The following is a 191,947-nucleotide window of genomic DNA, read 5'->3' on the forward strand; positions in this document are numbered from 1 at the left end:
CCTCGGCTACCCTGGTCCCGTCCACCACGCTTAAGGGAGCTCCGGCCCAGTGAACTCAGTGAATTCGCCCTCCCTTCCCCATCGCAAGCCGGCTGGGACCAGCAGTTCGCTGGTGGTTCGCAATCTGAAGAAGCGCTATGGTTCGCGCACCGTCGTGAAAGACGTGTCGCTCGACGTCAAGAGCGGCGAAGTGGTCGGCCTGCTCGGCCCGAACGGCGCCGGCAAGACCACCTCGTTCTATATGATCGTCGGCCTCGTGCCGCTCGACGCCGGTGAGATCGACCTGGACGGCAAGTCCATCAGCCTTTTGCCCATCCACAAGCGTGCGTCGCTCGGCCTGTCGTATCTGCCGCAGGAAGCGTCGGTGTTTCGCAAGCTCACCGTCGAAGAAAACATTCGCGCCGTGCTGGAGCTGCAGCTCGACGAAAACGGCAAGCGGCTCAACAAGGACACCATCACCACCCGCACCGAAGCCCTGCTGGACGAACTGCAGATCGCGCATCTGCGGGGCAATCCGGCGCTGTCGCTGTCGGGCGGCGAGCGGCGCCGGGTAGAAATCGCGCGGGCGCTGGCCACCAATCCGAGCTTTATTCTGCTCGACGAACCTTTCGCCGGCGTCGACCCGATCGCGGTTCTGGAAATCCAGAAGATCGTCAAGTTCCTGAAGCAGCGCAACATCGGTGTGCTGATTACCGACCACAACGTGCGCGAAACGCTCGGCATCTGCGACCACGCCTACATCATCAGCGACGGCAGCGTGCTGGCGGCCGGCGCGCCTGGCGACATCATCGAAAACGAAAACGTGCGGCGCGTCTATCTAGGCGAGCACTTCCGCATGTAACTCGCACAACGGGCACACACGGCGGCCTCCCCAGCCGCTGGCCCCTTGCTGCGGCGGCCTTCGCGCACTTTTGACGCGGCAGGCCGCCCGCCCCTCCCAGTGCCGATCCAGGCGCACGCGGTATTGCGAATTCCGCAAGGTATCGCGCTCGTGGCAAACTCTTTACAATGAATCTCAACTTGCCATGAAAGCCAGCCTCCAACTCCGCCTGTCGCAGCATCTTGCGCTGACCCCTCAACTGCAACAGTCCATCAGGCTGCTGCAGTTGTCCACGCTCGAACTGCAGCAGGAAGTCGCGATGGCGATCTCCCAGAATCCGTTGCTCGAAAACGAGGATGACTGGATCGCCAGCCCGTTGCGCGTCGCGGCCGATGGCTCGCTGATCGCCCAGGCGCCGAACAACTCGGCGCCCGAGCAGATGGGCAGCAACAACTCGTCGCCCTCCGCCAGCAGCAGCGAGCGCGCCGAAAACGGCGAGCCGCAGGGTGTCGACGAGTACAACGGCCTCGCATCCGACAACAACGGCGACTCCACCCAGTGGAATCTGGACGACTACGGCCGCTCGGGCAGCGCTTCGGACGACGACGACCTGCCGCCGCTGCAGATCCACGAATCCAGCACGTCCCTGCGCGATCACCTGATGGCGCAACTGCGCGTCACCCAGGCAAGCCAGCGCGACCGCGCGCTGATCACGTTCCTGATCGAATCGCTCGACGACGACGGCTACCTGACCGCCACACTCGATGAAGTCCAGGCCGATCTGCCCGAAGAGTTAGAGGTCGACCTCGATGAACTGAATGCCGCGCTCGCCTTGCTGCACAGTTTCGATCCGCCCGGCGTCGGTGCGCGCTCGGCCTCCGAGTGCCTGAGGCTGCAATTATTGCGGCTCGATTCCTCGCCCACGCGCACGCTGGCGCTCGAAATCGTCGCGCATCACCTTGAACTGCTGGCCGCGCGCGACTTCACGCGTCTGCGCAAGCATCTGAAGGCAAGCGACGACGATATGCGCGACGCCCACGACCTGATCCGTTCGCTGGAGCCCTTCCCGGGCGCCGCCTACGGCAAGGCCGAAGCGGACTACGTGGTGCCCGACATCATGGTGCGCAAGACCGCGCAAGGTTGGCAGGCCGAACTGAATCCCGAGGTGGTGCCGAAGCTGCGTATCAACCACCTGTACGCCAATATTTTGCGCAACAACCGCGGCGATCCGGGCAGCGGTTCGCTGCGCCAGCAGCTCCAGGAAGCACGCTGGCTCATCAAGAATATCCAGCAGCGCTTCGAGACGATCTTGCGAGTCGCGCAAGCCATTGTGGAGCGTCAGAAGAGCTTTTTTGTGCACGGCGAAATTGCCATGCGGCCCTTGGTTTTAAGGGAAATTGCTGATACGCTGGGCCTACACGAGTCAACTGTCAGCCGTGTGACAACCGGTAAATACATGCTGACCCCATTCGGGACGCTTGAATTCAAGTTCTTTTTCGGTTCACACGTTTCAACCGACACGGGCGGCGCAGCCTCTTCCACGGCGATCCGCGCGCTCATCAAGCAACTGATAGGAGCGGAAAACACCAAATCTCCTCTTTCAGACAGCCGCATAGCCGAATTGCTGGCAGAGCAGGGATTCGTGGTCGCACGGCGTACTGTGGCCAAGTACCGCGAAGCCCTCAAGATCCCAGCAGTCAATCTGCGTAAGTCTCTTTAGCTGGCCCCCCAATCTGTCGCTTCGCACTTGGGACGGCCCGGCGCTTCCTTTTGGCCCGTCGCGTACCGTGGCGGGCATTTTCCGGCCGCTCCGCCCGTTGGCGGACAGGCCGGCCGATGCGACCTGCCAGTAGTCAGTCAACGGGGGACGACACAGGCGAGCCGTCAGATCGACCGGTACTGCCCCATCGTGCGGACCAAGCGGCCACTAGCTTGGAGAAGCACTATGAATCTGCAGATCAGTGGACACCATCTCGAAGTAACGCCAGCGTTGCGCGAATACGTGATCACCAAACTGGATAGGGTGCTAAGACATTTCGATCAGGTGATCGATGGCAGTGTGGTCCTCTCGGTCGACAACCACAAGGAAAAGGAAAAGAGGCAGAAGGTTGAAATCAACCTGCACGTGAAGGGCAAGGACATCTTTGTCGAGAGCTGTGACGGCGACCTGTACGCCGCGATTGATCTCATGATCGACAAGCTCGACCGGCAAGTCATCCGTCACAAGGATCGCCTACAGGGCCATCAGCACGAAGCGATCAAGTATCAACCGCTGGCGCAAGTGGAAGTGCCGCCGCAATAAGCAGGACCACTCAGGACCCGGCAGGATTAGAGGGGTTTTTCCTGACACAGCTAAACCGCCCGGCAACGGGCGGTTTTTCGTTGGGCTGCCGGCTGGTTTTCGTTGAATTCGCGGATGGCGCGCCGCACCATCCATGGTCGCGCTGTTCTATAATGGGCCGGTTACCATAGGGGTCATCGGGGTTATTCAGCGGGAGTCCTGCGTTTTCGGGCTTCCACGCACATCGCCGTGAGCATCAGTAGTCGAGAATGGAACGCCACTCAAACGCCACAGCGAGGAGTATCCAGGCCACGTTTCCGCCTGCCAACATGAATCGTTTAGCCAAATTTCTTCCCCTCGAAAACGTCGTCGTCGGCCTGTCGGTCACCAGCAAGAAACGCGTCTTCGAGCAAGCGGGCCTGATCTTCGAAAACCAGAACGGCATCGCCCGCAGCACGGTCACTGACAATCTGTTTGCGCGCGAGCGCCTCGGGTCGACGGGTCTTGGCGAAGGCGTCGCGATTCCGCATGGCCGGATCAAAGGTCTGAAGCAGCCGCTCGCCGCATTCGTGCGTCTGGCCGAGCCCATCCCCTTCGAATCGCCCGACGGTCAGCCCGTTTCGTTGCTGATCTTTCTGCTGGTGCCTGAACAGGCCACTCAGCAGCATCTGGAAATTCTCTCGGAAATCGCCCAACTGCTGTCGGATCGCGAAACGCGCGAACGGCTGCACACGGAAGAAAACCGCGAAGCGTTGCATCGCCTGCTCACTCAGTGGCAACCTTGATGCATCAGCGACAATCCGCATACGCGCGGGCCCGCTCCCGCGTCATAGCCGGCGCGCGCCGGCCAGCCCGGTTGCGTTAGCGCGGCCGGGGTACGCGGGACAGCGGCCCACACTGGAGTCAGGGACTCATGGATACGTCCAGCATCAACGCCCAAAGTATTTTCGACGACAACGCCGCCATGCTGAAGCTGAGCTGGCTGACGGGGCATGAAGGCTGGGAGCGCGGCTTCTCGGCAGAAACGGTCGCGTATGCCACGTCGAGCGCCGACCTCGTGGGTCACCTGAACCTGATCCACCCGAACCGCATCCAGGTGCTCGGCGACGCCGAGGTCGAGTACTACCAGCGTCAATCCGAAGAAGACCGTTCGCGTCACATGGCCGAGCTGATCGCCCTCGAACCGCCGTTCCTGGTGGTGGCAGGCGGGGTCGCCGCGCCGCCGGAACTGGTTTTGCGCTGCACCCGCTCGTCCACGCCGCTGTTCACCACGCCCATGTCGGCCGCCGCCGTGATCGACAGCCTGCGTCTGTACATGTCGCGCATCCTCGCGCCGCGCGCCACGCTGCACGGCGTGTTTCTCGACATCCTCGGCATGGGCGTGCTGCTCACCGGCGACTCCGGTCTCGGCAAGAGCGAACTCGGCCTTGAGCTGATCAGCCGCGGCCACGGCCTCGTCGCCGACGACGCGGTGGATTTCGTGCGCCTCGGGCCGGATTTCGTCGAAGGACGCTGCCCGCCGCTGCTGCAAAATCTGCTGGAAGTGCGCGGCCTCGGTCTGCTCGACATCAAGACCATCTTCGGTGAAACCGCCGTGCGGCGGAAAATGAAGCTGAAGCTGATCGTGCAACTGGTGCGCCGCCCGGATGGCGAATTCCAGCGCCTGCCGCTGGAAAGCCAGACCGTCGACGTGCTCGGCCTGCCCATCAGCAAGGTCACCATTCAGGTGGCGGCCGGCCGCAACCTGGCCGTGCTGGTGGAAGCCGCCGTGCGCAACACGATCCTGCAACTGCGCGGCATCGATACCCTGCGCGACTTCATGGATCGCCAGCGCCTCGCCATGCAAGACCCCGACAGCCAGTTCCCCGGCAAGCTGATCTGAGCACTCAGTCAGGCACGATCTGACAGGGTGCCTCGCGTATTTATTGGCGAGGCACGCGCACGAGGACCGGATGCTATGATGAAACGTACAGATTCGACGACCCCATGCGCATTATTCTGATCACCGGTATTTCCGGCTCCGGCAAATCCGTTGCACTGAACGCGCTTGAAGACGCTGGCTACTACTGCGTCGACAACCTGCCGCCGCGCTTTCTGCCGCAACTCGCCACCTATCTCGCCGAAGACGGTCAAGACCGCCTTGCGGTAGCCATCGACGCGCGTTCGAGCGCCTCGCTCGACGACATGCCCGCGATGATCCGCGACCTGTCGCGCGAACACGATGTGCGCGTGCTGTTCCTCAACGCCAGCACCCAGGCGCTGATCCAGCGTTTTTCCGAGACCCGCCGCCGCCATCCGCTTTCCGGTTCCACCGCGCACGACGCCGATGTCGGCCTGCTCACCTCGCTCGAAGAAGCCATCGAGCGCGAACGTGAACTCGTCGCGAACCTGGCCGAATTCGGCCACCAGATCGACACCAGCAACCTGCGCGCGAACGTCCTGCGCGCATGGGTCAAACGCTTTATCGAACAGGAGCACAACGGTCTCGTGCTGATGTTCGAATCGTTCGGTTTCAAACGCGGCGTGCCGCTCGACGCCGATTTCGTCTTCGACGTCCGCACGCTGCCGAACCCGTACTACGATCATCAATTGCGTCCCCTCACCGGACTCGACAAGCCGGTGAGCGATTTCCTCGGCGCCCTGCCGGTCGTGCAGGACATGATCGGCGACATCGAAACCTTCCTCGCGAAATGGCTGCCGCACTTTCGCGACGACAACCGCAGTTACCTGACGGTGGCAATCGGCTGCACCGGCGGCCAGCACCGGTCGGTATTCATTGCCGAGACGCTCGCCGCGCGTCTTGCGAAGCAAGCCAATGTAATCGTGCGGCACCGCGATGCGCCGGTCGACGTCGGCGAATCATCGAAGTTAGTGGCTTAACCGGCCGCATCGCGCGGCCTTAACCCGAAGCGTTGCGCCATGTCCTCTACTTCTGTGCTTGCCGATGTGCCGCTGTTTCCGCTGCACACCGTGCTGTTTCCCGACGGGCTGCTGCCCCTGAAAATCTTCGAAGCGCGCTACCTCGACATGGCGCGCGAATGTCTGCGCGAAAAAACGCCGTTCGGTGTCTGCCTGCTGAAAAGCGGCGGTGAAGTCGCGCTGCCGGATGAGCCGTCGGTGCCGGAAAACGTCGGCTGTCTCGCTGAAATCGAGGATTGCGATGTCGAAACCTTCGGCATGCTGCTGATTCGCGCGCGCGGCACGCGGCGCTTCCGGCTGTTGTCGCATCGCGTGGAACACGGCGGCCTGCTGGTAGGGATGGCCGAGCCACTGCCCGACGACGTGCCGCTCGAAGGCAACCAGCATCTGGCCAAATTCGGCGCATGCGCGGAAGTGCTGGAACGCATCATCGCGACGATTCGCGAGCGCGATCCGGACAGCTTGCCGTTCGCGGAGCCGTTCAGGCTCGAAGACCCGACGTGGGTGTCGAACCGGCTTTCGGAAGTGCTGCCGATCCCCTTACGGGCGCGGCAAAAGCTGATGGAATTGACGGATGCCGGCGCGCGCATCGACGTGGTTCATCACTACATGCAGCAGCATCAACTGCTGTAAAGCTGCATGTAGAGTTGCGTGCGCAGCTGAAACCACCGCGACACCGCACGCGAAACCCTACAGCAACGACCCGTGCAGGCCATCCAGCAGCTTGCGCACGGGCGCAGGCACGCCATAGGCGTCGATATCGCGCAACGCGACCCACACCGTCTCCGCGTCGCCCAGCGCTAACGCCGCCGCGCCGCCGCCCGCCGCACGACCGAGTTCCGCGACTCGCGGCTCGATATCCAGCCGGAAATGCGTGAACGTGTGCGTGAGCGGCGCAAGCGGCGAAACCGCGCCGTCGCCGCCGAATTCGCGGGCGCGTGCTTTCAGGGCGGCTTCGTCCGCGGCTTCCGGCAAGCTCCACAGCCCGCCCCAGATACCCGACGGCGGCCGTTTTTCCAGCATCACGGCGTCGCCGTCGCATAGCACGAGCATCCAGGTGCGACGCGTCGGCACGGCCTTTTTGGGGCGCGCCGCCGGCAATTGGCGCTGCCGGCCGGTCACCTTCGCCACGCAGTCCGGCGCGAACGGACAGCGTTCGCAGTCGGGCTTGCCGCGCATGCACAGCGTGGCGCCGAGGTCCATCAAGCCCTGCGTGTAGGCGCTCACATCGGCATTGCTGGCGTTGGACGGCAAGAGCGATTCGGCCAGCGTCCACATGGCGTTTTCCACACGCTTTTCGCCCGGAAAACCTTCCACGCCGAACACACGCGCGAGCACGCGCTTGACGTTGCCGTCGAGAATCGTCGCGCGCGCGCCGAACGCAAATGACGCGATCGCCGCCGCGGTCGAGCGCCCGATGCCCGGCAGCTCGGCCAGCGCCTCGACGGAATCCGGAAACGATCCGCCGTGCAGTTCGACCACCGCCTGCGCGCAACGATGCAGGTTGCGGGCGCGCGAGTAATAGCCAAGGCCGGCCCACAGGGCCATCACGTCGTCGAGCGGTGCGGCGGCGAGCGCGGCGACATCCGGGAAACGTTCGAGAAAACGCGCGTAGTACGGAATCACCGTCGACACCTGGGTCTGCTGCAGCATGATTTCCGAGAGCCAGATGCGATACGCGTCGCGCGTATTTTGCCAGGGCAGATCGTGGCGCCCATGCTGGCGCTGCCAGGCAATCAGGCGCGCGGAGAAATCGGCGAGCGCCGGCGAGGCAGACACGACGGGCAGGTTGGCCGTCGCGGACGGCGTTAAGCGAGATGGCATCGGAAATTAGCGCTGGCAGGTCGGACAGAAGTAAGTCGAGCGCTGCCCCTGCACGATCTGTTTGATCGGCGTTCCGCAGACGCGGCATGGCAGCCCCGCGCGATCATAGACGAAATAATCGAGCTGGAAGTAGCCGCTTTCACCGTCGCTGCCGACGAAATCGCGCAGCGTGCTGCCGCCTTTCTCGATGGCGGCGGCGAGCGTCACGCGCACGGCGTCCGCCAGCAGCTCGTAACGCACCAGCGAGACGCGCCCGGCAGGCGTGGTGGGGCGGATGCCGGCGCGAAACAGGCTTTCGGAAGCGTAAATGTTGCCCACGCCCACCACGATCTCACCCGCGAGCAGCGCCTGCTTGACGGAAACCTTGCGTCCGCGCGTTTGCCGGTGGATCAGGCCGCCGGAAAACGCCGACGAAAACGGCTCGACGCCGAGCCCCGCCAGCAGCGCATGTTCGAGCACGTCGCCGTCCTTGCGCGCATGCCACAGGACGGCTCCAAAGCGCCGCGGATCGCGATAGCGGAGAATGAACTCGTCGAAGATCCAGTCGACATGGTCGTGCTTCGCCGCCGCCGGCAGATGCGGCAGATTGCGCAGCACTCGCAGCGTGCCGGTCATGCCCAGGTGCACAATGAACCAGCCGGAGTCGATCTCGAACAGCAGGTACTTGCCGCGCCGCTCCACCTGGTGGATCACGTGGCCTCGCAAGGTTTTCGCAAGGTCGGACGGAATCGGCCAGCGCAGTGCGGGCGTGCGAACGTCGACGCGCTCGACCTTGCGTCCGCAGACGTACGGTTCGATTCCCCGTCGGGTAACCTCAACTTCTGGCAACTCTGGCATGTCTAACTGGTCTGCAACTTGCGTGAGTGGTTGTGCGCTTATTGTAGCGAGCGCGTTACAATCGTCCGAAACATTGAACGGATTTCCATGAACTTGTCCTTCGTGAAGCTGTTTTCGAAGCGCCCGGCGCGCACCTCCCGCGTGCCGCACGCTGTCTCCGCCCGCCGTCTGCTGGGCGCGGCAGCGCTCGCTGTATGGGCGCTCGCGGCCATGCCGGCGCATGCGCAAGATCCTTCACCGGATACGGACGACAACTCCGTGTCCATGCCGGACGCGCTCGGCGCACCAACGGCCGACGATCAAAAGAATCTGCCTGACATCCAGCTGTCGAGCCAGATCGTGTTCCAGGTGCTCGCGGCAGAAGTCGCGTTGCAGCGGGATCAGCCAGCGCCGGCCTATCAGACCTATCTCGCACTCGCGCGCGACACGCATGATCCGCGCATGGCGCAACGCGCCACCGAAATCGCGCTGTCCGCTCAAAGTCCCTCGGACGCCCTCGCCGCCGCGCAATTGTGGCAGCAGTATGCGCCCACCTCGGAACGTGCGTCGCAGCTCGACGCCTCGCTGCTCGTGCTGTCGGGCAAGCCCGACGACGCCGAGCCGCTGCTCGCGCGCGAGCTGACCAAGGTGCCGGAGGAAAACCGCGGCGCCGCCATCCTCGCCCTGCAATTGCTGCTGTCGCGCGGACCGAACCGGATCGGCGGCCTGCATGTGCTGCAGGATCTGCTGAAGAACGACATGAACCGGCCCGAGGCGCAACTGGCCATCGCACGTCAGCAGATCGTGGCGGACGACGCACCGGGCGCGCGCAAATCGCTCGAACAGGCGCTCACGCTCAAGCCCGACTATCTGCCGGCAGCCCTCACGCTCTCGCAAATGGGACCGGAAGAGCGCAAGGAAGGCATCGCGTCGCTGGAAAAATACGTCCAGCAGAATCCGAAGTCGCATGATGCCCGCCTCGCGCTGGCGCAGATGTACCTCGCCAGCGACCGCCTCGACGACGCGCAAAAGCAGTTCGAGGCGATGCACAAAGACAACGCCAACGACCTGACGCCGCTAATGGCGCTCGCGCTGATCGACATCCAGAAGAAGGATTTCGCGGGCGCGCAGCCGTATCTGCAGCAATATGCGCAGCGGGCCGAGAAGACACAGGGCGCCGATCCGGGTCAGGCGTACATCTATCTCTCGCAAATCGCGCTCGAACAGAAGAACGACGCGGCCGCGAGCGACTGGCTCAACAAGATTTCGCCCGCCAGCCAGCAATACATCCCCGCCCAGATCACCCGCGCCCAGCTGCTCGCCAAGCAGGGCAAGACGGACGACGCGCGCAAGCTGCTCGCCGGTCTGCAGGCGCAGGATCCGCGCGATCAGGCCTTGATCGCCCGCACGGACGCGGCCATCCTGTTCGACGCCAAGCGTTATCAGGAAGCCGAAGACCGGCTGGCGCAGGCTACCGCGACCTACCCGGACGATCCCGACCTGACCTACGACTACGCCATGGCGGCCGAGAAAAACGGCCACTACGACACGATGGAAGCGCAGTTGCGCAAGCTCATCGAGGCGCAGCCGGACAATCCGCAAGCCTACAACGCGCTTGGCTACTCGCTCGCGGACCGCGGCGTGCGGCTGACGGAAGCGGACAAGCTGATCCAGAAGGCGTCGTCGCTAGCGCCGGACGACGCGTTCATCATGGATAGCGTGGGCTGGGTCAAATACCGCCTCGGCGACACCACCGACGCCCTCAAGCTGCTGCGCAAGGCCTACACCCTGCAGCCGAACGCGGAAATCGGCGCCCACCTGGGCGAGGTGCTGTGGAAGACGGGCGCGCAGGATCAGGCGCGCGACGCCTGGCGCGAAGCACGCAAGCTCGAACCTGACAACGACACGCTCGTCAAAACGCTGCAACGTTTTCAGGTGAACGACCTCTGATGGCCATTTCGAATCGCTCTCTTCTGTCGTTCGGCCGCGTGTTCGCCTATCCCCAGGCGCCACGTCGCGCGGCCTTGGGACTCGCGGCGGCGGCCGTCGTCGCGCTGGCCGGTTGTGCTTCAGTCAAGCCGCGCGAGCCATCCACCTCGAACGCCACGACCTCCGTCACCGCGCAGACGAGCCGCGCCTATCACGGCCGCTTCGCGGTGCAATACAACGACCAGAACGGCGCGCAGCGCAACGCTTACGGCAACTTCGACTGGCAGGAAGCGGGCGACACCGTCACGCTGCAACTGCGCAATCCGCTCAGCCAGACGCTGGCGATCGTCACGTCGTCGCCGGCATCGGCTTCGCTTGAATTGCCGAACCGCCAGCCGCTCACCGCCGACAACGTCTCCACGCTGATGCAAAACGCGCTGGGCTTCGCGTTGCCGGTGGAAGGCTTGCGCTACTGGCTGCAGCCGTCGGCGGCACCTGGTTCGCGGGCGAAGACCGAGCCGGATCCGCAGAATTCCGGGCATCTGAAGGAGATCGTCCAGGACGGCTGGACCATCGATTATCTCGCTTACGCCGACGCACCGGCCACCGGCCTCAAGCGCGTCAACCTGAGCCGCGAGCAGCCGCCGCTCGACATCAAGCTCGTGCTCGACCAGTAACCAGGCTCGTCAGCCGTGCCTTTGCTCCGCCATTAGTCCCGCTCATGATTGAAACGAACGATTCGCTGCGCGATTGCCTCGCGCCGGCGAAGCTAAATCTCTTCCTGCACATCACCGGCCGCCGGCCCGACGGCTACCACGCGCTGCAGACAGTATTCCAGTTGCTCGACTGGGGCGACACGCTGCACTTCACGCGCCGCAACGACGGTGAGGTGACGCGCAGCACCGACGTGTCCGGCGTGCCGCCGGAACACGACCTGACCGTGCGCGCGGCGCTGCTGCTGAAGAACCATACCGGCAGCACGCAAGGCGTCGATATTGAGATCGACAAGCGCCTGCCGATGGGCGCGGGCCTCGGCGGCGGCAGCTCGGACGCCGCCACCACGCTGCTCGCGCTGAACCGTCTGTGGAAGCTCGATCTGCCGCGCGAAGAATTGCAGGCGCTCGCGCTGAAACTCGGTGCCGACGTGCCGTTCTTCGTGTTTGGAAAAAATGCGTTCGCAGAGGGTGTCGGAGAAGCGTTAGAGGCTGTACAATTGCCCGCTCGTAATTTCCTGGTTGTGACGCCGCAAGTTCACGTTCCAACTGCAGCGATTTTTTCCGAGAAATCGTTGACAAGGGATTCAAAACCCCTCACAATTACGGACTTTCTTGCACAACATAGTTGCAACGCAGAATGGCCAGACAGCTTCGGCCGCAATGACATGCAACAGGTTGTCGTGGGAAAATACGCGGAAGTAGCGCAAGTGCTGGGATGGTTTGATAACATCGCGCCGGCGCGGATGACTGGATCGGGTGCGAGTGTTTTTGCCGCGTTCCGTAGTCGCGGTGAAGCAGAAGCGGCGCAAGCCAAACTGCCGAGCGGCTGGAACAGCGCTGTCACAGCAAGCCTGGACACACATCCACTCTTCGCTTTCGCGTCATAGGTTTTGCATCGTCGAGCGGTCCTACACGCTCGGTGAAGCTCAAAGTTAGTGTAGGGGAGTCGCCAAGTTGGTTAAGGCACCGGATTTTGATTCCGGCATTCGAGGGTTCGAGTCCTTCCTCCCCTGCCAAAAATTCTCGCAGTTCCTCGCCCCCCAGCCAGAAGCAGGTGCATGATGAGCAGCCATGACGGCCTGATGGTTTTTACTGGCAACGCGAATCCCGCGCTTGCACATGAAGTCGTAAAAATCCTCGGTATCCCCCTCGGCAAAGCGATGGTCAGCCGTTTTTCTGACGGCGAGATCCAGGTCGAGATTCAGGAAAACGTGCGTGGCAAGGATGTTTTCGTCCTGCAATCCACCTGCGCACCGGCGAACGACAACCTGATGGAACTGATGATCATGGTCGATGCGCTCAAGCGCGCATCCGCTGGCCGGATCACCGCTGCTATCCCCTACTTCGGCTATGCCCGCCAGGATCGTCGCCCGCGTTCGGCGCGCGTCGCTATCTCGGCGAAGGTCGTGGCGAACATGCTGGAAATCGCCGGCGTCGAACGCATCATCACCATGGATCTGCACGCTGATCAGATCCAGGGTTTCTTCGACATCCCGGTGGACAATATTTACGCCACGCCCGTGCTGCTCGGCGACCTGCGCAAGCAGAATCACGAGAACCTGCTGGTCGTGTCGCCGGACGTCGGCGGCGTGGTCCGCGCCCGGGCACTGGCGAAGCAACTGAACTGCGACCTCGCCATCATCGACAAACGCCGCCCCAAGGCGAATGTCGCTGAAGTGATGAACATCATCGGTGAAGTCGAAGGCCGTACCTGCGTGATCATGGACGACATGGTCGACACCGCCGGCACGCTCTGCAAGGCAGCTCAGGTGCTGAAGGAACGTGGCGCGCTCAAGGTGTTTGCTTACGCAACCCACCCGGTTCTGTCAGGCGGCGCGGGCGATCGTATCGCCGCTTCCGCGCTCGACGAACTGGTGATCACCGACACTATCCCGCTCGGCGACGAAGCCCGCTCGTGCGCGAAGATCCGTTCGCTGACCAGCGCGGGTCTGCTGGCCGAGACGTTCTCGCGGATCCGCCGCGGCGATTCGGTGATGTCGCTGTTTGCGGAAAGTTAAGTATTTGCGAAGGCGCAGCGCCGCATCAAGCGCTGCGCTTTTGCACAATCGGCATGAACGAACGAAGGTTCGTGCCGTCGAGTCTGGGGCCTCAGCCGAAATGGCGTGAAGGCCCCGTTTTTACTGCCTGGTCGCGGGCAGTGCAATGGAGATTCAAAATGAAAGTAGTCGCTTTCGAGCGTTCCCTGCAAGGTACGGGTGCGAGCCGCCGCCTGCGTATTTCCGGCAAGACGCCGGCAATCGTTTATGGCGCTGGTGCTGAACCGCAAATGATCGAACTCGATCACAACGCGTTGTGGCACGCCCTGAAGAAAGAAGTTTTCCACTCGTCGATTCTCGACCTGGAAATCGCCGGTAAGGCGCAACAAGTTCTGCTGCGCGACGTGCAATACCATCCGTTCCGTCAGCTCGTGCTGCACGTGGACTTCCAGCGCGTCGATGCAACGAAGAAGCTGCACACCAAGGTGCCGCTGCACTTCATGAACCAGGAATCGAATCCGGCCGTCAAGCTGTCGGGCGCGGTGATCTCGCACGTTCTGAACGAAATCGAAGTCGAGTGCCTGCCGTCGGCACTGCCGGAATTCCTCGAAGTCGACCTCGCAACGATCGAAGCCGGTCACACGCTGCACGCCAAGGACATCGTCCTGCCGGCTGGTGTCACGCTGGTTGCCCACCTCGAAGCTGAAAACCCGGTGGTCGCCTCCGCGACGATCCCGGCTGGCGCGATCGCCGAAGGCGACGCTGCTGCTGCAGGCGAAGGCGAAACGCCGGCCGCTTAAGCTGCATAGAGCGAGCAATCCTCTCGATCCGTTTCAATGGAACGGTCGATGTGACCCGCCGCGGTTCGCCCCGGCGGGTTTTTTTCGTTTTGTCGGGCCGTGCGGCATGCCGGCGGCCCTTAACCCGTCATGAATCCATCATGATCAAGCTGATCGTGGGGCTCGGTAATCCGGGCGCTGAATACACGGCGACGCGTCACAACGCCGGCTTCTGGCTGGTCGATCAACTGGCGCGCGAAGCCGGCGCCGCCCTGCGTGACGAGCGGCGCTTTCACGGCTTCTACGCCAAGGCCCGGCTGCACGGCGAAGAAGTGCATCTGCTCGAGCCGCAGACTTATATGAACCGCTCGGGGCAGTCGGTGGTCGCCGTCGCGCATTTTTTCAAGATCCTGCCGGACGAGATTCTTGTCGCGCACGACGAACTCGATCTGCCGGCGGGCACCGTCAAGCTGAAGCTCGGCGGCGGCAGCGGCGGTCACAATGGCCTGAAGGACATCTCCGCGCATCTGTCGTCGCAACAGTATTGGCGGCTCAGAATCGGCATCGGCCATCCGCGTGATCTGATTCCGGAAAGCGCGCGCGCCGGCGCGAAGCCGGATGTCGCCAACTACGTGCTCAAGCCGCCGCGCCGCGAGGAGCAGGACGTGATCGACGCGTCGATCGAGCGCGCACTCGTGCAGATGCCGTTCGTCGTCAAAGGCGAACTCGACCGGGCGGTGATGCAGTTGCATCGCAATAGCCAGGCTTGAGGCTTTGGGCGCGGGTTCCGCCGCCCGGCCTTTAAAATCAGAATCGAATCGCAGCCGTCAACGGAGGCCCGCTTGAGCCGCTACTGGAGTGACATCGTTTCTCGTCTGAAGCCGTATGTGCCGGGTGAACAACCCGCCCTCGCCCATCCGGTCAAACTCAATACCAACGAAAACCCGTATCCGCCGTCGCCGCGCGTGCTGGAGGCGATCCGCCATGAACTCGGCGAGCACGCCGAATCGCTGCGCCGCTATCCCGATCCGACCGCGCGCACGCTGCGCGAGACGGTTGCCGCGTATCACGGCATCCGCGCCGAGCAGGTGTTCGCCGGCAACGGTTCGGATGAGGTGCTCGCGCTGACCTTCCAGGCGCTGCTCAAACACGACAAGCCGATCCTGTTCCCGGACATCACGTACAGCTTCTATCCGACCTACGCGCGGCTGTTCGAGGTCGAATACCGGACCATTCCGTTGGATGACGCGTTTGCCATCCGCGTCGACGATTACGCCGCGCCGAACGGCGGCGTGCTGTTGCCGAATCCGAATGCGCCGACCGGTCATCCGTTGCCCTTGCAGGAGATCGAGCGGCTCGTGGCGCAGCATGCGGAGTCGGTTGTGGTGATCGACGAAGCGTATGTGGACTTCGGCGCACAGTCGGCGATCGCGCTGATCGACCGCTATCCGAACCTGCTGGTGGTGCAAACGGTGTCGAAGTCGCGCTCGTTGGCGGGCATGCGGGTGGGATTTGCATTCGGCCACCCGGCGTTGATCGACGCGCTGACCCGCGTCAAGGACAGCTTCAATTCGTATCCGCTCGACCGCTTGGCCCAGGTCGCGGCGACCGCAGCCTATGAGGACGACGCGTGGTTCCGCGATTCCTGCGCGAAAGTTATCGCGAGCCGCGAGCGGCTGTCCGCGGGTTTGACGGCGCTAGGCTTTAACGTCGTGCCGTCGGGGGCGAATTTCGTGTTCGCGCGCCACGAGGGCTACGACGCCGCCGCGCTCGCCGCCATGCTGCGAGAGAAGGAGATTTTCGTGCGCCATTTCAACGCGCCGCGCATCGACCAGCATTTGCGCATTTCCATCGGCACCGACACCGAATGCGATCTGCTGCTGGAGGCTCTGCAGGACGTGCTGCGCGGGTACGTGGGGTAAGCGGATTGGACGGCCAAGGCGGCCAAGGCGGCCAAGGCGGGCCAGGACAGGTTGGACGAGGCACGCACGCCGCGCCCGACACGCCCGCCTCAGGCTTTAGCGGCCTGCAACGCGTGATACTTCGCCATCAAGCCTTCGGGCGTCTCCAGATGCTCCGGGTCGCGCGGAATGCACTCCACCGGGCACACCTGGATACACTGCGGCTCGTCGAAATGACCGACGCATTCGGTACATTTCTTCGGATCGATCACATAGATTTCCGGGCCCATCGAAATGGCGTCGTTCGGGCACTCGGGCTCGCAGACGTCGCAATTGATGCACTCGTCGGTAATCATCAAAGACATACTTCTCTCACTTCACGCCGACGCGAGGCCGACTGTCATTCCATCAAACCGACAGTTTACGCCGGTTACGGCTATCCCGCCTGGCCGTTGTCCTGATCCAGCAAGGCCACCTTGTCCTTGAGCCATTTTTCGACGGAAGGGAACACGAACTTGCTGACATCGCCACCCAACTGCGCAATTTCGCGCACGATGGTGCCGGAGATGAACTGGTACTGATCCGACGGCGTCATGAACATGGTTTCGACGTCCGGCAGCAGATAGCGGTTCATGCCGGCCATCTGGAACTCGTATTCGAAGTCCGACACGGCACGCAGCCCGCGCACGATGACCCGCGCGTTGTTGGTGCGGACGAAATCCTTCAAGAGCCCTTTGAAGCTCATCACCTGCACGTTCGGATAATGGCCGAGCACTTCGTGGGCGATGTCGAGGCGCTCTTCGAGAGTGAAGAACGGCTTCTTGTTGCGGCTGTCGGCGACGCCTACCACCAGCGTGTCGAAAATGCTCGACGCGCGCCGCACGAGGTCTTCGTGACCGCGCGTCAGCGGGTCGAACGTACCCGGGTACACGGCGACTACCATGAGACTTCTCCTTTCAGACAAATGGGCACGTCAAGCACGCCCGCAGGACGCGTTTGCCGCCGGTCGCGCGCGTGACGGCGAGCCGTCCGGCGCTTGTTTTAGCACGCGCATTATTCACCATTTTCGCGCTGCAGCAAATGATAGTGAACCGCCCCCGCCCGGGCCTGCCGCACGATGTTCCAGCCCGCCAGAGCGGGCGTCTGGGTAAGATCCAGCGCCTCGGCGGCTTCCACATAGAGGAATCCTTCGGCACTGACGAGCGGCGCGGCCAGCTCCAGCGCACGGCCCAGCAGGTCGGAGCCGAACGGCGGATCGAGAAACACCACGTCGAATGAAGCGGGCGCAAGGCTGGCCGCGAGGCGCAAGGCATCGGCTTCGGCGATTTCAATGGTGTTCGGCGCGAGACGCGTCTGATTGGCGCGCAATTGCCCGGCTGCCTTCGCGTGGCGCTCGACCATCAGCACCCGCGCCGCGCCGCGCGAAGCCGCCTCGAAGCCCAGCGCGCCGCTCCCGGCGAACAGGTCGAGACAGCGCTGGCCATCGAGACGCTGGCCGAGCCAGTTGAAGAGCGTTTCGCGCACACGGTCCGGCGTGGGGCGCAGCCCGTCGAGGTCGAGCACCGGCAGCGGCGTGCGCTTCCAGTCGCCGCCAATGATGCGAATGGCGTGCGGCTTGCCGCGGTTGGACGGAGCGCTTTGCGCGCGAGGTGCAGAAGTACGGGGCATGCGGGTTCGGACGGTTAATCGGTTTAGCGGTCAGGCGGTTTGCCCGCTGGCGGTTGCTGGCGTTGCTGGCAGCGGGTTGGAGCGCCAACGTTACCACACAGGGACGGGCATCTCACCCTGGCCGGTCGGCTAATGCTATGTAAACGGGTACGCCTGATAAAATGAGCCGCTTCCAGCGCCTTGCATCCCGCATTGCCACGCTGCCTGCCGCTGCTACCGGTTTTGCCGGCTGCGCGCATCGGCGCTCGCTCTCACCACGCCAGACCATGTTCAGCTTTTTCAAACGATTCAAGGGTTCGAAAGAGTCCGACGCAACGCCCGAGGAATCGCAGGCGGCGCCGGAATCCGTCGCACCGGCTTTAGACGCAGCGCCAAGGCCTACGGCGGCCGCGCCGCGTCCGTCGGCGCCTGCGGCCTCCACGGCGCCGCAGCCGGCCAGGATCCAGACCACGCCTGTCGCACCCGCGCCGGGCGCGCAAACGCAGCCGCAAACCGGGCTGCAAACGCAGGCGCAACCCGAACCTGACGAAAACGCGCTCGAAACCGTTGAAATCGTGCCGCCGCCGCTGCCCGAAGCCGCGGCGAAGAAATCCTGGCTCACCCGCTTGAAGAGCGGCCTGTCGAAGACCAGCTCGAATCTGACCGGCATCTTCATCGGCGCCAAGATCGATGAAGACCTGTACGAGGAGCTCGAAACCGCCCTGTTGATGTCCGACGCGGGCGTCGACGCCACCGAATTCCTGCTCGAATCGCTGCGTGAAAAAGTGCGCGCCGAGCGGCTCACCGATCCGCTACAGGTCAAGGCGGCGCTGCGCGCGCAGTTGATCGAGCTGCTCAAGCCGCTCGAGAAGTCCCTGATGCTCGGTCGCGCCCAGCCGCTCGTCATGATGATTGCGGGCGTGAACGGCGCGGGCAAAACCACCAGCATCGGCAAGCTCGCGAAGCATCTGCAGAGCTTCGACCAATCCGTGCTGCTGGCCGCCGGCGACACGTTCCGCGCCGCCGCACGCGAGCAGCTCGCCATCTGGGGCGAGCGCAACAACGTGACGGTCGTATCGCAGGAAAGCGGCGACCCGGCCGCGGTGATCTTCGACGCGGTGGGCGCCGCGCGGGCCCGCAAGATCGACGTTCTGATGGCCGACACGGCCGGCCGTCTGCCCACGCAGCTGCATCTGATGGAAGAGTTGCGCAAGGTCAAGCGCGTGATCGGCAAAGCCATGGACGGCGCCCCGCACGAGGTGCTGCTCGTCATCGACGCCAATACCGGCCAGAACGCGCTCACCCAGGTGAAAGCCTTCGACGACGCGTTGGGCCTCACCGGCCTGATCGTCACCAAGCTCGACGGCACGGCGAAGGGCGGCATTCTCGCGGCCATTGCGCGGCAACGGCCCATTCCGGTGTATTTCATCGGAGTCGGCGAGAAGGTCGAAGATTTGCAGCCGTTCAGCGCGGAAGAGTTTTCCGACGCGTTGCTGGGCAATTAAATGGCGCGGGCGCTGGACGCCCGCCTCGCTCACTCCGCATCCGGCTGCACGCCAGGCGCCGCCCGCGCGAATGCGTCGAGCTGCGAGGCGTGATTGTGGATGCGCTGAATGGTGGGAAACCGCGCCACGTCGATCTTGAAGCGCTGCGCATTGAACACCTGCGGCACGAGACACGCGTCGGCCAAGGTAGGCGAGTCGCCGAAACAAAACGCGCCGGTGCGTGAATCGGCCGCCAGATGCTCCTCCAGCGTCGCGAAGCCCGATTCGACCCAATGCCGGTACCACTCGTCGCGGGTCGCATCATCGGCGCCGACCGAGTGTTTCAGATACTTCAGCACACGCAGGTTGTTCAGCGGATGAATCTCGCAAGCCACCTGCAGCGCCACCGACCGCACATACGCGCGATCGGCCGGCGCTTTCGGCAGCAACGGCGGTTGCGGATAGGTCTCCTCCAGATACTCGATGATCGCCAGCGACTGCTGCAGCACGTTGTCGCCGTCCACCAAAGTGGGCAGGATCGCATCCGGATTCAGCTTGCGATACGCGGGCTTGAGCTGCTCGCCGCCGTCGCGCAACAGATGCACCGGCGCGTAGTCGTAGGGCAGATTCTTCAGGTTCAGGGCAATGCGCACGCGATACGCCGCCGAGCTGCGGAAATAGCTATATAGCTTCATATCATTTGTCTCCTCCCCTGTCGCCGCTTCAGACGACGCGCACGCTGAACTCGCCTAGCCCGTCCACGCCGCCTTTCATCGTGTCGCCCTTCACCACCGCGCCGACGCCTTCGGGCGTGCCGGTAAAAATCAGGTCGCCCGGATGCAGTTCGAACAGCGTCGACAGATAAGCCACCGTCTCCGCCACCGACCAGATCAGTTGCGACACGTCCGAGCGCTGCTTCTCTTCGCCGTTGACGCTCAGCCAGATCGCGCCTTTATCGACCTGGCCCAGCTTCGACACCGGATGGATCGGGCCGAGCGGCGCCGAGTGGTCGAAGCCCTTCGCGGTATCCCACGGACGGCCCAGCTTCTTCGCTTCGGCCTGCAGGTCGCGCCGCGTCATGTCGAGCCCGAGCGCGTAGCCGTAGACATGCTCGAGCGCCTGCTCGACCGGAATATCCTTGCCGGATTTGCCGATCGCCGCGACCAGTTCCATCTCGAAGTGCACGTTTTTCGATTGCGGCGGATACGGGAATTCGCCGGTCTCGCCCGGCGCGACGTAGACGACGGCGTCGGCGGGCTTGCTAAAGAAGAACGGCGGTTCGCGGTCGGGGTCGTGACCCATCTCGCGCGCGTGCGCCTCGTAATTGCGGCCCACGCAGTAGATGCGGCGCACTGCGAACTGATCGCTGGACCCGACGACCGGCACCGCGACCACCGGTGCGGGAGCAAACACGTAACTCATCCCGTTCTCCATCTTGAGTAAGCGCCGCGAGCGCGGCAATAAAAGATCGAGTGTAACGCGCAGGGCAGCCCGGATGGCGCACGAGCGGCAGGCGCGCGCCGCGCCGGCGGCCCGGATGGCGGCGCGGCCAGATTCACGCCATCTTCGTGTCAACTTGCACGAGCGCCATTGATGCGATACTGAGCGAAGGTGTCGTCAGACGCGTCCTGTCAGCCGCGCTTGACCGCAACACGCTTATCTTCGATGAATACCGTGGCCGCCATGAGCAGCGTCGAGCCACCCGCCCCACAGAATCCGATGACCGAATCCGCCGAATCCACCGACACCGCATCCTCCGCATTCCCCTGCGCCCGCTTTATCAAGGAGATCGGCCGCGGCCCGAACGGCGCCCGCGCGCTCACGGCCGAAGACACGCGCGCGCTCTATGGCGCGATGCTCGACGGGCGCGTCGGCGATCTGGAACTCGGCGCGATCCTGCTGGCCTACCGGGTGAAAGGCGAAAGCGCCGACGAACTCGCGGCGATGCTCGCAGCCGCTCATGCTTCGTTCGAGCCGGTCCAGGCCGCCCACGTCGAGTACCGGCCGGTTTCGATTCCGAGCTACAACGGCGCGCGCAAGCAACCCAATCTGGTGCCGCTGCTGGCGCTGCTGCTGGCCCGCGAAGGCGTGCCGGTTCTCGTGCACGGCGTCACCGAAGACCCCGGCCGGGTGACGAGCGCGGAAATTTTCACGCATCTGCAGATTGCGCACGCGCAAAGCCACGCGCAGATCGAGGATAGCCTCGCCGCGCGGCGCCTCGCCTTCGCGCCGATCGCGACGCTCGCGCCGAAACTTGCGCGGCTGCTGGCCCTGCGGCGCCGGATGGGCGTGCGCAACTCCACCCATACGCTTGTCAAGATCCTCCAGCCGTTCGCGCCCGCAGGGCTGCGGCTCGTGAATTACACGCATCCGCCGTATCGCGACAGCCTCACGCAGTTGTTCAGCACGCATCTGGATGCCGCCGCGGGCGGGGCGCTGCTCGCGCGCGGCACGGAGGGCGAGGCGGTGGCCGACACGCGCCGCCAGGTGCAGATCGACTGGCTGCATGACGGCGTCTGCGAAACGCGGGTGGCGGCGGAGCGCTCGTCGGCCGATGCGCCCGAGGTGGAATTGCCAGAGGCGCGCGACGCCGCCACCACAGCCGCCTGGATCGACGCCGTGCTGCGCGGCGAGGCGCCGGTGCCGAGCGCCATCGAACGGCAGATCGAAGTGATCGCGGATATCGCCAGAATGTCGGCCTGATGCGGCCGCACGCGGTGCGTGGCGCGGCCTTCTCGCCTTACTCGATCGCGCAACGCGTGGCCTGCCAGGCCACCAGACGCCATTGGCCGTCCTCCTGAGCATGGATAGCGGTATAGGCGATGGGGAACAGCAGCGCGCCGTTATTCGCCTCCATCTCGATCAAGGCGCGGCCGGTCACGATAAAGCCGTCGTTCCCCACCGGCAGCACGTCCTGCGACTGGATCTCGATCTGGCGATAGCGGCGCCGCCCGGCCGTGATGCCATCGATCAACTGCTGCTTCGTCTCGCGTTTGCCGTTCGTATGGATATAGCTCAAGTTGTCGGCGAGCAGCGTGGCGAGTAACGGCCCGTTCCCGTCGACCATCGCGCGAAAACGGTCGCGCTCGAGTCCACGAATCGCTTCGATCACCTTTTCGGCCATTGCTCGACCCCTTTGCCTCGACGGGCCGGGAGCGGCCGCCGTCGTGAAAAGTTACGTTGCCAGGATAGCTGGCTGAAATTTATACCAGGATTCGGCTCTTCGATACCGCTGTTCGCAGACCGCGTAATCCGGAATCCGTCATCCATGATCGAAGGATGCGGGCGGCGGCGCCTCGAACAGATTGAACTCGCGGCCGTCCAGACCGGCTTTCGAGGCACGACGGCCGGCCACCAGCGGCCGAGTAAACCCTCTACAAGGCAGGGTCTGCGCGAGCAATAAATCATAAGAAGAAAGCTGAAACCTGCCAGATAAGCGCCGCCAATGGCAAAAAACCGGTGATTCTGCACAGCTAGTCGCCTATCCATCGCAGATCCTACGCTCATCCCAGCCGCCCTGCAGAGGGCGTATGATGCTATTGAAATCCAAATTTCAATAGCCAGCAGGGAACCAGGATACCCCCACTTACTCTAAGTATTAGCACTCGGTAAATCAGAGTGCTAACATCCACGCTGAGGTCGAAGTTCGACCAGGCTATTTTGCTGATTGCAAGGAGTTTTCCACGTGAGCAACGCAATGACCCTTCCGAGTACTCTGAGCCCGTCGTCGGCTAAGGCCGCTTCGGCAGGTGCACTGGCGCTCTCGCATTCTTCGCTGCTGCCCGGCCAACTGGGCAATATCGACGCCTACATCCAGGCCGTGAACCGGATTCCGATGCTGACGCCGGCGGAGGAGCGCCAGTTCGCCACTGAATTCCGCGACCAGGCCAATCTGGAGTCTGCGCGCCGCCTTGTCCTGTCGCACCTGCGGCTGGTGGTTTCGATCGCGCGTAACTATCTGGGTTACGGTCTGCCGCATGCCGACCTGATCCAGGAAGGCAATATCGGTCTGATGAAGGCCGTGAAACGCTTCGATCCGGAGCAGAACGTGCGTCTCGTGTCGTACGCCATGCATTGGATCAAGGCCGAGATTCATGAATACATCCTGCGCAACTGGCGCATGGTGAAGGTCGCCACCACCAAGGCGCAGCGCAAGCTGTTCTTCAACCTGCGCAGCCACAAGCAGGGCTTGGGCGCGTTCACGCCGGACGAGATCGAAGGCCTCGCCAAAGAACTGAACGTGAAGCGCGAGGAAGTGGCCGAGATGGAAACGCGTCTGTCCGGCGGCGACATCGCGCTGGAAGGCCAGGTCGAGGACGGTGAAGAATCCTACGCGCCCATCGCCTATCTGGCCGATTCGCATAGCGAACCGACGGCTGTGCTCGCCGCGCGTCAGCGCGACAAGCTGCAGAGCGACGGCATCGCCAGCGCACTGGAATCGCTGGACGCACGCAGCCGCCGCATTATCGAGGCTCGCTGGCTGCAGGTCGAAGACGACGGTTCGGGCGGTTCCACGCTGCATGACCTCGCCGACGAATTCGGCGTATCGGCCGAGCGGATTCGCCAGATCGAAGTCAGCGCCATGAAGAAGATGCGCGGTGCGCTGAACGAATACGCGTAACGCCTGTGCGGCACGGTCCTGGACCGGACCGATCCACACGGACCTCGCGCCTGCTCGAACAGCAAGCGGTAAATAAAAAAGCATGAAAAAAGCGGCGCCCCGATTCAAGGGCGCCGCTCTTTTTTTGGCCTCTCTACTGCTATCTACTGCTATACGGAGGCGCTCACCGCTGCCTCCGTCGCAAGGCTCATCACGCCAGTTGCGGCGAAACTCCACCCGCTGCGCCACCCGTCGGCAAACGTGCCGACAACTGCTGCGCGTAACGCTGTGCAGCTTCCCCGACGACGATATGGAACGTATCCGGCGAAATCCACGCCACGTCGAGCGCGGCGAGACGCTGACGATCCACCGCGGTCGGGTCCGTCACCACGATACGCAGACGGGTCGAGGCGACGGCGTTCAGCGAAACGATGTTGGTCGCACCGCCGAACACGGCAAGCCAGCGGGTCGGCTCGGGATCGAGCGGACCGCTTTGCGCCGTGCCAACCGGCGCCGCTGCTACGGCCGCCACAGGGGCTGCCGCCGACACGGCCGGCTGTGCTTGAACGCCACCGCCCTGAGCAATCACCGTGCGGATTTCGTCGGCGATGATGTCCGCTTCCGGTCCGATGATCACCTGCACGCTGGTCGCGCCGCGCTTCAATACGCCACGCGCGCCGATCGTCTTGAGATCGGCTTCCGAAACCTTGGCCGGATCCACCACGGACAGACGCAGACGCGTCGTGCAGGCATCCACCAGCGACAGATTCGCCGCACCACCCAGCGCCGCGATATAACGCTGCGCGCGCGGAACCGCAGCCGCCGCTGCCGGCGCGACGAAACCGCCCTTGTCGAACGAGGCAACCTGTTCTTCGGCGGCAGCGGGCTCGCGGCCCGGCGTCGCCATGTTGAACTTGCGGATGAAGAAGCGGAACAGGCCGTAGTAGACGACGGCGTAGATCGCGCCGATCACCAGCGCCCACCAGCCCTTGGTCGACAGGCCGTAGTTCAGCACATAGTCGATTGCGCCGGCCGAGAACGTGAAGCCGAGGTGAATCCCGAGCGCCGAACAGACGGCGAGCGAAATGCCCGTCAGCAGCGCGTGGATCGCGTACAGCACCGGTGCGAGGAACATGAAGCTGAATTCGATGGGCTCGGTCACGCCCGTCAGGAACGAGGTGAGCGCCATCGAGAACAGCAGGCCGCCGACCATCGCGCGGCGTTCCTTCGGCGCCTCGTGAAACATCGCGAGACAGGCGGCCGGCAGACCGAACATCATCACCGGGAAGAAGCCCGTCATGAAGGTGCCCGCAGTCGGGTCGCCCGCGAAGAAGCGGTGCAGGTCGCCCGTCACCGCCGCGCCGCCGCCCGGCGGCGTGAACGTGCCGAACACGAACCACGTCAGCGAATTCAGGATGTGATGCAGGCCCGTGACAAGCAGCAGGCGGTTCAGCACGCCGAACACGAATGCGCCAATGGCACCCGCGGTGGTCAGCCAGTGGCCGGCCATGTCGATCGCGGACTGCACCGGCTGCCAGACATAGCCGAGCACAATGCCGATCACCAGACAGGTCACCCCCGTGACAATCGGCACGAAGCGTTTCCCTCCGAAGAACGCGAGGTAATCGGGCAGTTTGATGTCCTTGTACTTGTTGTACAGCATCCCCGCCACCAGACCGGCCACGATCCCCGACAGCACGCCCATGTTGAGCTTGTCGTTGATGTCCTTCATCACCGCGATTTCGACCAGATAACCGATCGCGCCGGCCAGCGCCGCCACGCCGTTGTTGTCCTTCGCGAAGCCGACCGCGATGCCGATGGCAAACAGCAGCGGCAGGTTGTCGAAAATCGCGCCGCCCGCGTCGGCGATCATCTTGATGTTGAACACATCGGGCTGGCCGAGTCGCAGCAGCAAGCCGGCAACCGGCAGCACTGCAATCGGCAGCATCAGCGCGCGGCCGAGCCGCTGCACCTTCAGAAACGGATTACCGTCCATTTACACCTCCAATCCTTCGTCTCGTCGTTGAGTCGTAGCTTTACGTGGTTATTTCGCGAAATTGCACCGTGGACTTTTTTGGGATCAGTCCAGCGGCCAGGTTTCGCGGCTCACTGCTCTTACCGCCTGCGCCGACGGCAGCGCCAGGACGTCCTGGGCGCGTTGCTGGCACAGTTGATAATTGAGGTTGCGCACTCGCGCCTTGATGCCCGGCACCGACACCGGATCCACCGACAGCTCGGTCACGCCGAGGCCGACGAGCAGCGGCACGGCCAGCGGATCGCCCGCCAGCGCGCCGCACACGCCCACCCATTTGCCATGCCTGTTCGCGCCCTGCACGGTCGCCGCGATCAGGCGCAGCACGGCCGGATGCAGGCCGTCGGCCTGGGCGGCGAGGTCCGCCTGGCAGCGGTCCATAGCCAGCGTGTATTGCGTCAGATCGTTGGTGCCGATCGAGAGGAAATCCGCGTGTTGCGCCAGTTGATCGGCGAGCAAGGCCGCCGACGGCACTTCGATCATCACGCCGACTTCGATCGGATCGGTGCGGCCGATTTCGCGGGCGAATTCGTCGATGCGTTTGCGCAGATGGATCAGCTCACCGACGTCGGTCACCATCGGCAGCAGGATGCGCACGGCGCCGAGCGGCTGCACCGCCAGCAGGCCGCGCAACTGGTCGTCGAGCAGATCCGGGCGCACTTGCGCGAGGCGGATGCCGCGCAGGCCGAGCGCAGGATTCGGCTCGGGCGGCAGCGTCAGATAGTCGACTTCCTTGTCCGCGCCGACATCCAGCGTGCGGATGATCGCGGTGCGGCCGGCGAGCGCGTCGACGATCGACTGATAGCTCTGGCGATGCTCTTCCGTAGTCGGCGCCGAAGCGCGGTGGATGAACAGCAGTTCGGTGCGCAGCAGACCAATTGAGTCGGCGCCGTTCTCGACCGCCGTCTTCGCGTCGTCCAGCGTGGCGATGTTCGCGGCCACTTCGACCGCGTGGCCATCCGCCGTCGCGGCGGCCTGTTGCGAGGTGCGGCGGTTCGCTTCGCGCACGCCGGCAAGACGCGTGCGTTCGTGGCGGGCGCGTTCCACGTCGCCGGCCGTCGGTGCGAATTCCATCCGCCCTGATGTGGCATCCACCACGACTTCCGTGCCTTCGGCAATGGCGTGCACGGCGTCGCCCACCGCCACCAGCGCCGGAATGCCGCTTTGCCGCGCGAGGATCGCCGCGTGGGATGTCGCGCCGCCGCGCGCCATGACGAGCGCCGTCACACGCGAACGGTCCAGCGACGACAGATCCGAAGGCGTGAATTCTTCGGCCACCAGCACGGCTTCGTCCGGCAGCACGCGCGCCGCGCTGTTCGAATAGCCGAGGGCGCGCAGCACGCGCTTTTCCAGATCGCGCAGATCGGCAGCCCGCTCGGCGAGCAGCGCGTCTTCAACCTGGGTCAGAACGGCGATCTGCGTGCGGATCGCCTGGCGCCATCCATAGCCCGCGCTTTTGCCGATGCTGATCAGGTCACGCGCCATGTCGAGCAGCGTGGGGTCTTCGAGCAGGACGCGATGCACCGCGAAAATGCCCGCTTCGCCATGTGCGCCGCGTTGCGAGGCGTCGCGCACGGTGGTGTGCAATTCGGCGTCGACGGTGGCAAGCGCCTTGTCGAGCAGACGGCTTTCCGCCGCCGACGCGCCCGCTGCCAGCTCGGGCGGATCGAGATCCGCATCGTCCCAGCGCACCAGCTTGCCGACCGCGACGCCCGGCGCCGCGCAAACGCCCATCAGCGTGTTGGGCGCGAGCGGCGCACCGCCTGTCTGCGCCACGGCCTGTGGCGCCGGCGAGAGTTGCCTTGCGGGCTTCTCTTCCGCTTCGCCATGTGCTTCACGAAGCAACTCGTGCGCGACCGCCTCGACCGCGGCCGCGGCTTGCGCACCGACGCCGAGAATCTCGACCGTCGCGCCTTCACCCGCGCCGAGGCCAAGCAGGCCCACAATGCTTTCGATCGGCGCCTTACGGCCCTCGTAACGCACTTCGACGCGCGCATCGAGACCGCGCGCCGCTTCGCGCGCGCGTGCCGCCGGCCGCGCATGCAGGCCGCCGGCGTGAATCAGCGTGACCGTTCGGCGCGCTTCTTCCGTGACGTTGGTGGCGCTGCGCGAGGCTTGCGCCGCCGCGCCGCTGCGCGCACGCAGCACCAGCAACGGCGTTTCGCCGGCCTTCAGCAGGCCGCCTTCCGCGCGTTCGACGATTTCGAAGGCATCCGAATTGGCAATCGCGATCACCGACACCAGGCTCGGCGCGTTGCATGCCACCACGTCCTGATCGAATTCGATCAGGACGTCGCCGGCACGCACGTGGGCGCCTTGCTCGACCAGCGGCACAAAACCGCGGCCATTCAGTTCGACTGTATCGATACCGATATGCAGCAGAATTTCCGCGCCTTCGGCCGTCGCGAGCGTCACTGCGTGGCCGGTACGCGCCAGATGCGTGAGCACGCCGTCGCACGGCGCGACGAGCTGGCCGACCAGCGGATCGAGGCCGATGCCATCGCCGAACATGCCGCCCGAAAACACCGGGTCAGGCACGTTCGCGAGCGGCACGACCCGACCGGTCATGGGCGCGAGCAAAACAATATGGCCTTGGGAATGGCTCATCAAACGGGACTCCTCAACACGGCGCATCTGATTTCTCGATCAGTGAGTTTCGGTGACTTTATTCAGATGGCGCGGCGCATCGGGATTGCGTCCGCGTGCGGCAGCAAGACCAGCAGCCATCACATAAAAGGAAAGAATGGCGGCAATCGGGTCGAGCGCCGCGTGGGCCGTCGTGACGAGCGGCAAGGTGGCTTCCGGGACGTCGTCCGGCGCGGCCAGCAGCACGCGTGCGCCGCGTGCCTGCATGTCGCGGGCGAGCTGGATCAGGCCAGCCTGTTCGGGTCCGCGCGGGGCGAATACCAGCAGCGGGTAGTCGCGGTCGATCAGTTCCATCGGACCATGGCGCACTTCCGCGCTGGAAAACGCCTCCGCCTGGATGCCCGAGGTCTCCTTGAGCTTGAGCGCCGCTTCCTGCGCGATCGCGAGGCCAAGTCCGCGGCCAATCACGATCATGCGTTCGACGCCGCGCAATTCTTCGACGGCCTGGCTCCAATCCAGCTGGCCGGCGCGCCGCAAAGCGTCAGGCAGGTCGCGCAGCGCGCCCAGCAGGGTTTCGTCGCGCTGCCAGTGCGCCACCAGTTGCGCGGAAATCGACAGCATCGCGATATAGCTTTTGGTGGCCGCGACGCTCAACTCGGGGCCGGCGACGAGCGGCAGATGCCATTCGCACGCGTCGGCCAGCGGCGACTGCGGCGCGTTCACCGCCGCCACCGTCAGCGCGCCGGCTTCGCGCAGCGCGGCCATTGTGCCCACCAGATCCGGGCTCTTGCCGGATTGCGAGAACGCCACCGCGAGTTGGTCGCGCACCTGCAGCGGCGCCTGCTGCAGCGTCGCCACCGACATCGGCAGCGAAGCGACCGGCACGCCGATCCGGCTCATGGCCAGGCTCGCAAAATAGCTCGCGGCGTGATCCGAACTGCCGCGCGCCACCGTCAGCGCGACATGGCGCGGACGTTCCGCGAGCTTCTGCGCGAGCGCCTCGACGCGTGATGTATCCGCAAGTTGCGCGGCGACCACATCGGCGGACGCCAGCGCTTCGTTAAGCATATTCGACAATTGATTCTCCTTCGACGTAGGTCGCGCTCAGCGCCAGTTCACGATCGAACACGACCAGATCGGCCCACGCACCGCGGGCGATGCGGCCGCGGTCTTCGATACCGAGATAGTCGGCGGCATAGCGCGACAAACGATTTGAAACATCGGCCATCGGCAGGCCGATCGATACCAGATTGCGCAGCGCCTGATCCATCGTCAGGGTGCTGCCCGCGAGCGTGCCGTCGGCAAGACGCACGCCGCCCAGACACTTCGTGACATGCTGGCTGCCGAGGCGGTATTCGCCATCCGGCATGCCGGTGGCCGAGGTGCTGTCGGTCACCACGTACACACGCGGAATCGCCCGCATGGCGGCGCGGATCGCGCCCGGATGAACGTGCAGCAGATCGGGGATGATTTCCGCGAATTCGGCATGCGCCAGCGCCGCGCCGACCATGCCGGGATTGCGGTGATGCAGCGGCGACATCGCGTTGAACAGATGCGTGAAGCCGCACGCGCCATGCTTGAGCGCCGCGACGGCGTCGTCGTATGTGCCGAGCGAATGGCCCAACTGTACGCGCACGCCGCGCGCCGCGATCTCAGAAATGATGTCCATGTGGCCGGAAATTTCCGGCGCGATGGTGACCACGCGGATCGGCGCGATGGACAGATACTTCAGCACTTCGTCGAGCACCGCGGACACCGCCGCGTCCGGCTGCGCACCGAGTTTGCCCGGATTGATATACGGACCTTCGAGGTGCACGCCCAGCACGCGCGAGCCGCCCGGCGTGCGCACGCGGGCGACGTCGCCGAGATTGGCCACCACGCTCATCAGCTCTTCGCGCGGCGCGGTCATCGTCGTGGCGAGCAGGCTGGTGGTGCCGAAGCGCGCATGCGTGCGCGTGATCGTTTCGATGGCGTTGCCCGCTTCCATGACGTCCGAGCCGCCGCCGCCGTGCACGTGCAGATCGATGAAACCCGGCAGGATGTAGGGCGCGTCGTTCGTCGACGGATCGACGCGATCACCGGCGAGCGACGTGATGCGGCCGTTTTCGTATTCGAGCGTGCCGTGAATCCACCCATCGGTGGTGAGTATGTTTCCGGTCAGCATGAGTCTCTCTGATGATACGTAGTGCTTACGTTGACAATTCGGTGGACAACGCGGTTGTCCTCGGCGGCCCTCGGTTACGAATCCGCGCCCTTCATCATTGCGCGAGGATCGGACCGGTACCGCGCTGGTACGGCTGGATCAATGAGCATTCATTGACGCAACTCGGCGACAAAGTCGTAGTAATCGTCCCGGCAATAGGTGTCCGTCAATTCGATGGCGCGCTGGTCGGCGCTGTAACCGATGCGCGTAATCACCAGCAGCGCCGAGCCCGCTTCGACATCCATTAGCGCAGCAATCTCGCTCGTGGCATTGACCGCGCGAAAGTGTTGCAGCGCGCGCACCACCGCCTTGCCGCGCTGCTCCAGATAGCTGTACAGCGACACGCCGATGGCCTGCGGGTCCGGCACCACGGCCGCCGGCAGCGCCGAATGTTCGACCGCCATCACGATGCCGTCCGCGCGCCGCAAACGCCGCAGGCTCGTAACCGCCGCGCCCGGCGACAGGCCGAGGTGCACCAGCTCGTCGCGATTCGCCGGGCGGATACCGCGTTCGAGCCACACCGAGTCCGGCCGAAAGCCGCGTTGCTGCATCTTTTTCGTGAAGCCGGTGAGCCGCGACAGCGGATCTTCCACGCGCGGCGTGATGAAGCTGCCCGCGCCTCGCGCCCGCCGGATCAGACCCTGCTCGACCAGCAGCTCAATCGCCTTGCGCGCGGTAATGCGCGACACGCCAATCGCATCCGACAAAGTCCGCTCCGACGGCAACGCCTCACCCGCCGACCAGACACCGCAGTGGATTGCCGTGGCGAGGTTGCGCGCGAGTTGCAAATAGAGCGGCGTGACGTTGCGGGCGTCAGGCATCAATGCGGACCAGCGTGTTTCCATAGGGCTCGGGAAGATCTCGGAGGGAAGAGCGCGGGCTACGAAATGAGAGCCCATTATATAACCACAATAATACCAGTCAATCGAGTTGTTCCATGGACCATGGATTGACCGCAAAGCCTTGATAGAAAAGGGAATAACCGCGATTCATCGGGCGTTTCGGGCTGCCAATGGCGATCGGTATTTACCCGTATTCGGGATAAGGGCCGCCCATGTAGCGAACCACTGGTTCGCTACCGCACAGAGCGCCTTACATCACCTTGCTACTTTTTTTGTATTACCAATCCATCGGTGGTATGGCTTATCAGCAAAATTTGCGGCTTTTATATAGGATGGCATCCAATATAGAACTCCGTCTCCATCACAAAACCTTCGGGGAGCCGTAAGTTGACCGATTCCACAGCGCTGCGGCACGCTGAGGCAGTCCGCCATTTCAATCGCTTTTATACGAAGCACATTGGCGCACTGCACGAACGCCTGCAAAAGAGCGCGTTCTCGCTGACCGAGGTACGCGTACTGCACGAACTGGCGCGCGGACGCGCGCAAACCGCCGCGGTCCTGACCCGCAATCTGGGACTCGACAGTGGCTATCTGAGCCGTCTGCTGACGAGCTTCGAGCGCCGCAATCTGATTACGCGGCGCCCTTCGGAGAGCGACGCCCGGCAGTCGCTCATTTCATTGACCGAAGTAGGCCACGCCGCCTACGAACCGCTCGAAACAGCTGCGATCGAGGAAGTGCTCGCCATGCTGGGACGCCTTACCGGCAGTTCGCAGGACCAGTTGATCGGGGCGATGAAGCTGGTCGAACGCCTGCTCGACGAGCAACCACGGCGCGGCATCATCACCTTGCGGGCGCCGCGCGCCGGCGAATATGGCTGGCTGGTGCACCGGCAAGCGGTCCTGTTCGCGAGCGAATACGGTTGGGATCAATCGTTCGAGGGATGGCTGGCGCGGACCACCGGCGACTTCACGCGCAATGACGATCCGGTGCGGGAGATTTGCTGGATTGCCGAACAGGACGACCAGGTGGTCGGTTCGGCGCTCGTGATGGAGGTGTCGGCCAGCGAGGCGCGTATCGAGATGCTGTTTGTCGAGCCCGACATGCGCCGGCTCGGTATCGGCGCGCAGCTGGTGGAAGAATGCACGCGCTTCGCGCGGCGCGCGGGCTACGCGAAGCTGACGCTATCGACCGTCACGACGCTCACCGAATCGCGGCGGCTCTGCGAGCGCGCCGGTTTTGTCTGCGCCAGTTCGGCACCGGAGGCACGCTTCGGCCACGAGCTGACGGTGGAACGTTGGGAGCGCGATTTGTGATGGCCATAGCTAGCCATGCCTCCAAACCGCGCTCACGGCATGCTCAAAACGACGGCACCACCGAGCCCTTGAACTGCGTCTTGATGAACTGGCGCACGTCCTCGGACTGATAAGCCGCCACCAGCTTTTTCACCCACGGCTTGTCCTTGTCCTGCGTGCGCACGGCAATCAGGTTCGCGTAGGGGCTGTGGATGTCTTCGAGCGCGATGGCGTCTTTGGTCGGCTGCAGGCCGCCGGCCAGCGCGTAGTTGGTGTTGATCGCGGCGGCGTCGACGTCGGACAGCGAACGCGGCAGTTGCGCGGCGTCGAGTTCGACCAGCTTCACCTTCTTCGGGTTGTCGGCGACGTCGAGCGGCGTCGCGCTGTTGCCGTTGGTGCCCGCGCCGGCCTTCAGCTTGATCACGCCTTGCGCTTGCAGCAACAGCAGCGCGCGGTTCTCATTGGACGGATCGTTCGGCACCGCGACCTTGGCGCCTTGCGGCAGGTCCTTCAGCGACTTGAATTTCTTCGAATAGATGCCGAGCGGCGAAATATACGTCAGACCCGCGCTGACGATCTTATAGCCACGCTGCTTCACCTGGCTATCTAGATAGGGCTGATGCTGGAAGCTGTTGGCATCCAGATCGCCCGCGTCGAGCGCGGCGTTCGGCTGCACGTAATCGTTGAATTCGATGACCTTCACATTCAGGCCTTCGCGCTGCGCCACTTTCTGGACCACGGCCCAGATTTGCGCATCGGGACCGCTAATGGTGCCGACCTTGATGACCTTGTCATCGGCCTGGGCGGAGAAGCTGGTCACGAGGGCTGCGGTGGCGACGACTGCGGAGAGGGCTTTGAGGATATTTCTGCGCTGCATGCTGTTCTCGGTGGTTCTGATCGATGTCAGATTTCAGATGTCAATTCAGGTGAAAAGCGGGCGGCACCTGACGGCGTGCCGCCTATTGAACCCAAAACGGCCGCATGCGGCCATTGGGAAGAGAAGCAAGCGTGTAACCGGGGCTTAACCCAGCAACAGCTTGATATCGTGCACCCAAGGCGCGGCGCCCTGGCCGTCGCGGGCGAAAAGCCGCAGCTTGCCGTCGGGATCGAAAACGTAGCTGGCCGCCGTGTGGTCCATCGTGTAGCTGGCCGGCGTCTTGCCCGGTACCTTCGCGTAGTAGACGCGGAAGTCCTTGGTCACCTTGGTGAGCTGCGCCTCGTCAGCGGGACGCAAACCGACAAACGATGCATTGAAGGCCGGCACATACTGCGCGAGCAACGGCGCGGTGTCACGCTCGGGATCGACGGTGACGAACAGCACCTGGACGCGGCTTGCGTCTGCGGGACCGAGTTGCTGCAACGCCTGCGAGAGTTCGGCCATCGTCGTAGGGCAGACATCCGGACAATGCGTGTAGCCGAAAAACAGCACCACCACCTTGCCTTTGTAGTCTTCGAGCGTGCGCGTCTTGCCGCTGGTGTCGGGCAGCGAGAAATCCGTGCCGAACTGCGTATTGCCGGTGATGTCGACGTTCTGGAACGAAGGGGCGGGTTTGCCGCAACCCGAGGCCAGAACCGCGCCGCCAAGCGCACAGGCCATCAAGGCGGCGCGCGCCAGGCGCGCTAACCGGTTTGTGAGCATGGTGTTACGCGCCGATCAGGGCACGTGCGTAGTGATCGATCAACAGCGCGGCGAATAGCAGCGACAGATAGATGATCGAGTAACGGAACAGTTGACGCGCGAGCAGATCGGAGTACTCGCGATAGATCTTCCACGCGTAGGCGAGGAACACGGCGCCGAGCAGCACCGCCGACACCAGGTACACCACGCCGCTCATGCCGGAGATGAACGGCATCATCGTGACCGCGAACAGGATCACCGAATACAGGAAGATATGCAGCCGCGTGTATTGCTCGCCGTGGGTGTTCGGCAGCATCGGCAGGCCAGCGTTCTCATAATCTTTGCGGCGATACAGCGCGAGCGCCCAGAAATGCGGCGGCGTCCATACGAAAATGATCAGCACGAGGATCCATGCGTCGCCCGGCACGTGACCGGTGACCGCGGCCCAGCCGAGCGCCGGCGGCATGGCGCCGGAAGCGCCGCCGATCACGATGTTCTGCGGCGTGGCCGGCTTGAGCAGCAGCGTGTAGATAACCGCGTAGCCGACAAACGTGGCGACGGTGAGCCACATGGTCAGCGGATTGGCGAACGTGTAAAGCGTCCACATGCCGAGGCCGCCGAGCACGGCCGAAAACAGCAGGATTTGCCCGGTCGTGATTTCGCCGCGTGCGGACGGACGCCAGGAAGTGCGGCGCATCTTCGCGTCGATCTTCTGTTCGACGAGACAATTGATGGCGAACGCGCCGGCGGCCAGCAACCAGATGCCGACGGTGCCGCCGATCAGCGCGGTCCACGGCACCATGCCGGGCGTGGACAGGAACATGCCGATCACCGCGCAAAACACGGCAAGCTGCGTGACGCGCGGCTTGGTCAGCGCGATGTATTGGGAAATCCGGCTACCGGGGGTCTGGGAAAGAGTTGTGCTGTCCATGGGGGTCACGCTGGCGCGGCATCGCGCGCGAGCAAGGCGGCGCGGCCGGGACGGCTATAAGCGATTCGAAAGTTTAGCATAACGAGCAGCAGCAGCAGGATTGCGGCGCCGCCGTTATGGGCGACTGCAATGGGCAACGGCCATTGCAGGACAATATTGGAAAGCCCGGTGATGAACTGGATCAGCACCACCAGCAGCACGCCGTTGGCCGGCCGCCGCAGCGATTCGAAGCGGCGCACCTTCAGCGCAAACCAGAGCAGATAGGCGATCACGACGATCGCAAAGGTCCGGTGCGTCCAGTGGATCGCCACCAGCGCGTCCTGGGTGATCATCTCGCCGTCGCCGGTCATGCCGAGCGCGCGCCACAGATGAAAGCCATGGGCAAAATCCATCGGCGGAATCCATTGGCCGTTGCAGGTCGGGAAGTCGGTGCAGGCGAGCACGGCGTAGTTCGTGCTGACCCAGCCGCCCAGCGCGATCTGCACCACCAGCAGCACGAGGCCGACGAGCGCGGCCGGCCGCCAGTTCGCGGCTTCGGGTTCGTATGCGGGTAACGGCGTCTGGCGCGCCGCCAGCCAGCCGAGCGTGCCGAGCAATGCGAGTCCCAGCAGCAGGTGCGTCGTCACGATCACGGGCTGCAACTTCTGCGTCACCGTCCACGCGCCGAACGCGCCCTGCACGAGAATCAGCAGCAGCAACGAAGTGGGCCACCACGGCGACACATGCAGCGGCCGCCGCTTGATACGCGCGATCCACGCAATCGCCATCTGCGCGACGATCAGCACGCCGATCGCCATGGCGAAATAGCGGTGAATCATCTCGATCCACGCCTTGCTCATGCTGACCGGGCCGGTGGGCATGGCCTGATTGGCCGCCGCGATCGCCGCATGCGCGATGAACGGCGAGGACGTGCCGTAGCAGCCGGGCCAGTCCGGGCAGCCGAGCCCGGAGTCGGTCAGGCGCGTGAAACCGCCGAACATCACCAGATCCAGCGTCAGAAAGGTGGTCACCCAGACCAGCTTGCGGAATTTGTTGTCGTCGGCCTTGACCCAGATATAGGACAGCGGCAACAACGCAATGCACAAGCCAATCAGGCCCAGTTGCAATACGAACATCTCTCTACCTTGTCGCGATAAAAACGTAGCGGCCCAATGGTGCTACAGACGGTTCAATCCGCGGTACACCTTTTTGTGCGTTAAAACGCCGCATCAACCGATACTCGACCACTTCAGCAGCCTGGTGATGTCGCCCTTGATCTTGCTTGGGTTCGGATCTTTCGGGAAACGCATCATCAGATTGCCGTTCGGATCGACCACGAAGATGTGATCGGTCATGCTCGTGCCGGCATCGACCGGCAGCCAGGCGGCGAGCGCGGCCGGATCGGCGATCAGCTTGCGGGTGTCCGGATAGGCTTTTTCGATCACATCGGTCACGTTGCCGGCATCCGTGCGCAACCAGACTTCGACGACCCGTTCGCGCTCTGGCCCTTGCGTCGCGCGCACCTGGCGCATGAAGTAGAGCTTGGTCACGCAGGCCTTGTCGCACGCGCTGCTGTCGACGGACACCAGCAGCCACTTGCCGCGCAGCGACGCGAGTTTGAGCGGCTTGCCGTCGTCGCCGGTCACCACCAGGCCGTCCGGGATGGGCCGCTGCGGTTCGACCAGCGTGCCGTAGCTGGTGGTGCCGCCGGAGGGCTTGACCACGTAATACGCGAAGTAAGAGCCGATCACGGGCGCGGCGCAGACGAGCGCGATCAGCAGCATCATCCAGCGGCCGCGGCTCCAGGAGCCCTTGCCGCGCGGCTGGCCGGACGTGGACGCGGAGGCTGCGGAGGCTGCGGAGACCGCCGGAGCCGCGGGCGTCGCGGATTTGCCGGCTTGCGGCGAACGGGGAGATTGCGTCGACACTACGGGGCCTCTTTCAATTTGGGGTGCTGGGCGCGTGCTCTTTCTTCGCTGCGCGGCGCGCGGCATACAGGCCGAACCCCAGCGCCGCGACCGCCATGCCCCACCATTGGAACATGTAGCCATAGTTGCGCTCGACGTCGGTATTCGGCGCCGGCCAGTCGCGCACGAGCTTGTCGCCGTCGTCGCTCAACTGCTCGATCACGAACGGCTGCAACGGCAGGCCGGTTTCGGCGGCGTAAGCCTCCACGTCCAGATTCTGGCGGATCGACTGGTGCGCGGCCGAGCCGCCCTGCCCCAGTTCGAACGCGCGCGTGGCGTCGGCGCGTGCAATGCCTTCGATCTCGATCTGACCCGCCGGCGTGACATACGGTTCGATCGTGCTGCGATCGGCGATATTGCGCGGCAGCCAGCCGCGATTGACCAACACATAACCGCCATCGACGAGTTTAAAGGGCATCACGACGTAAAAGCCCGGCTGGTCGTTATACGGCCGATTGTCGAGATAGACCACTTTACCGGCGACGAAACTGCCGCGAGCGCGCACGCGATGAAACTCGATGTCCTTCAGCGCGACCGGCGCGGCGCCGACCGGCTCGGCCGGCGCGTTTTCGAACTGCGTGATGTGAGCCTGCAATGCCTCTTTCTGATGCGCGCGATCACGCTGCCAGAAACCCAGCCGCAGCGTGACCGCCACGACGATCAGGATCAGCAGCGCCGGCAACCAGCGGATCTTCATTGCACCGGCCTCCCTGCTCCACGCGACACAACGCACGGTGCGATAATAGCCATATTGCTTTCGCGCCCCTGAATTTCAGCCGATTTCATGCACATTCTTGTTCCCATCGCCTTTGCGCTCATCATTGCCAGTATGGCCTCGGCGCTGTACTTCATGATGCACGACAAGGGCAAGACGAAACGCATGGTCTGGTCGCTGGCCACCCGTGTGGGCCTGTCAATCTCGCTGTTCCTGTTCATCCTGTTTGCGCATTGGATGGGCTGGATTCAGTCGACCGGTATTCCTTACGGCCGCTAGGCCGCCAGGCCGCTAGGCCGCCAGGCCGCTAGGCCGGTCGCCACGCGCTGAGCCGCTGAGCCGCTGAGTCGCCGGCAGGCCTAAAGCCACGAAACACGCGGTCTGCAAACGGTCGCGCGCGCCATCAACGCAATCCGTCCCTAGAAACAAAACGCCGCCCCGACACGGTCGAGGGCGGCGCTGCGTCGGCCTGCATACTACGCCTCGGCTCCGCGGCGTGCAGCGAACCCGGCAACCCGGTCATCCGCGCGCAGCCGGTAGCAATGACCACGCGCGGGCCGGACAGGCGTTACAGCCGGTTGTGCAATCACCTCACAGCCAGTAGACGACGACGTACAGCCCAAGCCACACGACGTCCACAAAGTGCCAGTACCAGGCCGCGCCTTCGAAGGCGAAGTGGTGATCCGCCGTGAAGTGGCCGCGGATCAGGCGCACCAGCACCACCGTCAGCATCGTGCCGCCGAGGAACACGTGGAAGCCGTGGAACCCGGTCAAGAGGAAAAACGTCGAGCCGTACACGCCCGACGACAGCGTCAGGTTCAGTTCGTTGTACGCGTGGTAGTACTCGAAGCCCTGCAGGAACAGGAAGCACAGTCCCAGCAGCACCGTCGCGGCCAGCCAGGCGATGGTCTTGTTGCGATGATTCTCACGCAGCGCGTGGTGAGCCACCGTCAACGTCGCGCCCGACGAAAGCAGCAGCGCCGTGTTGATGGTCGGCACCGGCCACGGTTGCATGGACTTGAAGTGCGACACCAGCGTCGCCGGTCCGATGTTCGGCCAAACCGCCGTGAAATCCGGCCAGATCAGCTTGTAATCGAGGCTGCCCAGCTCGTGCATGGCGATTTGACGGGCGTAGAACAGCGCGCCGAAAAATGCGCCGAAGAACATGACTTCGGAGAAGATGAACCAGCTCATGCTCCAGCGGTACGACTTGTCGACGTTCTTGCCGTACATGCCGCCTTCGGACTCGGAGATCGCGTCGCCGAACCAGTGCCACAAGGTGAAGAGCAGCCATAGCAAGCCGGCCAGCACCGTGATGGGCGCCCAGCTCTCGCCATTGATCCAGGCCGCAAGCGAGGACAGCATGACCAGCAGACCGATGGCCGCGCTGATCGGATGCCGCGACGGATGCGGTACGAAATAGTACGGGCTCTCGTTTTGACCGCTCATTCTTGATTCTCCACTTCAGTCCAGTTATTTCGCTGATCCGGTTGCGTCCGGCTGTCTCGTCGGCGGTGCGTCGATACCGCGCCGCTTCACTCTTCTTGTTGTTTCGTGGCCGCTTGCTAGTTGCTGCTTCGCTGCTGCTTATTTGTTGCTGCCCGGCCGCTGCCTCTCCTGCTTCACGCCTGACGGTTTAAGCCACCACCGCGCGCACCACCAGAATCAGGATGCCGATAAAAATCGCCGCGCCGATCAGCGCCGCCGCCAGCACATGCAGCGGATTAAGCTGCGTGGCGTCCGCTTCGAGGTCGCGCCGCTTGCGCACGCCGAAAAAAGCCCAGAACACGGCTTTCATCGACTGGCCGAAGCTGCTCTTCCGGCTGCCGTCGCGGTTATCGCCACTACCACCGTTGTCGCTCATTACCGTCATCTTCCTTCGCCTACGACAACGTGATCATCAGGAAAAGAAACTCCGTTTGACGAAGATCCCCACAAAAAACGCGGCGGCGATGGCCAGCATGATCAGGCCGAGCCGCAGGTTGCCCGCGCGGATTTCCTCGGGCGTTCGTCGTCGTGGTGGATTGCGGGTCATGCTGGAGTTTCTCGGTACTTCAAACGTTATTCGACGGTCGGCGGATTTTCGAACGTGTGGAACGGAGCCGGGCTCGGCACGGTCCATTCGAGGCCCGTTGCGCCGTCCCACGGCTTGTCGCCGGCCTTTTCGAGTTCGCCGCCGCCACGGTAAGCCGGCAGCGCCACCGCAAACAGGAAGTACACCTGAGCGAGGCCGAAACCGAACGCGCCGATGGTGATGACCTGGTTCCAGTCGGTGAACTGCGCCGGATAATCTGCGTAACGACGCGGCATGCCTGCAAGACCCACGAAGTGCATCGGCAGGAAGGCGAGGTTGAAGAAGATCATCGAGGCCCAGAAGTGGATCTTGCCGCGCGTCTCGTTGTACATCCAGCCGGTCCACTTCGGCGACCAGTAGTACCAGCCGGAGAAGAGACCAAACAGCGAGCCCGCCACCAGCACGTAATGGAAGTGCGCCACCACGAAGTAGGTGCCGTGATACTGGATGTCGAGCGGCGCCATGGCGAGCATCAGGCCCGTCAGACCGCCGAACGTGAACACGAACAGGAAGCCCACCGCGAACAGCATCGGCGTTTCGAAGGTGAGCGAACCGCGCCACATCGTGGCCACCCAGTTGAACACCTTCACGCCGGTCGGCACGGCAATCAGCATCGTGGCGTACATGAAGAACAACTGGCCGGTCACCGGCATGCCGGTGGCGAACATGTGGTGCGCCCAGACCATGAACGACAGAATGGCGATCGACGACGTGGCGTACACCATCGAGCTATAGCCGAACAGCGGCTTGCGCGCGAAGGCCGGGATCACCTGCGAGACGATCCCGAACGCCGGCAAGATCATGATGTACACCTCGGGGTGTCCGAAGAACCAGAAGATATGCTGGTACATCACCGGATCGCCGCCGCCCGCCGCGTTGAAAAACGACGTGCCGAAGTGGCGGTCGAACAGCAGCATGGTGATCGCGCCGGCCAGAACCGGCATCACGGCGATCAGCAGGTAAGCGGTGATAAGCCACGTCCACACGAACATCGGCATCTTCATCAGCGTGAGACCCGGCGCGCGCATATTCAGGATCGTCACCACGATGTTGATGCCGCCCATGATCGACGAGGCGCCCATCAGGTGGACCGCGAAGATCGCGAAGTCCATGCCCGGCCCCATCTGCGTGGAAAGCGGCGCGTACAGCGTCCAGCCCGCAGCCGTGGCGCCGCCGGGCGCGAAAAACGAACCCACCAGCAGGACCGCCGCCACCGGCAGCAGCCAGAAGCTGAAGTTGTTCATGCGCGCGAAGGCCATGTCCGAGGCGCCGATCTGCAGCGGCACCATCCAGTTCGCAAAGCCCACGAAGGCCGGCATGATCGCGCCGAACACCATGATCAGACCGTGCATGGTGGTCAACTGATTGAAGAACTCGGGACGCATGATCTGCAGACCCGGTTCGAACAGCTCGGCACGGATCAACAGCGCCATCACGCCCCCGGAGAGGAACATGGTGAACGAGAAGATCAGGTACAGCGTACCGATATCCTTGTGATTGGTGGCATACAGCCAGCGACGCCAGCCGTGCGGCGTCCCATGAGCATGGGGGTCACCGTGGACGTGCTCGTGGCCCGCAACTACATCGTGTCCAACGCTAGACATGACAATCTCCTAAAGCTGATTCTGCGTACTGACCATGAACACGTCAGGCAGCCGGGCTGATCTGGACTCGCCGGGCTTCTTTGGCGTCGCTACCGCCGGTGACCGTTTCCGGTTTCTTTAAAATAATGTGATCTTCAGCAATGCCGGCAGCCTTCAGCGCATCGCGCACGGCTTCGGCGCGGCTCTTTGCCAGCTTCGCGTTGACGTCGGCCGAGCCGGTCGCGTCAGTAAAGCCTGACAGCGTGAACTTCGCATCCGGATGCGCCTTGGCGTAATCCGCCGCTGCGCTGACCGCGGCCTTCGCATCGTCCGGCAGCGTGCTCTTGCCGGTATCGAAATAGACGCTGGCCGGCAACGCAGCCGCCTGCGACGCAGAGTTGTCCGCAGCACCGGCCGCCGGAGCCGCGCTGGCCGCGCCTGCATCCGAGGCTGCCGCTGCGCCGCTCGCGCCCGCTGCCGCCGCCGCGAGGTGGTCGCCGCCTTCCGGCAGCTTGCCGTTACGGGCGTCCGCGACCTGCTTCGGCTGAAGAATATCGCCGGTGTGGTTGCCCCACGAGTTACGTTCGAAGGTGATGACCGACGCGATCTCGACGTCGTTCAGGGTCGGCGCCCACGACGGCATCGCATTCTTGCCCTTCAGCACGATGCTCACGTGCTGGGCGATCGGGCCATTGGCAATCTTGCTGCCGTCGAGCGCCGGGAAGGCGCCGCCGCCCTTGCCGGTGGGCTGGTGGCAGACCGCGCAGTTCGACGCGTAGACCTTGCCGCCACGCTCCATCAACTCGGCCAAGGTGTAGGTCTTGTTGGGATCGTCGGCGCCAGCGGCCATTTTCTTCTTCTGGTCGTCGACCCACTTCGCATAGTCGTCGGCGGAAAGCACTTCGACCACCACCGGCATGAACGCGTGCTCCTTGCCGCACAGTTCGGTGCAGAAGCCGCGGAAGGTGCCGGTCTTGTCGGCCTTGAACCACGTGTCGCGCACGAAGCCCGGAATCGCGTCCTGCTTCACGCCGAAGGCCGGCACATACCAGGAGTGGACCACGTCGTTCGCCGTGGTGATGATGCGGATTTTCTTGTCGACCGGAACCACGAGGGGGTTGTCGACTTCCTGCAGGTAAGTATCCGAGATGGGCTGCTGGCCGTCGGTCTCGGCGCGCGGCGTGGCGAGCGTGGAGAGGAAGCTGATGCCCTCGCCCGGACCCTTGACGTAGTCATAGCCCCACTTCCACTGGTAGCCGGTCACCTTGATGGTGAGGTCGGAGTTGGTGGTGTCCTTCATCGCCACCACGGTTTTGGTGGCGGGCAGCGCCATCAGCACGACGATGATGAATGGGACGATCGTCCAGATGATTTCGACCGTGGTGCTTTCGTGGAAATGGGCGGCCTTGTGGCCTTTCGACTTGCGGTGAGCAAAGACCGAATAGAACATCACCCCGAACACGCCCACGAAGATCACGGTACACAGGATCAACATGAAGGAGTGCAGGTGATAGAGCTCCTCAGCAATAGCGGTAGCAGGCGGCTGGAGGTTGATCTCGTTGACGGCGGGGCCTCCCGGACTGTCGCCCACGGCCAGCGCAGCGCCAGCGAAGAGCAGTCCGGTAAGCGCCAGCCCGCCCATGAGGGCTCGCTTGATTGTTTTCATAGCTTCCTTACCCAAATTTTCCATTCAAACCCTCGACCCCGCTGGAAGGCTGTCTCGCGCTCCCCCTGAACGGCGCGAGACTCGTGCGCTAACACCGCCTGAGCCACATGCGCAATTCGCCTGCAAATTGCGCGCGCCGATACTGCGCGAGGTGTTGCCCGATCATGATCGTCTGGCCACGCGAGACCAGTTTGATGTGGTCACGCGGCGTTGCGCCCGGCTCAATCTGCACCCAGCGTGGATTGAATTCGAACTGCGTGACGTGTTCCGCGCTGACCCGCTCGATGACGAGCCGGTTCGGAAACAGCCTGATGCGTTCGTAATCCACAGCATGACGCGCGTAAATTGCAAAAGCGATACCGACCGCCACCAACTCGATGCCGGTGAACGGCAGCACCAGCCAGGCGCCGATCAGATCCAGCATGAAAGCAATTACCAGCGAGACCACCGCAAGCGACAGATAGAAGCATACAAACTGCTTAGGGGAGACCGAACAGTTGCGTTTCATCGTCCAGTCCTTGAGGACCGGTTCCGACTCCGCCAGCAGATCAGATGACGCCATCGCTGTCTCCTGCGAGTTGCCTCTTAACCGTGCCTGTTGCCAGTTCGTGCCACCCTTTGCTGCTGTCCAGCTCTTCGGGCCTGCCGCCGCGGAGGTAGGATCTCCGAGCGACAAACTGACGCATTATAGGCGCGTTCAATGGCATCCACAAGCAACGCCCTATCGGGCTGGAAGCCACGTCCGGCAAGCCTTTGCGCCATTTTGACGCATCTGGCGAGACTGTTTTGCCCTGCTAATTTCAGACATAACAGATGCCCTCTTTACCGCTTCAACGATTCTTCGACGGACCTCGTCCGATGTCCTCGAGACGGACGATGCCGTGTCCTTCGGCGGTCATGCGCGGCACCGCTTTCCAGGCATGCCCGTAGATCACCTCGAAGGTCAGGGCAAGCGTGCCGTCGGCACGGCGGCGTGCTTCCAGCGCCGCCAGCAGCGCCTTGTGCAGACGCCGGGAATGCACCGGCACGGCCGCGGCCGCATGGGCGTCGCCCTCGCGCCGAAACGGATAAGCGCCCCAGCGGCGCACATCCGCGAGCAGCGACTGCGGCGACTTGTAGGTGATCGTGATGGTCTCCTGATCCATTACCGGGATTTCAAAGCCGCTTTCCACCAGCATATCGCCGAGGTCGTGCATATCGACGAAATCGATCACATGCTTCGCGGACGGCACGCCGTATGCGGCTTCCACTTCGGCGTAGGCGCCGCGCAATTCCTTCAGTGTATCGGGGCCAAGCGTGCTGAACATCAGTAGACCACCTACCTTGAGCACACGCTGCCATTCTGGAAACACCAGATCGGGCCGCGAATGCCAGTGCAGCGCCAGGTTCGACCAGAGGAATTCGAAGGCGCCCGCCGCGAACGGCAAAGCGGAGAAGTCGGCCTGGGCGAAGCGCGGACCGCGCGCACCGAGCGCCTTGCCGATCGAAGCCGGCAGGAAGCGCCGCCAGCTCGTGTCGCCGGCATCGTGATGCAGCGCGCGGCTGAGCATGGCGTGCGAGAGGTCGGTGCCGAACACCGGCGCTTCGGGAAAGCGCTCGCGCAGGCCCGGCAGGTCGTCGCCCATGCCGCAGCCCGCGTCGAGCACGCTGGCCGGGCTGACCTTGATGTATTCGAGACGCTCGCGCATGCGTTGCGCAATTTCGCGCGGCAGGAACGCCACGTCGTCGAAGGTCGCGGCGCGGCGGTCGAAAATCCGCTGAAGGCGCCGGGAATCATAGGCCGGACGGCTAGATTGTGCGGGAGTGGGGGGCATGGGAGTCACATGGACGAAGAGCTCGAAGTATACTCGCTCGCTCCCCTCCATTCAGCGCAGGAGGCCTTCGCGGGCGGTCCATCGATGCATATTCCGGCATCCGTTTCTTCACCTTGCGGCCGGCTTGCAGAATTTGCAACCCGGCTCGGTTCGTCGCGGCCGCGCCTCGCGCACGCCGTTCTGCCGAACCTGTGCGCATTGTGCGGCAATTTGTCGCAGAACGTGCTCTGCCGGGGCTGCGACGAAGCCTATGCGAATGAAACGCGCCTGCGTTGCCTCGTCTGCGCGGTGCCTTTGCCGGCGCGATTCGCGTCGTCCACGGCAAGCCGCTCGCGGCCAGACGGGCGCATGGGCCGCTACCACTGCACGGATTGCCTCACCCATCCACCGCCATTCGACGCCACCCTGACCCTCGCCGACTACCGCGCGCCGCTCGATACGCTGGCGGTCGGCCTGAAGTTTCGCGCCCGGCTGATGCTCGCCGACGAATTCGCGCAACGGCTCGCCCGTCTCGCGCACGATATGCTCGACGCATCGCAATGGCCAGACGTGATCGCGCCGGTGCCGCTGGCGGCGAAGCGCCTCGTCGAGCGCGGCTACAACCAGGCATGGCAGATTGCGAAGCCGCTCGGCCGGGCGTTGCAGGTGCGCAGCGACGCCACGCTGCTCGCCCGCGTGATCGAAACCGCGCCGCAATCGCGGCTCGATCTGGACGCGCGGCGTCAGAACGTGGGCCGGGCGTTTCGGGTCGACGGGCCGGTAGAGGGCCTACATGTGGCCGTCGTCGACGACGTGATGACCACCGGCGCCACCCTCGAAGCACTCGCCCTTGTCCTGAAGGCGGCCGGCGCGCGCCGCGTGACCAATTTCGTCGCCCTGCGCACGCCGAAAAACTAGCCTCCGCACGCTCACATCATGGTTTTCACTGGCTCACATCATGTTTAACGTCGTTCTCGTCGAACCCGAAATTCCGCCGAATACCGGTAACGTCATCCGTCTGTGCGCGAATACCGGCGCGAACCTGCATCTGATCGAACCGCTCGGCTTCCCGCTCGACGACGCCAAGATGCGGCGCGCCGGCCTCGACTATCACGAGTACGCGCAGATGCACGTGCATACCGACTGGGCGGCGTTTTTGGCCAAAGAGTCGCCGGACCCGGCGCGGATGTTCGCCTTCACCACGCGCGGCTCGGGCGCCTTTCACGCGCATGCTTTCCAGCCCGGCGACTGGTTCGTGTTCGGCGCGGAAACGCGCGGCCTGCCCGCCGCCGTGCTGGAACAGTTCGCGCCTGAACAACGGGTGCGCCTGCCGATGCGGCCCGGCAATCGCAGCCTGAACCTGTCGAATACGGTCGCTGTAGTGGTGTTCGAAGCGTGGCGTCAGGCCGGCTTCGAAGGCGGCGCCTGACGCTGCCGCGCAGCCAGCGCGGCGAGCCTCGACTCGTAGCGCGCGAACATCGCGTCATCAAAACAGGCGAACAGCACGCGCTCGATGGACGGCGTGCGCGGCAGCGTCCCGAGCACCGCGTCGAGCGCGATGTCGACGGCCGCGTCGGCGGGAAACCGGTAGACCCCGCAACTGATGGCGGGGAAAGCGATGCTCCTGCAGTGCGCCTGCTGCGCGAGTTCGAGCGAGCGCCGATAGCACGACGCCAGCAATTCGGCCTCGCCTCGGCCGCCGCCGTGCCAGACCGGTCCCACTGCGTGAATCACGTGTTTGGCCGGCAACTGGTAGCCGGCGGTGAGTTTGGCGTCGCCGGTCGCGCAACCGCCCAGCGTCTCGCATTCGCGCAACAACGCGCGCCCCGCCGCGCGATGAATCGCGCCGTCCACGCCTCCACCGCCCAGCAGCGAGGTATTCGCCGCATTGACGATGGCGTCGACCGCCAGCGTCGTAATGTCGACAACCCGCGCTTCGAGCGAACAATGACCTGATGTGAGCATGGAGAACCTCGCCATCCGAAACGTCGATAAGACGTGGACAGCGAAGCGAGGACAACCGTTCAGTCGTTCTTTATTCGGCCTTGGCGTCGCGGCGTAGCAGCGCACTGACGGCGTCACGCGCCGCGACACCGTCGAACAGCACCGCGCAGACAGCCTGCGTGATCGGCATGTCGATCGCATGCGCCCGCGCGATCGACAGCACGGCCTGGGCGCAGCGCACCCCTTCGGCAACATGCCCCAGCGCGCCGAGGATATCGTCGAGCGTGCGTCCCGAAGCCAGTTGCATACCCACCGTGCGGTTGCGCGACAGGTCGCCGGTGGCGGTCAGAATCAGATCGCCCAGGCCGGTCAAACCGGTAAACGTCTCCGCCCGCCCGCCCAAGGTCACGCCAAGGCGCGACATTTCGGCCAGACCACGCGTGATCAGCGCGGCCCGCGCGTTAAGCCCGAGACCGAGCCCATCGGCGATACCCGTGGCAATTGCCAGCACGTTCTTCACGGCGCCGCCCACTTCCACTCCGACGACGTCGTCACCGGTATAGATGCGCATGGCGCCGTGGTGAAACGCCGCCACCGTGCGCTCGCGGCAAACCGCCGAGGCGCTGGCGATGGTCAGCGCGACCGGCAAACCCTGCCCGACTTCACGCGCAAAGCTCGGGCCCGACAGCACGCCGTTGCTGGCATGGCCGGCAAGCTCCGCAGCGACCACCTGATGCGGCATCAACTGGGTATCCGACTCGAAGCCCTTGCACAGCCAGATCACATTGGCGGGGACTTTGCCGGCGGCGCGCATCGCCTCGAACAGCCCGCGCAAGCCTGCCACCGGCGTGGCAACGACGCACAGGGCGTCGTCCGCCAGCGCGTGAGTCAATGCGGCATTGAGATCGGCTTCATAGCGAAGTCCGGCCGGCAAGGCCACACCCGCCAGGTAGCGGGCGTTTTCCTGCGTCGCGGCGAGTTCGGCAACCAGCGCCGGCTCGCGCGCCCACAGCACGGTGTCGTGCCGCACAGCCAGATGGCCCGCGAGAGCGGTGCCCCATGCACCAGCGCCGAGAACGGCGACTTTCATACCCGGCACTGCGCGCGACGCTTAGTGCGTAACGCCGTTCTGCGCCGCGCCCTCTTTCGAGCCCATCTGCGCGAGACGTTGCTCGTACAGGGCCTGGAAGTTGATTTCGGCGAGGTGAATCGGCGGGAAGCCGGCGCGGGTGATCGCGTCGGCAATGTTCGAACGCAGATACGGGAACAGGATCGTCGGGCAGGCAATGCCGACCAGCGGGTCGATCTGTTCAGCCGGAATGTTGCGAATGTCGAAAATACCAGCCTGCTTGGCTTCGATCAGGAACGCCACCTTGTCCGCCACTTTGGCCGTCACGGTACCGGTGACGAGGATTTCGAACACGGTGTCGGCGAGGCGCTCGGCCTTCACGTCGACTTCGACTTCCACCGACGGCATTTCCTGTTCGAGGAAGATGGCCGGCGAATTCGGCTGCTCGAGCGACATGTCCTTCAGGTAGATGCGCTGGATGTTGAAGAACGGCTGGTTATTCTCGTCGGACATGATTGATATTCCCTGAATGTATTCATAACGGCACGCCTCGCTGCCAACGCGTGCCGGGTCGATGCGATTCGCGCCGCCCACCGCGGGCGTCGACGAACCGGCTTGGTTTGTTACTGTTTTGCCTGCACGCAGTCGCCGGAACGACCGCCATGGACAGCTTCAGGCCGCCGGTGAGGCGGCCTCGGGCTCTCTCTTCGACAGGCTGTTGCTCAGGCTGCTTCGAGCAGCGGCATCAGGCCGCCCGCGCGGTCGAGCGCGGAAAGGTCATCATAGCCGCCCACATGCGTCTCGCCGATGAACACCTGGGGAACCGTGCGACGACCCGTGCGGCTCATCATTTCTTCACGCCGGGCCGGGTCTTTGTCGATCAGCACCTTTTCGACGTTCTCGACGCCGCGCGACTTTAAAAGACGTTCGGCCATCTGGCAATACGGGCACACCTGGGTGCTGTACATGATTACCTTGTTCACTTCGCTGCTCCTTGTTTCACAACCGGCATGCCGGCTTGCTGCCAGGCATTCAGGCCGCCTTCGAGTACATGGACTTCGGCGTAGCCCGCGTCCTGCACGACGCGTACCGCCTTGTTCGACTGCTGGCCGTTCTGACAGACCAGCAGCACCGGATTGCTCTTATTCTTCACGAGTTGGCCGACCTTCGCCTGCAACTCGGCAAATTCAAGATGCCGGGCGGCGGGCAGATGCCCGTTCGCGAACTCCGCGGACGGCCGAAGATCGACGACTACAGCGTTGCGGCGGTTGATCAGCTGGGTGGCTGCGGCTGCGGTCAGGCCGCCGCGGCCCCGTCGGCTGATGGTCGGCCACAGGAGCAACCCACCGGAGATGAGGACGATCGCGATGAGTACAAGGTTTGTGTAATCGGTGAAGAACTTCACGGAAAATCCGCCGAAAAAGAGAGAAATCGGAATGAGGCAATCCTGCCATTATAAAATAACCGACTGACGCGATGGCGACGGCCCATTTAGCCGCCTGCGCCGCGCTTTACCGCTTCCTTACTACCGACCGGTCATCTTATGTACAAACTCGTTCTCATCCGCCACGGCGAATCGACGTGGAACAAGGAAAACCGCTTCACGGGCTGGGTCGACGTCGACCTGACCGAACAGGGTAACCGCGAAGCGCAGCAGGCGGGCGTGCTGCTGAAGGAATCGGGCTACACGTTCGACATCGCCTACACGTCGGTCCTCAAGCGCGCGATCCGCACGCTCTGGCACGTGCAGGACCAGATGGACCTGATGTACCTGCCGGTGGTGCATTCGTGGCGCCTCAACGAGCGCCACTATGGCGCGCTGTCGGGCCTGAACAAGGCGGAAACCGCCGCCAAATTCGGCGACGACCAGGTGCTGGTCTGGCGCCGCAGTTACGACACGCCGCCGCCCGCGCTCGATCCGTCGGATGAACGCACCGCCTACAACGATCCGCGCTACGCCAAGGTGCCGCGCGAGGAACTGCCGCTCACCGAGTGCCTGAAAGATACGGTAGCGCGCGTGCTGCCCATGTGGAACGAGTCGATCGCGCCGGCCATCAAGTCGGGCCGCAAGGTGGTGATCGCCGCGCACGGCAATTCGATCCGCGCGCTGGTCAAATATCTGGACAACATCTCGGACGACGACATCGTCGGCCTGAACATTCCGAACGGCGTGCCGCTCGTGTATGAACTGGACGAGAACCTGAAGCCCATCAAGCACTACTACCTGGGCGACCCGGAAGCCATCGCCAAGGCTCAGGCCGCGGTCGCCAAACAGGGCAAGGCGGGTTGAGCATCGCCCGCGTGCGAAGGCGCCGGCTCTCTCATTGGCGCTATAACACGCAATTCAAAACTGCTGGAAACACGCTGTGCGCACCGGTAAAACCACCCGGTGTACACAGCGCGAGGCGGCATCCCGTCCACGACGCGCCCTGCCCGCGTCGTTACGGAACATTTCTTCCACGCCACAGGGCAAATCCACAGAACCTGGCACGCCGCAGCCTGTCGAACTGCGATTACTATGCTGTGCACTGCCTGAGCGGGTGTGCAGTTATACTTGTCCGTCCCCATCTCTTTGACGCTGCCACGCGCTTCCGACCGCAACAGACTCTATGCGAAAGAACCTGAAAAATATCGGCCTGATTGCCGCGGGCCTTGCTACCGGCGTATTTGCAACATTGCAGCTTTCCGCCTCGGCCCAGCAACCCGCCAGCAGCGCAGTCGCGCCGCTGCCGCTCGATCAGCTGCGCCTGTTTGCCGAGGTTTTCGGGCAGATCAAGCACGAATATGTCGAACCGGTCGACGACAAGAAGCTCCTCACGGCCGCCATCAAGGGCATGGTGTCGAGCCTCGACCCGCACTCGTCGTATCTCGACAAGACCGATTACGAAGAACTGCAGGAACAGACCAAGGGCCGTTTCGCGGGCCTCGGTATTGAAATCTCGTCGGAAGATGGCCTGATCAAGGTGATCTCGCCGATCGAAGACACGCCGGCGTTCCGCGCCGGTATCCGGCCGGGCGACCTGATCACGCGCATCAACGACAAGCCGGTGCGCGGCATGACGCTCGACCAGGCCGTCAAGCAGATGCGCGGCGACCCGGGCACCAAGGTCACCCTCACCATCTTCCGCAAGACCGACGACCGCACGTTCCCGCTCACGGTCACGCGCGCCATCATCAAGGTGCAGAGCGTGAAGATGAAGATTCTGGCGCCGGGTTATGCGTACATCCGCATCACCAGCTTCCAGGAACGCACCACGCCTGACCTGGCCGAGAAGCTCCAGGACATCGCGCGCCAGCAGCCGAACCTGAAGGGCCTCATCCTCGACCTGCGCAACAACGGCGGCGGTCTGCTGCAAAGCGCGGTCGGTGTGGCCGGCGCATTCCTGCCGCCGGATTCGGTGGTGGTGTCGACCAACGGCCAGATTCCGGATTCGAAGCAGGTCTACCGCGACACTTACGATAACTACCGTCTGCCGTCGTTCGACAACGACCCGCTGAAGGACGAAGCGCCGATCTTCAAGACCGTGCCGATGATCGTGCTGACCAACGCCTATTCGGCGTCGGCATCGGAAATCGTCGCCGGTGCGCTGCAGGATCAGCATCGTGCGCTGATCGTCGGCAAGACCACGTTCGGCAAGGGTTCGGTGCAAACGGTGCGGCCGATGACCGCCGACACCGCGCTGCGTCTGACCACGGCGTACTACTACACGCCGAGCGGCCGTTCGATCCAGAACAAGGGTATCCGCCCGGATGTCGCGGTCGATCAATACGCGGACGGCGATCCGGACGACGCACTCGTCACGCGCGAAGTCGACTACTCGAACCACCTTGCCAACACGCAGGATCCGAACGAGAAGAAGGAACAGGACCAGCGCGAGGCGGACCGCATGGAACAGCTGCGGATTCTTGAAGAGCAGAACGACAAGAAGACGCCGGAACAGCGCCAGAAGGACCGCGACCGCAAACCGGTCGAGTTCGGTTCGGCCGACGACTTCATGCTGCAACAAGGTCTGAACAAGCTGGAAGGCAAGCCGGTGCAGGAGTCGAAGTCGCTCTCCGAACGCCGTCTCGCCGAGAACAAGCCGGAGCAGTCCGCCTCGGCGCCGGTTGCCGTCAAGCCCACCAACCCGGTTCCGGGCATGGGCGCGTCGGCTGCCACACCGGCATCCGCGCCGGCCCCGGCCTCGCAAAGCAATTAAGCAGCACGCCGTACCTGATGGGTCTTCGTCGCACGCGCGGCGAAGACCTTTCCCCAGCGCGATTAAAATAACCATCACGAAAACTCGCGCAGCAGGCCTCGACTGAACTTGTCGCTCTAACCAGCCGGTCCTGACCTCTTCTGACCTCTCCCGACTGAAGTCATCGCGCGATTCAACTCTGCGCCCCGCCATGAACGACGATCAACTGCTCCGCTATTCCCGCCATATCCTCGTCGACGAACTCGGTATCGAAGCGCAACAGCGTTTTCTCGACGCGCATGCGATCGTCGTCGGCGCCGGTGGGCTGGGCTCGCCCGCGGCGATGTATCTGGCGGCGGCTGGGGTCGGCAAGCTCACGCTAGTCGATGCCGACATCGTGGATCTCACCAACCTGCAACGCCAGATCCTGCACGTGACCGCTTCGGTGGGCCGCAGCAAGGTCGAATCCGGACGCGACGCGCTGGCGCAACTCAATCCCGATGTGATCGTGGATGCGGTCGCGCAACGCGTCGACGCTGCGTGGCTCGACGCGGCCGTGCCGCGCGCCACCGTCGTGCTCGATTGCACGGATAACTTCGCGACCCGGCACGCCATCAATCGCGCGTGCGTGACGCATGGCGTGCCGCTGGTGTCAGGGGCGGCGCTGCGTTTTGACGGGCAGATCAGCACTTTCGATTTCCGCGACGCCGCCTCGCCCTGCTACGCGTGCGTGTTTCCGGAAGATCAACCGTTCGAGGAAGTGGCCTGCTCGACGATGGGTGTGTTTGCACCAACCGTGGGGATCATTGGCGCGATGCAGGCCGCCGAGGCGCTGCGGGTGATTGCGGGCATCGGCACGCCGCTCGTGGGGCGGTTGATGATGCTCGATTCGCTGCGGATGGAGTGGAACACGATGCGCATTGCGCGTCAGCCGGATTGCCCGGTGTGCGGCCACGCGCATCGGCGAGGCTGATTGTTTGTCAGCCGGCCTGAATACGACCGGCCAATACGCCTGCATAAGTAAGCCTGCATAAGCAAGGTTACCCGAGCAAAGCCAAAGCGAAGCAGCAGGCGACGCTCCCCGCACGCCCGCGCGGCGGAGAAACGGCACACTCAAAATTCAAACCAGCGCCACCCGCTTCAAAGCCGCCTGCACCTCTTCCGGCTCGAACGAGGCGAGCACATCGGCCACCGGCTTTTCCAGCGTCTTGACGTGCGAGCGCAGCACCTCCTGCTTCACCACCAGCAACTGGCTCGGATGCATGGAGAACTCGGTGAGGCCCATGCCGAGCAGCAGACGCGTAAGCGTCGGATCCCCCGCCATCTCGCCGCACACGGACACCGGCACCCCCGCACGCTTTGCCTCGCGCAGCGTGAAGGCAATCAGATGCAGCACCGCCGGATGCAGCGGATCGTACAGATGCGCGACGGCGTTATCGGCGCGGTCGATGGCCAAGGTGTACTGGATCAGATCGTTGGTGCCGATCGACAGAAAATCGAGCCGCTTCAGGAACAGCGGCAACGCAATGGCCGCCGCCGGAATCTCGATCATCGCGCCGACCTGCACGTTCGGATCGTAGACGAGACCCGCGTCGTCGAGCTGGCGCTTGGCTTCGCGAATCAGGTCGAGCGTCTGATCGATTTCCTGCGCGTGCGCGAGCATCGGAATCAGGATCTTCACCGTGCCGAACGCCGACGCCCGCAGGATGGCGCGCAGCTGCGTGAGGAACATCTGCGGCTCGGACAGGCTCCAGCGAATCGCCCGCAAGCCCAGCGCGGGATTCGCGGCGGTCTCGTAGCCGTCGCCGCCGCCCATCGAGTCGAGCGGCTTGTCGGCGCCTACGTCGATCGTGCGGATCGTCACCGGCAGCCCGTTCATCAGTTCCACCGCCCGGCGATACGCCGCGAACTGCTCCTCTTCCTCCGGCAGCTTGTGCTTGTGGTTCATGAACAGGAATTCGGTGCGAAACAGGCCAATGCCGGTTGCGCCCGCCGCCACCGCCGCCTTGGCGTCGTCCGGCAGTTCGATGTTCGCGCACAGCTCGATGCGGGTGCCGCATAGCGTCTGCGTGGGCGAGAATTTAAGGCGCTGCAGCTTGCGCTGCTCGAGCGCCTTCTCGCTTTGCCGGTACGAATACTCTTCGAGCACGATCGGCGCCGGATCGACGATCACGATGCCGTGGTCGCCGTCGACAATGATCAGGTCGTCCTGGCGGATCAGCGCGCTCGCATGCTGCACGCCGACCGCCGCCGGAATGCCGAGGCTGCGCGCGACGATTGCCGTATGCGAGGTACGTCCGCCGAGATCCGTGACGAAGCCCTGGAAGGTCTGCGTCTTGAACTGCATCATGTCGGCGGGCGCGATGTCGTGTGCGACCACGATCATGTCGTCGCTGGTGCCGTGGGCATTCGGCACGAGATTGGCCGCCGAAGCGCCGGCCAGCGCCTTCAGCACGCGTTCGACCACCTGCTGGATATCGGCCTTGCGCTCGCGCAGATACTCGTCTTCGATGTCGTCGAAATGGCGCGACAGGCGCTCAAGCTGTTCCGTCAGCGCCCACTCGACGTTATAACGGCGCGTGCGGATCAGATCGATGGTCTCCTGAACCAGCATCGCATCGTTCAGGATCATTGAATGAACGTTGATGAACGCGCCCATTTCGCTCGGCGCGTCGGCCGCGAGATCGTCGCGCAATGCGTCGAGCTCCTGATGCACAAGTTGCTGGGCCGAGCGGAAACGCTCGACCTCGCCCTCGATCTGGGCGGGTTCGACTAAATAGTGGTCGACGTCGAGTGCAGCCGGGGCGATCAGATAAGCCCGCCCGATGGCGATACCGCGTGACACGGGAATTCCATGCAGCGTGAAGGACACGCGCACCTCCTCTAGTTGTGTGATGCCGCGGCAGACCGCTGCAATGCTCTCAGACCTTGCCCGTCATTATAAATTCCGCAGCCGCTCAATGCCCGCTTCAACAGTGTGCGCCGCAACACGCCACTGATTGTGACGCGTTAAAAAAAACGCCGCGGTAAACGCGGCGTGATGATCCAAACGAACCGGTGCACGCGCTTTACTGTCCTTCGCCGAATTTATCGGCGATCAGTTTCAGCAGTGCGTCCATGGCTTCCTTTTCGTCTGAACCTTCGGTCTCGATCAGCACCGTGCTGCCAATGCCCGCGGCCAGCATCATTACCCCCATGATGCTCTTCGCGTTGATGCGCCGCCCGTTGCGGCTCATCCAGATTTCGGCCTGGAAGTTACCCGCGAGTTGCGTCAGTTTGGCCGACGCGCGCGCGTGCAGCCCCAGCTTGTTCACGATAGTCGTTTCCTGTTGCAGCATGTGTTGGTCCGAAGCGCGGGGTAATAGGATGTGGTGAAGGATGAAACTGAAACCGCTACAGGCTCGTCGTAGTTACAGGCTCGTCGTGCCGTGCTTATGGGTGAGATCGCTCTCCGGCAACATGGCCGGCACGCAGTCGCCCATGACAGGAGGCGCGCACACCGGCGCGGGCGTCCCCGGGACAATCGCCTGAATGCCTTTGGTGGCCCCGGCAAGCGCCTTGTCGACCAGCGTGTCGAGCGGCGTGGCGCGGTAACAGACCGCGCGCAGCAGCATCGGCAGATTCACGCCGGCCAGCACGCGGACGTCGGGCAACGACGACAGCCGCGCGGCGATGTTCGACGGCGTCGCGCCGAACATGTCGGTCAGCACAAGGGCGCCGTTCTCCTCCTTGAGCCGCTCGATCTCGGAGTGCGCGAACGCCACGACCTCCACCGGATCGCAGTCCGGCGACACGTCGATAACGCCGATGCGCGCCGGCAATCCGCCGTAGACGTGCGCGATACAGTCCCTGAGCGCGGTTGCGAGAGGGGCGTGTGCAATGATCAGAATGCCTGCCATGTCAGCCTTGCTGCTAAAAACGGCCCTGAACCGTGGCCCGGTATGCACCGGGTCGTCACACCCTCGACCGGCCGATGGTCATGAGGGTCGGATTCGGCGTTTCTCGACGCCCGCGTGGCCGGCCTGTCCCGCCTTGCCGGCTTCGCGCACGTGCTTCAATGCCTGCTTCAGACCGGTGGTCCACCCCGCCGCACGCCTGCCGGCAATGCCACGGGCGCCCACCGCCGCTGAAGTGCGGGCATTGTAACAGGCTCATTTTCGCGCTTTCGCCACTTGTTCGCTCTGCACCGCGCCGGATCGCGGCGCGCTCTGCCTGGTTGCCCTGATCTGCCCTGATCTGCCCTTACTTGCCCTGCTTTGCCCCTGGCTGACTTTAGCCCCTTGCTCAGCCCACTGCCCGTTCCAGCGCGTCGATGAACATGCCGGCAACGTCGAAGCCGGTCTGGTCCATGATCTCGCGAAAGCACGTCGGGCTCGTCACGTTCACCTCGGTCAGGTAGTTGCCGATGGCGTCCAGCCCCACCAGCAGCAGACCGCGCGCCGCCAGCACCGGCGCCAGGGTCTCGGCAATCGTGCGATCATGCTCGGTCAGCGGCTGAGCCACGCCAAGACCGCCCGCTGCGAGATTGCCGCGCACCTCGTTGCCCTGCGGAATGCGCGCCAGCGCAAACGGCACCGGCTGGCCGCCGATCAGCAAAATGCGCTTGTCGCCTTCCTTGATCTCGGGGATGAACTTCTGCGCCATCACCGAACGCGCGCCGTCGTGGCTCAGCATTTCGATGATCGACCCGAGGTTCATGCCGTCCGCTTTCACGCGAAACACGCCCATGCCGCCCATGCCGTCGAGCGGCTTCAGGATCACGTCGCCATGCTCGGCGTGAAACGCGCGCAGCCGTGCCGCGTCGCGCGTCACCAGCGTCGGCGCGACGAATTGCGGAAATTCGCCGATTGCCAGCTTTTCCGAATGATCGCGAATCGCCTGCGGTTTATTGAAGATGCGGGCGCCGCCGCGTTCCGCAAGCTCCAGCAGCCACGTCGACGTCACATATTCCATGTCGAACGGCGGATCTTTGCGCATCACCACCGCGCCGAAACTCTTCAGCGAGCGGGGCGTGGGGGCGTCGGCGGCATACCAGGTCTCGCGGTGGCCGTCCGTTTCGTCGCCGACGATCGCAAAGCGCCGCACGTTCGCCTCGACATCCGCGCCCATCCACGCCAGATGCTGCGGCTCGCAAGTGTAGAGCGTGTGGCCGCGCCGGGCGGCTTCGGCCATCATCGCGTAGGTCGAGTCCTTGTAGATCTTGAAGTGATCCAGCGGGTCGGCGATAAAAAGAATGTCCATGAGGGTCCTGGTGCGCCCGGATGGGCTTGGGCATTGTGCGTTAAACAAGGGCGGTGCTTTGTTGCGCGCCGCCCGTCAGTCGTTCATTCATGTGGACGCAGCGGGGTCTCGCTGCGCCGGGCCAGGCGCGGGGTCCGCTCGCGCCGTGCTGCCGCGAGGGCGGGCCTCGGACCTCGGATTTCAGACCTGGATGGCTTCCGGATCGGTCTTTTCGAGTTCCACCGAAGCGGCCAGCAGTCCGAGGCGCGCCACCACGCCATACATATAGAAACGGTTCGGCGGCGCCGCGCCCGGCTTGGCATGCGCGTCGGGCAGCGCCGTGTGCTCGAAGCCGAGCGGCACGAAATGCATGCCCGGCGCGTTGAGGTTCTGATCGCGCTCGCGGCTGCCGTGTACCCGGTAGAAGCCGCCCACCACATAACGGTCGATCATGTACACCACCGGCTCGGCCACTTCCTCGCCAATGCGCTCGAAGGTGTAGACGCCTTCCTGCACGATCACGTCGTGCACTTCGAGCCCGTCTTTGGTGGCGGCCATCCTGGCGCGCTCGCGCGTGGTGAGCGCGGCGACTTCCGCGGCGTCGTGCACCGTCATCACGCCCATGCCGTAGGTGCCCGCATCGGACTTGATGGCCACATACGGCTTCTCGGAGATACCGTACTCGCGGTACTTCCGCGCAATCTTCTTGAGCACGCCGTCGATCGCATCGGCCAGCGCCTCTTCACCGGTGCGCTGCTGGAAATCGACGCCTTCGACATGCGCGAAGTACGGATTGATCATCCACGGATCGACGCCGACCATCTTCGCGAACTTCTTGGCGACGTCGTCGTAGCAGGAAAAATGGGTCGATTTGCGCCGTACCGCCCACGCGGCATGCAACGGCGGCAGCAGGTATTGCTCGTGCAGGTTTTCGAGGACCGGCGGAATGCCGCCCGACAGGTCATTGTTCAGCAGAATCGAACACGGATCGAAGTTCTTCAGGCCCAGCCGGCGCGCGGTGCGCTCCAGCGGTTCGAGGACGATCTTCTGACCGTCCGATAGCGCAATGGTGACCGGCCCGCCGATGCTCTCGTCGAGCGTGCCGAAACGCACGTTGAGCCCCGCCTGACGCATGATGGTGGCCAGCCGCGCGACATTCTCCAGATAAAACGCATTGCGGGTGTGCTGCTCGGGGATGACCAGCAGGTTCTTCGCGTCCGGGCAGATTTTCTCGATCGAAGCCATGGCGGCCTGCACGGCCAGCGGCAACACTTCCTGCGGCAGGTTGTTGAACGCGCCGGGGAACAGGTTGGTGTCGACCGGCGCGAGCTTGAAGCCCGCGTTGCGCAGATCGACCGAGCAATAGAACGGCGGCGTATGTTCCTGCCATTCAAGACGGAACCAGCGTTCGATGGCGGGTGTGGCGTCGAGGATCTTCCGCTCGAGATCGAGCAGCGGGCCGTTTAACGCCGTAACTAGGTGCGGAACCATTGATCACTCGCAGACTGGAGAAAAAAGATTGTAGAGCAAATACTTCGTCCATTTGGGGACGGTTTCTCCATTCGCAAGCGGGGGTGAATGCATTCTCGCTATCGGCGCCATAGCCGGCGAAACGGCTCCTGCAGTGCAGTTTAGCGCGATTCACCCAGAAACAGACAGTGCGGCACAGCAAAGAAAAAGGCCCGCCGGAGGGCGGGCCAAAGTCGCTGCGCTTGATTCGTGATCGTGAATCGTAAAACCTTGAAACCGCTGAAACCTTATTCGACGTGCTCGCCGTGCAGGCTGACGTCGAGGCCTTCGCGCTCCTCTTCTTCCGTCACGCGGATGCCCATCACCAGGTCGATGGCCTTCAGCAGGATGAAGCTCACCACGCCGCTGTAGACCAGCGTCGTCAGCACGCCCTTGGCCTGCAGGATGACGCTGCCGTCCGCGCCGCCGATGTCCTTGACAGCAAACACGCCGGTCAGCAGCGCGCCCACGATACCGCCGATGCAGTGCACGCCGAAGGCGTCGAGCGAGTCGTCATAGCCGAGCTTGGCCTTGAGCCACGTTGCCGACCAGAAGCAGATCACGCCGGCCGCAATACCGATCACCAGCGAACCGCCGATGCCGACGAAACCCGAAGCCGGCGTAATCGCCACCAGACCAGCGACCGCGCCTGACACGATACCGAGCACCGACGGCTTGCCCTTGGCGATCCATTCAGCAAACATCCAGGCGAGTGCTGCGGCAGCGGTCGCGACTTGCGTGGCGAACATTGCGAAGCCGGCACGGCCGTCTGCCGCCACTGCCGAACCTGCGTTGAAACCGAACCAGCCCACCCACAGCATCGCGCCACCGATCAGCGTCAGCGTGAGGTTGTGCGGAGCCATGACTTCCTTGCCGTAGCCGACGCGCTTGCCGAGCACGAGGCAACACACCAGACCGGCGATACCGGCGTTGATGTGCACCACCGTGCCGCCTGCGAAGTCGAGGATGCCTGCCGTAGCCAGCCAGCCGGTCGGTTCCCAGACCATGTGAGCGATCGGCGAGTAGACGATGATCGACCACAGCGTCATGAACACCAGCATCGCCGAAAACTTCATGCGGTCAGCAAAGGCACCCGTGATCAGCGCCGGCGTGATGATCGCGAAGGTCATCTGATAGACGCAGTAGACCGTTTCCGGGATCGTCGGAGCCAGGTGGCTCACCGTCAGCGTGGTCGCCTTGTCGCCGTGGATGTAGTTCATCCCGGCCATGAAGACGCGCGAGAAGCCGCCGATGAACATGCCGCCCGGCGTGAAGGCAAGGCTGTAGCCCACCACCACCCAGACGATCGTCACGACGCAGGTGATCGCGAAGCTCTGCATCAGCGTCGCGAGCACGTTCTTCTTGCGGACCATGCCGCCGTAGAACAGCGCCAGACCCGGGATCGTCATGAACAGCACGAGCGCAGTGGAGGTCAGCATCCAGGCGGTGTCGCCGGAGTTGATCTTCGACGAGTCGACCGAGAACGGTGCGGTCGGAGCAGCCGGGGCGGCTGCGGCGGCAGAGGCTGCCGATGCATCAGGTGCGGCAGCGGCGGTGGCCGGTGCCGAAGCCGCGGCGGCCGGGGCGCTGGCCGTCGTATCGGCGGCGGGCGCCGAGGCGGCCGCGGGTGCTGAAGCGTCGTCCGCGAGAGCGGCGCCGACACCGCTCGCCAGCAGCGATCCGGCCATCAGCAAGGACATCAATAATTTGCGCATCTTCGTTTTCCTCTTGTAGCTAGTCGCTATCGTTCTAATTACAGGGCGTCCGCCCCGGTCTCCCCGGTGCGAATCCGAATCACTTGCTCGATCGGCGTGACAAAAATCTTGCCGTCGCCGATCTTGCCGGTGCGTGCCGCACGTTCGAGCGCTTCGATGGCCTGATCGACGATGTCGTCCGAGACCGCAGCCTCGATCTTCACTTTCGGCAGAAAATCGACAACATACTCTGCGCCGCGGTACAGCTCGGTGTGGCCTTTCTGACGTCCGAAGCCCTTCACTTCTGTCACTGTGATTCCGGAGACGCCGATCGCCGACAAGGCTTCGCGCGCCTCATCGAGCTTGAACGGCTTGATGATTGCGGTAATCAGTTTCATGAAATCCTCGCTGTGTTTGCGTAACCCGTTGCGTAACCTTGTTCCCCTGAACTGTTGCGTCGAATCGCGATTGGTCCTCAAACCGGATCGATGCAATACCGGTAAAACTAGCCGGCAGTGCGCGCGGGGCAGTAACAGCAACTCGCATGCCATGTGAGCGTCATATTCGCTGGAACCGGTCCCCGAGAACGCGCCGTTTGCCCCCTGGCCGGATGGCCAACGCTGGCGGGGGACGGTGGCGCGCCGCCTGGATCGTTGCTAGAGTGTTCGCAAGCAACGGATGTGAAAGCGCGCACCAAAGGCGTACATGACGCCGCGCTGGCCATTCGGCCATGCACCATAATCGAGCATTGCCGAATCCGTGGCACAGACGTAATGACACATGCACACTTTTTGTGCGCCCAAGGGGAACACCATGAAACAACCGAACGACGTCTTTAACGATTTTCAGGCCCGCGTTAGCGATCTGCTCAAGAACTCGCCGGCCAAAGATGTCGAACGCAACGTCAAGGCCATGCTGTCGCAAGGCTTCTCGAAGCTCGATCTGGTTACGCGCGAAGAATTCGATACGCAGACCCAGGTGCTGGTGCGCACGCGCGCGCGCCTCGAAGAACTCGAACGGCGCGTGGCCGAGCTTGAACAGAAGCTGCCGGTGACGCATACGTCGTAAGGCGCGTCTGAATGCTGCACATCACAGGCAAGCGAGCCGTGACGTCATCAGCGTTTTAGGGAGTCGCGCGCGCCGCCGGCGCGCCGTCTGACGGGAGAAAACATGTCGCTTGCCGTGGTGCGCAGTCGCGCGCCGGCCTCTGGCCGCGCGCCCGAAGTAACGGTCGAGGTTCACCTCGCCAACGGATTACCCTCTTTTTCGATCGTGGGCCTGCCCGATCTCGAAGTGCGCGAAAGCCGCGAACGCGTGCGCGCCGCACTGCAGAACTGCGGCTTCGATTTCCCGGTGCGCCGCATCACCGTCAATCTCGCTCCCGCCGACCTGCCGAAGGAATCCGGCCGCTTCGACTTGCCGATTGCGCTCGGCATCCTGGCGGCGAGCGGACAGATTCCGGTGGAATCGCTGATGCACCGGGAATTCGCCGGCGAGCTGTCGCTGACCGGCGCGCTGCGGCCCATGCGCGGTGCGTTCGCGATGGCTTGCGGCACGGCGCGCAGCCATGCGGCGCAGGCGCGCGGCGAAGGCAGGCCGAATCTGGCCACAGGGATGGCGGCCAACCCCACGCCGCACGACTTGCTGAACGCCGCCGCCGAACCCCCGCAGCGTCCCGCCGAACTCTATCTGCCGGCGGCCAGCGCCGCGGAGGCGGCACTCGTACCCGGCGTGGACGTCTACGGCGCCGCCGACCTGCCGTCGCTATGCGCCCACCTCGCCGGCGTGCCGGATTGCCGGCTGGCGCCCGTCGCGGCCCCTGAACTGTCCGCGACACCTGCCACGCCGCTTGCGGACATGGCCGACGTCATCGGCCAGCGCGGCGCGCGGCGAGCACTCGAAGTCGCGGCGGCGGGCGGCCATCATGTTTTGATGGTCGGGCCGCCGGGCGCCGGCAAGTCGATGCTGGCGGCTCGCCTGCCGAGCCTGCTGCCGCCCATGACCGACGACGAGGCGCTGACCTCGGCCGCGTTGCTGTCGGCCAGCATGTCGGGCTTCTCGCCGACGCAGTGGCGCCAACGGCCATTCCGCGCGCCGCATCATTCGTCGAGCGCCGCGGCGTTGGTGGGTGGGCGCAATCCGCCGCAGCCGGGGGAGATCACCCTGGCGCATCTGGGCGTGCTCTTCCTTGACGAAATCCCCGAATTCGACCGTCACGTGCTCGAAACTTTGCGAGAACCGCTCGAAGCCGGCCGCATCACCATTTCGCGGGCAGCCCTGCAGGTGGATTTTCCGGCCGCCTGCCAACTGATCGCGGCAATGAACCCCTGCCCTTGCGGCTGGCGCGGCGACCCGAATGGGCGTTGCCGCTGCACGCCGGAAATCGCCGCCCGCTATCTGCGCAAGCTGTCCGGGCCATTGCTTGACCGCATCGACATCCAGCTCGAGATTCCCGCGCTCACGTCCGCCGAACTGGCGGCACGCTCCACCACCCACGGCGAATCGAGCGCCGTTATCGCCGCGCGGGTCGGCGCGGCGCGCGAGCGCCAACTGGCGCGGCAAGGAAAAACCAATCGCGAACTGAACGGACGCGAAGTAGACGAGGTCTGCCGCCCCGACGCAGCTGGCGAAGCGCTGCTACGCGAAGCGGGCGATCGCTTCGGATGGTCGGCGCGCGCCTATTACCGCGTGCTTAAGGTGGCCCGCACCATCGCCGACCTGGCCGGCACTGAAGTGCCGAGCGCCGGCCAAGTCGCGGAAGCGGTTCAGTACCGGCGCGCCTTCTCAAGTGGATAAAGCAAAAAAATATCTGTCAAGACTTGACTTATGCACATAAAAGCATTTCTTGCAGATCTAAAGTAAACTGAAAGGCAAGCGCGGAGCATTTTTGATAACGCATTGATTCTATTGGATTTTACATTTCCCGCTTAGTCGGGAAAAAGTTCCGGGAGGCCCGCCGGACGGGCATTTGAGCCCTCTCGCGGAAGGTTCTCCACAAAGTTATCCACAGGTTCTGTGGGTAACGGAAAAATCCTCATAAAATCCGGCTATTAGCGTCATAACCTGCGAAGCGACTTTACCTTTGCGCGGTGAACTGTCGCGTCTGCGGACCAGCGCCCGCGAGGGCTCAATAAAGCTGGAACGACTGAAAAAATTGATCCACCTGCTCCTGCGGCAGCGGCTGGCTGGCGATGATTGCCGCCTGATAGACGTGCCGGCCGTGGGCGACAAACCGCGCGTAGATCGTGCGGGTCTCCTTTTGCTCGCCGGCCTTGCCGCTTAGCTTCATTTCGAGGCCGGGCACCTGGCCACCCGCTGCCAGCGGAATCTGCACCGCTTGCGTCTGCGGCATTGCGCCGACGTTGCGGGCCAAGCCCGTGCGCAGGAAATCGAGCGCCGTGCGCTGTGTCTGCGGGTCGTCGGAGGGCAGCGTCACCGTGCCTACCGCGAAGACGGCGTTGCCGGCTTCGGCGGTTTGCATCGCCATTTTCATCGGCGTTCCGCCAATCTCGAGCTGGCGCGCATCGTTGCCGGGTTTGGCCGGCAGATCGACGGTGTAGCCGTTGTCGTTGTTCATCACCGTGCGCCAGTCGTAGGTTGGCGAACAGGCCACCAGTATCGCGCCCACGGCCAGCAGGCAGGCACTGGACCGCAGCGCGGCGCGTAGTGGGGCCATTGCGGCCCAGGTGCGGCCAGGAGCGCTTTTCCGGCGCACCGCCAGCTCAAGGTCAGGCAAAAGACGGGGAGTTGAGCGCCGCAAAGCAGATCGAAACATGAGCACGAAGTCGCGAAAGACCAGGCATAAAACCCCATTATCGCCGACGCGCGCGCCCAGCCGCCGCGCCGGATTGGGGCTACAATACGACGCAACGTTGCGCGCGGCTTGCGCGAATCTCGAGGTCCCGTCCATGAGCCCTACCCCGTCTGCCCCGCTGACAAAGCGCACCAGCCCGATCCGCTACATCGTCATGGCGGTCGTCGCCGGTGCTATCGCGATTGCCGGCTACTTTGCCTTCAACGGCCAGCAGCGGGTGCCGGACGCCACCTTCACGCTGCTGTCCGGCCAGAAAGTCTCGACCGCCGACCTGAAAGGCAAGGTCTATCTGATCAACTTCTGGGCCACCAACTGCGACACCTGCGTGCAGGAAATGCCGAAGATGGTCGATACCTATAACCGCTTCAAGGGCCAAGGCCTCGAATTCGTCGCGGTGGCAATGAACTACGACGCGCCCATGTACGTCACCAACTACACCGAGACGCGCCGCCTGCCCTTCAAGGTGGCCATGGACGACGGCTCGGCGGCCAAGCAGTTCGGCAATGTGCAACTGACGCCGACCACCTTCCTGGTGGACAAGGACGGCACGATTCTTAAGCGCTACGTTGGCGAGCCGCAGTTTGCCGAACTGGATCAACTGCTTGAAAAGGCGCTGAAATCGGCCTGAAGCAAGCCGGCAGCACGGCAGCAACGGCAAACGCACGACCCGTCAGATAAAAAATGCGCCGGTCGCGGACCTTTCCGCTACCGGCGCATTGCTTTTTGGGGGCCTTCAACGCGGCCTCACCGCTCACCGTCCCCCTTTGCCGCCAGGCCGTAGCGCTTGATCTTCTCGTAGAGCGTCGCCTTGCCCAACTGCAACCGGTCGGCCGCCACGGCCACCGCGCCGCCGGTCTGCTCAAGCGCCTCGGCGATCACCGCGCGCTCGAACTGCTCGACGCGCTCCTTCAGCGAATGGCTATTCGCGCCCTCGTCGGCCGATGCGGTCAGCGGGTCTTCCGCCACGCCGAGCACCAGCCGGTCCGCGGCATTACGCAATTCCCGCACGTTACCGGGCCAGTCGCGCTGCATCAGGCCGGCGCGCTGGCGGTCGGTGAGCATCGGCGCGAGACGTTGATAGCGCACCGCGGCATCGAGCAGAAAATGCTCGAAGAGCGGCACGATGTCCTCGCGACGCTCGGCAAGCGGCGGCAGCGCGATGGTCACCACGTTCAGCCGGTACAGCAGGTCACGCCGGAAGGTGCCGGCGGCGACGTGCTCCAGCATGTCGCCCTTGGCGGCAGCCACGACACGGCAATTCACGCGAATCGGCTGATTCGACCCGAGCCGCTCCAGCACGCCGTCCTGCAACACGCGTAACAGCTTGACCTGCAGACCGAGCGGCATGCTTTCGATCTCGTCGAGAAACAGCGTGCCGCCCGAGGCATGTTCCAGCTTGCCGATACGCCGCTTTGCCGCACCGGTAAACGCGCCGGGTTCATAGCCGAACATCTCCGATTCGAACATCGGCTCGGGCAGCGCGCCGCAATTCACCGCGATAAACGGCTTGTCGCGCCGCGGCGACAATTCGTGCAGGCTGCGCGCGATCAGTTCCTTGCCCGCGCCGGTATCGCCGTTGATCAGCACGGATGCGTCGGTGGGCGCGACGTTCGCGATCAGCCGCCGCACCTGCTCGATCACCGGGCTGCGGCCGATGATGCGCGGCGCCACCGTGTTCTGCCCCGCCAGCTCGCGGCGCAGCGCGTGGTTTTCCAGCACCAGCGTGCGGCGTTCCAGCGCGCGCCGCACGGTTTCGATCAGCCGTTCCGAGGCAAACGGCTTCTCGATGAAATCGTACGCGCCGTCGCGCATCGCCTGCACGGCCATCGAGATATCGCCGTGTCCGGTGACGAGAATCACCGGCACGTCCGGTGCGCGTTCGTGGCATTGCGCCAGCAGATCGAGCCCGCTCGCACCCGGCAAACGAATATCGCTGACGATCACGCCCGGAAAATCCGCGCTGATGGAGCGCGCCGCCGATTCGACCGACGCATGACCGGTGACGTCGAAGCCCGCGAGCTGCAGGCTTTGCACGCTCGCGCGCCGCACCAGTTCGTCGTCCTCGATATACAGCACCGGCAAACCGTTGTTGACCATGGTCCTTATCACCTTAAAGCGCGCGTGCGCATCTGAAGCCGCCTGAAATCAGGACCCTGCCGTGAGTGGATCGATTGCCTGCACGCGCGCGCGGCGCAGCGTGAGCACGAACACCGCGCCGCCGTCCGGCGCATTGCGGGCGGCCAGCGAGCCACCGGCATCGCGTGCGATCGACGACGAGATTGCAAGCCCGAGTCCCAGTCCGTGGCCCATTTCCTTGGTCGTGAAGAACGGCTCGAAGAGGCGCGGCAAGATATCGTCCGGAATGCCTGGGCCGTTGTCGCGGACCGAGATGGCGAGCGTCGCGTCTGCGGCCTCGATTTCGATCTCGATGCGCGGCGGCGCAAGCCCCGCCGTGGCGTCCAGCGCATTGCCCAGCAGATTGATCAACACCTGCTCGAGCCGCAAATCGTCGCAGTTCGCGACCAGCGCGGGATGCTCGGCTGACGGATCGAAGCACTCCCGCGTACCGGTCTCCGCGTCCACCACCGTCAAGGTCACCTCGACGCCCGCGAGGCGCTTTTGCAGCAGCGCCAGCACATTGCGCAGGGCTCGCGCGAGCGGCGCCCGCGCGCTACGCGGTCGCGCTCGCCCCACGAACAGCTTCAGCTGATTGGTGATCTTGCCCATGCGCTCGGTGAGCGCCGCGATCGCTTCGAGGTTCTCGCGCGCCAACTCCTGATCGCCGCGTTCGAGCAGCACGCGAGTGTTGTCCGAGAAGCCGCGCAACGCCGCCAACGGCTGATTCAATTCATGCGTGATGCCCGCCGCCATCTGACCGAGCGCGGCCAGCTTGCTCGCCTGGATCAGCTCATCGTGCGCCGAGCGCAATTCCTGCTCGGCGCGCGTGCGTTCGCTCACTTCCTTCTTTAGCTGCTCGTTCGCCTGCGACAGATCCGCGGTCCGTTCTGCGACTCGCTGATTCAACTCCGCATAAGCGCGTTGCAGCAGCTCGCGGCTGCGCATCATCTCGCGCACGCGCGCGCGCCGCATTCGCCAGTAGAACGCCAGCAGGCACAGCGTGACATAGCCGAAGCCGACCACGATGGCGTCGTTGCGGGCGTCGGCGTCGACGGGATCGACGCTTGCCAGGGTGATCAGTTGCCAGTCCGGCTCGCCCATCGCCCGGCGCGACGCCAGATAGCGCGGCGCATAGCGCCCGCCGCCGACGCGCACGATCTGCGCATCGTCTTCCAGCGTGCGCTCGATCGTCACCGGCAACGGCGGAATCTCCTGCTGCGCGTACTGGCGCGTCTGAAAGATCGAGTCGGCCACCGCGCCCGACAGCGGCCGCACGGTGTGATATTTCCAGGCGGGCATGGACGACAGAAAGATCACGCCGTGATCGTCCGTGACGATCAGCGGCTCGGCCGCGTCCGCGCCCTGAAACCATTCGAGATTGAGTTTGACGACCGCCACGCCGACGGTGCGTCCGTCGCGCCGTACCGGTTGCGAGATGTAATAGCCAGGATCATGCGAGACCGTGCCGATGCCGAAAAAACGGCCCACGCCGCCCTTCACCGCATCGACAAAATATGGCCGGAACTGATAGCCCGCGCCGACGAAGCTCTCCGGCTCATGCCAGTTGCTCGCCGCGATACAGGTTCCGTTCGTCTGGATGATGTAGGAGGCCGTGGCCCGCGCGTGGCGGTTGAGGTCTTCCAGATAGCGATTGGCGCGCTCGACATTCGGCGCGCCGGGACTCACCAGCACGTCCTGCACGAACGGATGCTCGGCCAGCAGATAAGGCAGCGACTCGTATCGCTCCAGCGTGCTCTTGAGCGCATTGGCGGTGCGGTCGACGCGCACCGCCGCGTTGTGCCGCAAGATGTCGATACCGCGCTGCCACGCGATGCTCCACGTGAGCCCGCACGCCGCCACGAGCCCGGCGACGAGCGCGAAGAGGATCAGCAGGCGGCGCGTCACGTTGGCAGATTCCGTAGGGTGGTCTGCGGTTATTGTGGCATAACGCGCCGCGCTGATTCAGGCACCCGCGGTTTCGGTTTCCTTGACGGCCGCCACTTCGCCGCGCAACACGGCGCGCAGCTTGTTGCGGTCCAGTTCCTTTTCCCAGGCCGACACCACCACGGTCGCCACGCCATTGCCGACGATGTTGGTCAGCGCGCGGCACTCGCTCATGAAGCGGTCGATACCGAGAATCAGCACCATGCCCGAAAGCGGAATGGTCGGCACCACGGCGAGGGTCGCCGCCAGCGTGATGAAACCGGCGCCCGTCACGCCGCTTGCGCCCTTCGAGGTCAGCATCGTGACGGCGAGCAGCGTGAGCTGTTGCGTGAGCGTCAGATCCGTGTTGGTGGCCTGGGCGATGAACAGCACGGCCATCGTCATATAGATGTTGGTGCCGTCGAGATTGAACGAGTAGCCGGTCGGCACCACGAGGCCCACCACCGAGCGCGAGCAGCCGAGCTTTTCGAGCTTCAGCATCAGTTGCGGCAGGGCCGCTTCCGACGAACTCGTGCCGAGCACGATCAGCATCTCTTCCTTGATGTAGGCCACGAAACGCAGGATGTTGAAGCCCACCATCCGTGCGACCGCGCCGAGCACCACCACCACGAACACGGCCGAGGTGAGATAGAACGTGCCGATCAGCTTGAGCATCGGCAGCAGCGAGCCGATGCCGTACTTGCCGATGGTGAACGCCATCGCGCCGAATGCGCCGATCGGCGCCAGCTTCGTGATAATGCGCACGATGCCGAACAACACGCTCGAGAGGCTTTCGACCAGATCCGTGACCGCCTTGCCGCGCACGCCGAGCGTCGCCAGCACGCTGCCGAACAGCATGGCGATCAGCAGGATCTGCAGGATTTCGCCTTGCGCGAAGGCATCCGTGATCGTGCTCGGAATGATGTGCATCAGGAACTCGACCGTGCTCTGGCCGTGCGCCTGCGCGGCATACGAGGCGACTTCCTTGCCGTTGAGCGTCGCCGGATCGACGTTGAAGCCGGCGCCCGGCTTCAGCACGTGCGTGGCGATCAGGCCGAGCACCAGCGCGAAGGTCGAGACGATTTCAAAGTACAGCAGCGCCTTGCCGCCGACCCGCCCGACCTTCTTCATATCCTGCATCCCGGCGATGCCGGTCACGACCGTACAGAAGATGATCGGCCCGATCACCATGCGGATCAGCTTGATGAAGGCGTCGCCGAGCGGCTTCATGTCGATGGCGATGGAGGGCGAGTAATGACCGAGGGCGATGCCGACGACGATCGCCGCGATCACCTGGACATAGAGCACTTTATAGAAGGGTTTCTTCACGAGGGTTCCTGCGATGTGGATGAGCCAATGGCCTGCCACGCTGCGCATCAATGCGAACGAATGGACGTGTCGCCTGTGCACGGCATCGGGCCGCGACAAGACGACGAATTCAGAAGTACCGGGAGGGGAAATCGGACATCGTTGTCTCCTTGCTTTAGTTGTCGGGCCTGTGCGGCCGCGCTTTTACTTTGCAAGGTCGATGCCAGTTGGATCGCGCTGCTTTCGCTTTGATTTTTATGGGGATTTTTGTCGGGGATGGCGTCCGTCGTCCAGCTTTCCGGAAATCCGGACGGCGGACGTCGCGATTTCAAGACAGACCGGGCGCATCCCGGCTGCCCGATGCGCCGCCGGATCCGTCAGGATTCGCTGCGCGGCGCGCACAGCATGTCGTGCGCGAGCAGATCGATGCGGTCGGTGCAGATCATGTCGACGCCCCATCCGGCGAGCAGCTTCGCGCGCTCCGGGTCGTTCACCGTATAGACAAGCACGCGCAATCCCTCGGCGCGAATCGCGGCGACCCGTTCCGCGGTGAGATGCTTATGGCTTGCATGCAGCGAGACGCAATCGAGTTCGCGCACGATGCGCAGCCAGTCGTCCGGCACCGCGTCGAACAGCATGCCGCGCGGGAGCGTGGGAGCCGCTTCGCGTGCGGCGACGAGCGCCTCGAACGAGAATGACGACAGCAATGGCGGCGTCTGTTTCTGCCACAGGGCGAGTGCCGCGCCGGCGACTAGCTGGCCGGTCAGGGTGTCGCGTCCTGGACACGGCTTGATTTCGATGTTGGCGGCAATACCGTCACGCTGGCAGCGCGCCGCCGCTTGCGCGAGCGTCGGCAGGCGTTCGCCCACGAATGCCGCGCCGCGCCATGAACCGGCATCGAGCTTTTCCAGTTCCTGCCAGGTGTGCTCGGCGGCAAGACCGTGGCCGTTGGTGGTGCGATCGAGCGAATCGTCGTGCAGCAGGAAGAGGTGATCGTCCGCCGAGAGCTTGGCGTCGAATTCGACCATGCGGTAGCCGTAGCGCTTGCAGGCGTCGAAGCCCGCCAGCGTGTTTTCCGGAGCGAGCGTTCCGCCACACCGATGCGCGACCAGCCGCGGATACGGCCACGCGGCGCTAGTACGATCAATTCCGGTTCCCACGTCTCTATACCTTTGAAATAGACTGAATCGAATCAGGTGGCAGCACCCAATGGAAACGGCTCGCATGGTTCCCGTCAAGCCATGGTGCGGCGCCGGTAACGGTAGGTTACTTGCCGAATACACAAATTTGCAAGGTCACCAAAAAATACAACGCGAACCGGGTAAAGTAGTATCGATGACATAGGCCGGACATACAAGCGTGTCAGCGGCGACATCAACAAAGCAAGCAGTCCAGACCGATTTATTCACAGAGAGAAAACGCATGTGGCAGGAAGACCGTCACCAAAGAATTCGCGCGCTGCTATCGACATTGCAACGGGTGTCGACCGAACGGATCATGGCGGATCTCGGGGTATCGCGCGAAACGGTGCGGCGCGACCTGCTCGATCTGGAGGCGCTCGGCGAATTGCGACGGGTGCACGGCGGCGCGATCAAGCCCGACGACGAAGCGCCCATCGCCGAACGCGCCCATACCCGCGTCAAGGCCAAGGCGGCCATCGCCAAGGCGGCAATGGGCGTGATCTCCAGCGGCCAGACGCTGTTTATCGATGCAGGCACAACCACGTCGGCGCTCGCCGAAGAACTCGCGAAACTCGCCAATCTCACCGTGGTGACCAATTCCATTGATGTTGCGTTGAAGATGCGCGGCGCGGCCGAGCAACAGGCAGAGGCCGCCAACGAGGTCATCCTGCTGGGCGGCTCGATCAGCGACCGGGCCATGGCGACCGGCGGCAGCACGACGATTCTCGAGATTCACCGCTACCGGGCCGATGTGGCGTTGCTCTCGCCGGTGGGCGTCGACCCGCGGCACGGCGCCAGCAACTACGATCACGCGGAGACGGAGGTGGCGCGGGCGATGGTCGCCAATGCGCACCGCGTGGTGATCCTCGCCGATTACAGCAAGATCGGCCAGCGCAGCCGTATCTCGTACTGCCCGCCGGACAAGATCGACGTGCTGATTACCAACAAGAAGGCCGCCGAGGCAGCGGAATTCGCCGCGCTGAAGAAGAAGGTGGCGCGGATCATCCTCGCCTAGCTTTCTGAAGGGCCGGCATGGGGATATCGCGCCATGCCGGCACGTAGCCTTGGGTCGAAGCGGCGGCTACTACGCCCGACCTTTCCACGGCACCAGCCGCCGTTCGAGTGCGCGCATGCCGAGATCGAATATCCACGCAATCAGGCCGATCAGCACAATGCCCATCACCACGACGTCGGTGCGCAGAAAGCTCGACGCGTTCAGCACCATCTGACCCAATCCCGCAGTCGCCGCCACCATTTCGGCGGCAACCAGCGTGGTCCAGCCGAAGCCGATTGCTATCCGCAACCCGGTCAGAATCTCCGGTAACGCGGCCGGCAACACGACATGGCGCACGATCTGCGCGAAGCTGCCGCCAAGCGAATACGCCGCATGAATCTGCTCGACAGTCGCGCTGCGCGCGCCGGCGCGCGCGGCCATGGCAATCGGCGCAAAACAGGCGAGGTAGATGACGACGATCTTCGCCGTCTCGTCGATGCCGAACCAGATCACCACCAGCGGCAAATACGCGAGCGGCGGCAGCGGCCGGTAAAACTCCAGCGGCGGATCGAGCAACCCGCGCGCCACCCGGCTCACGCCCATCAGGATGCCCACCGGCACGGCCGTCACGGTGGCGAGCGCAAACGCACCGAACACACGCAGCGCGCTCCACGCGAGATGCTCCGATAACGGCAGGCCACCCTGGATGCGTCCATGGCAGGCGTCGATGAAGGCGGCCCAGACGGCTTCGGGCGTCGGCAGAAACAGCGGCGGCAACCATTGGAAATGCGTGGCGATCCACCACAACGCGGCAAGCGCGCATACGGACGCCACGCTCAACGCGGCGGTCGGGCCTTCGCCCGGCATGCGCCATGCGCGTACAGGCCGCGCATTTTTCCTTGACCGCCACTGAGACCGCAACGGCGGCGCGACCGCAACCGGCTTCGCGTCCGTCACCGACGTGCCCTGCTGAGCCAGCGGCGTCTTGCTGAACGAATCATGCGAAACCGTCACGACACCACCTCTTCCGGCGCGCGCCGATGCAAACGCTGCACCAGCCGCTCACGCCACTCGATAAACTCAGGCGACGACTTCACCGCGCGGGCATCGCGCGTGTCGAGAAAGCGGCGCGCGAACGGCAGCTCGTAGCTCTCTGCAATACGGCCCGGTCCGGGCGTCATGACGACAAGACGCGTCGCCAGAAACAGGGCCTCTTCGACGCTGTGCGTAATGAAGAACACCGTCTTGCGCGTGCGGCCCCAGACGTCGAGCACGAGTTCCTGCATCGACTCGCGCGTCATAGCATCGAGTGCGCCCATGGGCTCGTCCATCAGCAGCACTTCGGGGTCGCTCGCCAGCGCGCGCGCAATGCCCACGCGCTGCTGCATGCCGCCCGACAGTTCGTAGACCCGCGCATGCGCATGCTGTTCGAGGCCGACGAGCGCCAGCATGGCGCGGGCGACGCGGTGACGCTCCGCTTTCGGCACTCGCTGAAAGCGCAAGCCGAGCGCGACGTTGTCGAGCACGTCGAGCCAGGGCATCAACGCATACTTCTGAAACACGACGCCGCGATCGGCGCCGGGACCGTTGACGAGTTCACCGTTCAGACGCACGTCGCCCGCCGTGGGCTGAATAAAACCGGCGATGCAGTTGAGCAAGGTCGTCTTGCCGCAACCGGAGGCCCCCAGCGCAACGACGAACTCGCCGGATTCGATGCGCAGATCGACGTCGGCGAGCGCGACGTTCGGCGCCGCACCTCGCGCAGCTTCGTAGGCGACATGCAGTCGCCGGATCTCTAGACCGCTCATTGAAATGCCTGGTAGTTCGAAAGACCTGGCGGCGCCCGCCCATGCCGACGATGCGCGGCGCCTGGCAAATCTTTTAGTGTGCCGCCTGCTGGACGAAGTGCGGATCGATGCCCGCCGAGTAGTCGGGCAGCACGTTCTGGATCGTCCCTTGCGTCTTGAGGAACGCGGCCGTCGCAGCCAGCGATTTCGCCGCGCCGGATTGCGCGCCGCCGCCGAGCCACGTCGTCGAAGCCTGCTGGGCCGCCGACGGGAACGCGTACAACGCGAGGCTCGCCGGCACGTCCTGAACATTTGCTCCGGACTCCTTGGCGACGGCCGCCACTTCAGGCGAGTTCGTACTCCATGCCGAGGTGTGATCGCGATAGCTGGCGTCGCTCGCAGCCAGCACCTTGACAAAGCGCGCGACAAACTCCGGATTCTGCTGGGCAAACTTGCGGTCGACCACGAAGCCATCGAAGGTCGCCTTGCCGGTTTCCTGTGCGACCTGTCCCGAGGTAATCAGCACCTTGCCGTTCTTCTTCACCTTGGCAAGAACCGGATCCCAGATGTAGGTTGCGTCGATGTCGCCACGGTCCCACGCGGCCGCGACTTCCTGCGGGCGCAGGTTGACGATCTTCACGTCAGCCGGATTCACGCCTGCCGCCTGCAATGCCACCAGCGTGTGGAAATGCGAAGTCGACACGAACGGCACGCCAATTTTCTTGCCTTTGAGGCCGGCGATGCTCGTCACGCCGGAACCGTCTCGCGCCACCAGCGCTTCGGCATCGTTGATGTTGTCGAGAATCCAGAACAGGGAAATGTCGACGCCTTGCGACAGACCCGCCGCGATCGGACTGGAACCCGCCTCGCCAAGCTGGACCGAACCCGACGCGAGCGCGCGCACCACTTCCGCGCCGCTGCTGAGCTGACGATAAACCACCTTGTAGCCCGTCTCCTTCTCGACTTCGCCGGTGGCCTGCGCGTAGCGCCACGGCAAGACCATGTCCTGATATGCGATCACCACTTCTTTAGTGTCGGCATGAGCGGCGCTCGCAAAGGGAGCGCAGACGGCAAGCAGCGCGACGAGCGCGGCAAGCGGGCAGAAGAGTCGGTTCATCGAGAAGCCCCGTTTTAATGATGTTTGGGAGGCTTTCGACTATAGGGAGTTTGCGCGCGGACGGTTCTAACGAATTCTCGATTGCTAATCACTCTGTTTGGGCATTGCTTTTTACGTTGGGTTGGATGGGGGGGTGGCACTAACCCAACGAGCCCAGACACAAAAAAGCCCGCAACCAGTGCGGGCTTGATAACCAAGGCAACTGCCGGAAAGACGCTCAGACCACGCCGGCCCCATGCGCCTGCAGGTCTGCGTGATAGCTCGACCGCACCATCGCGCCCACCGCCGCGTGCGTGAAGCCCATCTTGTAGGCTTCTTCCTCGTACATCTTGAATGTGTCCGGATGCACATACGAGCGAACCGGCAGATGGTGCTCGGACGGTTGCAGATACTGGCCGATCGTCAGCATGTCGACGTCGTGCTCGCGCAGATCGCGCATCACCTGAAGAATCTCTTCTTCCGTCTCACCCAGACCCACCATCAGCCCCGACTTGGTCGCGACATCCGGGTGCAGCGCCTTGAAGTCCTTCAGCAACTTCAGCGAATGCGCGTAGTCCGATCCCGGGCGCGCTTCCTTGTAGAGACGCGGCACCGTTTCGAGATTGTGGTTCATCACGTCGGGCGGAGCGGCATTGAGAATGCCCAACGCGCGATCCAAACGGCCGCGGAAATCCGGCGTCAGAATTTCGATGCGCGTTTCCGGCGAAAGCTCGCGCGTCTGACGGATACATTCCACGAAGTGTGCAGCGCCGCCGTCGCGCAGATCGTCACGGTCCACACTGGTGATCACCACGTACTTCAATTTCAGCGCCGCGATCGTGCGAGCCAGATTGCCCGGTTCGTCGACATCCAGCGGATCGGGACGGCCGTGGCCGACGTCGCAGAACGGGCAACGGCGCGTGCACTTGTCGCCCATGATCATGAAGGTGGCGGTGCCCTTGCCGAAGCACTCGCCGATATTCGGGCAGCTCGCTTCTTCGCAAACCGTATGCAGGTTGTGCTCGCGCAGAATCTGCTTGATTTCGTAGAAGCGCGAATTGCCGGTGGCGGCCTTCACGCGGATCCAGTCCGGCTTCTTCAGCTTTTCGATCGGGATGATCTTGATCGGAATGCGCGCGGTCTTGGCCTGCGCCTTCTGTTTCGCCGTCGCGTCATAAGCGGCGGGGGCGGCTGAGGCATCGGTGGCGGCAGAGCCGGCGAGGTTCGCGGTAACGTCAGTCATTCGTTCGATCCAGTCAGGCGGTCAAGACACCGGCCTGCGGTTGGGCGACGGCCGCGGGCGTGCCGTCGATGTTTGCGGTGAGGCATGCTGCGAAGGTCCGGGCCACCTCGTCCCAGCCGGCGGTGACGCCGAGCGTGGCCATGTCGATGGTTTCGAGCCCGGCATATCCACATGGGTTGATGACCAGAAACGGCCGCAGATCCATCTTCACGTTCAGGCTGACCCCGTGATAACTGCAGCCGTTGCGGATTTTCAGGCCCAGCGCGGCGATCTTGGCGCCGGCATGCGACCCCACGTCCGGACCGGGCGCCACGTAGATGCCAGGGGCGCCCGCCTTGCGTTCTCCGGCAAGATTATACGCCGCGAGCGTGTCGATCACGCCCTGCTCGATCCGCGTGACCAGCTCGCGCACCATCAGCTTGCGGCGGCGCAGGTCGAGCAGCAGGTACGCGACCACCTGTCCGGGTCCGTGGTAGGTGATCTGGCCGCCGCGATCGACCGTCACCAGCGGAATACCACTGTCGGCAGCCAGCAGGTGCGCCGGGTCGCCGGCGAGACCCAGGGTGAAGACGGGCGGATGTTCGACCAGCCAGATTTCGTCCCCGGTTTCCCGGTCACGCGCGTCGGTGAAGGCGCGCATGGCGTCGAAGCTGATTTCGTAGGATTCGACGCCGCGCCAGCGGATCGTCACCGGCGGCGCGGACAAGACCCCGGCGGCTGACTCAACCGCAGCAGCGGGCAGACTGGCGGAAACCGGCGCAGCCTCAATGTCAGGACGAGGCGCGGCGGCGGGGGAAGGCGGGGAAACCGGCGTGGCACACATGATCGCGCTAGTTTACCGAAATAATGAGATCCCCGCCTGGGCCGCTCCCGACGGGCCGGGCATCGGAGTCGGCCCGTCATGCCGGCGCGACCGGCTCAGACGGTGCGCCAGCCGTCCCGCGCGCGCAGGCCGAGCCGGTCCGCGAGCCGCATCAGCCAGTCGAACGCCCGCACATCGGCGCGCGCCGGTACCGCGAAAGCCACTCGCGCCTGTGGCGCACTCTCGACGCTCAGCCACAGCCGCTCGCCGCGCCGCAAACGCAGCGTATGGCCCGGTTGAAGCCAATAGTCTTCGGTGTCGTCGCTGCGCGTGACCCAAATCGCGCCGCCACTCACCGCCAGCCGCGTGCTGCGCGCCACCTTCATCGGAACGGTTTCGCCGGACTTGATTTCGAATGTGATACTAGAGGAAATTTCTCGCATGATGCACCTCGCCATGAACTGTTTCGTGACTACAATCCTAGGTGTAACAAGGGCTTGAGCAAAACGATCAAATTTCACCGCTATGTGAGAAAAATTGCGATGGACCTTCGACAACTCCCCGGACTCAACGCCATCAAGGCATTCGAGGCCGCCGCCCGCCACGAGAGCTTTTCGCGCGCCGCCGACGAACTGTTCGTCACCCACGGCGCGGTCAGCCATCAGATTCGCGCGCTGGAAGCCGAACTGGGCGTGGCGCTATTCGCCCGCGACGGCAAGCGCGTGCGCCTCACCGAGGTGGGCCGCCGCTACGCCGGCCAGGTGCGCAGCGCCCTGACGGCCCTTGCCGAAGCCACGCGCGACGTGCGCGGCGGCGAGCGCGAGCGGCGTCTGGTGGTGTCGATGTTGACGTCGTTCGCGGCGCGCTGGGTCACGCCGCGCATCGGCAGCTTTATCGAAGCACATCCGCAGTGGGATCTGGAACTGCTTTCCACTAACTCGCTGACGGATTTCGCCCGCGACGACGTGGACGCGGCGATCCGTTTCGGCTTCGGCAAATATCCGGATCTGCACGCCGAACTGCTGCTCGAGGAGATTTTCTTTCCCGCCTGCGCGCCGAATTTCAACGGCGGCAATCTGCCGAAAGTGCCGTCCGATCTCGCCAAAGTCCCGCTGCTGCGCTCTGACGACGAACTATGGCGTCCCTGGTTCGACGCCGCCGGTCTCACCGACTGGCCTGAGCCGAAACGCGGCGTGCTGTATCAGGACTCGTCGAACCTGCTGCAGGCGGCAATCGACGGCCAGGGCGTCGCCCTCACGCGCCGTTCGCTGGCGCTACAGGAAATCGCCGCCGGACGGCTGGTGCGTCTGTTCGACGTGGATGGCCCGAGCCCCTGGCATTACTACTTCATCTGCCCGCGGCAAATGATGCAGGCCGAGCGCGTGCAGGCATTTCGGGATTGGGTGTTCGAAGAAGTGGGACGGTTCAAGCAGCTTTTCGAAGTAGCCTGTTCGGCCGGGCCGCAAAACGGGGCGAACGCGTTGCACGTCGCATCCTGATAAAGCGGTCATCAAGCATGGTAAGCGCGGTGGGCGCTGCTATCTGAAAGCACCTCGCCGCCGCTAACCGACCACAATCAAAGCACCACTTTCACCATCGGATGCCCGGTGAGGGCGCGATAGATATCGTCGAGATGGGCGCGGCTCGTGGCGCGCACCGTCACCGTCAGGCCGGTGTAATTGCCGCCGCTCGACGGGCGCGTCTCGATGCGCGAGGGGTCGACGGCTTCGTCGAACTGCTTGACCACCGTCACGATCGTCTCGGCAAACTCGGGATGCGACTTGCCCATCACCTTGATCGGGAAATCGCAGGGAAACTCAAACAGCGAATCGTTATCGGCTTGCATCTTTCAGTCCTCGACTACGGCCCCCACAGAATTCCTGTGGAAGCCGTCAGAACGCCACGGCGCGCAACGGCGCACCGCTACGCTTACTTCTTTTTGTTGAACATCAGCATCAGCGAATCCCACACGCGACCCACCACGCCGGCTTGCGGCACGGCCTGCAGCGCGACGATCGGGAATTGCGAGATCACCTTGCCATCCGCCACCAGCTTCACCGTGCCGACCTGCTGGCCGTCGGCGATCGGCGCGATCAGCGGGTCGATGTGTTCGACCTGCGGCTTGGCCTTGTCTGCGAGACCCTTCGGCACCGTGATGTACTGGTCGGCCTTCACGCCGATCTTCACCGTGTCTTCCGCACCCTTGTAGACGCGCGGCGTTTCGATTACCTGGCCGGCCTTGTACAGGCGCACCGTGTCATACGCGCTGTAGCCGTAGTTCAGCATCTTCATGCTGTCTTCGACGCGGTCGTGCTCTTTCACTTCGCCCATCATTACCGAAACCAGCCGGCGCGACGCGTCCGACGCGCCCGGCAGCGGACGCTTGGCGCTCGCGATCAGGCAGTAGCCGGCCGCCTCGGTGTGGCCGGTTTTCAGGCCGTCGACGGTCGGGTCGATCCACAGCAGGCGGTTACGGTTCGGCTGTTTGATCTTGTTGTAGGTGAATTCCTTGACCGAGAAAATGTTGTAGTAGTCAGGGAAGTCGCGAATCAGGCGCGCCGAGAGAATCGCGAGGTCGCCCGCGCTCGTGTAGTGCTGCGCGTCGGGCATACCGTTGACGTCGGCGAAATGCGTGTGCGTCATGCCGAGGCGCTGGGCCTCGGCGTTCATCATGTTGACGAACTGCGACTCGCTGCCGCCCACCAGTTCGGCCAGCGCGATCGCCGCGTCGTTGCCCGACTGGATGATCATGCCGTAGACCAGATCGTGCACGGAGACCGGCTTGTTCGCTTCGATGAACATGCGCGATTCGTCCGTTTTCACGCGGCGCACCGCTTCGCTCGGCGTGACGATCTGCTCCATCGAAATCTTCTTCGTCTGCAGCGCTTCGAAGACCAGGTAGGCGGTCATCAGCTTGGTCAGCGAAGCCGGCTCGACGCGCTCGTCGGCGTTGCCGGAAGCGAGCACCTGGTTGCTGGTCGCGTCGACGAGCACCCACGAGCGCGCGTTCACCGCCGGCGGCGGCACCTGCGCGAAGGCCGCGCTGCTCGCTGCCAGCGAGGCCGGCAGCAGCACGCCGAGCGTGACCGCGCGGCGGATGGAGTGGGGAACGAAAGACGGGAGTGACGAAAAACCGGAGGAGGAAAAACGCATAGGATCGATTCGGGCAGAAATATGCATCGCGCCCCAAAGGCGCGCAGTTTGGAAGAGCCGGTCGGCGAGCACTGGCCGCATAAAAGCAGCACGGCGCCCGTTGGACTTCCGGCCACACGATCGGTTCGCGCAACGCGCCACACAATCCGGCGCCGCAATCACGCAGCGGCGCTACGACGCGCCTTCAGCCGGATGGGTCGCGCTGCGCCCAAAAAAGAGCGCCCATTATACGCGCGCCGGGGACCCAACTTTGCGCCCCGCGGGACGATAAATTTTCATTTGACGCGTACCTGTACCCCGGAAAACGCGCGCCGGCCGAGCGCCTAGCGCCAGGCGTCGACGATGATGCGTTTCAGGACATGCAGCTTGCGGTGCAGAAAATGCTCGGCGCCAGGGATCACGACGACCGGCAATTCCTGCGGCCGAGCCCAGTCGTACACCGATTGAATGGGGACCGTATCGTCGGTTTCGCCGTGAATCACGAGCGTGTTTTCCGGCACGGGCGCAACTTCCCAGCGGCTCGCGGCCGTACCGACGAACACGATGCGCTCGATGCCCTGCCCTTCCTCGACGAGCCGCGCCGCCACGTGCGACAGCACGAAGGTGCCGAACGAAAAGCCTGCGAGTACAAGGGGCAGATCGGCCTGGCCCGGCTGCGCGCGCATGTGGTCGAGCACGGCGCGCAGATCGTCGCGCTCGCCGATGCCGGCGTCGTGTTCGCCCTGGGTCTGGCCGACGCCGCGGAAGTTCGAGCGATAGGCCACGTAATTCAGTTGCACGAGCGTGCGAGCCAAGGTCTGCGCGACCTTGTTGTCCATCGTGCCGCCGAACAGCGGATGCGGATGCGCCACAAGCGCGATGCCGCGCGGCGCGGCGCCGCTCTCGCGCGTCTCGTCGGGCAGATCGAGCGCGACTTCGATCTTGCCGACCGGACCGTCGATCAGAAACTGCTGGGTATGAACATTCATGGCGCGCTTACCGGTCCATCTTCAGACGTTCGACCACCTTGCCTTGCACAAGATGCGATTCGACGATTTCGTCGATGTCGCTTTCGTCGACATACGTGTACCAGGTGCCTTCCGGATAGATCACCACAGCCGGCCCTTCCTCGCAGCGTTCGAGACAGCCCGCCTTGTTGATCCGCACCTTGCCGGGGCCCGCGAGGCCCAGTTGCTTCACGCGCTTTTTCGCATGTTCCTGCATGGCCTGTGCGTTGCAGTTCGCGCAGCTCGGGCGGTCGGCGTCGGGGGCGCGCTGGTTGAGGCAGAAGAAGACGTGATACTTGTAGAAAGAATCCATGGTGTCCGGGGCGACTGAAAGAGTGCAAGGCTCGATGCGCGCCGGAACCGCTGCAAGCGGCGAAACCGGCGGGCAAGGAGGCGCTTCTGTGGTGGATCGATTATAGCGACGGGGCATGGTCCCCGCTCAGCCCGGCGGCGCCACCGCCGACGCGCGCCGTCTGAGCCACGCGCGCTCCGCCGAAAACGCCAGCCACCCCAGCGCCGCGTATGGCCAGATCCACGCCAGCCAGTGCGCGAGGCCGTTGAAGTGCAGATAGCGCCCCTGGCGCCAGTCCGCGAGCGTCACGTCGAAATAGGGATTGACCGGCAGCAGATTGACCAGCAGCAGCGCGATGACGAGCGCCGCCGCCGCGAGCGCCGCCCGCCAGCGGCGCGGCAGACGCAGCGCCAGCAGCATGACCAGCGTGCCGCCTGCAAGGCCCGCGAGCGCGCCGGGCGTCGCCCAGTCGAATACCAGCCCCGCCACCGACTGCAGAAAAGTCGCACCGATCTTGACGAACACCGTCAGCGCGACGAGCACCAGCAACAACCGCACGCGCGGCGCCCGCGAGCGCATCGGCAGCGAAGCAAGGGCACCGGCGGCGAACAGCATCAGCGTCGCGATCAGAGCTTCCCATGCGTCGTCCGGAAGCGCGGCGAGCAGGTGCGAGGGCCACGTCTGCACGTGCCAGGCAGCGGGGAACCATGCAAGCAGCGGATCCTGCATGGTCGAGTCGGCGTGCAGCCACAGGGCGCGCGGCCAGTCGCCGAGGCCGAACAGGCGCGGCGACGGAAACATCGTCGCGAACGGCCACAGCGCCGCCAGACAGACAAGCGCCGCGCTATCGCGCCTGAACCACAGCAGACGCATGCGCCGCAGCAGGCCGCGATCGAGCAGGGCGCCGGTAGCCGGCGCGATCAGTGCGGCACCGAGCAGCGCGCCGAGCGCATTCGCCGCCAGATCGAGATTGGAGGCGACGCGGGTGGGCAGATACGTCTGCACCGCTTCCATCGTCCCCGACAACCCGACCCCTAGCCCGAAAGCGAGCGCCACGGCCGCCGCGCCGCGCCAGCGCGGATAGACCGCCAGCATCGCCAGCGCGCCGAACGGCATGTAGCCGAGGACGTTGGTGACCACGTCGAAGACGGTCAGATATTGCGGCAGCGGGTCGGCCAGATACGCCAACGGACTGAGCCCCAACGAGCGCCAGCCGGAAAACGGATACCACGAGGCATAGACGATCAGGGCCGTGTACAGGCCCAGCACCTGCTTCGCCAGCACCGATGGCCGGCGCGGCCGCACTTTACGGCTCACGCTGCGCAATGCGGCAAACGCGGCAATTGCTCCCTATGCGTCATTGGGCAGCGACGAGCGGCTGCGCGGCCAGCCACGCGGAAATCTGCGCGACGAGATCGTCGCTGGCGGCGGCGAGCGCCTGCGCGCCGCCGGCGGCGTCCGTCGATCGGGCCGGCGCGTTCGCCACGAACGTGCGTTGCGCGATCACCTTGCCGCCCTGCGTCAGCGTGGCGCGCGCGGTGACGGCGCCGTGGCTTTGGGTCTGGCTGTCGAAAATCTGTTCGAACTGGCTCAGATCCACCCGTAGGACCGGCGCGCGCACGCCATCCGATCCTGTCAGCACCGTGCCACGCTCCGACAGCACGTTACGCAGACGCTGCGTCAACAGTTCCGGCGGCGTCGCGCTCCAATGGCTGTTTGCATACGACGCGGTCTGCTGCGCGTCGGCATAGCTCAGGCGGTAGGTCAGCTTGTCGGAGGCGAGCGTGGCGGGCGCGGTGACGTCCAGCACCTTGACGACGGGCGTCGAGCCGCTGGCCGTTGTGGCCTGTGGCGCCGGGCCCAGATCGTAGCGGGCCTCGGGAAGCGCGGCCGGCCCGGCACAGCCGGCCAGCAGCGCGCCGCATGCCAGCACGACGGCCAGGCGGGCGCCGGTTAAACATTCACGACGAATGGAGCGGTTAAGCGAGGAAGCCATGGCAGTCGTCCTTTCGGTCATTTTGCGGCGCGGCCCGCGGGCCATGTGAAGCCGGGCTCGCCGGGGCCTGGCGCCACCGGCGGCGCGCCGAACAGCACGCTGCGCGGACTGGTGCTGAACATGTCGGCGGCGCGATCCACCGACCGCGCCGCCGAACGCACGTCGTCAGACAGCGAATCGACGCGCGGCAAGGTGTCGTAACCGACCCGCGCGGATAGTTCCTGAACCGACAGATTCATCGAGGTCAGCGCGTCGCCCGCCTGTTGCGCCGCCGTGCCGACCTTGTTCAGATTGGCTTCGAACGGGCCGTCCGGCCGGTTCAGCCCGGTGATCAGCTGATTGGTCGAAGAAAGCGTGCGGTCGAGCTGGTCGAGCGTCTGCGGCAGCTTGCCGGCGGCCGGCTGCATCTGTTTGGTGAGTTCCGTGACGCCATCGGCGGCGTGCTGCAGGCTGGCCGCCGTGCCAAGCAACTGATCGCGCATCTGCGGCGACAGCACGTCGTTGACGTCGTCGGCGATGCGTTCCAGCTTGCGCAGCAGGACGTCGCCGCGCTGCTGCAACTGGTCGAGGAGCCCAGGCCGCATCGGCAGTTGCGCCACGTCTTTCGCCGACGACGCCAGCGGCGACATATCGCGCCCCGTATCGTCGAGCTGGATGAAAGCGAGGCCCGTCACGCCCTGAAAGCCGAGGCTGCCGAAGGTGGAACGCGTGATCGGCGCATGGGTGTCGACCAGAATGCGGATCAGGATCTGCCCCGGATGGGCGCGGTCGAACTTGATCGACTGCACCTTGCCCACGTCGAGTCCGCGATAGCGCACCGCCGCATCCGTATAAAGCCCGGTGACATTGGTGCGCGCAATCAGGTCGTAAGGCACGCGCACCGAGCGGTCGACGTTGAACAGGAACGCCGCCGCCGCGATCGCCACCAGCAGCACCACCGTGAAGAGCCCAGCCCAGAAGGCATGCGATTTGTTTTCCATTGTCAGGTTCCCTGGTTCACAGCGGCAGTTCGGACGACGCGGGTTCGAGCGCCGCGGCCGGCAGCCTGGCGCGCCGCTCCGGCGGCAGCGCCTGGAGCGCGCGGCGGCCGCGCAGGCCGAGGAAGTATTCGCGGATAAACGGATGATCGACGCCCGCAGCCTCTTCGACCGGCGCCGCCACCAGCACCCTGCGGTCGGCCAGCACGGCGACGCGGGTGGACAGCGCGACCATGGTGTCGAGATCGTGCGTCACCATCACGACGGTCAGGCCGAGCGCGCGATGCAGCGTGCTGACCAGTTCGACGAATTCGTCCGAGGCTTGCGGATCGAGCCCGGCGGTCGGTTCGTCGAGAAACAGCAGTTCCGGTTCGAGCGCGATGGCGCGGGCGATGCCGACCCGCTTGATCATGCCGCCCGACAGCGCCGACGGCATCTTCGACGCATGCTTGCACGGCAATCCGACCATTTCGAGCTTAAGCATGACGATGTCGCGCAGCAGGTCGTCGGGAATCTTGCCAAGCTCGCGCAGCGGCTGCGCGATGTTGTCGAACACCGACAGCGACGAAAACAGCGCGCCGCGCTGGAACAGCATGCCGGAGCGGCTGCGCATCAGCAGCGCGGTCTCGGGCGAGATGGTCGAAAGGTCTTCGCCGAACAGCTTGATGGTGCCCGACGACGGCCGTTCGAGCCCGAGGATCTGCCGCACGAGGGTGGTCTTGCCGGAGCCCGAGCCGCCGACGATCGAGACGATCTCGCCGCGCCGCACCTCGAAGTTCAGGTGCTGATGCACGATGTTGCGGCCGTAGCGCTTGGTGAGATCGCGCACCTCGATGACCGGTTCGGCAATCGACGGCAGCGGCTGGCCGCGCACGGATTGGGCAAGCGGCGCGCTCATCCGAGCCCCACGTTCTGGAACAGCATGGCGAACACCGCGTCGGCGAGAATCACGATGGTGATCGAGCTCACCACCGAGGTGGTCGTGCCCTCGCCGAGGCTCTGCGAATTCGCCTTGATGCGAAAGCCGAAATGGCAGCCGACGATGGCGATCAGCATGCCGAACGCCACGCCCTTGCCGAGGCCGATCCACAGGTTGGCGATCGGCACCACGCTCGGCAGCGCGCGGAAGAAATAACCCATGTCGATGCCCAGCACGATCTGTGCGGAAAGCGCGCCGCCCAGCAGGGCGATGATGTTGGTCCACATGACGAGCAATGGCATCGCCACGCCGAGCGCCAGCACGCGCGGCAGGATCAGCCGCAGGCCATGGGGAATGCCCATCACGCGCATGGCGTCGAGTTCCTCGGTGACGCGCATCACGCCGATCTGCGCCGTGATCGCCGAGCCCGAGCGGCCGGCCACCAGAATCGCCGAAAGCACCGGCCCGAGTTCGCGGATCACCGAAAGCCCGAGGATGTTGACGATGTACTGATTCGCCCCGAACAGCCGCAATTGCTGCGCCGACAGATAGCTCAACACAATGCCGATCAGGAACGCCACCAGCGCGGTGATGGGCAGCGCCCTGGCGCCGGCGTTATAGACGTTCGCGGAGATTTCCGTCCACGGTGTGATCTTCGGATTACGCGCGATGGCGAGCAGATCGAGCACGACGCGCCCGAGCATGGCAATGCCGCCGTACAGATGTTCGAAGAAGGAAAACAGCGCAAGGCCGAGGCGGGTGAACGGATCGAAGCGCACCACCGGTTCGGGCGTGTCGCGCATGGAATCGAGCAAGGCGATGCGCTGGAAGATATCGCGCTGGGTATCGTTCAGTTCTGCCAGCTGGGGCGGCAGCTTATGGCCCCAGACACGCCACAGCGCCTGGCCGCCGACGTGATCCATACGCTCGATGCGCGTCAGGTCCCAGTGCATGCCCTCGACGCCGATGAGCGAACGCAGACGGGGCACCACTTTGCCGGTGGCGCGGTCGCGTGCGAGCGCGAGCGCCGTCCACTGGCCGGAGAGCCGGACGATCTTGCCTTGGCTGCCTGCCGCGACTTCAAGGCCGGGCGGAGTGTCGTAGTTCAAGGATCGCTGGATTCTGGTTGTCGGATCAGGGCCATTGTAACGAACGCGGCGCGCAGGGGCGGCCCCTTGTGCACTCCAGGTGGGTCTCGGGTGGGTCTCGCGTGTGCCCACGCGGTGCCTGTGGCTACAATACGCGGCATGAAAGCTTCCAAGTCCTCATTACCCCCTGGCGCGCCTGCTGGCCCGGCTGACGACTGGCGCATCGACCGGGATCGCGCCGTCGCGCTGTTCGGCGCGCACGCGCACGACTGGCCAATCGAAATCGTCGAAGAGACCGGCTCCACCAATGCCGACCTGATGGCGCGCGTGAAGGCGCTGCCGCGCCGCTCGAACGCCCTGCCGCGGCCGATCGTCCGGGTGGCCTATCTGCAAACCGCCGGGCGCGGCCGGCGCGGCCGCAACTGGTATGCCGAGCCGGGCAATGCACTGCTGTTTTCGGTAGCCTGCGTGCTGCCGCGGCCGCTCGAGGAACTCGCGGGTTTGAGTCTGGCGGTGGGCGTGGCGCTGGTCGACGGGCTGCGCTCGCTGCCGGTCGCGGGACCCGGGCAGATCGCCCTCAAGTGGCCGAACGACGTGCTGCTGGAAGGCGACAAGCTGGCCGGCATCCTGATCGAAACGGCCTGGAGCACCGACTATGCGAGCGCGGTGGTGATCGGCATCGGCACCAATGTGAGGGGCGCGGACGAACTGGCCGCGAAGCTCGGCGCGCTGAACGCCGACCTGCCGCCGCAGGCACGCGGCACGGCGCCCACCGCACTGTCGCGCGCGTTGCCGAACGCCAATCTGACCGATACCCTCGCCGCCGAACTGAACGCGCTCGAAGCCGCGCTCAAACGCTTCGCCGCGGACGGCTTCGAGCCGTTCCAGCCACGCTGGAACGCCTGTCACGCCTACGCAGGCCGCGAAGTGGTGCTGCTCGAACAAGGTGTGGAAATCACGCGCGGCGTGGCGGCCGGCGTCGACGCCAGCGGGCAGTTGCTACTCGACACGGCAACGGGACGCGAGGCAATTGCCACCGGCGACGTCTCGTTGCGCCTGGCCGACGCCGCAGCATGAGCGGCGCGCCTTTTCTGCTGATCGATGCGGGCAATAGCCGCGTCAAGTGGGCGCTCGTGCAGGCGGATGGGTCGCAGAGCCATGCGGGGGCGTTTGCGCACGGCGGCGCGGCCGAAGGCGCGGTTGGCGTCGCTGCTCCCGACTGGTCGCAACTGCCGCGCCCAGCCAGCGCCTGGCTATCCAACGTGGCCGGCGCGGCCGTCGCCGAGCGTCTTGCTGCCTTGCTCGACGCGCAATGGCCCGGCCTGCCGCGCACGACCATCCGCGCCCGCGCGCAGCAATGCGGCGTGACCAATGGCTACACGACGCCGTCGGCGCTCGGCAGCGATCGCTGGGCCGGGCTGATCGGCGCGCATGCGGCGTTTCCGGGCGAGCCGCTGCTGATCGCGACCTTCGGTACCGCCACCACGCTGGAAGCGCTGCGGGCGGATGGGGTGTTCGTCGGCGGTTTGATCGCGCCGGGCTGGTCGCTGATGATGCGTTCGCTCGGCGAGCACACGGCGCAACTGCCCACGCTCGATGCCGACGCGGCGCGCGATCTGCTGACGCCGCGCGCCGATGCCAGAACTGGCGCCAGCGCCACGCCAGGCGGCGACGGCACGCAAGCCGGCAGCCAATACCTTGGCCCGTCCTTCGCCACCGACACGCCGCGCTCGCTGTCGGCGGGTTGCGCGCTGGCGCAGGCCGGCCTGGTCGAACGGATGTGGCATGACCTGCAGGCCGCATGGGGCGTGCCGGTGCGGCTCGTGGTGGGCGGCGGCGCCGCGGATGAAGTGACAGCGGCCCTCAAAGTGCCGCATACTCGCCACGATTCGCTCGTGCTGTCGGGACTTGCACTGATCGCCGCCGAAGCTGGCGGCGAGGTCCAACCCGGCTGAGCCCCGCACCCGATGCACGCCGCCCCCTTTAAACGGAGACTCCAACGATGCTGCGCTGGCTGATCGCTATTCTGTTGCTTGCCAACCTGTTCGCATTCGCGGCGTTGCGCGGCATGTTCGGCCCGCTGCCCTACGCGGGCGCACGCGAGCCGGGTCATCTGAACCGGCAGTTGCATCCGGAAACGCTGCGGGTGCAGCCGGTTTCGGCGGCCGAAGCGGCCGATCAGGCCGTGGTGGGCGGCCCCGCCCCGGCGCCGGCGATTGCCGCGTCGGAGCTTGGTCAATAAGCTGAAGCAGTAAAAGCGGATAAGACGAAGTCAGTGAACCCGCGAGGGGCCGCTGCCGCTTCGATCCGCGGCTTCAATTCACCGCTTAACCCTGCGCGCGAACCTTCCTGAGCAGCGCGGTCGTCGAGCGGTCATGCTCGAACGGAATCGCCAGCGCGCGACCGCCCCAGCCGCGCACCAGCGCCGACTCGGGCAACTTGTCCATGTCGTAATCGCCGCCCTTCACCAGGATGTCGGGATGCAGCGCTTCGATCAACGACACCGGCGTCTGCTCCTCGAAGCACACCACCCAATCGACGCTTTCCAATGCCGCCAGCAGGGCCATGCGATCGGCTTCGTTGTTGATCGGCCGGTCGTCGCCCTTGCCGAGCCGGCGCACCGACGCGTCGCTGTTCACCCCCACGATCAGACACGCGCCGAGCGCTTTCGCGTCGGCCAGATAGGTGACATGCCCGCGATGCAGGATATCGAACACGCCGTTCGTGAACACTACCGGGCCGGTGAGCGAAGGCCGCAGTTGAGCGAGGGCGTCGCGGGTTGTGAGCTTGCGTTCGAAAGTGGCGGCCATGGGGAATCGAAGAAAAGAGAAATCATGCAAACGGCCCGGCAGGCTTGCACCTGTCGGGCCGTTCTTTCACACGTTTTGTGCGTTATCTGTCACGGGACGCCTCGCGCCGCTGCGCAACGCGCGGTGGCCGTCAGGCCGGCTGCTCGGCCGACTTCTGATCGGCCTGCAGGCGCGTCACCACTTCCTTGCGATAGCGGTTCAGTTCCTGCGCCGTGTTGAAGGTGCGTTCGAACAGAATGGACAGGTTGTGCAGAATGCGCTCGACCACTTTCTTCTCCCAGCCGTCGTCGAAGCGGATCTGTTCGTCGAGCCAGCGTTCGAGCCATTCCGGATCGGGCAGGCGCGACTGGATGGTGTCTCGCGGGAACAGTGCCTGATTGACGTGCAGGTTGGTCGGATGCAGCGGCTTTTCCGTGCGGCGGGCCGAGGCCATTAGCACGCCGATCTTGGCAAACGCAGCACGCGCGACGTCGCCGAAATTCGTCATGGCCTTCTTCATATAGCGCAGATACGCGCCGCCGTGACGGGCTTCGTCACGCGAGATGGTTTCGTAGATGGCCTTGATGACCGGTTCCGTGTGCCATTCGGCCGCGCGGCGATACCAGTGATTCAGACGGATTTCGCCGCAGAAGTGCAGCATCAGCGTTTCGAGCGGGGGCGCCGGATCGAATTCGAAGCGCACAGCGTGCAGTTCTTCTTCGGTGGGACACATTTCCGGCTTGAAGCGGCGCAGATATTCCATCAGCACCAGCGAGTGCTTTTGTTCTTCGAAGAACCACACGCTCATGAACGCGGAGAAATCGCTGTCGTGATGATTGTCGCGCAGGAACATTTCCGTTGCGGGCAACGCGGACCATTCGGTGATCGCGTTCATCTTGATCGTCTTGGCCTGCTCGTCGGTCAGGAGCGATGCATCGAACTTGTCCCAGGGAATGTCTTTCTCCATGTCCCATCGAACGGATTCGAGCGATTTATAAAGTTCCGGATAAAGCATGGTGTTCATAGTCCCACCCCTGTTCTGCGCATTGCGACGTCTGTTTGTGTCTTTTACTACTCTTGCTAATGGCGAACGAAACACACGCGTTCGCGAGCAGCCAAGCATTGAATTTTACGCGGGAATCAGCCACCCAGATGCACCGGGCAGTAAAGAAGTCCTGCGGCATGTGGGCGACCGCCGACAACCCGGTCTTGCGCCACGAGGCCACCCATGCGCGAACCTAGCCAACGCAATCGGTGCAGCCTGCCAGATGGAAGCCGCTATCCAGCCCCTGCGCCGGATAAACCGGTGGCAAGCGGGCGTCGGATTGGTTGTTTTCGGGGCGCGCCCAAGGGCCAAACATGCTTGCGCCATGATATCACGCGGTCCTGACGGCTCTGCGTTCCCTCCGGGTCACAACCGCACTGGCCTTTGATCGACCTCAATACAATAGCGAACGTCCGTGTTCTGCCTGTGACGAAGACGGTTGCAAAGCGCGTGCCGCGCGTGCTTGACGCCGGCGCGCCCACGCACGCCGGCTCGATTGGCGGCGCGCGCGGGCGCTGGCCCGCAGCATCTTTTCGGTGACCTCGGATTCCCTTATTCGGGCTTCGATGGTGTCTTCTTCGCGGCGCGCGGCCGGCTGGCCGTGCCGCTCGTCGATTTGGCGGCGAGCGTCCGTTTTGTTGCGGACTCCTTCGCGGATGAGGCTGCCGTGCTCGAAGCAGCGGCGGAAGCCGCGGCGGAATCGGCGGGCGGCGCATCGCCCCCGGTTGGCGCGGCGGCAGCCGCAGGCTGGGTCATCGCAAACTGCGCGATCTGGTTGAACTGCGCTTGCAACAGATTCCACCAGGCACCGGCATCGAAGCCTGCCGCGTTAGCGTTCTCACCGGCTTGCGGTTCAGCGTCGCCCGCGGCTTCGGCACGCGGCGCAGCCGACGCGGACGACGCCGATGCCCCCGCCGACGATGCGGAACGAGGTGTTTCAGGACGCGCCTTCTCGGTCGCAGGTTTCGTGGCCGCCGGTTGCGCCATCGATTGCTGCGCGAACGCGCCGAACGCCCGCAGCGTCGCCAGCGTGGCGCGCTGCACTTCCAGCGCCTGAATCGCCGATTGCAGCATGTTCAGATTCAGCTTGAGCCACTGCTCGACGGCGCGCATGTCGGTGATGCGCTTGTCGAGCTCTTCGACGTTGGTGAGCGGCGCCATCATGTCGGACATCATCGAAAGCGACGGTCCGAGGCCCGGCGCCGCGCCCGCCGGGGCGCCCTGAAAGGCCGCGCCGAACGGCGAGAGCCGCATCATGTCCCACATGCGGTCCATCATCTCGCCGGGAGGAAAACCCGGAAATCCGGGAAAGGGCGGCGTGGAGCCAGGGATATCGGTCATGCGGTTCTCCTCGCAGCAGACAGGAATGGAATGGGCTCGGGCCCACACACGTTTGTGTCGGATCATACCGTGTGCGCCGTGACGCGCCGCGGCTGAATCAGGCGGATTCGTCGCCGGGCGTTTCCCCTGCGGCGTGGCCGCCAGCCGGGTGAACGCCTGCCGCGTGGCCGGCGCCTGCCTGCCCGTCGTGGAAATGCGGCGCGCGCCGCTCACGCAACGACGCCACGCCTTCGCGCACATCCGGTCCGGCGAAGCCCATGAATTCGAGTGCGAGCGAGGTATCGAAAGCCGGGCCGGCCGAACGCAGCCAGTTGTTCAACGCATACTTCGTCCAGCGAATCGCCGTCTGCGAACCTTCAGCGAGTTTCCTGGCCACTTCGAAGGCTTTGGGCAGCAGATCGGCTTCGTCGACGGCGAGCGACACGAGGCCGATCCGCTCCGCTTCTTCGCCGCTCACCGGCTCGCATAACAGCAAGTAGTACTTGGCTTTTGCCATGCCGCACAGGAGCGGCCAGACGATTGCCGCGTGATCGCCCGCCGCGACGCCCAGGCGCGTATGACCGTCGATGATGCGCGCGCTTTTCGCCGCAATCGAAATATCGGCGAGCAGGCCTGCCACCAGGCCCGCGCCGACGGCCGGTCCGTGCATCGCCGAGACGATCGGCTTGCTGCAGTTGATCACGTTGTAGACGAGGTCGCGTGCCTCGCGCCAGACCCGCGTGCGGACCTCGAAGTCGGTCGCCATCTGCTCGACGAGTTGCAGATCGCCGCCCGCCGAGAAGCCCTTGCCTTCGCCGCGAATCACCGCCACGCGCGTGTCGGGATCGCGGTCGATATCGCGCCAGATTTCGGCCAGCTCGTAATGCATGCGTGCATCCGCCGTGGACAATGCACTACGGTTGGCGCCCGCGCCGCTCATGATGACTTCGAGGACGCCATGCGGATGCCGCCGCAAGCGCAGCGACTCGTAATGCGCGTAGAAGGCGGGGTCGTCGATCGTGGCTTCGTGAGACATGGCTGTCAGTCCGATAGGTCAGAACTCAATGCGCCCCATCCAGCGGCGCGATGCCCTGCTCGATCGCGCCGAAGATCGACTTGCCCGCTTCGTCGAACATCTCGATCTTCACCGTGTCGCCGTATTTCATGAACTCGGTTTGCGGCGCGCCGTGCTCGATGGTCTCAAGGCAACGTTTCTCGGCAATACAGCAGTAGCCGCGCTTCGCGTCCTTGTTCGACACCGTCCCCGAGCCGACGATCGCGCCGGCTCGAAGGTTGCGCGTCTTCGCCGCATGCGCGATCAGTTGGCCGAAGTGAAACACCATGTCGGTGCCGGCGTCCGGCTGGCCGACTTTCCTGCTGTTCCAGTGGACGATCATCGGCCGGTGCACGCGGCCCTCGCGCCAATGCTCGCCGAGTTCGTCGGGCGTGACGGCGACCGGCGCGAACGACGTGGCCGGCTTGCTCTGAAAGAAACCGAAACCCTTTGCCAGCTCGGCCGGAATCAGGTTGCGCAGCGACACGTCGTTGACGAGCGTGATGAGCCGCACGCCCTTGAGCGCCTGCTCGGGCGTGACGCCCATCGGCACGTCGGTGGTGATCACCGCGACTTCCGCTTCGAAGTCGATGCCGAACGCCTCCGAGGCGCACACCACGTCGTCCCGTGCGCCGATGAAGTCGTCGCTGCCGCCCTGGTACATCAGCGGATCGGTCCAGAATTCCGGCGGCATATCGACGCCGCGCGCGCGCCGCACCAGTTCGACGTGATTGACGTACGACGAGCCGTCGGCCCACTGGAAGGCGCGCGGCAGCGGCGCCATGCAGTCCTTCGCGTCGAAGGCAAAGGTGTTGCGCGCGCGGCCCTGGTTGAGGGCGTCGTACAGATCCTGGAGTTGCGGCGCGTAGAAGGTCCAGTCGTCGAGCACGCGCTGCAGCGTCGGCGCAATCGCATCGGCGATGGCCGCGGAGTGCAGGTCGCGGGACACGACAATCAGTTGGCCGTCGCGCGTGCCGTCCTTCAGCGTGGCAAGTTTCATAGGGAATGAGCCGTATTGGTGACGATAGAGGGAATCTATTCTACGATGGTGAATCGCCACGGCCCAAATGGGCCACCCGGTCCGTCACCGCAGTTCGCCAATTCAGACTCACGATTCGCGCTCCGTGCGCCCTGCCAATGCCCTCATCAATTGCCCGTTCCGCTTTCACCGCCGCCGATCCGCTCGCCTCGCCGGTCCCGCTCGACCCCGCGGACGACGACGCCGCCGAGGCCGCCGACTCTGGCGAGGAGAAGCTGCGCTCGGGCATCCAGTCGATCGAGGTGGGCTTTCGGCTGCTCGACGTGCTGACCAACGAGCCGCGCGCGATGATGCTGCGCGATCTCGCGCAACGCGCCGGCATGAGTCCCGCCAAGGCGCATCGATATCTGGTGAGTTTCCTGCGCCTCGGCGTGGTCGCGCAGGACCCGCTGTCCGGACGTTACGAGTTGGGCGGATTCGCCTTGCAACTGGGCCTCGCGCGGCTCGCGCGCGTGGACGGCGTGAAGCTCGCGCGGATTGCGCTGTCGGAACTGCGCGACCGGCTCGACCTGACGGTGGGCATCGCCGTGTGGGGCAACCAGGGGCCGACCGTCGTGCACTGGATGGAATCGAGCCACCCCGCCAAAGCGTCGCTCAAGCTCGGCGACGTCATGCCGCTGCTCGGTTCGGCCACCGGCCTGCTGTTCGCGGCTTATCTGCCGGCCAGCAAGACCGCCGCGATGATCGGGCGCGAACTGGCTGACTCGCGTCGTTCGCGGCACGCGGGCGGACCGCGCACGCCCGAAGAGGTGGAGCATGTCCTCGCGGACGTCCGCACGCATGAGGCGGCGCGCGTCGAAGGCATGCTGCTGCCGACAATCCACGCCTTCTGCATGCCGGTGTTCGATTCGACCGGCGATCTCGCGCTCGGGTTGATCGCGCTCGGCCACGAGGGCGCCTTCGATATCCGCTGGGACGGTGAGGTCGATACGGCGCTGCGCGAGTGTGCGCGTAAATTGTCGTACGAACTGGGGTACAGTCGGACGCCGCGTTAGGATGTGGAGTTTTTGTTGCGAGGGGGCTTGCTGTTGGCTTTGCTGCATCAGGCTTGCTGTTGGCTTTGCTGCATCAGGCTTGATGCGCGGCTTTGCTGCGATATTGCCGCGGAACATCGGCGGCGGCCCGGCGGTCGAACCCGTTCGCCGCGCCAGTGCACCGTGTCCGCGCAGGCCTTCGTCTGACGCACCGCATTAGCCAACTTTTTTGATCCGCCCGAAGCCTTCTGCCCGATGTCGTACCCATCCGCCGTCAGCCGTTCCGATCCCGCCCAGCCTCGGGCGACGCAACAGCGTCCGCGCGTGTGGCGCTGGCTCGTCGTGCTCGCGGTGGTGCTTTGCCTGCATTGGGTCGCCGCGCAGTGGGTGGAACGCAATCGCGCGACCTTCACGTCCGGGAATCCGGCGCACGTACCGGTGCAGATCGCGCTGCTGACGCCCGAGCGAATCGAACGCAATCCGGATCAAACCGCGGCACGGCCGGCGGCTGAACCGCGCGAGCATGCAGCCACGGCCACCGTCAGCAAGCCGCGCGAGCATGTACTGACTTCTACGCGTTCTGCCGCCGCGTCGGCTGTCGCGGCGCCTGCCCCGGCATCTGCTGCCGAGGCCGCTTCCGACGCTGCGGGCGCGGCGGCGGCTGCATCCGCTTCGGTTAACGCTTCAGCCGCCGCCAGCGCCGCCGTCGCGGCAAGCGCGCCAGCCCCGGCCGCGCACGCCGCGCCCGGCGTGAAATTCTCCGTGCCGCCATCGGGCGATCTGCAGTTCGACACGTTCTATAACGGCGTGCGCAATCAGCCCGGCACCATCCACTGGTCGAGCGACGGCAAGACCTACGACATGGTCGTATCGGTACCCGTGCCGTTCGTCGGCACGTTCAGCTATTCGAGCCATGGCCATGTCGACGCATTCGGCCTCGCGCCCGATCAGTACATCGAAAAACGCGGCCATCGCGCCGAAGACGTGGCGATCTTCAACCGCACCACCAGGCAGATCGCCTTCACGAAAACACCCGCGACCCTCCCGCTCACCGATGGCGCACAAGACCGTTTCAGCATGGTGATGCAACTGGCAAGCCTCGTGCGCGGCGATCCGAATGCCTACAAGCCGGGCGTCACGCGTCAGTTTTTCGTCGTGGACAACGACAGCGGCGAAATCTGGCCGATTGAAACGATCGGCGACGAAACGATCCGCACCCAACAGGGCTATATCAACACGCGTCATTTCATGCGCCTGCCGCGCCACGCCGGCGACCAGCGGCGCATCGACGTGTGGCTCGCGCCGGCGCTCGGCTGGCTGCCCGCGCGAATCCTGCAGACCGAGCCGAACGGCACCGAAGTGCAACTCGTCTGGAGCGGGCCGCTCACGGCCCCGAGCGGCAATGGCGCAGGCTCTGCTGCTGCGACTTCGTCTGACAACCCGGCCGCCAGCCAGGCGCCTGGCACCGCTGACGCCGCCGGCACGCCCAATCCCGGCACAACCGCAGCACCCGCCGATGCGTCCGCGCCCCCCGCGACCGGCCCCGCCGATGCAACCCCCGCGTCGCCCGCAAGCCCCGCCGTGCCGCCCGCCCCCGAGTCCGATCCGGCCCCTGCCTCTGCGACAACCCCAACCCAACCATAAAATCGAGCACCCACTCGACGCCCCATCGAAACTTCCGTTCCCGATTCGACTCGCACCAAAAGCGGCGTCGTTCGTCTGCACGAACGGAAACACGCGATGGGAACATGACTTGCTGCGCGCATTGACCACGGCGCAACAGTGCTGCGAGCAAAGCACCGTTTATTGCAGAAACGACGCACGCCACACCGCCCTGCCACCGCATGACCTCTGAAGGAGCCTGCATGCAAGTGACCATCAACGGTATCGACACGCGCTATGTTCTGAGCAACGAAGGCGGCGGCCCCTGGCTGACCTTCATCCATCAACTGGGCGGCGACCTGTCCGTATGGGACCAGCTCGCCGGCTACTTCCGCGACGACTTCACCGTGTTGCGCTACGACGTGCGCGGCCATGGACACACCGCCGTGCCTGAAAAACCGTTCAGCGTCGCGGATCTCTCCCACGACCTCGCCGCGCTGCTCGAGGCGCTCGGCGCCCCGCATACGCATCTGGTGGGCATGTCGATGGGCGGCATGATCGCCCAGCAGTTCGCGCTCGACCATCCGTCGCGCGTCGATACACTCACCCTGGCCGATACGGGCGCCGGCACCGTCCCGGAGCACCGCGCCATCTGGGATCAGCGCGCGGCCGCCGCGCGTCGCGAGGGCATGGCCTCGCTCGTCCCTGCGACATTGGACCGCTGGTTGACGCCCGATTTCCAGGCGGCCCATCCCGAAGCCGTCGAACCGATCCGCGAGGTCCTGCTGCACACGCCGCCCGAAGGCTACGCGCTCGCCTGCGAGGCATTGCGGGATTTCAACCTGCATGACCATCTGAGCGGGATTCGTCTGCCTACGCTGGCGGTTGCGGGCCGCCACGACACAGGTACGCCACCTGCTGCAACAGAATTCATCGCGAAATCGATTCAGGGCGCACAATACGAACTGCTGGATGCGGCACATCTGGCACCGATCGAACAGTCTCACCGTTTTGCTGCGCTGCTTGAAACGTTTCTCGAAGCACGGGTCTAACGTGAAGGTCCGGATTTTTACCAGCGTCACTCCGGACCCACCCCTTGAATTCCACACCATACGCTCCACCTATGGCGCAGGAATGGCCAGGAGCCAACGGAAATAAGGAGTGTCGCCATGCAAATGATCTACAACAGCCCCAACTATTGTGTCGTCGAGTTCCCGCCGCAGGACGGTCCCCTCGCCATGAAGTCAGGTGGTTACGAGATCGTTGACAAGAACATGCAACGCGAGATCTACATCGATGGCGCAATGGCGGCACGCTTTCGCGAGCACGTCACCAAGCTGATCGAAGAAGAACCGTCGCTTGACGAAGTCGACGAATTCCTCGGCCAGTTCGACAGCCTGATGCATCAACCGGTGATTCTCCACTAACACACGCACGCCACGGCGACACGTACTAGAAACCCCCGTCCGGCTTGCCGGCGGGGGTTTTTGTTTGCTCGGCGCCCGCTTTCGCGACGCGCGTTCGTGAGCGCAATGGGCGGCAGCATCGTGACGGGACGCGGCGAGACGGCATGTTTTACCGCTTTCGGCCCTCGCCGCCGCTGCCCACGGTCCATACACGCCCTGTTATCGCGCGCTCCCGGCCGGCGAGGCCGTCGCGCAGCGGCTACAATGACAGGTTTCCTGAAAAAACTGGCGCAAGCCCACTTCTGCCATGAACCAGCCCGCCCCCACCGTCAGTTCAGCCCGTCACGCCGCCTATACGCGCGGCGCGACGCTGCCCGCGCTGTTGCAATCGCGCATCCTGATTCTGGATGGGGCAATGGGCACGATGATCCAGCGTTACAAGCTCGATGAAGCCCGCTATCGCGGCGAGCGCTTCAAAGACTATGGCCGCGACATCAAAGGCAACAATGAACTGTTGTCGATCACGCAGCCGCAGATCATCAGCGAGATCCACGAGCAGTACCTGGCGGCGGGCGCCGACATCATTGAAACCAACACGTTCGGCGCAACCACCGTCGCTCAGGCCGACTACGGGATGGAAGAGCTTGCCGTCGAGATGAACCTCGAATCGGCGAAGCTCGCGCGCGCGGCCTGCGACAAATACTCGACGCCCGACAAGCCGCGCTTCGTCGCGGGCGCCATCGGACCGACGCCGAAGACGGCCAGCATTTCGCCCGACGTGAACGATCCGGGCGCGCGCAACGTGACCTTCGACGAACTGCGAGCTGCCTACTACGAGCAGGCCAAGGCACTGCTCGACGGCGGCGCGGACCTGTTCCTCGTCGAAACGATTTTCGACACGCTGAACGCCAAGGCGGCCCTGTTCGCGCTCGACGAATTGTTCGAGGACACCGGTGAACGTCTGCCGATCATGATCTCGGGCACCGTCACCGATGCATCGGGCCGCATTCTGTCCGGGCAAACGGTGGAGGCGTTCTGGAACTCGCTGCGTCACGCGAAACCGCTTACCTTCGGCCTGAACTGCGCGCTGGGCGCGGCGCTGATGCGTCCGTACATTGCGGAGCTGGCCAAGCTGTGCGACACCTACGTGTCGTGCTATCCGAACGCGGGCCTGCCCAATCCGATGAGCGATACGGGCTTCGATGAATTGCCCGCGGATACATCAGGGCTCCTGAAAGAGTTTGCCGAAGCTGGGCTCGTGAATATTGCGGGCGGATGTTGCGGCACGACCCCGGAGCATATTGCGGCGATTGCGAAAGCGGTGGCCGAAATCAAGCCCCGCAAATGGCCGAACCAGTACCGCGACGCGGCTTGAGCAGTACCGCCGCCCGCTACCGTTACAGTAAAAGACGCACGCAACCGAACCGCACACACGCCATGACCGATCACACCATGCGCCTTGCCGGCCTCGAGCCGTTCAACGTCACATCCGGGACGCTTTTCATTAACGTCGGTGAGCGCACCAACGTGACCGGCTCGAAGGCGTTCGCCCGCATGATCCTGAACGACCAGTTCGACGACGCCATCGCGGTCGCGCGTCAGCAGGTCGAAAACGGCGCACAGATCATCGACGTCAACATGGACGAGGCCATGCTCGATTCGAAAGCGGCGATGGTCCGCTTCATGAATCTGATCGCGTCCGAGCCGGACATCGCGCGCGTGCCGATCATGATCGACTCGTCGAAGTGGGAAGTGATCGAAGCGGGTCTGAAGTGCGTGCAGGGCAAGGCGATCGTCAACTCCATCTCGCTGAAAGAAGGCGAAGAAGCATTCCGTCATCACGCAAACCTGATCCGCCGTTATGGCGCCGCAGCCGTCGTGATGGCCTTCGACGAAAAAGGCCAGGCCGACACCTACGAGCGCAAGACCGAAATCTGCAAGCGCTCGTATGACTTCCTCGTCAACGAAGTGGGCTTCCCGCCCGAAGACATCATCTTCGACCCGAATATCTTCGCCGTTGCAACCGGTATCGAAGAGCACAACAACTACGCGGTCGACTTCATCAATGCCACGCGCTGGATCAAGGAAAACCTGCCTTACGCGAAGATCAGTGGCGGCGTGTCGAACGTGTCGTTCTCGTTTCGCGGCAACGATCCGGTGCGCGAAGCGATCCACACCGTGTTCCTCTACCACGCGATCCAGGCGGGGATGGACATGGGCATCGTCAACGCCGGCCAGCTCGGCGTGTATGCCGACCTCGATCCGGAACTGCGCGAGCGCGTGGAAGACGTGGTGCTGAATCGCCGCGACGACGCCACCGACCGCCTGCTCGAAATCGCCGACAAGTTCAAAACCGGCGCGGCGAAAAAGGAAGAGAACCTCGAGTGGCGCAACCAGCCGGTCGAGAAGCGCCTCTCGCATGCGCTGGTGCATGGCATCACCAACTTCATCGTCGAGGACACCGAAGAAGTTCGCGCGCGGATCGCCGCTGAAGGCGGCCGGCCGATCAACGTGATCGAAGGTCCGTTGATGGACGGCATGAACATCGTCGGCGATCTGTTCGGCCAGGGCAAGATGTTCCTGCCGCAGGTGGTGAAGTCGGCGCGCGTCATGAAGCAGGCCGTCGCGCATCTGATCCCGTACATCGAAGAAGAAAAGAAGCTGATGGCTGAAGCCGGCGCCGACGTGCGCGCCAAGGGCAAGATCGTCATCGCCACCGTCAAGGGCGACGTGCACGACATCGGCAAGAACATCGTCTCGGTGGTGCTTCAGTGCAATAACTTCGAAGTCGTCAACATGGGCGTGATGGTCCCGTGCAACGACATCCTCGCCAAAGCGAAGGTCGAAGGGGCGGACATCATCGGGCTGTCCGGCCTGATCACGCCGAGCCTCGAAGAAATGGCCTATGTCGCCTCGGAAATGCAGCGCGACGACTACTTCCGCATCAAGAAGATTCCGCTGCTGATCGGCGGCGCCACCACCTCGCGCGTGCATACGGCCGTGAAGATCGCGCCGCACTACGAAGGGCCGGTGGTGTACGTGCCGGATGCGTCGCGCTCGGTCTCGGTGGCCTCCAGCCTGCTCTCCGACGAGGGCGCGACGAAGTACCTGGACGAGCTGAAGTCCGACTACGAACGCATCCGCGAACAGCACGCCAACAAGAAGGCGCAGCCCATGGTCACGCTTGCCGAAGCGCGCGCCAACAAGACGAAGATCGACTGGGCGAACTACCAGCCGGTCAAGCCGAAGTTCATCGGCCGGCGCGTCTTCAAGAATTTCGACCTCAACGAGCTGGCGAACTATATCGACTGGGCGCCGTTCTTCCAGACCTGGGATCTGGCCGGCCCCTATCCCGCGATTCTCAACGACGAGATCGTCGGCGAATCGGCGCGGCGCGTGTTCTCGGACGGCAAGTCGATGCTCGCGCGTCTGATCCAGGGCCGCTGGCTGCAGGCCAACGGCGTGCTCGTCATGCTGCCGGCCAACACCGTCAACGACGACGACATCGAAATCTACACGGACGAAGCGCGCTCGCAAGTCGCGCTGACGTGGCGCAATCTGCGCCAGCAAAGCGTGCGGCCGGTGGTGGACGGCGTGATGCGGCCGAACCGGTCGCTTGCCGATTTCATCGCGCCGAAGGAGTCGGGCGTCGCGGACTATATCGGCATGTTCGCGGTCACGGCGGGCCTGGGCGTCGACGCGAAGGAAAAGCAGTTCGAAAAAGATCACGACGACTACAGCGCGATCATGCTGAAGGCGCTCGCCGACCGCTTCGCCGAAGCCTTCGCCGAAGCGCTGCATGCGCGCGTGCGGCGCGACCTGTGGGGCTACGCGTCGAACGAAACGCTCTCCAACGACGACCTGATCGGCGAAAAGTATCGCGGCATTCGTCCGGCGCCCGGCTACCCGGCCTGTCCGGATCACCTCGTGAAACGCGATATGTTCGAGGTGCTCCGCGCGGACGAGATCGGCATGAGCGTCACGGAATCGCTCGCCATGCTGCCCGCGGCCAGCGTCTCCGGCTTCTATCTGGCGCATCCGGACAGCACCTATTTCTCGGTCGGCAAGATCGGCCAGGATCAGCTGGAAGACTATGCGCAGCGGATGGCGCTGTCGAAGCAGGACGCCGAGCGGGCGCTCGCGCCACTGTTATAAGCGGCGGCGCCGGAATACCGCCCGGACGGGGCGTCGACCGGCCCCCCACTATATTGAAAACGTAAGGCTGAATATTTCAAGCAGGCGGGTTTTCGGCTTTGTAGACTGCAAGCGCTTTACCTGCCAGACGCGGCCATAAAACGCGTCGGCTCAACTACTTGCAACCGTCAACGGAGAAACTCGCATGAAAAAGCTGACGTTGGTTTTGGCTGGTCTTTCGCTTGCAGCCGGTACTTCGGTCGCCTTCGCCCAGACGGCCGCTCCGGCCGGGAGCAGTTCGGTCAGTTCTTACTCGCCGCCGACCCAGAAGCACGTCAAGAAGCCTAAAAAAGCGAAGATGAAAAAGGGTGCTTCGGCGCCCGCGGCTGCGGCGGCGGCCAGCCAGTAAGTTCGCGACGCGCCGGTCGGCGCTCCAGATGGCGGGCGCGCCGGCCGTGCTTCGTACTTCCCGCCGGAACGCGCCGTCCGCTGCCCGGACAATTGCACCCACATCCGCCTTATGCAGCCGCATAAAAGACAAGAGCCCGCTTCGAGCGGGCTCTTGTCTTTGGTCATCCTGATACGTGAGGCGGCGTTGCGCGAGGCGTGCGGTCTGGTCTGAGGAAAGCCGCCCGGCTACCGCGCCGCGCCATTCCGGGCGCAGGTAGACCGCGCTCAGACGCCCCACATGATATCCGCGCCGTCCTTCTGCGCCGCACGCAGCATGTCGAGGAACGGAAACGCGCGTTGCGCAAGGCCAATCGGAATCTCGTGATGATCGTGGCCGTCTTCGCCTTCGTGGAAGTGGCCGTCGTGTTCGGCGCGCTCCTGTTTATCCGAACTGATCGCCGATTCCAGCTTGGTAATCGCCTCGCCGAGTTCGTCGTGCATGATGACTCCACGCTCGCCAAGGCGTTTGCCGACGATGCCGACCAGATACTGCGCCAGGTTTTCCAGCATCACCACATCCGGAGCGGCGCGGCACTTGAAAGTAATCAGCATGACTGTTCCCTTTTATCTTGTTGGATTACGCGCCGACAGCCGTGGAACAACCGTCTGCGCGGGCTTCGTTGACTCGCTCGCACGAGGCGGCGGCCACGGCCCTTGGTGGGCATCTCATTGGACATATTAGCACCTGCTAAAATCCGTCCTGACGGAAAAGCGCGCCGCGTCAGGCTGGATCGCGGACCGCACGGCCCATCGCGGCCGCTCCCGTTTCACCGCACTGCCTCACTGGACTCGCAACAAGCATGCTGCCCGCACACAAACAGACACTCGAATCACTGCTCGCCGACACCGTGCAGCAGGTCGTAGAGGCAACCCAAGGCGCCGCCGAAGCCGCCTTTGTCAGCCCCGCCATCACGCTGGAGCGCCCGAAAGTCGCTGCCCACGGCGACATCGCCTGCAACGTGGCCATGCAACTGGCCAAGCCGCTGCGCGCCAATCCGCGCCAGCTCGCCCAGCAGATCGTCGATGCCCTCACCGCCAATCCGCAGGCTCAGGGCCTCGTGCAAAGTGCCGAAGTAGCCGGCCCCGGCTTCATCAACCTGCGCCTCGCGCCCGCTGCCAAGCAGGCGGTGATCGGCGCCGTGTTCGCGGAAAAGGAAGCCTTCGGCCGCTCGCAACGCGACACCGGCAAGCACGTGCTGGTCGAATTCGTCTCGGCCAACCCCACCGGTCCGCTGCACGTCGGCCATGGACGCCAGGCGGCATTGGGCGACGCACTCTCGAACGTGCTCGCTTCGCAAGGCTACGACGTGCATCGTGAGTTCTACTACAACGATGCCGGCGTGCAGATCCATACGCTGGCCGTCTCCACCCAGGCGCGCGCACGGGGTCTCAAGCCGGGTGACGCGGGCTGGCCGGAATCGGCCTACAACGGCGACTACATCGCCGACATCGCGCGCGACTATATGAATGGCGAGACCGTCGCCGCGAAAGATGTCGATGCGGTCAAGGGCGAAGGCGACGTCGAGAACCTCGACGCCATCCGCCGCTTTGCTGTGGCGTATCTGCGTCACGAGCAGGACATGGACCTGCAGGCTTTCGGCGTGAAGTTCGATCAGTATTACCTCGAATCGTCGCTGTACTCGGAAGGCCGCGTCGAAAAGACGGTGGCCGCGCTGATCGCCGCGGGCAAGACCTATGAGCAGGAAGGCGCGCTGTGGCTGCGCACCACGGACGACGGCGACGACAAAGACCGCGTGATGCGCAAGACCGACGGCACCTACACCTACTTCGTGCCGGACGTCGCCTATCACGTCGCCAAGTGGGAACGCGGCTTCACCAAGGTCATCAACGTGCAGGGCTCGGACCACCACGGCACCATCGCGCGGGTGCGCGCCGGCCTGCAGGGCTTGGGCATCGGCATTCCGAAGGGCTATCCCGACTACATCCTGCACAAGATGGTCACGGTGATGCGCGATGGCCAGGAAGTGAAAATCTCCAAGCGCGCGGGCAGTTATGTGACTGTGCGCGATCTGATCGAATGGTCGGGCGGCGCCACGCTGGGCTCGGAGACATCGCCGGAGCTGCTCGACGAAGCGACGATCCGCCGCGGCCGCGACGCCGTGCGCTTCTTCCTGATCTCCCGCAAGGCGGATACGGAATTCGTCTTCGACATCGACCTCGCGCTCAAGCAGAACGACGAAAATCCGGTGCATTACGTGCAGTACGCGCACGCCCGCATCTGCTCGGTCATCAACGAAGCGAAGACGCGCTACAGCACCGACGAGGCGATCCTGCCCAAGGTGGACGTGTCGCTGCTCACCAGCGAGCGCGCCATGGCGCTGCTGCAAAAGCTGGCGGAATTCCCCGACATGCTGCAGCACGCCGCCGACGAACTCGCGCCGCACGCGGTCGCCTTCTATCTGCGTGACCTCGCGGGCGAATTCCACTCGTTCTACAATGACAAGGCCGAACGCGTCCTGGTCGACGACGAAGCGCAGCGCAACGCGCGCGTCGCCCTGCTCGCCGCCACGCGCCAGGTGCTGGCAAACGGCCTTGCGACGATCGGCGTCTCTGCTCCCGAAAAGATGTAAGTCCTCCGGCACGACATGCATGCGGCCGTCGTTATAATCGACGGCCGTTCCAGGATTCTTTTTGCAGGTGATTTATACGATGGCAAAACCACGCCGCACAACGAAGCAGTCGAAGCAAACCGGGGGCACTTTTCTCGGCATCGTACTGGGCCTGATTGTCGGCCTGGCAATCGCGGTAGTGGTGGCGCTATATATCACCCGGGCGCCTACGCCGTTTGTCGCCAAAGTGGCGCCGCCCGCCGCGTCCGACACCAGCGCGAGCGAAGCGCAATACGATCCGAACCGTCCGCTGCAAGGCAAGACGCCGGGCCAGGCGGTGCCGCAGGCCGCTCAACCCGCACCGCCGAACACCGCGCCGCAGGGTCAAACGCAGGGCCAGCCGGGTCTGCTGCAGGAACCTGAGATCGTCGAAGTGCCGCCGGCCAGTTCGTCCAGCGCGAACGGCGTCGCGGTCGCGCCGCAGCCGGCACAGGATAACGCCGCGTCCGGCACGGTGAAGAAGCCGCCGCAGGCCACCAGCGCGCCAGCCGGCACGACGGCGGCCAACGCGGCGTCGAATGCCGCCAAACCGGGCTCGGGTGCAGCGCCGTCGGCGGCTGACGCGAACAGCGGCTACTTCCTCCAGGTAGGCGCGTACAAGACCTCCGCGGATGCCGAGCAGCAACGCGCACGCCTCGCCTTCCAGGGTTTCGAATCGAAGGTGACGCAGCGCGATGCCGGCGGCGTGACGTACTATCGCGTGCGCATCGGGCCGTTCTCGAAGTTCGAGGACATGAATTCGGCACGTCAGCGTCTGTCCGACGCCGGCGTCGACACCGCCGTGATCCGCTTTACCAAGCAGTAATACGCCGTCATACGCGGCACGCTGAACCTCGGCGTGCCGCGCGAGTCTCAAGCACGGCAGAGGCCTGCCGCCACACACTCATAACGGTGACAGCCATGCGTTTCACTGCAACGCCACGCCACCGTTATTCCGCCTAATTGGGTCCCCTCGACATGAAAAAACTGCTGAGCATTCTCTTCCTTTCACTCGGCCTCGTCAGCGCGGCCGTAGAGGCATCGCCGGCTGCGCCCGTCGCCGGCAAGGACTACACCGTCCTGTCGCAACCGCAGCCCATCGACGTACCCGCAGGCAAGATCGAAGTCACCGAATTCTTCTGGTATGGCTGCCCGCACTGCAACGAATTCAACCCGTACCTCGAAACATGGATCAAGAAGCAAAGTCCGGACGTCGTGTTCAAGCGCGTGCCGGTAGCCTTCCGCGACGACTTCATCCCGCATTCGAAGATGTACCACGCGCTCGACGCGCTCGGGCTCGCAGAAAAGCTCACGCCGGTCGTCTTCAACGAAATCCACGTCAACAAGGACTATCTGCTGACGCCGGAAGACCAGCAGAAATTCCTCGCCAAGAACGGCGTGGATCCGAAGAAGTACATGGACGCGTACAACTCGTTCTCGACGCAAAGCGAGATCCAGCGCGACAAGAAGCTGCTCGACGACTACAAGATCGACGGCGTGCCGACGCTGGCCGTGCAGGGCAAGTATGAAACCGGCCCCGCCGCGACGAACAGCCTGCCCGGCACGCTGCAGGTGCTCGACTATCTGGTCGCCCAGATCCGCGCGAAGAAGATGTAAGGCCCCGGCGCCGGTATGAGCACCCCTCTGAAGGTTTTCATCACCGGCGCATCGAGCGGCATCGGTCTCGCGCTCGCCGCCGAATATGCACGGCGCGGCGCGATTCTCGGCCTCGTCGCCCGTCGCGGCGACGCGCTCGCCAGCTTCAGACAGTCCCATCCCCAGCATTCCATCTCGATCTATCCCGTCGACGTTCGCGACGCGGATGCACTGGCGGCCGCCGCCGCGCAGTTCATCGAAGCCCACGGCTGCCCCGACATCGTCATTGCCAATGCGGGCATCAGCCGAGGCGCGGTCACCGGCCACGGCGACCTGCACGCTTTTCGCGAAGTCATGGACGTCAACTACTTCGGCATGGTCGCCACCTTCGAGCCGTTCGCGGCAGCCATGATGGCGGCGCGCAAGGGCGCGCTGGTCGGCCTGGCGAGCGTGGCCGGCGTGCGCGGCTTGCCGGGCTCTGGCGCGTACAGCGCCTCGAAGGCTGCCGCATTCAAGTATCTCGAAGCCTTACGCGTCGAGATGCGGCCCAAGGGCGTCGACGTGGTGACGATCGCGCCCGGCTATATCCGCACGCCGATGACCGCGCACAATCCGTATCCCATGCCGTTCCTGATGGATGCCGACCGCTTCGCCGCCAAGGTGGCCGATGCAATCGGGCGCGGCCAGTCGTTTGCGATCTATCCGTGGCAGATGCGCGTGGTGGCCATGCTGTTGCATGTGCTGCCGCGCTGGATCTACGACCGCGCCTTCGAGAAAGCACCGCGCAAGCCGCGCACGGCCGATTGACGTCGCCGCCTTGAGACGGGTTGCGATCCGTTAAGGCATTCAGCGCATCGACCGCGTGCAGAAAACCGTTTCCATATGGATATGCCGATTCGTTTGTTGTCGGCACAACCACCCTTCGCTAAGCTGCGCGCTGGCGGGATCGCGCGGGCATGCCCTGCGCCGGCCCCGAAAACGTATCACAATAAAGCCGGTGGTCCGCGCGGGCCGTTTGCGTGCCCGCGCCTGTTAAGGGAGATCCTATGCGCATTAAATTGCCCGTCGCCGTCGTTGCCGCTCTACTCGCCGCAGCGCCTGCGCTCGCATTGGCCAAACCGCTGGTCGTTTGTACCGAATCGAGCCCGGACGGTTTCGACGTGGTGCAGTTCAACTCGCTCGTCACGACGAATGCCTCGGCGGATGTGATTTTCAACCCGCTGGTCGCGTATGACGAAGCCGCGAAGAAGGCGGTGCCGGCGCTCGCGCAAAGCTGGGACGTGAGCCCCGACGGCCTCACCTACACCTTCCATCTGCGTCCCAATGTGCAGTTCCAGACCACCGACTACTTCAAGCCCACCCATGCGCTGAATGCCGACGACGTGGTCTTCAGCTTCACGCGCATGCTCGACGACAGCAATCCGTGGCACAAGGTGACGGGCGCGAGCGGCTTCCCGCATGCGCAATCGATGGGTCTGCCCAAGCTGATCAAGTCGGTCTCGAAGGTCGACGACAACACGGTCAAGTTCGAACTGAACCAGCCGGACGCGACGTTCATCTCCATTCTCACGATGGGCTTCGCCTCGATCTATTCCGCCGAATACGCCGACCAGTTGCTCAAGGCAGGCAAGCAGGTCGACCTGAACGCCAAGCCGATCGGCACCGGCCCGTTCGTGCTGAAGAGCTACACGAAAGACGCCGTGATTCGCTACGACGTCAACCCGACATACTGGGGCGCCAAGCCGAAGATCGACCGCCTGATCTACGCGATCACGCCGGACGCCACGGTGCGGGCCCAGAAGGTGAAGACCGGCGAATGCCAGATCGCGCTTTCGCCGAAGCCGCAGGATATCGCCGACGCCAGGACCGACAAGTCGCTCGCGGTGGTGCAGACGCCCGCCTTCATGACCGCGTTCGTCGCGCTCAACACGGAAAAAAAGCCGCTCGACAACCAGAAGGTGCGCGCCGCGCTAAACATGGCGTTCGACCGCACGACGTATCTGAAGACCGTGTTCGACAACACCGCGACGGCGGCAGTGAATCCGTATCCGCCGAACACGTGGAGCTACAACAAGTCGGTCAAGCCGTGGCCGTATGATCCGGCGAAGGCGAAGAGCCTGTTGGCCGAAGCCGGTTTCCCGAACGGCTTCTCGACCACCGTCTGGGTTCGTCCGACCGGCAGCGTGCTCAATCCGAATCCGAAAGCCGGCGCCGAACTGCTACAGGCCGATTTTGCGAAGATCGGCGTGAAGGCCGACGTGAAGGTGATCGAGTGGGGCGAGCTGATCAAGGAGGCCAAGCAAGGTCAGCATGATTCGCTGTTCATGGGCTGGGCCGGGGACAACGGCGATCCGGACAACTTCCTGTCGCCGCTGTTCAGCTGCAACGCGGTGAAGTCGGGCATCAACTTCGCGCGCTTCTGCGACGCCGATCTGGACAAGCTGATTGCCGAAGGCAAGGCCACGCCGGATCAGGCCAAACGCGCCAAGGCGTATGAAGCCGCGCAGCAGATCATTCACGATCAGGCGCTGTGGATTCCGCTCGGTTATCCGACCGCGGCGGCCATCACGCGCACCAACGTGAGCGGCTATCACGTCAGTCCGTTCGGGCGACAGAACTTTACGACGGTGACGGTGCAGTAGGCGCGAACCGGATCACCCCGTCGGCGTCCTCGCTGCGCTGCAATTCGCCCGCGAGCCACAGCAGATGCAAATGGGCGAGCGCCTCGCCCATCGCAAACGTCAACTGATGGACGTCGAGTTGCCGCTTGAACATGAGCGGCACGATGTCCGCCGCGCTGCGCGGTTTCTCGGCGCACGCCTCGCGCACTTCGGCGAGGCGCGCGTCGTGATGCTCGCGCAATTGCGCGATGCGCGTGCGGACCCCGCGAAACGGCTTGCCATGCGACGGCAGCACGAGCGTATCCTCCGCCATCGTCTCGTAGCGGCCAAGCGATTCCAGATACAGCGCAAGCGGGCTGCCCTCGGGCTCCATGTCGAACACCGACACGTTGGTGGAGATGCGCGGCAACACCATATCGCCGGAAATCAGCACGCCGTCCGCTTCGTTATGCAGCGCGCAGTGCTCCGGCGAGTGGCCGTATCCCGTCACGACACGCCAGCGCTTGCCGCCGATCACGACATCCTGACCTTCACGCAGGCGCCGATACTGGCCCGGCACGGCCGGCACGAGATTCGAGTAGTAGTTCGTGCGATTGCGCAGCTTGTCGAGCGACACCTCGTCGGTCAGGCCGTGCCGGGCGAAGTGCCGCGCGGCGCCCGCGCCGCCGGCGGTCGAGCCGTCGCCGGCCGCCATCACGCGGGCCTGCATGTATTCGCCAAGCGTCATCCAGAGCCGGACGTTCCAGCGCTGCTTCTCGCCGCCCGTGCAGACCCAGTGCGCAAGACCCACGTGATCCGGATGACAATGCGTGACGATCACGCGCAGCACCGGCAAGCCCTCCAATGCCGTGTCGAAGACCTGCTCCCAGTTCGCCTTGATCGTGTCCGAAGCGATGCCGCAATCGACCACCGTCCAGCCCTTCTGGCCGTCGATTTCATCGCGCATCAGCCACAGGTTGATGTGATCGAGCGCGAACGGCAGCGGCATGCGCAGCCAGAACACGCCGGGCGTCACTTCGAACGCGTGGCCGGGTTCCGGCAGGGTGTCCTTGAACGGGTAGTCGAGTTGGTGTTCGAGAGCATTCATGGTGAGGGTTTCCTGCGCCGGTCTCGCGGCGGTCTTGTTGCCTGGCGCGTGGCGGGGTGGTCACTTCACCGCCGCGCGCCACGGTTGCGCTTTGCTCAAGTTGACGATAACGTAAACGTCGATTCTATCGTCCAATCGGTTTTTCTGCCCGGCTACGGGACGTCCCAATGAACACGCAATACACCATCACCGAGCTCGCGCGTGAATTCGACGTCACGCCGCGCGCGATTCGTTTCTACGAAGACCAGGGTTTACTCTCACCGAGCCGGGAAGGGTCGAGCGGCTTGCGGCGCGTGTATTCGGGTCGTGACCGCACCCGCCTGAAGCTGACGCTACGCGGCAAGCGGCTCGGCTTCACGCTGTCGGAGATCCGCGACCTGCTCGACCTGTACGAATCGCCGACAGACACCGCGCCGCAATTGCACGCCTTCCTCGCCACGGTGACGCGGCACCGCGAGGTGCTCGAACGTCAGCTCGAAGACCTGAACGCCACGCTCGAAGATCTCGCGCAATACGAAGCCCAGGCGCGCGCGCTGCTCGAAAGCGGCGCGCGCGAGCCGCATGCCCTGTAAAGACACCGACCCGTCCAACGGTCCAGTAACCACCTGAAGCACCATGAACTCAAACGCCTCTGCCCTGCCCAACCCGCTCGCCCATCTGTTCGACAACAACGACAAGTGGGTGACCCGCAAACTGTCCGAGGATCCCGAGTATTTCTCGCGGCTCGCTCATCAGCAGACGCCGGAATATCTGTGGATCGGCTGCTCGGATTCGCGCGTGCCGGCTAACCAGATCATCGGGCTGCCGCCGGGCGAAGTATTCGTGCACAGAAACATCGCCAATGTCGTCGTGCATACGGACCTGAACTGCCTCTCGGTGATCCAGTTCGCGGTCGACCTGCTGAAGGTCAAGCACATCATGGTGGTCGGCCATTACGGCTGCTCCGGTGTCGCCGCGGCGCTGCATGGCCGGCGCGTGGGACTCGCGGATAACTGGCTGCATCACGTGCAGGACGTGCGCACCAAGCATGCCGCGCTGCTCGAGGGATGGCCGATGGGCGAAGCGCGGCATCGGCGCCTCGTGGAACTGAACACCATCGAACAAGTCGTCAACGTATGCCGGACAACCATCGTCAACGACGCGTGGGCGCGCGGCCAGGAACTGACGGTGCATGGCTGGGCTTACGGCGTGCACGACGGCAAGGTGCGCAATCTGGGCATGATGATCGGCGAGCCCGGCATGCTCGACGAAACGTATGCGCGCTGTGTGGCCGCCGTGTCGGCGAGCGGCGCGCACAGAACAGACAACGACGTGGTCGCGGCCGATGCGGCCCGGCTCGGCGACGTGCCGGCCGTCGTGGAAGGTGTGATCAAGGAGCTAAAACATGAGTGAGACAAAGTACAACACCCCGGCCGATCCGGTCGTGATCGTCGCGGCCGCCCGTACTCCAATGGCCGCATTTCAGGGCGATTTCGCCACGCTCACGGCACCGCAACTCGGCGCCATCGCGATCGAGGCCGCCGTGCAGCGCGCGGGCCTCAAGCCCGAACAGGTGGATGAAGTCGTGATGGGCTGCGTGCTGCCGGCCGGTCTGGGCCAGGCGCCGGCGCGCCAGGCGGCGCTCGGCGCAGGTCTGCCGTTGAGCACGGGCAGCACCACCGTGAACAAGATGTGCGGCTCCGGCATGCGTGCGGCGATGTTCGCGCACGACATGCTGGCCGCGGGCTCGGTGGATGTGATGGTCGCCGGCGGCATGGAGAGCATGACCAACGCGCCCTACCTGCTGCCCAAGGCACGCAACGGCATGCGCATGGGTCACGGCCAGGTGATCGACCACATGTTCTACGACGGTCTCGAAGACGCTTACGAAAAGGGCCGTCTGATGGGCACGTTCGCCGAAGAATGCGCGGCATCGTTCGACTTCACGCGTGAGGCGCAGGACGCTTTCGCGGTGGAATCGCTCAAGCGCGCCAAGCGTGCCAACGAAGACGGCTCGTTCGCGTGGGAGATCACGCCGGTCAAGGTGGAAAGCCGCAAAGGCGACGTCACCATCGAACGTGACGAACAGCCGTTCAAGGCCAACCTCGAAAAGATCGCCACGCTCAAGCCGGCTTTCAGCAAAACCGGCACGGTGACGGCGGCGAATTCGTCCTCGATTTCAGATGGCGCGGCAGCGCTCATGATGATGCGCGAATCGACCGCGAAGCAACTCGGCGTGACACCGCTCGCACGCGTGGTCGGTCATTCGACCTTCGCGCAGGAACCCGCGAAGTTCACCACGGCGCCGGTCGGCGCGATCCGCAAGCTGTTCGAGAAGAACGGCTGGCGCGCGGACGAGGTGGATCTCTATGAGGTGAACGAAGCATTTGCCGTGGTCACGATGGCCGCGATGAAGGAACATCATTTGCCGCATGAGAAGGTCAATGTGAACGGCGGCGCGTGCGCGCTCGGTCATCCGATCGGCGCATCCGGCGCGCGCATTCTCGTGACGCTGATCGGCGCGCTAAAACATCGCGGACTGAAACGCGGTGTCGCGACGCTGTGCATCGGCGGTGGCGAAGCGACGGCGATGGGGATCGAACTGGTGTGAAGCGTGCGAGGCGTGCGCGGGTCGCGCGCACGCGTGCTGCAAATCATGAGGTAGACGTATGAAGACAGTGTTGATTGTGGGAGCGTCGCGCGGCCTCGGCCGTGAGTTTGCCCGGCAGTACAAACAGTCCGGCTGGCGGGTGCTCGCCACCGCGCGCGACGAGACGTCGCTCGATGCCCTCAAGGCCCTCGGCGCCGAGACGTTTTCGCTCGACGTCACCTCGCAGACGGAAATCGCCGCGCTCGGCTGGAAGCTCGATGGCGAACGGCTCGATGCCGCGATTGTGGTGTCGGGCGTCTACGGTCCGCGCACCGAGAGCATCGAGACGGTCACCGCCGAAGATTTCGACACGGTGATGGTGACCAACGTGCGCGGCCCGATGCAACTGCTGCCGATCCTGCTGCCGCTCGTCGAGGATGCTGGCGGCGTGCTCGCGGTGCTGTCGAGCAAGATGGGCAGCATCGCCGAGGCGACCGGCACGACGGGCTGGCTGTATCGCGTGAGCAAGGCGGCGCTGAACGACGCGCTGAAAATCGCCTCCTTGCAGACGCGGCGGGCAGCCTGCGTCGCGCTACATCCGGGCTGGGTCCGCACCGACATGGGCGGCCCGCAGGCCGCCATCGATCCGGAGCGCAGCGTGCACGGCATGCGCGAGGTGTTGACGCATGCCGCGGCGGCGCACGAATCGTTTAACGGCCGCTTCTTTCAATACGACGGCACCGCGCTCGACTGGTAACCCACTCACGCGGTCCGAACCGAAATTCAATGAACTCCATATCGTTGACAACCCAACGACCGTCCGAATGCCCTTGCGGCGGCGCGGCGCCGAATCTGCGCAGCGGTGCGAAGCCGCCGCGCTTCGCGGATTGCTGCGGCCCTTACATCGACGCAGGCAAGGCCGCGCCCACGGCGCTCGAATTGATGCGCTCGCGCTATAGCGCCTATGTGCTCGGCGCGAACGACTATCTGCGCGCCACGTGGGCGCCGCCAACCCGTCCGGCGGATATCGACGCGGACCCCGCCGCACCCGACGCACCGAAATGGCTAGGTCTGCAAATTAAACGCTTCGCCGCGCAGGACGACACCCACGCGGAAGTCGAATTCGTCGCACGATACAAAGTCGGCGGACGAGCCCATCGCCTGCACGAGCTGAGCCGCTTCGTGCGCGGCGACGACGGCCGCTGGCGCTATCTCGACGGCGACGTCAGCGAGAGCTGAGCCTCGCGTTATCGACGCCACGCGCGGTAATAAGCCGAAAGACTTCGGTGCCGCCGCCATACGCTGTCATGCGTCATGTCACAAACGCGGTCAGTGCATTAATTGCACCGTCACGTATCCCCTTCAGAATCGCGCCGGCATGGGTGTTGGCTCTGTGCCACATTGGCCGCGTCGGTCATTTCTCCCGCTCTCCACGCGACGCGCTGCATACGCGGCGATTGCGCGCATCGGTGACGTGTCGAGCACTACGAATTTATTCGTCGCGGGTTCTCCTTAATTGCACAAAGACAAATTGTCGTGCCAGGATCGGCCTGTAGGTTTTGTAGCGGCACGTTGTGAGAGCGCGGTCCAAACCGTCCCCGCAAAAGATGAACAGAAGCAACGCCAGCGCGTCATCCGGCGAATTTGCCTGCTGTGCATCGTGTGCTGCTCACCATCGGCGCGTGGGGTCGCGTCGGCCAGCAGTGTGGGTTATCCCGGGCGATCTCGATCCGCGTGTGTGCGCTTGGCGCGCAACGCACGCGAGTGTCTTTTTGTGCCGCAAATATTTCCGAAAGGCGATTGTCAGCGGAATGCAATGAGACAGCAGAGGGTGCAGGTTAAAGACGTACTTCAAGGTGGGTGCTGCGAATGGGTTGCAGAAAATTTCTGACGATCGGTGCGATGGTATGTGCATGGGCGGGATATGCCGTGTCGTTCGCACACGCCGATCCGCTTGCCGATTCGCAAGGTGGCCCGCTTACGCGCGCAGAAATTCCCCGCATCGCTCTCGACGACGACACTTACCTGCCCGCGGCCGGCCTCAACCAGCAGGTCATCCGCGTACCGGTGGACGCCGCCGGCACCATCACGCTCGAAACCACCATTTACAAGCCGGACGGTCCGGGCCCATTCCCGATGATCGTCTTCAATCACGGCAAGATGCCGGGCGACCCGCGCATGCAGGCGCGCAGCGACCCGCTGCCGTTCGCGCGCGAGTTCGTGCGGCGCGGCTACGTGGTGGTCGCCCCGAACCGCCAGGGTTTCGGACAATCGGGCGGCACTTACGAGCAGGACGGCTGCGATGTTCTGCGCAACGGCCTGGGCCAGGCAGGCGATGTCGCGGCGACGGTGGCGTTCATGTCGAAGCAGCCTTATGTCGACGCGCAGCACATCGTGGTGGCGGGTACGTCGCACGGCGGCCTCGCGACGATCGCGTATGGCGTCGAAGCCGCGCCGGGCGTGCGGGCGCTGATCAATTTCTCGGGCGGCTTGCGGCAGGACGCCTGCACCGACTGGCAGGGCAATCTCACCAATGCGTTTGGCACCTATGGCGAAAAGACGAGCGTGCCGTCGCTGTGGCTGTATGGCGATAACGATTCGATCTGGTCACAGCCGCTGGTGGCGAGCATGTACGCGGCGTATTCGGCGCATGGCGCAAATGCCAAGATGGTGGACTTCGGCATCTACAAGAACGACGCCCACCGCCTGGTAGGCGACCGCGACGGCGTGCGCGTCTGGTGGCCGGCAGTCGAGGCCTTCCTCGCGCGCGTGGGAATGCCGACGGGCGTGCAATACCGCGTCGCGGATCCGGCGCCGCCCAAGGCGAGCGGCTTTGCGGCTTTGGATGCGGTGACCTCGGTGCCTTTCGTCGACGAGGCGGGGCGGGCTGGATATCGCAACTTTTTGCATCAGTATCCTAGCCGGGCCTTTGCCGTTTCCGATTCGGGCGCGTGGTCGTGGGCGGAGGGCGGCGACGATCCGATGTCGGTTGCCGTGGCCAATTGCCAGAAACAGAGTTCGGACCCTTGCCGGTTGTATGCCGTGAATGACGCAGTCGTTTGGAAGGATTCTTCTTCGCAGACGGCTAGTGCTGGGGGGGCTGTTGGCTCCGCCGGTGGGAAGGGTGGGGAGGATAAGCAAGGGGCATTGGCTAGTCGGGAGTGATGGGGGTTTCTTTGTTTTTTTGCCTGCGGCGGCTTGGTTGTTGTTGTTCTGGATGCTTTGGTCTTTCCTTCCATTCTTCTTTGGCCTTTCCTTCTATTATTCGTTGGCCTTTCCTTGCAGTCTTATTGGTTTGCTTGCGTTGCCCCTGTGCGGGGCGGCACTTACTTTCTTTGCCGCCGCAAAGAAAGTAAGCAAAGAAAGCGGGCTGCAACCGCTAGCCCGTAGTGAGCCATCCCGGTCTGCAACAGGGAACGGCCCAAGACGAGATGTCCTCTCGCACCATCACCTCCTAATGACACAGGGCTCATCCGCTCCAGCGTCGCGCTGCGCGCCCCGCCGTTTGGCATGACTCCTCCTGCATATTCTGCAGGATACCTAATGTCTTTTTTGCAGCCCAACCCGTCTCACCCCCCGGCCCCGCCTTCCCCTGCAAACCCAACCGCGACGCACGCAGTGCGGAGTGGGATGAATGAGCCCTTTGTCACGAGCGGGGGAGTTGCGAGGGATGGTCTCGTCTCGGACCACTCCGGGATCAGGCAAGTGGTGGACACCTACTGGCTAGCGGTTGCAGCCCGCTTTCTTTGCTTACTTTCTTTGCGGCGGCAAAGAAAGTAAGTGCCGCCCCGCACAGGGGCATCGCTAGCAAACCAATAACAATGCAAGGAAAGGCCAAAACATCCAGAACAACAACAACCCGCCGCAGGCAAAAAACCCACCCCACCCCCAAAGATTTTTCCCACCCCCCCATGACTTTACCGTCGCCAACTCCCCCCATTTCCCCCGATCTATCCCAAACAGCAATCACCTGCAGAGAACCACGCCAAACCCCATCCCCGAAGGGAAAAACCACCCCCTCAGCGGGTAGTGCACGAACAGAAAGAAAGCGCTAATCTCGACCCCTCCGCAGCCAGCCTGCCCGCATTCCGCCCGTGGAGGACAAAAAAGCCCCCGATCAGCGTAGAAAAAGTGGCACACGTGCAGCGCGAGACAAAAAGCGCCGCCCCGTACCGGAGTAGTTTTGAACACCACACCAGCAACCGAAGCGACACCCGCAAGCACCGACGACTGGGTCGCCCGCAGCCTGCGTGCCGTTTGGCACCCCTGCACCCAGATGAAACACCACGAGCGTCTGCCGCTCATTCCCATCGCCCGCGGCTCCGGTCCATGGCTCTATGATCGCGCCGGGCATCGCTATCTGGATGCCATCAGCTCCTGGTGGGTCAACCTGTTCGGCCACGCCAACCCCCGCATCAACGCGGCGCTGAAGGATCAGCTCGACACGCTCGAACACGCCATGCTCGCCGGTTGCACGCACGAACCCGCCGTCGAACTCGCCGAGCGGCTCGCCGCTCTCACGCAGCGCACGCTCGGCCATGCTTTCTTTGCCTCGGATGGCGCCTCTGCCGTCGAGATCGCGCTGAAAATGAGCTTCCATTCGTGGCGCAATCGTGGTTTCGGCGACAAGCAGGAATTCGTCTGCATTGCTAACAGTTACCATGGCGAGACGATCGGTGCGCTTGGTGTCACGGATGTCGCCCTGTTCAAGGACGCCTACGATCCGTTGATTCGCCATGCACACGTCGCGGCGTCGCCCGATGCGCGCAACGCGGCGCCAGGCGAAACCGCAGCCGATGTCGCGCGTCGCGCCCTCGATGCCGTGCGCGCCCTGTTCGAGGCACGCAGCAGCAAGATCGCCGCGCTCATCGTCGAGCCGCTCGTGCAATGTGCCACCGGCATGGCCATGCACGATGCGTCGTATATCGCCGGCTTGCGCGCGCTATGCGATCAATATGGCGTGCATCTGATCGCCGATGAAATCGCCGTCGGTTGCGGCCGCACCGGTACGTTCTTCGCCTGCGAGCAAGCCGGCATCTGGCCCGACTTCCTGTGTCTGTCGAAAGGCATCAGCGGCGGCTATCTGCCGCTTTCCATCGTGCTGTCGCGCGATGAAATCTTCGCCGCGTTCTACGACGACGACACCACGCGCGGTTTCCTGCACTCGCATTCGTACACCGGCAATCCGCTCGCCTGCCGCGCCGCGCTCGCGACGCTCGATCTGTTCGCAAGCGACAACGTGCTCGCCGTCAACGCGCGGAAGTCGGCCACGCTGCGCGCGGCGCTCGCCCCGCTCGCCGAACATCCGCAGGTGCGTAATCTGCGTCAGTGCGGCACGATCTTCGCGTTCGATGCCGTCATCGACGAGGCACAACAGGCCAGGACGTTCTCGCGCCGTTTCTTCGAAAACGCCTTGCAGCGAGAACTGCTGCTGCGGCCGATCTCGACCACGGTGTATCTGATGCCGCCGTATATTCTCGACGACGCGGAACTCGCCCTACTGGCAACCCGCACACGCGAGACCTTCGACGCCACACTCGCGGAGGCCGCATGATGCCGTTGCTCGAAAGCCTTCAACAAGGCCTCGCGGATCTCGACGCACAGGGCCTGCGCCGCCGTCGCCGCATAGCCGACACACCGTGCGCCGCGCACATGACGGTCGATGGCCGCGAGATGATCGGCTTCGCCAGCAACGACTACCTCGGGCTCGCCGCGCATCCGCTGCTGGTTGCCGCCATTGCCGAAGGCGCGCGTCGTTATGGCGCCGGCAGTGGCGGTTCGCATCTGCTGGGTGGCCATTCGCGCGCGCATGCGCAACTCGAGGACGATCTCGCCAGCTTTGCAGGCGGCTTCGTCGATGCCCCGCGCGCCCTGTACTTCAGCACCGGCTACATGGCGAATCTCGCGACGCTTACCGCGCTCGCCGGCCGTGGCGCCACGCTGTTCTCGGATGCCCTGAACCACGCCTCGCTGATCGACGGTGCGCGGCTCTCGCGCGCCGACGTGCAGGTCTACCCGCACGCCGACACCGAAGCCTTGAGCGCGATGCTGGAAGCGTCGGACTCCGAAGTAAAGCTGATCGTCTCCGATACCGTGTTCAGCATGGATGGCGACGTCGCCCCGCTGCCGCGTCTGCTCGAACTCGCGGAGCGGCACGGCGCGTGGCTGATTCTCGACGACGCGCACGGCTTTGGCGTGCTCGGCCCGCAGGGCCGCGGCGCCATTGCGCATGAGGCGCTGCGCTCGCCGCATCTGATTTCGATCGGCACGCTGGGCAAGGCGGCGGGTGTGTCCGGCGCGTTCGTCGTGGCGCATGAAACCGTGATCGAATGGCTGGTGCAGCGCGCCCGTCCGTACATCTTCACCACGGCCTCGGTGCCCGCTGCGGCGCATGCCGTGTCGGCGAGCCTGCGCATCATCGGCGGCGACGAAGGCGATGCGCGGCGCGCTCATCTGCAGCAACTGATCGAACGCACCCGCACGATGCTCAAGGCCACGCCGTGGCTGCCGGTCGATTCGCACACCGCCGTGCAGCCGCTCATCATCGGCGCGAACGACGCCACGCTGCGGATTGCCGCGACGCTCGATCGTGCCGGGCTCTGGGTGCCGGCAATCCGTCCGCCGACCGTTCCGGCCGGCACGTCACGGCTGCGCATCTCGCTGTCGGCCGCGCATTCGCAAGCGGATCTGGATCGTCTCGAAGCCGGCCTGCAGCAACTCGGCAAGGAGGCCGCATGACGTCACCGCTTTCGCTGTTCGTCACTGGCACGGATACGGAAATCGGCAAGACGCTGGTGTCGTCGGCGCTGCTGCGCGGCTTCACGCGCGCAGGACTGCGCGCCGCCGCGATGAAGCCGATCGCCGCCGGCGCCTTCGAAGTGGATGGCGTCTGGCACAACGAAGACGCAGACCAGCTCGACGCCGCCTCCAGCGTGCTGCTGCCGCCGGCGCTGCGCACACCATATCTGCTGAAGGCGCCCGCCGCGCCGCATATCGTCGCGGCGGAGGAACACGTCACGCTCGATATCGGCCATATCGTCGATTGCCATGCGCAGGCGCTTAAGCTCGCGGATATGGTCGTCGTCGAAGGAGTCGGCGGTTTTCGCGTGCCGCTCACCGATACGCAGGACACCGCCGATCTCGCGCTCGCCCTGAATCTGCCGGTCGTGCTGGTGGTAGGCATGCGGCTCGGTTGCATCAGCCATGCGTTGCTGAGCGCCGAGGCGATCGCCGCTCGCGGCCTGCAACTGGCGGGCTGGGTGGCGAACCGTGTCGATCCGGACATGGGCTACGCGGACGAAAACATTGCCGCCATCCGCAGCCGGCTCAAGCAGCAGTACGACGCGCCGCTGCTCGGCATCGTGCCGCACATGCGTCCCGTTTCCGCGGACGCGGCGGCGGATTGCCTCGACATCAACGCCCTATTGCAGACGTTGCGCGCGGCGCAACGCTAACTCACTTCATCTCCATCCACGAGGATTGACGATATGACCCAGCTTCACCTTGACCGCCCGCAAACGGACTCGACCCACACCGGCACCGCCAACGCAGCCAATGCGGCCGCTGCCGGCACAGCCCGCTGGCGCGTGGCCGACGTGGTCGCGCTGTACGAACTGCCGTTCAACGACCTGATGTTCCGCGCGCAGCAGACGCACCGCGAACACTTCGACGCCAACACCGTGCAACTCTCGACGCTGCTGTCCATCAAGACCGGCGGCTGCGAGGAAGACTGCGCGTATTGTCCGCAGTCGGTGCATCACGACACGGGCCTGAAGGCCGACAAGCTGATGCCGGTCGACGAAGTGCTCGCCGCCGCCCGGCTCGCCAAAGACAACGGCGCGACGCGCTTCTGCATGGGCGCGGCATGGCGCAATCCGAAGGATCGTCACCTGGAACCGATCAAGGACATGATCCGCGGCGTGAAGGCGATGGGTCTCGAAACCTGCGTGACGCTCGGCATGCTGGAGCCGCACCAGGCGCAAGGGTTGCGCGAAGCCGGTCTCGATTACTACAACCATAACCTCGATACGTCGCCTGAGTTTTACGGCCAGATCATCTCGACACGCACCTATCAGGATCGTCTCGACACGCTGGAACGCGTGCGCGATGCGGGCATCAACGTGTGCTGCGGCGGCATTGTCGGACTTGGCGAATCGCGTCGCGAACGCGCGGGGCTGATCGCGCAACTGGCGAACATGGAACCGTATCCGGAATCGGTGCCGATCAACAACCTCGTGCAGGTCGAAGGCACGCCGCTCACCGGCACCGAGGCGCTCGATCCGTTCGAATTCGTGCGCACCATCGCGATTGCGCGTATCACGATGCCGCGCGCCATGGTGCGTCTGTCAGCCGGTCGCGAGCAGATGAACGAAGCGCTACAGGCGATGTGTTTCCTCGCCGGCGCGAACTCGATTTTCTACGGCGATCAGTTGCTGACGACGAGCAATCCGCAAGCTGAAGCGGATCGCAAGCTGCTCGAGCGTCTGGGGATGCGGGCGGAAGCGGCGCAGCAGATGCCGCTCGACAAGAGCGGCTGCGAGCACGGTTGCGACGGGCATGCGGCTGCGAATTAAGCGAGCACGCTGAGCGGGCCAACCTGAGCGGGTCAACCCGCTGCCAAATAAAAATGGCCGCCTCGATGAGGCGGCCATTTTGCGTCTTGCATATCGCGTGGCTTCACACCAGCGCGTGACTCACCGCCTCCAGCGGCTCCTCATCCCGAAACCGCAACGGCGCCGCGCAATGCACCAGCGTATCGACGAAGTACTTGGCGCGCGGCCACGGCCCAAATCCGGCTGCCGTGTTGATATGCCCCGCATCGCCAAGATTCACGAAGGCGCTGCCGAAACGCTGCGCCAGTTCGCGCGAGCCGGCCAGCGGCATCCACGGATCGGTTTCGCTGCCGATCAGGATTGACGGCACGCCGAGGCGCCGCGCCTCGAACTGTCCCGCGAACATAAATTTTTCCGGACTGGCCGGCGCCACGAACAGCACGCCCACTACGTCGCCGGCATACGACGCCTGCTGCAAGGCATGCGCCGCCGCAAGGCAACCGAAACTGTGCGCCGCCAGCACGAACGGCCCGCGCTCGCGCGCCAGCAGTTCGCGCACCGAGCGCGCCCAGCCCGCCAGATCCGGCGCATCCCAATCCGCCTGTTCGACGCGCAGCGAGCGGGCGAACTGCCGTTCGAGCCACGTCTGCCAATGCGCGCCTTCGCTGCCGTGCAAGCCAGGTACGGTCACGAGCCGCGGCGGCCATGTCGATTTGCTGCATGAAAGCATGATTGTCCTCGCTGCCGGAATCCGGCAAGCAATCCGAGAACCTATTGTGAAACGCGGCCCGGCGGGCACGAACCAACTTTTTCTGATTTGCTTATTGGCGCGCCGCTTCGCATGCCCATGACCTCGCGCGCCGTCATCCGCGCCGCCGGACAACTGCATGTCCATGCTGAAGCGCGCGCAATCGGTCTCGAAAAAGTAGAATGAAGGCTATACGTAAAACGGAGGAGACCCATGTCGCACGCGTCGTCTGCCCAGCCATGGGCGTTGCAGCCGTTTCTCAGAGCTTGAGGGGGCATAAGGCTCATATCGACCGCATGAAGATCCTCTTCTACACCTCCCAAAACGACGCCGCCGCCTGGCTGCACGATTTCGCGCGGGCGCTGCCCGAGGCCGAACTGCGCGAATGGCGGCCGGGCGACAGCGCCCCCGCCGACTTCGCCATCGTCTGGCGCCCGCCGCGCGAAATGCTGGCGGAGCGTGCCGGCCTACGTGCCGTGTTCAATCTCGGCGCGGGCGTCGACGCCATCCTCGCGCTCGAACGCGCCCATCCGGGCACGCTGCCGCGCCGCGCGCAGCTCGTGCGTCTCGAAGACACCGGCATGGCCCCGCAGATGGCCGAGTACGTGACGCATGCCGTGCTGCGCTATCTGCGCCGTTTCGACGAATACGAGACCCTGCAGGCGCAACGCCGCTGGAAGGTGCTTGACCCGCATCCGCGCGACACTTTCACGGTCGGCGTGCTGGGTCTCGGCGTGCTCGGCACCCATGTGGCGCGCGCGCTCGTGCCGTTCGGCATGCCGGTACGCGGCTATAGCCGCAGCGCGCGCCAGATTGAAGGCGTGACCAGCTTCGCCGGTGAAGCACAATTCGAAGCGTTTCTCAGCGGCGTCAAGGTGCTGGTGAACCTGCTGCCGCACACGCCGGATACACACGACGTCCTGAACCGTCGCACGTTTTCGAAGCTCGCGCGCGGGGCATATCTGATCAACGTCGCACGCGGCGCGCATCTGGTCGAACAGGATCTGCTCGATGCGCTCGCGGACGGCCAGATCGCCGCCGCCACGCTCGACGTATTCCGCGAGGAACCGCTGCCCGTCGATCATCTGTTCTGGCAGGAGCCGCGCATTACGATTACCCCGCACAGTTCGGCGCAGACCTTGCGCGAAGAGAGCGTCGCCCAGGTCGCGCAGAAGATCGCCGCGCTGATGCGTGGCGAGGCGGTGAGCGGCGTGGTCGATATCGAGCGCGGATACTGAATAGAATGGCCGCTACGGCGCCGCTTCGCGCGGCAGCTTTGCATGCGACCGGAGTGAGCGCTCAAGCGCCAGCTCGGGTCGATAGACAGGAGATTCATCATGGCCTTGCCCCAAGCCGTCAAGATTGTCGAAGTCGGTCCACGCGATGGACTGCAGAACGAAAAAGACTTTGTGCCGACCGCCGTCAAGATCGACCTGATCAACCGCCTGTCCGCGGCGGGTTTTCGTAACGTCGAGTCGGCTTCGTTCGTCTCGCCGAAGTGGGTGCCGCAGATGGCCGACGGCGCCGAGGTGCTGGCCGGCATCGAGCGCCGCGCCGGCACGATCTACTCGGTGCTGACGCCGAATCTGCGTGGCTTCGAAGGCGCGCTGGCGGCGCGGGCCGACGAGATCGTGATCTTCGGCGCCGCCAGCGAGGCGTTCTCGCAGCGCAACATCAATTGCAGCATCGCGGAAAGCATTGCGCGCTTCGAACCCGTTGCGCAGGCGGCGAGGGAACACGGCGTGCGGATTCGCGGCAGCGTCTCGTGCGCGCTCGGTTGTCCTTATCAAGGCGAGGTGCCGGTGGCGTCGGTGGTGGACGTGGTGGAGCGGTTCGCCGCGCTGGGCTGCGATGAGATCGATATCGCCGATACGATCGGCGTGGGCACGCCTAAGCGCACGCGCGAAATCTTCGCCGCCGTCACCCAGGTGTTTCCGCGCGAACAACTGTCGGGCCATTTCCACGACACCTACGGCCAGGCGCTCGCCAACATCTACGCCGCGCTGCAGGAAGGCATCGAGATTTTTCATGCGTCGGTGGCGGGCCTCGGCGGCTGCCCCTACGCGAAGGGCGCGACCGGCAACGTCGCGACCGAAGACGTGCTGTACCTGATGAACGGCCTCGGCATCGAGACCGGCGTCGATCTCGCGCAGGTCGTCGCGATCGGCGATTTCATTTCGAACCTGATCGGCAAGCCGAACGCTTCTCGCGCCGGCAAGGCGCTGCTCGCCAAGGCACGCAGCGAACAAGGCGCGTGTGTTTAACCATGCATTTAACCTGATTACTGGAATGCGCTTTATGACGGACCACCTCCCTTCCTCATCCTCTGGCGACCTCGACGCACTGCCGGATTCGGCGCGGCGCGTCGCTCTGCTGCTGCGCGAGCGCGGCCACGCCGGTCAGATTGTGATGCTGCCGGAAACCGGCAAGACGTCCGCTGAGGCGGCCGCGGGCCTCGGCTGCGAGGTCGCGCAGATCGCCAAGTCGATTCTGTTTCGCCGCCGCGAGGATGACGCGCCGGTGCTGGTGGTCGCAAGCGGCGCGAATCGCGTCGACGAGAAAAAGGTCGCGGCGCACGTCGGCGAGATCGCGCGCGCCGATGCCAAATTCGTGCGTGAGAAGACCGGTTACGCAATCGGCGGTGTGTGCCCGATCGGTCACGCCACGCCGCCCGTTACGCTGATCGATGCCGATCTGCTCGCGCTCGACAGCCTGTGGGCCGCGGCCGGCCATCCGCATGCGGTGTTCAACCTGTCGCCGCAGGAACTGGTCGCGCTGACCGGCGCGCCGGTTGCCGACGTCGCATTGCGAGAAAGCGCATGAGCGCGACGCCTCCTGTCGTGACGCAGCCGCAGGACGCGCAGGTGCGCGTGCCATCACCGTGCATCAACGTGTGCCGGATGGACAAGGCGAGCGGCTGGTGCGAAGGATGTCTGCGCACCATCGACGAAATCCGCGGCTGGTCTTCCTATGACGACACCACCAAACGTGCCGTCTGGGACACGCTCGACGCGCGTCACAAGCAATGGATGGCGCAGGACCGGCCGACCGTGAAATGAAACAGGCGCCGCGCGTCGTGACGATTGGGGAATGCTTCAGCGCCACGCTGGCGCTGTCCGCGGACTCGGTCAAATCGTTCGCGACGCTCGTCCACGATACGAACCCGCTGCATCACGACGACGCTTATGCCGCGCATAGCCGCTTCGGCGGCCTGATCGCTTCGGGGACGCAGCCCACCGCGCACTTCATGGCATTGCTGGCCGCGCATTATTCGCAGCACGCACAGCCGCTCGGACTCGAATTCGATATCAAGCTAAAGAAGGCGGTCTACGCGCAAGACACGCTGACCATGACGTGGCGCGTGCTCGATGCGTGGTGGAAACCGAGCCTCGGCGGCGACCTGACGCAGCTCGCGGGCGACGTGGTCAACCAGCGCGGCGAGACCGTACTGCTCGGCGTATCGACGATACTCGTGATGCCGAAGCCGGCTCACGATTCTGCTCAGGAATCCGAATCATCATGACATTGCCCGAATCGATCCAGGTCTTCGAACGCGGCTGGTTGTCGTCGAACAACGTGCTGTTGGTCGACGACGCCTGCGCCGCGCTGGTCGATACGGGTTATGCGAGCCACGCCCCGCAAACTTTCGCGCTGGTGCAGGCGGCGCTCGGCGAGCGGCCGCTCGATCTGATCGTCAACACGCATCTGCACTCGGACCATTGCGGCGGCAATGCCATGCTGCAGTCCGCGTGGCCGTGCCGCACGGCGATTCCCGCGCCCGAAGCCGACGCGGTACGCAACTGGGACGAGGCGCGCCTGCCCTATCGCGCCACCGGTCAGACCTGCGAGCGCTTCAGCTTCACGGAGACGCTCACGGCCGGCGCTCGCCTCACACTCGGCGCGCTCGACTGGGAGTTGCTCGGCGCACCCGGCCACGATCCACATTCGCTGATGCTGTATTGCGCGCGGGAGCGCGCCCTGATCAGTGCGGACGCGTTATGGGAAAACGGCTTCGGTGTGATCTTTCCAGAACTGGAAGGCGAAAGCGGTTTCGCGGAACAACAGGCCGTACTGGAGGTGATCGCGAAGCTCGACATACACACGGTCATCCCGGGTCACGGCGCGCCGTTCACAAACGTTGAACTGGCGCTGGAGCGGGCCTTTTCGCGCGTGGCCTAGTTGCGTGCCGATCCCGCCCGTAATGCGAAGAACGCGCTGAAGGTGCTGATCGTGTTCAAGCTGCTCGAAGTGCGCGCCATGAGTTTCGATGCGCTGCTGCGCATGCTCGACGACGCCAGTGTCATGCGTGCCGCCGCAGCGATGCTCAAGCCGCGTGAGCAATGGCCGGCACTGCTACGCGGACTCGTGGAAGAGTTGGCGTCGAACGGCGGGCCGTTGACGGCGGACGGCGAGAGAATCCACGCCCGTGGCGTCTGATCGGTCCGGTCGACGTCATCCTCAACATCGGCCCCCACCAAACCCGAGCGCAAAAAAGAAAGCCGCTCGCCATGAATGGCGAGCGGCGGAATTCGGTCGACGTGATCATCGTCTATTGAAATCATACCTGTGCGATATTTTTGATCGCATCGGTAATTTCCCTACAAATTCATGACACTTTATTGCTCGACCGCTTCGAAGAAGGCCAGCATCTCCGCGACCAGTTCCGTCGGCGCTTCCTCCGGAATGTAGTGCCCGCACGGCAGCGCCCGTCCGCTGACGTCGCGCGCCACCTGACGCCATTCGGCGAGCGGCTCGAAGCACTTCTCGATCACGCCCTCCGCGCCCCACAGCACACGCAGCGGGCAGCCAATCTTGTGGCCGCGTTCGATATCGGCGCGGTCGTGTTCCAGATCGATGGTCGCCGATGCCCGGTAGTCCTCGCACATTGCATGCACCGCGCCCGGCTGCCGCAGCGCGCTGCGGTAGGCGTCGAGCGCCGCCGGGGCGAACGGAGCCAGGCCGGCGTGACGGCTGCCCATCACGCGGTCCACGTAGACGTCCGGATTCGCGCCGATCAGCGTCTCCGGCAACGGCTCCGGCTGGATCAGGAAGAACCAGTGGAAATACAGCGTGGCGAAGGTGCGGTCGGTGGCCTCATACATGGCGAGCGTCGGCGCGATGTCGAGCAGCATCAGACGCTCGACGGCGCCCGGATGATCGAGCGCCATCCGATGCGCGACACGCGCGCCGCGGTCGTGGGCGCAGACGAGGAAGCGTTCGTAGCCGAAGTGACGCATCACGGCCACCTGGTCGGCCGCCATTGCGCGTTTCGAATAGGCTGCGTGGGTGGCGTCGCTCGCGGGCTTCGCCGAGGCGCCGTAGCCGCGCAGATCGGTGGCGATCACGGTGAAGTGCTTTGCGAGTTGCGCCGCGCAACGATCCCAGATCAGATGCGTCTGCGGATGGCCGTGCAATAGCAGCAGCGGTGGCCCGGCGCCACCCTTGACCCCGAAAATATCGACGTCGCCCGCGGCGACGCGAAAGGGCGTGAAATCCTCGAAGGCCATAGCGAGTCTCTTGTCGTTGTGTTCGTGAAGGCATTGTAGGAGCGCTATGTGTCGATGCGGGTGGGCCAGGTCACCTAAACGTAGAACCTGAACACTCCTTCCAACTGTGCATATGCTGCGTGAGGGCGGTCATTCGCCTATAATCGAACGATCGTTCTTAAATTTGAATGTCACTGACGGACGACCCAGACGAGACAGCCCGCGCGGCCCGACTGCCGCTTGGGTCCCGCATCAGGTCCCGCCATACTTACCTATGCCAGGCGCTCAACGCGCACCGGCCCGCCTTACAGGAGACTCGCACCATGGCATTGCCCGCCGTCCTGCAGCAGCTCGCGCTGCCCGTCGTTGCCTCGCCCATGTTCATTGTCAGCTATCCCGAACTGGTGCTGGCCCAGTGCAAGGCCGGGATCGTCGGCTCGTTCCCTGCGCTCAATGCCCGCCCGGCCGAGTTGCTCGACGAATGGCTCACGCAGATCCAGGCGTCGCTCGCCGAGCACAAGGCGGCCCATCCGGATGCGGTGATCGGGCCGATCGCGGTCAACCAGATCGTGCATCAGTCGAACGCGCGGCTCGAGCACGACGTGCGGGTGTGCGTCGAACACAAGGTGCCGATTTTCATCACCAGCCTGCGCGCGCCCGCGCGGGAGATCGTCGATGCGGTGCACAGCTACGGCGGCATCGTGCTGCACGACGTGATCAACCTCCGTCATGCACAGAAGGCGCTGGAAGCGGGCGTCGACGGCCTGATCCTGGTGGCGGCCGGCGCGGGCGGCCACGCCGGCACCATCTCGCCGTTCGCGCTGGTGGGCGAAGTGCGGCGCATGTTCGACGGCCCGCTGGTGCTGTCCGGAGCAATCGCCAACGGCGGCTCGATCCTCGCCGCGCAGGCCATGGGCGCGGATCTCGCCTACATGGGCACGCGTTTTATCGCGACCCAGGAAGCCCACGCGGTCGAAAGCTATAAACACGCCATCGTCAATTCGAGCGCCTCGGACATCATTTACACGAACCTGTTCACGGGCGTGCACGGCAACTACATCCGCGAGAGCATCGTCAATGCGGGGCTCGACCCGGACGCGCTGCCCGAATCCGACAAGAGCGCGATGAACTTCGGCAGCGACAAGGCCAAAGCGTGGAAAGACATCTGGGGCGCAGGCCAGGGCGTGGGCCTGATGGACGACGTGCCGAGCGTCGGCGAACTGGTCGGGCGTCTGAAGAAGGAATACGACGAGGCGAAGGCGCGGCTGGGAATCGCGCGCTAAGCGGATCGCGCAGGGTGTCCCGGCGCGGCGGCGCGCGTTCGCCTAGCTCACGGCCAGCGCCTTGATCTGTTCGAGCGAAGGCCACAGCGCCTCGTCTGCGAAACGGGCGGCGAGAAAATCAACGAACGAACGCACCTTCGCCGACAGATGGCGGCGGCTCGCATACACGACATGGATCGGCAACTCGCGCGGCGGCACCTGCTCGACCAGCAGCGGCACGAGCCGTCCGTTCGCGAGGTCGTCGCCGATCACTTCCGTGCCGAGCATGGCGATCCCCGCGCCTTGCAGCACGATGACCCGCAGCGCCTCCAGATGATTGACGATCAGATTGCCGGAGAGCCGCATGCGCTGCCCGCCTTCGGCGCCCGCGGGCCCGAATTCCGGCGCCGCGACGCCCGCGTAGCGCAGATAGTTGTGGCGCGACAGGTCGGCAAGGTTGCGCGGCGTACCGTGACGCTGCAAATAATCCGGCGACGCGCACAACACCAGATGCGCGGTGGCGATCTGCCGCGCAATCAGTGAGGACGACTTCAGACCCGAAGGCGAGGCGCGAATCGCCACGTCGAAGCCCTCGTCGATCAGTTCGACCACGCGGTCGGAGAGCGTCATCTCCACGGTGACCTGCGGATGCTGAGCCGCATAATCGGCCACCGCGCTCATCACCCGGCTCAAGCCGAACGCCGACAGCGACGACACCCGCAAGCGGCCCTGCGGCACCACGCTCGCCGCGCCGACCACCTGCTCGGCTTCGTCGAGCTCCGTCAGCACCTGACTCAGACGTTCGTAATACTCACGGCCGGCCTCGGTCGGCGCGACGCGCCGGGTGGTCCGGTTGAGGAGCCGCGCGCCGAGCTGCTGCTCCAGATGCATCACGTGCTTGCTCGCCATTGCCGCGGACATCTCCATGCGCTCGGCCGCACCGACGAAGCTGCCCACTTCGACGACGTGGCGAAACACTTTCATACTGACGAGGGTATCCATGGCAATCGCTCTCGGGAGGAATCAATCGGAGCCATTTTGCCGTCTTTATCAAAGACACGTAAGTAAAGCGGGTCTACCGGCCATGACTTCGACGATCAGGAAGCCAGATACGACAAACCCCGTCTTCCTGCGAAGGACGGGGTTTGCGAGCGAAACAGCGCAGCTTTATGGCAATCGCCGCGCGGCCAGGGATCAGAACTTCGTGCGGATACCCACGCCGTAAGTGTTGCCCGACGTCTGGCTGGTGTAGTGGTCGTACATGTATGCGGCGTAGAGATCGGTGCGCTTGGACAACGGATAGTCGTAACCGAGCGCCGCCGTCTCGCGCGTCTGGTCCAGACCGCTGCCGTCGCGCGAGTAGGCATACGAAGCCATGATCGTCCCCGGACCCGCCGGAACCGTGACGCCGCCCTGGGCGGTGTTCACGTGCCAGCTGCCCATGACCTGGTCGTTATACGTGTACATGTACTGGCCGTAGAACTTGATGTACTTCAGGTCAAAGGTTGCGCCGAACTGGGCGATGCTTTGGCTCTTCATGTTCGGCAGGCCGACGCTCTGCGCGAGACCGGTCAGGTCGCCCGGGTTGTTGTTGAAGTTCACGTACTGATACACGCCGGTCGCCGCGAACGGGCCGTGGAAGTACAGGAACTGAGCGCTCCATTTTTTCGCGCCGTTATCCCCGGCAGTATTGCCGAGCGCGTACATCACATTGGCGCTCAGGCCGTTGAAGTTCGGCGACGAATATTCCACCGCGTTGTTCCAGCCCGAATCGCCGACCGCGCCTTGATCCGTCGTGTAGGTCGGGAAGGTGCCGAGGCCGAGGTAGGTCTGCCATACGATCGGCGAGAATTCGTATGAATCGACGAACGGGTTGAACAGAATCGTCGACACGAACAGCGGGGTCGTCAGGCGCCCGGCCGTCACCGTGCCGTAGGGCGATTCGATACCCACATACGCGTTGCGCGAGAAGAACGAGTCGCCGGTGAAGCGGCCGTACTGGCCGTTCTGCGCAAGGAAGAAGCCTTCGAGCGTGAAGATCGCCTTGTAGCCGCCACCCAGATCTTCCGAACCCTTCATCCCCCAGTAGGACGTCGACATGCCGCCGCCGGACACTTCCGCCGCGCTTTTGCCGTCCGGGAATTTCTGCACGCCGACCCATTCGTCGACCTGGCCATACAGCTGCACGCTCGATTGTGCGAACGCCGTCGATGCGCCAGCCAAAAGACCGGCGATCACGCTGGCCTTGAGAGTCGTTTTGAGCGCACGGCGGGTATTTGTATTCATGGGTTCTCCTGTCTTTGTCAAAAGGGATGGCTGTGCGGCGGGGAGCTCGCGTCAACGGTTTCCTGGTCGTCCGTCAGATCACCGAGCTAATCTGGGCGAGACCATCTTTGCGGACCATTTTTGCGAACAAAAATATGGGTTGTTATTGCCGGTATATCGGTCTGATTAATTTTGTTGTTTATCGGACTGATAAAGCACACCGGCTTCGCCCCCATATCCATCGATCAGACCTCTCTCAATGGCCTGTGAAGCCCATCAGGACTGCCATGCAATGACGAATAACGGACGAGCCGCGAGGTGGATGACCCACTGCGCGCGATGACACACAATTTGACGAATAAGGCAGACGGGATGAGCAGAGTTGTCACAGAAGTGTGGCGTGCATACGTCACTTATCTGGATGGGACGAACGGACACGGGCGGCGCAAGTGCTGCCTGACAGACTGAAAGCGACGTAAGAGATCGTGCGAGAACCGCAGGGCGAACTGAAAAACCTGGAAAAAACCTAATTGCGATAAGGAGACGGCGGCGGCGGACGCTGCATATAGTCGTCCGGAGGACGCGGCGCCGAACGTGAGCCACCGCGCTCCTCGTTATAGCGTGCGATGTCGGCGCGGATCGAGCCCGCGCGCACCATCGACTCATCTTCCGGCGGACGCGGCACCGAACGCGTCTCGGCGCTCACAGGCGTGATGGAGCCGGCGTACTGGTAACCGCCGCGCGGCTCAGGGCGGCTTTCGCCCCGGTTGCCGCGATCGCCCCGATAGGCGCCAGCGCCGGCCATCCGCTGCGGCTGCGGCGCGTTGTAGCCGCCGCGCACACCTGCCGGTCCATGCGCGGCAATTCGCGCATTGCGATCTACCGATGCGCCACGCTCCATGCGCGCACCGGCATTGGGATTGAAACTGCGAACGTCGTGCTGAAAACCGGCATGACCGAAGCCAACGCCACCGCCGCCATGCGGCCCCTGCGGCACCCTTGCATAGGCGAACGAACAGAGCGCAGTCAGAACTGCGCCCAAGATCCACCGCCTCGTTTTCACCGACCCTGCGTCCACCATGATTCACCTGCCCGAAGACCCGCCTGAAGCCTGCCGTTCGAGCCGCGGCGAGACTTGTTCCGGGATTCGCGACAACCGTGTCGGACTTTCCGACGCGGGCGCATCCCAATGGCCTTTGGTCAGTAATTTATGGGTCGCCCAGAGGGGTGTCGAGCCAAAAAGTGTTAGGCCTGACACTGCCTTGTAACACCGTGTTACTGCGACGTTTTTTCGCGACATAGGCCTTGCGCGGAGGCTCCATTCTGGCTTCCTAAATACCTCTCGACCTGCCTCTTAAACGAGGCTCAAACCGCCTATTCCGCGGCCCGGATTCCGACATGCGGAATGGCCTAAAAAGGACTCGAACAGATGCGGCCGGTTCGTCCTCGCGGCACAATGCCGACTATCGTTGCACAGCGGCTCGTGCCGCCGGGTTGGACCTCGCCGTAACGACACCCGCAGCGTCACCGAGGGCCTTATGGGCGCATCGCTCATCAATCGATTCGGCAAATGAATTTGCATTTTCAATCACTTTCCATTACTAATGGCTCCTCCCCCTGTCAGCAAACGGCCGTGCCGACGCGCACGCGCCCCTGCATTTCCGCATTGCGCGTATTGAGATTCTGAAATGGCACGCCCGAAACTGCTTCCCGATAACTTCACGTTGAGCCTCGTCGGCACCGTGATTTTCGCCAGCCTGCTGCCCGTGCACGGCCAGGCGGCCGTCGGCTTCAACTGGCTGACGAATTTCGCCGTGGGCCTGCTGTTCTTCCTGCACGGCGCCAAGCTCTCACGCGAAGCGATCGTGGCGGGCGCGACGCACTGGCGGCTGCATCTGGTGGTCCTGCTGAGCACGTTTGTGCTGTTTCCAGTGCTCGGACTCGCGCTCAAACCGCTGCTTTCGCCCCTTGTCACGCCTGCGCTCTACGCCGGCGTCCTCTTCCTCTGTACGCTGCCATCGACGGTCCAGTCGTCCATCGCGTTCACTTCGATTGCCAAAGGCAACGTGCCGGCCGCCGTCTGCAGCGCCTCCGCTTCGAGCCTGCTCGGCATCTTCATCACGCCGGCGCTCGTCAGCCTGATCGTCACCAACCAGGCTGCCGGTGGCTCTTCCGCGTGGCATACCGTCTGGAATATCGTGCTGCAGCTGATGGTGCCGTTCGTGGCCGGCCAGTTGCTGCGGCCGGTGATCGGCCAGTGGATCGAGCGCAATCGCGGCGTGCTGAAATTCGTGGACCAGGGCTCGATTCTGCTGGTGGTGTACGGCGCGTTCAGCGAAGCCGTTACCGAAGGCCTGTGGCACCATACCTCGCTCGGCGCGCTGGGCGGGCTGGTGCTGATCAATGTGGTGCTGCTGGCGCTCATGCTGAGCATCACGATCTTCACCAGCAAGCGACTGGGTTTTAGCCGCGCGGACCAGATCACCATCATCTTCTGCGGCTCGAAAAAGAGCCTCGCCGCTGGCGTGCCGATGGCGAAGGTGATCTTCGCCTCGCACACGGTAGGGGCCGCCGTGCTGCCGCTGATGCTGTTTCACCAGGTGCAACTGATGGTGTGCGCCGCGCTCGCCCAACGCTGGGGCGCGCGCGACCTCAGCGGCGAAACCCACGCCGCCGCCGGGGAGCGCCCCGCGCCGGCCGTTGCGCGCCGCTAGAGCACTGCTGCACGAGTCGAACAAGAAATTCATAAAGCGGCCCTCCCTGAGCCTGTCTGATGAAAGCCGCCGTTGCGCGGCTTTTCGTTATTTCACGCCGAAACGCGCGCGCCGTCGCCCTGGCCTGATGGCATAGGCCAAATGCACGTCCCCGGCGTGCCGCCGCCATCTGAGATGTCACCAAAAATTCACTCAACTTATCGGTCACATGGCCGATAAGCCGTCGGTCCACCGCTTTGGCCTACTGCCATGCCCCCTAGCTCGCCCCCCCGATATGCCGCGCCTAGCATCGGGGATCTGATCGCCCGGCGAGATCTGTCCGCCGTCTTCCAACCCATCGTGGATTTCGACGACGGGGCGATCCTCGGCTACGAGGGACTGATTCGCGGACCCGCCGGCTCGTCGCTCGAAAGCCCGTTCGCCCTGTTCGCGCAGGCGAACGCCGAGGGCTGCGTCATCGCCCTCGAACACGCGGCCGCGCGCACCTGCGTCGAGGCGTTCGCGAAACTGGCGTGCGAAGGCAAGCTGTTTCTCAATTTCAGCGCGGGCGCGCTGCGCCAGCTGGCCGAGACTTCGGACGACACGCTCGCGCTGCTGCGTCACGCCGGCATCGCACCCGAGCGGATCGTGATCGAGCTGACCGAGCAAAGCGCGATTCCCGACGTCGGCAATTTCATGCCGGTGCTCGCGGCGCTGCGCACCGCCGGCGCCCAGTTCGCGCTCGACGACTACGGCACCGCCAACGCCAGCATGAACCTGTGGGTGCGTCTGCAACCGGACGTGGTAAAGATCGACCGCTTTTTCATTCACGACATCGCCAGCGACCCGCTGAAGTTCGAGGCGGTGCGCGCGATGCAGCATTTCGCCAACGCCAGCGGCGCGAAACTCGTCGCGGAAGGGATCGAAAACGAGGCGGACCTGATCGTCGTGCGCGACATGGGCATTGGCTGCGGACAGGGCTATTTCTTCGGCCGGCCGAACGCGCAGCCCGCGCGGGTGGTCGCGGACGACGCGCGCAAGGCGATCCGCGCGGGCCATATCGCGGTGTTCCCTGAAACGACGCGTTCGGGTACTGCGTCGCCCTCGGGCGGCGTGGCCTCGGCCAAGATGATGGTGCACGCGCCGGCCTTGCCGCGCCACGCCACCAACAACGACGTGCTCGAACTGTTCAACCGCCTGCCCGACCTGCACGCGGTGGCCGTGGTCGAAAACGACGAGCCGGTCGCGCTGATCAACCGGCGCAGCTTCATGGACCGTTACGCGCTGCCGTATCACCGCGAACTGTTCGGCAAGCGGCCATGCCTGCTGTTTGCGAACGCCTCGCCGATGGTGATCGAAAAGTCGATGAGCGTCGAACAGATGGCCAAGCTGCTCGCCAGCGACGACCAGCGCTACCTGGCCGACGGCTTCGTGATTACCGACGGCGGCAAATATGCGGGCCTCGGCACCGGCGAGAAACTGGTGCGCGCGGTGACCGAAGTGCGCATCGAAGCGGCGCGCTACGCGAATCCGTTGACCTTCCTGCCGGGCAACATCCCGATCAGTTCGCATATCTCGCGGCTGCTCGACAACCACGCCGGCTTCTACGCCTGCTACGTCGACCTGAACCACTTCAAGCCCTTCAACGACCAGTACGGCTACTGGCAAGGCGACGAAGTCCTCAAGTTCGCCGCGGCGGTGCTGGCCGACGTCTGCGACCCGACCCGCGACTTTCTCGGCCACGTCGGCGGCGACGACTTCCTGATCCTGTTCCAGAGCGAAGACTGGCAGGAGCGTGTGCTGCGCGCGATCCACGTGTTCAACGAAGGCGCGCAGCGCTATTACGCGCCGGAAGACCGCGTTGCCGGCGGCATCCACGGCGAGGACCGGCGCGGCAATCCGACCTTCTACGGCTTCGTCACCATGGCGATCGGCTGCGTGCACGTCGAGCCGGACGGCGGCCCGACGCTGTACAGCAGCGAGGAAATCGCCTCGGTGGCGGCGCTGGCCAAGCGGCGCGCGAAGCAGGATGCGTCAGGCTTCGTGCTGATCGAAGCACACGAAAGCGCGACTTTGCTGCGCGGGCATACCGAGGCGCAGCGCGGTGGCGCGGCTGAATAACGGCTGAATAACGGCTGCACAACGGCTGCATAACGGCCCCTCACGCCCTAACTCGCCAGGCGTTTAGTACATTTTACTAAACGCAACAGAACTGCATTAATCCTATACATACGGGTATTTACGCGTATCGAATCCAGCCGCGAGAGGGATTTTCCGGATCGTTTTACTATACAATCCCCGAAAATCAACTAACCCAGCGGCCAGCCGCCCACCCCGATGGCTACAACCATCCGCGATGTCGCCCGCGCCGCCAGCGTGTCGATCGGCACCGTCTCCCGCGCACTGAAGAACCAGCCCGGCCTCTCGGACGCCACCCGTCTGCGGGTCGTCGAGGCCGCGCGCCAGCTCGGCTACGACTCCGCGCAGTTGCGCCCGCGCATCCGCCGGCTCACCTTCCTGCTGCACCGCCAGCACAACAACTTCGCGGCGAGTCCGTTCTTCTCGCACGTCCTGCATGGCGTGGAAGACGTGTGCCGCGAACGCGGCATCGTGCCCTCCGTGCTGACGGCGGGCCCCACGGAAGACGTGATCCAGCAGATGCGCCTGCATGCGCCCGATGCGATCGCCATTGCCGGCTTCGTCGAACCCGAAACGCTCACCACGCTCGTCGCCATGCAGCGCCCGCTCGTGCTGATCGACCTGTGGGCGCCCGGCCTGCGCTCGGTGAATCTCGACAACGCCGCCGGCGCCGCGCTCGCCATGCAGCATCTGTTTGCTCACCAGCGCAAACGCATCGCCTTCATCGGCGGTTCGCTCGCCCATTTCAGCATTGCGCAGCGCGCGCTCGGCTATCGCCGGGCGTTCTTCGAAGCCGGCCTGCTGTTCGATCCGTCGCTCGAAGTGACGATCGACGCCGGGCTCGACCCCGACACCGGCGCGGCGCTCGCCATGCAACGGCTGCTCGACGCGCCCGCTTCCACGGGGCAGCGTCCCGACGCCGTGTTTGCCTATAACGACGCCGCCGCGCTCGCCGCGCTGCGCGTCTGCCTTGCGCGCGGCCTGCGCGTTCCGCAGGACATCGCCATCATCGGTTTCGACGACATCCCGGCCGCCGCCCACGCCACGCCGCCGCTCTCGACGATTTCCGTCGACAAGGAAGCGCTCGGCCGGCGCGGCGTCGAGCTGCTGCTCGAAGAGTCGCCGGCCGAACTCGAACTCCACCTGCCCGTTCATCTCATTGCCCGTGCCAGTACCTCGGTGAAACAGCCATGACGCAACCCGATAAAACCCAAACGTCCCAGACAAGCGCCGCGAGCGCGGCCCCCGCAGTCGCCAGCTTCCGCCAGCGCGACTTCCTGCGCTCGCATATCCAGGACACGTTGCGCTTCTACGCGCCCAACGTGTACGACCCGAGTGGCGGCTTCTACCATTTCTTCCGCGACGACGGTTCGATCTACAACCGCACCACGCGCCACCTCGTCAGCAGTTGCCGCTACGTGTTCAACTATGCGATGGCCTACCGCGAATTTGGCGATCCCAAGCATCTGGAATACGCGCGCCACGGCCTCGATTTCCTGCGCAACGTGCATTGGGACGACGAACTCAAAGGCTACGACTGGGAACTCGACTGGCGCGACGGCACGAGCCACGTGCTCGACGCGACCCGTCATTGCTATGGCCTCGCCTTCGTGCTGCTGGCGTATTCGCACGCCGCGATGGCCGGCATCGAAGAGGCCAGGCCGATGATCGCCGCTACCTTCGAACTGATGGAACACCGTTTCTGGGACGCCGCCGCCGGCCTCTACGCCGACGAAGCCAGCGCGGACTGGCGCGTGAGTTCCTACCGTGGCCAGAACGCCAACATGCACACCACCGAGGCACTGCTCGCCGCCTACGAGGCGACCGGCCATCTGGTGTATCTGGATCGCGCGGAACGGGTGGCGTCGAACATCACGCTGCGTCAGGCGAAGCTCTCGCAAGGACTCGTGTGGGAGCATTTCCACGCGGACTGGTCGGTGGACTGGCACTACAACGAGGAAGACAGTTCCAACATCTTCCGTCCGTGGGGCTTCCAGCCCGGTCACCAGACGGAGTGGGCGAAGCTGCTGCTGATCCTCGAACGCCACCGCCCGCTGCCGTGGCTTCTGCCGCGCGCCATCGAACTGTTCGATGCGGCCATGACGCACGCCTGGGACAACGACCACGGCGGCCTTTACTACGGCTTCGGACCGGACCGCACGGTCTGCGATCACGACAAGTATTTCTGGGTCCAGGCGGAAACCTTCGCGACCGCCGCGCTGCTCGGCAAGCGCACCGGCAACGAACGCTTCTGGGACTGGTACGACGAGATCTGGCGCTATAGCTGGGCGCATTTCGTCGATCATCAATACGGCGCGTGGTATCGCATCCTGACCTGCGACAACCGCAAGTACAGCGACGAAAAGAGCCCCGCTGGCAAGACCGACTATCACACGATGGGCGCCTGCTACGAAGTGCTGATGCATGCACTGCCGCACGCGCCGTCCGCAACAACCGAATCCGCAGAGTGACACCATGAGCGCGAGCACTGAATTTCCCTTCTTCGTTTCGCCCGGCGACATCCTCACCGACCTCGTGCGCACCGGCGATTCGCAATGGCTGTCGCGTCCTGGCGGCGCCGGCTGGAACGTCGCGCGCGCGGTGGCGCGCCTCGGTGTGCGCACGGCTTGCGTCGGCTCGCTCGGCACCGACAATTTCTCCGACGAACTGTGGAACGCCAGCGTCGCAGCAGACCTCGACATGCGCTTCATGCAACGCGTCGAGCGGCCGCCGCTGCTGGCGATCGTACATCAGACGCATCCGCCCGCGTACTTCTTCATGGGCGAGAACGGCGCCGATCTCGCCTTCAATCCCGCGAAGCTGCCGGAAGGCTGGATGAGCCACGTGAAGTGGGCGCACTTCGGCTGCATCAGCCTCGTGCGTCAGCCGCTGGGCGACACGCTCGCCGCGCTGGCCGCGCAGTTGCGCGCGCGCGGCGTCAAGATCAGCTTCGATCCGAATTACCGCAACCTGATGGCGCACGGCTACGAGCCGACGCTGCGCAAGATGGCCGCGCTCGCCGACCTGATCAAGGTCTCCGACGAAGACCTGCGCCAGCTCTTCAAAGGCAGCGAAGCCGAGGCGCTCGCCGAATTGCGCGCCATGAATCCGCAGGCCACCGTGCTCGTCACGCGCGGCCCGGACAAGGCCACGCTCTTCGTAGGCGACACGGTCATCGAAGCGCAACCGCCGCGCGTCGAAGTGGCGGATACGGTCGGCGCGGGGGACGCGTCGATTGGCGGCTTCCTGTTCAGCCAGATGACGGCGCCGCAACGCACGTGGCAGGAGCATCTCGCGTTCGCGCTGGCCGCGGGCGCGGCGGCCTGCCGGCATGCGGGCGCGCATTCGCCGTCGCTCGATGAAGTAGTGGCACTGCTGGAAGGCTGAGGTTTCGCGCGCCGGGGTGCGGGCTGCGGGCTTCGCGCTCCGGCTGCGGCGCGCGGGCAAAATCACCGGCCAATGGGTCGCGCAGAAGGCCGGTGAGTCCTGAAATAGCGTGCTAGGATGGACACTCCACGTTTGCTGGAGAAGCCTCATGGAGGACGTCACGTACACCAAGGGACTCTACACGGCCATCGCCACGGTGCGCCCGGTAGAAGGCGGAGCGTATCGCGGCGCGGTCACGCTTTCGCGCGACGAAGGCGGCGAGCTGGAAGACAAACTGTACGAAGTCGAGGCCACCTCGACCACCGAGGAAGAGGCCCTCGAAGAAGCCAAAGCGCTGGCCCACCGCATCCTCGGCGAAATCGAATTCTAGGCAGGGCCGGCGCGGCGCGTGCCGGCCTGTTTGGCCGCTTGTTCGTCCGCTTATGTGTCCGCTCGTTTGGCCACTTTTTTCCGCCCGCGCGCCCACCTGCTCGCCCGCTTGACGGCACGTTCGCTGCGCCCCTTTCGCAGCAGCCGTATCACCGAGAAAATCTGCCTGGGCGCTCCGTGCGGCGTGCTACGCTTTGCGCGTTTTCATGCTGAAGAACCGAGCAATGGCCACCGATATGTCAGACGGCATAACCGACCCCAGCCCCGATATCCGTGCGGGCGCCGAGTCGGACGCCCGCGCGTCGGCCGCGGACAGCGCCGCCAATTCCCGTAGACGCTTGCCGCGCGGCAGCCGCGAAATCCCCTTCGGCTCGCGCAAGATCATCGCGCACGGCATGCCGATCCGTTTCTGGCAAGACATCTACCACAGCGCCCTGACGATCACGTGGCCGGTATTTTTCGTGTCGCTGGCGCTGATGTTCCTGCTGCTCAACGCGACCTTCGCGTCGCTCTACATGCTTGGCACGGCGCCGATTGCCAACCAGTTCCCCAAAGGCTTCGGCGGGGCGTTTTTCTTCAGCGTCGAAACGCTCGCCACGGTCGGCTATGGCGACATGCATCCGCAGACGGTCTACGCCCACTGGATCGCCACGCTCGAAATCTTTGTCGGCATGTCGGGTATCGCGTTGGCGACCGGCCTGATCTTCGCGCGCTTCTCGCGGCCGCGCGCGCGAATCATGTTTTCGCGTTATGCGGTGGTGCGGCCCATCGATGGCCACATGACGCTGCTGGCGCGCGCCGCGAACGGCCGCCAGAATGTGATCGCCGAAGCGCGCGGCAAAGTGCGCATGATGCGCGTCGAAACCTCGCCCGAAGGCTATCGGCTACGCAAGCTCTACGACCTGACGCTGGTGCGCGAACAGCATCCCGCTTTCCTGTTTAGCTGGACCCTGATGCACGTCATCGACGAAAGCAGTCCGCTTTTCGGCGAAACCGCCGAGTCGATGAAAGCGCGCGAAGCATCCTTGCTGATCACCATCGAAGGCGCCGACGAACAGACCTCGCAGACCATGCAGGCGCGCCACACCTGGGAAGCCGATTCGATTCGCTGGCAATACAAATACGTCGACCTGCTGCGCGAAGAGGACGGCGTGAGCCACATCGACTACGTCCATTTCGACGAAGTCGAGCCGCTCGAACCTCTGGCGCCGCCGGTCCCGGCCGCGCAGATCGACCCGAACGCGGTGCCGGGCGCCTGACGATTCCGCCAGTTTCGCGCCCGGCGCACGAGCCCTGCGGCAAATCCATCTCAAAATCGGGCGAATTCGCGGAGTACTTCACTCGTTTGCGTCCACAAACCGTCAAACGAGGAAAAATTTTCTCCAATTGGCGCTAAAAAATAGAGTCTCTTTCGAAGCGAAGCCTTCGTGGTCCCCATCCACTTCGCGCGAACGCATAAAAACGGAGACTCACCATGACCGCCCGCCTGCCTGTCGACGGCACGCCCGCCCTCGCCGATTACAAGCTGTCCGATAACCTCACCGCCACGCGCGGCCGCATTTTCCTGACCGGCACGCAGGCGCTGGTGCGTCTCGCGCTCATGCAGCGCGCGCTCGACAAAGCCCACGGCATGAACACCGCCGGCTTCATCAGCGGCTATCGCGGCTCGCCGCTCGGCATGGTCGACCAGCAATTGTGGAAGGCGAAGAAACTGCTCGATGCGAGCGAAATCCGCTTCCTGCCCGCCATCAACGAGGAACTCGGCGGCACCGCCGTGCTCGGCACCCAGCGCGTCGAGTCGGACCCGGAGCGCACCGTCGAAGGCGTGTTTGCGATGTGGTATGGCAAGGGGCCTGGCGTCGATCGCGCGGGCGATGCGCTGAAGCACGGCAACGCCTACGGGTCGTCGAAGCATGGCGGCGTGCTGGTGGTGGCGGGCGACGATCACGGTTGCGTGTCGTCGTCGATGCCGCATCAGAGCGACTTCGCCATGATGGCCTGGCACATGCCGGTGGTGAATCCGTCGAATGTGGCCGACATGCTCGAGTTCGGCCTGTACGGCTGGGCGCTGTCGCGCTTCTCGGGCGCATGGGTCGGCTACAAGGCGATTTCGGAGACGGTGGAATCCGGCTCGACGGTCGACCTCGATGCCTTGCAGACGCAGTGGACGACGCCGCAGGATTTCGTCGAACCGACCGGCGGCCTGCACAACCGCTGGCCCGATCTGCCGAGCCTGACCATCGAGGCGCGGCTCGCCGCGAAGCTCGACGCCGTGCGCCATTTCGCGCGCCACAACAGCATCGACAAATGGATCGCGCCGAGTCCGCAGGCGAACGTGGGCATCGTCACTTGCGGCAAGGCGCATCTGGACCTGATGGAAACGCTGCGTCGGCTCGACCTCACCGTTGCCGATCTCGAAGCGGCCGGCGTGCGGATCTACAAGGTCGGGCTGTCGTTTCCGCTGGAGATGACACGTATCGACAAGTTCGTCGAAGGTCTCTCCGAAGTGCTGGTGATCGAGGAAAAAGGCCCGGTCATCGAACAGCAGATCAAAGACGCTCTCTACAACCGGCGCGACGGCGTGCGGCCGATCGTGGTGGGCAAATATGCGCAGGACGGTTCGCCGCTGCTCTCCGCGCTGGGCGAGCTGCGCCCCTCGCGCATCCTGCCGGTGTTCGCCAACTGGCTCGCGCGGCACAAGCCCGCGCTCGATCGCCGCGAACGCGTGGTGGATCTGGTCGCGCCGCAAATCCTCTCGAACGCCGCCGACGCAGTGAAGCGCACGCCCTATTTCTGTTCGGGCTGCCCGCACAACACCTCGACCAAGGTGCCCGAAGGCTCGATCGCGCATGCCGGCATCGGCTGTCACTTCATGGCCTCGTGGATGGAGCGTGACACGACGGGTCTTATCCAGATGGGTGGTGAAGGCGTCGACTGGGCTTCGCATTCGATGTTCACGAAAACGCGTCACGTGTTCCAGAACCTCGGCGACGGCACCTATTTCCACTCCGGCATTCTAGCGATCCGCCAGGCGGTGGCGGCGAAAACCACCATCACCTACAAGATCCTCTACAACGATGCGGTGGCGATGACGGGCGGCCAACCGGTCGACGGCAGCATCTCGGTGCCGCAGATCGCGCGCCAGGTGGAAGCGGAGGGCGTCTCGCGCTTCGTGGTGGTGAGCGACGAACCCGAGAAATACGACGGCCATCATGGGCTGTTTCCGCAGGGCACCACGTTCCATCACCGCAGCGAGCTCGATGCGGTGCAGCGCGAGCTGCGCGATACCGACGGCGTCACCGTCCTGATCTACGACCAGACCTGCGCCGCCGAGAAACGCCGTCGCCGGAAGAAAGGCGAATTCCCCGATCCGGACAAGCGTCTCTTCATCAACGAAGAGGTGTGCGAAGGATGCGGCGATTGCGGCGTGCAGTCGAACTGTCTGTCGGTCGAGCCTGTCGAGACGGCGCTGGGCCGCAAGCGCCGTCTCGATCAATCGTCGTGCAACAAGGACTTCTCCTGTGTGAACGGCTTTTGCCCGAGCTTCGTGACGATCGAAGGCGGCAAGCTGAAGAAGGCCGCCGGCGCCGCGTTCGACGCCGTGGCGCTGGCCGCGCGCGTGAATGCCTTGCCCGTACCGTCCACGCAACTCGATGCCGCGCCGTATGACATTCTGGTCACCGGCGTCGGCGGCACGGGCGTCGTGACGGTGGGCGCGCTGATCAGCATGGCCGCGCATCTGGAGGGCAAGAGCGCGTCGGTGCTCGACTTCATGGGCTTTGCACAGAAAGGCGGCTCGGTGCTGTCGTTCGTGCGCTTCGCCGCGCGCGACGAATGGCTCAACCAGGTGCGCATCGACACCCAGCAGGCCGACGTGCTGCTCGCCTGCGATATGGTGGTGGGCGCGAGTTCCGACGCGCTGCAGACGGTGCGCCACGGCCGCACGCGAATCGTCGTCAACACACATGCGATTCCAAACGCGACCTTCGTGCAGAACCCGGATGCCGACCTGCATGCCGACGCGCTCATCGACAAGATGCGTCACGCGGCCGGCGCCGAGCGCATGTCGGCTTGCGACGCGCAGGCACTGGCGACACGCTTCCTCGGCGACACGATCGGCGCCAATATCCTGATGCTGGGCTTTGCCTGGCAGCTGGGTCTGGTGCCGGTGTCGTTCGGCGCGATGATGCGGGCGATCGAATTGAACAACGTCGCGGTGCCGATGAATCAACTGGCGTTCTCGGTGGGCCGTCTCGCGGCTGCCGATCCGGCGGCGCTCGAGGCCTTGTGGCAGGAGCGGCACGCCGCCGCGCAAGCGTTGCGGGTCGACACGCTGGACGAACTGATTGCGCATCGTGAAGCGCGGCTTGCGGTGTACGGCGGCGAGGCTTATGTGAAGCGATATCGCGGGCTGGTGAATGCGGCGCGCGCGGCGGCAGCGCGCCTCGCCGGTGCTGCTGCAGATGCACCGGATGCATCAGGCGCTGCTGGCGAGCGCCTGACGCGTGCAGTGGCCACGACGTTCTACCGTCTGCTGGCCGTGAAGGACGAATACGAAGTCGCGCGGCTGCATACGGACAGCGCGTTCCGTGCTTCGCTCGAAGCGCAATTCGAAGGCGTCGCCGGTAAGGACTTCGGCGTGAAATTCAATCTCGCGCCACCGACCCTGATGCGTCCCAGGCACGGCGCGACGCCGTCGAAAAAAACCTTCGGACAATGGCTGTGGCCGCTGCTCGGCACAATGGCGAAATTCCGCGGACTGCGCGGCACGATGTTCGATCCGTTTGGCCGCACGCTCGAACGCCGGATGGAACGCGAACTGGCCGACGACTACGAAGTGACCCTAAAGCGTGCCTTCACCAAACTCGATGCCGGCAACGCCGAAGAAATCGCCAGGCTCGCGGATCTGCACGCCCGCGTGCGCGGCTACGGTCACGTGAAGCTGGCGAATCTGGCCGGCGTGAAGCGCAGCGAGCGTGAGCTGGCGGCGCGTCTGCAGATCGAAGCGGCCACCGGCGCGGCAGTCAGGCAGGCGCTCGACGAAGTGAAGGGCGCCGGCACGTTGCGGGGTATCCCCGTGGTGGTGGCTAAGTAAGTCTTTGACGGTGCGAGCGCGGTGCTCCGGCCGCCGCGCTCAGAACCGCTCTTCATCCACCCAGTCGATATCCCCACAGAGCACGCAGGTCTGCTCGCCCACCCGCGTCACCACCGACAACGTCACGCACGGCAGCGCCTCGTTGATCGACAGATACGGACGCGTCACGTGGACGCGCTCCGGCGCACTGATCGCCGCGCGGAAATACGGCCGACGCAGCCAGTTCGCGCCCTGCGCGTCCGCGAGCGGCAAAAAGCGTGTCTCGTGCGCCGCGCGGTCGGCGCGCAGCACCACGTTGCGGCCCGCCTGACGGCCCTTCGCATCCAGCAGGAAGCAGCGCGCCGCGTGATCGAGCGCGAGAAAATTCCAGCACACTTCGTCGAGCGGCTCACCGGCGGCGAGCCGTTCCGCCGCCCGTTCGAAGGCGCGGATATACGGTGCGAGCCGGCTGGCGTTGCGGCGCTCGCGCGCCTCGGCCTGGTCGCGGTAACGCTCGGTGACTTCGCTGATGCAGGTCACCGCGTGCGCGCTGTCGGCGGCGCCCGGATTCGGCCGGCCGAAGAAGAAGCCCTGGACGAAGTCGGCGTCGCAGGCGAGCGCCATCTGCGCCTCGTGCTCGGTCTCCACGCCTTCGATCAGCACCAGCTTGCCCGCTTCGTGCAGCAGCGCGACGAGGCCCGGCAGGATGGTCGCCATGTCGGCGCGATGCGCGGCATGCGAGAGCATGATGCGGTCGAGTTTCACGATGTCCGGATTCAGTTGCCAGATCCGTTCCACATTCGAATGGCCCGCGCCGAAGTCGTCGAGCGCGATCAGGAAGCCGAGTTCGCGGAACTTGCGCACGGCATCGGCGAGACGCTCCAGATCTTCCGCGCGCTGCTCCAGCACTTCGAGCACGATACGGCGCGGCGAAATGTCGAGCCGCCGCAGATTCGCAAGCAGCGCGGCGGCATGATAGGGATCGGTCAAGGCGCCCGGATGGACGTTCAGGAACAGCCACTCCTTCTCGACGCCAAGCACCTTGAAATTTTCCAGATGCAGGGCCTGCGCCAGCCGGTCCACCTGCAGCACGTCGCCAATGCGCGCGGCCTGGCCGAAGACGTCGAGCGGCGACACCGGCCGGTCAAGCGCGTCGTGCGCCCGCAGCAAACCCTCGTAGCCGACCGCACGCATATGCGACAGGCTGAAGATCGGCTGAAACACGCTCGTCAGCTCCAGCTCGCCATGCCGCACCGAATACCGTTCGAGCCCCGAAGTCACACTCACCTCGAAGCCGTGCGGTGCGGCGGTCGTCCTTTCCTGTTGCGCAATCGTCATGCATTCCTCTCACGCGGGATCCGGGCCGGTTCGCGTGGGGGCGAACAATCGCGGCGCCATTTCTCCAAATGTGCGTCATCGATAGTCCTTAAGCAAGCTCCGTGCGCACGCAGGCGCACATTCCAATGATGTTTGCCTGCGCCGCTGCACCGCCGGCAACTGCGTGCCTCTTCGGCGGGCGCGTGGCGCACCATGAAGGTGCAAGAGCCTCAGTCGTTAAAGGCTGATGAGGGCCGCGCGGCGGGCCACACCGCGCGCGTGCAATTTCGAAGCGCCCAGCTCAAACCGCCGGCTGCTGTGCCGGCTTGCGGCGCAGCAGCGCGTACAGAATGATCGAGCCGAATGTCGCCGTACCGATCCCGCCGAGCCCGAAGCCGCCCAGCTTCAGCGAGAAGTCGCCCGCGCCGAGCACGAGCGTGACGGCGGCGACGATCAGGTTGCGGTTGTCGGAGAAATCCACCTTGTTGACGACCCAGATGCGCGCGCCCGTCACCGCAATCAGCCCGAACACCACGATCGACACACCGCCCAGCACCGGCCCGGGAATCGTCTGGATCACCGCGCCGAACTTTGGCGAGAAGCCGAGCACCAGCGCGATCACCGCGGCGATCACGAACACCAGCGTCGAGTAGATTTTGGTGACGGCCATCACGCCGATGTTTTCCGCGTAAGTCGTGACGCCCGTGCCGCCCGAGAAACCGGAGACGATAGTCGCGAGGCCGTCGCCAATGAACGCGCGGCCGATATAGCGATCGAGGTTCTGGCCGGTCATCGCGCTCACCGCCTTGATGTGGCCGAGGTTTTCCGCGACGAGGATCGCGGCGATCGGCGCCAGCAGCGTCACGACCGGCGCGCTGAACACCGGCGCGGTGAAATGCGGCAGACCGAACCAGGCGGCATTCGCGACGATCGAAAAATCGATCGGCTTGCCCATGCCCAGGCCATTGGTGACGATCGCGTAAATCACGTAGGCGATGATCAGCCCCACCAGAATCAGCAACCGCTGCAGCATGCCGCGCGCAAACACTGCCACGCCGGCGACGCACAGCACGGTGACGAGCGCCATCCACGAATCGAAGTTGCTGCCGCTTACGCCTTTCACGGCGATCGGCGCGAGGTTCAGCCCGATCACGCAGACGATCGCGCCCGTCACGAGCGGCGGCATTAGCGTTTCGATCCACTTCGTGCCGACCGCCGTGACGATCAGCCCGATGATGGCGTACACCACGCCGCACGCGATGATCCCGCCGAGCGCCAGCGGGATGTTCGGATTGGGACCGTGGCCGCCGTAGCCGGTCACGGCAATCACGAGGCCGATGAACGCGAAGCTCGAACCGAGATAGCTCGGCACGCGTCCGCCCACCACCACGAAGAACAGCAGCGTGCCGATGCCCGACATGAAAATGCACAGGTTCGGATCGAAGCCCATCAGCAGCGGCGCGAGCACGGTCGAGCCGAACATCGCGACGACGTGCTGAATGCCCATTGCCAGCATCTGCGGTAAGGCGAGCCGCTCATCGGTGTTGACGACGCGGCCCTCGGCGACGGCTGGCTGCGCGCGCCAGCGGGGGAAATAGGAATCGGCCATGGCGGGGGTTCTCCTCTATCGGCATCGTTTTAAATTACGCGCGAGTGTACGGAGAGGCCCCGGCCCTGGCAAGCAGCGTCGTGGAAGCGCTGCGGCAAGTTCACGGCTGCGGCATCTACAGCGCAAACACCGCGACCGCCGTCTTCAGTTCGCGCGCCTGGTCCGCCATCGAGGCCGCCGCGGCCGCCGCCTGCTCCACTAGCGCCGCATTCTGCTGGGTGACTTCGTCCATCTGCGCGACGGCGCGGTTCACCTGCTCGATGCCGCTGCTCTGTTCGTGCGATGCAGCAGAGATTTCGCCCATGATGTCGGTGACGCGCTGCACCGCCTGGGTCACCTCGGCCATCGTCTGGCCGGCCCGCTCGGCGAGCGCGGCGCCGCTGCCGACACGGGCCGTCGAGTTTTCGATCAACTCCTTGATCTCTTTGGCCGACAGCGCGCTGCGCTGCGCAAGCGAGCGCACCTCGCCCGCCACCACCGCGAAGCCGCGCCCCTGCTCGCCCGCACGCGCCGCTTCGACGGCCGCGTTGAGCGCCAGAATATTGGTCTGGAAGGCGATGCCCTCGATCACGGCGATGATGTCGGTCATGCGCTTCGAGCCCGCGGCCAGTTCGCGCATGGTCTCGACCACGTCGCCAACCAGACCGCTGCCGCGCACCGCCACTTCCGATGCGCCATGCGCGACGCCGCTCGCCTGCTGCGCGTTGTCGGCGTTTTGCCGCACGGTCGCGGTGAGTTGCTCCATGCTCGAAGCGGTTTCTTCGAGCGACGCAGCCTGTTCTTCGGTGCGTTGCGAAAGATCGGTATTCCCTTGGGCAATTTCACCGGACGCGAGCAGGATCGACTCGCTCGATTCGCTGATGCCCGAGACGATCCCCGCCAGCCGTTCGCGCATATTACGGAGTGCGAACAGAAGACTTTGGGTGTCGCCGACGCGTGTGTCGACTCGCACGCTGAGGTCGCCATCCGCGATCCGGTTGGCGATCTGCGCGGCGTAGCCCGGTTCGCCGCCGAGCTGGCGCCTGAGCCGCCGCGCGATCAGCCACGCCAGCAGCATGCCGGCCACGAGCGCGCCCAGCACCAGCGACGACAACACCACGCGCATCCGCCGGTAACTGTCCGACGCCTGGGACTGCGCGTCGCTCGCCTGCTGGCGGCGGTAGTCGATGGCGCTCACGATGCTGTCGCGCAACGCCTCGCTCGAGGCGATCGCGCGCCGCACCAGTTCCTTGTTGTCGACGCCCGCCGGAATCGGCTCCGCGCCGATCTGTTGATGTACGATCTCTTCCCACACCGCCGACTTGCGCAACACGTCGTCGAACAACGTCTGGCCCTGGCGGGTGGAGAGCGTGGAACGATACTGGTCGTAGGCGTCATGCATGCTCTTGAGCGACGTGACGATGCCGGCATCGAGCCGCTGGCGGCCCGCTTCGTTTTCCGCGTAACCGAGATTCGCCGCCGCGAGGTCCGCGTCGATCTTGTGGCGGTTCGCTTCTTCCATCCAGTAGAGACCGTCCATGTGGCGGCTGCTGATCTCGTCGGTGAGATCGTGCATCGACGCCAGCGTCATCAGGCCGGTGCCGCCGACAACCGCGCAAAACGCGATGACCACCGCGAATGCCGACAGCAGGCTTTGCAACACCGTCATGCGCTCGAACCACTTCATATCAACATCCCTTTCAAAAGCGCCGGGCCGGCGACGAGGCGCGCGTTGGCGCGTTCACTCTTTTACGGCGGCGTGGCCCGCGACTTGACATGCTGATGCCAGAAATAAGCGGGCAAGGATGTTGCAAGGCGCCGCCCGCCGGGCCTTGCCCGGATTGGGATTTGTCTGATTTATGGGGGGCTGCCCGCTGGCTACACTGACTTTGCTGCGTGACCCCATGAATTACGCAAGCGAAGTTGTTGTAACTCTCCGATTTTGCCGCTCACGCTCCCCCGCGTGAGCGGTTTTTTTTCGTCTGATGGGGCCGTTGCCGATGTGACGGTTTGGCGATTACGTGTTGCCAAAAGCACGCGCCGCGAGCTTCGCCGCGTGTTCGCGCACATCGGCCGGCCACGGCGCAATGGATGCGGCGAAGCCAATTGGATCGACGGCATACAGCGCCCGGGTTGCTTCCTCATAGTCAGGCAGATTGCCGGCGAGCGCCGTCATGAAGCGATACGCCGCTTCCTGGGCGCGGCGCGTGCGGTCTTTGTCGTCGCTCGCGAGGCGCGCCGTTTCCACCAGTTTGCGCAAGGCAACCGAAGCCCCGCCCGGCTGGTTGTTCAGCCAGTCCCAATGCCGGGGCAGCAGCGTCACTTCGCGCGCCACCACGCCTAGCTTTGGCCGGCCGCGGCCGCGTGGCGTGCTGTCTTCTGCCGACTCCGCCGGGGCTTCTTCCGCTTCGTTTTGCTGACGTTGCAGTCGGGCGAGCACCTCGTCGGCGCTGCCGCGCAGGTCGAATTCGATGGGCTGGCTGGTCATGTCGTCGAACACCAGCACGGGCGCCTGTTCGCCCCGCCCGATTACCTGCCTGATCGCCACGGCGACCTCGGCGGGCGCGCCCGAGGCGATGCGTCGAGTGCCTTCAAAGGCGGTACATGTGTTTGTTTGCGTGGTCATCACGAAAATCCTTTCTGATCGATTTTCATGAATTATACCCGGGTGAAATTTGATTTCAATATCATCCGGGTAAAAATATGGCGGGCGCGCGACGGCAAGGCGCCGCTCGCGCTCAACGCCCTGGCTGAGTCACCATTCCCGGACTTTCCGCGCGCGCCGCAACCGGATAACTGAGGCTGCGGTTGCGCCCCGCGTCCTTGGCCTCGTAGAGCGCCGTATCGGCCGCGTTGACGAATTCCCGGTAACTGCCGAAGGCATGCGTGCCCGTGCACGCAATGCCGATGCTGACCGTCAGCACATGATGCGCGCTCGCCACATGGCGCAACTCCAGGGCCTGCACGGCCGAGCGGATCTGCTCCGCGATCTGCGCCGCGCCGCTGCCGTCGGTATCGGGCAGCAGCGTCACGAATTCCTCGCCGCCGTAGCGGGCGGCCACATCGCCGGGACGCCGTGCGTTGACGTCGATGCAGCGCGCCACCGCCACCAGCGCATCGTCGCCGGCCGAGTGGCCGTAGAGATCGTTGAAGCCCTTGAAGTTGTCGACGTCGATTAGCAGCATCGACAACGGCCTGCCGCTGCGCTGCATCAGCAGCCACGCTTCCTGCGCACGCTCCTCGAACGTGCGGCGGTTGTTCAGCCCCGTCAGGCCGTCCGTGCGGGCCAGCACGCGCAGCGCTTCCTCCACCTCCTGCCGGCGCCTGAGCTGCTGCGAAAACAGCACGGCAAGCGCGATGAGGGTGAGATCGAGCGCGCCGATCAGACTGCCGATAATCCACGCGCGATGCCGCCAGCTCGCGTAGATGTCGCGCGTGGAGATGGCGACGTCGGTCAGCAGCGGAAAGTGCTCGATATGGCGAAACGCGTACCAACGTTCCACGCCATCGATGGCGGCGGTGCCGAAGAACTCGCCGCTGTCCTGCAGCGTGAAGCGGGTGTAATTCGGTGTGCCGGTCAGATTGATGCCGATGATTTTCGCGTCATACGGGCGACGCATCAGCAGCGTGCCGTCGGTCAGCATCAGGGCCATCGAGCCGCCGTTGCCAAGGTTCATCCCGTCGAAGAGGCGCTGGAAATACTCGAGCCGCAGCGTGCCCACCACCACGCCGGCGAAACTGCCGTCCGGGTGCGAGATGCGCCGGCTTAGCGCGATGCGCACGCCTTCGCGGTTCAGCCTGGAGACGAACGGCCGGCTCACGTAGAGCCCGACATCGGGTGAATCGCGCTGCACCTTGAAGTAATCGCGATCCGCGCCGTTCAGGTGCCGTGGCACCACGGAGCGCGAATCGAAAATCGTGTTGCCGGCTTCGTCCAGCACCAGCACCGACCCCATGTCCCGCGCGGTGGCCGCGCCGTCGAACAGGACCAGTTGACGGATGGCGGGCGGCAAGGCCATCACGCCCGGTTGCTTCAGACCGGCGACGACCGCCTGCAACGACAGGTCGTACAGTTCGAGATTACGCGCGACGTCGCGCTGAACCAGCAGGGACACGTTCTGGGCCGCGTCCTGGGCGCGCCGTAAAGCGTCCTCGCGCATCTGCGCCAGCAACCAGATAGCGATGGCGAGGATCGCGCCGGCAAGCACGAGGCTGATCACAATTACAACGTTCGGTCGGCGCGTCACGATCTGTCTGGAGGGTGTCGAACATGCGCGTTGGCCGACGCGCGTTATCGGGGACTGCAATCACGGCCCAGCCGGCGCGGCACGCCTGAGACGGCCACACCGCTGGACGCGGACTGTTGGAAGCGCCAGGCGTAGCAGACGGCGGGACCGGGCTGTCGCTGCGATCCGGCCGGATTTTCGCTCCATGTCAGGGTTATCGGCCTGTTTCTTATTTTGCTTAATAGGCCGCCGCGCTACCTGTAGCGGATGTTACAGGTGAAGAGTGGTCGCATGGCGCGTGGCCACGGCTTAGGACTTGCCCAAAGTTACCCGGCGCGCGGCGTCAGCGGCGGCGTGGCCGCCGCATCCATCGGGCTACGGCCGATCGCGGCGATATCCGCCGGCTCCAGCACGGCGCGCGTCGAATCGTTGCGCCTCGCCAGCGACAGCATCGCGCGCCCCACCTCCTCGGTCGTCACGATCTGATTCGGCGCCAGCGCGTGCATGAGCGCCATCACCGGCCGCAGCAGCGGATAAAGCAGCCGGTACATGCGGGTTTTGGATTGAATGCCGTGCAACGGTTCGATCACTCCCGGACGGAACAGATACACCGCCCGAAACGGCAGCGCCTTCAATGCGTTTTCGGTCTTGCCCTTCACGCGCGCCCACATGCTGCGGCCTTGCTCCGTGCTATCCGTGCCGCTTCCCGAGACGTACACGAAGCTCATCTGCGGATTGAGGCGCGCCAGCGTGCGGGCGGCGTTCAGGGTCAGGTCATAGGTCAGGCGCGTGTACTCCGCTTCCTTCATGCCGAACGACGACACGCCGAGGCAGAAGAAACACGCGTCGAAACCCTGCAGCGAAGATTCGATGCTGCGCAAATCCTGCATGTCCGGATGGACGATTTCGGTGAGACGCGGATCCAGCTGACCGGTCGGCGAGCGGCCCACGGTCTGCACGAACTCGACGTCCTGGGCGCGCAGGCACTCGCGCAACACGCCTTGTCCCACCATGCCGGTGGCGCCCATTAACAAAATTCTCATGACACCTGCTCCGGTTCAGTACGTGGCCAACGAAGGTGAGTCAGCGTTTCCGATACATCCCATAAGCGCGCGGCGACCGCCTGGTCTCGCGCGTGCGCCGCGACGGCGGCCACGCCCGGATGGCCCTTCAGTTCAAACAGGCCATTGGGGCCGTAGTAGCCGCCGGGCATGGCTTCGGGCGCGGTGGCCGCCAGCAGGGTGGGCAACGCGCCCGCCGCGGCCGAGTGACTCATTAGCGGCTGCAGGGCCACGCGGCTGAAGGTGCCCATCAGGCCGCCTTCGCCCGGCCCGTTGGCGATCAGGTCCGTGCGCGCGAAACCGGGGTGCGCGGCATTGCTTAGGAGTCCCCAGCCATTGGCGTCGCTGCGGCGTTGCAGTTCCAGGGCGAACATCAGCATGGCGAGTTTCGATTGCGCGTAGGCTCCCCAGGCGTCATAGCGGCGCGCCCATTGCAGATCGTCGAAATGGATCGCGGCACGCAGCTTGTGCGCCACGCTGCTGAGATTGACGACGCGCGGACCGCGTCCCTTACGCAGCGCGGGCAGAAGCTGCGCCGTCAACGCGAAATGCCCCAGATAGTTGGTGCCGAACTGCATTTCGAAACCGTCGACGGTCGTCTGACGCGTGGGCAGCGCCATGACGCCCGCATTGTTGATCAGCAGATCGAGCGCTGCGTGCTCGCGCGCGAAGCGCCCGGCAAACTCGCGCACCGACGCGAGGCTCGCCAGATCGAGATGCTCGTAAGTGATCGACGCCGCGGGATGTTGCGCGTGAATCGCCGCGAGCGCAGCATTGCCCTTCGCCGCGCTGCGTCCGGTCAGCACGACCTGTGCGCCCGCCCCGGCCAGCGCGAGTGCGGTCTCGAAGCCGAGGCCGCCGGTCGCGCCGGTGATCACCGCGAGGCGCCCGGTTTGCGGCGGGATGTCGTCGGTGGTCCAGTTAGCCATGTTGCACTTCCTCAGGATTGGGGGAATTCAGGTAGTTCGTCCGGCGCGGTGAAGTCGGTGGCGAGGCTGACTTCGCGCCACGCGGCTTCGCTCGTCGAGCGGACCTGTTCGGCCATGCCGAAGTAATGAAGCGCATCGCTGCCGAGTATCAGGTGCACCGGCGGGTGCTCGTGATACGCGAGCTTCAGCACGACCTGCGCCACCTTCGCCGGATCACCGCTTTCTTTGCCCCTGAACTGGTCGAGCAACGAAACGATGGCGCCGACAGATGGAGCATAGTCCTCCAGCACATCCGGCACCGCGCTTCCTGCTTCGTGGGCCCACCCCGTTTTCATGCCGCCCGGTTCGAGCGCCGTCACCTTGACGCCGAACGGCGCCACTTCCTGGCTCAGCACTTCGGTAAAGCCGCCCACCGCCCACTTGGCCGACTGATAGGCGCTGAAACCCGGCATGCCCAGACGTCCGCCCACCGACGAAATCTGGATGATGTGGCCGCTGCGCTGCTGGCGCAAGGTGGGCAGCGCGGCGCGCGTCACGTTGACCACGCCGTAGAAATTGGTGTCGATCTGGGCGCGGAAATCGTCCTCGCTGGCCTGCTCGAACGGCGCGAGATGACCGAAGCCGGCATTGTTCACCAGCACGTCGAGACGGCCGAATGCGTCGAGCGTCGCCTGCACTGCGGCGCGCGCGGCGGCGGGGTCCGTCACGTCCAGCGCCACCGCGCGCACCTGCTCGCCGTACTTCTCGACGAGGTCCGCGAGGTGCTGCGGATTGCGCGCCGTCGCCACCACCTGCTCGCCGGCTTCCAATGCCGCTTCGGCGATGTTGCGCCCGAGTCCACGGGCGCTGCCCGTTACCAGCCATACCTTTGCCATGATGCACTCCTTCCATTTAGATGAGCATGTAATCACTCATTAACCACATAAAAAAACTTCAAGGCTTGGCGACCGCATTCCAGAACGCCTCGAAGCCCGCGTTACGATACCGCTCTGCCTGAGCGCGATCGCGCTCGATGAATTCCATGGTGGTGTCCGCGAGCGATCCCATGATGGCCGCCACGAAGGCGGGCGGCAGGTCGCGCAGCACACCGCTGGCTGTGCTCGCCTGCACCATCTCGTTGACGTCGGCGAAGGCCCGCATGCCGGCCGCGCGCGTTGATTCGCTCAGACGATCCGAAACCGCCAGTTGCGCCACGGCGCGACGCTTGTCCGGAAACGCGACGCCCCAGTCCACGTACATCTGCCACACGTGACGCGCGCGCGCCTGCATGCTCGCGGCCGTCGGATACGCGGCCATCATCACCTCGCGCATGTCGGCCTTGATGCTGAGATAGAGCTCGTTGAGCAAGACGTCCTTGCTTTCGAAGTAAGTGAAAAGCGTGCCTTCCGCCACGCCGGCGACCTTCGCGATCCGCGCGGTCGGCGCGCCCAAGCCCTGCTCCGCGATCACCTGGGTGGCGGCGGCGAGGATGGCGTTGCGTTTGTCTTCGCTTTTCGGACGGGCCATACGTGGTTCAGGCTGAGGCAATTAATGAGTGAATACTCAATCATAAACATATCGGAGGGACACTTCAAGCAAAACTTGCCGCGCCGTGTCTTCGCGCTTTTCCGCCATCGAGAAGCGGCGCTGTCTTTTAAAATCTACTGCGGAAAAATCGAAAGGCAGTTGAAATATGATGATTATCTGGCCATTTCCGTCATTTGATATTCAGGCATGCATCATAAAAAAGCGGTCTATCAGTTTCTCCTCAAAACCGCCTTTATCGCGCAGGTTCAATATCCAGTTTGTCCCCTGTTTCACGATGCCGGTGCATTCATCTAATGTTTAAAGACCATTTATTCATACGTAACAGATAGTTACGTCTTTTCTGCATACCTAAGAAAAATCGTCCGGTAGGATTCACTCCGCAAAAAACGAACCAACCACCTAAATCGGTAAGTTCTGGTCAGCGGCGTGCCTTGCATTAGGGTTGATACCAACCTTACTTTTGCGTTTCGGCGCCGGACTTTTAGCGCAATTCACCCGGCTGGGCCGGATCGGTCACTGCTGTTTCACGTTGCGACCCTCCGCCGTGTGTACATCTGCCATCGCGAAATGTACGACGCGTCCATTGTCCGACACTCCGCGCTTTGAACCCCGATATCCGCGGGCAGCGGCTGCTTGAGGCTCGGCCTCGGCAGCGCCGGCTTGACGTCAAAACCCGATATTGAATTCACGCGGCGACCCAGGGATGCATTCGTCGCGGGCTCAGTATTTTTACCTTGCGCCTTAGAAATGAAATTCCAACCGTTATTGCTTTCCTCCCTGGTACTGGCCCTCGCTGGCTGCGGCGGCGGTGGCGGCTCCGGCAGCGGAGCCACTAGCGCTACCACCAACAACGGCACGAGCAGCCCCAGCGGCGCTCCCGCCGGCACCAGCGTCACTCCCGCCGGCACCAGCGCCACGCTGACCGCCAACACCACCGCAGGCGAAGTCATGACCTGCCAGTCGCCCGCCACTTCCAGCGCCCCCGCCGGCAGCCCGCTGATTTCCGCGGATACGCCGAGCGCCGACGCCACCCGCATGTTCGCCTCGGGCAGCACGTTCCAGCTCTCGTTCGTCACCAACGCCCCCACCGCCGACAAGGTGAACTGGGCCGTGAGCGACCAGCTCGGCAACGTTGCGGCGAGCGGCAGCTTCCCGGTTGCGGATGGCCCGGTCACCACCACGCTTAGCTGTACCTCGACGCTGTCGGGCTATTTCGCGGCCTCCGCGACGCTCGCGCAGAATGGCGGCCAGTTGCCTTCGGACGGCACGCGTCCTACCGGCATTGCTTCGTTCGGTATCCTGCCTAATTTGTCGGGTGTCGTACCCGCGGTGACATATGCGCATCAGGAAGAGCATCGCTTCGGCATGCAGGGCGCCAACGACAACGGCCCGTTGCTGGCCGACCTCGGCATTTCGTCGACGATCGATAATCGCCAGATGTCGACCATGGAGCCGAACGGTCCGAACACCTTCAACCCCGCGGCCAACAACCTCGATCCGTTCTACGCCTCGGGCCAGGTGATGCGCCTGATCCGCCTCGACGGCATTCCCGCATGGGCGAGTCCGACCAACGCATTCGAGGACGACACCAATCCGCCGACCAGTCTCTCGTACTACCAGAACTACATGGCGCGGGTGGGCACGGAATCGAACACGATTCGCACTACATACTTTCCGACCCAGACGAACAACTACTACCAGGTGACGTGGGAACCGGATGAGTTCTGGGCCGACACGGACGCCAATTTCGTCGCGATGTATCAGTCGGTGTACCAGGGCATTCACTCGACCGACCCGCATGCCGTGGTGATGGGCACGACCGACGCCTTCCCGGCGCTGACGACGACCCGCCTGCAGCGCCTCGCGCCGCTCGGCTTCGCCAATTATGTCGACGGCATCTCGACGCACGGTTATTACGACGACGGCACCTCGCCCTCGCATCCGCCCGAGCGCCTCGAGACCGATCCGAATCCGGCCAATGTCGCCAATTCGCTGATGAGCCAGATTCGCGCGCTGCGCACGGAAATGGCCACCGACTACAAGCCGGGCATGAAGCTGTTCCAGACCGAAGTGGGCATCAGTTACGACCTCGGCAGCACCTACGGTCCGAATTATCCGAGCGCCAATGTGCTGTACGCGCAGGCTGCGGTGGTGGCGCGCACGCACATCATCATGCTGGGCGAAGGCGTGGATCAGACCTACGTGTTCTACGGCGCGGACTATCCGGGTCAAACTGGCTTCGGCACCTTCTTCGACCTCGCCGATGCACAAGGCGCGTTCGGCGCGACCGACATCAGCCCGAAGCCAGCCGCCATGGCGATCAGCGCGCTGACGCATGTTCTGGACGGCACCAACACGCTGGGTCCGGTGAACGGCACGCCGTCCGGCGTCTACGCCTATTCGTTCCAGCAACTCGGCAACGGCGCGGTGATCACGGCGCTGTGGACCCACAACAACAGCGTGTGGAGCGCGAGCACGGGCTTCAGTTCGTCGTATAGCGTGCCATACAACCTCACTGTGGATGCACCGGGCACGAGCGGCACCGTCAAGGTGGTCGACATGATGGGCAATCCGCTGACGATGAGCTACACCAACGGCACGCTCTCGTTGAACCTGACTGAAGCGCCGGTGTATGTGGTGTCGAATAACGCGACGGTCGCCAAGGCCAACGTGACCACGCCGACGGGCTACGTGGCGAACTAAGCCGCCGCGGTTTTGTTTGCTTAGTGTCGGGTTGTAGTGCTCGCGCCGGTCGCCCTGAGATGGTGGCCGGCGCGAGCACTTTTATAGTCATCAGGCAGAAAACCTGCCTGCCGTTCGCGATCAGGTCAACATGACTTGCAAGGATTACCACCCGGTAGTCCTGACTACAAAAGATCCTATTCGCAGTGCTGAGCGATATGAGGTTGCAAACACTTACGCTTCTGTCGCGGCTCCGTTTGGACCGGCGGGAACATATCCGCTCAAAGCACGTCTGGAGATATATCCCCTAAGAATAACGAGAGCGATCCATGGACGACCTGCTAACGCGAATCCTGCATTTCCAGCCGTCACTGATGGTGACGATGGCGTATGACGTGCTCCACATGGTTATCGCCGTCCTGATTCTGGCGGTGGGCTGGTGGCTGTCGAACAAGATTGGCACGCTGTTCGCCAGCGCGTTCGCGCATACGCATGCCGACCCTACCCTCGCGCCCATGCTGAAGGCAATGGGTACATGGGCCGTGCGCGTGGTGGCGTTTATCGCCGCGCTGAGCGAGGTGGGTATTGCGACCGCGAGCGTGCTAGCGGTGTTGGGCGCTGCCGGCCTCGCGATCGGGCTGGCCTTGCAAGGCACGCTGCAGAACATCGCGGCGGGCATCATGCTGCTGATGCTGCGACCGTTTCGCACCGGTGACGTGATCGAAGGCAGCGGTGCGGCGGCGGGCATCGTGCGTGAGGTGGGACTCTTCACCACGCGCATCGAACGCAGCGACGGTAACGCGGTATTCGTGCCGAATAGCCTGATCTGGAGCAATCCGGTCATCAACTACAGCAGCGGCGGCACGCAGCGGATTGAAGTCGACGTAGAGCTGGCGCAACGCAAAGATGTCGACGCGGCGATTGGCGAGTTGAAGAAGCTGGTGGCCGACGAGCCGCGCGTGTTGAGCGGAGCGACGCTTGCCCCGGTGGTGACGGTGGCGAGCTATCCGAAGTCAGGCGGCGCGCGACTGAGGATTGCGGCCTGGGTGCGGAGTCCGGATGCGCCGCTTGCTACTGATGACCTGAAGAGTCACGCGAAGGAGGCATTGGCGCAAGCGGGGTGTGCGGTGGCGGTGGGGTGAGGGGTTCGAGGCTTATTGGTTTTTTCATAACCTAGCGAAGGATGCTGATTCCTTTTCCCACTCTGCGGTTTGCCGCGATTCGTCTTCCGCTGTGTACCATCTGACCGCTTCGACTAACGTTTATTTGCCGGTTCATTACGTCACTGGAACCGGATACAAGTCAGCCCTGTCTGGCGAGGTTTCAGCTGGGTCAACCTGACGGGCGTCAGCGGATGACCTTCGTTATCGAGTTCCGCTACGCCGACATCACATTCCCGATCACGCACATGCATCAACGAACTTAAAAACGATGCGTCCGGGTCGAGCGGCTTGCGCCCCTCGGTCGCGATCAGCCAGTAGTGCGCATCTTTCTTCGGCGAAAAAGCCGCGGTTAACAAGCATGCATTCTTCTCGTAAGAAATCACGAGCGGCTTGGCCGGCACGATTTTCACCGGCGCGGCGCCCGGTCCGCCGTCGATCTCTGTTTTTCCTGTGTAACAGTCTTTTTCGTTTAGCGTGAGGAGGTAGCTATGCAGGACATGGATGAATAAGCCTCTCAGCGTTATGCATCCGCGCAGCTAAAACAGTGGAGCGATGGGTGCATGTCGGGCGCGCTAAAAACAAGGCCGGACGCTAGCACAATCACGCCGATAAAATTGGAGGCCGATTCTGATAACGCGTCCGGGCAGCATGATGCGCCACCGAGCCATGGCTCTGATATCGATACGTGCGCGTCAGTACCTGCGTTGCCGATTATCAGAATGGCCGCGATGCAAATGGGCTTAGCGACGCCGTCTCCGACGACCAGTTCAATGAGTGGCAGGAATGGTGCAGACAGGGCAAACGGTCCGGGTAAATCGCAAACAGCGAATCGGAGCATCCTCGGCGGTCGTAAATCAGCAGTATCACCGGCGTAACGTACACCGTGTCAGATTATGGTACGGTCCTCGAAATAGCCAGAATCTTTAGCCAACCTTATGGGTCGGCTTTTTTGTCGCGCGTTATGCGCCATGCATACCCTCGTCGATTGCTCGCCCAAACGAGTCATTCGAGGGCACCTCAGCAGTACCTCTCACCGCTGCATACGAATCGAAAAAGACGGGGAGAGCGGTCCTGCCTCTCTCCCCGCGAAGAAAGAACCAGCACGACGGTCAACGTCCTGATTCTCCGAGGGCATGCACTGCTGCGCCGACCGTATTCGGTATCGCGCGTTAGCTATGACACTATCGACTGGTCTCGTTCAGCCGACGATCTGAGTAAGTGACGAAGGAATAAAAGTGCTGGTCCAGCACGCGTCCTCGTTGGTCAGTCGGCCTGCCTGACGCCTCGTCTATTTCAGGGGTCACCCCGGACTTACTCAGCCACGGTATGTATGTTTTAGCGAGCCGAGGTGTCGCCCGACGTGACCGAAGCGCCTACAAAGAGCTCGCAAAAACCGACATCGCCCGATTGAACGACCGGGGACCGACGCATACAGCGCCTCGAAATAGAAAGTCGACAGGCCCGGTATGTCGGCAATGAAGGCTATCCTCTTCAAGGTCGATGGGTGCGATCCCATACTCCGCCAACTATTGCCCTATATTTGAAGATCCGCCGCAAGTCTTCCGATCAGAACCTGTAATTAAAACTTCCCGTAATCCCGTTGTCCTGGGTCTTGTTCCCAAGTTGTCCCGAATACGAAATTCCAAGGGTCGCATTCCTGGTAATCACCGCATTCAATCCAATCTCAACCACAGCGGAATCACGCACAATTGGCACGCCTGCAACCGAGAAGTCCTGGCCGCCCGAAAAGGCCACCGATGAAATCGGCGGGACCTGCCCATACGTGTGCTGCCAGCCAAACGTGCCCCGTGCGGTGAAATCTGCTGAGCCGATCGAAAAATCGGAAGATGCGCGAATGCCCAACGTGGAGAACGCAGTATTGACGTTGTTGGCCTGCAAATCTAACGCGGCGTCGCCCCCCGTTTCCGAAAAGCCCTGCGTATGCAGGTTCACATAGGCGGCGTTGACGAAAGGCTCAACGCCAACCCGGCCGAGATGGAGTTGATAGCCAAGTTCACCGAAGGCCTGAGTGGTGCCCGCGTCGTAGCTCGCATTGGTCATATCGGCGAACCCTGGGAAGGCCACCGATCGATTCGAGTCAATGTTGGACCACGTGTACGCGGCACCGGCTCGAAAGCCGAGGTTCCCCACCTGCGTGCCGCCATAGACCCCGAGATGGTAGTCGTCGCTTCTCGCAGCGAACGAACGCGAATCAACATCGAAGTTCGAATGGCTGTATCCACCCAACATCCCGACACGCCAGTTGTGCGCAAGAAGATCGTCCGCGCCGATAAGGAATCCGCCGGTGGAGTCCGTCATCATCCCGGCATTGGCTGTGCCGTCCGCATGCCCCCATGAGCCGAAGCCCTTGGTCCATACGTTCGCGCCGTAAGTCGTCACCGGCTGATTGGCGCCTGTCCCCCCAAACGAGGAGCGCAGGCGGTCATCCGCGGCATCGCGTACATAATGGCTGTCCTGGATCAGCGCTGTCGTAGTCGAGGCATATCCTTCGCCCGAGAGTTGATTCAGGGCATCGGCCCGATTGATATTGCTGGTAAAAAGCGTCGCCGCTGCAGCGTCGGTTCCGGCCACGGACATCGCGCCCGTCAGGACAGCGCTCTGGTTTTGCGTCAGACCGCTGCGCGCCGCCGCGATCTTCTGCGGATCGAGGGTGAACTGCACTTTGACGTCAGTTGCATCGTACTGGACCGGCGCAAGTTCGACCAGGGTATTGGCCATGGACGCATCGAGTGCCGCGCTGGCAAAGTGGTTAAGTACCGTGCCGCCGTCGTCAGTCGCGAGGATCGTATAAGGCGTATTGATCCGATAACCGCCGTTGCCATTTTCCTGCCCGACACTCAATGCGATTCCTGACAGATCCGCATTGCCGTGGACAATGACCTCGTCCGACTGGCCGGCAGCGTTCACCTGTGCCGCGTAGACGCCAGAAAAGCCCGAGATGCTTCCGAAAGTCTCGATACCCAGCGAGCTTCCGCCGCCTGCCTGACTCGATTGGACGGCGGCGTCCACTACTGCCCTATCCGCAGTAGCAACATTCGAAACCTGGACAGATCCTTGCGTTCCGCCCGGGTTTCCAGGGGCGAGGATGCCGTTTGTGCCACTCAGCGAGCCTTGGACGTTCACGTTGCCGCCAAAACTCGAATCATTGACCACCACGTTCCCCGCTACGCTGACCGGCGCGGTCACGCTACCACCGTGCGTGCCTGATCCATTGTCGAGCGTAAGGTTTCCGCCGATAACTGTCGGAGCCGTATTGCTGAATGTAAATACGGAACTGTTGGCGGACACATCTCCCGCGATGGTCGTTGCGCCCGCGAACGCCACCGTGCTGCCTGCTGTCGCCTGCACATTCCGTCCGATCGTCGCCGCCTGCGCAAACGCAAATGTTGCGCCATCACTCACTACGTCCTGTCCAATCGTCGCCGCCTGATTGAAGCTGACGACCGAGTTCGCGCCGGACTGCACGGTACCGCCAATCGCGGCCTGGCTGTTGAAGGTAACCTTGGCGTTGCTACCACTTTCCACATCGCCGGCAATCGGTGCTCCACCATTGTCGGTGAACGAGCCACCTTCGCCGATCGAGGTGTTGTTCAACCCTTCAGTGATGCCCGTCCAACTCGATCCGGCATCCATCACGAAGTTTGTCTCTCCGCCCTGCACGCGGGTACCCGTTCCGTTCGTCAACCCATCGGTGTCGACGACATTGCCACTAGCCACCGACCCCGCCTGCAAGGTCAGGTTCACGATGCCGTCCATGCCCGCAGACGTTCGACTCACCTGCAAAAGCGTGCCATTGTTCTGCGTGAGCACGGAACCCGCACCCACCGTGATGTTTTGCGTCTGGCCCGCGGTATCCAGCGTGGAGGCGATCGAAGCGCCTGCGGAGACGACCGCCGTACCGGTCAAGACCACGGTGGCATTGTCGGTCAGCGAAATCCCCGCGGATTGTTTCGACGTCAGCGTGCTGCCGTCAATATTCAAGGTGGCGCCGCTGGCAACAGATGCAGCAGAGGCGCTGGCCCCGCTGGCCGAAACCGACGTGTTATGCAGGCTGACCGTGCCACCTAGCTGGGCGAACACGCCATTGGCCGCATCGCCGGTGGTGGTGATGCTGCCACCGGTGAAGTCGACACTACCCATATAGCCGTCGGAGAAGCCTGCAGCGATGCCCGAAGACTGACTGCCGTGAGTGGTGACCATCACGTCCGATGCGACGATTTGTCCAACGACATTATTCGCATCGAATCCAGATGCCAGCATGCCTTCGGCATTAGCTCCGTTGGTCTCGATGCTGCCACCTGCCACCGTGACGACCCCGCCGCCGAATGCGTATACGCCTCGCCCGACACTCGCTTGTGTCGTCACCGCGACACCGTTGGCATCCACCTCGGAACCGGTGTTTTCTGCATAGAGCCCGTAGGAATTCGTTCCCGCCGTCGTCACGGTTCCCTCGTTGATCGTGATCTGCGACGGGCCGGCAGCCGGATCGTCCGTGTAGGCAAGCACCGCATGGGAATTTGCGCCTTCAGTGGAAATCGCCGTGCCAGTCGTGGTCGTAGTGCCGCCCGACATCGTGCGCACCCCGATAGTGCGGTCATTACCCGTCATCGTAACGCTGCCGCCCGTCAACGAAACGGTAGCACCCCGTTCGGCGTCAGTACCCAAGGGGGCATTCCCTCCGTTCGTTCCCGCGCCAGCGACCGTGATAGCCGTGTCAGAGGCGGTGATAGACGAACCGGCGCCCTTTGCCACCAGGCCGAAATTGTCTGGTCCGCTGTCCTCCACGTCGATCGACGTTCGTGCGAGAGTCACCTGGCCGCCCGCGTTCGCTGACGCGCCGGGCGCGCTCGCACCCGTGGTGGTGATTGTGGTGTCCTGCACCACTGCTGTCGAGGGCGCTCCGGTCATTGCGTCCACACCAGAGGCATCGACGCCGGATGCCTGTGCGCCGCTCGTCGTTAAAGAGCTTTGCGCACTCAGGTTCAGCGTACCACCGGTGTAGGCCTCAGCGGCGTCCGCGCCCTGACCGCTGGTCGTCACGGAAACACCTTCGGCAGTAAGGCGCGCCTGTACCGGCGAGCCGGCGCTTAACGAATCCTGCGAATACAGGCCGTAGGCCAACTGGCCCTTCGTGGAGACGGAGCCCCCGTCAAGATCCAGATGCGCGCCAGCGCTGCTGTTTGCCCAGGCAAACGCGGCATAGCCGACTTCGCCGGCCGTCGAGATGTTTGTGTCGGTCGCCTGGAGCGTGCCGCCTTCCGCGCGCACGCCAATCGTGCCGCCCGAAGTTCCCGACATACTGACCGAACCACCATTGAGCGTTACCACACCGCCGTTCTGTGCGTCGACACCGATCGGTGCATTTCCGCTCGCGAGATTGTTCGGATTGTCGGTCGGATCGGCCCCCAGGACCACTACATTGGTGTTAGTGGCGTGCACGCTCGTGCCGCTTCCATTTGCCTCAATGCCAAACGTCTTGGCACCGGCATAGGTCTCCCGGACTGTGTCACCACTCAAGGTGACTTGCGCGCCGTTTGTCGCCTCTACTGCATACCCAGGGCCCGAAGACGTGCCATTGCCTGCGCTGTTGGTGATCGTTTCATTGCTTGAGGTCGTCGTTCCAGTGGGACCGCTGACAGCGATGGGGTTATCCGCCGGCGTTGCATTGGCCGACGAGAAGACCGCCAACAGCGCAAGCGACAGAGCCGAAACTGCGAAACAGTTCGCGGAGGCATGGCTCCTTAACTTTGTTCCCCATTCAGGCGCGCAGGATTTGCACGACCGCCCTTCCCTGGTCTGTTGTGTTTGCATATTGGTCCTTCCTGGTCTTCTCGTTATAAAGGCACGCGTTGCGTTTCGCACGCCCATTCCGGGTGCGCGCCACATCGCGCGACCCAATGGTCAGTTCTGCTTGTCGAATGTCGGGGTCCGTGTCAGTCCCCGTTCCCGTATTGGTTGTGATCTCTCCTTTCTGCGGCCGGGTTTCTTAAATTCGAAGGAGCCGCCTTCGAAAACAGATATCCTTGCAGCCAGTCGGCGCCGCTCGAGCGCGCTACTTCGGCGTCGTCCACGCTTTCGACCCCCTCGATCACCACGCTGGACGTGCACGCTTTAGCTAAGCCCACCAATTGTCGGAGACGCTCCGCGCCGCGGGAATCCTGCTTAGCCTGTCGCAAATAAACTGCATCGATTTTGGCGATGTCGACACCGAGTTCTACCAAAGCGCTCAGGTTGCTATGACCTGCACCGACATCATCGAGCGCCACCCGACAGCCCAATGACTGAAGCGCTTTCACGAACGCCCGTACCCCCGGGGTTACTGTCAACGGTGTGGTCTCTGTGATCTCGACGACTAGCCTGGACGCGATCTCCCACTCTTCGTTGAGCGTTATTACGATAAATGACCACCAGGTATCGAGCGTCGCGCTTTGCGCTGACACGTTGCAGCCCAGAGAGATAGTCGGATTGAGCCGCAAGGTGTCAATCACCGATCCGACTACCCATTGATCCAGCCTTCTCACGAGCCCCAGTCGCTCGAGCGCGAGGACCATGGCACCCACTCGGGTGACAACGCCCCCGTCTGTCTGGCAAAGCAACGCTTCGGAGTAGTGGACTGGTGCCTTGGGATCGGCATCGTGAACGGGTTCCCATTCGAAACCAAGCCGGCCCTCGTCCATTGCGTTGAAGAGCCTTTCCGCAATGTTCATATCGGCGACATAGCGCTCTCGCCATTCCCGCCCACTGCGGCCTTCCGAAATCGCACTCGCGCCTACTGCTGCGATGTCAAAAGGCGCGTCGGTCCAAGGCGCCACAGTCGCAGCGATAACAGGGAAAACGGCTCTGTCGTTGGTCTCAATCGGTCGATCGCCCAAGGTGCAGAAAATGCACTCAAGGAGAATCGATGCTCGAGGCGCATATGTTTCATCCAATGGGTGAGATCCAGAGGAAGGATCGAAGATAAACAGGATGTGTTCGCCGCTCATCGTCATGATCCCCCCGTGCGTCTCGCACACGTGCCGAGCCCGCTCATGAACGATGCAACGCATCAGGGAGGCGAGCGTCGAGCCATAGACGCGTTCTACCTGGGCGAGATTGGTGATTGAAGCGACGACGCATATTGCGTCGGAATGAGCAGGCGCTGCAGGCGAAACCACGCCCAGACGAGACAATAGTGACGTCAGATGCGGCCAAACATCGAGACCCTCGCTCATGCCAGTTCTACCGCGTCACGACTCCCTGCGCGGACGGCAACGCAGACTTGCAGCCGCATCGCATCATCAAGGGTGAATGCAAAAAGGTCCGGTTTTGTGATACTCCAATCTAGGCCTATACGAACGCAACAACTGTCTGATACATAACGAAACTCGACCGGGGCGTAAGCAGATGACAAAAGGGGACCCTTTTGTCAAACGCTTTACGCAACTGGCCGAAGGCTTTCCGAGTTGGCAACGCCAGGGCCGTTGTGTCGATGAGGAAAACACCGTGAAAATTGGGTACGCAAGGGTCTCGACCGAAGATCAAAGTCTGGATTTGCAAACGACGGCGCTAGTTAGCGCGGGGTGCGCACGTCTGTTTAGTGACCACGGTATTTCGGGGTCGGAATTCTCACGACCAGGATTGAAGTGCGCGCTAGATACCCTTTCGTCGGGCGATACACTGGTTGTGTGGAGGCTTGACCGGCTTGGTCGGTCATTGCGCAAGCTCGTTGAATTGATCGAGGAACTCGGCAAACGAAACATCGAATTTGTTTCATTGACGGAATGTATTAACACCACTTCTTCGGGAGGTGTACTGGTATTTCACGTAATGGCAGCGTTAGCGCAGTTTGAACGTTCGTTAATCAGTGAACGTACCCGCGCGGGAATGGCTGCAGCCAGGAATCGAGGGCAACATCTTGGTCGGCGTCGCTCGCTTTCACCGGAGCAGCGCGAGGAAGCGTTGCGCCTTCTGGTCACCATTCCGCTGAAACTGGTGGCAGAAAAATTCGCCGTTCATCCCCGCACGTTAAAGCGAATGCTGTGTGATACATCACTCGCCGATCCCCCGACCAGAGATGCCACAATTCCACAGGGGCACCGATAGATGCTTTAGCGAGCGGTAATTTGCTCGGACCGCAGAGACAAGTCTGTGCCACTATCCACCGTGACCGGCGACTATAACCCTGACATTTGCAGTCGTCGCCTATTTCACCAAGTCGCGCGCGACTTGAACACACGAAGCCCTTCCAAGACTCCTGCGAAGCGTAACCGGATGAACATTCAGCTTCGCAGCCACCACATTCAGCCGCTCCCCTTCGAGCAGGATCCGAGCTTCACAACACTGTTCCGGAGAAAGCGCTCGACGACGTCCCATGGGCTTGCCACGCTTCCGGGCCGCGGCCATACCCGCCCGAGTACGTTCGCTGATCAATGAGCGTTCGAATTGAGCAAGGGCGGCCATGATGTGGAAAAGCAGCGTTCCGCCCGAAGACGTCGTGTCAATGCACTCGGTGAGCGATACGAATTGAATGCCTCTTTCTCCAAGCTGCTCGACGAGCTCAACCAGCTTATGCAGAGATCGTCCCAAACGATCCAGGCGCCACACAACCAGCGTGTCGCCTTTCGATAAAATAGTTAGCGCATTCTCAAGACCCGGCCTTGAGAACCGCGCTCCGGATATCCCCTGGTCAGTGAAGATGTCGTCGCAATGCGTCGCCTCCAGCGCAGCAACTTGCAAGTCGAGATTTTGATCATCCGTCGAGACCCTCGCATACCCAATTCGCATTCTCTTGATCGTTCGTTTTGTCAAAACTGGCTTATCGAACTCGCGTGGGCTTGACCAACGAACAACTGTTGTTAGTCCCGTCGCGACACAATTCGATTGTGCCAAGGCTTATAGACAATCCATGTCCCGATCGCGGAATGTTTCAGTGACTCTCGCGCGACCCGCGCGTTGCCCTGTAGCGGGTGCGTTTGGTTCGAACTCACCTGGAGCTGCGAGCCGAACCCACGCATTCAGTTCAAACTCTATCCGGGACACGATTTGTCCCAATCAATCGGCAAGATGCTTTCCATTACTTAGTCGAGATATCCACAATCACATGCAAGAACAGTCGCGCCCCCTCCGCATCGGCAACACGCCAATCCATTGGGTTGCACCAGCCAACCAGCACACCTTGCGGATTGCTCTGCGGCTTTGGGGGTTAAACGAACCCACGGTGAAATCGTGGATAAACGAGTTGCCCACACTGAATGGTTTGCTCTCGTGGGAAGTCGCTCATAGCCGGATCGTCGACGACGCCGACATTGTGGTGCATATGGTCAAGCCCTCGCGAAAGGGACCGGAAGCCTTCTGCTGGAACTGTGTAGGCGCAAATCGCGCGATGGTGCGCTCATTGGACGTGTCGCACACTGAAATGGTGTTGTTCGCCGGCGGCGCGGATCAGTTGCCGTCCGACCGGTCCGGGCACTGGGCGGCAGCCGGCCAGCTAACTCCGCGCGAGGCACTGCACACTTTGGCCCTCATGATTGGCGCATCGTCCACGCGTCTTCCGCAAGGCCACGCCGCCGTGCGGCGTGAGTTACTTGCGCTTGTCACCGGGTACCTTGACGCTGCACATTCGTAGGTCAGCGATGGCCGGATTGCACAAGGTCGGAAGCACTCGTGCCATGAGAAGGTGGTTATTTAGCATACGTCCGCGCCAGCGCCTGCGCTTCCTCAGCAAACTCAGCGCGGAGAGTCGCGGGTCCCAGCACCTCGACATTTGGTCCAAACGAGCGTAGCCACCATCGAAGCCGCTGACTCAGGATGACCGTCCCCTGCACATAGAGCGCATCGGTGTCGCGCGAACTCTTTTGATTCTCGGCGAGCGGAGCCTCGAGAAGATGGTCTCCCGCGCCCCCTACGAACTTCAGCCTGAGCAGCACCGCGCTTTCAACCATGAAGTCGAAACTGCGCTGCTGCTTGACGTAAGCATCGAGAGAGAACGAAGGAGGATAGTTGAACGCATCAAGCATCACTTCTGCACTCGAAAGACGATCCATACGATACATCGTCGGATTGGACCGCCCTTCGGTTCCGCCGACCAGATAGACAAGTCCCCCGACTTCGACAAGGCCTAGGGGCAAGATGACTTTCGATTGGTCGTTATCCGCATTGTGACGCGGACGATAGACGATTTCCAGCTTGCGCTCATGGAAAAGCGCTTTCGACACTGCTGCGAACAAGCCTCGATCGACGACCGGATAGTGCAGCGCAAAGCCGCCGCTTTCGACCGCCACCTTGCTTGCCCAGCGCGAATACTTCCGTTCGGACTCGCTATTGGTCCTCTGAAGGCGCGCCTCCGCCACGTCGAACATCGCTGATAGCGAGGTGGCCACCAGCTCGGGAATCTGGCGCGACGAGAAGCGTCGCAGCGTCTGCAAGGCAAGCGCCTCGTCAAACGTCATCATGGCACCGGCTTTCGCCGCCATACCGCTCGCCCCGGCCTTCTTGCGCCAAACCGATGCAGTGCCGCGCTGGTCCATCTCGACTAAACCGTCTTCTTCCAGCTTGACCAGACGACGATAAATCGTTTTCTGTGAAGGCGTTGCAGGCTCTGTCTGCAGCAGGCGCCTAAAGATATCGGGGGTACTGACGTAATCGTTATACGAACCTGCTTCCGGAAGCAGACGCATGATTTCGCGGTCGATGTTGGACATTGTACGTATGCGATAGAAATGGGCGGGTCACCTCGGAATTAACGGCGGCGCTGAAAATTTCTTGAACTGTGAACAGCCAGGATGTACATATCCCGTACGGCGGTCCTATCATGCAGGTCTCAAAACCGCTCTTTCTCACCACCCTTTTGATTCGAGCAGACCTAAAGTCAAGTTCCGTGCTGTTACGGGACGACAGCGCCGAAAGTACGGCATCGGGCCCGGTCGCGCAGGTGCATACGGACAAGCTCGATAAAGCCCGGCTACTCATTCAGCCGGGGAGATCAAAGAATGACAAGTGTGGTGAATGACAGGATTGGTACAGACAGTGTGGGAGGCCTTGCTAAGCCCAGCCGGCTATGCTGACGCGCACTCGCTTGCCACGCGGGTCAGCGACGTCAGAATACATAATTTAGCCTTGATTCTGGCGCGGCCCTCGGAATAGCCAGACCTTTAGCCGACCTTATCCCGGTCGGCTTTCTTCTCATAATTGTGTGAAATGCCCACCCGTGACCGGCAAAGTTCCGCCGGCCCATTGACGACCAGATGCGTCCGCACTGCGTACTACAACTGCCAGGACGGTAGTCTCGATGCATCGTTCGAGAAGAAGTCGGCGCCGCAAGCCAGGCACTTTACGCCAGTTCGACTTCGTCGACGATTTTTCCAGTGATAAAGATGTCGCGAGCGGTGTTTCCAATCATATTGGTGACAGTTGCGTCAAACGCCCCTCCGATTACGCCACCAAGAAAAGGGACCATCTTGGTCAGATTGATGACACCGGTGCTGCCGGCCTTCGTGACAAGCCGAAACCCCACCGCCTGGTTGATCTTCAGAATCACGGCCCCGCTGATTTTGTTGATGGCGATCTGTGCAGCCTTCGTACCAACCTGAACCCCCACATCCCGGAGAATCTCCATGGTCGCATCGCCCGCAAGGCAGGCAAGCACTAAGGTCCGTACCTTGTCGCTTCTCAGCTCGTGTCCGCCCATTTTAGCGATGGCCGCGATCATCCGAATCTGTAAATAGAGAACCGAGGCAAGGTTTGCCGGAATTGCTACAGGCAAGGTCGCAATACCTCCCAACCCGGTGACGAACCCTGCCGCCCCCGCCTTCGTGTTTTGCCAGCGAATCAAGGAATTGACCTTATCCGTAAGCGCCCCCTCGTGGCCAAGGTATTCGGCCGCCATCTCTTCCGCCGAATCGGTACCGACAGCGCCGTCCAAGGCTTTGTCATAAGCCCAATGCAGCACTTCAATGATTTTCTCTTTGGTAATCAGGTCGCCCATAGCAATCTCAAACGTATCCAAAAGGTCTCGGAAATTAGCCCAACTCACGCTGGCAGCTCTGGGTCATACTAACGGCAATTGGATTCACAACTTTAGACACCGCGTTTTTACATTTACCGCAAGGAACCTGTCCGCCCGGAACGCTGTCGGGCTTCCGCGACCGTTGTTCGTATGTTCGGCGCATGCTGGCCGGCTTCTGCGTGGCCCCCGGCGACCAGGGTGCCGCCAAGCCACGATCGCCAAGTTCAAACCGCTTCAATTTCGAAATAGGCCACGACCAAAGCAGCTTTGTCCAATGTCGATGGCAATTCCTCGCCGGATTCTTGACCCGGCACCCCGTTTGACCCGCAAGTGTGGGCATTGGAAATGCGCGTTACCGCCAAGTCCAACGCAACGCTCGGTGCACAAGTCCAAGCAGCGCAATTGCGGCCTGAGCATCTGCGTCAGTCTCCCTACCCAGATAGGCCTTCTAGAGTCGAGTGGGACCGAGTCCGAGCCATCCTCCCGACCCCATGCCCTTCTTCGACATGTGCGAAAACACTACCGCGTCAAACACCGCAAGATTTTCGATATCTAACCGCTGCGCATGAACGCGGATGAGTGCAGACCGAAGTACATTCTCCACCGCTAGGTAACGATCAATATTCTGAAACGTGGCGGAGTTCGTCGCCAGAATATCGCCGAAGAAATTCGGCCACCGCGAGCCCACGCGGACCACGTTGCGGGCTAGCCCGAAGTTCACAAGAATATTTCGTATCTGCTTGTTGCCAATGTGCAGAGAGGCGGAATGATCGAGCGACTGACTAAACGTGGCAGACATGGCGACATCGTGGTCATCAGTGTCGCCACGCGCGAGGTCACAGAACACGTTCAATGCGTCCGTCTCCCGGCACAGGTCGGCGAGCACATCGTGCGGCGCGCCACCCTCCACGAAGTGCGGATATGCGCCCAACACAAGGTCGACCTTGTTGCGTAACTGCCTGCTTAAGTGAGTCCGGATTTCGCGTGTCGGCCAAGCACCGTCGCATCGGTTGTCCAGAAAACCATCGTTTGTTGGACGCGAGCGGGCGCGCAGCTCGCCGAGGCCCCACTCTCATCGGTCTCGCTCTGATCGGTGACCTTGGACGCCGCACCGTTGCACGGCTAAGCGATAACATTCCCTCGCGGCGTTGCCGCGCGATTTGATCTGCTTTCGTCGGACGTCCGGGCCTCCGAGCGACAATCTTCTCCACAGGCTCGGCTCCCACGACCAGCAAGCTAACGTGTGCACCGAGCCAATTCTTGACGTCTTCGACGCGCCATAGAAGGCGCTTCGTCCCCGGCAGGCGACAGACGGGAGGTAAGGACTGAGGGTTCGAGTTGCGTCGCTACGAATGCTCGCAATCGATTTGCGTGGGCATTGCGCCAGTTGATCGACCGTGAGTAATGCTTGCATGGACAATAGCACTTTTGCGCCATGTCACATTCGTGCACACAGCGGTGTTGGTTAGCTGATGCATGCAAGATTGCATTTTACGGTCGGTCAAATCTCGGTAGAGTTGCGAAGCGTTTTCTACCAATGTCCCACGCTTGACGTGGAAGACACGTGTGGCGCCACAAATTTGCCACACCTTGTGTGCAAAAACCTGCGCCAGAATGCAAAACAACGCACTACATCGCAAGACGTAGTGCATTGTTTCTAAAGAAAAACTTGGTGGAGAGGAGGAGGATCGAACTCCCGACCTTCGCATTGCGAATACGAACAAGTCGATGTTTCTTGAGATGGATTGGCATTGATAGAATCCTGCAAATATTTGAATTTAAACGATTAAACAGCCACGACTCGCCCAGTCGATATTGATCGACATATCCTCTCTGCCGCATAATCTGGTTACACAGCAGTTACACGGGATTGTCGGCCAAGATAAGGAGGTCAGGTGGCGAAGGTAAATTTCACCGCGGCTCGCGTCGATGCGCATCGCTGCGGCGAGGGTAAATCGCAGTCGTTCCTCTGGGACAGCAAGACGCCAGGGCTGGGTTTGCGTGCCACTCCGGGAGGTACCAAGGCCTACATCTTCCAAGGAAGGATTTATGGCTCGACGGTGCGGATCAGAATCGGCGATCCGAAGAGTTGGACGATCGATCAGGCGCAGGAGCGAGCACGAAGCCTCCAAACGCTTATCGACAGCGGCATCGATCCGCGAGAGCACCAGGCCGAGCAGAAGGCAGCGCATGAAGCTCGGCAGGCTGCCAAGCATCGCCAGGATGTAACGGTCGGCGATGCTTGGGAACACTACCTCGAGCATCTTCGCACGAAGATTTCGCCGAAAACGAAAAAGCCGCGGTCGGAGCGATACATCATCGACCATATCAACCTTTCGTCACTTGGCGGCGGCATCGCCAAAAGAGGCGGTAGAGAAAAAGTACGCGGCCCACTAGCACCGCTAATGACGCGCAGGTTGACCGAGATCACTGCAACGACAATGGCCGAATGGCTTGAGGCCGAAATACCCCGGGGACCAACGAATGCCGGCCACGCCTTCGGTCTGTTCAAGGCGTTCATCCGGTGGTGCGACACTCACGAGACGTACGCGGGGATCATCCCCCAAGACGCGTATGCTTCGCCAAAGGTCAAGGGCATTCTCCCTCGCAGCGCCGCAAAGGACGACTGCCTGCAGCGCGAGCAACTGCCCGTTTGGTTTAGCGCGGTACGTGGTATCGCGAATCCAGTCATCAGCGCATACCTACAAGGCCTTCTGATCACTGGAGCCCGTCGGGAGGAGCTAGCCGCATTGCGGTGGGAAGACGTGGACTTCCGGTGGCGGAGCCTGACGATGAACGACAAAGTGGAAGGTACCGGCGGTCGGACTATTCCGCTCACTCCGTACTTAGCAAGCCTATTGTTGCACCTTCAACGACTGAACGAGATCCCTCCCAACAAACGCCAGATCGTGCGTCTCGCACAGAGGGGCGAGCAGTGGGAACCGTCCGAGTGGGTGTTCGCCAGCAAGACCTCGTCGGATGGGAAAATTGCTGAGCCGCGTCATGCGCATAATCGCGCGTTGGTGCCGACAGGTTTGCCGCACCTTTCGCTGCATGGCCTGCGCCGATCATTCGGCACACTGTCGGAGTGGGTGGAGGTTCCGGTCGGCGTTGTCGCCCAAATCCAAGGGCATAGGCCGTCCGCAATTGCTGAGAAACACTACCGCCGTCGCCCTCTCGACCTGCTACGCATGTGGCATGACAAGATTGAGGTGTGGATGCTCGAGCAGGCGAAGATCAAGTTTCAGCCCTGAAGCACTGCACGGTTCGCCTTTCCAGCCAATGTTTCCGAGGTGAAGAGGCACACCTCGGATACGCTACGCCCCAAGGTTGCCATAATGTTCTTCGGGGCTGCAATAAAAGCGGAGGATCGAACTCCGGACCGCAATACTGGTGACCATCCCCGAATAGAGGAGCCGAAGATGCCCCCCAAACTGCCCCCAACTATGCCTCGCTGCCCCAACTTATCCACCACGTCCGGGGCACATCGAACATGCACATACGCGCGCCCGATCCCCCTGACGTGTGCGGGGAACACTGACTCACTGACCAACAGGTGTGGTCGAAGGCACGTCGTATTGGTTGTCAGATAGCTCCGATCTCAGGCGATGATCGAGCAGAACGTGCAAGATGTCGCGCATTTTTTCCTGGGTCGCGACGATTCGCCCCTGAGTGTCAAACTGGATACCCCAATCCCGGAGTCCGTTGATCTCGCGAAGACGGGCCATGTAATCAGGATTCTGATAGTAGCCACGAGCCTTGATCACCGCCATGCGGCGCAAGTGCGTAGCGTTTTGGCCGATGAAGGCGTCAAAAACGGCGAAATCAGCTATAGCGGCTGAAAAGCCTTGCTCTTGCTTCAGTTCTGCATATGCCTCTTCGTAGGTATCTTTGTGATTCAGCAAAGATTCAAACGCAGGTTTGCTGCTCATGAGAACGCTTTCTCTCACAACGAAGAAGTCAAAACTTCGGGAAATGCTAAATGACGGGTTATCCATGATATCGAGGCCCGCCTCGGTGAAGAAGATATTCATCATGCCCTTCTTCTTTCGGGTTCCCCAGTCTGCATTTGCCTTCTTGACACAATAGATCATCGCGTCACCGTGGCGCAGACGAAGAACGTACCCAGCAGCGTTATTAAGCTGCTTCACGTTCTTTACCAAACACTCCTCCAAAGGCTGATCAATCAGATTTTGGAGGTTAGGAAACAGAGTCTCCTCACGCGAAACGGCAAGGAAGCTTCCTTCGCCCGGCTGATTGAGCAAGTTGTACGCTTCTGCGATGGTGTGACTGGTTTGGTAGCTCGAAGCCAGTCCTTTGAGTTGATCTTTCAAGGCGCCGCTCATCACTACTGAAACGGCTGTAAAGGGATTCATTTGCCCCGCCGCCGGGCGCTTCTTAAACACCCAAAGTGACGCGGTTGCCTGCGCAACGTCAAAGGCCCCAAAGGCTTGCAGATCTTGCGCTACCGTCATTTCTCTCCCCGATGCAAAACGTAGATTCCGTGTACCAAGCAGGACTCAAGGTGATCGCCTGACTTAATCGGCTCCTTCGATAGCGCCTTCACACAGCGCTTGTGCCCCTCAGTCACGATGTTGAGTTCATAGAGCTGCCAGCCGGCGACCAGCAAAAAAGGATTCATCAGAATCTGCCCCGATCGATAAGTGATGACGAACATCAGCACTATGAAGAGCAAAAAGCCGAAAAATTTCCCGTCACTTCCCAAATCGAGTCCCATGAAGGAAACGACATAGGGAAATACATAGTTAATAAGATCATTCGGGATCGACTTTGAGTCAACGACCTCGAGTCTTGAATAGCCCAATAGATTCTGCATCAGGACCATGAAGATGACTAGGCTCACAGTGCAAATTCCGAGCAGGCCGAGAGCCCGCTCCGGATTCGCAAGCTCGGGAAGATAGCAGGAGGACATCTCCGTGATCTTGCACAGAGGAGCCTTCCAAGAAGTCTCTTTGACATCTTGGATCAGCAGAATCAGGCTCAACGGAAAGTAAGAGCCGAGGAACAAAATCAGCGCGGGGAAAAGTCGCATTTCCATCTTAAATCCCACTCAGGCGTATGGTCGATCTAGATAGTGAATCGAGCCGTCTGGGTTGCCCTGCTCTTCGGCGCCTTCTGCGCAAGTGTTCGCAGTTGCGCGAGGCCGAACGGATGGTGAGATCGCGCAATTCGGATAGGACCGCGACTGCCCACGGTTGTCGAAGGGTAAGCCCTGCTTGCGTGTGTAGGCTACGAGGACAAGCACTTCGAAGTGATCCGGTAGAGGTTGATCCCATCAGTAATACTGCCGGATGTAGTTGTACGCCTTCTCGAACAGCTCTTCATCCGCGTGCAGCTTGTACTTGAAGAGGGCTTTGCGCAGTGCCTTCTTAACCTCGCGCTCACCAGCCTGCGTACCTTGCCAGCCGGGGAAGCGGACCAAGCGTACGATCTCGTCGATATCCGCGACCACACGTTCGACCATGATTGGCGTCTCGACCGTCTTGACCTCGTTGAACAGCTCAGTCAGGGCCGCCTTCCCGCGATCCTCGTCCTCTTCGGGCGGAACTTTCTTCTCGGCCTGCAGGGTTTCGTTGGCGATCTCAAGCAACTGCTTCAGGAACTCCACGCTGTTGATTTGCCCGGACTCGAAACGATCCTTCAACGCATCCAGACGTTCGGAAAGCTGTTTGAACTTCGGGTTGCCCGCGTGCTTGCGCAGGCGCCGGTTCAGCTTGATTTCGATCTCTTTGGCCTTTTTCGGGTCGGGGTTGGAGAGCACCGCCTCCAGCAGGTCCGCATCTAGCACCAGTGTGTCGAGATCGTCGCGCACGGCATCGACGTGCACGTTTTGATGGATCAGCTCGATGGTCTTGGCGCCCAGTGAATGCCAGATCAGCTTGCCGTGGCCGCTGGAGGGTTGTACCGACTGGTACACCTGCGACAACCACTTGTAGTCCTTCTCAAACGGGCCCAACACCGTGTCGGGTGACAGTGCCTCCCAGATCTTGTTGAGCACGCTGTATTCGGCAGCAAAGTTGTCCCGGACCTCGTTGTTCGGCAGGCATTCCTGCGCAGTCATCAGCCCCTCATAACCTTGCTGATCACGGTCAATGCCGGGGAAGAACGCGAGGCACTTCTGCATCGCCTCGGGTAGCTTGTCCCTAAGCTCCTGGATGTTGCTGACCACCTGCTTGACGCTCTGGTCGTCAAACTCCAGTGCGGCCGCCACGTCATCGAAGATACCCAAGTAATCCACGATCAGGCCGTGGGTCTTCTGCTCGGAGTAGGTCCGGTTCACCCGGCAGATCGCCTGTAGCAGCGTGTGGTCACGCAGCGGCTTGTCCAGGTACATGGCCTGCAGGATCGGCGCGTCGAAGCCGGTGAGCAGCTTGGCGGTGACGATGATTAGCTTCAACGGGTCAGCCGGGTCGCGGAAGCGGTCGAGCAGCCGTTCCTCTTCATCGCGCGAACGGTCGTGGGGAGCGTACTCCGGGTGCTCCTTTTTGTCGGACGCCTGCACCGACATGACAATGTCCGTGGCCTCCGGTGGCAGCAGCTTGTCCAGCTCCGCTTTGAACAGCAGGCACGACTCACGATCGAAGGTGACGATCTGGCCTTTGAACCCGTTGGGTTCAACCTTGGTCTGGAAGTGCTCGACGATGTCTTCGCACACCTTGCGGATGCGCTCGGGCGTCTTGACCAGCACGGCCATCTTGGCAGCGGTCTTGGCGAGGTTGTCCTTGTCCAGGTCCGACAGGCCGCCGGTCAAATCCTTGTAGGCGGCATCGAGGGCGGATTTGTCGATGTGCAGATCGATGAGGCGCGGCTCGAAGTGCAATTTCAGTGTGGCGCCATCGCGGATCGACTCCTCGAAGCCGTAGCGGCTCATGTAACCCTTTTGGTCTTCGTCGGCACCGAAGGCGTAGAAGGTGTTGCGGTCGGCGCGGTTGATGGGCGTACCTGTCAAACCGAACAGAAAGGCATTGGGCAGCGCCTGACGCATCTTGCGCCCCAGGTCACCTTCCTGCGTGCGGTGGGCTTCGTCCACGAGCGCAATGATGTTGCTGCGATCGTTCAGGCTGCCTGCGGCCTCGCCGAACTTGAAAATTGTCGTGATGATGATCTTCCGCACATCCTGCGCCAGCAATTGCTGAAGCTTCTCGCGCGTATCAGCCTTTTCCAGATTAGGAATGTCTGCCCCGGTGAAGGTGCCGGTGATCTGCGTATCGAGATCGATCCGGTCCACCACAATCAGCACCGTCGGGTTCTTCAGGCCGGAATGCATGCGCAACTTCTGCGCGGCAAAAACCATCAGCAGCGACTTGCCGGACCCCTGGAAGTGCCAGATCAGGCCCTTCTTGGGATAGCCCGCCAGCACGCGCTCGACTAGCTTGTTGGCCGCCTCATACTGCTGGTAGCGGCAGATGATCTTGATGCGGCGCTTCTTCTTGTCCGTGGCAAACAGGGTGAAGCTGCCCAGAATGTCCAGCACCACATGCGGCCGCAGCATGCTCTCGGCCGACAGCTTGAGCGACTTCAGCGAATGGTGCTGTGCGTCGCCGCCATCCAGGTGCCACGGCCCCCAGTCCTTAACCGGCAGTCCAATGGACCCATAGTGGTAGGCCTTGCCCTCGGTAGCCACCGAGAGCACGTTGCAGACGAACAGCTCGGGCACGAACTTCTCGTAGTCGTCATGCACCTGCACCGCGCCATCCACCCAACTGACGCATTTCTTGACCGGTGTCTTGGCCTCGACTAGTACCAGCGGCAGACCGTTGACTAACAACACCAGATCGGCACGCCGTTCAGTGGGGCCGCCACGATAGGTGTACTGCTGGGTCACGATGTACTGGTTCTGCTTCAGGTCGTCCAGGTCAATCAGCCGTACCGGCACATGCTCGTTGTTCTGGCCGAAGGGCATGGAGCGCTCGCCGCGCATCCAGGCGGTCATCTCCTCGTTGGCACGGATCAGGCCATCCGAGCGAACAGCTAGCACAATGGCGCGCAGCTTGTAGAGCACTTCGTCGGCGCGGTCGGGCTGGGCGGCGATCTCCGGGTTCAGGCGGATCAAAGCATCACGCAGCCACGACTCGACCAGCACTTCCTGAATCTGGCGTGGCACTTCAGCAGGTGCCGCGTAGCGCCAGCCGACGCCTTTGGGGCTCGGCCCATAGCTGGCAATGGATTCCTGGACGGTGTTTGCTGGCGTCGCCTTGATCGGGCCAGCGAGCAGATCGCGGACGTAGGCTTCGACCGTATTTGATTCGTTAAATGACATTTACGCCCCCATTCTCAATCGACCCAAGCGCGTGCAGTTTCAGGTTCTGAATCGCCGCCTTGCGAGTAGCTATGTCTTTCCGAGCCGACCGAATTGCTCTCATCTCTTCCAGCAAAGCATCCTGTTCTTCTACTTCCGGCACCTTGAGAACGTGTTGGCGAATGTCGGCACCGTTAATCTTCCAGATTCCGTTTGTGGATTTAGCGCGCGAGATCAGACGGTTATGTGTGCTCTGGCTGTTCCACTGCAAAACCGCAAACTCTGGCCTGATGATCTTTTCGTCAAACTTGAGCCGAATAAGCAGGTCTGGATAAAAACAACCCTTCGGCACGACATCGACAAGGCCGCATTTTCCTGTGAGTAGCTTGTTGCCATTTCCACGAACAACAAGTACGTCGTTTGCCTTCAGTTCAAACGCAGCAGCTTCAGCTTCGGATATCTCGGCATACTTGGTATTGCCCCCCGCCACAATGCGACCGTCCCTTACGGCGCCGATGCTGAGAGTTGGATATCCGCGTTCGTCGGCGTTCGCTTTCGGAGATACTCCGTTCTTTGGGCCATGCGGCACGAGTTTTTCGACCGCAAGGACACGGTCAGCCGGCACCAATGCCAGCGCGTCTTCAAGACGTGAGTTTTCTAGTGCTGTTGTCACTACATCAGCTTCCGCGAGTGAAGCCAAGCATTCTTCAATAGAGCTGAGAAGCTTGACGAGGCGATGCTGCTCATCCATCGGCGGGAGAGTGAACTCAAAATCCGCCAAACTCGTCCAGTTAGTGCGCGGGCTCAACGATCCCGCCGATGTGCCCACTGCGTGATCGAAGAAGGCGTCGGTCTGGCAAATGAATGGCAGCAACTCCGGCAGCAAGGTCTGCGCGTCCTTGGTCTCCAGTACGTAAATGTCACCGGAGCACACGCCCGAGAAATCCGCCACGGCCACCTTACGCTGGTACGCGCGGCGCTTGCCGAAAAGCACCTGTCCGGGCTGAAACACGCTGGTGAAGGTCACGCCGTCAGCGACGTTGCCCCAGCTGCGAATGCGCAAATCTCGTGGCTCTAGATGCTCCAGGCCAACGTAGCGATCAAAGCCATCGGTCAGCGGATCTTGGCTGCGGGCTTTCGAGAGGCGCACCACGTCGCCAAACTTCACCCGACCCCAGCCGGGCTTCAGAGCTTTGTTGTTTTTGTCAGACACGCTCGCTGCCCTCAGAAATCAATCCATCCAGCGTTTCCACCAGCGCATCCATCTGTTGCCAGAAGGTGCGGCCGTCGGTTTGCCATTGATCCCACGCGGAGCGGAGCGATACCGCGTCGCCATTGCTGTCAGTTGTGATGGCGGCTGCAATGCGCTTCACGTACAGCGGGATAGACAGGTTACCCGCGTTGGCACCGATTTCGACCAAGGTAGCGACCTTGGCGAAACCGGGCACATCCGCGAAAGCCTTGTAAGCGGTCAGGATGCGCTGCTGGTGTTCGGGTTTTAGAAAACTCTGCGCGCGTTCCCGTGTGACCTCGTTCACGGCGTCAATGAAGATCACCTTGCCCTTGCGCGCTGCGGCTTTCTTGCGGTTACAGACAACGATGCACGACTCCATCGGGGAGTTGTAGAACAGGTTGGGGCCCAAGCCGATCACGGCCTCCACCCAGTCCTGTTCGATCATCTTGGCGCGCATGGACTGTTCTTCGTTGCGGAACAGCACACCGTGAGGCCAGAGCACTGCACTACGCCCCTTGGCCGTGAGGCTGGTCAGGATGTGCTGCTGGAAGGCGTAATCGGCGCGACCCTGCGGCGGGGTGCCGAGAGAGTTGCGACCCCACTTGTCGCTGCTCCAGGCCTCGCGGTTCCACTGCTTGATGGAGTATGGGGGGTTGGCAAGAATCACGTCGAACTGGCGCAGGCGGTCGCCCTCGATGTGCCTGGGGTCGGCCAGGGTGTCGCCCCGGATGATCTCGAAGTCCTCCACGCCGTGCAGGAACAGGTTCATGCGGGCGATGCTTGATGTGATGAGGTTGCGCTCCTGCCCGTAGAGCTTAAGCGTGCGGTACTCGCCGCCGGAGCGCTTCACTTCGTCCAGCGCCGAGATCAGCATGCCGCCGGTGCCGCAGGTGGGGTCGTAGATTGACTCGCTAGCCCGGGGGCTGAGCAGTTGCGTCATCAGGTGGACGACGGTGCGGTTGGTGTAAAACTCGGCGGCCGTATGGCCGGAGTCGTCCGCGAACTTCTTGATCAGGTATTCGTAGGCGTTGCCGAGCTCGTCCTCGGGCACATTGGCCACCGACAGCGTCTGGGTGGAGAAGTGCTCGATGAGGTTTTTCAGCGTTTCGTCCGGCAGACGCTCGCGGTTGGTCCACGGCGCGTCGCCGAAGATTCCATCGAGCAGATCCGGGTTTGAGGTTTCGATGGCGCGCATGGCCTTCTGGATGGCCACGCCGACGTTCTTGGGCGCCTGGCGCACATCGTTCCAATGCGCGCCTTGGGGAATCTGGAAGCGGTGGTTCTCTGCGAACTGGGCATAGGAGAGGTCGCCATTGGAGTTGGCCAGCGCCGCCTGGTATTCCTCTTCCCACACATCCGACACGCGCTTGTAGAACAGCAGCGGGAAGATGAACTGTTTGTAGTCACCCGCGTCAATGAGGCCGCGCAGCAGCACGGCGGCGCCCCACAGATAGCTTTCCAACTCTTGCTGGCTGATGCGTTTGCTTGGGTGGCTCATTGCAGCCATCCCCCTTCGGTCATGACCTGCGCAAGCCGCTCTTCGGCTTCACCGCAGCGGCTAAGCGCATCCTTGAACGCCGCAATGGCGTCAGGCAGTGGCGGGATGTCTTCTTGCAATGGCGGCAGGACGTAGCGCGAGATGTTCAGCGTCCAGTCTTCGGCTTTGATCTCGTCCAGGCTGACCAACCGGACTGCGTCCTGCACATCGGTGTAGCCGCGATACCAGCCGAGAACGTCGGCGGTGTGCTCGGGCTCCAGATAGTTTTGCGCGCGGCCTCGTCGGAACAGGCGTGACGCATCAGCGATCAGGACCTTCTTCTTGTGCTTGGCTGGCTTACGCTTGCGCAGGACCAGGATGCACGCGGCGAGACCGGTGCCGTAGAATAAATTGGGCGCGAGCCCGATCACGGCCTCAATCAGATCCATCTCCAGCAGTTTCTGGCGAATGCTGCCCTCCACACCCTTGCGGAACAGTGCGCCTTGGGGCAGCACCACAGCCATCCGGCCGGTCACGTCAGCCATGGACTTGACCATGTGTTGTACCCAGGCGAAGTCACCGCTCGATGAGGGCGGCAGACCGGCAAAGTTGCGGCCGAAGGGATCGTTCAGCCACAAGTCCTCGCCCCACTTTTCCAGCGAGAACGGCGGATTGGCGATCACGCAGTCGAAGCTGGCCAGCCGGTCGCCTTCGAAAAACGCCGGGTTGCGCAGCGTGTCGCCGCGCACCACCTGAAAGTCCTCGATGCCGTGGAGGAACAGGTTCATCCGCGCGATGGATGAGGTGGTGAGGTTCTTTTCCTGCCCATACAGCTTGCCCCACAGACGCTTGACGTCGCCGTGCATCTCTTTGACGTGCTGCACGGCAGCCAGCAACATGCCGCCGGTACCGCAGGCCGGGTCGTAGATGGTCTCGGCTTCCTTCGGGTCGAGCATGTCGATCATCATCCGCACCACACTGCGCGGAGTGTAGAATTCGCCGGCTTTCTTGTTTGTGGCATCGGCGAACTTCTTGATCAGATATTCGTAGGCGTCGCCGAGCAGGTCCGAATTGACATTGTTGTTGCCAAACGGCAGTTTGGAGAAATGCTCGATCAGGTCCTTGAGCAGGGCATCCGAGAGACGCTCCTTGTTCGACCACTGCGCGTCGCCGAACACGCCATACAGCGTTTCCGGGTTGGCCTTTTCGATCTCGCGCATCGCACGCTGCAGCGCGGCACCGACATTGCTCGTCTTGGTGCGGACGTCGTTCCAGTGGCAGTCTTCCGGGATCTGGAAACGGTGCGACTCGGGAAACCAGGCCAGTTGCTCATCGCCGGTCTCGTCGACGATCTCCTGGTATTCCTCGTCCCAGACGTCGCAGAGGCGCTTGAAGAACAGCAGCGGGAAGATGTAGGTCTTGAAGTCAGCCGCATCCACGGGGCCGCGCAGGATATTGGCGGATTCCCAGAGATGGCCTTCGACTTGGCTCAGGGTGATTTGTTGGTCGCTCAAACGCATGGTCCTTCTAAATCGATGCCGTCGCACTGCGGCTTGTGTTCTTGTTTGGCCTTCATCGGTTACTTGAACAGCCGTTTTTGCTTGACGACGTAGCCCGCTGGCTTCTTCTGCTTTTCCACTGCATCTTCATCGACTAGGCGCTGCAACCATGCCTTGGCCTGCGCGTTTGACACGTCCAGCGCGGCGGCCACTTCGGCGTCTTTCATCGGCGCACTCAAGAGCCGCTGAATCACTGTGCGTACTGCTGCGAAGAGCACTTCGGCCGGGGTCGATTCCTGCTGCGGAGATTCCTTGGCCTCGCCTATCGGTGCTACGGCCTCCGGTCTGACTGACGGCCGCTCTTCAGATGCCGCAACTGGTGGTTGCGCATCTGAAACAACGCCGACAGGTGCCGATTGCTCGCTGCCGATCTGGGGCACTGGAACGGTGTCGAGTGGCAAGGGCGACGTGGGCATGGCGTCGGCTGGCGATGGCCCGTCGTTCGAAAACAGAGAAAAGCCAACCTGTGGGGAGGCCGTCGGCGTCGGCATCGCCATGTTGAAGACGGCCTCGAACGAATCCACGTCTTGCGGGTTCGGCCAGGGAAGCGCACCTTTCTTTCGCAAACCATCCAGTCCGGCGGAAGATTCGCCGGTCGTTCGAACGAAGACGGGGACGAACTTGAGTTTGTCGAGCTGCTCGACGGCGCCGGCCCAAGTACCACCCTTGTTGAGGTCGGAACTCACCACGAGTGAGGTGTCCGCCAATGCGTAAATCAGCTTGTTCCGCTGCATGGCATTGCCGACGTTGAACCCAGCGCTCGGGTCATAGGGCGAAATCAGCACCAGTTGGTTATCGAGCAGCAGGTTGCGGTGCTCGCGGTTCATGGTGGTCTTTTCCAGACTGTCCGCCAGAACGCCACAGACATTACCACCCGTCTCCAAGGCGCCACGCATGGCGGCCTGATCGATACCTTTGGCGCCGCCTGAGACAAGCGTTCTCCCTGCCCGAGCGGCGAGCCGGCCAACTACCATCGCGTAGTCGATGAGGGAGTCGTCCACGTGACGCGACCCGACTACGGCAAGTCCACCAGAATCCAGCAGACTCATGTCGCCACAGCCATAAATAACGGCAGGTGCGTCTTCGCGTAGTCGCACCTTCAGGCGCCGGGGGTAATCGGCATCCGCCCGGCTGACCACCCATATGGCACGCGCTTGCCATCGCTCGATGACTTGGCTCAGCAGGAACCCGCGCCCTAGCAATCTCCGCAACCGGCTCTCCTCAATCAGCGGCTCGCACGCACGCAGGACGTCAGCCGCGTCCGGCGAGACAAGATCGGCTGGCTGACGCTGGATCTCGCGCAAATGACGGGCAAGGCGTTTGTATTCGCCGGGCGAAAGCAGATCAGGCGATGAAGAGCCACGTCCAGCAATGAGCGGCGCCGTCAGCAGCAGGATTGCCTGGGTGTTGGGTGACAAGACTGGCGTCATTCGTCTTGCCCCGTCTGTGACAGGGCCATCGGCCAAACTGCGCCACTACCGTTCATGCGAAGAAGCCACGCCGACACCGTCAGCGTCCAGCGCGAGTCGACCATGTCATCAACCAGGAGTACCGGGCCCGGTGGAATGGGCTGACCATTAAGCGCGAGCGAGCCATCAATGTTGCGCGCCTGTTGTGTACTGTTTGCCATCGTTTTCTGTTCGGGCCTGGCGTCTGTTTTCGTGATGACCATATGAAACGGCAGACCCAGCGCAGCAGCCAAGCGTTGCGCGAAATTGGGCACCAAGTTGGGATGCCGGAGAGAAGGAACGCAGGTCACCCAGGTTGGGCCCGGCTGCGGACTCCACTCCTGAATCATCTTCACACATGCAGCAACAAGGTCGTCAGAAAAATGGCCATCGTGGTATTTGCCTTGTCGAACCAGGCCGCCCCAACCGGCATCTCCCCAGACGCATAGCGCTCTACCGGGCTGCGCTTGAAAATCAATGTTTGTATTGCTGGGTATGCCGAACTGAGGCATACCTCCAATTGGCCATTTCTTGCGCGGCTCGATGGGCAAGCTGGTTCTGCGAAGAAATGCTATGGCCGCTTTGACCAGCTCGGCATCCACGGTGGTGGGTAGCGCCGGCAAGGCAGGCTCCGTTACAACACTAGGATCGCCGTCGAGCGCGTCGATCAGAAAGCCCATGTGCTTACCAAACGGCAGATCTACGTAGTCCCGCATCTGCTGGTGTTCGTCTCGCCGTAGCGCAGTGAGGCGTTCTGCTCGATCCCAAAAGCCTTCGCTCAGCGTTGCCGCCGTAAGCTGCCACTTGCTACTCTGCTTGGCGATGGGCGCCGGCGCTTCGAGGGAGAGCAGCGCGATCGTCTTGTCGACACGCCCCTTACTCAGGTTAACTCGACTCAGCAAATCAGGGACGGACAATCCGTTGGGCGCATCTTCAAGCGCCCCCAGGACATCGGCGACTTCCTGTCGGGTTGGGAAAGCACTTCGGATGAACCATTCAGTAATGTCCGACTCTTCTTGGCCGCTGAGGAGTACGCCGTAGGCGGAGTCCAGCGCACGTCCCGCGCGGCCAACCTGCTGGTAGTAGGCGACCACCGAACCCGGCATCTGGTAGTGAATGACAAACGCCAGATCCGGCTTGTCGTAGCCCATGCCTAAGGCCGTCGTGGCAACCAACGCCTTGACCTCGTTATTGAGCAGTGCCTGTTCCAGTTGCTCTCGACGATCACCGGTTTCACCGGTGTAGGCCTCTATGTCAAAACCTTGGGTCTTCAGCCATTCAGCCACTTGATTGGCGTCACGCACCGTAAGCGTGTAGATGATGCCGTGGCCTTGCATTGTGGCAAGTTTCTCCGCCAGCCACGCAAGGCGCTCGGCTTGGCTGGGTAGGCGGATGGTCTGCAAAGAAAGTGAGGTGCGGTTGAGATCGCCCCGAAACACATCAAGCTTGGGTCCGAGTACCTCCGCGAGGTCTTCCATCACCCTGTTGTTCGCCGTCGCCGTGGTGGCAAGGAGTCGAAGATTGGGCGGTAGCGTCTTGACAATGCGTTCCAGCAGTCTGTAATGAGGGCGGAAGTCGTGCCCCCAATCGGAAATGCAGTGCGCTTCGTCGATGACCAGTAGGGAAATCTGCGCGGCTATCTCTGCCAGCACCTGCGTGCGAAAGCGCTCGTTTGCCAGTCGCTCCGGCGAGATCAACAGAATGTCGATTTCCCCCTTGGCCAGCTTGCTTTCGATTACCGTCCAGTCGTCCACGTTGTCGGAGTTGATTGTGGCAGCTCGAACCCCCATGCGCTTTGCCGCAGCGATCTGATTTCGCATCAGGGCCAGCAGCGGCGAAATCAACAACGCAGGGCCGGCACCAGCTTCCCGCAGTAACTTGGTCGCGATGAAGTACACGAAGCTCTTGCCCCACCCGGTCTTCTGCACGACCAACAAGCGGCCTTTGCCTTCGACGATGTGGCGAATGGCCTCTTCTTGGCCATCACGGAAAGCTGCGTTAGCACGCCCCGAGCCGATACGGAGAAGTTCCAGCGCGCGTTTTGGATCGTAGGCCACGTTATTGCTCTCCCTTGTTCTTGTCAGGCGCGCGATAATCCGGCGCCAAAGCAGCGTTCTTGACGCCGTACAGCGCCAAGAGATCTTTCAGCCAAAGTTGGCAGCGCAGACTGTTGTGGTCGGGCGAACAGTCCAGCCTTGGACGATGGGGCACTTATACCAACCGGAGTTTAGGCGCCCGCCTTGAGATAATCTCGGTGGGTGCATCGCCCGAAACCACTGACAGCCGAGTCAGCTTGAAGGTCAGGGCATTGATCTCATCCACGCTAATGCACAGATTCTTGGCGATTTCACCTCGCCCCACCTTGTGGCTCTGCAGAAAGTCCAACACTTTGGTTAGCAACTGGGAGCTTTCACGCTCCATCGGCTCTGGTTCGTTTGTACGATAACCGTTTTTGGCAATTTCAATGCACAGATTACGATACGTCCACTCGGTTAGTTGGCCTAACGTGTTGTAACGGTAAGCCAATGCGGCCAGTGATACGCCCCAGTAGTGTTTAAGCTTCATCAGATACTTGATGGTGAATGCTGGCGGCTTGTTGGCAACCACGCTTTCCTTTGGCATAAGGAAGGCAGCGGCAAATGCATCTGCCTGCCGTTCCATCTCTATGCCTTGGGCCTCGCCGTGCTGCATGCTGTAGACATCGCGTACCAAATGGCCTAGCTCATGGGCTGCGTCAAAGCGGCTGCGTTCGGCCGACTTCATCGTGTTGAGGAAGACGAAGGGCTTGTTCCCATACCACGTGCAGAAAGCATCTACCTCACGGGCTTCTTCCGCCAAAGAGAAGACGCGAATGCCTTTGGACTCCAGCAGATGAATCATGTTGGGAATGGGGGCATTGCCCAAGCCCCACATTCTGCGCAACGTGGCGGCGGCCTCGTCGGGAGAGAGGTCGCTAAGGTCAGGCAGATCGGCTTGCGGCAGGTTAAACCTGTTTTCAATCCAGTCGTTGATGTTGACGGCAATGGCACCTGCGCTGAGGGCACAGTTTTTCATGCCTTCTGTCATCTTGGAGAGTGAGCGAAAACTTGCCGCGTGCTCTCCGATGGTAGGCATCTTTTCTTCAATGCAAAAAAACTGCTGAGGGAAGTTCAGCAGTTTTGCCATTTTTGCCAGGGTTTCCGAGTCAGGCGCAGAGGTCCCGGTCTCGTAGTTTTGGATGCTACGGCTGGTGACGTCCAGTTCCTTGGCCAATTGCGCTTTTGTGAGGCGCCGTCTAACCCGGGCAAATGTAATTTGCGAAGGGTTGATTTCTGACATGATGACTGATCAAAAAGTGCCTGTCTTTGGCTCGACGTCCACCGTTGCCGGAGCATTGGGGGAGTCCTTGCGAACAGTGAAATCCGTGGGATTGTTGGGGATGCTACCTAAGATCAGGCGCTCTCCCCATTCGATGATCTTCTTCTTGCCGAACCCTGTCGGGTAGGAGAGTTCGTACCGAACTTCATTCAATGCTTTGTCGTAGTGGTAGAGAAAGGCCCAGACTTGGGTTTCCTTTTGCTTTGCCTTCGCCAACTTGAACGAGTCTTGGTTGAACAGCTCCAATTGGCGATTGGATTGGACAAAACCTTCGACGACCACGCCTTTTTCTGCTTGATTGGTGGGATCTTCAAATCCCTGCTTGCCCGTTTCGTTGTTGCCCGTCATCACCACAATGGAAACAGAGTGATCTGGCGAACTGATGAAGGGGCAGTTCTTTTCGTTGTGAATGCGCCACTGCTTTTCGCTCAGTTGGGTGCGAAGTTCTTCTACTGTCTTCAACCATTGCTGCACACCCGCTGCGGTGACAGCAGAGGCGCGAGTAGTTTCGTTTCGGGCACCAAGCCCGCTCAAAACAGCGTTGTACAGGAGCTTTATGGCCAAGTCTCGTGATAGCTCCAGCAGCCGTGCTTCAACAAGCGCAGCCTCGGTGACAGTCTTGGCGCGCGGGGCGAAGGCGTTGGAATGGGCAAGCTTGAACTTGGACACGGCAACTCCGTTTTGATTTTCCGTAAATTGTACCTCAAGTCGAGGAACGGAAAGCGGAAATTTACTGCGATCGAAGAAGAGGGACTTGTGATATCCAATGGGACGTGCCACTTCCGCAGGACGCATGCCTCTACGAGCATTCGTGGATTGAAGAATATTTCAACCACATATGACCTCCCCGAGCACGGCAGCATCCTGCCGCTCCGCCCGCACAGTCCTGTGCAGACGAACCTCTCCGGGAGCCGTGATGCCCACCTACCCTTCCCCTTTTGAATTTCTGCTCGCGTTCGGACTCGTCTTCGGCGCCGGTGTACTCACGTCGATCGGCCTGCGTCAATATGTCGACAGGATACGGCGGGGGGCGACTGCCCATGCATGATTCTCAACCCTTCCGCCCTCACGGGCCGCATGATCCGGACGAGATGCACCTGCACCGGCACGACGATGACGAACCGTTCGAGCAAGATTTCATCCCGCCGCCTGCGCAGCAGAACCACGCCCGAGCCGGCGCCCAACCAAGCTTGATCCCGCCGTGCCCGAAGTGCCAGTCCAATCGCGTCGATGCCCGCAATCGCGCACGCAAGGCAGGCGGAGCCGTTGGCGCAATCGCCGGCACGGCCAGCGGTATCGCGTTCGCCTTGTCCGGTGCTGAAGCCGGCGCAGCGGTTGGCGTGCTGGCCGGACCTGCCGGTGCCGTGTGCGGTGCCATCGCGGGTGCAGTGATCGCCGGCCTCATTGGCGGCACGGCAGGCTGCGCGACCGGCTCCGTATTCGGAGAGGTGATCGACGACAAGGTGCTCGACAACTTCCGCTGTCACGCATGCCAGCATGCGTTCAGCCGCCACAAAGCATCTACCTGATCCGTAGTTTTCCCCATTCGGCAGTACCCCTTTCATTTTTCTAGCATCTGCTCGGCCACGCGCCGGGCTTTATGCCGTTTACAAGGAGCAATTCATGCATCTCGTTCAATCAATCGCCTATGTCGGTGAACAACAACCGTGGCATGGACTAGGCAATCAACTCTCTCCGCGCCAGCCGATCGACGTCTGGGCGCGCGAGGCCGGGATGAACTGGACAATCGAATCCGCCGAGGTTCGATTCGTCGCCGGTGGTTCCAACAATCTCGGATCGATTCATGCGTTCCCAGAACAGCGCGTGCTGTATCGCTCGGATACGAAGGAACCGTTGTCGGTCGTGTCATCGCGCTATCAAGTCGTTCAGCCAATGGACATCCTGAATTTCTACAAGGATCTGACCGAGGTTGGCGGCTTTGAGCTTGAGACTGCGGGTGTCCTCAAGGACGGCAAAAAGTTGTGGGCCTTGGCACGCACGGGTCAGTCCGTCGCACTCAAGGGCAAGGACACGGTCAACGGCTACCTGTTGCTCGCCACCGCATGCGACGGCACGCTCGCGACGACCGCACAATTTACGTCGGTGCGGGTCGTCTGCAACAACACGCTGCAGATCGCGCTGGGCGACTCGGTAGGGGCCGTCAAGGTGCCGCACCGCTCCCAGTTCGACGCGCAGGCTGTGAAGCGTCAGCTCGGTATCGCGATCTCGTCGTGGGACGGTTTCATGGCGCGGATGAAGGCGTTATCGGAGCGCAAGGTGTCCGACGGGATCGCGGAGAAGTTTCTGCGGCGCGTGCTCACCTACTCCCCGACCAACACGTCCGATCGCGATGCCATCACCGTCAACGAACGTGCCATCAAGGCTGTCGACCAGCTCTATGCCGGACGCGGCAAGGGTGCGGACCTGGTCTCAGCGTCAGGCACCGCATGGGGACTGCTCAATGCGGTCACCGAATACACCGACCATCACCGCCGCGCACGCAGCGACGATCACCGGCGCGATGCCGCGTGGTTCGGCGCAGGCGCCACCATCAAGCAGCGCGCATGGGACGAAGCCATGAAGCTCGTCGCGTGATGGATTCACGCTTGCAGCATAGACGCCCGGCCGGGGTTTTCCCCACCGGGCATTTTCTTTTCTGGAGGTTTATTCATGTCTCAACCCGAAACGGCTGGACGTGACAGGAAGCGTCCGGCACTGCGCCTCGTGGAAACCAGGGACCTGTCCCGCGATGACTGGCTGGAGGTTAGGAAAGGCGGGATCGGCGGCTCCGATGCCGCTGCTGCGGTCGGACTCAATCCGTATCAGAGCGCTCTTGAACTCTGGCTTATCAAGACCGGCAGAGATGCCAATTTGCCGAAGATCGATCCGAACGATACGGCGGAGCCTGTGTACTGGGGGACGCTGCTCGAACCCATCGTTGCAGCGTCGTATACGAAGCAGACCGGCAATCGCGTTCGCCGGGTCAATGCCGTCCTTCAGCATCCGACGATTCCGTTCATGTTGGCAAACGTGGATAGGGAAGTCGTTGGTTGCCGTAATGTACAGCTTTTGGAGTGCAAGACGGCCGGTGAATCCGGTTCGAGACTCTGGCGGGATGGCGTGCCGGAGTATGTGCAGGTCCAGGTACAGCACCAGCTCGCGGTAACAGGCAAGCAGGCTGCCGACGTGGCTGTGCTGCTGTGTGGCCAGAAGCTCGATGTTCACCGCTTCGAGCGTGACGATGTATTAATCGCCCGTTTGATCGAATTGGAGGCAGCGTTCTGGCGGTACGTCGAGACAGATACGCCGCCACCTGCTGACGGTTCGGATTCTGCAGACCGCGCGTTACGCTGCCTGTATCCGGGTACAGGCGGTACGGCCGATTTCACGGACGACCGGAAGCTGTCGTCCCTGTTCTCCGATCTCGTCGCCGCGCGTGCCGACATCGAGACTCGTGAACAGGTCGAGTCACAACTCAGGCAGACCATCGTGCAGGCAATGGGCGAGGCCGACCGGGCGGAATTCGAGACCGGATCGGTGTCATTCAAACGTAGCAAGG

At 63.2% G+C, this 191,947-nt stretch carries 175 protein-coding genes, 1 tRNA gene and 1 pseudogene (1 of these 177 cut by a window edge); 81 read left to right on the forward strand and 96 right to left on the reverse strand.

Annotation, left to right across the window (positions count from 1 at the left end; all coding sequences use genetic code 11):
* From lptA to FQ755_RS25390, 8 genes are all read left to right on the forward strand, one after another.
* Nucleotides 1–53 carry the 3' portion of a lipopolysaccharide transport periplasmic protein LptA gene (gene lptA, locus FQ755_RS25355; RefSeq protein WP_144157757.1) on the forward strand. The gene continues 619 nt to the left of window position 1, outside the view, so only the last 53 of its 672 coding nucleotides appear in the window; its start codon lies beyond the left edge, outside the window; it ends in the stop codon at nucleotides 51–53.
* Between the two features lie 5 nt (nucleotides 54–58).
* Nucleotides 59–841, forward strand: a complete 783-nt coding sequence (gene lptB / locus FQ755_RS25360) for an LPS export ABC transporter ATP-binding protein (protein ID WP_144157923.1) — start codon at nucleotides 59–61, stop codon at nucleotides 839–841.
* 184 nt (nucleotides 842–1,025) lie between these two features.
* Complete coding sequence (locus FQ755_RS25365; RefSeq protein WP_144157758.1) at nucleotides 1,026–2,540, forward strand: RNA polymerase factor sigma-54; 1,515 nt, start codon at nucleotides 1,026–1,028, stop codon at nucleotides 2,538–2,540.
* Between the two features lie 225 nt (nucleotides 2,541–2,765).
* Complete coding sequence (gene hpf, locus FQ755_RS25370; protein WP_144157759.1) at nucleotides 2,766–3,122, forward strand: ribosome hibernation-promoting factor, HPF/YfiA family; 357 nt, start codon at nucleotides 2,766–2,768, stop codon at nucleotides 3,120–3,122.
* Nucleotides 3,123–3,370: 248 nt separating this feature from the next.
* Nucleotides 3,371–3,886, forward strand: coding sequence for a PTS IIA-like nitrogen regulatory protein PtsN (ptsN, locus tag FQ755_RS25375; RefSeq protein WP_074263300.1), 516 nt, complete (start codon nucleotides 3,371–3,373; stop codon nucleotides 3,884–3,886).
* A gap of 128 nt (nucleotides 3,887–4,014) precedes the next feature.
* Nucleotides 4,015–4,983, forward strand: coding sequence for an HPr(Ser) kinase/phosphatase (hprK, locus tag FQ755_RS25380; RefSeq protein WP_074300858.1), 969 nt, complete (start codon nucleotides 4,015–4,017; stop codon nucleotides 4,981–4,983).
* Between the two features lie 104 nt (nucleotides 4,984–5,087).
* The gene (gene rapZ / locus FQ755_RS25385) at nucleotides 5,088–5,981 is read left to right on the forward strand and encodes an RNase adapter RapZ (RefSeq protein WP_144157760.1); all 894 of its coding nucleotides are present in this window, start codon (nucleotides 5,088–5,090) and stop codon (nucleotides 5,979–5,981) included.
* A gap of 39 nt (nucleotides 5,982–6,020) precedes the next feature.
* Nucleotides 6,021–6,653, forward strand: coding sequence for an LON peptidase substrate-binding domain-containing protein (locus tag FQ755_RS25390; protein WP_144157761.1), 633 nt, complete (start codon nucleotides 6,021–6,023; stop codon nucleotides 6,651–6,653).
* A 57-nt stretch (nucleotides 6,654–6,710) separates the two neighbouring features.
* On the opposite strand, the gene mutY is transcribed toward FQ755_RS25390, so the two are convergent.
* A complete protein-coding gene (gene mutY, locus FQ755_RS25395) occupies nucleotides 6,711–7,844 on the reverse strand; it encodes an A/G-specific adenine glycosylase (protein ID WP_144157762.1) in 1,134 nt (377 codons plus the stop codon).
* 6 nt (nucleotides 7,845–7,850) lie between these two features.
* A complete protein-coding gene (mutM, locus tag FQ755_RS25400) occupies nucleotides 7,851–8,681 on the reverse strand; it encodes a bifunctional DNA-formamidopyrimidine glycosylase/DNA-(apurinic or apyrimidinic site) lyase (protein WP_144157763.1) in 831 nt (276 codons plus the stop codon).
* 87 nt (nucleotides 8,682–8,768) lie between these two features.
* Between mutM and FQ755_RS25405 the strand changes: the two genes are divergently transcribed.
* From FQ755_RS25405 to hisC, 8 genes are all read left to right on the forward strand, one after another.
* On the forward strand, nucleotides 8,769–10,610 hold the full coding sequence (locus FQ755_RS25405) for a tetratricopeptide repeat protein (protein WP_144157764.1): 1,842 nt from the start codon (nucleotides 8,769–8,771) through the stop codon (nucleotides 10,608–10,610).
* Entirely contained in the window at nucleotides 10,610–11,266 is a 657-nt protein-coding gene (gene lolB / locus FQ755_RS25410) for a lipoprotein insertase outer membrane protein LolB (RefSeq protein WP_144157765.1), read from the forward strand. The genes FQ755_RS25405 and lolB overlap by 1 nt, the downstream gene beginning before the upstream one ends.
* A gap of 44 nt (nucleotides 11,267–11,310) precedes the next feature.
* Nucleotides 11,311–12,192, forward strand: a complete 882-nt coding sequence (ispE, locus tag FQ755_RS25415) for a 4-(cytidine 5'-diphospho)-2-C-methyl-D-erythritol kinase (protein WP_144157766.1) — start codon at nucleotides 11,311–11,313, stop codon at nucleotides 12,190–12,192.
* A gap of 52 nt (nucleotides 12,193–12,244) precedes the next feature.
* Nucleotides 12,245–12,321, forward strand: a tRNA-Gln gene (locus FQ755_RS25420).
* 45 nt (nucleotides 12,322–12,366) lie between these two features.
* On the forward strand, nucleotides 12,367–13,323 hold the full coding sequence (locus FQ755_RS25425; RefSeq protein ID WP_144157924.1) for a ribose-phosphate pyrophosphokinase: 957 nt from the start codon (nucleotides 12,367–12,369) through the stop codon (nucleotides 13,321–13,323).
* Between the two features lie 158 nt (nucleotides 13,324–13,481).
* A complete protein-coding gene (locus FQ755_RS25430) occupies nucleotides 13,482–14,102 on the forward strand; it encodes a 50S ribosomal protein L25/general stress protein Ctc (RefSeq protein WP_144157767.1) in 621 nt (206 codons plus the stop codon).
* Nucleotides 14,103–14,242: 140 nt separating this feature from the next.
* On the forward strand, nucleotides 14,243–14,851 hold the full coding sequence (gene pth, locus FQ755_RS25435) for an aminoacyl-tRNA hydrolase (RefSeq protein ID WP_144157768.1): 609 nt from the start codon (nucleotides 14,243–14,245) through the stop codon (nucleotides 14,849–14,851).
* Nucleotides 14,852–14,923: 72 nt separating this feature from the next.
* Complete coding sequence (hisC, locus tag FQ755_RS25440) at nucleotides 14,924–16,003, forward strand: histidinol-phosphate transaminase (RefSeq protein ID WP_144157769.1); 1,080 nt, start codon at nucleotides 14,924–14,926, stop codon at nucleotides 16,001–16,003.
* A gap of 89 nt (nucleotides 16,004–16,092) precedes the next feature.
* Here hisC and FQ755_RS25445 read toward each other — a convergent pair whose 3' ends face one another.
* From FQ755_RS25445 to rsmD, 3 genes are all read right to left on the reverse strand, one after another.
* The gene (locus tag FQ755_RS25445; RefSeq protein WP_144157770.1) at nucleotides 16,093–16,347 is read right to left on the reverse strand and encodes a YfhL family 4Fe-4S dicluster ferredoxin; all 255 of its coding nucleotides are present in this window, start codon (nucleotides 16,345–16,347) and stop codon (nucleotides 16,093–16,095) included.
* Between the two features lie 71 nt (nucleotides 16,348–16,418).
* Complete coding sequence (gene coaD / locus FQ755_RS25450; RefSeq protein WP_144157771.1) at nucleotides 16,419–16,925, reverse strand: pantetheine-phosphate adenylyltransferase; 507 nt, start codon at nucleotides 16,923–16,925, stop codon at nucleotides 16,419–16,421.
* 110 nt (nucleotides 16,926–17,035) lie between these two features.
* Nucleotides 17,036–17,650: a 16S rRNA (guanine(966)-N(2))-methyltransferase RsmD gene (rsmD, locus tag FQ755_RS25455; RefSeq protein WP_144157772.1), complete on the reverse strand. Its 615-nt coding sequence runs from the start codon at nucleotides 17,648–17,650 to the stop codon at nucleotides 17,036–17,038.
* Between the two features lie 266 nt (nucleotides 17,651–17,916).
* On the opposite strand from rsmD, the gene ftsY reads away from it, so the two are divergent.
* On the forward strand, nucleotides 17,917–19,134 hold the full coding sequence (ftsY, locus tag FQ755_RS25460; protein ID WP_144157925.1) for a signal recognition particle-docking protein FtsY: 1,218 nt from the start codon (nucleotides 17,917–17,919) through the stop codon (nucleotides 19,132–19,134).
* A gap of 29 nt (nucleotides 19,135–19,163) precedes the next feature.
* Here ftsY and maiA read toward each other — a convergent pair whose 3' ends face one another.
* Together maiA and FQ755_RS25470 are read right to left on the reverse strand one after the other, a co-directional pair.
* On the reverse strand, nucleotides 19,164–19,808 hold the full coding sequence (gene maiA / locus FQ755_RS25465) for a maleylacetoacetate isomerase (protein ID WP_144157773.1): 645 nt from the start codon (nucleotides 19,806–19,808) through the stop codon (nucleotides 19,164–19,166).
* A gap of 28 nt (nucleotides 19,809–19,836) precedes the next feature.
* Nucleotides 19,837–20,535, reverse strand: coding sequence for a fumarylacetoacetate hydrolase family protein (locus tag FQ755_RS25470; RefSeq protein ID WP_144157774.1), 699 nt, complete (start codon nucleotides 20,533–20,535; stop codon nucleotides 19,837–19,839).
* 297 nt (nucleotides 20,536–20,832) lie between these two features.
* On the opposite strand from FQ755_RS25470, the gene ybiB reads away from it, so the two are divergent.
* Nucleotides 20,833–21,816, forward strand: a complete 984-nt coding sequence (gene ybiB, locus FQ755_RS25475) for a DNA-binding protein YbiB (protein WP_144157926.1) — start codon at nucleotides 20,833–20,835, stop codon at nucleotides 21,814–21,816.
* A gap of 37 nt (nucleotides 21,817–21,853) precedes the next feature.
* Here the strand turns inward: ybiB and FQ755_RS25480 are convergent, their stop codons facing one another.
* Nucleotides 21,854–22,237, reverse strand: a complete 384-nt coding sequence (locus FQ755_RS25480; RefSeq protein ID WP_144157775.1) for a nuclear transport factor 2 family protein — start codon at nucleotides 22,235–22,237, stop codon at nucleotides 21,854–21,856.
* A gap of 561 nt (nucleotides 22,238–22,798) precedes the next feature.
* Between FQ755_RS25480 and rpoH the strand changes: the two genes are divergently transcribed.
* Nucleotides 22,799–23,734, forward strand: a complete 936-nt coding sequence (gene rpoH, locus FQ755_RS25485; RefSeq protein ID WP_144157776.1) for an RNA polymerase sigma factor RpoH — start codon at nucleotides 22,799–22,801, stop codon at nucleotides 23,732–23,734.
* A 190-nt stretch (nucleotides 23,735–23,924) separates the two neighbouring features.
* Here the strand turns inward: rpoH and nagE are convergent, their stop codons facing one another.
* From nagE to FQ755_RS25510, 5 genes are all read right to left on the reverse strand, one after another.
* Nucleotides 23,925–25,709 carry an N-acetylglucosamine-specific PTS transporter subunit IIBC gene (gene nagE / locus FQ755_RS25490; protein ID WP_144157777.1) on the reverse strand — a complete coding sequence of 595 codons (1,785 nt, stop codon included), beginning with the start codon at nucleotides 25,707–25,709 and terminating at the stop codon, nucleotides 23,925–23,927.
* 84 nt (nucleotides 25,710–25,793) lie between these two features.
* On the reverse strand, nucleotides 25,794–28,379 hold the full coding sequence (ptsP, locus tag FQ755_RS25495) for a phosphoenolpyruvate--protein phosphotransferase (RefSeq protein WP_144157778.1): 2,586 nt from the start codon (nucleotides 28,377–28,379) through the stop codon (nucleotides 25,794–25,796).
* A gap of 12 nt (nucleotides 28,380–28,391) precedes the next feature.
* On the reverse strand, nucleotides 28,392–29,399 hold the full coding sequence (locus FQ755_RS25500) for an SIS domain-containing protein (RefSeq protein WP_144157927.1): 1,008 nt from the start codon (nucleotides 29,397–29,399) through the stop codon (nucleotides 28,392–28,394).
* Nucleotides 29,392–30,495 (reverse strand): N-acetylglucosamine-6-phosphate deacetylase, encoded by a 1,104-nt coding sequence (gene nagA, locus FQ755_RS25505; RefSeq protein WP_144157779.1) that lies wholly within the window; start codon nucleotides 30,493–30,495, stop codon nucleotides 29,392–29,394. Before nagA ends, FQ755_RS25500 begins: the two co-directional genes overlap by 8 nt.
* Before the next feature lie 149 nt (nucleotides 30,496–30,644).
* On the reverse strand, nucleotides 30,645–31,379 hold the full coding sequence (locus tag FQ755_RS25510) for a GntR family transcriptional regulator (protein ID WP_144157780.1): 735 nt from the start codon (nucleotides 31,377–31,379) through the stop codon (nucleotides 30,645–30,647).
* A 384-nt stretch (nucleotides 31,380–31,763) separates the two neighbouring features.
* On the opposite strand from FQ755_RS25510, the gene FQ755_RS25515 reads away from it, so the two are divergent.
* Nucleotides 31,764–32,690, forward strand: a complete 927-nt coding sequence (locus FQ755_RS25515; RefSeq protein WP_144157781.1) for a bifunctional helix-turn-helix transcriptional regulator/GNAT family N-acetyltransferase — start codon at nucleotides 31,764–31,766, stop codon at nucleotides 32,688–32,690.
* A 43-nt stretch (nucleotides 32,691–32,733) separates the two neighbouring features.
* On the opposite strand, the gene FQ755_RS25520 is transcribed toward FQ755_RS25515, so the two are convergent.
* From FQ755_RS25520 to FQ755_RS25545, 6 genes are all read right to left on the reverse strand, one after another.
* The gene (locus FQ755_RS25520; protein ID WP_144157782.1) at nucleotides 32,734–33,546 is read right to left on the reverse strand and encodes a MetQ/NlpA family ABC transporter substrate-binding protein; all 813 of its coding nucleotides are present in this window, start codon (nucleotides 33,544–33,546) and stop codon (nucleotides 32,734–32,736) included.
* Between the two features lie 144 nt (nucleotides 33,547–33,690).
* Entirely contained in the window at nucleotides 33,691–34,308 is a 618-nt protein-coding gene (locus FQ755_RS25525; RefSeq protein ID WP_144157783.1) for an SCO family protein, read from the reverse strand.
* A 4-nt stretch (nucleotides 34,309–34,312) separates the two neighbouring features.
* Entirely contained in the window at nucleotides 34,313–35,218 is a 906-nt protein-coding gene (gene cyoE, locus FQ755_RS25530) for a heme o synthase (RefSeq protein WP_144157784.1), read from the reverse strand.
* A 5-nt stretch (nucleotides 35,219–35,223) separates the two neighbouring features.
* Nucleotides 35,224–36,333 carry a COX15/CtaA family protein gene (locus FQ755_RS25535; protein WP_144157785.1) on the reverse strand — a complete coding sequence of 370 codons (1,110 nt, stop codon included), beginning with the start codon at nucleotides 36,331–36,333 and terminating at the stop codon, nucleotides 35,224–35,226.
* A gap of 93 nt (nucleotides 36,334–36,426) precedes the next feature.
* Nucleotides 36,427–37,125 (reverse strand): SCO family protein, encoded by a 699-nt coding sequence (locus FQ755_RS25540; RefSeq protein WP_144157786.1) that lies wholly within the window; start codon nucleotides 37,123–37,125, stop codon nucleotides 36,427–36,429.
* Nucleotides 37,126–37,138: 13 nt separating this feature from the next.
* Nucleotides 37,139–37,861 (reverse strand): SURF1 family protein, encoded by a 723-nt coding sequence (locus FQ755_RS25545; RefSeq protein ID WP_144157787.1) that lies wholly within the window; start codon nucleotides 37,859–37,861, stop codon nucleotides 37,139–37,141.
* A gap of 87 nt (nucleotides 37,862–37,948) precedes the next feature.
* Between FQ755_RS25545 and FQ755_RS25550 the strand changes: the two genes are divergently transcribed.
* Nucleotides 37,949–38,158, forward strand: a complete 210-nt coding sequence (locus FQ755_RS25550; RefSeq protein ID WP_090684914.1) for a twin transmembrane helix small protein — start codon at nucleotides 37,949–37,951, stop codon at nucleotides 38,156–38,158.
* A gap of 312 nt (nucleotides 38,159–38,470) precedes the next feature.
* Here FQ755_RS25550 and FQ755_RS25555 read toward each other — a convergent pair whose 3' ends face one another.
* The 7 genes from FQ755_RS25555 to FQ755_RS25580 form a co-directional block, all read right to left on the reverse strand.
* Entirely contained in the window at nucleotides 38,471–39,328 is an 858-nt protein-coding gene (locus tag FQ755_RS25555; protein ID WP_144157788.1) for a cytochrome c oxidase subunit 3, read from the reverse strand.
* A gap of 187 nt (nucleotides 39,329–39,515) precedes the next feature.
* Nucleotides 39,516–39,743 carry a DUF2970 domain-containing protein gene (locus tag FQ755_RS25560; protein ID WP_144157789.1) on the reverse strand — a complete coding sequence of 76 codons (228 nt, stop codon included), beginning with the start codon at nucleotides 39,741–39,743 and terminating at the stop codon, nucleotides 39,516–39,518.
* A 36-nt stretch (nucleotides 39,744–39,779) separates the two neighbouring features.
* Entirely contained in the window at nucleotides 39,780–39,914 is a 135-nt protein-coding gene (locus FQ755_RS37845) for a cytochrome oxidase small assembly protein (protein WP_222105783.1), read from the reverse strand.
* Nucleotides 39,915–39,940: 26 nt separating this feature from the next.
* Nucleotides 39,941–41,557 (reverse strand): cytochrome c oxidase subunit I, encoded by a 1,617-nt coding sequence (ctaD, locus tag FQ755_RS25565; protein ID WP_144157790.1) that lies wholly within the window; start codon nucleotides 41,555–41,557, stop codon nucleotides 39,941–39,943.
* A 43-nt stretch (nucleotides 41,558–41,600) separates the two neighbouring features.
* The gene (coxB, locus tag FQ755_RS25570; protein WP_144157791.1) at nucleotides 41,601–43,226 is read right to left on the reverse strand and encodes a cytochrome c oxidase subunit II; all 1,626 of its coding nucleotides are present in this window, start codon (nucleotides 43,224–43,226) and stop codon (nucleotides 41,601–41,603) included.
* Nucleotides 43,227–43,290: 64 nt separating this feature from the next.
* Complete coding sequence (locus FQ755_RS25575) at nucleotides 43,291–43,764, reverse strand: DUF2244 domain-containing protein (protein WP_144157792.1); 474 nt, start codon at nucleotides 43,762–43,764, stop codon at nucleotides 43,291–43,293.
* 268 nt (nucleotides 43,765–44,032) lie between these two features.
* On the reverse strand, nucleotides 44,033–45,016 hold the full coding sequence (locus FQ755_RS25580; protein WP_144157793.1) for a methyltransferase domain-containing protein: 984 nt from the start codon (nucleotides 45,014–45,016) through the stop codon (nucleotides 44,033–44,035).
* An 84-nt stretch (nucleotides 45,017–45,100) separates the two neighbouring features.
* On the opposite strand from FQ755_RS25580, the gene FQ755_RS25585 reads away from it, so the two are divergent.
* Nucleotides 45,101–45,913, forward strand: coding sequence for a ComF family protein (locus tag FQ755_RS25585; RefSeq protein ID WP_144157928.1), 813 nt, complete (start codon nucleotides 45,101–45,103; stop codon nucleotides 45,911–45,913).
* Nucleotides 45,914–45,953: 40 nt separating this feature from the next.
* Nucleotides 45,954–46,424, forward strand: coding sequence for a tRNA (uridine(34)/cytosine(34)/5-carboxymethylaminomethyluridine(34)-2'-O)-methyltransferase TrmL (gene trmL / locus FQ755_RS25590; protein WP_144157794.1), 471 nt, complete (start codon nucleotides 45,954–45,956; stop codon nucleotides 46,422–46,424).
* Here the strand turns inward: trmL and FQ755_RS25595 are convergent.
* The 5 genes from FQ755_RS25595 to FQ755_RS25615 all read right to left on the reverse strand — a co-directional run bounded on the left by FQ755_RS25595 (nucleotide 46,397) and on the right by FQ755_RS25615 (nucleotide 49,413).
* On the reverse strand, nucleotides 46,397–46,960 hold the full coding sequence (locus FQ755_RS25595) for an O-acetyl-ADP-ribose deacetylase (RefSeq protein WP_186308655.1): 564 nt from the start codon (nucleotides 46,958–46,960) through the stop codon (nucleotides 46,397–46,399). The two genes, trmL and FQ755_RS25595, sit on opposite strands and share 28 nt — an antisense overlap.
* 70 nt (nucleotides 46,961–47,030) lie before the next feature.
* Nucleotides 47,031–48,029: an NAD(P)H-dependent glycerol-3-phosphate dehydrogenase gene (locus FQ755_RS25600; RefSeq protein WP_144157796.1), complete on the reverse strand. Its 999-nt coding sequence runs from the start codon at nucleotides 48,027–48,029 to the stop codon at nucleotides 47,031–47,033.
* 21 nt (nucleotides 48,030–48,050) lie between these two features.
* Nucleotides 48,051–48,521 carry a protein-export chaperone SecB gene (gene secB, locus FQ755_RS25605; RefSeq protein ID WP_144157797.1) on the reverse strand — a complete coding sequence of 157 codons (471 nt, stop codon included), beginning with the start codon at nucleotides 48,519–48,521 and terminating at the stop codon, nucleotides 48,051–48,053.
* A 209-nt stretch (nucleotides 48,522–48,730) separates the two neighbouring features.
* Nucleotides 48,731–48,991, reverse strand: a complete 261-nt coding sequence (grxC, locus tag FQ755_RS25610; RefSeq protein ID WP_074300906.1) for a glutaredoxin 3 — start codon at nucleotides 48,989–48,991, stop codon at nucleotides 48,731–48,733.
* Nucleotides 48,988–49,413, reverse strand: coding sequence for a rhodanese-like domain-containing protein (locus FQ755_RS25615; RefSeq protein ID WP_144157798.1), 426 nt, complete (start codon nucleotides 49,411–49,413; stop codon nucleotides 48,988–48,990). Before FQ755_RS25615 ends, grxC begins: the two co-directional genes overlap by 4 nt.
* 138 nt (nucleotides 49,414–49,551) lie before the next feature.
* Between FQ755_RS25615 and gpmA the strand changes: the two genes are divergently transcribed.
* The 3 genes from gpmA (at nucleotide 49,552) to FQ755_RS25630 (ending at nucleotide 53,159) form a co-directional block, all read left to right on the forward strand.
* Nucleotides 49,552–50,298, forward strand: coding sequence for a 2,3-diphosphoglycerate-dependent phosphoglycerate mutase (gene gpmA / locus FQ755_RS25620; protein ID WP_144157799.1), 747 nt, complete (start codon nucleotides 49,552–49,554; stop codon nucleotides 50,296–50,298).
* A gap of 319 nt (nucleotides 50,299–50,617) precedes the next feature.
* On the forward strand, nucleotides 50,618–52,207 hold the full coding sequence (locus FQ755_RS25625) for a S41 family peptidase (protein ID WP_144157800.1): 1,590 nt from the start codon (nucleotides 50,618–50,620) through the stop codon (nucleotides 52,205–52,207).
* Between the two features lie 190 nt (nucleotides 52,208–52,397).
* Nucleotides 52,398–53,159: a HesA/MoeB/ThiF family protein gene (locus FQ755_RS25630; RefSeq protein ID WP_144157801.1), complete on the forward strand. Its 762-nt coding sequence runs from the start codon at nucleotides 52,398–52,400 to the stop codon at nucleotides 53,157–53,159.
* A gap of 147 nt (nucleotides 53,160–53,306) precedes the next feature.
* Here the strand turns inward: FQ755_RS25630 and ptsP (FQ755_RS25635) are convergent, their stop codons facing one another.
* The 6 genes from ptsP (FQ755_RS25635) to FQ755_RS25660 all read right to left on the reverse strand — a co-directional run bounded on the left by ptsP (FQ755_RS25635) (nucleotide 53,307) and on the right by FQ755_RS25660 (nucleotide 60,354).
* Nucleotides 53,307–55,058: a phosphoenolpyruvate--protein phosphotransferase gene (gene ptsP / locus FQ755_RS25635; RefSeq protein ID WP_144157802.1), complete on the reverse strand. Its 1,752-nt coding sequence runs from the start codon at nucleotides 55,056–55,058 to the stop codon at nucleotides 53,307–53,309.
* 196 nt (nucleotides 55,059–55,254) lie between these two features.
* Nucleotides 55,255–55,524: an HPr family phosphocarrier protein gene (locus tag FQ755_RS25640; RefSeq protein ID WP_074263248.1), complete on the reverse strand. Its 270-nt coding sequence runs from the start codon at nucleotides 55,522–55,524 to the stop codon at nucleotides 55,255–55,257.
* A gap of 72 nt (nucleotides 55,525–55,596) precedes the next feature.
* Nucleotides 55,597–56,085: a PTS sugar transporter subunit IIA gene (locus FQ755_RS25645; protein ID WP_144157803.1), complete on the reverse strand. Its 489-nt coding sequence runs from the start codon at nucleotides 56,083–56,085 to the stop codon at nucleotides 55,597–55,599.
* 385 nt (nucleotides 56,086–56,470) lie between these two features.
* The gene (gshB, locus tag FQ755_RS25650; protein WP_144157804.1) at nucleotides 56,471–57,427 is read right to left on the reverse strand and encodes a glutathione synthase; all 957 of its coding nucleotides are present in this window, start codon (nucleotides 57,425–57,427) and stop codon (nucleotides 56,471–56,473) included.
* A gap of 180 nt (nucleotides 57,428–57,607) precedes the next feature.
* Nucleotides 57,608–58,897: a glutamate--cysteine ligase gene (gene gshA, locus FQ755_RS25655; protein ID WP_144157805.1), complete on the reverse strand. Its 1,290-nt coding sequence runs from the start codon at nucleotides 58,895–58,897 to the stop codon at nucleotides 57,608–57,610.
* A gap of 266 nt (nucleotides 58,898–59,163) precedes the next feature.
* Nucleotides 59,164–60,354 carry an ammonium transporter gene (locus FQ755_RS25660; protein WP_260858857.1) on the reverse strand — a complete coding sequence of 397 codons (1,191 nt, stop codon included), beginning with the start codon at nucleotides 60,352–60,354 and terminating at the stop codon, nucleotides 59,164–59,166.
* On the opposite strand from FQ755_RS25660, the gene FQ755_RS38305 reads away from it, so the two are divergent.
* Nucleotides 60,323–60,649 (forward strand): hypothetical protein, encoded by a 327-nt coding sequence (locus FQ755_RS38305; RefSeq protein ID WP_260858858.1) that lies wholly within the window; start codon nucleotides 60,323–60,325, stop codon nucleotides 60,647–60,649. The genes FQ755_RS25660 and FQ755_RS38305 overlap by 32 nt on opposite strands.
* Before the next feature lie 19 nt (nucleotides 60,650–60,668).
* Here FQ755_RS38305 and FQ755_RS25665 read toward each other — a convergent pair whose 3' ends face one another.
* On the reverse strand, nucleotides 60,669–61,007 hold the full coding sequence (locus FQ755_RS25665; RefSeq protein WP_006048089.1) for a P-II family nitrogen regulator: 339 nt from the start codon (nucleotides 61,005–61,007) through the stop codon (nucleotides 60,669–60,671).
* A gap of 415 nt (nucleotides 61,008–61,422) precedes the next feature.
* Here FQ755_RS25665 and FQ755_RS25670 point away from each other — a divergent pair, with 415 nt between their 5' ends.
* Both FQ755_RS25670 and FQ755_RS25675 read left to right on the forward strand, forming a co-directional pair.
* Nucleotides 61,423–61,677, forward strand: coding sequence for an accessory factor UbiK family protein (locus tag FQ755_RS25670; RefSeq protein ID WP_144157807.1), 255 nt, complete (start codon nucleotides 61,423–61,425; stop codon nucleotides 61,675–61,677).
* A 102-nt stretch (nucleotides 61,678–61,779) separates the two neighbouring features.
* Entirely contained in the window at nucleotides 61,780–63,405 is a 1,626-nt protein-coding gene (locus FQ755_RS25675) for a YifB family Mg chelatase-like AAA ATPase (RefSeq protein ID WP_144157808.1), read from the forward strand.
* Between the two features lie 331 nt (nucleotides 63,406–63,736).
* Here the strand turns inward: FQ755_RS25675 and FQ755_RS25680 are convergent, their stop codons facing one another.
* Nucleotides 63,737–64,285 (reverse strand): hypothetical protein, encoded by a 549-nt coding sequence (locus FQ755_RS25680; RefSeq protein WP_144157809.1) that lies wholly within the window; start codon nucleotides 64,283–64,285, stop codon nucleotides 63,737–63,739.
* A gap of 232 nt (nucleotides 64,286–64,517) precedes the next feature.
* Here FQ755_RS25680 and FQ755_RS25685 point away from each other — a divergent pair, with 232 nt between their 5' ends.
* A complete protein-coding gene (locus tag FQ755_RS25685; RefSeq protein ID WP_144157810.1) occupies nucleotides 64,518–65,051 on the forward strand; it encodes a peroxiredoxin family protein in 534 nt (177 codons plus the stop codon).
* Nucleotides 65,052–65,167: 116 nt separating this feature from the next.
* Here the strand turns inward: FQ755_RS25685 and FQ755_RS25690 are convergent, their stop codons facing one another.
* From FQ755_RS25690 to ugpQ, 4 genes are all read right to left on the reverse strand, one after another.
* Nucleotides 65,168–66,520 carry a sigma-54-dependent transcriptional regulator gene (locus FQ755_RS25690; RefSeq protein ID WP_144157811.1) on the reverse strand — a complete coding sequence of 451 codons (1,353 nt, stop codon included), beginning with the start codon at nucleotides 66,518–66,520 and terminating at the stop codon, nucleotides 65,168–65,170.
* A gap of 48 nt (nucleotides 66,521–66,568) precedes the next feature.
* Complete coding sequence (locus FQ755_RS25695; protein ID WP_313957475.1) at nucleotides 66,569–68,503, reverse strand: ATP-binding protein; 1,935 nt, start codon at nucleotides 68,501–68,503, stop codon at nucleotides 66,569–66,571.
* Nucleotides 68,504–69,793, reverse strand: coding sequence for a dicarboxylate/amino acid:cation symporter (locus tag FQ755_RS25700; RefSeq protein ID WP_144157813.1), 1,290 nt, complete (start codon nucleotides 69,791–69,793; stop codon nucleotides 68,504–68,506). It abuts the gene before it with no gap.
* 356 nt (nucleotides 69,794–70,149) lie between these two features.
* A complete protein-coding gene (ugpQ, locus tag FQ755_RS25705; protein WP_144157814.1) occupies nucleotides 70,150–70,932 on the reverse strand; it encodes a glycerophosphodiester phosphodiesterase in 783 nt (260 codons plus the stop codon).
* 262 nt (nucleotides 70,933–71,194) lie between these two features.
* On the opposite strand from ugpQ, the gene FQ755_RS25710 reads away from it, so the two are divergent.
* Nucleotides 71,195–71,968, forward strand: a complete 774-nt coding sequence (locus FQ755_RS25710; RefSeq protein ID WP_144157815.1) for a DeoR/GlpR family DNA-binding transcription regulator — start codon at nucleotides 71,195–71,197, stop codon at nucleotides 71,966–71,968.
* Nucleotides 71,969–72,037: 69 nt separating this feature from the next.
* Here FQ755_RS25710 and FQ755_RS25715 read toward each other — a convergent pair whose 3' ends face one another.
* The 6 genes from FQ755_RS25715 to FQ755_RS25740 form a co-directional block, all read right to left on the reverse strand.
* Entirely contained in the window at nucleotides 72,038–72,868 is an 831-nt protein-coding gene (locus FQ755_RS25715; RefSeq protein WP_260858866.1) for an ABC transporter permease subunit, read from the reverse strand.
* An 89-nt stretch (nucleotides 72,869–72,957) separates the two neighbouring features.
* The gene (locus FQ755_RS25720) at nucleotides 72,958–73,755 is read right to left on the reverse strand and encodes a taurine ABC transporter ATP-binding protein (RefSeq protein ID WP_144157816.1); all 798 of its coding nucleotides are present in this window, start codon (nucleotides 73,753–73,755) and stop codon (nucleotides 72,958–72,960) included.
* A 73-nt stretch (nucleotides 73,756–73,828) separates the two neighbouring features.
* Entirely contained in the window at nucleotides 73,829–74,851 is a 1,023-nt protein-coding gene (tauA, locus tag FQ755_RS25725; RefSeq protein WP_144157817.1) for a taurine ABC transporter substrate-binding protein, read from the reverse strand.
* A 217-nt stretch (nucleotides 74,852–75,068) separates the two neighbouring features.
* On the reverse strand, nucleotides 75,069–76,073 hold the full coding sequence (gene lipA / locus FQ755_RS25730; RefSeq protein ID WP_144157818.1) for a lipoyl synthase: 1,005 nt from the start codon (nucleotides 76,071–76,073) through the stop codon (nucleotides 75,069–75,071).
* A 13-nt stretch (nucleotides 76,074–76,086) separates the two neighbouring features.
* Nucleotides 76,087–76,896 (reverse strand): lipoyl(octanoyl) transferase LipB, encoded by an 810-nt coding sequence (gene lipB / locus FQ755_RS25735; protein WP_144157819.1) that lies wholly within the window; start codon nucleotides 76,894–76,896, stop codon nucleotides 76,087–76,089.
* A 95-nt stretch (nucleotides 76,897–76,991) separates the two neighbouring features.
* Nucleotides 76,992–77,318 (reverse strand): DUF2917 domain-containing protein, encoded by a 327-nt coding sequence (locus FQ755_RS25740; RefSeq protein ID WP_144157820.1) that lies wholly within the window; start codon nucleotides 77,316–77,318, stop codon nucleotides 76,992–76,994.
* A gap of 99 nt (nucleotides 77,319–77,417) precedes the next feature.
* Between FQ755_RS25740 and FQ755_RS25745 the strand changes: the two genes are divergently transcribed.
* Nucleotides 77,418–78,374, forward strand: a complete 957-nt coding sequence (locus FQ755_RS25745) for a transcriptional regulator GcvA (RefSeq protein WP_144157821.1) — start codon at nucleotides 77,418–77,420, stop codon at nucleotides 78,372–78,374.
* A gap of 77 nt (nucleotides 78,375–78,451) precedes the next feature.
* On the opposite strand, the gene FQ755_RS25750 is transcribed toward FQ755_RS25745, so the two are convergent.
* From FQ755_RS25750 to FQ755_RS25790, 9 genes are all read right to left on the reverse strand, one after another.
* A complete protein-coding gene (locus FQ755_RS25750; protein WP_144157822.1) occupies nucleotides 78,452–78,721 on the reverse strand; it encodes a DUF493 family protein in 270 nt (89 codons plus the stop codon).
* Nucleotides 78,722–78,804: 83 nt separating this feature from the next.
* Entirely contained in the window at nucleotides 78,805–80,028 is a 1,224-nt protein-coding gene (locus FQ755_RS25755; RefSeq protein WP_144157823.1) for a D-alanyl-D-alanine carboxypeptidase family protein, read from the reverse strand.
* 323 nt (nucleotides 80,029–80,351) lie between these two features.
* Nucleotides 80,352–80,996 (reverse strand): alpha/beta hydrolase, encoded by a 645-nt coding sequence (locus FQ755_RS25760; RefSeq protein ID WP_144157824.1) that lies wholly within the window; start codon nucleotides 80,994–80,996, stop codon nucleotides 80,352–80,354.
* A 7-nt stretch (nucleotides 80,997–81,003) separates the two neighbouring features.
* On the reverse strand, nucleotides 81,004–81,327 hold the full coding sequence (locus tag FQ755_RS25765) for a (2Fe-2S) ferredoxin domain-containing protein (protein WP_144157825.1): 324 nt from the start codon (nucleotides 81,325–81,327) through the stop codon (nucleotides 81,004–81,006).
* A 126-nt stretch (nucleotides 81,328–81,453) separates the two neighbouring features.
* Nucleotides 81,454–82,623, reverse strand: coding sequence for a VanZ family protein (locus FQ755_RS25770; protein WP_144157826.1), 1,170 nt, complete (start codon nucleotides 82,621–82,623; stop codon nucleotides 81,454–81,456).
* 40 nt (nucleotides 82,624–82,663) lie between these two features.
* Nucleotides 82,664–83,302, reverse strand: a complete 639-nt coding sequence (locus tag FQ755_RS25775) for an ABC-type transport auxiliary lipoprotein family protein (protein WP_144157827.1) — start codon at nucleotides 83,300–83,302, stop codon at nucleotides 82,664–82,666.
* A gap of 17 nt (nucleotides 83,303–83,319) precedes the next feature.
* Complete coding sequence (locus FQ755_RS25780; protein WP_144157828.1) at nucleotides 83,320–84,282, reverse strand: MlaD family protein; 963 nt, start codon at nucleotides 84,280–84,282, stop codon at nucleotides 83,320–83,322.
* Between the two features lie 16 nt (nucleotides 84,283–84,298).
* Nucleotides 84,299–85,177 (reverse strand): ABC transporter ATP-binding protein, encoded by an 879-nt coding sequence (locus tag FQ755_RS25785; RefSeq protein ID WP_144157829.1) that lies wholly within the window; start codon nucleotides 85,175–85,177, stop codon nucleotides 84,299–84,301.
* Nucleotides 85,174–86,307 carry an MlaE family ABC transporter permease gene (locus tag FQ755_RS25790; protein ID WP_144157830.1) on the reverse strand — a complete coding sequence of 378 codons (1,134 nt, stop codon included), beginning with the start codon at nucleotides 86,305–86,307 and terminating at the stop codon, nucleotides 85,174–85,176. Before FQ755_RS25790 ends, FQ755_RS25785 begins: the two co-directional genes overlap by 4 nt.
* A 138-nt stretch (nucleotides 86,308–86,445) precedes the next feature.
* Between FQ755_RS25790 and FQ755_RS25795 the strand changes: the two genes are divergently transcribed.
* The 3 genes from FQ755_RS25795 to FQ755_RS25805 are packed head-to-tail and all read left to right on the forward strand — an operon-like array spanning nucleotide 86,446 to nucleotide 88,528.
* The gene (locus tag FQ755_RS25795; protein ID WP_144157831.1) at nucleotides 86,446–87,363 is read left to right on the forward strand and encodes a biotin--[acetyl-CoA-carboxylase] ligase; all 918 of its coding nucleotides are present in this window, start codon (nucleotides 86,446–86,448) and stop codon (nucleotides 87,361–87,363) included.
* Nucleotides 87,360–88,241 (forward strand): type III pantothenate kinase, encoded by an 882-nt coding sequence (locus FQ755_RS25800; protein ID WP_144157832.1) that lies wholly within the window; start codon nucleotides 87,360–87,362, stop codon nucleotides 88,239–88,241. Before FQ755_RS25795 ends, FQ755_RS25800 begins: the two co-directional genes overlap by 4 nt.
* A gap of 47 nt (nucleotides 88,242–88,288) precedes the next feature.
* Complete coding sequence (locus FQ755_RS25805; RefSeq protein ID WP_144157833.1) at nucleotides 88,289–88,528, forward strand: hypothetical protein; 240 nt, start codon at nucleotides 88,289–88,291, stop codon at nucleotides 88,526–88,528.
* Nucleotides 88,529–88,613: 85 nt separating this feature from the next.
* Here FQ755_RS25805 and rfaE2 read toward each other — a convergent pair whose 3' ends face one another.
* From rfaE2 to FQ755_RS25830, 5 genes are all read right to left on the reverse strand, one after another.
* The gene (gene rfaE2 / locus FQ755_RS25810; protein ID WP_144157834.1) at nucleotides 88,614–89,096 is read right to left on the reverse strand and encodes a D-glycero-beta-D-manno-heptose 1-phosphate adenylyltransferase; all 483 of its coding nucleotides are present in this window, start codon (nucleotides 89,094–89,096) and stop codon (nucleotides 88,614–88,616) included.
* Nucleotides 89,097–89,226: 130 nt separating this feature from the next.
* Nucleotides 89,227–90,099, reverse strand: coding sequence for a ferritin-like domain-containing protein (locus FQ755_RS37850; RefSeq protein WP_144157835.1), 873 nt, complete (start codon nucleotides 90,097–90,099; stop codon nucleotides 89,227–89,229).
* 573 nt (nucleotides 90,100–90,672) lie between these two features.
* On the reverse strand, nucleotides 90,673–91,461 hold the full coding sequence (locus tag FQ755_RS25820; protein ID WP_144157836.1) for a PhaM family polyhydroxyalkanoate granule multifunctional regulatory protein: 789 nt from the start codon (nucleotides 91,459–91,461) through the stop codon (nucleotides 90,673–90,675).
* 97 nt (nucleotides 91,462–91,558) lie between these two features.
* Nucleotides 91,559–92,476 carry an enoyl-CoA hydratase/isomerase family protein gene (locus FQ755_RS25825; RefSeq protein WP_260858859.1) on the reverse strand — a complete coding sequence of 306 codons (918 nt, stop codon included), beginning with the start codon at nucleotides 92,474–92,476 and terminating at the stop codon, nucleotides 91,559–91,561.
* A gap of 25 nt (nucleotides 92,477–92,501) precedes the next feature.
* Nucleotides 92,502–93,494 carry a fumarylacetoacetate hydrolase family protein gene (locus FQ755_RS25830; protein WP_144157837.1) on the reverse strand — a complete coding sequence of 331 codons (993 nt, stop codon included), beginning with the start codon at nucleotides 93,492–93,494 and terminating at the stop codon, nucleotides 92,502–92,504.
* A gap of 137 nt (nucleotides 93,495–93,631) precedes the next feature.
* Here FQ755_RS25830 and FQ755_RS25835 point away from each other — a divergent pair, with 137 nt between their 5' ends.
* The 7 genes from FQ755_RS25835 to FQ755_RS25865 all read left to right on the forward strand — a co-directional run bounded on the left by FQ755_RS25835 (nucleotide 93,632) and on the right by FQ755_RS25865 (nucleotide 102,058).
* The gene (locus FQ755_RS25835; protein ID WP_144157838.1) at nucleotides 93,632–94,528 is read left to right on the forward strand and encodes an IclR family transcriptional regulator; all 897 of its coding nucleotides are present in this window, start codon (nucleotides 93,632–93,634) and stop codon (nucleotides 94,526–94,528) included.
* Between the two features lie 234 nt (nucleotides 94,529–94,762).
* Nucleotides 94,763–96,151, forward strand: a complete 1,389-nt coding sequence (locus FQ755_RS25840) for a DUF3108 domain-containing protein (protein ID WP_144157839.1) — start codon at nucleotides 94,763–94,765, stop codon at nucleotides 96,149–96,151.
* 221 nt (nucleotides 96,152–96,372) lie between these two features.
* Nucleotides 96,373–97,161 (forward strand): alpha/beta fold hydrolase, encoded by a 789-nt coding sequence (locus FQ755_RS25845; protein WP_144157840.1) that lies wholly within the window; start codon nucleotides 96,373–96,375, stop codon nucleotides 97,159–97,161.
* 117 nt (nucleotides 97,162–97,278) lie between these two features.
* Nucleotides 97,279–97,536 carry a DUF3567 domain-containing protein gene (locus FQ755_RS25850; protein WP_074263200.1) on the forward strand — a complete coding sequence of 86 codons (258 nt, stop codon included), beginning with the start codon at nucleotides 97,279–97,281 and terminating at the stop codon, nucleotides 97,534–97,536.
* Nucleotides 97,537–97,822: 286 nt separating this feature from the next.
* Nucleotides 97,823–98,890, forward strand: a complete 1,068-nt coding sequence (locus FQ755_RS25855) for a homocysteine S-methyltransferase family protein (RefSeq protein ID WP_144157841.1) — start codon at nucleotides 97,823–97,825, stop codon at nucleotides 98,888–98,890.
* On the forward strand, nucleotides 98,887–101,670 hold the full coding sequence (gene metH / locus FQ755_RS25860) for a methionine synthase (RefSeq protein WP_409937677.1): 2,784 nt from the start codon (nucleotides 98,887–98,889) through the stop codon (nucleotides 101,668–101,670). Before FQ755_RS25855 ends, metH begins: the two co-directional genes overlap by 4 nt.
* Nucleotides 101,671–101,854: 184 nt before the next feature.
* A complete protein-coding gene (locus FQ755_RS25865) occupies nucleotides 101,855–102,058 on the forward strand; it encodes an acid-shock protein (RefSeq protein ID WP_144157843.1) in 204 nt (67 codons plus the stop codon).
* 266 nt (nucleotides 102,059–102,324) lie between these two features.
* Here FQ755_RS25865 and FQ755_RS25870 read toward each other — a convergent pair whose 3' ends face one another.
* Nucleotides 102,325–102,651 (reverse strand): DUF1840 domain-containing protein, encoded by a 327-nt coding sequence (locus FQ755_RS25870; RefSeq protein ID WP_144157844.1) that lies wholly within the window; start codon nucleotides 102,649–102,651, stop codon nucleotides 102,325–102,327.
* 248 nt (nucleotides 102,652–102,899) lie between these two features.
* Between FQ755_RS25870 and argS the strand changes: the two genes are divergently transcribed.
* The 5 genes from argS to FQ755_RS25895 all read left to right on the forward strand — a co-directional run bounded on the left by argS (nucleotide 102,900) and on the right by FQ755_RS25895 (nucleotide 108,946).
* Nucleotides 102,900–104,690, forward strand: a complete 1,791-nt coding sequence (gene argS, locus FQ755_RS25875; protein WP_144157845.1) for an arginine--tRNA ligase — start codon at nucleotides 102,900–102,902, stop codon at nucleotides 104,688–104,690.
* A 61-nt stretch (nucleotides 104,691–104,751) separates the two neighbouring features.
* Nucleotides 104,752–105,534 carry an SPOR domain-containing protein gene (locus FQ755_RS25880; RefSeq protein WP_144157846.1) on the forward strand — a complete coding sequence of 261 codons (783 nt, stop codon included), beginning with the start codon at nucleotides 104,752–104,754 and terminating at the stop codon, nucleotides 105,532–105,534.
* Nucleotides 105,535–105,686: 152 nt separating this feature from the next.
* Nucleotides 105,687–106,325, forward strand: coding sequence for a thiol:disulfide interchange protein DsbA/DsbL (locus FQ755_RS25885; protein ID WP_144157847.1), 639 nt, complete (start codon nucleotides 105,687–105,689; stop codon nucleotides 106,323–106,325).
* Nucleotides 106,326–106,340: 15 nt separating this feature from the next.
* The gene (locus tag FQ755_RS25890) at nucleotides 106,341–107,111 is read left to right on the forward strand and encodes an SDR family oxidoreductase (protein WP_144157848.1); all 771 of its coding nucleotides are present in this window, start codon (nucleotides 106,341–106,343) and stop codon (nucleotides 107,109–107,111) included.
* A gap of 239 nt (nucleotides 107,112–107,350) precedes the next feature.
* The gene (locus FQ755_RS25895) at nucleotides 107,351–108,946 is read left to right on the forward strand and encodes an ABC transporter substrate-binding protein (RefSeq protein ID WP_144157849.1); all 1,596 of its coding nucleotides are present in this window, start codon (nucleotides 107,351–107,353) and stop codon (nucleotides 108,944–108,946) included.
* Here the strand turns inward: FQ755_RS25895 and FQ755_RS25900 are convergent.
* Nucleotides 108,924–110,012: an MBL fold metallo-hydrolase gene (locus FQ755_RS25900; protein WP_144157850.1), complete on the reverse strand. Its 1,089-nt coding sequence runs from the start codon at nucleotides 110,010–110,012 to the stop codon at nucleotides 108,924–108,926. The two genes, FQ755_RS25895 and FQ755_RS25900, sit on opposite strands and share 23 nt — an antisense overlap.
* 167 nt (nucleotides 110,013–110,179) lie before the next feature.
* Here FQ755_RS25900 and FQ755_RS25905 point away from each other — a divergent pair, with 167 nt between their 5' ends.
* The 10 genes from FQ755_RS25905 (at nucleotide 110,180) to bioB (ending at nucleotide 121,154) form a co-directional block, all read left to right on the forward strand.
* Nucleotides 110,180–110,584, forward strand: a complete 405-nt coding sequence (locus FQ755_RS25905) for a MerR family transcriptional regulator (protein WP_144157851.1) — start codon at nucleotides 110,180–110,182, stop codon at nucleotides 110,582–110,584.
* 43 nt (nucleotides 110,585–110,627) lie between these two features.
* Entirely contained in the window at nucleotides 110,628–111,404 is a 777-nt protein-coding gene (gene can, locus FQ755_RS25910) for a carbonate dehydratase (RefSeq protein ID WP_144157852.1), read from the forward strand.
* On the forward strand, nucleotides 111,397–112,602 hold the full coding sequence (locus FQ755_RS25915; RefSeq protein ID WP_144157853.1) for an acetyl-CoA C-acetyltransferase: 1,206 nt from the start codon (nucleotides 111,397–111,399) through the stop codon (nucleotides 112,600–112,602). Before can ends, FQ755_RS25915 begins: the two co-directional genes overlap by 8 nt.
* 58 nt (nucleotides 112,603–112,660) lie before the next feature.
* A complete protein-coding gene (locus FQ755_RS25920) occupies nucleotides 112,661–113,338 on the forward strand; it encodes an SDR family oxidoreductase (RefSeq protein ID WP_144157854.1) in 678 nt (225 codons plus the stop codon).
* A 29-nt stretch (nucleotides 113,339–113,367) separates the two neighbouring features.
* On the forward strand, nucleotides 113,368–113,820 hold the full coding sequence (locus FQ755_RS25925) for a YchJ family protein (protein ID WP_144157855.1): 453 nt from the start codon (nucleotides 113,368–113,370) through the stop codon (nucleotides 113,818–113,820).
* A gap of 630 nt (nucleotides 113,821–114,450) precedes the next feature.
* Nucleotides 114,451–115,746 carry a dienelactone hydrolase family protein gene (locus FQ755_RS25930; protein WP_144157856.1) on the forward strand — a complete coding sequence of 432 codons (1,296 nt, stop codon included), beginning with the start codon at nucleotides 114,451–114,453 and terminating at the stop codon, nucleotides 115,744–115,746.
* A 1,018-nt stretch (nucleotides 115,747–116,764) separates the two neighbouring features.
* Complete coding sequence (gene bioA / locus FQ755_RS25940) at nucleotides 116,765–118,135, forward strand: adenosylmethionine--8-amino-7-oxononanoate transaminase (protein WP_144157858.1); 1,371 nt, start codon at nucleotides 116,765–116,767, stop codon at nucleotides 118,133–118,135.
* Nucleotides 118,135–119,319 (forward strand): 8-amino-7-oxononanoate synthase, encoded by a 1,185-nt coding sequence (gene bioF / locus FQ755_RS25945; RefSeq protein WP_144157930.1) that lies wholly within the window; start codon nucleotides 118,135–118,137, stop codon nucleotides 119,317–119,319. Before bioA ends, bioF begins: the two co-directional genes overlap by 1 nt.
* Complete coding sequence (gene bioD / locus FQ755_RS25950) at nucleotides 119,316–120,035, forward strand: dethiobiotin synthase (RefSeq protein WP_144157859.1); 720 nt, start codon at nucleotides 119,316–119,318, stop codon at nucleotides 120,033–120,035. The genes bioF and bioD overlap by 4 nt, the downstream gene beginning before the upstream one ends.
* Nucleotides 120,036–120,068: 33 nt before the next feature.
* Nucleotides 120,069–121,154, forward strand: coding sequence for a biotin synthase BioB (gene bioB / locus FQ755_RS25955; RefSeq protein ID WP_144157860.1), 1,086 nt, complete (start codon nucleotides 120,069–120,071; stop codon nucleotides 121,152–121,154).
* Nucleotides 121,155–121,257: 103 nt separating this feature from the next.
* Here bioB and FQ755_RS25960 read toward each other — a convergent pair whose 3' ends face one another.
* Complete coding sequence (locus FQ755_RS25960) at nucleotides 121,258–121,863, reverse strand: RBBP9/YdeN family alpha/beta hydrolase (RefSeq protein ID WP_144157861.1); 606 nt, start codon at nucleotides 121,861–121,863, stop codon at nucleotides 121,258–121,260.
* Nucleotides 121,864–122,177: 314 nt separating this feature from the next.
* On the opposite strand from FQ755_RS25960, the gene FQ755_RS25965 reads away from it, so the two are divergent.
* The 6 genes and pseudogenes from FQ755_RS25965 to FQ755_RS25990 all read left to right on the forward strand — a co-directional run bounded on the left by FQ755_RS25965 (nucleotide 122,178) and on the right by FQ755_RS25990 (nucleotide 126,318).
* Nucleotides 122,178–123,119 carry a 2-hydroxyacid dehydrogenase gene (locus tag FQ755_RS25965; protein ID WP_144157862.1) on the forward strand — a complete coding sequence of 314 codons (942 nt, stop codon included), beginning with the start codon at nucleotides 122,178–122,180 and terminating at the stop codon, nucleotides 123,117–123,119.
* A 99-nt stretch (nucleotides 123,120–123,218) separates the two neighbouring features.
* Nucleotides 123,219–124,145: a hydroxymethylglutaryl-CoA lyase gene (locus FQ755_RS25970; RefSeq protein WP_144157863.1), complete on the forward strand. Its 927-nt coding sequence runs from the start codon at nucleotides 123,219–123,221 to the stop codon at nucleotides 124,143–124,145.
* Nucleotides 124,146–124,179: 34 nt separating this feature from the next.
* A complete protein-coding gene (locus FQ755_RS25975; RefSeq protein WP_144157864.1) occupies nucleotides 124,180–124,704 on the forward strand; it encodes a YbaK/EbsC family protein in 525 nt (174 codons plus the stop codon).
* A complete protein-coding gene (locus FQ755_RS25980) occupies nucleotides 124,701–124,940 on the forward strand; it encodes a DUF1289 domain-containing protein (protein ID WP_144157865.1) in 240 nt (79 codons plus the stop codon). Before FQ755_RS25975 ends, FQ755_RS25980 begins: the two co-directional genes overlap by 4 nt.
* Nucleotides 124,937–125,404 carry a MaoC family dehydratase gene (locus FQ755_RS25985; RefSeq protein ID WP_144157866.1) on the forward strand — a complete coding sequence of 156 codons (468 nt, stop codon included), beginning with the start codon at nucleotides 124,937–124,939 and terminating at the stop codon, nucleotides 125,402–125,404. Before FQ755_RS25980 ends, FQ755_RS25985 begins: the two co-directional genes overlap by 4 nt.
* Nucleotides 125,398–126,318: pseudogene (locus tag FQ755_RS25990) on the forward strand (MBL fold metallo-hydrolase). Before FQ755_RS25985 ends, FQ755_RS25990 begins: the two are co-directional and overlap by 7 nt.
* A gap of 179 nt (nucleotides 126,319–126,497) precedes the next feature.
* Here the strand turns inward: FQ755_RS25990 and FQ755_RS25995 are convergent.
* Nucleotides 126,498–127,388 (reverse strand): alpha/beta fold hydrolase, encoded by an 891-nt coding sequence (locus FQ755_RS25995; protein WP_144157867.1) that lies wholly within the window; start codon nucleotides 127,386–127,388, stop codon nucleotides 126,498–126,500.
* Nucleotides 127,389–127,690: 302 nt separating this feature from the next.
* Between FQ755_RS25995 and FQ755_RS26000 the strand changes: the two genes are divergently transcribed.
* Nucleotides 127,691–128,650, forward strand: coding sequence for an NAD(P)H-dependent flavin oxidoreductase (locus tag FQ755_RS26000; protein WP_144157868.1), 960 nt, complete (start codon nucleotides 127,691–127,693; stop codon nucleotides 128,648–128,650).
* Between the two features lie 42 nt (nucleotides 128,651–128,692).
* Here the strand turns inward: FQ755_RS26000 and FQ755_RS26005 are convergent, their stop codons facing one another.
* The 3 genes from FQ755_RS26005 to FQ755_RS26015 all read right to left on the reverse strand — a co-directional run bounded on the left by FQ755_RS26005 (nucleotide 128,693) and on the right by FQ755_RS26015 (nucleotide 131,936).
* A complete protein-coding gene (locus tag FQ755_RS26005; protein WP_144157869.1) occupies nucleotides 128,693–129,631 on the reverse strand; it encodes a LysR family transcriptional regulator in 939 nt (312 codons plus the stop codon).
* 192 nt (nucleotides 129,632–129,823) lie between these two features.
* Nucleotides 129,824–130,915 (reverse strand): porin, encoded by a 1,092-nt coding sequence (locus tag FQ755_RS26010; protein ID WP_144157870.1) that lies wholly within the window; start codon nucleotides 130,913–130,915, stop codon nucleotides 129,824–129,826.
* A gap of 505 nt (nucleotides 130,916–131,420) precedes the next feature.
* Complete coding sequence (locus tag FQ755_RS26015) at nucleotides 131,421–131,936, reverse strand: hypothetical protein (protein ID WP_260858862.1); 516 nt, start codon at nucleotides 131,934–131,936, stop codon at nucleotides 131,421–131,423.
* A 646-nt stretch (nucleotides 131,937–132,582) separates the two neighbouring features.
* Here FQ755_RS26015 and FQ755_RS26020 point away from each other — a divergent pair.
* The 8 genes from FQ755_RS26020 to FQ755_RS26055 all read left to right on the forward strand — a co-directional run bounded on the left by FQ755_RS26020 (nucleotide 132,583) and on the right by FQ755_RS26055 (nucleotide 144,577).
* Nucleotides 132,583–133,608 carry a bile acid:sodium symporter family protein gene (locus FQ755_RS26020; RefSeq protein ID WP_144157871.1) on the forward strand — a complete coding sequence of 342 codons (1,026 nt, stop codon included), beginning with the start codon at nucleotides 132,583–132,585 and terminating at the stop codon, nucleotides 133,606–133,608.
* Between the two features lie 249 nt (nucleotides 133,609–133,857).
* On the forward strand, nucleotides 133,858–135,708 hold the full coding sequence (locus FQ755_RS26025; protein WP_144157872.1) for an EAL domain-containing protein: 1,851 nt from the start codon (nucleotides 133,858–133,860) through the stop codon (nucleotides 135,706–135,708).
* Between the two features lie 216 nt (nucleotides 135,709–135,924).
* Nucleotides 135,925–136,920 carry a LacI family DNA-binding transcriptional regulator gene (locus FQ755_RS26030; protein ID WP_144157873.1) on the forward strand — a complete coding sequence of 332 codons (996 nt, stop codon included), beginning with the start codon at nucleotides 135,925–135,927 and terminating at the stop codon, nucleotides 136,918–136,920.
* Nucleotides 136,917–138,197 (forward strand): AGE family epimerase/isomerase, encoded by a 1,281-nt coding sequence (locus FQ755_RS26035; RefSeq protein ID WP_144157874.1) that lies wholly within the window; start codon nucleotides 136,917–136,919, stop codon nucleotides 138,195–138,197. Before FQ755_RS26030 ends, FQ755_RS26035 begins: the two co-directional genes overlap by 4 nt.
* A 4-nt stretch (nucleotides 138,198–138,201) precedes the next feature.
* Nucleotides 138,202–139,113, forward strand: a complete 912-nt coding sequence (locus FQ755_RS26040) for a carbohydrate kinase family protein (protein ID WP_144157875.1) — start codon at nucleotides 138,202–138,204, stop codon at nucleotides 139,111–139,113.
* A gap of 148 nt (nucleotides 139,114–139,261) precedes the next feature.
* Nucleotides 139,262–139,483: a hypothetical protein gene (locus FQ755_RS26045; RefSeq protein WP_144157876.1), complete on the forward strand. Its 222-nt coding sequence runs from the start codon at nucleotides 139,262–139,264 to the stop codon at nucleotides 139,481–139,483.
* 235 nt (nucleotides 139,484–139,718) lie between these two features.
* A complete protein-coding gene (locus tag FQ755_RS26050) occupies nucleotides 139,719–140,741 on the forward strand; it encodes an ion channel (RefSeq protein WP_144157877.1) in 1,023 nt (340 codons plus the stop codon).
* A gap of 215 nt (nucleotides 140,742–140,956) precedes the next feature.
* Nucleotides 140,957–144,577 (forward strand): indolepyruvate ferredoxin oxidoreductase family protein, encoded by a 3,621-nt coding sequence (locus tag FQ755_RS26055; RefSeq protein ID WP_144157878.1) that lies wholly within the window; start codon nucleotides 140,957–140,959, stop codon nucleotides 144,575–144,577.
* 39 nt (nucleotides 144,578–144,616) lie between these two features.
* On the opposite strand, the gene FQ755_RS26060 is transcribed toward FQ755_RS26055, so the two are convergent.
* The 9 genes from FQ755_RS26060 to FQ755_RS26100 all read right to left on the reverse strand — a co-directional run bounded on the left by FQ755_RS26060 (nucleotide 144,617) and on the right by FQ755_RS26100 (nucleotide 155,183).
* Nucleotides 144,617–145,894, reverse strand: a complete 1,278-nt coding sequence (locus FQ755_RS26060; RefSeq protein ID WP_144157879.1) for an EAL domain-containing protein — start codon at nucleotides 145,892–145,894, stop codon at nucleotides 144,617–144,619.
* 280 nt (nucleotides 145,895–146,174) lie between these two features.
* Entirely contained in the window at nucleotides 146,175–147,482 is a 1,308-nt protein-coding gene (locus FQ755_RS26065; RefSeq protein WP_144157880.1) for a solute carrier family 23 protein, read from the reverse strand.
* A 115-nt stretch (nucleotides 147,483–147,597) separates the two neighbouring features.
* Complete coding sequence (locus FQ755_RS26070; RefSeq protein ID WP_144157881.1) at nucleotides 147,598–149,148, reverse strand: methyl-accepting chemotaxis protein; 1,551 nt, start codon at nucleotides 149,146–149,148, stop codon at nucleotides 147,598–147,600.
* 330 nt (nucleotides 149,149–149,478) lie between these two features.
* A complete protein-coding gene (locus FQ755_RS26075; RefSeq protein WP_144157882.1) occupies nucleotides 149,479–150,087 on the reverse strand; it encodes a DUF2239 family protein in 609 nt (202 codons plus the stop codon).
* Nucleotides 150,088–150,199: 112 nt separating this feature from the next.
* On the reverse strand, nucleotides 150,200–151,711 hold the full coding sequence (locus FQ755_RS26080; protein ID WP_144157932.1) for a sensor domain-containing diguanylate cyclase: 1,512 nt from the start codon (nucleotides 151,709–151,711) through the stop codon (nucleotides 150,200–150,202).
* Between the two features lie 302 nt (nucleotides 151,712–152,013).
* The gene (locus FQ755_RS26085) at nucleotides 152,014–152,730 is read right to left on the reverse strand and encodes an NAD-dependent epimerase/dehydratase family protein (protein ID WP_144157883.1); all 717 of its coding nucleotides are present in this window, start codon (nucleotides 152,728–152,730) and stop codon (nucleotides 152,014–152,016) included.
* Nucleotides 152,727–153,677: an oxidoreductase gene (locus FQ755_RS26090; RefSeq protein WP_144157884.1), complete on the reverse strand. Its 951-nt coding sequence runs from the start codon at nucleotides 153,675–153,677 to the stop codon at nucleotides 152,727–152,729. Before FQ755_RS26090 ends, FQ755_RS26085 begins: the two co-directional genes overlap by 4 nt.
* A gap of 11 nt (nucleotides 153,678–153,688) precedes the next feature.
* Nucleotides 153,689–154,552, reverse strand: a complete 864-nt coding sequence (locus tag FQ755_RS26095; protein WP_144157885.1) for an oxidoreductase — start codon at nucleotides 154,550–154,552, stop codon at nucleotides 153,689–153,691.
* Nucleotides 154,553–154,610: 58 nt separating this feature from the next.
* A complete protein-coding gene (locus tag FQ755_RS26100) occupies nucleotides 154,611–155,183 on the reverse strand; it encodes a TetR/AcrR family transcriptional regulator (protein WP_144157886.1) in 573 nt (190 codons plus the stop codon).
* A 24-nt stretch (nucleotides 155,184–155,207) separates the two neighbouring features.
* Here FQ755_RS26100 and FQ755_RS37605 point away from each other — a divergent pair, with 24 nt between their 5' ends.
* The 3 genes from FQ755_RS37605 to FQ755_RS26110 all read left to right on the forward strand — a co-directional run bounded on the left by FQ755_RS37605 (nucleotide 155,208) and on the right by FQ755_RS26110 (nucleotide 159,028).
* Nucleotides 155,208–155,381, forward strand: coding sequence for a hypothetical protein (locus FQ755_RS37605; RefSeq protein ID WP_186308656.1), 174 nt, complete (start codon nucleotides 155,208–155,210; stop codon nucleotides 155,379–155,381).
* A gap of 570 nt (nucleotides 155,382–155,951) precedes the next feature.
* Nucleotides 155,952–157,907 carry a hypothetical protein gene (locus FQ755_RS26105; protein WP_144157887.1) on the forward strand — a complete coding sequence of 652 codons (1,956 nt, stop codon included), beginning with the start codon at nucleotides 155,952–155,954 and terminating at the stop codon, nucleotides 157,905–157,907.
* Nucleotides 157,908–158,215: 308 nt separating this feature from the next.
* Nucleotides 158,216–159,028: a mechanosensitive ion channel family protein gene (locus tag FQ755_RS26110; RefSeq protein ID WP_144157888.1), complete on the forward strand. Its 813-nt coding sequence runs from the start codon at nucleotides 158,216–158,218 to the stop codon at nucleotides 159,026–159,028.
* 140 nt (nucleotides 159,029–159,168) lie between these two features.
* Here FQ755_RS26110 and FQ755_RS26115 read toward each other — a convergent pair whose 3' ends face one another.
* From FQ755_RS26115 to FQ755_RS26125, 3 genes are all read right to left on the reverse strand, one after another.
* Nucleotides 159,169–159,459, reverse strand: a complete 291-nt coding sequence (locus FQ755_RS26115) for a hypothetical protein (protein WP_144157889.1) — start codon at nucleotides 159,457–159,459, stop codon at nucleotides 159,169–159,171.
* 1,156 nt (nucleotides 159,460–160,615) lie between these two features.
* Nucleotides 160,616–164,881, reverse strand: a complete 4,266-nt coding sequence (locus FQ755_RS26120) for an autotransporter domain-containing protein (RefSeq protein ID WP_186308657.1) — start codon at nucleotides 164,879–164,881, stop codon at nucleotides 160,616–160,618.
* Between the two features lie 122 nt (nucleotides 164,882–165,003).
* Nucleotides 165,004–166,281: an EAL domain-containing protein gene (locus tag FQ755_RS26125; RefSeq protein ID WP_144157891.1), complete on the reverse strand. Its 1,278-nt coding sequence runs from the start codon at nucleotides 166,279–166,281 to the stop codon at nucleotides 165,004–165,006.
* A 271-nt stretch (nucleotides 166,282–166,552) separates the two neighbouring features.
* On the opposite strand from FQ755_RS26125, the gene FQ755_RS26130 reads away from it, so the two are divergent.
* Nucleotides 166,553–167,152, forward strand: a complete 600-nt coding sequence (locus FQ755_RS26130) for a recombinase family protein (protein WP_144157933.1) — start codon at nucleotides 166,553–166,555, stop codon at nucleotides 167,150–167,152.
* Between the two features lie 99 nt (nucleotides 167,153–167,251).
* Here FQ755_RS26130 and FQ755_RS26135 read toward each other — a convergent pair whose 3' ends face one another.
* The gene (locus tag FQ755_RS26135) at nucleotides 167,252–167,833 is read right to left on the reverse strand and encodes a recombinase family protein (protein WP_144157892.1); all 582 of its coding nucleotides are present in this window, start codon (nucleotides 167,831–167,833) and stop codon (nucleotides 167,252–167,254) included.
* Between the two features lie 316 nt (nucleotides 167,834–168,149).
* Between FQ755_RS26135 and FQ755_RS26140 the strand changes: the two genes are divergently transcribed.
* On the forward strand, nucleotides 168,150–168,674 hold the full coding sequence (locus tag FQ755_RS26140; protein ID WP_144157893.1) for a hypothetical protein: 525 nt from the start codon (nucleotides 168,150–168,152) through the stop codon (nucleotides 168,672–168,674).
* 55 nt (nucleotides 168,675–168,729) lie between these two features.
* Here the strand turns inward: FQ755_RS26140 and FQ755_RS26145 are convergent, their stop codons facing one another.
* From FQ755_RS26145 to FQ755_RS26155, 3 genes are all read right to left on the reverse strand, one after another.
* Nucleotides 168,730–169,749: a helix-turn-helix transcriptional regulator gene (locus FQ755_RS26145; RefSeq protein ID WP_144157894.1), complete on the reverse strand. Its 1,020-nt coding sequence runs from the start codon at nucleotides 169,747–169,749 to the stop codon at nucleotides 168,730–168,732.
* A 629-nt stretch (nucleotides 169,750–170,378) separates the two neighbouring features.
* A complete protein-coding gene (locus FQ755_RS26150; RefSeq protein ID WP_144157895.1) occupies nucleotides 170,379–171,032 on the reverse strand; it encodes an EcsC family protein in 654 nt (217 codons plus the stop codon).
* Between the two features lie 469 nt (nucleotides 171,033–171,501).
* Nucleotides 171,502–171,987 (reverse strand): hypothetical protein, encoded by a 486-nt coding sequence (locus FQ755_RS26155; RefSeq protein WP_186308658.1) that lies wholly within the window; start codon nucleotides 171,985–171,987, stop codon nucleotides 171,502–171,504.
* Nucleotides 171,988–172,948: 961 nt separating this feature from the next.
* On the opposite strand from FQ755_RS26155, the gene FQ755_RS26165 reads away from it, so the two are divergent.
* Nucleotides 172,949–174,307, forward strand: a complete 1,359-nt coding sequence (locus tag FQ755_RS26165) for a tyrosine-type recombinase/integrase (RefSeq protein WP_144157897.1) — start codon at nucleotides 172,949–172,951, stop codon at nucleotides 174,305–174,307.
* Nucleotides 174,308–174,595: 288 nt separating this feature from the next.
* On the opposite strand, the gene FQ755_RS26170 is transcribed toward FQ755_RS26165, so the two are convergent.
* From FQ755_RS26170 to FQ755_RS26220, 10 genes are all read right to left on the reverse strand, one after another.
* Nucleotides 174,596–175,528, reverse strand: coding sequence for a Kiwa anti-phage protein KwaB-like domain-containing protein (locus tag FQ755_RS26170; RefSeq protein ID WP_144157898.1), 933 nt, complete (start codon nucleotides 175,526–175,528; stop codon nucleotides 174,596–174,598).
* Nucleotides 175,525–176,112 (reverse strand): hypothetical protein, encoded by a 588-nt coding sequence (locus FQ755_RS26175; protein ID WP_144157899.1) that lies wholly within the window; start codon nucleotides 176,110–176,112, stop codon nucleotides 175,525–175,527. The genes FQ755_RS26170 and FQ755_RS26175 overlap by 4 nt, the downstream gene beginning before the upstream one ends.
* Before the next feature lie 237 nt (nucleotides 176,113–176,349).
* A complete protein-coding gene (locus FQ755_RS26180) occupies nucleotides 176,350–179,334 on the reverse strand; it encodes a type I restriction endonuclease subunit R (RefSeq protein WP_144157900.1) in 2,985 nt (994 codons plus the stop codon).
* Nucleotides 179,324–180,526 (reverse strand): restriction endonuclease subunit S, encoded by a 1,203-nt coding sequence (locus tag FQ755_RS26185; RefSeq protein WP_144157901.1) that lies wholly within the window; start codon nucleotides 180,524–180,526, stop codon nucleotides 179,324–179,326. The genes FQ755_RS26180 and FQ755_RS26185 overlap by 11 nt, the downstream gene beginning before the upstream one ends.
* Nucleotides 180,519–182,045, reverse strand: a complete 1,527-nt coding sequence (locus FQ755_RS26190; protein WP_144157902.1) for a class I SAM-dependent DNA methyltransferase — start codon at nucleotides 182,043–182,045, stop codon at nucleotides 180,519–180,521. The genes FQ755_RS26185 and FQ755_RS26190 overlap by 8 nt, the downstream gene beginning before the upstream one ends.
* Nucleotides 182,042–183,538, reverse strand: coding sequence for a class I SAM-dependent DNA methyltransferase (locus tag FQ755_RS26195; RefSeq protein WP_260858863.1), 1,497 nt, complete (start codon nucleotides 183,536–183,538; stop codon nucleotides 182,042–182,044). The genes FQ755_RS26190 and FQ755_RS26195 overlap by 4 nt, the downstream gene beginning before the upstream one ends.
* A gap of 65 nt (nucleotides 183,539–183,603) precedes the next feature.
* Nucleotides 183,604–185,001 (reverse strand): DNA-processing protein DprA, encoded by a 1,398-nt coding sequence (locus FQ755_RS26200; protein WP_260858864.1) that lies wholly within the window; start codon nucleotides 184,999–185,001, stop codon nucleotides 183,604–183,606.
* Nucleotides 185,002–185,009: 8 nt separating this feature from the next.
* Complete coding sequence (locus tag FQ755_RS26205) at nucleotides 185,010–187,088, reverse strand: RecQ family ATP-dependent DNA helicase (protein WP_144157905.1); 2,079 nt, start codon at nucleotides 187,086–187,088, stop codon at nucleotides 185,010–185,012.
* Between the two features lie 154 nt (nucleotides 187,089–187,242).
* Complete coding sequence (locus tag FQ755_RS26215) at nucleotides 187,243–188,349, reverse strand: ImmA/IrrE family metallo-endopeptidase (protein ID WP_144157906.1); 1,107 nt, start codon at nucleotides 188,347–188,349, stop codon at nucleotides 187,243–187,245.
* A 9-nt stretch (nucleotides 188,350–188,358) separates the two neighbouring features.
* Nucleotides 188,359–189,057: a hypothetical protein gene (locus FQ755_RS26220; protein ID WP_144157907.1), complete on the reverse strand. Its 699-nt coding sequence runs from the start codon at nucleotides 189,055–189,057 to the stop codon at nucleotides 188,359–188,361.
* 371 nt (nucleotides 189,058–189,428) lie between these two features.
* Here FQ755_RS26220 and FQ755_RS26225 point away from each other — a divergent pair, with 371 nt between their 5' ends.
* The 3 genes from FQ755_RS26225 to FQ755_RS26235 all read left to right on the forward strand — a co-directional run.
* A complete protein-coding gene (locus tag FQ755_RS26225) occupies nucleotides 189,429–189,917 on the forward strand; it encodes a hypothetical protein (RefSeq protein WP_260858865.1) in 489 nt (162 codons plus the stop codon).
* A 94-nt stretch (nucleotides 189,918–190,011) separates the two neighbouring features.
* Nucleotides 190,012–190,983, forward strand: coding sequence for a DUF932 domain-containing protein (locus tag FQ755_RS26230; RefSeq protein WP_144157908.1), 972 nt, complete (start codon nucleotides 190,012–190,014; stop codon nucleotides 190,981–190,983).
* A 75-nt stretch (nucleotides 190,984–191,058) separates the two neighbouring features.
* The coding region (locus FQ755_RS26235) for a YqaJ viral recombinase family protein (protein WP_144157909.1) at nucleotides 191,059–191,947 on the forward strand (889 nt) is incomplete at its 3' end.

This window comes from Paraburkholderia sp. BCC1885 (genome assembly GCF_900996235.1).
Taxonomy (GTDB): Bacteria; Pseudomonadota; Gammaproteobacteria; order Burkholderiales; family Burkholderiaceae; genus Paraburkholderia.

Bases quoted from the DNA above. Each gene is read 5' to 3' on its own strand.
- FQ755_RS25365 (WP_144157758.1), top strand. From the start codon at position 1,026: ATGAAAGCCAGCCTCCAACTCCGCCTGTCGCAGCATCTTGCGCTGACC.
- hpf (WP_144157759.1), top strand. From the start codon at position 2,766: ATGAATCTGCAGATCAGTGGACACCATCTCGAAGTAACGCCAGCGTTG.
- ptsN (WP_074263300.1), top strand. From the start codon at position 3,371: ATGGAACGCCACTCAAACGCCACAGCGAGGAGTATCCAGGCCACGTTT.
- hprK (WP_074300858.1), top strand. From the start codon at position 4,015: ATGGATACGTCCAGCATCAACGCCCAAAGTATTTTCGACGACAACGCC.
- rapZ (WP_144157760.1), top strand. From the start codon at position 5,088: ATGCGCATTATTCTGATCACCGGTATTTCCGGCTCCGGCAAATCCGTT.
- FQ755_RS25390 (WP_144157761.1), top strand. From the start codon at position 6,021: ATGTCCTCTACTTCTGTGCTTGCCGATGTGCCGCTGTTTCCGCTGCAC.
- mutY (WP_144157762.1), bottom strand. From the start codon at position 7,844: ATGCCATCTCGCTTAACGCCGTCCGCGACGGCCAACCTGCCCGTCGTG.
- mutM (WP_144157763.1), bottom strand. From the start codon at position 8,681: ATGCCAGAGTTGCCAGAAGTTGAGGTTACCCGACGGGGAATCGAACCG.
- FQ755_RS25405 (WP_144157764.1), top strand. From the start codon at position 8,769: ATGAACTTGTCCTTCGTGAAGCTGTTTTCGAAGCGCCCGGCGCGCACC.
- lolB (WP_144157765.1), top strand. From the start codon at position 10,610: ATGGCCATTTCGAATCGCTCTCTTCTGTCGTTCGGCCGCGTGTTCGCC.
- ispE (WP_144157766.1), top strand. From the start codon at position 11,311: ATGATTGAAACGAACGATTCGCTGCGCGATTGCCTCGCGCCGGCGAAG.
- FQ755_RS25425 (WP_144157924.1), top strand. From the start codon at position 12,367: ATGAGCAGCCATGACGGCCTGATGGTTTTTACTGGCAACGCGAATCCC.
- FQ755_RS25430 (WP_144157767.1), top strand. From the start codon at position 13,482: ATGAAAGTAGTCGCTTTCGAGCGTTCCCTGCAAGGTACGGGTGCGAGC.
- pth (WP_144157768.1), top strand. From the start codon at position 14,243: ATGATCAAGCTGATCGTGGGGCTCGGTAATCCGGGCGCTGAATACACG.
- FQ755_RS25445 (WP_144157770.1), bottom strand. From the start codon at position 16,347: ATGTCTTTGATGATTACCGACGAGTGCATCAATTGCGACGTCTGCGAG.
- coaD (WP_144157771.1), bottom strand. From the start codon at position 16,925: ATGGTAGTCGCCGTGTACCCGGGTACGTTCGACCCGCTGACGCGCGGT.
- rsmD (WP_144157772.1), bottom strand. From the start codon at position 17,650: ATGCCCCGTACTTCTGCACCTCGCGCGCAAAGCGCTCCGTCCAACCGC.
- ftsY (WP_144157925.1), top strand. From the start codon at position 17,917: ATGTTCAGCTTTTTCAAACGATTCAAGGGTTCGAAAGAGTCCGACGCA.
- maiA (WP_144157773.1), bottom strand. From the start codon at position 19,808: ATGAAGCTATATAGCTATTTCCGCAGCTCGGCGGCGTATCGCGTGCGC.
- FQ755_RS25470 (WP_144157774.1), bottom strand. From the start codon at position 20,535: ATGAGTTACGTGTTTGCTCCCGCACCGGTGGTCGCGGTGCCGGTCGTC.
- ybiB (WP_144157926.1), top strand. From the start codon at position 20,833: ATGACCGAATCCGCCGAATCCACCGACACCGCATCCTCCGCATTCCCC.
- FQ755_RS25480 (WP_144157775.1), bottom strand. From the start codon at position 22,237: ATGGCCGAAAAGGTGATCGAAGCGATTCGTGGACTCGAGCGCGACCGT.
- nagE (WP_144157777.1), bottom strand. From the start codon at position 25,709: ATGGACGGTAATCCGTTTCTGAAGGTGCAGCGGCTCGGCCGCGCGCTG.
- ptsP (WP_144157778.1), bottom strand. From the start codon at position 28,379: ATGCGCCGTGTTGAGGAGTCCCGTTTGATGAGCCATTCCCAAGGCCAT.
- FQ755_RS25500 (WP_144157927.1), bottom strand. From the start codon at position 29,399: ATGCTTAACGAAGCGCTGGCGTCCGCCGATGTGGTCGCCGCGCAACTT.
- nagA (WP_144157779.1), bottom strand. From the start codon at position 30,495: ATGCTGACCGGAAACATACTCACCACCGATGGGTGGATTCACGGCACG.
- FQ755_RS25510 (WP_144157780.1), bottom strand. From the start codon at position 31,379: ATGGAAACACGCTGGTCCGCATTGATGCCTGACGCCCGCAACGTCACG.
- FQ755_RS25520 (WP_144157782.1), bottom strand. From the start codon at position 33,546: ATGCAGCGCAGAAATATCCTCAAAGCCCTCTCCGCAGTCGTCGCCACC.
- FQ755_RS25525 (WP_144157783.1), bottom strand. From the start codon at position 34,308: ATGCTCACAAACCGGTTAGCGCGCCTGGCGCGCGCCGCCTTGATGGCC.
- cyoE (WP_144157784.1), bottom strand. From the start codon at position 35,218: ATGGACAGCACAACTCTTTCCCAGACCCCCGGTAGCCGGATTTCCCAA.
- FQ755_RS25535 (WP_144157785.1), bottom strand. From the start codon at position 36,333: ATGTTCGTATTGCAACTGGGCCTGATTGGCTTGTGCATTGCGTTGTTG.
- FQ755_RS25545 (WP_144157787.1), bottom strand. From the start codon at position 37,861: ATGAAGATCCGCTGGTTGCCGGCGCTGCTGATCCTGATCGTCGTGGCG.
- FQ755_RS25550 (WP_090684914.1), top strand. From the start codon at position 37,949: ATGCACATTCTTGTTCCCATCGCCTTTGCGCTCATCATTGCCAGTATG.
- FQ755_RS25555 (WP_144157788.1), bottom strand. From the start codon at position 39,328: ATGAGCGGTCAAAACGAGAGCCCGTACTATTTCGTACCGCATCCGTCG.
- FQ755_RS25560 (WP_144157789.1), bottom strand. From the start codon at position 39,743: ATGAGCGACAACGGTGGTAGTGGCGATAACCGCGACGGCAGCCGGAAG.
- FQ755_RS37845 (WP_222105783.1), bottom strand. From the start codon at position 39,914: ATGACCCGCAATCCACCACGACGACGAACGCCCGAGGAAATCCGCGCG.
- ctaD (WP_144157790.1), bottom strand. From the start codon at position 41,557: ATGTCTAGCGTTGGACACGATGTAGTTGCGGGCCACGAGCACGTCCAC.
- coxB (WP_144157791.1), bottom strand. From the start codon at position 43,226: ATGGAAAATTTGGGTAAGGAAGCTATGAAAACAATCAAGCGAGCCCTC.
- FQ755_RS25575 (WP_144157792.1), bottom strand. From the start codon at position 43,764: ATGGCGTCATCTGATCTGCTGGCGGAGTCGGAACCGGTCCTCAAGGAC.
- FQ755_RS25580 (WP_144157793.1), bottom strand. From the start codon at position 45,016: ATGCCCCCCACTCCCGCACAATCTAGCCGTCCGGCCTATGATTCCCGG.
- FQ755_RS25585 (WP_144157928.1), top strand. From the start codon at position 45,101: ATGCATATTCCGGCATCCGTTTCTTCACCTTGCGGCCGGCTTGCAGAA.
- trmL (WP_144157794.1), top strand. From the start codon at position 45,954: ATGTTTAACGTCGTTCTCGTCGAACCCGAAATTCCGCCGAATACCGGT.
- FQ755_RS25595 (WP_186308655.1), bottom strand. From the start codon at position 46,960: ATGCTCACATCAGGTCATTGTTCGCTCGAAGCGCGGGTTGTCGACATT.
- FQ755_RS25600 (WP_144157796.1), bottom strand. From the start codon at position 48,029: ATGAAAGTCGCCGTTCTCGGCGCTGGTGCATGGGGCACCGCTCTCGCG.
- secB (WP_144157797.1), bottom strand. From the start codon at position 48,521: ATGTCCGACGAGAATAACCAGCCGTTCTTCAACATCCAGCGCATCTAC.
- gpmA (WP_144157799.1), top strand. From the start codon at position 49,552: ATGTACAAACTCGTTCTCATCCGCCACGGCGAATCGACGTGGAACAAG.
- FQ755_RS25625 (WP_144157800.1), top strand. From the start codon at position 50,618: ATGCGAAAGAACCTGAAAAATATCGGCCTGATTGCCGCGGGCCTTGCT.
- FQ755_RS25630 (WP_144157801.1), top strand. From the start codon at position 52,398: ATGAACGACGATCAACTGCTCCGCTATTCCCGCCATATCCTCGTCGAC.
- FQ755_RS25640 (WP_074263248.1), bottom strand. From the start codon at position 55,524: ATGCTGCAACAGGAAACGACTATCGTGAACAAGCTGGGGCTGCACGCG.
- FQ755_RS25645 (WP_144157803.1), bottom strand. From the start codon at position 56,085: ATGGCAGGCATTCTGATCATTGCACACGCCCCTCTCGCAACCGCGCTC.
- gshB (WP_144157804.1), bottom strand. From the start codon at position 57,427: ATGGACATTCTTTTTATCGCCGACCCGCTGGATCACTTCAAGATCTAC.
- gshA (WP_144157805.1), bottom strand. From the start codon at position 58,897: ATGGTTCCGCACCTAGTTACGGCGTTAAACGGCCCGCTGCTCGATCTC.
- FQ755_RS38305 (WP_260858858.1), top strand. From the start codon at position 60,323: ATGAACAGCACGAGCGCAGTGGAGGTCAGCATCCAGGCGGTGTCGCCG.
- FQ755_RS25660 (WP_260858857.1), bottom strand. From the start codon at position 60,354: ATGCTGACCTCCACTGCGCTCGTGCTGTTCATGACGATCCCGGGTCTG.
- FQ755_RS25665 (WP_006048089.1), bottom strand. From the start codon at position 61,007: ATGAAACTGATTACCGCAATCATCAAGCCGTTCAAGCTCGATGAGGCG.
- FQ755_RS25670 (WP_144157807.1), top strand. From the start codon at position 61,423: ATGAAACAACCGAACGACGTCTTTAACGATTTTCAGGCCCGCGTTAGC.
- FQ755_RS25675 (WP_144157808.1), top strand. From the start codon at position 61,780: ATGTCGCTTGCCGTGGTGCGCAGTCGCGCGCCGGCCTCTGGCCGCGCG.
- FQ755_RS25680 (WP_144157809.1), bottom strand. From the start codon at position 64,285: ATGGCCCCACTACGCGCCGCGCTGCGGTCCAGTGCCTGCCTGCTGGCC.
- FQ755_RS25685 (WP_144157810.1), top strand. From the start codon at position 64,518: ATGAGCCCTACCCCGTCTGCCCCGCTGACAAAGCGCACCAGCCCGATC.
- FQ755_RS25690 (WP_144157811.1), bottom strand. From the start codon at position 66,520: ATGGTCAACAACGGTTTGCCGGTGCTGTATATCGAGGACGACGAACTG.
- FQ755_RS25710 (WP_144157815.1), top strand. From the start codon at position 71,195: ATGTGGCAGGAAGACCGTCACCAAAGAATTCGCGCGCTGCTATCGACA.
- FQ755_RS25720 (WP_144157816.1), bottom strand. From the start codon at position 73,755: ATGAGCGGTCTAGAGATCCGGCGACTGCATGTCGCCTACGAAGCTGCG.
- tauA (WP_144157817.1), bottom strand. From the start codon at position 74,851: ATGAACCGACTCTTCTGCCCGCTTGCCGCGCTCGTCGCGCTGCTTGCC.
- lipA (WP_144157818.1), bottom strand. From the start codon at position 76,073: ATGACTGACGTTACCGCGAACCTCGCCGGCTCTGCCGCCACCGATGCC.
- lipB (WP_144157819.1), bottom strand. From the start codon at position 76,896: ATGTGTGCCACGCCGGTTTCCCCGCCTTCCCCCGCCGCCGCGCCTCGT.
- FQ755_RS25740 (WP_144157820.1), bottom strand. From the start codon at position 77,318: ATGCGAGAAATTTCCTCTAGTATCACATTCGAAATCAAGTCCGGCGAA.
- FQ755_RS25745 (WP_144157821.1), top strand. From the start codon at position 77,418: ATGGACCTTCGACAACTCCCCGGACTCAACGCCATCAAGGCATTCGAG.
- FQ755_RS25750 (WP_144157822.1), bottom strand. From the start codon at position 78,721: ATGCAAGCCGATAACGATTCGCTGTTTGAGTTTCCCTGCGATTTCCCG.
- FQ755_RS25755 (WP_144157823.1), bottom strand. From the start codon at position 80,028: ATGCGTTTTTCCTCCTCCGGTTTTTCGTCACTCCCGTCTTTCGTTCCC.
- FQ755_RS25760 (WP_144157824.1), bottom strand. From the start codon at position 80,996: ATGAATGTTCATACCCAGCAGTTTCTGATCGACGGTCCGGTCGGCAAG.
- FQ755_RS25765 (WP_144157825.1), bottom strand. From the start codon at position 81,327: ATGGATTCTTTCTACAAGTATCACGTCTTCTTCTGCCTCAACCAGCGC.
- FQ755_RS25775 (WP_144157827.1), bottom strand. From the start codon at position 83,302: ATGGCTTCCTCGCTTAACCGCTCCATTCGTCGTGAATGTTTAACCGGC.
- FQ755_RS25780 (WP_144157828.1), bottom strand. From the start codon at position 84,282: ATGGAAAACAAATCGCATGCCTTCTGGGCTGGGCTCTTCACGGTGGTG.
- FQ755_RS25785 (WP_144157829.1), bottom strand. From the start codon at position 85,177: ATGAGCGCGCCGCTTGCCCAATCCGTGCGCGGCCAGCCGCTGCCGTCG.
- FQ755_RS25795 (WP_144157831.1), top strand. From the start codon at position 86,446: ATGAAAGCTTCCAAGTCCTCATTACCCCCTGGCGCGCCTGCTGGCCCG.
- FQ755_RS25800 (WP_144157832.1), top strand. From the start codon at position 87,360: ATGAGCGGCGCGCCTTTTCTGCTGATCGATGCGGGCAATAGCCGCGTC.
- FQ755_RS25805 (WP_144157833.1), top strand. From the start codon at position 88,289: ATGCTGCGCTGGCTGATCGCTATTCTGTTGCTTGCCAACCTGTTCGCA.
- rfaE2 (WP_144157834.1), bottom strand. From the start codon at position 89,096: ATGGCCGCCACTTTCGAACGCAAGCTCACAACCCGCGACGCCCTCGCT.
- FQ755_RS37850 (WP_144157835.1), bottom strand. From the start codon at position 90,099: ATGAACACCATGCTTTATCCGGAACTTTATAAATCGCTCGAATCCGTT.
- FQ755_RS25820 (WP_144157836.1), bottom strand. From the start codon at position 91,461: ATGACCGATATCCCTGGCTCCACGCCGCCCTTTCCCGGATTTCCGGGT.
- FQ755_RS25825 (WP_260858859.1), bottom strand. From the start codon at position 92,476: ATGTCTCACGAAGCCACGATCGACGACCCCGCCTTCTACGCGCATTAC.
- FQ755_RS25830 (WP_144157837.1), bottom strand. From the start codon at position 93,494: ATGAAACTTGCCACGCTGAAGGACGGCACGCGCGACGGCCAACTGATT.
- FQ755_RS25835 (WP_144157838.1), top strand. From the start codon at position 93,632: ATGCCCTCATCAATTGCCCGTTCCGCTTTCACCGCCGCCGATCCGCTC.
- FQ755_RS25840 (WP_144157839.1), top strand. From the start codon at position 94,763: ATGTCGTACCCATCCGCCGTCAGCCGTTCCGATCCCGCCCAGCCTCGG.
- FQ755_RS25845 (WP_144157840.1), top strand. From the start codon at position 96,373: ATGCAAGTGACCATCAACGGTATCGACACGCGCTATGTTCTGAGCAAC.
- FQ755_RS25850 (WP_074263200.1), top strand. From the start codon at position 97,279: ATGCAAATGATCTACAACAGCCCCAACTATTGTGTCGTCGAGTTCCCG.
- FQ755_RS25855 (WP_144157841.1), top strand. From the start codon at position 97,823: ATGAACCAGCCCGCCCCCACCGTCAGTTCAGCCCGTCACGCCGCCTAT.
- FQ755_RS25865 (WP_144157843.1), top strand. From the start codon at position 101,855: ATGAAAAAGCTGACGTTGGTTTTGGCTGGTCTTTCGCTTGCAGCCGGT.
- FQ755_RS25870 (WP_144157844.1), bottom strand. From the start codon at position 102,651: ATGCTGATTACTTTCAAGTGCCGCGCCGCTCCGGATGTGGTGATGCTG.
- argS (WP_144157845.1), top strand. From the start codon at position 102,900: ATGCTGCCCGCACACAAACAGACACTCGAATCACTGCTCGCCGACACC.
- FQ755_RS25885 (WP_144157847.1), top strand. From the start codon at position 105,687: ATGAAAAAACTGCTGAGCATTCTCTTCCTTTCACTCGGCCTCGTCAGC.
- FQ755_RS25890 (WP_144157848.1), top strand. From the start codon at position 106,341: ATGAGCACCCCTCTGAAGGTTTTCATCACCGGCGCATCGAGCGGCATC.
- FQ755_RS25895 (WP_144157849.1), top strand. From the start codon at position 107,351: ATGCGCATTAAATTGCCCGTCGCCGTCGTTGCCGCTCTACTCGCCGCA.
- FQ755_RS25900 (WP_144157850.1), bottom strand. From the start codon at position 110,012: ATGAATGCTCTCGAACACCAACTCGACTACCCGTTCAAGGACACCCTG.
- FQ755_RS25905 (WP_144157851.1), top strand. From the start codon at position 110,180: ATGAACACGCAATACACCATCACCGAGCTCGCGCGTGAATTCGACGTC.
- can (WP_144157852.1), top strand. From the start codon at position 110,628: ATGAACTCAAACGCCTCTGCCCTGCCCAACCCGCTCGCCCATCTGTTC.
- FQ755_RS25915 (WP_144157853.1), top strand. From the start codon at position 111,397: ATGAGTGAGACAAAGTACAACACCCCGGCCGATCCGGTCGTGATCGTC.
- FQ755_RS25920 (WP_144157854.1), top strand. From the start codon at position 112,661: ATGAAGACAGTGTTGATTGTGGGAGCGTCGCGCGGCCTCGGCCGTGAG.
- FQ755_RS25925 (WP_144157855.1), top strand. From the start codon at position 113,368: ATGAACTCCATATCGTTGACAACCCAACGACCGTCCGAATGCCCTTGC.
- FQ755_RS25930 (WP_144157856.1), top strand. From the start codon at position 114,451: ATGGGTTGCAGAAAATTTCTGACGATCGGTGCGATGGTATGTGCATGG.
- bioF (WP_144157930.1), top strand. From the start codon at position 118,135: ATGCCGTTGCTCGAAAGCCTTCAACAAGGCCTCGCGGATCTCGACGCA.
- bioD (WP_144157859.1), top strand. From the start codon at position 119,316: ATGACGTCACCGCTTTCGCTGTTCGTCACTGGCACGGATACGGAAATC.
- bioB (WP_144157860.1), top strand. From the start codon at position 120,069: ATGACCCAGCTTCACCTTGACCGCCCGCAAACGGACTCGACCCACACC.
- FQ755_RS25960 (WP_144157861.1), bottom strand. From the start codon at position 121,863: ATGCTTTCATGCAGCAAATCGACATGGCCGCCGCGGCTCGTGACCGTA.
- FQ755_RS25965 (WP_144157862.1), top strand. From the start codon at position 122,178: ATGAAGATCCTCTTCTACACCTCCCAAAACGACGCCGCCGCCTGGCTG.
- FQ755_RS25970 (WP_144157863.1), top strand. From the start codon at position 123,219: ATGGCCTTGCCCCAAGCCGTCAAGATTGTCGAAGTCGGTCCACGCGAT.
- FQ755_RS25975 (WP_144157864.1), top strand. From the start codon at position 124,180: ATGACGGACCACCTCCCTTCCTCATCCTCTGGCGACCTCGACGCACTG.
- FQ755_RS25980 (WP_144157865.1), top strand. From the start codon at position 124,701: ATGAGCGCGACGCCTCCTGTCGTGACGCAGCCGCAGGACGCGCAGGTG.
- FQ755_RS25985 (WP_144157866.1), top strand. From the start codon at position 124,937: ATGAAACAGGCGCCGCGCGTCGTGACGATTGGGGAATGCTTCAGCGCC.
- FQ755_RS25995 (WP_144157867.1), bottom strand. From the start codon at position 127,388: ATGGCCTTCGAGGATTTCACGCCCTTTCGCGTCGCCGCGGGCGACGTC.
- FQ755_RS26000 (WP_144157868.1), top strand. From the start codon at position 127,691: ATGGCATTGCCCGCCGTCCTGCAGCAGCTCGCGCTGCCCGTCGTTGCC.
- FQ755_RS26005 (WP_144157869.1), bottom strand. From the start codon at position 129,631: ATGGATACCCTCGTCAGTATGAAAGTGTTTCGCCACGTCGTCGAAGTG.
- FQ755_RS26010 (WP_144157870.1), bottom strand. From the start codon at position 130,915: ATGAATACAAATACCCGCCGTGCGCTCAAAACGACTCTCAAGGCCAGC.
- FQ755_RS26020 (WP_144157871.1), top strand. From the start codon at position 132,583: ATGGCACGCCCGAAACTGCTTCCCGATAACTTCACGTTGAGCCTCGTC.
- FQ755_RS26025 (WP_144157872.1), top strand. From the start codon at position 133,858: ATGCCCCCTAGCTCGCCCCCCCGATATGCCGCGCCTAGCATCGGGGAT.
- FQ755_RS26030 (WP_144157873.1), top strand. From the start codon at position 135,925: ATGGCTACAACCATCCGCGATGTCGCCCGCGCCGCCAGCGTGTCGATC.
- FQ755_RS26035 (WP_144157874.1), top strand. From the start codon at position 136,917: ATGACGCAACCCGATAAAACCCAAACGTCCCAGACAAGCGCCGCGAGC.
- FQ755_RS26040 (WP_144157875.1), top strand. From the start codon at position 138,202: ATGAGCGCGAGCACTGAATTTCCCTTCTTCGTTTCGCCCGGCGACATC.
- FQ755_RS26045 (WP_144157876.1), top strand. From the start codon at position 139,262: ATGGAGGACGTCACGTACACCAAGGGACTCTACACGGCCATCGCCACG.
- FQ755_RS26050 (WP_144157877.1), top strand. From the start codon at position 139,719: ATGTCAGACGGCATAACCGACCCCAGCCCCGATATCCGTGCGGGCGCC.
- FQ755_RS26055 (WP_144157878.1), top strand. From the start codon at position 140,957: ATGACCGCCCGCCTGCCTGTCGACGGCACGCCCGCCCTCGCCGATTAC.
- FQ755_RS26060 (WP_144157879.1), bottom strand. From the start codon at position 145,894: ATGACGATTGCGCAACAGGAAAGGACGACCGCCGCACCGCACGGCTTC.
- FQ755_RS26065 (WP_144157880.1), bottom strand. From the start codon at position 147,482: ATGGCCGATTCCTATTTCCCCCGCTGGCGCGCGCAGCCAGCCGTCGCC.
- FQ755_RS26070 (WP_144157881.1), bottom strand. From the start codon at position 149,148: ATGAAGTGGTTCGAGCGCATGACGGTGTTGCAAAGCCTGCTGTCGGCA.
- FQ755_RS26075 (WP_144157882.1), bottom strand. From the start codon at position 150,087: ATGACCACGCAAACAAACACATGTACCGCCTTTGAAGGCACTCGACGC.
- FQ755_RS26085 (WP_144157883.1), bottom strand. From the start codon at position 152,730: ATGAGAATTTTGTTAATGGGCGCCACCGGCATGGTGGGACAAGGCGTG.
- FQ755_RS26090 (WP_144157884.1), bottom strand. From the start codon at position 153,677: ATGGCTAACTGGACCACCGACGACATCCCGCCGCAAACCGGGCGCCTC.
- FQ755_RS26095 (WP_144157885.1), bottom strand. From the start codon at position 154,552: ATGGCAAAGGTATGGCTGGTAACGGGCAGCGCCCGTGGACTCGGGCGC.
- FQ755_RS26100 (WP_144157886.1), bottom strand. From the start codon at position 155,183: ATGGCCCGTCCGAAAAGCGAAGACAAACGCAACGCCATCCTCGCCGCC.
- FQ755_RS37605 (WP_186308656.1), top strand. From the start codon at position 155,208: ATGAGTGAATACTCAATCATAAACATATCGGAGGGACACTTCAAGCAA.
- FQ755_RS26105 (WP_144157887.1), top strand. From the start codon at position 155,952: ATGAAATTCCAACCGTTATTGCTTTCCTCCCTGGTACTGGCCCTCGCT.
- FQ755_RS26110 (WP_144157888.1), top strand. From the start codon at position 158,216: ATGGACGACCTGCTAACGCGAATCCTGCATTTCCAGCCGTCACTGATG.
- FQ755_RS26120 (WP_186308657.1), bottom strand. From the start codon at position 164,881: ATGCAAACACAACAGACCAGGGAAGGGCGGTCGTGCAAATCCTGCGCG.
- FQ755_RS26125 (WP_144157891.1), bottom strand. From the start codon at position 166,281: ATGAGCGAGGGTCTCGATGTTTGGCCGCATCTGACGTCACTATTGTCT.
- FQ755_RS26135 (WP_144157892.1), bottom strand. From the start codon at position 167,833: ATGCGAATTGGGTATGCGAGGGTCTCGACGGATGATCAAAATCTCGAC.
- FQ755_RS26140 (WP_144157893.1), top strand. From the start codon at position 168,150: ATGCAAGAACAGTCGCGCCCCCTCCGCATCGGCAACACGCCAATCCAT.
- FQ755_RS26145 (WP_144157894.1), bottom strand. From the start codon at position 169,749: ATGTCCAACATCGACCGCGAAATCATGCGTCTGCTTCCGGAAGCAGGT.
- FQ755_RS26150 (WP_144157895.1), bottom strand. From the start codon at position 171,032: ATGGGCGACCTGATTACCAAAGAGAAAATCATTGAAGTGCTGCATTGG.
- FQ755_RS26170 (WP_144157898.1), bottom strand. From the start codon at position 175,528: ATGACGGTAGCGCAAGATCTGCAAGCCTTTGGGGCCTTTGACGTTGCG.
- FQ755_RS26175 (WP_144157899.1), bottom strand. From the start codon at position 176,112: ATGGAAATGCGACTTTTCCCCGCGCTGATTTTGTTCCTCGGCTCTTAC.
- FQ755_RS26180 (WP_144157900.1), bottom strand. From the start codon at position 179,334: ATGTCATTTAACGAATCAAATACGGTCGAAGCCTACGTCCGCGATCTG.
- FQ755_RS26190 (WP_144157902.1), bottom strand. From the start codon at position 182,045: ATGAGCCACCCAAGCAAACGCATCAGCCAGCAAGAGTTGGAAAGCTAT.
- FQ755_RS26215 (WP_144157906.1), bottom strand. From the start codon at position 188,349: ATGTCAGAAATCAACCCTTCGCAAATTACATTTGCCCGGGTTAGACGG.
- FQ755_RS26225 (WP_260858865.1), top strand. From the start codon at position 189,429: ATGCATGATTCTCAACCCTTCCGCCCTCACGGGCCGCATGATCCGGAC.
- FQ755_RS26230 (WP_144157908.1), top strand. From the start codon at position 190,012: ATGCATCTCGTTCAATCAATCGCCTATGTCGGTGAACAACAACCGTGG.